Annotated in this window: 236 protein-coding genes and 1 riboswitch (1 of these 237 only partly in view); of the genes, 103 read left to right on the top strand and 133 right to left on the bottom strand. The window is 58.5% G+C overall.

Translation table 11 applies throughout. The features are described from left to right. Nucleotides 1–181 (top strand): hypothetical protein (locus tag ACR0B8_RS10280; RefSeq protein ID WP_480658449.1); only part of this gene is annotated, 181 nt, incomplete at its 5' end. 70 nt (nt 182–251) lie between these two features. Here the strand turns inward: ACR0B8_RS10280 and ACR0B8_RS10275 are convergent. From ACR0B8_RS10275 to ybgC, 10 genes are all read right to left on the bottom strand, one after another. After that, on the bottom strand, nt 252–830 hold the full coding sequence (locus ACR0B8_RS10275) for an MOSC domain-containing protein (RefSeq protein WP_170362400.1): 579 nt from the start codon (nt 828–830) through the stop codon (nt 252–254). Nucleotides 831–935: 105 nt separating this feature from the next. Beyond that, nucleotides 936–2,852 (bottom strand): ATP-dependent zinc metalloprotease FtsH, encoded by a 1,917-nt coding sequence (ftsH, locus tag ACR0B8_RS10270; protein WP_170362401.1) that lies wholly within the window; start codon nt 2,850–2,852, stop codon nt 936–938. Between the two features lie 76 nt (nt 2,853–2,928). Next, on the bottom strand, nt 2,929–4,113 hold the full coding sequence (gene tilS / locus ACR0B8_RS10265) for a tRNA lysidine(34) synthetase TilS (RefSeq protein WP_319003495.1): 1,185 nt from the start codon (nt 4,111–4,113) through the stop codon (nt 2,929–2,931). 65 nt (nt 4,114–4,178) lie between these two features. Continuing rightward, nucleotides 4,179–5,009, bottom strand: coding sequence for a tol-pal system protein YbgF (gene ybgF, locus ACR0B8_RS10260; protein ID WP_226688965.1), 831 nt, complete (start codon nt 5,007–5,009; stop codon nt 4,179–4,181). A gap of 4 nt (nt 5,010–5,013) precedes the next feature. Next, nucleotides 5,014–5,523, bottom strand: a complete 510-nt coding sequence (pal, locus tag ACR0B8_RS10255) for a peptidoglycan-associated lipoprotein Pal (RefSeq protein ID WP_170351705.1) — start codon at nt 5,521–5,523, stop codon at nt 5,014–5,016. A gap of 88 nt (nt 5,524–5,611) precedes the next feature. Next, nucleotides 5,612–6,931: a Tol-Pal system beta propeller repeat protein TolB gene (gene tolB, locus ACR0B8_RS10250; protein WP_170351706.1), complete on the bottom strand. Its 1,320-nt coding sequence runs from the start codon at nt 6,929–6,931 to the stop codon at nt 5,612–5,614. Beyond that, on the bottom strand, nt 6,928–8,028 hold the full coding sequence (locus tag ACR0B8_RS10245; RefSeq protein WP_170362404.1) for an energy transducer TonB: 1,101 nt from the start codon (nt 8,026–8,028) through the stop codon (nt 6,928–6,930). The genes tolB and ACR0B8_RS10245 overlap by 4 nt, the downstream gene beginning before the upstream one ends. 9 nt (nt 8,029–8,037) lie before the next feature. Beyond that, nucleotides 8,038–8,514 (bottom strand): protein TolR, encoded by a 477-nt coding sequence (tolR, locus tag ACR0B8_RS10240; RefSeq protein WP_170351708.1) that lies wholly within the window; start codon nt 8,512–8,514, stop codon nt 8,038–8,040. A gap of 2 nt (nt 8,515–8,516) precedes the next feature. Continuing rightward, complete coding sequence (tolQ, locus tag ACR0B8_RS10235) at nt 8,517–9,212, bottom strand: protein TolQ (protein WP_170351709.1); 696 nt, start codon at nt 9,210–9,212, stop codon at nt 8,517–8,519. A 109-nt stretch (nt 9,213–9,321) separates the two neighbouring features. After that, complete coding sequence (gene ybgC / locus ACR0B8_RS10230) at nt 9,322–9,717, bottom strand: tol-pal system-associated acyl-CoA thioesterase (protein WP_170351710.1); 396 nt, start codon at nt 9,715–9,717, stop codon at nt 9,322–9,324. Nucleotides 9,718–9,897: 180 nt separating this feature from the next. Here ybgC and ACR0B8_RS10225 point away from each other — a divergent pair, with 180 nt between their 5' ends. Beyond that, complete coding sequence (locus ACR0B8_RS10225; protein WP_170362405.1) at nt 9,898–11,604, top strand: SulP family inorganic anion transporter; 1,707 nt, start codon at nt 9,898–9,900, stop codon at nt 11,602–11,604. 3 nt (nt 11,605–11,607) lie between these two features. On the opposite strand, the gene ACR0B8_RS10220 is transcribed toward ACR0B8_RS10225, so the two are convergent. The 4 genes from ACR0B8_RS10220 to ruvC all read right to left on the bottom strand — a co-directional run bounded on the left by ACR0B8_RS10220 (nt 11,608) and on the right by ruvC (nt 14,489). Continuing rightward, nucleotides 11,608–12,231: a hypothetical protein gene (locus ACR0B8_RS10220; protein WP_226688964.1), complete on the bottom strand. Its 624-nt coding sequence runs from the start codon at nt 12,229–12,231 to the stop codon at nt 11,608–11,610. 62 nt (nt 12,232–12,293) lie between these two features. Beyond that, nucleotides 12,294–13,313: a Holliday junction branch migration DNA helicase RuvB gene (ruvB, locus tag ACR0B8_RS10215; RefSeq protein WP_058283170.1), complete on the bottom strand. Its 1,020-nt coding sequence runs from the start codon at nt 13,311–13,313 to the stop codon at nt 12,294–12,296. Between the two features lie 4 nt (nt 13,314–13,317). Beyond that, on the bottom strand, nt 13,318–13,995 hold the full coding sequence (ruvA, locus tag ACR0B8_RS10210) for a Holliday junction branch migration protein RuvA (protein WP_170351713.1): 678 nt from the start codon (nt 13,993–13,995) through the stop codon (nt 13,318–13,320). Further along, nucleotides 13,992–14,489 carry a crossover junction endodeoxyribonuclease RuvC gene (gene ruvC / locus ACR0B8_RS10205; RefSeq protein WP_170351714.1) on the bottom strand — a complete coding sequence of 166 codons (498 nt, stop codon included), beginning with the start codon at nt 14,487–14,489 and terminating at the stop codon, nt 13,992–13,994. Before ruvC ends, ruvA begins: the two co-directional genes overlap by 4 nt. A 329-nt stretch (nt 14,490–14,818) precedes the next feature. On the opposite strand from ruvC, the gene ACR0B8_RS10200 reads away from it, so the two are divergent. Next, nucleotides 14,819–15,031: a DUF1127 domain-containing protein gene (locus tag ACR0B8_RS10200; protein ID WP_170351715.1), complete on the top strand. Its 213-nt coding sequence runs from the start codon at nt 14,819–14,821 to the stop codon at nt 15,029–15,031. 100 nt (nt 15,032–15,131) lie between these two features. Here ACR0B8_RS10200 and ACR0B8_RS10195 read toward each other — a convergent pair whose 3' ends face one another. The 4 genes from ACR0B8_RS10195 to ACR0B8_RS10180 all read right to left on the bottom strand — a co-directional run bounded on the left by ACR0B8_RS10195 (nt 15,132) and on the right by ACR0B8_RS10180 (nt 20,026). After that, nucleotides 15,132–15,476, bottom strand: coding sequence for a hypothetical protein (locus ACR0B8_RS10195; protein WP_170351716.1), 345 nt, complete (start codon nt 15,474–15,476; stop codon nt 15,132–15,134). Nucleotides 15,477–15,574: 98 nt separating this feature from the next. Beyond that, nucleotides 15,575–16,453 (bottom strand): 50S ribosomal protein L11 methyltransferase, encoded by an 879-nt coding sequence (locus ACR0B8_RS10190; RefSeq protein ID WP_480658273.1) that lies wholly within the window; start codon nt 16,451–16,453, stop codon nt 15,575–15,577. Between the two features lie 66 nt (nt 16,454–16,519). After that, a complete protein-coding gene (locus tag ACR0B8_RS10185; protein WP_226688961.1) occupies nt 16,520–17,752 on the bottom strand; it encodes an MFS transporter in 1,233 nt (410 codons plus the stop codon). Between the two features lie 78 nt (nt 17,753–17,830). After that, nucleotides 17,831–20,026, bottom strand: coding sequence for a primosomal protein N' (locus ACR0B8_RS10180; protein WP_170362409.1), 2,196 nt, complete (start codon nt 20,024–20,026; stop codon nt 17,831–17,833). 90 nt (nt 20,027–20,116) lie between these two features. Between ACR0B8_RS10180 and fsa the strand changes: the two genes are divergently transcribed. The 4 genes from fsa to ACR0B8_RS10160 all read left to right on the top strand — a co-directional run bounded on the left by fsa (nt 20,117) and on the right by ACR0B8_RS10160 (nt 23,390). Continuing rightward, nucleotides 20,117–20,770, top strand: coding sequence for a fructose-6-phosphate aldolase (fsa, locus tag ACR0B8_RS10175; RefSeq protein ID WP_170351720.1), 654 nt, complete (start codon nt 20,117–20,119; stop codon nt 20,768–20,770). Nucleotides 20,771–20,968: 198 nt separating this feature from the next. Beyond that, entirely contained in the window at nt 20,969–21,676 is a 708-nt protein-coding gene (locus tag ACR0B8_RS10170) for a DUF484 family protein (RefSeq protein ID WP_170362410.1), read from the top strand. Beyond that, nucleotides 21,673–22,593, top strand: coding sequence for a tyrosine recombinase XerC (locus ACR0B8_RS10165; RefSeq protein WP_480658276.1), 921 nt, complete (start codon nt 21,673–21,675; stop codon nt 22,591–22,593). Before ACR0B8_RS10170 ends, ACR0B8_RS10165 begins: the two co-directional genes overlap by 4 nt. An 83-nt stretch (nt 22,594–22,676) precedes the next feature. Continuing rightward, the gene (locus tag ACR0B8_RS10160; protein WP_170379041.1) at nt 22,677–23,390 is read left to right on the top strand and encodes a CDP-alcohol phosphatidyltransferase family protein; all 714 of its coding nucleotides are present in this window, start codon (nt 22,677–22,679) and stop codon (nt 23,388–23,390) included. Here ACR0B8_RS10160 and ACR0B8_RS10155 read toward each other — a convergent pair. The 10 genes from ACR0B8_RS10155 to ACR0B8_RS10110 form a co-directional block, all read right to left on the bottom strand. Continuing rightward, nucleotides 23,375–23,842, bottom strand: coding sequence for a hypothetical protein (locus ACR0B8_RS10155; protein ID WP_170362413.1), 468 nt, complete (start codon nt 23,840–23,842; stop codon nt 23,375–23,377). The genes ACR0B8_RS10160 and ACR0B8_RS10155 overlap by 16 nt on opposite strands. Nucleotides 23,843–23,917: 75 nt before the next feature. Then, a complete protein-coding gene (locus ACR0B8_RS10150; protein ID WP_226688959.1) occupies nt 23,918–24,373 on the bottom strand; it encodes a methylated-DNA--[protein]-cysteine S-methyltransferase in 456 nt (151 codons plus the stop codon). Nucleotides 24,374–24,447: 74 nt separating this feature from the next. After that, the gene (gene ileS / locus ACR0B8_RS10145) at nt 24,448–27,360 is read right to left on the bottom strand and encodes an isoleucine--tRNA ligase (RefSeq protein ID WP_480658279.1); all 2,913 of its coding nucleotides are present in this window, start codon (nt 27,358–27,360) and stop codon (nt 24,448–24,450) included. Between the two features lie 165 nt (nt 27,361–27,525). Next, nucleotides 27,526–30,213: a DUF2339 domain-containing protein gene (locus ACR0B8_RS10140; RefSeq protein ID WP_226688957.1), complete on the bottom strand. Its 2,688-nt coding sequence runs from the start codon at nt 30,211–30,213 to the stop codon at nt 27,526–27,528. 93 nt (nt 30,214–30,306) lie between these two features. Next, nucleotides 30,307–30,786, bottom strand: a complete 480-nt coding sequence (locus ACR0B8_RS10135) for a DUF2269 family protein (protein WP_170362416.1) — start codon at nt 30,784–30,786, stop codon at nt 30,307–30,309. Then, on the bottom strand, nt 30,786–32,093 hold the full coding sequence (locus tag ACR0B8_RS10130) for an SDR family oxidoreductase (RefSeq protein WP_480658281.1): 1,308 nt from the start codon (nt 32,091–32,093) through the stop codon (nt 30,786–30,788). Before ACR0B8_RS10130 ends, ACR0B8_RS10135 begins: the two co-directional genes overlap by 1 nt. Before the next feature lie 93 nt (nt 32,094–32,186). After that, a complete protein-coding gene (locus ACR0B8_RS10125; RefSeq protein WP_170351729.1) occupies nt 32,187–32,897 on the bottom strand; it encodes a VIT1/CCC1 transporter family protein in 711 nt (236 codons plus the stop codon). 54 nt (nt 32,898–32,951) lie between these two features. Beyond that, a complete protein-coding gene (locus ACR0B8_RS10120) occupies nt 32,952–33,941 on the bottom strand; it encodes a YcjF family protein (RefSeq protein WP_480658283.1) in 990 nt (329 codons plus the stop codon). After that, nucleotides 33,934–34,389, bottom strand: coding sequence for an N-acetyltransferase family protein (locus ACR0B8_RS10115; protein ID WP_480658285.1), 456 nt, complete (start codon nt 34,387–34,389; stop codon nt 33,934–33,936). The genes ACR0B8_RS10120 and ACR0B8_RS10115 overlap by 8 nt, the downstream gene beginning before the upstream one ends. Beyond that, entirely contained in the window at nt 34,386–35,798 is a 1,413-nt protein-coding gene (locus ACR0B8_RS10110; RefSeq protein ID WP_226688955.1) for a YcjX family GTP-binding protein, read from the bottom strand. Before ACR0B8_RS10110 ends, ACR0B8_RS10115 begins: the two co-directional genes overlap by 4 nt. 107 nt (nt 35,799–35,905) lie before the next feature. On the opposite strand from ACR0B8_RS10110, the gene truA reads away from it, so the two are divergent. Further along, nucleotides 35,906–36,673, top strand: coding sequence for a tRNA pseudouridine(38-40) synthase TruA (gene truA, locus ACR0B8_RS10105; protein WP_226688954.1), 768 nt, complete (start codon nt 35,906–35,908; stop codon nt 36,671–36,673). Here the strand turns inward: truA and ACR0B8_RS10100 are convergent. The 3 genes from ACR0B8_RS10100 to ACR0B8_RS10090 all read right to left on the bottom strand — a co-directional run bounded on the left by ACR0B8_RS10100 (nt 36,670) and on the right by ACR0B8_RS10090 (nt 39,117). Next, nucleotides 36,670–37,605: a nickel/cobalt transporter gene (locus ACR0B8_RS10100; protein ID WP_170517785.1), complete on the bottom strand. Its 936-nt coding sequence runs from the start codon at nt 37,603–37,605 to the stop codon at nt 36,670–36,672. The two genes, truA and ACR0B8_RS10100, sit on opposite strands and share 4 nt — an antisense overlap. Continuing rightward, nucleotides 37,590–38,237, bottom strand: coding sequence for a DUF1007 family protein (locus tag ACR0B8_RS10095; protein ID WP_226688953.1), 648 nt, complete (start codon nt 38,235–38,237; stop codon nt 37,590–37,592). The genes ACR0B8_RS10100 and ACR0B8_RS10095 overlap by 16 nt, the downstream gene beginning before the upstream one ends. Nucleotides 38,238–38,310: 73 nt before the next feature. Next, a complete protein-coding gene (locus ACR0B8_RS10090) occupies nt 38,311–39,117 on the bottom strand; it encodes a thioesterase family protein (protein WP_226688952.1) in 807 nt (268 codons plus the stop codon). A 152-nt stretch (nt 39,118–39,269) separates the two neighbouring features. Here ACR0B8_RS10090 and ACR0B8_RS10085 point away from each other — a divergent pair, with 152 nt between their 5' ends. Then, nucleotides 39,270–40,205, top strand: coding sequence for a 2-hydroxyacid dehydrogenase (locus tag ACR0B8_RS10085; RefSeq protein WP_170362425.1), 936 nt, complete (start codon nt 39,270–39,272; stop codon nt 40,203–40,205). Between the two features lie 7 nt (nt 40,206–40,212). On the opposite strand, the gene ACR0B8_RS10080 is transcribed toward ACR0B8_RS10085, so the two are convergent. Further along, nucleotides 40,213–40,569: a hypothetical protein gene (locus ACR0B8_RS10080; RefSeq protein ID WP_170351738.1), complete on the bottom strand. Its 357-nt coding sequence runs from the start codon at nt 40,567–40,569 to the stop codon at nt 40,213–40,215. Nucleotides 40,570–40,932: 363 nt separating this feature from the next. Here ACR0B8_RS10080 and ACR0B8_RS10075 point away from each other — a divergent pair, with 363 nt between their 5' ends. From ACR0B8_RS10075 to ACR0B8_RS10060, 4 genes are all read left to right on the top strand, one after another. Beyond that, nucleotides 40,933–41,256, top strand: coding sequence for a hypothetical protein (locus ACR0B8_RS10075; RefSeq protein ID WP_170351739.1), 324 nt, complete (start codon nt 40,933–40,935; stop codon nt 41,254–41,256). A 54-nt stretch (nt 41,257–41,310) separates the two neighbouring features. After that, complete coding sequence (locus tag ACR0B8_RS10070) at nt 41,311–42,297, top strand: type I glyceraldehyde-3-phosphate dehydrogenase (protein ID WP_170362426.1); 987 nt, start codon at nt 41,311–41,313, stop codon at nt 42,295–42,297. A 294-nt stretch (nt 42,298–42,591) separates the two neighbouring features. Beyond that, nucleotides 42,592–44,397, top strand: a complete 1,806-nt coding sequence (locus tag ACR0B8_RS10065; RefSeq protein WP_170553723.1) for an autotransporter assembly complex protein TamA — start codon at nt 42,592–42,594, stop codon at nt 44,395–44,397. A 32-nt stretch (nt 44,398–44,429) separates the two neighbouring features. Next, nucleotides 44,430–48,476, top strand: a complete 4,047-nt coding sequence (locus tag ACR0B8_RS10060; RefSeq protein ID WP_480686149.1) for a translocation/assembly module TamB domain-containing protein — start codon at nt 44,430–44,432, stop codon at nt 48,474–48,476. On the opposite strand, the gene ACR0B8_RS10055 is transcribed toward ACR0B8_RS10060, so the two are convergent. The 5 genes from ACR0B8_RS10055 to ACR0B8_RS10035 form a co-directional block, all read right to left on the bottom strand. Continuing rightward, entirely contained in the window at nt 48,473–48,985 is a 513-nt protein-coding gene (locus ACR0B8_RS10055; protein ID WP_480658291.1) for a thioesterase family protein, read from the bottom strand. The two genes, ACR0B8_RS10060 and ACR0B8_RS10055, sit on opposite strands and share 4 nt — an antisense overlap. Further along, entirely contained in the window at nt 48,978–49,766 is a 789-nt protein-coding gene (locus tag ACR0B8_RS10050) for a cyclase family protein (protein ID WP_170362429.1), read from the bottom strand. Before ACR0B8_RS10050 ends, ACR0B8_RS10055 begins: the two co-directional genes overlap by 8 nt. Before the next feature lie 112 nt (nt 49,767–49,878). Continuing rightward, nucleotides 49,879–52,662 carry a formate dehydrogenase subunit alpha gene (gene fdhF / locus ACR0B8_RS10045; protein WP_226688950.1) on the bottom strand — a complete coding sequence of 928 codons (2,784 nt, stop codon included), beginning with the start codon at nt 52,660–52,662 and terminating at the stop codon, nt 49,879–49,881. Nucleotides 52,663–52,675: 13 nt separating this feature from the next. Then, entirely contained in the window at nt 52,676–54,379 is a 1,704-nt protein-coding gene (locus ACR0B8_RS10040; protein ID WP_226688949.1) for an NAD(P)H-dependent oxidoreductase subunit E, read from the bottom strand. A gap of 85 nt (nt 54,380–54,464) precedes the next feature. Beyond that, the gene (locus ACR0B8_RS10035) at nt 54,465–55,346 is read right to left on the bottom strand and encodes a LysR family transcriptional regulator (RefSeq protein WP_170351746.1); all 882 of its coding nucleotides are present in this window, start codon (nt 55,344–55,346) and stop codon (nt 54,465–54,467) included. Nucleotides 55,347–55,502: 156 nt separating this feature from the next. On the opposite strand from ACR0B8_RS10035, the gene ACR0B8_RS10030 reads away from it, so the two are divergent. Then, entirely contained in the window at nt 55,503–56,015 is a 513-nt protein-coding gene (locus tag ACR0B8_RS10030; protein WP_319003492.1) for an ester cyclase, read from the top strand. A gap of 54 nt (nt 56,016–56,069) precedes the next feature. On the opposite strand, the gene ychF is transcribed toward ACR0B8_RS10030, so the two are convergent. Beyond that, nucleotides 56,070–57,167 carry a redox-regulated ATPase YchF gene (gene ychF, locus ACR0B8_RS10025; RefSeq protein WP_170351748.1) on the bottom strand — a complete coding sequence of 366 codons (1,098 nt, stop codon included), beginning with the start codon at nt 57,165–57,167 and terminating at the stop codon, nt 56,070–56,072. 198 nt (nt 57,168–57,365) lie between these two features. Here ychF and ACR0B8_RS10020 point away from each other — a divergent pair, with 198 nt between their 5' ends. The 7 genes from ACR0B8_RS10020 to ACR0B8_RS09990 all read left to right on the top strand — a co-directional run bounded on the left by ACR0B8_RS10020 (nt 57,366) and on the right by ACR0B8_RS09990 (nt 63,367). Continuing rightward, nucleotides 57,366–57,851 carry an acyloxyacyl hydrolase gene (locus ACR0B8_RS10020; RefSeq protein ID WP_170351749.1) on the top strand — a complete coding sequence of 162 codons (486 nt, stop codon included), beginning with the start codon at nt 57,366–57,368 and terminating at the stop codon, nt 57,849–57,851. A 79-nt stretch (nt 57,852–57,930) separates the two neighbouring features. Continuing rightward, nucleotides 57,931–58,722, top strand: a complete 792-nt coding sequence (trpA, locus tag ACR0B8_RS10015) for a tryptophan synthase subunit alpha (protein WP_170362434.1) — start codon at nt 57,931–57,933, stop codon at nt 58,720–58,722. Between the two features lie 138 nt (nt 58,723–58,860). Continuing rightward, nucleotides 58,861–60,027 (top strand): alpha-hydroxy acid oxidase, encoded by a 1,167-nt coding sequence (locus tag ACR0B8_RS10010; protein ID WP_170362435.1) that lies wholly within the window; start codon nt 58,861–58,863, stop codon nt 60,025–60,027. Between the two features lie 234 nt (nt 60,028–60,261). Beyond that, on the top strand, nt 60,262–60,918 hold the full coding sequence (locus ACR0B8_RS10005; RefSeq protein WP_170351752.1) for a 50S ribosomal protein L25/general stress protein Ctc: 657 nt from the start codon (nt 60,262–60,264) through the stop codon (nt 60,916–60,918). Between the two features lie 138 nt (nt 60,919–61,056). Then, complete coding sequence (gene pth / locus ACR0B8_RS10000) at nt 61,057–61,737, top strand: aminoacyl-tRNA hydrolase (protein ID WP_226688946.1); 681 nt, start codon at nt 61,057–61,059, stop codon at nt 61,735–61,737. 82 nt (nt 61,738–61,819) lie between these two features. Next, nucleotides 61,820–62,983, top strand: a complete 1,164-nt coding sequence (locus tag ACR0B8_RS09995; protein WP_170362436.1) for a serine hydrolase domain-containing protein — start codon at nt 61,820–61,822, stop codon at nt 62,981–62,983. 9 nt (nt 62,984–62,992) lie between these two features. Further along, nucleotides 62,993–63,367 carry a DUF2237 family protein gene (locus tag ACR0B8_RS09990; RefSeq protein WP_170362437.1) on the top strand — a complete coding sequence of 125 codons (375 nt, stop codon included), beginning with the start codon at nt 62,993–62,995 and terminating at the stop codon, nt 63,365–63,367. An 11-nt stretch (nt 63,368–63,378) separates the two neighbouring features. Here ACR0B8_RS09990 and ACR0B8_RS09985 read toward each other — a convergent pair whose 3' ends face one another. The 7 genes from ACR0B8_RS09985 to rpsA all read right to left on the bottom strand — a co-directional run bounded on the left by ACR0B8_RS09985 (nt 63,379) and on the right by rpsA (nt 70,462). Then, nucleotides 63,379–65,031 (bottom strand): autotransporter domain-containing protein, encoded by a 1,653-nt coding sequence (locus ACR0B8_RS09985; protein WP_226688945.1) that lies wholly within the window; start codon nt 65,029–65,031, stop codon nt 63,379–63,381. A gap of 492 nt (nt 65,032–65,523) precedes the next feature. Beyond that, nucleotides 65,524–66,771 (bottom strand): tryptophan synthase subunit beta, encoded by a 1,248-nt coding sequence (gene trpB / locus ACR0B8_RS09980; protein WP_170362439.1) that lies wholly within the window; start codon nt 66,769–66,771, stop codon nt 65,524–65,526. Between the two features lie 67 nt (nt 66,772–66,838). Further along, nucleotides 66,839–67,174 carry a hypothetical protein gene (locus tag ACR0B8_RS09975; protein WP_170362440.1) on the bottom strand — a complete coding sequence of 112 codons (336 nt, stop codon included), beginning with the start codon at nt 67,172–67,174 and terminating at the stop codon, nt 66,839–66,841. Nucleotides 67,175–67,221: 47 nt separating this feature from the next. Beyond that, nucleotides 67,222–67,863: a phosphoribosylanthranilate isomerase gene (locus tag ACR0B8_RS09970; protein WP_170362441.1), complete on the bottom strand. Its 642-nt coding sequence runs from the start codon at nt 67,861–67,863 to the stop codon at nt 67,222–67,224. 9 nt (nt 67,864–67,872) lie between these two features. Continuing rightward, a complete protein-coding gene (locus ACR0B8_RS09965) occupies nt 67,873–68,226 on the bottom strand; it encodes a lipopolysaccharide assembly protein LapA domain-containing protein (RefSeq protein ID WP_170362442.1) in 354 nt (117 codons plus the stop codon). A gap of 3 nt (nt 68,227–68,229) precedes the next feature. After that, nucleotides 68,230–68,514: an integration host factor subunit beta gene (gene ihfB / locus ACR0B8_RS09960; RefSeq protein ID WP_037310872.1), complete on the bottom strand. Its 285-nt coding sequence runs from the start codon at nt 68,512–68,514 to the stop codon at nt 68,230–68,232. 271 nt (nt 68,515–68,785) lie between these two features. Further along, entirely contained in the window at nt 68,786–70,462 is a 1,677-nt protein-coding gene (rpsA, locus tag ACR0B8_RS09955; RefSeq protein WP_010438032.1) for a 30S ribosomal protein S1, read from the bottom strand. 308 nt (nt 70,463–70,770) lie between these two features. Here rpsA and ACR0B8_RS09950 point away from each other — a divergent pair, with 308 nt between their 5' ends. After that, entirely contained in the window at nt 70,771–72,234 is a 1,464-nt protein-coding gene (locus ACR0B8_RS09950; RefSeq protein ID WP_480658296.1) for a sulfatase family protein, read from the top strand. 187 nt (nt 72,235–72,421) lie between these two features. Here the strand turns inward: ACR0B8_RS09950 and ACR0B8_RS09945 are convergent, their stop codons facing one another. Both ACR0B8_RS09945 and ACR0B8_RS09940 read right to left on the bottom strand, forming a co-directional pair. Beyond that, a complete protein-coding gene (locus ACR0B8_RS09945; protein ID WP_170414147.1) occupies nt 72,422–74,107 on the bottom strand; it encodes a tryptophan halogenase family protein in 1,686 nt (561 codons plus the stop codon). Between the two features lie 220 nt (nt 74,108–74,327). Beyond that, nucleotides 74,328–74,852: a hypothetical protein gene (locus ACR0B8_RS09940; RefSeq protein WP_170378974.1), complete on the bottom strand. Its 525-nt coding sequence runs from the start codon at nt 74,850–74,852 to the stop codon at nt 74,328–74,330. Nucleotides 74,853–75,070: 218 nt separating this feature from the next. Here ACR0B8_RS09940 and ACR0B8_RS09935 point away from each other — a divergent pair, with 218 nt between their 5' ends. Further along, nucleotides 75,071–75,550 (top strand): YHS domain-containing (seleno)protein, encoded by a 480-nt coding sequence (locus ACR0B8_RS09935; protein WP_170351763.1) that lies wholly within the window; start codon nt 75,071–75,073, stop codon nt 75,548–75,550. An 18-nt stretch (nt 75,551–75,568) separates the two neighbouring features. On the opposite strand, the gene ACR0B8_RS09930 is transcribed toward ACR0B8_RS09935, so the two are convergent. The 10 genes from ACR0B8_RS09930 to miaB all read right to left on the bottom strand — a co-directional run bounded on the left by ACR0B8_RS09930 (nt 75,569) and on the right by miaB (nt 86,099). Further along, nucleotides 75,569–76,186, bottom strand: a complete 618-nt coding sequence (locus ACR0B8_RS09930) for a (d)CMP kinase (protein WP_226688943.1) — start codon at nt 76,184–76,186, stop codon at nt 75,569–75,571. Then, nucleotides 76,183–77,529, bottom strand: a complete 1,347-nt coding sequence (gene aroA / locus ACR0B8_RS09925) for a 3-phosphoshikimate 1-carboxyvinyltransferase (RefSeq protein ID WP_170362445.1) — start codon at nt 77,527–77,529, stop codon at nt 76,183–76,185. Before aroA ends, ACR0B8_RS09930 begins: the two co-directional genes overlap by 4 nt. A gap of 68 nt (nt 77,530–77,597) precedes the next feature. Further along, entirely contained in the window at nt 77,598–78,308 is a 711-nt protein-coding gene (gene trmB, locus ACR0B8_RS09920; protein WP_170362446.1) for a tRNA (guanine(46)-N(7))-methyltransferase TrmB, read from the bottom strand. 132 nt (nt 78,309–78,440) lie between these two features. Further along, the gene (metK, locus tag ACR0B8_RS09915; RefSeq protein ID WP_170362447.1) at nt 78,441–79,622 is read right to left on the bottom strand and encodes a methionine adenosyltransferase; all 1,182 of its coding nucleotides are present in this window, start codon (nt 79,620–79,622) and stop codon (nt 78,441–78,443) included. 5 nt (nt 79,623–79,627) lie between these two features. After that, a riboswitch (SAM-SAH riboswitch) is annotated at nt 79,628–79,676 on the bottom strand. 42 nt (nt 79,677–79,718) lie between these two features. Further along, entirely contained in the window at nt 79,719–81,215 is a 1,497-nt protein-coding gene (gene lnt / locus ACR0B8_RS09910; RefSeq protein WP_226688940.1) for an apolipoprotein N-acyltransferase, read from the bottom strand. Next, nucleotides 81,212–82,102, bottom strand: a complete 891-nt coding sequence (locus ACR0B8_RS09905; protein ID WP_170362449.1) for a hemolysin family protein — start codon at nt 82,100–82,102, stop codon at nt 81,212–81,214. The genes lnt and ACR0B8_RS09905 overlap by 4 nt, the downstream gene beginning before the upstream one ends. Before the next feature lie 35 nt (nt 82,103–82,137). Further along, nucleotides 82,138–82,632, bottom strand: a complete 495-nt coding sequence (ybeY, locus tag ACR0B8_RS09900) for an rRNA maturation RNase YbeY (RefSeq protein WP_170351770.1) — start codon at nt 82,630–82,632, stop codon at nt 82,138–82,140. A 33-nt stretch (nt 82,633–82,665) separates the two neighbouring features. Continuing rightward, complete coding sequence (locus tag ACR0B8_RS09895; protein WP_170362451.1) at nt 82,666–83,688, bottom strand: PhoH family protein; 1,023 nt, start codon at nt 83,686–83,688, stop codon at nt 82,666–82,668. Between the two features lie 144 nt (nt 83,689–83,832). Next, the gene (locus tag ACR0B8_RS09890) at nt 83,833–84,597 is read right to left on the bottom strand and encodes an outer membrane protein (RefSeq protein ID WP_226688939.1); all 765 of its coding nucleotides are present in this window, start codon (nt 84,595–84,597) and stop codon (nt 83,833–83,835) included. 182 nt (nt 84,598–84,779) lie between these two features. Beyond that, entirely contained in the window at nt 84,780–86,099 is a 1,320-nt protein-coding gene (gene miaB, locus ACR0B8_RS09885) for a tRNA (N6-isopentenyl adenosine(37)-C2)-methylthiotransferase MiaB (RefSeq protein WP_170362452.1), read from the bottom strand. A gap of 120 nt (nt 86,100–86,219) precedes the next feature. Here miaB and ACR0B8_RS09880 point away from each other — a divergent pair, with 120 nt between their 5' ends. After that, nucleotides 86,220–87,083, top strand: coding sequence for a hypothetical protein (locus ACR0B8_RS09880; RefSeq protein WP_226688938.1), 864 nt, complete (start codon nt 86,220–86,222; stop codon nt 87,081–87,083). Between the two features lie 7 nt (nt 87,084–87,090). Here the strand turns inward: ACR0B8_RS09880 and ACR0B8_RS09875 are convergent, their stop codons facing one another. Continuing rightward, on the bottom strand, nt 87,091–87,888 hold the full coding sequence (locus ACR0B8_RS09875) for a phytanoyl-CoA dioxygenase family protein (RefSeq protein ID WP_170362454.1): 798 nt from the start codon (nt 87,886–87,888) through the stop codon (nt 87,091–87,093). An 87-nt stretch (nt 87,889–87,975) separates the two neighbouring features. On the opposite strand from ACR0B8_RS09875, the gene ACR0B8_RS09870 reads away from it, so the two are divergent. Then, nucleotides 87,976–88,866 (top strand): LysR family transcriptional regulator, encoded by an 891-nt coding sequence (locus tag ACR0B8_RS09870; protein WP_170362455.1) that lies wholly within the window; start codon nt 87,976–87,978, stop codon nt 88,864–88,866. Nucleotides 88,867–88,868: 2 nt separating this feature from the next. On the opposite strand, the gene irrA is transcribed toward ACR0B8_RS09870, so the two are convergent. Beyond that, nucleotides 88,869–89,285 carry an iron response transcriptional regulator IrrA gene (gene irrA / locus ACR0B8_RS09865; RefSeq protein WP_170351777.1) on the bottom strand — a complete coding sequence of 139 codons (417 nt, stop codon included), beginning with the start codon at nt 89,283–89,285 and terminating at the stop codon, nt 88,869–88,871. 188 nt (nt 89,286–89,473) lie between these two features. On the opposite strand from irrA, the gene fabA reads away from it, so the two are divergent. The 4 genes from fabA to ACR0B8_RS09845 are packed head-to-tail and all read left to right on the top strand — an operon-like array spanning nt 89,474 to nt 92,286. Beyond that, on the top strand, nt 89,474–89,983 hold the full coding sequence (gene fabA / locus ACR0B8_RS09860) for a bifunctional 3-hydroxydecanoyl-ACP dehydratase/trans-2-decenoyl-ACP isomerase (protein ID WP_058283235.1): 510 nt from the start codon (nt 89,474–89,476) through the stop codon (nt 89,981–89,983). 31 nt (nt 89,984–90,014) lie between these two features. Beyond that, a complete protein-coding gene (gene fabB, locus ACR0B8_RS09855) occupies nt 90,015–91,244 on the top strand; it encodes a beta-ketoacyl-ACP synthase I (RefSeq protein WP_170351778.1) in 1,230 nt (409 codons plus the stop codon). A gap of 5 nt (nt 91,245–91,249) precedes the next feature. Beyond that, nucleotides 91,250–92,041 carry an enoyl-ACP reductase FabI gene (locus ACR0B8_RS09850; protein WP_170362456.1) on the top strand — a complete coding sequence of 264 codons (792 nt, stop codon included), beginning with the start codon at nt 91,250–91,252 and terminating at the stop codon, nt 92,039–92,041. A 59-nt stretch (nt 92,042–92,100) separates the two neighbouring features. Then, nucleotides 92,101–92,286: a hypothetical protein gene (locus tag ACR0B8_RS09845; protein WP_170351780.1), complete on the top strand. Its 186-nt coding sequence runs from the start codon at nt 92,101–92,103 to the stop codon at nt 92,284–92,286. A 23-nt stretch (nt 92,287–92,309) separates the two neighbouring features. Here ACR0B8_RS09845 and ACR0B8_RS09840 read toward each other — a convergent pair whose 3' ends face one another. Further along, complete coding sequence (locus ACR0B8_RS09840) at nt 92,310–92,738, bottom strand: FKBP-type peptidyl-prolyl cis-trans isomerase (RefSeq protein ID WP_170351781.1); 429 nt, start codon at nt 92,736–92,738, stop codon at nt 92,310–92,312. A 127-nt stretch (nt 92,739–92,865) separates the two neighbouring features. Here ACR0B8_RS09840 and ACR0B8_RS09835 point away from each other — a divergent pair, with 127 nt between their 5' ends. The 9 genes from ACR0B8_RS09835 (at nt 92,866) to ACR0B8_RS09795 (ending at nt 101,038) form a co-directional block, all read left to right on the top strand. Further along, entirely contained in the window at nt 92,866–93,552 is a 687-nt protein-coding gene (locus tag ACR0B8_RS09835) for a haloacid dehalogenase type II (RefSeq protein WP_170362457.1), read from the top strand. Continuing rightward, complete coding sequence (locus ACR0B8_RS09830) at nt 93,552–94,379, top strand: alpha/beta fold hydrolase (RefSeq protein WP_170362458.1); 828 nt, start codon at nt 93,552–93,554, stop codon at nt 94,377–94,379. Before ACR0B8_RS09835 ends, ACR0B8_RS09830 begins: the two co-directional genes overlap by 1 nt. Then, the gene (locus ACR0B8_RS09825) at nt 94,376–95,350 is read left to right on the top strand and encodes a threonine ammonia-lyase (protein WP_170362459.1); all 975 of its coding nucleotides are present in this window, start codon (nt 94,376–94,378) and stop codon (nt 95,348–95,350) included. The genes ACR0B8_RS09830 and ACR0B8_RS09825 overlap by 4 nt, the downstream gene beginning before the upstream one ends. 59 nt (nt 95,351–95,409) lie before the next feature. Beyond that, entirely contained in the window at nt 95,410–96,198 is a 789-nt protein-coding gene (gene pcaD, locus ACR0B8_RS09820; protein WP_170362460.1) for a 3-oxoadipate enol-lactonase, read from the top strand. A gap of 12 nt (nt 96,199–96,210) precedes the next feature. Further along, nucleotides 96,211–96,933 carry an alpha/beta fold hydrolase gene (locus tag ACR0B8_RS09815; RefSeq protein WP_170362461.1) on the top strand — a complete coding sequence of 241 codons (723 nt, stop codon included), beginning with the start codon at nt 96,211–96,213 and terminating at the stop codon, nt 96,931–96,933. Nucleotides 96,934–97,004: 71 nt separating this feature from the next. Beyond that, on the top strand, nt 97,005–98,204 hold the full coding sequence (locus tag ACR0B8_RS09810; RefSeq protein ID WP_170362462.1) for a TCR/Tet family MFS transporter: 1,200 nt from the start codon (nt 97,005–97,007) through the stop codon (nt 98,202–98,204). 81 nt (nt 98,205–98,285) lie between these two features. Then, on the top strand, nt 98,286–99,380 hold the full coding sequence (locus ACR0B8_RS09805; RefSeq protein WP_170362463.1) for a Zn-dependent alcohol dehydrogenase: 1,095 nt from the start codon (nt 98,286–98,288) through the stop codon (nt 99,378–99,380). A 24-nt stretch (nt 99,381–99,404) separates the two neighbouring features. Then, nucleotides 99,405–100,637, top strand: a complete 1,233-nt coding sequence (locus tag ACR0B8_RS09800) for a mandelate racemase/muconate lactonizing enzyme family protein (protein WP_170362464.1) — start codon at nt 99,405–99,407, stop codon at nt 100,635–100,637. A gap of 113 nt (nt 100,638–100,750) precedes the next feature. Continuing rightward, on the top strand, nt 100,751–101,038 hold the full coding sequence (locus ACR0B8_RS09795; RefSeq protein WP_170351829.1) for an ArsR/SmtB family transcription factor: 288 nt from the start codon (nt 100,751–100,753) through the stop codon (nt 101,036–101,038). Here the strand turns inward: ACR0B8_RS09795 and ACR0B8_RS09790 are convergent. Further along, the gene (locus tag ACR0B8_RS09790; protein WP_226688973.1) at nt 101,035–104,031 is read right to left on the bottom strand and encodes an ABC transporter transmembrane domain-containing protein; all 2,997 of its coding nucleotides are present in this window, start codon (nt 104,029–104,031) and stop codon (nt 101,035–101,037) included. The genes ACR0B8_RS09795 and ACR0B8_RS09790 overlap by 4 nt on opposite strands. A 244-nt stretch (nt 104,032–104,275) precedes the next feature. On the opposite strand from ACR0B8_RS09790, the gene ACR0B8_RS09785 reads away from it, so the two are divergent. Continuing rightward, complete coding sequence (locus ACR0B8_RS09785; protein WP_413247483.1) at nt 104,276–104,635, top strand: DUF3307 domain-containing protein; 360 nt, start codon at nt 104,276–104,278, stop codon at nt 104,633–104,635. A gap of 13 nt (nt 104,636–104,648) precedes the next feature. Here the strand turns inward: ACR0B8_RS09785 and ACR0B8_RS09780 are convergent, their stop codons facing one another. The 7 genes from ACR0B8_RS09780 to ACR0B8_RS09750 all read right to left on the bottom strand — a co-directional run bounded on the left by ACR0B8_RS09780 (nt 104,649) and on the right by ACR0B8_RS09750 (nt 112,576). After that, nucleotides 104,649–105,380: a hypothetical protein gene (locus ACR0B8_RS09780; RefSeq protein WP_226688936.1), complete on the bottom strand. Its 732-nt coding sequence runs from the start codon at nt 105,378–105,380 to the stop codon at nt 104,649–104,651. A gap of 52 nt (nt 105,381–105,432) precedes the next feature. Then, nucleotides 105,433–106,737, bottom strand: a complete 1,305-nt coding sequence (locus tag ACR0B8_RS09775; protein ID WP_226688935.1) for an NAD(P)/FAD-dependent oxidoreductase — start codon at nt 106,735–106,737, stop codon at nt 105,433–105,435. Further along, nucleotides 106,734–107,408, bottom strand: coding sequence for a TetR/AcrR family transcriptional regulator (locus ACR0B8_RS09770; protein ID WP_226688934.1), 675 nt, complete (start codon nt 107,406–107,408; stop codon nt 106,734–106,736). The genes ACR0B8_RS09775 and ACR0B8_RS09770 overlap by 4 nt, the downstream gene beginning before the upstream one ends. Beyond that, complete coding sequence (locus ACR0B8_RS09765) at nt 107,409–108,962, bottom strand: trimethylamine methyltransferase family protein (protein ID WP_170362469.1); 1,554 nt, start codon at nt 108,960–108,962, stop codon at nt 107,409–107,411. After that, the gene (locus tag ACR0B8_RS09760; RefSeq protein ID WP_226688933.1) at nt 108,962–111,364 is read right to left on the bottom strand and encodes a GcvT family protein; all 2,403 of its coding nucleotides are present in this window, start codon (nt 111,362–111,364) and stop codon (nt 108,962–108,964) included. Before ACR0B8_RS09760 ends, ACR0B8_RS09765 begins: the two co-directional genes overlap by 1 nt. A 110-nt stretch (nt 111,365–111,474) precedes the next feature. Then, nucleotides 111,475–112,104 carry a glutathione S-transferase family protein gene (locus tag ACR0B8_RS09755; protein WP_170506601.1) on the bottom strand — a complete coding sequence of 210 codons (630 nt, stop codon included), beginning with the start codon at nt 112,102–112,104 and terminating at the stop codon, nt 111,475–111,477. Between the two features lie 16 nt (nt 112,105–112,120). Further along, complete coding sequence (locus ACR0B8_RS09750) at nt 112,121–112,576, bottom strand: class I SAM-dependent methyltransferase (RefSeq protein WP_254438808.1); 456 nt, start codon at nt 112,574–112,576, stop codon at nt 112,121–112,123. A gap of 275 nt (nt 112,577–112,851) precedes the next feature. Here ACR0B8_RS09750 and ACR0B8_RS09745 point away from each other — a divergent pair, with 275 nt between their 5' ends. The 5 genes from ACR0B8_RS09745 to ACR0B8_RS09725 are packed head-to-tail and all read left to right on the top strand — an operon-like array spanning nt 112,852 to nt 120,073. Beyond that, entirely contained in the window at nt 112,852–114,624 is a 1,773-nt protein-coding gene (locus ACR0B8_RS09745; protein ID WP_170351798.1) for an ABC transporter ATP-binding protein, read from the top strand. Further along, nucleotides 114,617–116,527: an ABC transporter substrate-binding protein gene (locus tag ACR0B8_RS09740; protein WP_170362472.1), complete on the top strand. Its 1,911-nt coding sequence runs from the start codon at nt 114,617–114,619 to the stop codon at nt 116,525–116,527. The genes ACR0B8_RS09745 and ACR0B8_RS09740 overlap by 8 nt, the downstream gene beginning before the upstream one ends. A 14-nt stretch (nt 116,528–116,541) precedes the next feature. Continuing rightward, nucleotides 116,542–117,570 carry an ABC transporter permease gene (locus tag ACR0B8_RS09735; protein ID WP_170351800.1) on the top strand — a complete coding sequence of 343 codons (1,029 nt, stop codon included), beginning with the start codon at nt 116,542–116,544 and terminating at the stop codon, nt 117,568–117,570. Then, nucleotides 117,567–118,721: an ABC transporter permease gene (locus ACR0B8_RS09730; protein ID WP_170362473.1), complete on the top strand. Its 1,155-nt coding sequence runs from the start codon at nt 117,567–117,569 to the stop codon at nt 118,719–118,721. Before ACR0B8_RS09735 ends, ACR0B8_RS09730 begins: the two co-directional genes overlap by 4 nt. After that, a complete protein-coding gene (locus ACR0B8_RS09725) occupies nt 118,718–120,073 on the top strand; it encodes a CoA transferase (protein WP_170362474.1) in 1,356 nt (451 codons plus the stop codon). Before ACR0B8_RS09730 ends, ACR0B8_RS09725 begins: the two co-directional genes overlap by 4 nt. An 88-nt stretch (nt 120,074–120,161) precedes the next feature. Here the strand turns inward: ACR0B8_RS09725 and ACR0B8_RS09720 are convergent, their stop codons facing one another. Further along, entirely contained in the window at nt 120,162–122,528 is a 2,367-nt protein-coding gene (locus ACR0B8_RS09720; RefSeq protein WP_170362475.1) for a mechanosensitive ion channel family protein, read from the bottom strand. A gap of 371 nt (nt 122,529–122,899) precedes the next feature. Here ACR0B8_RS09720 and ACR0B8_RS09715 point away from each other — a divergent pair, with 371 nt between their 5' ends. The 7 genes from ACR0B8_RS09715 to ACR0B8_RS09685 are packed head-to-tail and all read left to right on the top strand — an operon-like array spanning nt 122,900 to nt 129,391. After that, entirely contained in the window at nt 122,900–124,114 is a 1,215-nt protein-coding gene (locus tag ACR0B8_RS09715) for a glycosyltransferase family protein (RefSeq protein WP_170351804.1), read from the top strand. Continuing rightward, nucleotides 124,111–125,358, top strand: a complete 1,248-nt coding sequence (locus ACR0B8_RS09710; RefSeq protein ID WP_170362476.1) for a glycosyltransferase family 4 protein — start codon at nt 124,111–124,113, stop codon at nt 125,356–125,358. Before ACR0B8_RS09715 ends, ACR0B8_RS09710 begins: the two co-directional genes overlap by 4 nt. Then, nucleotides 125,358–126,434, top strand: a complete 1,077-nt coding sequence (locus ACR0B8_RS09705; protein WP_170362477.1) for a glycosyltransferase family 4 protein — start codon at nt 125,358–125,360, stop codon at nt 126,432–126,434. The genes ACR0B8_RS09710 and ACR0B8_RS09705 overlap by 1 nt, the downstream gene beginning before the upstream one ends. Next, nucleotides 126,431–127,015, top strand: coding sequence for a histidine phosphatase family protein (locus tag ACR0B8_RS09700; protein ID WP_170362478.1), 585 nt, complete (start codon nt 126,431–126,433; stop codon nt 127,013–127,015). The genes ACR0B8_RS09705 and ACR0B8_RS09700 overlap by 4 nt, the downstream gene beginning before the upstream one ends. Beyond that, on the top strand, nt 127,012–128,154 hold the full coding sequence (locus ACR0B8_RS09695) for a glycosyltransferase family protein (protein ID WP_170399038.1): 1,143 nt from the start codon (nt 127,012–127,014) through the stop codon (nt 128,152–128,154). Before ACR0B8_RS09700 ends, ACR0B8_RS09695 begins: the two co-directional genes overlap by 4 nt. Further along, the gene (locus ACR0B8_RS09690; RefSeq protein WP_226688931.1) at nt 128,151–128,918 is read left to right on the top strand and encodes a polysaccharide deacetylase family protein; all 768 of its coding nucleotides are present in this window, start codon (nt 128,151–128,153) and stop codon (nt 128,916–128,918) included. The genes ACR0B8_RS09695 and ACR0B8_RS09690 overlap by 4 nt, the downstream gene beginning before the upstream one ends. Further along, nucleotides 128,915–129,391 carry a class I SAM-dependent methyltransferase gene (locus tag ACR0B8_RS09685; protein ID WP_226688930.1) on the top strand — a complete coding sequence of 159 codons (477 nt, stop codon included), beginning with the start codon at nt 128,915–128,917 and terminating at the stop codon, nt 129,389–129,391. Before ACR0B8_RS09690 ends, ACR0B8_RS09685 begins: the two co-directional genes overlap by 4 nt. Here the strand turns inward: ACR0B8_RS09685 and ACR0B8_RS09680 are convergent, their stop codons facing one another. Further along, a complete protein-coding gene (locus ACR0B8_RS09680) occupies nt 129,392–130,531 on the bottom strand; it encodes an alpha-D-ribose 1-methylphosphonate 5-triphosphate diphosphatase (protein ID WP_170414052.1) in 1,140 nt (379 codons plus the stop codon). It abuts the gene before it with no gap. A 52-nt stretch (nt 130,532–130,583) separates the two neighbouring features. Here ACR0B8_RS09680 and ACR0B8_RS09675 point away from each other — a divergent pair, with 52 nt between their 5' ends. Continuing rightward, entirely contained in the window at nt 130,584–131,267 is a 684-nt protein-coding gene (locus ACR0B8_RS09675; RefSeq protein ID WP_480658308.1) for a DUF1045 domain-containing protein, read from the top strand. On the opposite strand, the gene phnN is transcribed toward ACR0B8_RS09675, so the two are convergent. Genes phnN through phnG form a run of 9 tightly spaced genes read right to left on the bottom strand, consistent with a single transcriptional unit; the run spans nt 131,249 to nt 136,896 of the window. Further along, nucleotides 131,249–131,797, bottom strand: coding sequence for a phosphonate metabolism protein/1,5-bisphosphokinase (PRPP-forming) PhnN (phnN, locus tag ACR0B8_RS09670; protein WP_170362484.1), 549 nt, complete (start codon nt 131,795–131,797; stop codon nt 131,249–131,251). The two genes, ACR0B8_RS09675 and phnN, sit on opposite strands and share 19 nt — an antisense overlap. Next, nucleotides 131,794–132,477 (bottom strand): phosphonate C-P lyase system protein PhnL, encoded by a 684-nt coding sequence (gene phnL / locus ACR0B8_RS09665; protein ID WP_480658310.1) that lies wholly within the window; start codon nt 132,475–132,477, stop codon nt 131,794–131,796. Before phnL ends, phnN begins: the two co-directional genes overlap by 4 nt. Nucleotides 132,478–132,488: 11 nt before the next feature. Beyond that, nucleotides 132,489–133,259 carry a phosphonate C-P lyase system protein PhnK gene (phnK, locus tag ACR0B8_RS09660; RefSeq protein ID WP_170362486.1) on the bottom strand — a complete coding sequence of 257 codons (771 nt, stop codon included), beginning with the start codon at nt 133,257–133,259 and terminating at the stop codon, nt 132,489–132,491. A gap of 5 nt (nt 133,260–133,264) precedes the next feature. Continuing rightward, nucleotides 133,265–133,669 (bottom strand): VOC family protein, encoded by a 405-nt coding sequence (locus tag ACR0B8_RS09655; RefSeq protein WP_170362487.1) that lies wholly within the window; start codon nt 133,667–133,669, stop codon nt 133,265–133,267. Continuing rightward, nucleotides 133,666–134,526 carry an alpha-D-ribose 1-methylphosphonate 5-phosphate C-P-lyase PhnJ gene (locus ACR0B8_RS09650; RefSeq protein ID WP_170362488.1) on the bottom strand — a complete coding sequence of 287 codons (861 nt, stop codon included), beginning with the start codon at nt 134,524–134,526 and terminating at the stop codon, nt 133,666–133,668. Before ACR0B8_RS09650 ends, ACR0B8_RS09655 begins: the two co-directional genes overlap by 4 nt. Continuing rightward, nucleotides 134,523–134,771: a hypothetical protein gene (locus tag ACR0B8_RS09645; protein WP_170351817.1), complete on the bottom strand. Its 249-nt coding sequence runs from the start codon at nt 134,769–134,771 to the stop codon at nt 134,523–134,525. Before ACR0B8_RS09645 ends, ACR0B8_RS09650 begins: the two co-directional genes overlap by 4 nt. After that, entirely contained in the window at nt 134,768–135,859 is a 1,092-nt protein-coding gene (locus ACR0B8_RS09640) for a carbon-phosphorus lyase complex subunit (protein WP_170362489.1), read from the bottom strand. Before ACR0B8_RS09640 ends, ACR0B8_RS09645 begins: the two co-directional genes overlap by 4 nt. A 3-nt stretch (nt 135,860–135,862) precedes the next feature. Further along, the gene (phnH, locus tag ACR0B8_RS09635) at nt 135,863–136,438 is read right to left on the bottom strand and encodes a phosphonate C-P lyase system protein PhnH (protein WP_170362490.1); all 576 of its coding nucleotides are present in this window, start codon (nt 136,436–136,438) and stop codon (nt 135,863–135,865) included. Further along, a complete protein-coding gene (gene phnG / locus ACR0B8_RS09630; RefSeq protein WP_170351820.1) occupies nt 136,438–136,896 on the bottom strand; it encodes a phosphonate C-P lyase system protein PhnG in 459 nt (152 codons plus the stop codon). The genes phnH and phnG overlap by 1 nt, the downstream gene beginning before the upstream one ends. 103 nt (nt 136,897–136,999) lie before the next feature. On the opposite strand from phnG, the gene phnF reads away from it, so the two are divergent. Next, complete coding sequence (phnF, locus tag ACR0B8_RS09625) at nt 137,000–137,710, top strand: phosphonate metabolism transcriptional regulator PhnF (RefSeq protein WP_170398995.1); 711 nt, start codon at nt 137,000–137,002, stop codon at nt 137,708–137,710. A 287-nt stretch (nt 137,711–137,997) separates the two neighbouring features. Next, nucleotides 137,998–138,684 (top strand): ribulose-phosphate 3-epimerase, encoded by a 687-nt coding sequence (rpe, locus tag ACR0B8_RS09620; protein WP_170398991.1) that lies wholly within the window; start codon nt 137,998–138,000, stop codon nt 138,682–138,684. On the opposite strand, the gene ACR0B8_RS09615 is transcribed toward rpe, so the two are convergent. Next, nucleotides 138,681–139,346, bottom strand: a complete 666-nt coding sequence (locus ACR0B8_RS09615; protein ID WP_170398989.1) for a Crp/Fnr family transcriptional regulator — start codon at nt 139,344–139,346, stop codon at nt 138,681–138,683. The genes rpe and ACR0B8_RS09615 overlap by 4 nt on opposite strands. 517 nt (nt 139,347–139,863) lie before the next feature. On the opposite strand from ACR0B8_RS09615, the gene ACR0B8_RS09610 reads away from it, so the two are divergent. Continuing rightward, nucleotides 139,864–140,205 (top strand): RidA family protein, encoded by a 342-nt coding sequence (locus tag ACR0B8_RS09610; protein ID WP_170553583.1) that lies wholly within the window; start codon nt 139,864–139,866, stop codon nt 140,203–140,205. A gap of 101 nt (nt 140,206–140,306) precedes the next feature. On the opposite strand, the gene tuf is transcribed toward ACR0B8_RS09610, so the two are convergent. From tuf to ACR0B8_RS09595, 3 genes are all read right to left on the bottom strand, one after another. Further along, nucleotides 140,307–141,482, bottom strand: coding sequence for an elongation factor Tu (tuf, locus tag ACR0B8_RS09605; protein ID WP_170415189.1), 1,176 nt, complete (start codon nt 141,480–141,482; stop codon nt 140,307–140,309). Between the two features lie 113 nt (nt 141,483–141,595). Beyond that, complete coding sequence (locus tag ACR0B8_RS09600) at nt 141,596–142,189, bottom strand: hypothetical protein (RefSeq protein WP_170360073.1); 594 nt, start codon at nt 142,187–142,189, stop codon at nt 141,596–141,598. Between the two features lie 98 nt (nt 142,190–142,287). Beyond that, nucleotides 142,288–144,636 carry a DNA topoisomerase IV subunit A gene (locus tag ACR0B8_RS09595; protein WP_226688927.1) on the bottom strand — a complete coding sequence of 783 codons (2,349 nt, stop codon included), beginning with the start codon at nt 144,634–144,636 and terminating at the stop codon, nt 142,288–142,290. Between the two features lie 203 nt (nt 144,637–144,839). Here ACR0B8_RS09595 and ACR0B8_RS09590 point away from each other — a divergent pair, with 203 nt between their 5' ends. The 6 genes from ACR0B8_RS09590 (at nt 144,840) to ACR0B8_RS09565 (ending at nt 149,053) form a co-directional block, all read left to right on the top strand. After that, on the top strand, nt 144,840–145,448 hold the full coding sequence (locus tag ACR0B8_RS09590; protein WP_226688926.1) for an SH3 domain-containing protein: 609 nt from the start codon (nt 144,840–144,842) through the stop codon (nt 145,446–145,448). A gap of 69 nt (nt 145,449–145,517) precedes the next feature. Continuing rightward, nucleotides 145,518–146,345: an SDR family NAD(P)-dependent oxidoreductase gene (locus ACR0B8_RS09585; RefSeq protein ID WP_170360068.1), complete on the top strand. Its 828-nt coding sequence runs from the start codon at nt 145,518–145,520 to the stop codon at nt 146,343–146,345. Nucleotides 146,346–146,425: 80 nt separating this feature from the next. Further along, nucleotides 146,426–146,629 (top strand): twin transmembrane helix small protein, encoded by a 204-nt coding sequence (locus ACR0B8_RS09580; RefSeq protein ID WP_170411296.1) that lies wholly within the window; start codon nt 146,426–146,428, stop codon nt 146,627–146,629. Further along, entirely contained in the window at nt 146,630–147,202 is a 573-nt protein-coding gene (locus tag ACR0B8_RS09575; RefSeq protein WP_170360066.1) for a cob(I)yrinic acid a,c-diamide adenosyltransferase, read from the top strand. A gap of 163 nt (nt 147,203–147,365) precedes the next feature. Next, a complete protein-coding gene (locus tag ACR0B8_RS09570) occupies nt 147,366–148,124 on the top strand; it encodes an electron transfer flavoprotein subunit beta/FixA family protein (protein ID WP_170350401.1) in 759 nt (252 codons plus the stop codon). Next, nucleotides 148,124–149,053 carry an electron transfer flavoprotein subunit alpha/FixB family protein gene (locus ACR0B8_RS09565; RefSeq protein ID WP_226688925.1) on the top strand — a complete coding sequence of 310 codons (930 nt, stop codon included), beginning with the start codon at nt 148,124–148,126 and terminating at the stop codon, nt 149,051–149,053. The genes ACR0B8_RS09570 and ACR0B8_RS09565 overlap by 1 nt, the downstream gene beginning before the upstream one ends. A gap of 60 nt (nt 149,054–149,113) precedes the next feature. Here the strand turns inward: ACR0B8_RS09565 and ACR0B8_RS09560 are convergent, their stop codons facing one another. Then, a complete protein-coding gene (locus ACR0B8_RS09560) occupies nt 149,114–149,935 on the bottom strand; it encodes a DUF6473 family protein (RefSeq protein ID WP_226688924.1) in 822 nt (273 codons plus the stop codon). Between the two features lie 163 nt (nt 149,936–150,098). Between ACR0B8_RS09560 and ACR0B8_RS09555 the strand changes: the two genes are divergently transcribed. Further along, the gene (locus tag ACR0B8_RS09555; protein WP_170350396.1) at nt 150,099–150,974 is read left to right on the top strand and encodes a 3-hydroxybutyryl-CoA dehydrogenase; all 876 of its coding nucleotides are present in this window, start codon (nt 150,099–150,101) and stop codon (nt 150,972–150,974) included. A 57-nt stretch (nt 150,975–151,031) separates the two neighbouring features. Here the strand turns inward: ACR0B8_RS09555 and ACR0B8_RS09550 are convergent, their stop codons facing one another. The 7 genes from ACR0B8_RS09550 to ACR0B8_RS09520 are packed head-to-tail and all read right to left on the bottom strand — an operon-like array spanning nt 151,032 to nt 156,455. Next, nucleotides 151,032–151,931, bottom strand: a complete 900-nt coding sequence (locus ACR0B8_RS09550; protein WP_170350394.1) for a lysophospholipid acyltransferase family protein — start codon at nt 151,929–151,931, stop codon at nt 151,032–151,034. A 39-nt stretch (nt 151,932–151,970) separates the two neighbouring features. Beyond that, nucleotides 151,971–152,240, bottom strand: a complete 270-nt coding sequence (locus ACR0B8_RS09545; RefSeq protein ID WP_170328297.1) for an HPr family phosphocarrier protein — start codon at nt 152,238–152,240, stop codon at nt 151,971–151,973. Between the two features lie 2 nt (nt 152,241–152,242). Further along, the gene (locus ACR0B8_RS09540) at nt 152,243–152,650 is read right to left on the bottom strand and encodes a PTS sugar transporter subunit IIA (protein WP_170350392.1); all 408 of its coding nucleotides are present in this window, start codon (nt 152,648–152,650) and stop codon (nt 152,243–152,245) included. Then, nucleotides 152,647–153,540, bottom strand: coding sequence for an RNase adapter RapZ (gene rapZ / locus ACR0B8_RS09535; RefSeq protein ID WP_226688923.1), 894 nt, complete (start codon nt 153,538–153,540; stop codon nt 152,647–152,649). Before rapZ ends, ACR0B8_RS09540 begins: the two co-directional genes overlap by 4 nt. After that, nucleotides 153,525–153,995, bottom strand: a complete 471-nt coding sequence (locus ACR0B8_RS09530) for an HPr kinase/phosphorylase (RefSeq protein ID WP_170360059.1) — start codon at nt 153,993–153,995, stop codon at nt 153,525–153,527. The genes rapZ and ACR0B8_RS09530 overlap by 16 nt, the downstream gene beginning before the upstream one ends. 4 nt (nt 153,996–153,999) lie before the next feature. After that, complete coding sequence (locus ACR0B8_RS09525) at nt 154,000–155,718, bottom strand: ATP-binding protein (protein ID WP_170550895.1); 1,719 nt, start codon at nt 155,716–155,718, stop codon at nt 154,000–154,002. A gap of 32 nt (nt 155,719–155,750) precedes the next feature. Beyond that, nucleotides 155,751–156,455 (bottom strand): response regulator transcription factor, encoded by a 705-nt coding sequence (locus tag ACR0B8_RS09520; RefSeq protein WP_170350387.1) that lies wholly within the window; start codon nt 156,453–156,455, stop codon nt 155,751–155,753. Nucleotides 156,456–156,800: 345 nt separating this feature from the next. Here ACR0B8_RS09520 and ACR0B8_RS09515 point away from each other — a divergent pair, with 345 nt between their 5' ends. From ACR0B8_RS09515 to ACR0B8_RS09505, 3 genes are all read left to right on the top strand, one after another. Next, complete coding sequence (locus ACR0B8_RS09515; RefSeq protein WP_170350385.1) at nt 156,801–158,399, top strand: phosphoenolpyruvate carboxykinase; 1,599 nt, start codon at nt 156,801–156,803, stop codon at nt 158,397–158,399. Nucleotides 158,400–158,759: 360 nt separating this feature from the next. Further along, the gene (locus tag ACR0B8_RS09510) at nt 158,760–159,050 is read left to right on the top strand and encodes a hypothetical protein (protein ID WP_170350384.1); all 291 of its coding nucleotides are present in this window, start codon (nt 158,760–158,762) and stop codon (nt 159,048–159,050) included. 111 nt (nt 159,051–159,161) lie between these two features. Then, nucleotides 159,162–159,626: a hypothetical protein gene (locus tag ACR0B8_RS09505; protein WP_217356018.1), complete on the top strand. Its 465-nt coding sequence runs from the start codon at nt 159,162–159,164 to the stop codon at nt 159,624–159,626. Here ACR0B8_RS09505 and ACR0B8_RS09500 read toward each other — a convergent pair. After that, nucleotides 159,623–160,387, bottom strand: coding sequence for a sulfite exporter TauE/SafE family protein (locus tag ACR0B8_RS09500; protein WP_170360052.1), 765 nt, complete (start codon nt 160,385–160,387; stop codon nt 159,623–159,625). The genes ACR0B8_RS09505 and ACR0B8_RS09500 overlap by 4 nt on opposite strands. A 145-nt stretch (nt 160,388–160,532) precedes the next feature. Between ACR0B8_RS09500 and ACR0B8_RS09495 the strand changes: the two genes are divergently transcribed. From ACR0B8_RS09495 to ACR0B8_RS09485, 3 genes are all read left to right on the top strand, one after another. Next, nucleotides 160,533–162,224: an acyl-CoA dehydrogenase family protein gene (locus ACR0B8_RS09495; protein WP_226688922.1), complete on the top strand. Its 1,692-nt coding sequence runs from the start codon at nt 160,533–160,535 to the stop codon at nt 162,222–162,224. A gap of 159 nt (nt 162,225–162,383) precedes the next feature. Beyond that, nucleotides 162,384–162,938, top strand: a complete 555-nt coding sequence (locus ACR0B8_RS09490) for a hypothetical protein (protein ID WP_226688921.1) — start codon at nt 162,384–162,386, stop codon at nt 162,936–162,938. A gap of 41 nt (nt 162,939–162,979) precedes the next feature. Beyond that, nucleotides 162,980–163,372: an META domain-containing protein gene (locus ACR0B8_RS09485; RefSeq protein WP_170360046.1), complete on the top strand. Its 393-nt coding sequence runs from the start codon at nt 162,980–162,982 to the stop codon at nt 163,370–163,372. Here ACR0B8_RS09485 and recO read toward each other — a convergent pair. Further along, entirely contained in the window at nt 163,356–164,081 is a 726-nt protein-coding gene (recO, locus tag ACR0B8_RS09480; RefSeq protein ID WP_480658319.1) for a DNA repair protein RecO, read from the bottom strand. The two genes, ACR0B8_RS09485 and recO, sit on opposite strands and share 17 nt — an antisense overlap. A 207-nt stretch (nt 164,082–164,288) precedes the next feature. On the opposite strand from recO, the gene ACR0B8_RS09475 reads away from it, so the two are divergent. Continuing rightward, a complete protein-coding gene (locus ACR0B8_RS09475; protein ID WP_170533403.1) occupies nt 164,289–164,729 on the top strand; it encodes a cupin domain-containing protein in 441 nt (146 codons plus the stop codon). Nucleotides 164,730–164,919: 190 nt separating this feature from the next. On the opposite strand, the gene ACR0B8_RS09470 is transcribed toward ACR0B8_RS09475, so the two are convergent. The 3 genes from ACR0B8_RS09470 to era all read right to left on the bottom strand — a co-directional run bounded on the left by ACR0B8_RS09470 (nt 164,920) and on the right by era (nt 167,166). Further along, nucleotides 164,920–165,819: a TonB-dependent receptor gene (locus ACR0B8_RS09470; RefSeq protein WP_170377550.1), complete on the bottom strand. Its 900-nt coding sequence runs from the start codon at nt 165,817–165,819 to the stop codon at nt 164,920–164,922. A gap of 112 nt (nt 165,820–165,931) precedes the next feature. Then, a complete protein-coding gene (locus ACR0B8_RS09465; protein ID WP_170350375.1) occupies nt 165,932–166,261 on the bottom strand; it encodes a DUF1491 family protein in 330 nt (109 codons plus the stop codon). Next, nucleotides 166,258–167,166: a GTPase Era gene (era, locus tag ACR0B8_RS09460; protein ID WP_170360038.1), complete on the bottom strand. Its 909-nt coding sequence runs from the start codon at nt 167,164–167,166 to the stop codon at nt 166,258–166,260. The genes ACR0B8_RS09465 and era overlap by 4 nt, the downstream gene beginning before the upstream one ends. A gap of 157 nt (nt 167,167–167,323) precedes the next feature. Between era and ACR0B8_RS09455 the strand changes: the two genes are divergently transcribed. Beyond that, the gene (locus ACR0B8_RS09455; protein ID WP_226688919.1) at nt 167,324–168,700 is read left to right on the top strand and encodes a multicopper oxidase family protein; all 1,377 of its coding nucleotides are present in this window, start codon (nt 167,324–167,326) and stop codon (nt 168,698–168,700) included. Nucleotides 168,701–168,762: 62 nt separating this feature from the next. Here the strand turns inward: ACR0B8_RS09455 and rnc are convergent, their stop codons facing one another. The 9 genes from rnc to folK form a co-directional block, all read right to left on the bottom strand. Next, nucleotides 168,763–169,443: a ribonuclease III gene (gene rnc / locus ACR0B8_RS09450; RefSeq protein ID WP_170360034.1), complete on the bottom strand. Its 681-nt coding sequence runs from the start codon at nt 169,441–169,443 to the stop codon at nt 168,763–168,765. Beyond that, nucleotides 169,440–170,276 (bottom strand): signal peptidase I, encoded by an 837-nt coding sequence (lepB, locus tag ACR0B8_RS09445; protein ID WP_226688918.1) that lies wholly within the window; start codon nt 170,274–170,276, stop codon nt 169,440–169,442. The genes rnc and lepB overlap by 4 nt, the downstream gene beginning before the upstream one ends. 57 nt (nt 170,277–170,333) lie before the next feature. Then, nucleotides 170,334–170,753: a holo-ACP synthase gene (acpS, locus tag ACR0B8_RS09440; RefSeq protein ID WP_170350370.1), complete on the bottom strand. Its 420-nt coding sequence runs from the start codon at nt 170,751–170,753 to the stop codon at nt 170,334–170,336. A 1-nt stretch (nt 170,754) separates the two neighbouring features. Continuing rightward, a complete protein-coding gene (locus tag ACR0B8_RS09435; protein ID WP_226688917.1) occupies nt 170,755–171,732 on the bottom strand; it encodes an NADPH:quinone reductase in 978 nt (325 codons plus the stop codon). A 39-nt stretch (nt 171,733–171,771) separates the two neighbouring features. Next, nucleotides 171,772–172,518 carry a pyridoxine 5'-phosphate synthase gene (locus ACR0B8_RS09430; protein WP_170360030.1) on the bottom strand — a complete coding sequence of 249 codons (747 nt, stop codon included), beginning with the start codon at nt 172,516–172,518 and terminating at the stop codon, nt 171,772–171,774. Then, nucleotides 172,511–173,209, bottom strand: coding sequence for a DUF2062 domain-containing protein (locus tag ACR0B8_RS09425; protein ID WP_170360028.1), 699 nt, complete (start codon nt 173,207–173,209; stop codon nt 172,511–172,513). Before ACR0B8_RS09425 ends, ACR0B8_RS09430 begins: the two co-directional genes overlap by 8 nt. A gap of 16 nt (nt 173,210–173,225) precedes the next feature. Then, nucleotides 173,226–175,358 (bottom strand): RelA/SpoT family protein, encoded by a 2,133-nt coding sequence (locus ACR0B8_RS09420; RefSeq protein ID WP_170360026.1) that lies wholly within the window; start codon nt 175,356–175,358, stop codon nt 173,226–173,228. Nucleotides 175,359–175,384: 26 nt separating this feature from the next. Beyond that, nucleotides 175,385–175,738 carry a DNA-directed RNA polymerase subunit omega gene (gene rpoZ, locus ACR0B8_RS09415; protein WP_170350365.1) on the bottom strand — a complete coding sequence of 118 codons (354 nt, stop codon included), beginning with the start codon at nt 175,736–175,738 and terminating at the stop codon, nt 175,385–175,387. Nucleotides 175,739–175,833: 95 nt separating this feature from the next. Then, complete coding sequence (folK, locus tag ACR0B8_RS09410) at nt 175,834–176,391, bottom strand: 2-amino-4-hydroxy-6-hydroxymethyldihydropteridine diphosphokinase (protein ID WP_217356017.1); 558 nt, start codon at nt 176,389–176,391, stop codon at nt 175,834–175,836. A 152-nt stretch (nt 176,392–176,543) separates the two neighbouring features. Between folK and ACR0B8_RS09405 the strand changes: the two genes are divergently transcribed. From ACR0B8_RS09405 to ACR0B8_RS09380, 6 genes are all read left to right on the top strand, one after another. Then, nucleotides 176,544–177,119 (top strand): LabA-like NYN domain-containing protein, encoded by a 576-nt coding sequence (locus tag ACR0B8_RS09405; RefSeq protein WP_058283597.1) that lies wholly within the window; start codon nt 176,544–176,546, stop codon nt 177,117–177,119. A 192-nt stretch (nt 177,120–177,311) separates the two neighbouring features. Continuing rightward, nucleotides 177,312–178,262, top strand: coding sequence for a 4-hydroxy-3-methylbut-2-enyl diphosphate reductase (gene ispH / locus ACR0B8_RS09400; protein ID WP_170360024.1), 951 nt, complete (start codon nt 177,312–177,314; stop codon nt 178,260–178,262). Next, nucleotides 178,259–178,711 carry a DUF3429 domain-containing protein gene (locus ACR0B8_RS09395; protein ID WP_170350363.1) on the top strand — a complete coding sequence of 151 codons (453 nt, stop codon included), beginning with the start codon at nt 178,259–178,261 and terminating at the stop codon, nt 178,709–178,711. The genes ispH and ACR0B8_RS09395 overlap by 4 nt, the downstream gene beginning before the upstream one ends. Beyond that, a complete protein-coding gene (locus ACR0B8_RS09390; protein ID WP_170360022.1) occupies nt 178,708–179,292 on the top strand; it encodes a class I SAM-dependent DNA methyltransferase in 585 nt (194 codons plus the stop codon). The genes ACR0B8_RS09395 and ACR0B8_RS09390 overlap by 4 nt, the downstream gene beginning before the upstream one ends. Then, complete coding sequence (gene rnhA, locus ACR0B8_RS09385) at nt 179,285–179,752, top strand: ribonuclease HI (RefSeq protein ID WP_170360020.1); 468 nt, start codon at nt 179,285–179,287, stop codon at nt 179,750–179,752. The genes ACR0B8_RS09390 and rnhA overlap by 8 nt, the downstream gene beginning before the upstream one ends. After that, a complete protein-coding gene (locus ACR0B8_RS09380) occupies nt 179,749–180,372 on the top strand; it encodes a trimeric intracellular cation channel family protein (RefSeq protein WP_170350360.1) in 624 nt (207 codons plus the stop codon). Before rnhA ends, ACR0B8_RS09380 begins: the two co-directional genes overlap by 4 nt. On the opposite strand, the gene speB is transcribed toward ACR0B8_RS09380, so the two are convergent. The 6 genes from speB to def (ACR0B8_RS09350) form a co-directional block, all read right to left on the bottom strand. After that, the gene (speB, locus tag ACR0B8_RS09375; protein ID WP_226688916.1) at nt 180,369–181,190 is read right to left on the bottom strand and encodes an agmatinase; all 822 of its coding nucleotides are present in this window, start codon (nt 181,188–181,190) and stop codon (nt 180,369–180,371) included. The two genes, ACR0B8_RS09380 and speB, sit on opposite strands and share 4 nt — an antisense overlap. A 63-nt stretch (nt 181,191–181,253) precedes the next feature. Then, complete coding sequence (locus ACR0B8_RS09370; protein ID WP_170360016.1) at nt 181,254–181,490, bottom strand: GlsB/YeaQ/YmgE family stress response membrane protein; 237 nt, start codon at nt 181,488–181,490, stop codon at nt 181,254–181,256. A gap of 1 nt (nt 181,491) precedes the next feature. After that, a complete protein-coding gene (locus tag ACR0B8_RS09365) occupies nt 181,492–181,728 on the bottom strand; it encodes a hypothetical protein (RefSeq protein WP_170350357.1) in 237 nt (78 codons plus the stop codon). Between the two features lie 5 nt (nt 181,729–181,733). After that, nucleotides 181,734–182,648 (bottom strand): methionyl-tRNA formyltransferase, encoded by a 915-nt coding sequence (fmt, locus tag ACR0B8_RS09360; RefSeq protein WP_226688915.1) that lies wholly within the window; start codon nt 182,646–182,648, stop codon nt 181,734–181,736. Nucleotides 182,649–182,650: 2 nt separating this feature from the next. Continuing rightward, nucleotides 182,651–183,145, bottom strand: coding sequence for a peptide deformylase (gene def / locus ACR0B8_RS09355; protein ID WP_170360011.1), 495 nt, complete (start codon nt 183,143–183,145; stop codon nt 182,651–182,653). Further along, nucleotides 183,142–183,660 (bottom strand): peptide deformylase, encoded by a 519-nt coding sequence (def, locus tag ACR0B8_RS09350; protein ID WP_170360009.1) that lies wholly within the window; start codon nt 183,658–183,660, stop codon nt 183,142–183,144. The genes def (ACR0B8_RS09355) and def (ACR0B8_RS09350) overlap by 4 nt, the downstream gene beginning before the upstream one ends. 95 nt (nt 183,661–183,755) lie before the next feature. Here def (ACR0B8_RS09350) and ACR0B8_RS09345 point away from each other — a divergent pair, with 95 nt between their 5' ends. Beyond that, nucleotides 183,756–184,928: a MalY/PatB family protein gene (locus ACR0B8_RS09345; protein ID WP_170360007.1), complete on the top strand. Its 1,173-nt coding sequence runs from the start codon at nt 183,756–183,758 to the stop codon at nt 184,926–184,928. Between the two features lie 148 nt (nt 184,929–185,076). Here the strand turns inward: ACR0B8_RS09345 and ACR0B8_RS09340 are convergent, their stop codons facing one another. After that, nucleotides 185,077–185,430: a hypothetical protein gene (locus tag ACR0B8_RS09340; RefSeq protein ID WP_170360006.1), complete on the bottom strand. Its 354-nt coding sequence runs from the start codon at nt 185,428–185,430 to the stop codon at nt 185,077–185,079. Nucleotides 185,431–185,643: 213 nt separating this feature from the next. On the opposite strand from ACR0B8_RS09340, the gene ACR0B8_RS09335 reads away from it, so the two are divergent. After that, the gene (locus ACR0B8_RS09335) at nt 185,644–186,633 is read left to right on the top strand and encodes a glutathione S-transferase family protein (protein WP_170360004.1); all 990 of its coding nucleotides are present in this window, start codon (nt 185,644–185,646) and stop codon (nt 186,631–186,633) included. Here the strand turns inward: ACR0B8_RS09335 and ACR0B8_RS09330 are convergent. Then, complete coding sequence (locus tag ACR0B8_RS09330; RefSeq protein WP_170350350.1) at nt 186,615–186,977, bottom strand: response regulator transcription factor; 363 nt, start codon at nt 186,975–186,977, stop codon at nt 186,615–186,617. The genes ACR0B8_RS09335 and ACR0B8_RS09330 overlap by 19 nt on opposite strands. 184 nt (nt 186,978–187,161) lie before the next feature. Between ACR0B8_RS09330 and cobD the strand changes: the two genes are divergently transcribed. From cobD to ACR0B8_RS09315, 3 genes are read left to right on the top strand one after another with little or no spacing between them, the layout of a single operon-like run. Beyond that, nucleotides 187,162–188,127, top strand: coding sequence for a threonine-phosphate decarboxylase CobD (cobD, locus tag ACR0B8_RS09325; protein WP_170360002.1), 966 nt, complete (start codon nt 187,162–187,164; stop codon nt 188,125–188,127). Further along, nucleotides 188,124–189,044, top strand: a complete 921-nt coding sequence (gene cbiB / locus ACR0B8_RS09320; RefSeq protein WP_170360000.1) for an adenosylcobinamide-phosphate synthase CbiB — start codon at nt 188,124–188,126, stop codon at nt 189,042–189,044. The genes cobD and cbiB overlap by 4 nt, the downstream gene beginning before the upstream one ends. Before the next feature lie 11 nt (nt 189,045–189,055). Then, nucleotides 189,056–190,219, top strand: a complete 1,164-nt coding sequence (locus ACR0B8_RS09315; RefSeq protein ID WP_480658326.1) for a lytic murein transglycosylase — start codon at nt 189,056–189,058, stop codon at nt 190,217–190,219. Nucleotides 190,220–190,231: 12 nt separating this feature from the next. Here ACR0B8_RS09315 and ACR0B8_RS09310 read toward each other — a convergent pair whose 3' ends face one another. The 5 genes from ACR0B8_RS09310 to ACR0B8_RS09290 form a co-directional block, all read right to left on the bottom strand. Continuing rightward, the gene (locus tag ACR0B8_RS09310; protein WP_480658328.1) at nt 190,232–191,029 is read right to left on the bottom strand and encodes a class II glutamine amidotransferase; all 798 of its coding nucleotides are present in this window, start codon (nt 191,027–191,029) and stop codon (nt 190,232–190,234) included. A gap of 130 nt (nt 191,030–191,159) precedes the next feature. Next, nucleotides 191,160–191,510, bottom strand: a complete 351-nt coding sequence (locus ACR0B8_RS09305) for a hypothetical protein (protein ID WP_480658330.1) — start codon at nt 191,508–191,510, stop codon at nt 191,160–191,162. Between the two features lie 54 nt (nt 191,511–191,564). Next, entirely contained in the window at nt 191,565–195,020 is a 3,456-nt protein-coding gene (locus ACR0B8_RS09300; protein ID WP_480658331.1) for a chromosome segregation SMC family protein, read from the bottom strand. Between the two features lie 140 nt (nt 195,021–195,160). Further along, nucleotides 195,161–195,571: a hypothetical protein gene (locus ACR0B8_RS09295; RefSeq protein WP_226688913.1), complete on the bottom strand. Its 411-nt coding sequence runs from the start codon at nt 195,569–195,571 to the stop codon at nt 195,161–195,163. A 45-nt stretch (nt 195,572–195,616) separates the two neighbouring features. Beyond that, entirely contained in the window at nt 195,617–196,816 is a 1,200-nt protein-coding gene (locus ACR0B8_RS09290) for an aminotransferase-like domain-containing protein (RefSeq protein WP_226688912.1), read from the bottom strand. A gap of 150 nt (nt 196,817–196,966) precedes the next feature. On the opposite strand from ACR0B8_RS09290, the gene ACR0B8_RS09285 reads away from it, so the two are divergent. Next, complete coding sequence (locus ACR0B8_RS09285; RefSeq protein WP_170350341.1) at nt 196,967–197,737, top strand: FadR/GntR family transcriptional regulator; 771 nt, start codon at nt 196,967–196,969, stop codon at nt 197,735–197,737. Between the two features lie 261 nt (nt 197,738–197,998). Then, on the top strand, nt 197,999–198,604 hold the full coding sequence (locus ACR0B8_RS09280) for a hypothetical protein (RefSeq protein WP_226688911.1): 606 nt from the start codon (nt 197,999–198,001) through the stop codon (nt 198,602–198,604). Between the two features lie 69 nt (nt 198,605–198,673). Here ACR0B8_RS09280 and ACR0B8_RS09275 read toward each other — a convergent pair whose 3' ends face one another. The 5 genes from ACR0B8_RS09275 to ACR0B8_RS09255 form a co-directional block, all read right to left on the bottom strand. Beyond that, nucleotides 198,674–199,234 carry a F0F1 ATP synthase subunit B gene (locus ACR0B8_RS09275; RefSeq protein WP_170350339.1) on the bottom strand — a complete coding sequence of 187 codons (561 nt, stop codon included), beginning with the start codon at nt 199,232–199,234 and terminating at the stop codon, nt 198,674–198,676. A gap of 5 nt (nt 199,235–199,239) precedes the next feature. Continuing rightward, entirely contained in the window at nt 199,240–199,791 is a 552-nt protein-coding gene (locus ACR0B8_RS09270; protein ID WP_170350338.1) for a F0F1 ATP synthase subunit B', read from the bottom strand. 86 nt (nt 199,792–199,877) lie between these two features. Further along, complete coding sequence (locus tag ACR0B8_RS09265) at nt 199,878–200,102, bottom strand: F0F1 ATP synthase subunit C (RefSeq protein ID WP_005981269.1); 225 nt, start codon at nt 200,100–200,102, stop codon at nt 199,878–199,880. 48 nt (nt 200,103–200,150) lie between these two features. Continuing rightward, the gene (locus ACR0B8_RS09260; protein WP_170350337.1) at nt 200,151–200,909 is read right to left on the bottom strand and encodes a F0F1 ATP synthase subunit A; all 759 of its coding nucleotides are present in this window, start codon (nt 200,907–200,909) and stop codon (nt 200,151–200,153) included. A gap of 2 nt (nt 200,910–200,911) precedes the next feature. Continuing rightward, nucleotides 200,912–201,244, bottom strand: coding sequence for an AtpZ/AtpI family protein (locus ACR0B8_RS09255; protein WP_170359983.1), 333 nt, complete (start codon nt 201,242–201,244; stop codon nt 200,912–200,914). A gap of 231 nt (nt 201,245–201,475) precedes the next feature. On the opposite strand from ACR0B8_RS09255, the gene ACR0B8_RS09250 reads away from it, so the two are divergent. After that, a complete protein-coding gene (locus ACR0B8_RS09250) occupies nt 201,476–201,811 on the top strand; it encodes an ArsR/SmtB family transcription factor (RefSeq protein ID WP_170350335.1) in 336 nt (111 codons plus the stop codon). A 2-nt stretch (nt 201,812–201,813) separates the two neighbouring features. Here ACR0B8_RS09250 and ACR0B8_RS09245 read toward each other — a convergent pair whose 3' ends face one another. From ACR0B8_RS09245 to ACR0B8_RS09230, 4 genes are all read right to left on the bottom strand, one after another. Further along, nucleotides 201,814–202,227 (bottom strand): universal stress protein, encoded by a 414-nt coding sequence (locus ACR0B8_RS09245; RefSeq protein ID WP_170359981.1) that lies wholly within the window; start codon nt 202,225–202,227, stop codon nt 201,814–201,816. An 89-nt stretch (nt 202,228–202,316) separates the two neighbouring features. Continuing rightward, nucleotides 202,317–202,598 (bottom strand): hypothetical protein, encoded by a 282-nt coding sequence (locus ACR0B8_RS09240; protein WP_170359979.1) that lies wholly within the window; start codon nt 202,596–202,598, stop codon nt 202,317–202,319. 61 nt (nt 202,599–202,659) lie between these two features. Next, nucleotides 202,660–203,574 carry a DMT family transporter gene (locus ACR0B8_RS09235; RefSeq protein ID WP_226688909.1) on the bottom strand — a complete coding sequence of 305 codons (915 nt, stop codon included), beginning with the start codon at nt 203,572–203,574 and terminating at the stop codon, nt 202,660–202,662. Beyond that, complete coding sequence (locus tag ACR0B8_RS09230; RefSeq protein WP_170359977.1) at nt 203,571–204,449, bottom strand: LysR family transcriptional regulator; 879 nt, start codon at nt 204,447–204,449, stop codon at nt 203,571–203,573. Before ACR0B8_RS09230 ends, ACR0B8_RS09235 begins: the two co-directional genes overlap by 4 nt. Nucleotides 204,450–204,566: 117 nt before the next feature. Between ACR0B8_RS09230 and ACR0B8_RS09225 the strand changes: the two genes are divergently transcribed. Both ACR0B8_RS09225 and ACR0B8_RS09220 read left to right on the top strand, forming a co-directional pair. After that, complete coding sequence (locus tag ACR0B8_RS09225) at nt 204,567–205,148, top strand: FMN-dependent NADH-azoreductase (RefSeq protein WP_170359976.1); 582 nt, start codon at nt 204,567–204,569, stop codon at nt 205,146–205,148. Nucleotides 205,149–205,221: 73 nt separating this feature from the next. Beyond that, nucleotides 205,222–205,962 (top strand): aspartate/glutamate racemase family protein, encoded by a 741-nt coding sequence (locus tag ACR0B8_RS09220; RefSeq protein ID WP_170359974.1) that lies wholly within the window; start codon nt 205,222–205,224, stop codon nt 205,960–205,962. Here ACR0B8_RS09220 and ACR0B8_RS09215 read toward each other — a convergent pair whose 3' ends face one another. Beyond that, nucleotides 205,963–206,493 (bottom strand): prolyl-tRNA synthetase associated domain-containing protein, encoded by a 531-nt coding sequence (locus ACR0B8_RS09215; RefSeq protein WP_226688908.1) that lies wholly within the window; start codon nt 206,491–206,493, stop codon nt 205,963–205,965. It lies immediately after the preceding gene. 88 nt (nt 206,494–206,581) lie between these two features. Here ACR0B8_RS09215 and ACR0B8_RS09210 point away from each other — a divergent pair, with 88 nt between their 5' ends. From ACR0B8_RS09210 to trmD, 11 genes are all read left to right on the top strand, one after another. After that, nucleotides 206,582–207,100 (top strand): hypothetical protein, encoded by a 519-nt coding sequence (locus ACR0B8_RS09210; protein WP_170359972.1) that lies wholly within the window; start codon nt 206,582–206,584, stop codon nt 207,098–207,100. Nucleotides 207,101–207,306: 206 nt separating this feature from the next. Beyond that, on the top strand, nt 207,307–208,812 hold the full coding sequence (gene ffh / locus ACR0B8_RS09205; RefSeq protein ID WP_170359970.1) for a signal recognition particle protein: 1,506 nt from the start codon (nt 207,307–207,309) through the stop codon (nt 208,810–208,812). Beyond that, nucleotides 208,809–209,366 (top strand): GNAT family N-acetyltransferase, encoded by a 558-nt coding sequence (locus ACR0B8_RS09200; protein WP_170359968.1) that lies wholly within the window; start codon nt 208,809–208,811, stop codon nt 209,364–209,366. Before ffh ends, ACR0B8_RS09200 begins: the two co-directional genes overlap by 4 nt. After that, nucleotides 209,363–209,914 carry a GNAT family N-acetyltransferase gene (locus tag ACR0B8_RS09195; RefSeq protein WP_170359966.1) on the top strand — a complete coding sequence of 184 codons (552 nt, stop codon included), beginning with the start codon at nt 209,363–209,365 and terminating at the stop codon, nt 209,912–209,914. The genes ACR0B8_RS09200 and ACR0B8_RS09195 overlap by 4 nt, the downstream gene beginning before the upstream one ends. A gap of 34 nt (nt 209,915–209,948) precedes the next feature. Next, the gene (locus tag ACR0B8_RS09190; RefSeq protein WP_170350324.1) at nt 209,949–210,245 is read left to right on the top strand and encodes a chorismate mutase; all 297 of its coding nucleotides are present in this window, start codon (nt 209,949–209,951) and stop codon (nt 210,243–210,245) included. 43 nt (nt 210,246–210,288) lie between these two features. Then, nucleotides 210,289–210,678 (top strand): 30S ribosomal protein S16, encoded by a 390-nt coding sequence (rpsP, locus tag ACR0B8_RS09185; RefSeq protein ID WP_170350323.1) that lies wholly within the window; start codon nt 210,289–210,291, stop codon nt 210,676–210,678. A 12-nt stretch (nt 210,679–210,690) separates the two neighbouring features. After that, nucleotides 210,691–211,326 carry a 5,6-dimethylbenzimidazole synthase gene (gene bluB / locus ACR0B8_RS09180; protein WP_226688907.1) on the top strand — a complete coding sequence of 212 codons (636 nt, stop codon included), beginning with the start codon at nt 210,691–210,693 and terminating at the stop codon, nt 211,324–211,326. 2 nt (nt 211,327–211,328) lie between these two features. Beyond that, a complete protein-coding gene (locus ACR0B8_RS09175; RefSeq protein ID WP_165590802.1) occupies nt 211,329–211,478 on the top strand; it encodes a hypothetical protein in 150 nt (49 codons plus the stop codon). Then, nucleotides 211,471–211,974 carry a ribosome maturation factor RimM gene (rimM, locus tag ACR0B8_RS09170; RefSeq protein WP_226688906.1) on the top strand — a complete coding sequence of 168 codons (504 nt, stop codon included), beginning with the start codon at nt 211,471–211,473 and terminating at the stop codon, nt 211,972–211,974. The genes ACR0B8_RS09175 and rimM overlap by 8 nt, the downstream gene beginning before the upstream one ends. Continuing rightward, complete coding sequence (locus ACR0B8_RS09165) at nt 211,974–212,789, top strand: hypothetical protein (protein ID WP_170517947.1); 816 nt, start codon at nt 211,974–211,976, stop codon at nt 212,787–212,789. The genes rimM and ACR0B8_RS09165 overlap by 1 nt, the downstream gene beginning before the upstream one ends. After that, complete coding sequence (trmD, locus tag ACR0B8_RS09160; RefSeq protein WP_226688905.1) at nt 212,786–213,583, top strand: tRNA (guanosine(37)-N1)-methyltransferase TrmD; 798 nt, start codon at nt 212,786–212,788, stop codon at nt 213,581–213,583. The genes ACR0B8_RS09165 and trmD overlap by 4 nt, the downstream gene beginning before the upstream one ends. Here trmD and ACR0B8_RS09155 read toward each other — a convergent pair. Beyond that, nucleotides 213,580–214,380, bottom strand: coding sequence for a glycoside hydrolase family 25 protein (locus ACR0B8_RS09155; RefSeq protein ID WP_226688904.1), 801 nt, complete (start codon nt 214,378–214,380; stop codon nt 213,580–213,582). The two genes, trmD and ACR0B8_RS09155, sit on opposite strands and share 4 nt — an antisense overlap. A gap of 380 nt (nt 214,381–214,760) precedes the next feature. Between ACR0B8_RS09155 and rplS the strand changes: the two genes are divergently transcribed. The 3 genes from rplS (at nt 214,761) to ACR0B8_RS09140 (ending at nt 215,819) form a co-directional block, all read left to right on the top strand. Then, complete coding sequence (gene rplS / locus ACR0B8_RS09150; RefSeq protein ID WP_170350317.1) at nt 214,761–215,144, top strand: 50S ribosomal protein L19; 384 nt, start codon at nt 214,761–214,763, stop codon at nt 215,142–215,144. Between the two features lie 11 nt (nt 215,145–215,155). Beyond that, on the top strand, nt 215,156–215,377 hold the full coding sequence (rpmE, locus tag ACR0B8_RS09145; RefSeq protein ID WP_170350316.1) for a 50S ribosomal protein L31: 222 nt from the start codon (nt 215,156–215,158) through the stop codon (nt 215,375–215,377). A gap of 214 nt (nt 215,378–215,591) precedes the next feature. Then, nucleotides 215,592–215,819, top strand: coding sequence for a hypothetical protein (locus ACR0B8_RS09140; RefSeq protein ID WP_170517944.1), 228 nt, complete (start codon nt 215,592–215,594; stop codon nt 215,817–215,819). Nucleotides 215,820–215,864: 45 nt separating this feature from the next. Here the strand turns inward: ACR0B8_RS09140 and ACR0B8_RS09135 are convergent, their stop codons facing one another. Both ACR0B8_RS09135 and ACR0B8_RS09130 read right to left on the bottom strand, forming a co-directional pair. Then, nucleotides 215,865–217,460, bottom strand: coding sequence for an MFS transporter (locus ACR0B8_RS09135; RefSeq protein ID WP_480658339.1), 1,596 nt, complete (start codon nt 217,458–217,460; stop codon nt 215,865–215,867). Between the two features lie 79 nt (nt 217,461–217,539). Continuing rightward, nucleotides 217,540–218,427, bottom strand: a complete 888-nt coding sequence (locus ACR0B8_RS09130; protein WP_480658341.1) for an AEC family transporter — start codon at nt 218,425–218,427, stop codon at nt 217,540–217,542. Between the two features lie 206 nt (nt 218,428–218,633). Between ACR0B8_RS09130 and ACR0B8_RS09125 the strand changes: the two genes are divergently transcribed. Both ACR0B8_RS09125 and ACR0B8_RS09120 read left to right on the top strand, forming a co-directional pair. Continuing rightward, the gene (locus tag ACR0B8_RS09125; protein WP_170350312.1) at nt 218,634–219,443 is read left to right on the top strand and encodes a division plane positioning ATPase MipZ; all 810 of its coding nucleotides are present in this window, start codon (nt 218,634–218,636) and stop codon (nt 219,441–219,443) included. A 96-nt stretch (nt 219,444–219,539) separates the two neighbouring features. Then, nucleotides 219,540–220,358 (top strand): DUF2189 domain-containing protein, encoded by an 819-nt coding sequence (locus tag ACR0B8_RS09120; RefSeq protein WP_170377437.1) that lies wholly within the window; start codon nt 219,540–219,542, stop codon nt 220,356–220,358. A gap of 26 nt (nt 220,359–220,384) precedes the next feature. On the opposite strand, the gene ACR0B8_RS09115 is transcribed toward ACR0B8_RS09120, so the two are convergent. Both ACR0B8_RS09115 and ACR0B8_RS09110 read right to left on the bottom strand, forming a co-directional pair. After that, nucleotides 220,385–221,623 (bottom strand): adenylate/guanylate cyclase domain-containing protein, encoded by a 1,239-nt coding sequence (locus tag ACR0B8_RS09115; protein WP_170350310.1) that lies wholly within the window; start codon nt 221,621–221,623, stop codon nt 220,385–220,387. Between the two features lie 65 nt (nt 221,624–221,688). After that, nucleotides 221,689–222,141: a MarR family winged helix-turn-helix transcriptional regulator gene (locus ACR0B8_RS09110; RefSeq protein ID WP_170359952.1), complete on the bottom strand. Its 453-nt coding sequence runs from the start codon at nt 222,139–222,141 to the stop codon at nt 221,689–221,691. A 57-nt stretch (nt 222,142–222,198) separates the two neighbouring features. On the opposite strand from ACR0B8_RS09110, the gene hmgA reads away from it, so the two are divergent. Continuing rightward, nucleotides 222,199–222,348: the 5' portion of a homogentisate 1,2-dioxygenase gene (gene hmgA, locus ACR0B8_RS09105; protein ID WP_226688901.1), read on the top strand. The gene runs 1,206 nt beyond the window's last position; only the first 150 of its 1,356 coding nucleotides appear in the window; the start codon lies at nt 222,199–222,201; the stop codon falls past the right edge of the window.

The raw sequence follows: 222,348 nt of genomic DNA, 5'->3' as shown, positions 1-222,348 counted from the left end.
CACTGGAGATGCCAATTTTCGCACCGATTTCCTGAATCGGCTTCTTGTTCGCCTCACGGGCAATTTCGATGTCGGATTTGTAGCTCATTGGGCAGGGTCCCTGATTGAATGCCGTGCGTGCCGACGCAATACGTCGGTGCTGATCAATCCATACCGTCGTGTACAATCGCAATGGATATGAATTCCGACATAATCATGGCGTGAAACGGCGTTGACCCAGTTCTGGCGCTGTTAGCGCAACATTCCGAGGCTTATAAGGGTTCCCACGCGCGCTGATCCGGCACAAAAAGCGAGACGGAGTCGTTCAGCTTCAACGTTCCCGGACGTTCGATCCAGGCCGTGACGCCACGACGGCCCCTGGCAGCGGGTTTGAACGTCTTGCCATAGCCTGGAATGTCAGATTCGATTTCTTTCCCTGGATAAATGCAAGGGCGGTTCTCCATATCAACGGTCATCGTAAGCCCATCGGGGGCCTGCAGCCGCGATGAGGGCGGAATATGGGTAAAATCCGGTATTCCCTTTAGCACGATCGACGCCCCCAAATAGGTGGGGTCGAGCGTTTCCAGCCCCATTTCACTTGCGATCTCGTCCAGTTCTTCGGACGACAGAATCGTCAACTGACGCACATTTCGAATTTCAGTATCTTCGGGGTACAGGTTCTTCATACGCATACATGAGGCGCGATTGACCCCTGCGTGACGGGCGCCTGTTTCCCCGGCAAAATCAAGATCCAACCGATCGACCGGACGGGCGCGCAGCGAGCCACCTGACGGGACATGCCCCAACCAGACAACCTGCGCCGAATACTCGGTTTTTCGCATCACCGGCATGTGGGGCCTCGCTCCAAATTCCTGACAACGGCTCTTCGCACCGTACGTATCCCGACTGTGAAGTGAAGCAAAAAAGACCCGGGACGATGCCCGGGCCTGATGTACTTAAGCTGAAGGTTCCGGCTCCATCCCGCCATCGGGCGGAGACTTCTTGACCTTTGTCTTGGGAATCGCCGTCACGCTGGGCGCGCTGCCCTCGTCGGGATTGTCACCATCATCATCACCCTCGCTGGGCGATTCACCGTTCATGACGCGCTTGATCTCGTCCCCGGTCAGCGTCTCATATTCCAGAAGACCCTGTGCCAGACGCTCCCATTCCTCGTTCTGTTCGGTCAGAATCTGGTGGGCGCGCTCGTAACCCTGCTGGATCAGACGCTTCACCTCTTCCTCGATCAGCTCTTTGGTATGGGCCGAAACCGAGAACCCGGCGGTATTGCCAGAGTATCCATCATGCGCCTCGGCATAGTCGATATTGCCGACCTTGTCCGACATTCCCCAGCGCATCACCATGGCGCGCGCCAGTTGGCTGGCCTGCATGATGTCACCGGCAGGACCGTTCGAAACGTGGTCTTCGCCGTACTTGATCACCTCAGCGGCCTTACCCGCCATGGTCATGGCCAGCTTTTGCTCACATTCGTCACGGTGATAGTTCAGTCGATCCATTTCCGGCAGCGAAACAACCATGCCCAGCGCACCACCGCGCGGGATGATCGTCGCCTTATAGACCGGATCACACAGCGGCAGAGTCAGGCCGACAACGGCGTGACCGGCCTCGTGATAGGCGGTCTTTTCCTTCTGATCCTGGGTCAGCACCATCGAGCGACGCTCGGCCCCCATCATCACCTTGTCCTTGGCATTCTCAAAATCTTCCATGGTGACAAAGCGACGGCCCACGCGCGCGGCCATCAGCGCGGCCTCGTTCACGAGGTTCGCCAAATCCGCACCCGAGAAGCCCGGTGTACCACGCGCGATGATGCGCAGATCGACATCGGGGCCCAGAGGTGTCTTGCGTGCGTGAACGCCCAAAATCTTTTCGCGGCCTTTGATGTCGGGGTTGCCGACGGTCACGTTGCGATCAAACCGGCCCGGACGCAGCAGCGCAGGGTCCAGAACATCCTTACGGTTGGTTGCCGCCAGAATGATCACGCCCTCGTTTGCCTCGAACCCGTCCATCTCGACCAGCAACTGGTTGAGGGTCTGTTCGCGTTCGTCATTACCACCGCCATAGCCGGCACCACGATGGCGACCCACGGCGTCGATCTCGTCGATGAAGACGATACAGGGCGCGTTCTTCTTGGCCTGTTCGAACATGTCGCGGACACGGGATGCACCGACACCAACGAACATCTCGACAAAGTCGGACCCTGAGATGGTGAAGAACGGCACACCTGCCTCACCCGCAATGGCACGGGCCAGCAGCGTTTTACCGGTACCCGGAGGGCCAACCAGCAGCGCGCCCTTCGGAATCTTACCACCCAGACGGCTGAATTTCTGCGGGTTACGCAGGAATTCCACGATCTCTTCCAGCTCTTCCTTGGCCTCATCAATGCCCGCGACATCGTCAAAGGTGACGCGGCCATGCTTTTCGGTCAGCATCTTCGCCTTGGACTTGCCAAAGCCCATCGCGCCGCCTTTGCCACCGCCCTGCATCCGGTTCATGAAGTAAATCCAGACACCGATCAGCAGCAGGAAAGGCAGCAGCGTGATCAGGAAGGACTGAAACCCGGATTGCTGCTGTTTCACGGCCTGAACGGGAATGTTTTCATCGATCAGCAGCTTGGTGACTTCGGCATCGGCGGGTTTGATGGTGACATAGGTCGCGCCGCTTTGCGTGGAATAGCGAATCTGTTCACCGTCCAGCGTCACATTTTTGACTTCGCCGCTTTCAACTGCGCTGACAAAATCGGAATAGGTTCTTTCATTGCTCTGAAGCGTTCCGCCCTGGCCACTGAAGAAATTGAACAGTGCAAGGATCAGCAGAAACAGAACGACCCAGAAGGCGATGTTACGAGCGTTGCCCAAGGAATATCTCCCAAAAGATTTCGGCAGGTGCGGGTCTGCCGGTTTGCCCTATAAAATAGAGATGATTCAAGCATGTTCAATGCGATAAAAGCGAAGAGTAAAACTCGGGCCTTTGTGGGGCCATTTCGGCTGTCCAACCGTTGGAATAATCAACTAGGGGTGCAGCAAGCAGCTTTTCACCGCTCCACACGGCAGGCGAGGCCAAAAGCGCCATACGTGGTTTGCCCAATGCGCGCCATTCCGGCACCTGCGGCAAACCAGTCTCACCCAGCGCACGCACCTCGGCGCCCACGGCCCGAGGGCCGGACAGAACCCAGCGGTCATCCCAAAGCTTTTCCGGGGCGGTGATTTCTGTCACCACGGCGTTTAGCTCTCTGCAAAACCACATTTTATCGCCGTGTGGGATCAACAAACAGCCCGCCAGAGTCAGGGTCTTTGCATCCCGAACGGCTGCCACAGCCTGATCCACCGCAGCCCCGCGCGGCGGATAGCCCGGTCCTGCGATCCACATGGTTATTCCAATGACCAGCCGCCGTTGAATCTCCGCCGGAAGCAGTTCAAAGCCGTTGCGGTCCACGCAAATGTCCCCGCTATCCACATCAGTAACTCGTCGTGCGGATTCCTGCGTATAATGCGCCAGTGCTTCACGCGCTTGTGCAAGATTTTCAGCCACGCGCGACAGCGATTGTGCAGAAATCCCCAGCGGTTCCAGCCCTGTCAGGGCTTCACGCGCTTTGATCCGGTCGAATTTGAAGTCCTGATTCGACGGGTCCTCGATCCAACTTGCGCCGATCCGCGACAGGTAGCCGCGCAGGATTTGCCGAGTGATTCCCAACATCGGGCGCAGCAGCGACACGCCGTTTTGGTCCCGCACCCAAGGCATCCCTGACAATCCTGTCACACCGGCCGCCCGGCCCAACCGCATCAGAACAGTCTCGGCCTGATCATCGGCTGTATGTCCCAAAGCAATCGCCGATATGTCATTCCGGTTCGCCCAGTCGGTCAACAATCGATACCGCGCCTGACGGGCCTGATCCTGCAGATTGCCTGTGCCATCCCACCCCTGCCACCGCAGCGTTTCGTGCGGGATATTCAATCCAGCGGCCTGTTCGGCCACGCAAATAGCCTCAGATGCCGATTCGAGGCGCAATCCATGATCCACGGTGGCCGCAAACAGATCGACCTGCTCGGACCGCGCGATTTCATGCAGCAGATGCAGCAGCGCCACCGAATCTCCGCCACCAGATACGGCGACACCCAAACGTGGCGGCAGTCGGTCAGGAAGCCGCTTGCGGAGTTCAGATCGAAGTGTTTCGGCCTCGCCCGTCAAGAACAGCCCAGCGACGCCATTTCCTGAGTGGCAGCGGATACTGTGGCCGAGGCCGGGAACCGCACGCCAACCTCTGTCAGGGTGATACAGGCCTGTTCGGTTTGACCCAGACGACCCAACGCGGCACCCAGTTCAAACAGAGCCTCGGGGGCAAACGCACCTTCGGAATCGCCGGTAAAACTGGCCAGGAACGCCCGTGCGGCCTCACGCGTGTGGCCCAATCCGTCCAGCGCCTGCCCGCGCTTCAAATGTGCTTCGGGCGCAAGCGGGCTGCCGGGATACGACGAATCGAACTGCGCGAACTGGTCGGCTGCGGCCTGAAAATCCCCTTCGGACAGGGCCAGCGCAGCAGCTTCGAAGTCTGATTGTTCACCGATCGCCAGTTCCCCCTGCTCACTTACCGAAGAGGGCGTTGGTGAAATGGGTGCCGCAGAACCGACCGTAGCTCCTGAATCACCACCCAGGGTCGAGGTTTCGCCAAGCGTACTCAGATCTCCGCCTTCCAGTTCGACCAGACGGAACTCCAGGTCGCCGATCCGGTTGGTGCCATCGGTCACGACGTTCTGAACCCGCTGATTTAGCTGCTCGGTCTGGCTCGTGAGGCGTTGCAACTCGGCCTCGATCGCGTCGACCCGTTCCAGAATGGAACTGCCAGACAGGTTCGGCGCCGGAGATCCGGTCGTCGAAAACTCACGCTTTAGGCGTTGAATCTCCACGTGCAGCACTGTCAATTCCTGACGGATATCCGCCAGTGTCTGCTGATCCTGTGCTTGTGCCACACCGGCGGTCGCAATAACTGCGGCCAGAACCCATCTTGCAAGTCTCATCGTTTTACCCCAAGGTTGAACCGGTCAGCACCGTAACCGCGCGGCGGTTCTTGGAATAGCATTCCTCGGTGCTGCAAATCTCAATCGGGCGTTCCTTGCCGTAGCTGACTGTTGTCAGGCGATTCCCTGCCACCCCGCGCGAGATCAAATAGTCGCGGGCCGCATTCGCCCGTTTCGCGCCCAGACCAAGGTTATACTCGCGTGTGCCTTGTTCGTCTGCATGACCCTCGATAGTAGCCACGAAATCCGGGTTGGCCAAAAGCCAATCTGCCTGCCCCTGCAAGACCGTTTGCGCCTGCGGCGTCAGTGTGGACTGATCCACTGCAAACAATACCCGGTCGCCAACAGTTTGCTGGAAATAGGCGGGCGAGCGCGGATCGCTGGGCGAGCCCGGCGCAATGGCACCATTTGCGCCATTTCCAAAACCGCCACCCAGTGCCGATGGATCGTTGTTGGTGCAGGCGGCGATTACACTCAGCGCGCCTATAGCCAGAACTTTGCCCAATACGTTCATTTCAAGTGCCTCGTTGTTTTATCGGTTTATTGCCGTCTCTGTATCACAGTGCAGGATTTTTGTGAACTTTTCCAACCGCCTGCCCCGATCAATTCTGCAATGGCCCCCAAGACGGATCGCTGCCGCCATCCGGAGTGCGCACCGGATGCAAGTTCCGCCCCGAAATATCCACGGAATACAGCGTCGCCCGCCCGCTGGCCCCCTGCGTTTCGCGGGTAAACATGATGACGCGGCCATTGGGGGACCAGGTCGGCCCCTCATCAAGGAAGGATGAGGTCAGCAGTCGTTCTTCACTGCCATCCGTACGCATGACACCGATGTGAAAACGGCCCTTGTTTTGCTTGGTAAACGCAATCAAATCGCCACGCGGCGACCAGACCGGGGTGCCGTAGCGGCCTTGACCAAAGCTGATCCGTGTTGCCTCACCCCCATTGGCGGGCATGATATACAGCTGCGGTGTGCCCGAGCGGTCGCTTTCAAACACGATCTGCGAACCGTCCGGGGAATAGCTAGGCGCGGTTTCAATGGCCGTCGTATTGGTCAGACGAACGCTTTGGCCCGAGGCCAAGTCCATCTTCCACAGGTCGGTATTGCCGCCCTGAATCAGCGAATAAACAATCGAGCGGCCATCGGGCGAAAAGCGTGGAGAAAAGCTCATCGTGCCTTCTTGCGTCTGCAATTCGGTTCTTTTCACTCGGTCGACGTCCAGAACATAGATGCGTGGCTGACCGGTTTCATAACTGGTATAGAGCAACCGATCGCCCGACGGCGAAAAGCGCGGGGCAAGGACGATGGCGGCACTGTCAGTCAGGTACTGCACGTTGGCTCCGTCATAATCCATGATCGCCAGACGTTTCAGGCGCTGATCCTTGGGCCCGCTTTCCGAAACAAAAGCCACGCGGCTGTCGAAATATCCGCCCTCTCCCGTGATGCGGCTGTAAACCTGATCGGCTACTTTATGCGCCATGCGTCGCCACCCTTCGGTAGTGCCTGCAAATTGCAGACCGTTGCCCAGTTCCTGACCCGAAAACACATCCCACACCCGGAATCGCACAGTCAGCCGGTTGCCGGAGACGTTCACAGCACCCGTCACCAGCGCATCGGCATTGATGGCTTTCCAGTCGGCAAACTGGACCGGCGCATCAAAACTACTGACTCGACTGATGAATGCGTCCGATGAGATTTCGCGGAACAGCCCCGTACCGGTCAGGTCGGCGGCAACGACCCGAGAGATGTCGTTGGCATATTGCGCCGCGGCTGGCCCGTCAGGCACAAAATTCGGAACCGCAAAAGGCAAGGGTTCAATGATCCCCTGATCCAGTTCCAGACGCAGCGGTCCGCTCTGTGCGTATACCGGCGCTGTCATAATCGTCAGGCCAAGCAATAGGCTGGTCAGAAATCTCATCATTTGATCCGCATCCTCTCGGGATTGAATGTAATCTCAATATCTTGCCACTGAGCATATTTGTCAGCAGGCAGGTCGTAACCTTTGGCACCACAGCGCAATATTGCCCGTCTGGCGGCTTCGTAAGCTTGTTTAGCAGACGCCGTTGTTCCGCCCGAGCTATCGATCATACGCAGGCTCCCGCCTTCCACCTTCCCTTCACGGGTCAATGAAAATCCAACGACTACAACCGTTTGCAAGGCATCCGTGGACAATGACCCAACGTTCCAACACTGCGACACGGCCAGACGCATTGCATCTTTCTCACCGCTTGTCAGTGGAGGACCAGCAGGCTCACTACTCTCTTGCAAAGCCTCGGCCAAAGCATCTTCAACGGCGCTTTCGTCAACTTGTGTTGGTGGCGTCGACTCCTGCTCCTCAGGTTCAGCCACTACCGGATCTGCCGGTGGCGCGGGTCGGTTTGGCCGCACCTGCGGTCGCGGGGACGTACGCGGAGCGTTCTCTTTGGTTTCCTCGGCTTCGGTCACGATCTGATCCGTGGCCTCTTCCGGAGCGGTTTGATCCTGCTGTTCCTGCTGGGTATCCGCACCCTCATCCAGCGACACAGCGGGCGTTTCCACTTCGTCCGGTTCCGCCTCGGGCGGTGGTGGCGCAATGGGTTCCGGTGCAACCTTGTCAGCGGGGCGCGGCTGCGCCTCGGGGCCCGGAGCCACGGGCAGCACTTCGGTCACTGGCTCGGGCTGATCCAGTGTCGGCGCTTCGTCGACCACTTCGGGTTCTGGCGGAGCCTCGACCGGTTCGGGTACGGGATCGGGCTCGGGTTCAGCTGGGGTCACAACCTCGGGTGGGGTTTGTTCTTCTTCAACCGGTGCGGGCGGTGTCACATCTTCGGTGGGCACTTCGGGCGGTTGCAGGGCAACGGGTGTCGACACCTCAGGCGCGGTGCGCTGTGCGGTTAAAGCATCGAACTGATCAACCGAGACCACCGACACCTCCTGCACAGCCATAGGCAGGGGGTCGGACCGGAACGTACCGCCGAAAAAAGCCCATCCAATCAAGACGACATGGGCAATAGCCGAGATCTTGGTGCCGGTATCCACCGCGCGGCCTCACTCTCCACCTTCGTCCAGGGCCGGCCCGCCGCTATCGGTCACAAGACCCACATTGGAAAACCCACCCGCATTTAACGCACCCATTACCTGCATCACCTGCGCGTAAGGAATCGCCCCGTCGGCCCGCAGGAACACGCGATCACTGCTGCGTTCTGCCGCAATGGCGCGCAGTTTGCCAATCAACTCTTCGCGCACCACGTCCGTCGTCTGGATCTGCACGCGTCCATCCGCGGTCAGTGTTACAGTCAGTGGTTCTTCGTTATCGCCGGGCAAGGCACTGGCCGCCGTTTTCGGCAAGTCTACAGGCACCCCAACGGTCAAAAGCGGGGCCGCAACCATGAAAATAATCAGCAACACCAGCATGACATCCACAAACGGCGTCACGTTGATTTCGGCCATTGGCTGCGCCCGGCCGCGACGCCGCCCGCGTCTGCGCCCGTTCCCACCACCGTTTTGCTGAACTGCCGCGCCCATCGTTAGCTGTCCAACTGTCGCGACAGGATGGTGGCGAACTCGTCAGCAAAGGCTTCGTACCCGCCAACGATCCGGTCACTATCCGCACTGAGCTTGTTGTAGAAAATGACCGCCGGGATCGCCGCCAGCAGGCCCAGACCCGTGGCCAGCAACGCCTCGGCAATACCCGGCGCCACAACGGCGAGGTTTGTGTTCTGTTGCTCGGCAATCTCGATAAAGGCGTTCATGATGCCCCAAACGGTTCCAAACAGACCAATAAACGGCGCGGTCGAGCCGACGGTCGCCAGAATAGGAAGGCCCTTTTGCAGCGTCTCAGCCTCTTTCGCGATGGCAACGTCCATGGATCGGTCGATCCGCGCCGTGGCCCCGGCGATCAGCCCGCCATCAGTGCGATGAGACCGCCGCCATTCGATCATACCGGCGGCAAAAATCTTTTCCGAACTGCCATCAGGCTGCGTTCCAATCTGTTCGAACAGCTCATCAAGGGGGTTCCCTGACCAGAAGCTTTCATCAAACACCTGGGCCTCACGTCGTGCCGCGCGGTAGTTGATCAGCTTTTGAATGATGATGCCCCAGGACCAGATAGATGCGCCGATCAGCATCAGCATCACCAGTTTGACGATAAAGGTCGCGCGGGCATACAGCCCCCACATGGAGAAATCGATCTCCTGCGCCAGCGCCAGCGTTTCAGCTTCCATGAACCTGCTCTTTGTTTTGCCTGTTGGCCGTTCGTTTGGCCTTGTTTTGTCAAACGCTAACCCAGATGGTCCTGAAAAGCCAACAGAACCACCCCAACGCCGCAATTTGTTACAGCAATGCGCGAATCTCTGCCGGAAGCCGCACCGGTTTGCCCTGTGCATTCATGCAAACGGCGGTGACAGTGGCACGAAAAATCTCGGTTTCGCCTCTTTTTACCAACTGCCCCATCGTAAGCCGAACGCCCGAGCGTGAAATGAAATGAGTTTCGATGGTCAACTCATCGTCGAACTTGGCCGGGGCCAGGTAATCCGCCTCAATCCGCCGGATGACCCAAACTATCCCATCATCGCGCATCGCATTTTGGTCATTGCCCAACCGGCGCACATAGTCCGACCGGGCGCGCTCGATGTATTTCAGGTAATTCGCGTGATAGACCACGCCGCCCATGTCGGTGTCTTCATAATAGACCCGAACCGAATAGATGTGCTTTTGCGGGTCGGTCATACTGGCATTCCATCCTGTTGAAATCTTTGGAACGGGGCAGGACATGCCTCACACAGATACAGGCCAACGCGCAATCCCTATAAGGTTACAAAAAATCTGGTCACCCAACACTTGGTATCGAAGTTTATCCCCTAGCTGGTTAGGCTGACCAAATAGAGGTTTGAATTTAAAGGGGATCCCATGGCCACCCCCCACCGAGAAGAGGGCAAATTCCCACTGCCCATCCTGCAGGGTATCGTGCCGATCAAGCGGTCGTCCCTGCCGACTGAGGTTCTTGCCGGACTGACCTTTGCCTGTCTCGCGATCCCCGAGGTGATGGGCTACACCAAAATCGCAGGCACCCCTGTGGTGACGGGACTGTACACGATCCTGATACCGATGGCGCTGTTCGCCCTGTTCGGATCATCGCGGCATCTTGTCGTGGGGGCGGATTCCGCCACGGCGGCCATAACTGCGTCTGCTCTGGCGGGTATGGCGGTGTCAGGATCTTCGGAATATCTGGCGCTGGCCTCTCTGCTGGCGCTGATGGCAGCAGTGCTGTTGATTGCCGCGCGCCTGATCGGCCTTGGCTTTCTAGCCGATTTCTTATCTCGGACAGTACTGGTTGGCTTTCTGACTGGCGTAGGCATTCAGGTGGCCACGGGAGAGGTGCCCGGAATGCTGGGGATCGAGGCGTCGGGCCACGGAACGCTGGCCAAACTTCAGGGCTTGATACAGCACTATGACCAGACAAGCTGGCCAACGATCGCGGTATCCTTGTCCGTTCTGGTCGTCGTCATTGGGTGCAAAAGTTTATCGCCCAAAATACCCGGCCCGCTGATCGCAATTTTGGGCATCATCCTTTGCAGTTGGACTTTCCAGTTCAGCGCGGCGGGCGTCACCGTGCTGGGCGCGGTTCCCGGTGGCCTGCCCGCCCTTTCAATCCCGGATGTGGATTGGAACTGGTCTCTGTTCAAGCAACTGACCCCTACCGCCCTGTCGATCTTTGTGGTGATCCTTGCCCAGAGCGCCGCAACCTCGCGCGCTTATGCGGCCCGGTACGAGGACAAGTTCAGCGAAAACACCGATCTTGTCGGGTTGGGTTTGGCCAATATCGGCGCGGCCTTTACTGGCACTTTCGTCGTCAACGGCAGCCCCACCAAAACCGAGATGGTGGCCAGCGCTGGAGGCCGCAATCAAATCGCACAACTAACGACGGTGGCGATTGTTCTGGTGGTAATCCTGTTTCTGACCGGGCCGCTTGCGTTCCTGCCAAATGCCGCGCTGTCCGCGGTAGTCTTCCTGATCGGTGTAAAGCTAATCGATTTGAAGGGCCTTGCTGCCATTTATCGGCAGGCACGGTCAGAATTCTGGATCGCGGTGGCCACAGCAGGTGTTGTGGTTCTGATCGGGGTCGAGCAAGGGATCATCTTTGCCATGGTTCTGTCGCTGATCGACCACACGCGCCGGGGATACCACCCCAAGAACGCGATCATCGCTCAAAGCCCTGATGGCGGCTGGCATATAAGTCCCGTTACCACGTCAAACCAGTTCAAACCCGGCCTGGTGATCTATCGCTTTTCCCACAGCCTCTATTACGCCAACACGCAACGGCTGTCGGACGAGGTCGCTTCAATCGTCAATAGGGCCGACCCCAAGTTGCGGTGGTTCTGCATCGAAGCTTCTGCCATTGATGATGTGGATTTCACCGCAGGTTACTCATTGCGAAATATCCACGGCTTGCTGCAGTCCAAGAACATTCGACTGGTTTTTCTGCTGGTCGAACCGGATGTCCGCAAAGAACTGGACCGCTACGGTGTCACCGATCTGGTCGGGCCTGACGCATACTTTGACACCGGCAGCGATCTAATTAAGGCGTTTCAGCACCAGAGCAAACCACCTGCCTAGGCTTTATTGCGGCGCTTGTAGCCGCGCAAACAGCCTCAGCGCGTGTGACGCATCCTGCGCAGCCCCGGGCAGGATCGGGTCATAGGCCGCGCGGATCACCTCGGCGATTTCGGGTCGCAGAACGGTTGTTTCCCCGGCAACAGCCAATGGGGATTGGGTCCGAAATGCGGTGTCCGACCACAGCAAGATGGTCTGCACCACCTGGCTAAGCGCGAGTGTTTCCGCCGGAACCTTGGACAGTTCCTTGTCCATTCTCAGAAAAACAAAAGCCGCGCGGATCGCTCCGTCTTCTTCAAAGCGGAAAATCCGGTACTGGTTGGCATCCGCAGCCACCAGACGATCCACCAGGGGTGCCAAATCGGGGATCAACCGATCCAGATCGGGAACCTCCAGCAGCTCTTGCCAGTCGCGGAAAAAGAACACCATGCAATTGGCGCCTAGTTCCGGATCCGTTTCGGCCATCTTGTGCCCGGCCAATGCCACCACGGCCTCGATCGCGCCTTTGACGGTTGCCAGTGTTTCATCCTCAACACCAAAGACAATCGGCACGATGGGGCGCCCCCAACGGGCAAACAGAAACTCACCACTGTCGCGCGTAAACAGCGCCTCGATCTGATCGGGTGTCACGCCCTGCCCCTTTTCTGAATCAAATACGGCCGCCGGTGGCATAAAATCTAATGGTGCGTACTTCAACCAAACAGATCGCTCTGTCCCTTCGGCGCGGCCATTCCCAGATGCGTCCACGCCTTTTGCGCCAACATCCGGCCGCGCGGGGTGCGTTGGATTAGACCCTGTTGCAACAAGAAGGGCTCGATCACCTCTTCCAGCGAGTCGCGGCTTTCCGACAGCGCCGCCGACAGGGTCTCAATCCCCACCGGACCACCTGCGTAATTCTCGGCAATCAGCTTCAGATAGCGCCGGTCTGCGCCATCCAGCCCCAGATGATCCACGCCCAGCCGCGTCAAGGCCCCGTCCGCCAGTTCGCGCGTGATCCGGCCGTCGCCTTCGACAATGGCGAAATCGACAACCCGCCGCAGCAGCCGCCCAGCAATCCGCGGTGTTCCGCGCGAACGTCGCGCAATCTCGCGCGCACCGTCGTCATCCGCAGGTGCCCCTAGTTTTCGGGCGTTGCGGGTGACAATCTCATGTAACTCGTCGACCGTATAAAACTGCAGCCGGGTCGGTATCCCGAAGCGGTCGCGCAGCGGCGTGGTCAGCAGACCCATCCGCGTGGTCGCACCGACCAGCGTAAAGGGCTGCAATTCAATCCGAACGGTCCGGGCAGCAGGGCCTTCGCCGATCACTAGATCCAGTTCGAAATCCTCCATCGCCGGATACAGCACTTCTTCGACCGCAGGGTTCAGACGGTGAATTTCGTCGATAAACAGCACGTCCCGCGATTCAAGATTGGTCAGGATCGCTGCCAGATCCCCCGCCTTGGCCAGAACCGGCCCCGAGGTCATGCGGAAATTCACCCCCAACTCACGCGCCATAATCTGCGCCAGAGTGGTTTTCCCCAGCCCCGGAGGGCCGTGAAACAACGTGTGATCCATTGCCTCGCCCCGCTGACGGGCGGATTGGATAAAGATACGCAGATTGGCGCGTGCCTCGGCCTGACCGATGAATTCGTCCAGACCCTGCGGACGCAGGGCGCGGTCATTATCCTCGGGCATCGGCTCGGGCCGCAGGGTGGGATCTGCATCTACCATTCAATCACCCCTTCGGAGCAAGCAGTTTCAGCGCTGCTCGGATCAGATCAGCCTCACCCGCGTCAGGCAGGTTGGCTGCCGCTTCGGCCACGGCGGATGCCGCGTCAGACGGCCCATACCCCAGATTTGACAGCGCCGACAACGCCCCTGCCGAGGCCGCCGCAGCCCCCGAAGCCTGCTTCACCGCTCGCTTCGGCGCAGGTGCCGGTTCCGCCAGTTCGACAACCTCTAGCTCTGGGCCGTCCATTGCCTCGGTCACGGTTCCGCCCATGGCCATCACACCCGGCGCCTTGTCCTTGAGGTCCAGCACAATGCGCTGCGCGGTCTTTGGTCCGACACCCTTGGCCGCCTTAACCGCGCCCCAGTCGCCCAGAGCAATTGCGCGGCTGACCCCATCGGGGCCCAAGGCCGAAAGGATAGCCAAAGAAACCTTGGCCCCAACCCCCTGCACCGAGCACAGCAGCCGGTGCCATTCCTTTTCGACCAATGACAGAAAACCATAAAGCTGCATCAGGTCCTCTCGCACCACCATGTCGGTGTAGATCGAGACAGCCTCACCCACCCCCGGCAGCGCCGCCATCGTCCGATCCGAGCAATAGACGAGGTAACCCACGCCGCGCACGTCGATCAGCACGTGATCCGCCGCGCGATAATCTAGCCGCCCCGTCAGTTTCCCAATCATGCCCGCACCTCTTTCATGCGCGCCTGTGGCGCTGTGCCGTAATACGAATGACAGATGGCAATCGCCAGCGCATCCGCCGCATCCGCCCCTTTGGGCTGACACCCAGGCAGCTGTAGTTTGACCATGTGAAGTACCTGCTCTTTTTCGGCATGACCGACACCCACAACCGTTTTCTTGACCCGGTTGGGTGCATATTCCCCCACCGGCAATCCGGCCTGCGCCAGTGTCAGCAAGGCCACTCCGCGCGCCTGACCCAGCTTTAGCGTTCCGGCCCCGTCTTTGTTGACGAAGGTCTGTTCGATAGCTGCCTGATCAGGTTGATGCTCGGCGATGACCTCGACGATCTGATTGTGCAGTGACAACAACCGCTCACCCAGATCATCCCCGTCCGACTTGCACAAACCGTTGGCAACATGGGTCAGACGGCTGCCATGTGATTCGATGACGCCCCATCCCAGGGTCCTTAGCCCCGGATCAATGCCCAGAATTCGCATGTCGTGCCTCGGCCTGCTCGGGTTTTTTGTGATCTTTGTTTCCGATTAGCACGAAGCGTGAACATTTTCCAAGCGAATTGACACGAAGTCTGAAAACGACACACCTAACCCACCCGCGACAGCGCGGCCTGTTTGCGACAGCGAAATGCCTGAATTCGACACATTTCATGACCGTTAAATGGCTAATAAATTAAGGCTTTTTTGGAAAGAACCACCCTTGCAAAAATTGCATAGGACACATGCAATTTCTGCTCTTGCGCGGCCAAATCCACGTCACTAGATGCCCGCTTAGTATCAAAACTGTAACACCAACCAGAAGGAAACAGGATATGGCTGCATTGGACACCACCCGCGCCACCACTGGCTCATTCGGCCTCGTCGGCCGTATCGGCGCAACTTTCGCATCGGTCGTAAACGCCGTCGCAGAATGGAATGACGCCCGTGTAACCCGCAACACGCTGAGCGGTCTGACTGATCGCGAGCTGGAAGATATCGGCCTGTGCCGCGGCGATATTGACGTCGTGGTGGAAGGTCGTCGGTAAGACGCAACCATCACTCATTCGCCCCTTTCCTCCCTTAGGGGCACAAAAGAACGCCGCGCATTTCACGATACGCGGCGTTTCTTTTCAAAGCTGACCGAATTCAGCGAATGAGGCTATTGATATTCGTCGCCAAAAACTCTGACACGGGGTCAATCTGCATGACCCAGGCGCCGGCCTGTTCAACCGACGTACCCTGCGCCAGACTATCAACGCGATATTGATAGGCCGAAGCGCCAAGGCTGGTTAGCAAAAAGGTCTTGAATGCAAACAGCCCAGCAAGACAGATCAAAAGCAGCTTAGCCGGAACCGCAGATTTGACTCGCTGCGGTTTCATCACCACCAGGCCATCTTTGCGCATCGTGGCGCGATAGCCCCGGCTGAGCTTGGCGTGTTTCTTGTTCAGGCGATGAACGCGCTGACCAAATTCCAGTTGTTTTCCCGTCATGGCAGCCTCCAATAAACCGCCCCCGTAACCACGTCCTGACGGTAGTTACAGATTGCGACAAAAAAGAGGCAAGAATCCATGAAACTCCTGAAAATGGTCTAAATTACGCCCTGTTTGCTTAAGATTAGCGTTGTCCATTCACCAATCTCATCTCTTTTAGTTAAATTGAACCCGTTTTGTAGATAAACCGAGATCACATCATCGGCCTGCTCATTGAGGATTCCCGAAAGAATTGCATATCCTCCGGCCCGCAGATTCGCTCCGATTTCAGGGGACAAGGCAACCAATGGACCTTTGAGAATATTGGCAAAAATCAGGTCGTAAGGGGCGTGCGACTGCAGATCCGGATGATCGAATCCAGCGGCTTCGATGCATTGAACCCTACCGGCCATATCGTTGGCTTTCAGATTGGCTTCGGCCACATCTACCGCAATCTGATCTATGTCGCTGGCGATGATATCACCGTCCCAAACCCGCGCGGCGGCCATGGCCAAAACGGCAGTCCCGCAGCCGATATCGGCAATTTTGGATGCCGTGAATTCATCGTCCAGCAGGAAATCCAGCGCCTTGAGGCAACCCAAGGTCGTGCCATGGTGACCGGTGCCAAAGGCCATCGCGGCCTCAATCAATAGCGGGATGCGCCCTTCGGGCAGCTTATCGGCATCGTGGCTGCCATAGACGAAGAACCGCCCTGCCTCGACCGGGGCGAGTTCGCGGCGCACATGGGCAACCCAATCGGTTTCGGGCAGTTCCGAAACCACAAACGGCTTGGCCTCGAAGGCCGCGGCCAGAACGGCCAATGCGGTGTCATCGGGGGCTTCGGTGAAATAACCGCCAACTTCCCACAGGCCCGAGCCGTCCTCGACCTCGAACACGCCAACGCCCGTGGGTTCCGGGTCTAGCCGCTCCATCGCTTCGCCCAAACCTTCGGCGGCTTTCCTGCCGGTCAGAGTGGTAAGCGCAGTGAATGTGGGCATGGGGGCCTCCTGTCTCAGTTGAAACAGCGCCTAGGGCGTGGGCCCGCCAAGGTCAAGCAGTTGCACTTATTCTGCGGGGGCCGGGGCGTATTTCGACAGGATGGTTTCGTTGCCAGCCTCAGGATGGCGCGGGATCAGCAGCGATAAGCCCAGCGACACCATCGCCATCGCGGCGGCCAGTGCAAAGACCGCTCCAGGCGAGGCCACCCAAAGCAGGCCCAGCAACGCAGGCAGGAACACTGCCGCGATGTGGTTGATGGTAAAGGCCACAGCCGCCGTGGGCGCGATATCGGCCGGATCGGCGATCTTCTGGAAATAGGTCTTTAGCGCCAAAGCCAACGCAAACAAAACGTGGTCGATCACATAGAGGGTTGCGGCCAGTATGACGCCCCAGCCAAACCAGTAGATGCCGCCATATGCAGCGAACACGATGGCCAGACCGGAATATTCAAAGATCAGCGTACGCCGTTCACCGAACCGTGCCACCGCCTTGCCCAGCAACGGGGCGGCCATCATGTTGATCATCAGATTGATCAGATAGAGGCTGGTCAGTTCATGCACTTCAAATCCGAACTTCTCGACCATCATAAAGCCTGCGAAGACGACGAAAATCTGCCGCCGAGCGCCAGCCATGAACTGCAAGGCATAATACAACCAGTACCGGCGACGCAGGACCAGTTTCTTGGTTTGCGGCGTAGGCGCATCAAACTGTGGGAAAGCGAACAAGCAAAACAGCGCCAGTAGGGCCGTTGCTCCACCTGCCGCCATAAACACGAAGTTATAGGACAGATCGAACCGTTCCCAGGTCAGCACGATCAAACCATACACAACCGCCGTAGCTGCCGAGCCCATTGCAACCAGCCAACCCAGTACCTGTGGTGCGCGGTCCTTAGGCAACCATTGCAGTTGCAGCGATTGGTTGACGGTTTCGTAGTAGTGAAAGCCTATCGAACTGAACAGGGTAACGAACAGCAGCCCGCCCAAACTTGGGAACCACGCCGTCACCGCCGTTGCCACACCCAGCATCATCAGCGAGATCATCGCCAGCACTTGTTCGCGGATAAAGATGATCACCGCGATCACGCCGATGGCAAGAAAGCCAGGAATCTCACGAACCGTGTGCAACAGGCCGATATCTGCACCGTCGAAATTGGCAACCTCGATCACGAAGTTGTTCAACAGCGCGCTCCACGCGTTGAAGGCAATGGGCATGGTCAACGCCATTACGAACAAGAGCGTCACCGGGCGGCGCCAGAACGGAAGGCTCTGTGCCTCAGCAAGGGGCATGGGTTTCAGCATGAGACCCCTCTACGCCCATTTATGCTGCTTGGCGAGAGGAAAGCTGCACATGCACAATCGCTCTGCGCCAGTGCAGAGTCAGTAAAAGCTCTGCGGGTCGATATCCACAGTCAGTCGGATGTCGCCTTTCAGGCGCAATGGGGCGATCCAACGGGCGATAGCGTCTTGAATAGGCGCACCTTTCGGGGCTTTGACCAGCAGGCGCACACGGTGTCTGCCCCGGATACGCGCGATGGGCGCGGGGGCCGGGCCGAACACCTGCGCCCCGATCTCGCGCAGCGGTGCATCGTTTCGGGCCATGGTATTGCCGATGTCAAAGACAGGGCCGACCTCGGGCCCAGACAAAACGATCCCGGCCATGCGCCCGTAAGGCGGCACGCCAGCCGCCTGCCGCCCTGCGGCCTCGGCCTTCCAGAAACCTTCCTCGTCACCCGACAGAATGGCGCGGATCACCGGGTGTTCTGGCTGAAACGTCTGTAACAACGCCTGCCCCGGCTTGTCCGCGCGCCCAGCCCGACCTGCGACTTGTCGCATCAACTGGAACGTGCGTTCGGCGGCGCGCAGGTCGGCGCCATGCAGGCTGAGATCGGCATCAATAACTCCCACCAAGGTCAGCTTGGGAAAGTTATGTCCCTTGGCCACCAGCTGCGTGCCGATAATGAGGTCGGCATCCCCCTCGGCGATCTCCTCGATCTTGGCCTTCAACGCCCGCGCCGATCCGAACAGATCAGAGCTGAGCATCGCGATCTTAGCTTCGGGGAATGTCGCCTCGGCCTCTTCTGCCAACCGTTCGATCCCGGGCCCGACAGGGGCCAGCTTGCCTTCGACACCGCACGAGGGGCAGGCGTCAGGCATCGGTTTGGTCTCACCACATTGATGGCACATCAGACGCTTGAGAAACCGGTGTTCAACCATCCGCGCATCACAGTGATCGCAGGCAATCTGTTCGCCGCATGCCCGACACAACGTCACCGGCGCATAACCGCGGCGGTTGATGAACAAAAGCGACTGCTCGCCCCTTTCGATCCGCTGCCGCACGGCCTGCCGCAAGCTTGGAGAAATCCACGTGCCCGGCTGCATCTGCTCGGCCCGCATGTCGATCGGCTTCATCTCAGGCAGTACCGCCGCCCCAAACCGCGATGTCAGGTCGAGCCGCTCATACTTGCCCGCCTCCGCATTGGCCCAGCTTTCCAGCGACGGCGTGGCGCTGGCCAGAATCACCCGTCCTCCGCAAATGGCTGACCGCAGAACCGCCATGTCACGGGCACTGTAATGTACTCCGTCTTCCTGTTTGTACGAGGTGTCGTGTTCTTCATCGACCACAACCAAACCCAAATCCCGAAATGGCAGGAACAACGCCGAACGCGCGCCCACGACCAGTTGCGCGTCACCCTGCCCGACCATCCGCCAAACCCGGCGGCGTTCGGTCATTGTCGCACCCGAGTGCCACTCGGCCGGGCGCGCGCCAAACCGCGCCTCAACCCGCGTCAGGAATTCGGCGGTAAGGGCAATCTCGGGCAACAACACCAGCGCCTGCCGACCCATCCGCAACGCCTCGGCCACAGCTTCCAGATAGACCTCGGTCTTGCCTGAGCCGGTCACCCCCTTCAGCAATGTCGTTCCATAGTCGCCGGTTCGCTGACCGATCTGCAACTCTTCAACCGCTGCCGCCTGATCCTCGGTCAGGGTCTTGCCCGGCAGATCCGGATCCAAATGTGGATAGGGCAAATCGCGCGGGCTGTCCTCCTCGCGCACGGCACCCTGTTTCACCAAGCCTTTGACAACTGACGATGTCACACCAGCCTGTTCCGCCAATTCCTTCAGCGTAAATGCCAATCCGCCATAGTCCCGCAGAACCTCCAGAACACGGGTCCGCGCGTCGGTCATCCGGTCTGGCTCACCTTGTCCAAGGCGGTAAATCTTGCGCATTGACGGTGGATCACCCAGTCCAGGCGCGCGCGTCGCCAACCGCAGCATTGATGGCATCGGCGTCAGCGTGTAGTCAGCCACGCGCCCCAGAAACACGCGCATCTCTTCGCGCATCGGCGCAACCTCAAGCACGCGGATCACCGATCGGGCCTTGCTTAGATCAAAGCCGCCCTGCCCTGGCCCCCACACCACGCCTAGAACCTTGCGCGGGCCCAGCGGCACCTCGACGAACGCGCCCAGAAAACACCCGCCCTCGGGCGCCTTGTAATCCAGCGTCCGGTCCAGCGGCTGTGCTGTCAGCACGGCCACCAGCTCACCTTGGTCGAAATACTCCTGAGTGCTCAATGCATATCCTTGGGCCAGGGGGTTTCAGCATGGGTCTCTTTGAGGTAAAGGCATCCGCGACCAAGGCCAACCCATCAAAGGACTGCCCTCATGAAATTCTTCGTAGACACCGCCGAGATCGACGCCATCGCCGAACTGAACGATCTGGGCATGGTGGACGGCGTAACCACCAACCCCTCACTGATCCTGAAATCGGGACGCGACATTCTGGAAGTGACCAAAGAGATCTGCGATCTGGTCGACGGCCCCGTGTCCGCCGAAGTGGTTGCGACCGAAGCCGACGATATGATCGCCGAAGGGCGCAAGCTGGCCAAGATCGCGCCGAATATCGCTGTCAAAGTACCGCTGACATGGGCCGGCCTGAAGGCCTGTAAAACGCTGACCGACGAAGGCCAGATGGTTAACGTGACCCTGTGCTTCTCAACCAATCAGGCGATTCTGGCTGCCAAGGCGGGTGCAACATTCATCTCGCCCTTTATTGGCCGTCTGGATGACATCAACCTCGACGGCATGGACCTGATTGCCGATATCCGTCAGGTCTATGACAATTATGGGTACGAGACCGAGATTCTGGCGGCTTCGATCCGCACCGTGAACCACGTGACAGATAGCGCCCGTATTGGCGCAGACGTGATCACCGCACCACCCGCCGTGATCAAAAAACTGGCCGATCACCCACTAACAGACAAGGGTCTTGAAACCTTTCTGGCCGACTGGGCCAAGACCGGTCAGAAAATCCTCTGATCCTGTAACGCACCCGCGCGGCGCCTTCTGGCGTCGCGCCCGGCCCAACTGCAGAATCTGATCTTCTGATCAGTGTATTGCAGGCGGGAGCTTTTCCGACACAGCCCAAGTTTAATTCTACTTTTGCCTGTATTTTTTCCAAGGCAAATGCACCAACCCGTGTTATAAGCCGCTCAACAAAAAAAGACCGGACGGGACATGAGCAGCAACACCAAACTCAAGGATAATCTCCGCGCCGCGATTCTGGCTGAACCGGACGCTGTGCTGGACGACAAGGATCTGATGCAGGCGCTGGTCGCAGCCAACGAACAGGCGCGCGGTGACAATGTCATCGACCTGCGCGGCATCGCCATGCAACGGCTTGAGGCGCGGCTGGACCGGCTTGAGGACACGCACCGTTCGGTCATCGCAGCGGCCTATGAGAATCTCGCTGGCACCAATCAGGTACACCGCGCCATTCTGCGCCTGCTGGAACCTGTCGAGTTCGAAGATTTCCTGCGCGCGCTAGGCAGCGACGTGGCCGAGATTCTGCGCGTCGATCACATCACGTTGGTTCTGGAAACAACAGTGATGCAGGAAGATCAGGCAATCGAAAAACTGGGCGGCGTGCTGACCGTGGTCGAACCAGGCGCGATCAACGCCTATCTCAGCCAAGACCGCGGCGGCCCCGCTCGCGAGGTTGTTCTGCGTCAGATTCCAAACCCAAATCCCCGGATTTTTGGGGCTACGGCCAATCAGTTCAGGTCCGAGGCCTGTCTGAAATTGAATTTGGGCGATGGGCGCTTGCCCGGCATGATTGTCATGGGATCCAAAGACGCCAACCATTTCACTCCGCAACTGGGCACCGATCTGCTGTCGTTTTTTGCCAGTGTGTTCGAACGATCAATGCGCCACTGGTTGTCATGAGCCTGATCTCTCCGGCCTGTCGCGATGCGTTACAGCATTGGCTGGACAGTCTGGGGGCGTTGGCCGGACGGTCTGAGAATACGCAGACCGCTTATCGCGGCGATATTACAGATTTCCTGTCCTTCATGACCCTGCACCACAGCGAGCGGCAGGGTCTGGCGGCGTTGGCGCGGATCACGGTATCCGACATGCGCGCCTGGATGGCCGATCAACGCGCGTCTGGCGTGGGCGCACGCTCGCTTGCCCGCAAACTTTCGGCCGTCAAAAGCTTTTATCGCTGGCTGTCCGAACGTGAGGGGTTTGAACCCACGGCCGTGCTGTCGACCCGCGCGCCGAAGTTTACCAAGAAACTGCCCCGGCCACTGGCCGAAGACGCCGCCCGCGCCATGATCGAAACGGTCGAGCTGCAATCGACAAGCGATTGGGTCTCCGCCCGTGACGTGGCGGTGGTCACGCTGCTCTATGGCTGCGGCCTGCGCATTTCCGAGGCGCTCACACTGACCGGCGCAGATGCCCCCCTGCCGGGGACCCTGCGCATCATCGGTAAAGGCGACAAAGAGAGAATCGTCCCGGTTCTGCCCGCGGCCCGCGCAGCGGTGGACCACTACCTGCGACTTTGTCCGCACCTGCAGGCCAAGGACAAAGCACTGTTTCGTGGCGTGCGCGGCGGCCCACTGAATCCACGCGCGATACAGGGGGTAATGGCCAAGGCCCGAATGCAACTCGGCCTGCCTGCAACAGCCACACCGCACGCGATGCGACACAGCTTTGCCACGCATCTTCTGTCCGCCGGAGGAGACCTGCGCGCCATTCAGGAATTGCTTGGACACGCATCGCTTTCGACCACACAGACATACACTGCTGTGGATACAGCGCGGTTGATGGAGGTCTACAACCGCGCCCATCCCAAAGCGTGATGTCTCTACATCGTAATGTTGGGTACTCACTCTAAACTTGCTTTTGGTTTGCATCTGCCGAATGCATCGTACATGAACCCTTCATGACTCTTAGATTCAAAGCCCTTTCCGTCCATCTGTTCACTGCCACAGGTGCTGTTTTCGCAATGCTGGCAATGTTGGCGGCCGTCGAAGAAAAATGGAGCCTGATGTATCTATGGCTGGTGGTCTCGTTCATCGTGGACGGCATCGACGGCCCACTGGCACGGCACTACCACGTCAAAAAGAACGCACCCGAATTTGACGGGGTGCTGTTGGATCTGATCATCGACTATCTGACCTATGTGTTCATCCCGGCCTTCGCGCTGTTCAAATCCGGGCTGATGGATGGCTGGACCGGTTGGTTTGCCATCATTGTCATCACTTTTGGTAGTGCGATGTATTTTGCAGACACTCGCATGAAAACAAAAGATAATTCATTTTCTGGCTTCCCCGGTTGCTGGAACATGTTCGTGATCGTCATATTTGCGTTAGAGCCCAATTTCTGGGTCATCCTGCTGCTGGTGTCGCTGTTGTCCCTGGCGATGTTCCTGCCGCTGAAATTCATCCACCCGGTGCGGACCGAGCGGTGGCGTGCGGTGTCGCTGCCGATGGCGTTTGCCTGGACCTTCTTTGCAGGTTGGGCGGCCTGGGTCGACTTTCACCCCGAAAGCTGGGCGCATTGGGGTTTGGTGATTACTAGCCTGTACCTGGTGTTCGCAGGAATTGCGCAGCAGATCATTCCACAGCGCAAAAGCGCAGATTACAAGACTTCCTGAACCTCAAACTCGGTCCCATTGTGGGTGAACACGTCACCCTCTTGCAAGCCAACCATGGCCAGATAAATCGGGCTTTGTGTTGAGATTCCCATATAGGTTTTGCCGTCCACATCGAACCGCGTGGTCGAAACGCAGACCACGAAGCGGCGATTGTTGAACTTGACGACGGCCCCGGGCTGCACCCTATCGGTGATACTGAAATCGGTGTTTTCAATCACATCAATCTTGGCGTGATGGGCATGCACAGGGGCATCAAAAGCCGCCGCCAGATCCGCGTTCTCGCGCGAGGCCGCGATATCGTCCTTGTCATGCCCTTCCCGGTCATCCAGCTGAGAATCCTTCAGGAAAGCGTCGTAATGGGCCTGTGCCGTCGCCAATTCCTGTGCTTCCAATGACATCAGTTTATCAATGATGGCCTTTTTTCGGACGGCCGGGTCTGTTGAGGCAGTCATGCAATGCGATCCCTTGAATTCTCTATCTGATACAAGTTGAGCCTCAACCAGCCGAATTGCAACAGATTTCCGTGATCAGATCAGCAAGCCCGCCGCCCGTTCATGGCGCAGCAGGGCAACCTTGGTCTCTACCCCACCCTTGGCCGAGAACCCACCCAGACCGCTGGCCGACAGAACCCTGTGGCAGGGGATGATCACAGGGATGGGGTTACCGCCACAGGCCTGCCCAACAGGTTGTGGGGGCTGTCCAACTTCTTTGGCAATGTCACCATACGTTCGAGTTTCGCCGAACGGGATGGCATACATCACGTCGCAAATCTGCTTTTGAAAGGCTGATCCGGCGACGAAATATGGAAGATCAAACTGCTCTAACTGCCCAGCATCATAGGCTTCCATCTGTGCGGCTGCTTCTTGCAACAAAGCGGAGTCTGGTTGGTCGTCGTCACCGTCCCAGACAACGCGTGTGATTGCACCATCTGTCTCTTCAATTCCAAGGCGACCAAACTGGGTATCTACAGCAATCATAGGCATGACCGCAGCGTTTCAGATCGCCAGGCTGGGCGCAAGAAGAGAAAACCCCCGGCGTGTGGCCGGGGGTTCTAAGGTTAGCTCAGCGCCTCGTCGCAGCGTCCGCAGACGCCTTCATGGGCGTGGCGGCCCACATCGGGCAGGATTTTCCAGCAACGCTGACATTTGTCGCCCTCGGCCTTTTCGAACAGCACCGCAACGCCTTCGATTTCCGGCACGCGGAACGCCTCGGCCGGGGCCGGATCGCCAGTGACGGTCAATCCGGACGTGATGCACATGTCATCCACGTCGAAGGTCGCCAGCAGGTCACGGGTGTCGCCATCCTCGACATGTACGATCGGGGCGGCTTCGAGACTGGATCCGATCACCTTGTCCTGACGTTGGATTTCCAGCGCGGCGGTTACAGCTCGGCGCACACGGCGAACCTTGGCCATGTTGGTTTCCAGCTCCGTATCGCGCCACTCGGTGGGAGTATCCGGGAAATCCACCAGATGAACCGAACTGTCGTCGCCGGGGAACCGCTCCAGCCAAACCTCTTCCATGGTGAAGACCAGAACCGGGGCCAGCCATGTGGTCAGGCGGTGGAACAGGATATCCAACACAGTGCGCGCAGCGCGGCGGCGCAGGGTGTCGCCGTCGCAGTACAGCGCATCCTTACGGACGTCGAAATAGAACGATGACAGGTCAACGGTGGCAAAAGTGAAGATTGCGCTGAACACGCCCTGGAAATCGAAGGACGCATAGCCCTTGCGAACCTGCTCATCCAGATCGGCCAGACGGCTGAGAACCCAGCGTTCCAAACGTGGCATATCCGCCGGATCAACCCGATCCGCTTCGGTGAAGTCAGCCAGCGAGCCCAGCATGAACCGCATGGTGTTGCGCAGACGGCGATAGCTGTCGGCGGTGCCTTTCAGAATTTCCGGCCCGATCCGCTGGTCAGCGGTATAGTCGGTCTGGGCCACCCACAGGCGCAGGATATCGGCACCGTATTGTTTGACGACCTCTTCCGGCACGATGGTATTGCCCAGCGACTTGGACATCTTGTTGCCTTTGGCGTCCAGCGTGAAGCCATGGGTCACCACGTTGCGGTAAGGCGCGCGACCTTTGGTGCCACAGGCCTGTAGCATGGACGAATGGAACCAACCGCGGTGCTGATCGGTGCCCTCCATGTAAACGTCGGCGATGCCGTCCTCGGTCCCATCCTCACGATCGCGCAGAACGAAAGCGTGGGTTGAGCCGGAGTCAAACCACACGTCCAGCACGTCGAACACCTGATCGTAGTCGTCGGGGTTGGCGATACCGTCGAGGATTTTCTCTTTGAACCCGTCGGTGTACCAGATATCCGCGCCGTCTTTCTCGAACGCAGCCTTGATGCGGGCGTTCAGGTCATCGTTACGCAGCAGATAGTCCGCGTCAGTCGGCAGCGCGCCCTTCTTGGTGAAACATGTCAGCGGTACGCCCCAGGCACGCTGGCGAGACAGAACCCAATCCGGGCGCGCTTCGATCATGGAATACAGGCGGTTGCGACCGGTCTGCGGCGTCCATTTCACCAGTTCGTCGATGGACCGCAAGGCACGTTCGCGGATGGTGTCGCCCATCTCGCCCATGCCGTCATCCAGCTTGCGGTCGACCGAGGCAAACCACTGCGGTGTGTTGCGATAGATGATCGGAGCTTTCGAGCGCCACGAATGCGGATAGCTGTGCTTGATCTTGCCGCGTGCCAGCAGACCACCGACTTCGACCAGCTTGTCGATCACGGCCTTATTGGCGTCACCTTCGCCACCCTTGCGGGACAGGATGTATTTTCCGCCAAAGAACGGCAGATCGGCGCGGAACGAGCCGTCATCCATCACGTTGTAAGTGATGACCTGCTCAAGCATGCCCAGATCGCGGTAAAGTTCGAATTCCTCCATCCCATGCGACGGCGCGCAGTGGACGAAGCCTGTACCCTCGGTATCGGTCACGAATTCAGCGGCGCGGAAGTCGCGGATGTCATCCCATTCGCCGTCGCCACCTTCGGCACCGGCCAGCGGGTGGGTCAGTTGAACATTGGCCAACTCATCCGTCGTCACGTCGCGGACGCGGGTCCACTGATCGTCGTTCAGACGGGCGCGGCCCAACACGTCAGCGGCAAGGTTGTCTGCCAGCAAGAACTTGTCGCCGACACTGGCCCAGCATTCCTCAGGTGCGCCGGTGACTTCGTACAGGCCGTAGGAGATATCCTTACCGTACACGACCGCCTTGTTCGACGGCATGGTCCATGGAGTCGTCGTCCAGATCACGACAAAAGCATCATCCAAGTCGCCTGCATTCACGACTTTGAACTTCACCCAGATGGTGAAGCTTTCCTTGTCGTGATACTCGACCTCAGCTTCGGCCAGCGCGGTCTTTTCGATGGGCGACCACATCACCGGCTTCGAGCCCTGATAGAGCGTGCCGTTCATCAGGAACTTCATGAACTCGTCCGCGATCACGGCTTCGGCATGGTAATCCATGGTGATGTAGGGATCGGGCCAGTTGCCGGTGATGCCCAGACGCTTGAACTCTTCGCGCTGGATGTCGATCCAGCCTTCGGCAAACTTGCGGCATTCCTGGCGGAAATCGACGATGTTCACCTCATCCTTGTTCTTGCCCTTCTTGCGGTATTGTTCCTCGATCTTCCATTCGATTGGCAGGCCGTGGCAATCCCAGCCGGGCACATAGCGCGCATCATGACCCATCATCTGATGGGACCGGACGATCATGTCCTTGATCGTCTTGTTCAGCGCGTGGCCGATATGCAGGTGGCCGTTGGCGTAGGGGGGGCCGTCATGCAGGGTAAAGGGCGTGCGGTTTTCTTTTTCACGCAAGCGGTCATAGACGCCGATGGTCTCCCACCGCTCCAGCCATGCGGGCTCGCGTTTGGGCAGGCCGGCGCGCATGGGGAAGTCGGTTTTGGGCAGGTTCAGCGTGTCTTTGTAATCAGGTGTCTGGATCGTGTCGGCGCACATTGGGGGCGTCCTTTGGATGATCTGGTCGTCTTATGGCTCGAAGCGGTCGGTGCGAAGTCTCAAACACCTTTGCCCGGCGTCTCAATGGGTCAGAGCGCCGGGGATATAATTCGAATAATGATGGCCATCCGGTCATACATGGCCGCGCTTATAGGACGCCCGCCCTCAATGGTCCAGAGGTTCCGGGTCCTGCGGCGAATGGCGCAGCTTGGCCCATCGGTTCAGCCATGCCAGCCCTGCCAATGCCAGGCCCAGCGCCAGCAGCGAGAACACCCGGATCAGCCCACCCAGGCCAGCGATATCGATCAGGAACACCTTGGCCACGGCCAGTCCGATCACCACCAGACCCGCCTTGCGCATCAGGTCGGATCGGCGCGCCAGCGATTGGTAGAACAGCACCGCACCAATCGCCAGCAGAGCCATGGTGTAGGTGTAAAGTTCGGGCTGTGTCACGCCGTTGCCTTCATACATCCCAGCGGCGCCCTGCCAAACATGGCGGATCATCAACCCCAGCCAAAGGGCGGCAAGTACACTGGTCAATCCCCAACTGGCACGCTTTAGCCAAAGCGGGGTTGCGTAAATGCGCCAGACCGAGAAACCGATAATCAGCGCAGGCAGCAGATAGGCCACCGCCAGCGTATTCAGAACCGGCGGTCCCAGAACCGGTGGCACGGCTGTGCCGAGCAGTGGGTTCGCCTCGACCACCGCCTGCGCCAGACGCAACAAGCCGTGGCTGGCAAAGAACGCGGCCAGCAGATAGCGAACGTAGTTCAGCTTACCCCCCAGCTCCAACCGCTGGACTTGCGCGAAGGCTAGAAGCAGCCAGATGATCGCCAGCAAGCCCAACCCCCAGTGGCTGTTGGTTGCGTTGCCTTCGCCAAAGCTTTGCAGCCAGCGCTCCAAAAGCAAGGACAGCAGAATGCCCCCGGTTGCCCAAGCCGCGCTTTCCAACAACAGGCTCGCCACCGGGCGATGCATCGACCGCAGTAGCAACCACCCGATCACAAATCCCAAAGTGGCCCCGCCATACACCAGCGCCATCTCAGGCACCGGTGCATAGCTGGCCCAGGCAAGGCCCGGTGTCAGAACCAACCGAACGGTGATGGTGAACACGCCTGCCCAGATGAACCAAGTCATCGGTGGCAGATTGAATTGGCGATCCAGCGCCGCTGCCACCACGACCATCACAACCAGCGCAATGGTTAACGCGGCCGAGCTAAGAACAATGATGCAGGCAAAACTCAGGCAGGACAGGGCTGATATCGTAGCCAGCGCCGGACGCATCCGGTCCTCGCCATCCGCGCGTGCAATGCGTTCCGCCAGAACGACCATCAGCACGCCCAGCGCAATTGCGTGCAAGGCCCAGGGGTATGCCCCGATGACGTGGGCCGGATGCCAGCCGACCTCAAGCGCGATGGCCAACGCGGGGGCAAACACCGCCGCTGCTCCGGCCCAGCTTGCCGCGTATCTTTGCGCATTCATCGACCGCCATGCCGCAGTGATCGAAATCACCACGCCAAGGGCGATGAGAATGGTTATCACCCAAGGAAAGTCAGCCTCGGGCGTTTCTGCAAAGGTCTCGGCAAACTGGCGCAAAACGATCCCGTTGTCCAAGCCATGCATCAGGACAAACCAGACGAGACCAAGCGCAGGCAGTGCCGTAGCATCCTGCAACGCTTCCGCCCGCTGTGCCCACAACATCAATCCAAGGGTCATCCCGGATAGCAGAACAACGCCCAACCAGAACTCATCAACACTGTCCGCCCAGTGCAGCGACACAATCGCCGAGCTGACAGCGACCGCGCCAAAGCCCAGTCGGGTCGGGAATTCCGGCCATGCATCGCCCTTTTTCCGGCTAACGATTTCGCAGATCATCGACCCGCCATGATTGGGCCAAACGCGCCGGACCGGAATTGCGATGGCGATCACAGCCAATGCCATCACGCAAATCAAGTATGCGGCCTCGGTCAGGGGCGAAGACAACACCAGCAGTAGGCAGGTTGTGTAGGCCCCAAACAAGGTCAGGACGGAAATCCATGCCCATCGCCGCACCGTGTCGATTCCCAGACCCAGAACAGCGATGACGACGAAATAGGCATACAGCCAGCTTGGGTTCTCTGACGTGCCACCAACCACGAAGGGGGCAGAAAACGCACCCGTTAATCCGACAGCGGCCAGCAAAGGGCCGTGAAACCAGCCCAAAACCAATCCCACCAGCGCAACCGCGACCATTGCGGTCAAAGCGACCTCGGGGCCGATCAGGTCATAAAGCTGCCGCGCGGCCAGAACGCCTCCGAACAGCGTGACCAGCCCAGCACCGGAAAAGACCGACGGCAGATAGGCAGTCGCTGTGCTTTCGTCATCACCATATCTGCGCCGGATGACCTCTCCAGCAACAATCAGCACTGCACCGAAAAGCAACGCCGCGATCACCCGAGCGAATGGCGGCAACAGCCCGCTTTCAACGCCGTACTGAACCAGAAATATCCCCGCCAGCGCCAGCGACAGGGCCGAGACCGCATAGAACCAGTTCTCGCGCAGCCAGATTGTCAGCGCGGCCAGACGATCCTCGCGGAAGACAACGGCTGCGGGTGGCGTTTGCTCGGCCACAGGTTTGACCGATTGCGCCTTGGCTGCAGACCATGGGGCAGGTTTTGATGCCCTGTCCGGCTTTTCGGTCGGTTTGCGCGGCTCAACCTGCTGCGGTTCCGGCGCATCGCTGCCAAGGGACAGTATTTGGCGCTCCAGATGCTCAACCCGACGACGCAGGCGTGTATGGTTGACTAACAGCACAATGATGGTGACCGGAATGGCCAGCACGATCAATCCGACAAGGACAAGAAGAGATTCCAATGGGTTCTCCGGGCGGTTTCGATGTCAGGCTACCCGAGGCGCACAGTCAGCAACAGCCAGAATTCCCGATAAATTGCTTGTCGGTCTTTAGGGCTACACCCAACCAATCGACGGGCGGGCGATCATCAGCCAGATGATAATCAAAACCGACGCAAAGGCAGGAAATCCGCAAGCGAACCAGATGCGGAACAGACGGTGATAAGCCCAAGGCAGCGGCGCGTCCGCATCTGCAGAGGCCTGCGCCAACCTGCGCATTCGAACCTGTATCCACACCACCGGCAACCAAAACACCCCCGCAACCGCATAGAGCACCAGCGAGGCCAAAACCCAACCTTCGGTCAAAGGCCAGCCCAACCGCCACGCCAGCAATCCGCCTGTCACCGGTTGCAGTACAACCGCCGTTGCCGTGAACAGCAGATCGGCCAGCACCACGGTTCCTGCGGTCTGCGCGATGAACCTGGCGTCACCAGAACGATGCGCGATCAGCATGAAAAACGCGATGCCTGCCCCCGTGCCCAACAGGACGCAGGCGCCGATAACGTGTAACCAACGCAGGATCAGGTCAGGGTCCATCAGCGGCTCTGCAACAGGGGCCAGGCGATAAGCGACAAGGTCATCGCCGGCAGGATTTTGATCAACGGGCCAAGCGGGTCCAGCCACAGGTCGGGTACGGTGAAACTGGCCGCCAGCAAATAGAACAAGGCCACCGCGACCTGCGCCAGACAGGCGCGCGCAGCCCACGGTCGCCACAGGATCGCAAGCCCCAGAAAAATGTCGACCAATGACCAGAACAAAACGCTGGCAACGGCCATTCCGGTGCTCCACCCGGCCCCGGTCAGAACCGATGTAGCCTTAGGCAGACCAATCAGCCCGAAAAAGCCGGACAGCAGCCAGAACAGGCTGAGCGCGGCGACGACCAGTGGCATCAGCAAGGACATTCGCGCAACCAGCCGATGTTCACGGGCGCAAGTCAGGCCTGCATAAACCTGGGGCAAGGGTGCCAGTGACCGGCCTGTTGCGGCGCGATACGGTTCCGGATCACCAACCACACCCTCGCCCATCACGGTCATCGCATTGCTGCGCAAAGGCGAGCGCCAACCCAAATGGCCCAACGCATCAGCGCCGCGTGCGATTATGGCTGTAACAACCGCCGGCATTCTCACAGTGAATCGCGCTGCGGGAAAACCCATCCAGCGCCGTGTCTCGGCTAGGACCTCAGATAGTGGGGCGGGCGTGTCTTCGACCAGATCGTAAGTGCCCTGTGGGACCTCATCGGCCACGGCTGCGGTCACGGCACGGCACAGGTCCGACATGCCGACGCATTGAACCAAAACATGCGGATACGCGATGGGTTGTACCATAGGAACCGCTGCCAGCATGCGCAGCAGCGCTGTTCCGCCATAATCGGATTGCCCGATCACCAGACCGGGTTTGAAAATCCAAAGCGGCACATCACAGGCCCGCAGCGCAGCGTCCCCAGCCGCCTTGGTGCGCATGAAATCCGTTTCTGCATCGAGGTCGGCACCAATAGCCGAGATTTGAACCACCGCAATGCCCCTTTGCGCGCAGGCTTGCCCCAAGGCCGCAATGGCGGTGTGATGCACAGCCTCGAGATCATCGGCGGGACCATCCTGCAATGCTCCTGCACAGTTCACAACACAGTCAACGTGCTCCAGATGCGCGACCCAGTCCTTGGGCTGCCGACAAGCCCGCAAATCGCCCTGCACCTGCGTGACATCCGGCAGAACCTGCGCCCCGGTTTTCAAGTTACGCACAAAGGCCGCTACATGCGCGCCCTCGGCTTGCAGAGACCGCGTCACCGCAGCACCGATAAAGCCATAAGCCCCTAGAACCAGGACGTTTTTATTCTCAATCCGCAATGGTTGCTCAACCCGATGAACCTGTCTGCGGCAGCGTAACCGTTGGCCAACAATTGACCAGCCCTATGGGACCCACTGCGACAATCTTGGCCGTCAGGGGTGAAACAGCGAGCCGACAAGATAAGCGATCAAGGCCGCTGCACCGCCGATCAAAAAGGTCTCGAGCCCGGACCGCCACCACGGGGACAGCGACCAATGGGCTTTGAAGGCCCCAATGGCAAAGAAAACACCCATCGTCATGCAGACCGAGATGGCAAAGGCATGATCGACCGATAAAAGGAATGGCAGCAATGGCACCATGCCCGCGACAAGAAAGGCGATGAAGGTCGCCATGGCAGCTTTGAACGGATGGGGGTCAACGCTGCCCAACCCGTATTCGCCTTCGACCATCAGGTTGATCCAATTGTCGTGGTTGGCGGTGATTGCATCGGTGGCCTCATCCAGAACGTCGCCCGACAGGCCCTTTTGGGCTAGTATCTCGCGCACCTCGCGGCGCTCGCCCTCCGGGTAAAGGCTGATGTGGCGTTCCTCGATGGCGCGGATGCGGCGGATGTTGTCCAACTCGGCCTTGGTGCCCGAGTAATTCCCGGCAGCCATGGAAAACCCGTCGGCCAGAACATTGGCAAGCCCCAGCGCCACGATGATGAACGGCGAAAGCCCCGCTCCGGCAACCCCGGCCACGATGGCAAAGGTGGTGACCGATCCGTCGATACCGCCATACACCACGTCCCGCAGCACCCCTCGCCCCGGAGGCGCATTGATCCGCGCGGCGATTTCCTGCTGGCTGTGTCCGTGATCGGTCATGGCTGGCTCCGGCTTTGTTATGCACACCAGCGGGCCACAGGACTTTGCGTCAGGTCAAGTTTTGGAAAACAACCCGCTGAGCGCGCGTTTGATCATCCCGCGCGTAGATGGCTTGTGCCGGTCGGAAAACGGCAGTGGTCGGCAAACCTCCATCGCAGCCACACCAACCCGCGCGCTGAGCGCGCCGTTCACCAGCCCCTCGCCAAACCGGCGCGACAGTTTACTAAGGACCGATCCGCCCAGAATAGGTTCCAGCAGATCATCACCCACGGCCACGGCCCCGGTCGCCACCAGATGCACGAACACTGCACGGGTCAGGCGCCAACTGCCCAGAAATCCAGCGCGTCCGCCATAAATCTCAGCAACCCGACGGATCATCCGTAATGAGGCCGCAAGCGCCGTCACAACATCGGCCAACGCTAAGGGCACCAGTGCGGTCACCGTGGCAACCTGACGGGCGGCGGCCTCGACCTCACGGCTGGCGGCAGCGTCCAGAGGGGCCAGCAATTCGTCCTCGGCCAAGGTCAGCAGGGTTGTGGCGTCGAATTGCTCTTCCATCCGTTCAGCCAGACGGTCACGGCCCCACCGGGTTTCTTCGCGCCCTTTGTAAAACGCGATCAGGCGGTTGGTGACCGCACGGGCCTGTGCCAAATCCGCCTCAGCCAACGCGGCATCTGCGGCGCGGCGCATCCCATCCACGCGGGACAAGCGCCCGATGGCTGCCAGCTCCCGTAGGGCGATGATCAGGGCGACCAGAACCAACGCACCGATCAGACCAGTTACAACCCAGCCCAATATCGGTGACCGCAACAACAGCGAGGTGGCGAAATCCCATGCGGCAACAGAAACCACCGCGCCAATCACGGCCAGCGCCAGACCCCAAAACCATCGTGACAGAACCGAGGGTTTCCGCGCAGCCAAGCGGGCTGCCACTTGCATCGCCTGACCTTGAGGTGGCTCAATATCGGGGACCGGCGGAGCCTGTGCTACGTCGGCAGCAGGTTCTTCCGTATCGAGATCAATCAGTACCGGACCTTTAGCCATCCGCCACCCCTTTCCGCCGCCAGACATATTTGATGTCTGGCAGATTTTCATCGTTATCGGCCCCGTCGCTGCGGGCAACTTCGGCAAAACCGTTGCGCTCATAGAACCGGCACGCCCCGTGGTTGGCCTGAAACGCAAAAAGGGACAGTTCGATCTGATCGGACTTGGCGTGGTCCAACAAGCGCTGTCCAATGCCTTGTCCACACTCTGGCGGTGTCAAATACAGGGAATGAACTTCGGTTTCATTGAGCGCAAGATATCCCACAACGCCAGTATCGGTTTCGGCCACCGTGACCCACCCTAGATCGATCATCCAACCGCAAAAGGCGATGGTTTCAGCGCAGGTATGTAGCTCGGGCATCCAATCGTTTTCGCGCGAAAAGCCGTGCAGGATCTCTCCGATCTTTCCGGCATCCGTGGTACGAGCGGGGCGGAGAGTCACGGTCACAGGCGGTCTCCGATCAGGAACTGCGTGGCACGGTCCAACCGGATATGGGGCGGGCCATCGCCCGGACGCAAGGTCAGATGCGCAGGCGCAAAGGCCATAAACCCAAAATCCTTATCCAACCAGCTTTCAGCCCCGTTACGGGCCGGACCCAGTAAATGCGCCGGGTCATCAGGCAGATCACCGGGATAAAAGGCAGCCTGTTTGCCGTTCAGCAACGTCCCACGCACACAAGGCAAATCCGCCCCGTTATGCGTCCGGATTTCCTCGGTCGTGGCGCGCAGGGCGGCCAGCGACAGCGCCGCCGTCTCGGCCCCAGCAAAGCTGGCCCGATCGCGGGCATCCCGGGTCAGAGCCTCCATGATATGGGTCAGACGGGGGTGCTGTGTGTGGTGCAGGTGATCGGCCTTGGTGGCTGCGAACAGTATACGTTCAACCCGCTTGCCCAACAGCAACTGGCTGAGCCACGCATTGCGCCCCGGTCGAAAGGCCGACAGGATATCGACCATCGCGCGACGCATATCCTCAACCGCTTGCGGCCCCTTGTGGATTGCGCCCAGCGCATCGACCAGAACCACCTGACGGTCGATCCGCGAGAAATGATCGCGAAAGAAGGGTTTCACCACTTGCGATTTATACGCCTCATACCGCCGCGCCATTTCGCGGTGCAGGCTGCGGCGCGGTGCGTGGCCCTCCACTGGCAATGGCGCAAAGGTCAGCACCGGAGAACCCGCCAGATCGCCGGGCAGTAGAAACCGCCCCGGCGTACAGTCGTAAAAGCCTGCAACCCGTGCGGCATTCAAATACGCAGCAAAGGCTTTGGCCAACGCCTGAGCCGTGGGTTCGTCATGAGCATCCGCAGGGTTTGCCACCCTGGCCTGCGTCAAATACGCGGCCGCTTCGGTCCGCGTTTCGATACGGTTTAAGGTTTCGGCTGACCAGACCTCGTATGATTTATCCAGCAGGGCCAGATCCAGCAGCCACTCACCCGGATAGTCCACAATATCCAGATGAACCGTGCGCGGCCCCTGCAGACCCGCAAGCAACCCAGCCGGACGGGCCTTGAAGGAAAGGCGCAGCTCGGACACGGCGCGCGTGCTATCTGGCCAATGAGGCTGCGGCCCGGTCAGCGCCGCCAGGTGGTTTTCATAATCAAAGCGCGGCACCGTATCGTCCGGCTGGGGTTGTAAGTAGACCGAATTGATGCGGCCCTCCTGCTGCGCGACCAATCCTGGCATACGCCCCCGGTCCAGCAGATTCGCAACTAGGGAAGTGATGAACACCGTCTTTCCCGACCGCGCCAACCCGGTAACGCCCAGACGGATGACCGGTTCAAACAGAGTTTCAGACACACGGTCGCCCACGGATTCGACACCGCGCACAAGACTGTCTGCCAAGGATGAGATGACCAAGCTGTCGCCCCGCTTTTATCGTTTCGCTCAAGATAGGTAGAGGGCGCCGCACATGCCAGAGCTTTCCCACCCTTGCCCCCTTTCGCAGGGCGGGTTACCAGCGGCCCATGCCTAGATACGCGCTGAAAGTCGAATACCAAGGGGAACCGTTTGCCGGATGGCAGCGGCAAAAGGAATTGCCGTCTGTGCAGGGAGCAATCGAACAGGCCTTGTCGCGAATTCAACCCGGTGATCACACCATAGCTGCCGCGGGCCGCACCGATGCGGGCGTTCATGCGCTGGGTCAAGTCGCCCATTGCGATCTGGTCAAGGATTGGGACCCGTTCCGCCTGTCTGAGGCGCTGAACTATCACCTCAAGCCGCAGCCGGTGGCCATCGTCAAAGCCGCACAGGTTGACGAAGACTGGCACGCCAGGTTTTCCGCGTTAGAGAGGCAATACCTGTTCCGCATCCTGATGCGTCGTGCGCCTGCGACCCATGACGCCGGGCAAGTCTGGCAGATCAATCACCAGCTGGATGTCGATACCATGCAGGCTGGGGCGGATATGTTGATCGGGCAGCATGACTTCACCACCTTCCGCTCGTCCATCTGTCAGGCCGCGAGCCCGGTCAAAACGCTGGATGAGTTGCGGGTTGAACAGGTCGATGGTTTCTCGGGACCTGAGATACATTTCCACGTCCGCGCCAGGTCGTTCCTGCACAATCAGGTGCGCAGCTTTGTCGGAACGCTGGAGCGTGTCGGTGCGGGCGCGTGGACGCCCGAAGATGTGTGCGACGCGCTGCAGGCCGCTGATCGCGCCGCCTGTGGGCCAGTATGCCCGCCGCAGGGCTTGTACCTGGCGCGGGTCGGGTATCCCGAACCGGTCTTCGGTTAAATCGCGCGCAGCAGCAAACCACTGGCGATAACCGCGATTGTCAGACCCGCCACCAATTCGATGGTCGGGGCCAGCACAGATGCAAACCGCGTGGCCGAGGCAGAGGCCAGCAATCCCCCGCGCAACCCGAACGACGTCCACCCGACCAGAGTCGTGACCATCGCCGTACCCAGCGCCATGGCAAACGCCCCAGCGATGCCAACCATCGCAATGCCCATCTGCCATGTCAGGATCAATACGAACAGCGCCCCGGTACAAGGCCGGGCGGCGATGCCAGCAATCAGCAACAGCGCCTCGCGCAGACTACCGACCTGTGCCACCTCTTCCACTGAGGGGCCGTGGCGATGGCCGCAATCTGAACAGACATCGTGGTCGTGGTGATGGTCGTGACCATGGTGATGATCGTGGTCGTGATGCGCTTGCGCTGTGTTTCTGCGGTGTCTGCGGGCAAAGCTGCGAATGGCGCGAAACACCAGCCACAGACCGATCGCGGCGATGGCACCATAGCTGATCGGGGCCATGACCTGTTCGGTTGTTCCCACAAGGCTTTCGCGTGACATCTGAAACACCAAAACGCCAGCGTAAACCAGCACGACTGCTGTCACCGCCTGCCCCAGACTGGACAGCACGCTGATTGCGGATAACCGCCAAAAGGCGACCCGACGACCCAGCCCGTACCCGCCGATCAGCACCTTGCCGTGACCTGGACCGATGGCATGAAAGAACCCATAGGCGAAACAAACAGTCAGCAGGGTGGCGACGGCCTCGGGCTGTTCCGCCCGTGCGGCACGTAAGGATCGGGCGATCTGGTTCTGAAACTCGCGCTGCTCACCCGCCGCCCACGCGGCCAGACTGTCAAACCCACCGCTGCCCCAAAACCACAGAAGCAACGCAATGGCGATGGCAACCGGAACAATCAGGTATTTGGACATGAAACGAAAATCTCGGTCGCAAAGTTTTCCCCGACCAGCGGGATGTCGTTTTCCTCAAGGTCGTAATCAGCGTCCAGTGTCAACAAAAAGGCCTGCATCTGCGCCAGCTGACCATCGATATCGGGGTCGATCCGATCCATCTGACAGGACGAAGGGCCACTCACCGTCACCGGGCGGGTCAGTTCATAGGCAATGTAGAACGTCTCATCAAAAGCCTTCGCCGTCAGCGAAGATGCAGACACCGCGTCGCCATCAACCGCGCGCAAATGGGTTGTCACGATACGACCATCTTCGGTGGTTGCTGTCGGTTCCAATGGGCCGGACAGCGACACGGGCACGCCATCTGCAAAGACAACCAGATCGCCATTGTACCCTTCGATCCACTGTGCGTCGAAACCGGCCAGGAATTTCTCTTCATTTTCAGTGAGAACTCCGTCGAAATCCTGATCCAATTTCATGTCTTCAAGTTGATACAACGAGTAAAGTTCATCATAAGCCCAGGTCACCCGCACATGGGTCAGTTGGCCGGCGTCATCCACAATGAATTCCAGCCCGGTGTCGATAAAGACATGCGGGTGCGCCATGGCCGGGATCGGCAGGCAGCAAGTCAACAGGGTTACAATCCAACGCATGCGTGAAAGATAGGGCCTGCGTCCGCGCGCGGCAATGCGATTCAATCAGCACCCGCAGAAACCGGCCAAAGGATCATTTTGGCGGGAACAGAACCAGCGTTTGCAGGGCCGTACCGACAGGACCTTGCGTGTCATACAATACGGACTGGGACATTCCGATCCCCGACGGCTGCCAATGGCAAAGCGATTCTGAGGCCAGCCAATCCGACCCCGGCTCGCGATGGATTTGCACGGTCAGATCGGTGTTCATGAACCCCATCTCGGTCGTCGGTGCATTCCACGAGATGCCGTTGCCACAATCGGCCAGCGGGCACAGTGCCTGAATCGGCGAAGGGTCCTCGCCCTCAAGCAAAGCCGGGGTGCGCATCCAGACCGTCTTGGGACCGGCGCCCTGATTGCCGTCTTTCGGGTACAGCACTTCTGAGTGGTTGGCGAAGCCCGGCAGACCGTGACGTATCTCACCGATCGGAAATGGCCCCGTCACCGCGTCTTCCAGCCGCGGTGGAGTAATCGTGACATTCGGGACCGGTCCCAGGTTACGGCGGGCCAAGTGCATCGTGGTCGCAGTGGCGCAGAGCGAGTCATCCAGATCGTGAACCGTTACCCGCGTGGTCGCCAGCGTCTTGGTGTGGCGCGTAGTCTCGGCAGCCACGCGCAGCCCTGCCAAGGGTTGTGGGCGCAGCAGATCGACCGTCAGGCGGGTCAGCATCTTTTCCGGTCCCACCTCGGTTTCCGCGGCACGCACGATCAGACCGCTGACAGGCCCGGCGTGGCAGTGATCGGCCGACCACGGCCCCCGGGCGGGGTCATTGCCCACAAAAGCGCCATCAGGGCGCAGATGAAAATAGGCCTGTTGGTTCAGGTCTTGTGTCCCGTTCATACGCTGCCTCAAAAGTTTTCTGTGCGTGTCTGGTCATCCGATCCGATGACCGGGCTTTACCTTGGGCCAAAGAATGACTTAGCTGCGGCAACGATGTCCAGTTCAGTGACGGCACGTCATCACTGGCAAATTGAAGCAGAGGGGGGCGCGACATGGCGTTGCTGATCGAAACCGGGTTGTCCGACTGGATAAGCGACAACGACATCGCCCAAGACATTCGGCGGCTGCACCCGGACATGGATGTACGCACGCCTGAAACCCTTGGTGATCCAACCGACATCACGATGGTCGCCGTCGTCGTGCTGTGCAACGATCACCCCAAGCGGCTGCCCAACCTGAAACTGGTGCAAAAACTGGGCGCCGGGGTAGAGACCATCGTCAGCAATCCGCACCTGCCCGCGCATGTGCGTATAACACGGCTGAAACCGGACGCCCCCGCGCAGGGTATTGCCGAATGGTTCGTCGCTTATGTTCTGCGCCATCAACGACACATGACCTTTCATGAAAAGGCGCAAAACCGCGCGGAATGGGCCCCCAGAGCACCACTCTATTCGCCAGACACCGTGGTAGGTGTGCTGGGTCTGGGCCATATCGGCGCCCGCAGCGCCAAAATGCTACGCGCCGTCGGGTTTCAAGTGATGGGTTGGAGCCGCTCAGCCAAGCAGATCGATGGGGTTACCTGCCTGCATGGCGACGCGGCTCTGCCAGAACTGCTGGGTCAGTGCGACCATGTCTGCGCGATCCTGCCTTCGACCCCGCAGACAATCGGTTTGTTCGATGCAGGGATGCTGGCGGCAATGAAGCCAGGTAGCCAATTACTGAACGCGGGTCGCGGGGATCTGATTGAAGAAACCGCCCTGATCGTCGCGCTGGACCATGGTACACCCGGTCATGCGGTGCTGGACGTGACTTCGACCGAACCACTTCCGTCCGACAGCCCGCTCTGGACACATCCCAGTGTCACCATCACGCCGCACGTGTCGGGCTGGCATCTGGGCGAAGCGCTGGCTGATGTGGGCGAGAATTTCAGCCGCCTGAGCGCCGGAGGCCCTTTGCTGCACGAAGTCGACAGGGCCCGCGGTTACTAGACCCAGATCAGGGTGTCAGGATCCAGTTTCCGCCTGCGTCGCGACACCGGCGAGTTCTGACCTCGCGAGTCTGATCCGATCCTTCGGGTCGAATGAAATGCTGCAGGTGTACGCAGTTGTCACGTACGTCGCGGACGCGAATCGTGCCTTTCGAACCGGTGGCTTCGTTCACCCAGGAACTTTCCTCACCCACCCGAGGTGTCGCGCCTGACAGCATCGCGTCAGCGGCTGTGTTCACAACCTCGAAATCTGCAGGTGTCAGCCCCATTTCTGCGATGATTCGGGAAAGCGGCTTGGCCTGCACGGTCGGGATTGCAGCCAGAACAACAACAGCTACCAATGTAGAAGAAATCCAGGCTTTCATGATCGCCTCACCTTGCTGAAATAGATTTGCATTCAAGACTATACCGGCAGCGAACGGGGGCCAAGCCCTGTTGGGCAAACGTTAAAACTATCCAGAACAATTCTTTTGACAGTCTAAGGCCGCTACTGGCATGGCATTCCATTCGTGGCGTTCGCTCGGCACAACTGAGTTACCCTGCACGAATGCCCCCTATGGTGCGTGGGCGGACCGAAACAACCACGATCAACTGTGCAAAGACGCGAACCAGCAACCACCCCGTAACTGGCTAACCACTTACGCCGATTCAGTTTTTCCCGCGCAGGGGTTCACAGAAGCGCTTGAATCTGGTGAAATAGCACCGTTTTTAGCACTGGAGATTGTTCAATGGTACTGCGCGGATCCCTGCTGGCACTGGCAGCTGTAATTGGCCTGACGGCCTTAGAGGCGACCCCTGTAGTCGCCAAAGAGGAAACCAAATCGGTCTTCGTCATGAGCCGCACATGGGCCGTTACGCAGGTTTCGGATGCTCCGGTCGTGTACCGCGCCACGCGTGACAACAACAATCTGAACCCGTTCGGTCCGCCACCGCGCCTGCGCACCATTCAAGCTATGGCCGCCATTCAGGCAGCCACCGGATGCAAGCCTATCCGGGCCAGCATGTATCAAAACATCTCAGGCCAGTTCTTTTCGCAGGTCAGCTGCAATTGATCTTGCCGCGAAACGGGCATTGAGGTCAGCGCGGCCCACTGCCATAGCTTGCGCATGAAACTCGCAATCAATGGATTCGGTCGTATTGGCCGCACGATCCTGCGGCAGCTGCTGGCTTTGCCGTGGGGCAAGGATATTAAGCTGGTGCTGATCAACGATATCGCACCGCTGGAAACCTGTGCCTACCTGTTCAAATACGACAGCACGTTCGGCCCCTACTCTGGGCCTGTCGATACCGGCGACGGAACCCTTGTCATCGACGGCCACACAATCCCGGTGACCCACAGCCCAGACCTGTCCCGCGTCGACCTGAGCGGCGTGGATGTCCTGATGGATTGCACCGGCGTCGCCCGTACCTCGGATGTTGCCAGCCAGGGGCTGACCGCCGGGGCGGGCAAAGTGCTGATCTCGGGCCCCTCGCCCGCAACCGAAGTCACGATCGTTCTGGGCGCCAACGAAGCGCAGTTGGGCAACGCCCGGATCGTTTCGAACGCGTCCTGCACCACCAATGGGCTGGCCCCACTGATCAAGGTGCTGGATGGAATCGGCGGCATCGCCTCGGCCCATATGACGACCATCCATTGCTATACCAACAGCCAACCCATGATTGACGCCCCGCGCGGCGATCTGGCCCGGTCACGCGCCGGGGCGCTTTCCATGGTGCCCACCACCACCAGCGCCACGCACTTGATTGATGAGGTCATGCCGCATCTCGCGGGTCGCATCTCGGGCGCGGCGGTGCGTGTCCCCACAGCCAGCGTGTCTGCGGTGGATTTGGTCGCAACACTTGAGCGCGGTATGTCCGCCACTGACTTTGAAGCCGAGCTGCGCAAGACGGTCGCGCAGTCTCCCGTTCTGGGATGGACCGATCACCCGCTGGTGTCGTCAGATTTGCGTACACGACCGGAATCTTTGGTCATTGCAGGCCCCGAGACGCGGATGGTCGGCGACCGGCAGGTTCGCATTTTCGGCTGGTATGACAATGAATGGGGCTTTTCCGCACGTATGCTCGACGTCGCCCGCCTGATGGCACAGCCTTGAATTCGTGGAACCGCAGCGCGCGGGCTTGCCCGAGCGCTGCCCGGCCCAACGGGTCACGAGCATCCTTGATGCGATGGGATCGGGCGGGAGGAGCCCGTCAATGCGTTCATGGGTTGGCGCCACATTACCGCCCCGCAAACGGGGCTGACAGGGCACACAAACCGGTAATTTGGCCTCTCATTCGATAAGTTCTTTCCCTGTGTGGAAACTGATGCTCTAACATGAACGGTATCAGCCGTTGTTTTTCATAAGACGGTGAAATTGATTTCGACTTGGGGCAGTTGGAGCCATTCGATGCGGGGAAGCAGGCCACAGGCCTTTGTGAAATATTGTCTGCTTGGCGTTATTGCCGCCGCTCTGCCCTCATCTCTGGCCGCGCTGGAAACATCCCTGTCCGCGCCCGGTGCGCCACAGGACGTGGTTGAACGTATCGAAGAAACCTCCTCGGTCTTAACGGCAGATGAACGTGGTTTGGATACACCGCTTGAGGTTCTGTCCGCTGCCCTGTCGGATTACCGCACGCTCGTACAGATACTTTATGACGAGGGCTATTTCAGCCCCGTCGTCAGCATCAAGCTGGATGGCCGAGAAGCGGCTGACATCAGTTCGCTAACCGTACCCAACACGATCAACCGAGCGGTTATCACGGTAAATACCGGACCGACCTTCACTTTTGGAACGGCTATCGTCGCCCCCGTTACGCCGGAGACAATCCTGCCAGAGGAGTTCGCTCCCGGAAAACTGGCCACGACCGGTGCCATCCAACAGGCGGCCTCGGCCGGGGTGCAGGGCTGGCGGGACGCCGGTCACGCCAAAGCCCAACTTGAAGACCAAACCGTCATCGCTCGCCATGCGCAGAGAAAGCTGGATGCTGAAATCGACCTTGAGCCCGGTCCGCGTCTGACCTTCGGCAAGATGTTCATCAAAGGCGATACAGATGTACGCCACCACTCGATCAACAAGATCGCCGGCTTTCCCTCGGGCGAGGTTTATTCGCCAGCGGAAATCCAGAAGGTCGGCACTCGCTTGCGTCGGACAGGTACGTTCAGCATCGTTTCGATCGAAGAACATGAAACGCCCAATCCCGATGGCACGTTGGATTTCGATGCAACTTTTGAGGACATGCCCAAACGCCGCCTGACCTTCGGGGTTGAGCTGGCCTCGAATGCCGGGCTGGATGTCACCGCGACCTGGACCCATCGCAACGTCTTCCGCCGCGCGGAACGGCTGCGGTTCGAAGCCGCTTTGCGCAATATCGGCGGAACCGAGGATTTGGACGGCCGCATTGGTTTGCGCCTTGATCAACCCGACCGGCTGGGCCCGGACGACAACACCTTTTGGAGCGCCCTGCTGGAGCGGCGGAATACCGAGAATTACAACGTATCCGTGGCCTCGCTGGCCTATGGTGCGCGTCGCACCTTTTCCGACCGGCTTTATGCCGAAGCCTCGGCTGGATTTCAGTGGTCGGATGCAGATGACGCCTATGGCAGCGGCCGCAAGTTCCGCTATTTCATTATCCCAACCCGGTCTGAATGGGACGAGCGTGACAGCAAGGTCAGCGCGACTCGCGGATTCTATCTGGATGCGCAAATCATGCCCTTTGTAGGTTTTTCCGGCACAGACACGGGCATCAGGCTGTTCGCCGACACACGCGCCTATACCAGCCTGGGCACGGGCGGGCGGCTCGTTTTGGCTGGTCGGGCTCAGATAGGATCGATAATCGGTCCTTCCCCAAGCAATGTGACGCCGGATTTCCTGTTCTTCTCGGGTGGTGCCGGCACAGTGCGTGGGCAGCCGTTCGAAAGCCTCGGCATTCCAGTCAACGGTGGTGAAGCAGGCGGCAAGTCCTTCCTCGGTCTGTCGGGAGAAGTCCGTGGCAAGATCACCGACACGATATCGCTTGTCGGGTTCTATGATTTCGGTACTGTGGACACTTCTTCTTTCATCGGCAGCGGTGCAGAATACCATTCCGGTGCCGGGCTTGGGGTGCGGTATGATCTTGGGGGGTTCGGCCCTCTACGCGTTGACTTAGCCCTGCCGGTTCAGGGCGACACTGGCGATGGTCTGCAATTCTATATCGGGATCGGACAAGCGTTTTGATACGGCAGTTTTCATATCCGGTTGTGACAACTGTGCTGATCCTGACAGCGCCGCCTGTACTCGCGCAAGAGGATGATGGCGGCGGCAGCATGCTGGAACGTTTCCTGCAGGACACCTTGTCAGGAGATGATCAGAACGTCACCGTCAAAGGGCTGCAAGGCGCGCTGAGCGCCCGCGCCACGATTGAAGAGATTACCGTGTCGGACGACGAAGGCGTCTGGTTGACCATCAAGGACGCCGAGCTGGACTGGAACCGGCTGGCTCTGATACGGGGTCGGTTTTCCGTCAATGCCCTGACCGCGCAGGAAATCGATATCGCCCGCGCGCCGGGCACAACCACCAAGGACACGCCTGCGCCGACAGCCGAGACCAAACCTTTCGAACTACCGGAACTGCCCGTTTCCATCGAGATCGGTGAAATCAGGATTGATGAGCTGTCACTGGGTAAACCTCTGATCGGGGTTGCCGCCGATCTGGCGGTGACGGGGAACCTGTCACTGGCCGATGGTACATTGGACACCAACCTGGATGTCACCCGCTTGGACCGCGGAGGGGATGAGGTGACACTGACCGCCGGGTTCCAGAACACCTCGCGCGAGATCAATCTGGACCTGCAGGTTAAAGAGGCCGCAGGCGGCGTGATATCAACTGCGCTGAATATTCCCGACAGCCCACCGATCGGCCTGTCGGTCACAGGCTCGGGCCCAGTGACCGATTTCACTGCTGATATCGCCCTGAGCAGCGACAATCAGCAACAGGTCACAGGGCAGATACAGCTGCGCGCCGCTGAAACCGGTGCGGCAGACGGGATCGCCTTTACCGCCGATCTGGGTGGCGACCTGACCCCCTTTATGGCCGAGGATCTGGACCCGTTCTTTGGCCCGAAAACACGCTTGTTCGTGGACGGCCAAACCAAACCGCAAGGCGCGCTGGATATCCCCGATCTGGAATTGACCACCCAAGCCCTGGACCTAAAGGGTGAGTTGCAATTGGCCGAAGGCGGCACGTTGCAATTGGCGGCCTTGCAGGGTCGGATCACCCCGCCCGACGGAACAAAGGTGGTTTTGCCGGTCAAAGGCGGCGAAACCTCGATTGAAGCGGCACAGATTTCCGCTTTGTTCGATCAGAAAAACGGCAATTTGTGGGATCTGAGCCTGACGGCGAATGCGTTTCAATCTCCGCAAGCGAAACTGGACACGGCCCGCATCACCGCGCAGGGCACGTTGGAACAGGGCACTTCATTCAGTGTAACGGGAGACCTTCAGGCCATCGTCGACGGGATCGATCTGAATGATCAGGCCCTGAACACGGCCTTGGGAGAGAACATCACGCTGGATGGGCAGTTCGATTACGGCAGCGATCAGTCGCTGAACCTGTCGGGGTTCGAACTGGTGGGAACCGACTATACCCTTGGGCTGGATGCGTTGATCGACGGATTGAATAGTGGCCTGACGGTTGACGGTTCGGCCACGCTTGAGGCATCGGACCTGTCGCGTTTTTCGGACCTGGCGCAGCTTGATCTGGGCGGTAGCGCCTCTGCCCGCGTTGACGGCACAGGCTCACCATTGGAGCGTAGCTTTGACGGCAAACTGGTGCTTGAGGGCAGCAATCTGGTCACCGGGCGCGCCGATATCGATCCCGTCATCAAAGGCGAAACCACCATCACATTGGATGCCAACCGAGGCAGCGACGGCATCACCATTCGCGAGTTTGACCTGAACAGCGAAGCTGCGCAGGCAAAGGCCAGCGGCGAGGTCACGACACCTGACGGCAACCTGACCATTGACGGCAAGGCCCGCGTGAATGCGTCTGACCTGTCGGTCTTTTCCGGTCTGGCCAAGCGTGAACTGGGTGGCGCCCTGCGGGCGGAAATGGACGGCAAGGGCACCGTGCAGACTTTGGAATTCGACGGCACGGCCAGCGTGATCGGACAGGATATACAAACCGGCATGTCCGACATCGATCCGCTGCTGACCGGCAAGACCACGATCACCTGGGACGGGGCACGCACGACCGATCTGATTGAAATCCGCGAAGCGACGGTCAACGGTACCGCCTTAACTGCAAAAGTCGCCGCAACGGTGGATGACCCTAGCGGAGAGCTTTCGGTTGACGGCACCGCCCGTGTGAACGCCCCGGATCTGTCGCTGTTCTCGGGGTTGGCCAAGCGGGACCTGGGCGGCTCAGTCGCCGCGAATGTGCAGGGCAACGGAAATCTCGCCAATCGTGTCTTTGACGTTCAGGGCAATGTGGACGCTGACGACCTTCAGACCGGGATTGATTTGGTCGATAAATTGATCCAGGGCCGCACGACCCTGAACATTGATGCCGACAAAGACGACGACGGCATGGAAGTCCGTACATTTAGCCTGAGGGGCACTGCCCTATCGGCTACAGCATCGGGCAAACTGGACCGAGAGGCGGGTGGCCTGACCTTCTCGGCCCAGCTTGACGATCTGTCCCGTGTTATGACGTCGATGTCCGGCCCGCTGACGTTGGACGGGAATGTTGCCCCAACGGGATCGGGACTGGAAGGAGACATGCGCCTGAGCGGCCCGGACAGTTCCTATGCAGCCCTGACCGGAACAGTAGACACCGATGGTTCAGCCGATTTGGATTTCGACGCCAAGTTGAACAGGATCGAACGGTTCGCGCCCGAATTCCCTGGCACCGTTGCGGCAACCGGCACGGCCAAGCGCGACAACGGCGTCTGGACCATTGACGGATCAGCCAATGGTCCGGCCGAGATCAACAGCACTATCGCTGGAACCTTCGATGAAAACAGCGGCGAGGCCGATCTGCGGGCGCAGGGTGGCATCAATCTGGGCGTCGCCAACATCTTTATCTCACCCAACAAGATCGAAGGATCGGCTCGGCACAATCTGCGGCTCAAGGGAAAGCCCGAGCTAAGTTCGCTCAGCGGTTCTATCACCACTTCGGGCACGTCATTTGCGATCCCTTCAATCGGACAGACAATAACTGGCATCAGTGGTTCGGTCGAATTGGCGCAGAGCCGCGCCAATATCTCGTTGAATGGTGGCATGCGCGCGGGCGGCACTTTTACCGTCTCGGGGCCATTGGACCTGACGCCGCCCCTGAACGCGAACATTGTTACGCGGCTCAATCAGTTGGTGCTAACAGACAAGCTTCTGTACGAGACAACGCTGAACGGCGAGATCGCCATGACCGGAGCGCTGGCGGGCAACAGCGCCGTTTCCGGTCAGATCACCTTTGAGAAAACCAATATCAACCTCGCCGCTGCGGCTGGTGCCGTAGGCGCCGCACCTATCCCCGAGATTAGGCATGTCAACGAAAGCTCGGCCGTTTACCTCACACGTGAACGCGCCGGCCTGATTGTCAAAGAAGGCGCCGAAAAAAGCGATTCACGTATAGCGCTGGATGTCAGCCTGCTGGCGCCCAAGGCGGTTTTCGTGCGCGGCCGGGGTGTGAACGCCGAACTGGGGGGGCGGCTGAATATCGGCGGCACGACCACTGCAGTTATCCCATCCGGCCAAATCGAACTGATCCGGGGACATTTCGACATTCTGGGCCGCAGGCTGGCCCTGACAAAAGGCATCGTGACACTGCAAGGCGACCTGACGCCGTATATCGAGTTCGCCTCATCCACCAGCACGTCCGATGGCACCGCCACAATCGAAATCGCGGGCCCGTTGGATGCGCCGGAGGTTGACGTTTATTCCGACCCTGAACGCCCAGCCGAAGAGGCGCTGGCCATGCTCTTGTTCGGTAACCGCTTTTCTCAAATTTCACCCTTTGTCATCGCCCAGATGGCGGCGTCTCTGGCGCAGCTCAGCGGTGCCGGGGGAGATGCAACCAAAGGGCTTCGCGATTCGACCGGCGTTGACACGGTGGATATTGGCGCGTCCGAAGGCGGTGCGGGCCGTCTGGGGGCCGGCGCGTATCTGAGCGACAATCTCTATACCGATTTCACCGTCAATACCGAAGGTGACACCGAGGTGAACCTGAACCTTGACGTGTCGGACAATTTTACTGTCCGCGGTTCAGTCGACGGGCGCGGAGAAACCGGGGTTGGCGTGTTTTTCGAACGGGATTATTAATCGCTGCGGCGGATGCCAATGGTGTGCCCAACCTGCGGCGCGGGGTCCAATGGTGCATGATCTTGAACCATCCGAGCCAACCGCGCTACCGCCCAGTCCGGATAAGGAGTGGAACGCCCGGTCGTATGACTGACGTTCATGAACAGCGCCTCTTGCGTCGCACAGAGTTCGCCATCATCGGACAGCATCTGCGCAAAGTAATGCCCCCGTTTCTGATCGGAATCCAACATCCGAAAGCGAAACCAGAACGGTTCGTCCTGCCTAATCTCGCGCAGAAAGTTCATATGCGACTGCAGGATGTAAGGCCCCTGCCCCAATGCGTTGACCTGCGCCTCGCCCAGACCCAGATGATCATCCATCAAGTGATCCAACGCGCGGTCGAAGGCCACGCCATAGAACCCCACATTCATGTGGCCGTTATAGTCGATCCATTCCGGCAAAACTCTAAACCCTCGTATTTCAATCGGGGCATCATAGGGCCCATCGTGACCGCTGAGGGGGTTAGTCATCAGGATCCTCCTCGAATATTGCGACGGCGCGCACAAAACCCGCCGAGGCGCCCTTGATCTTGAACGGAAAACACGAAATTTCGAAACCCGTTGGTGGTAGGTCTTCCAGATTGGTCAATTTCTCAATGTGGCAATAACCGATATCCATCGACGCCCGATGGCCCTCCCAGATAATCGACGGGTCGCGCGTTTCGGCATATTCCTGGGCCGTCAGCGCAAAGGGTGCGTCCCAGCTCCAGGCGTCTGTGCCAGTGACCCGCACCCCGCGTTGGGTCAGGTACAACGTCGCCTCGCGCCCCATACCGCAGCCTTTCATCAGATAGTCGGGTTGTCCGTATTGCGTACCGGCTGAGGTGTTCACGACCACGATATCCAACGGCTGCAAGGTATGCCCGATCCGCTTCAACTCGGCCTCAACATCGGCGGCAGACACCACATAGCCGTCGTCGAAATGGCGAAAATCCAGTTTTACGCCGGGATTCATGCACCATTCCAGCGGCACCTCATCGATGGTGATCGCCCTCTCGCCATTATTCATGGTCGAGTGGTGGTGATACGGCGCGTCCAGATGGGTGCCGTTATGCGTGGCAATTTGCAGCCGCTCAATGGCCCAGCCTTCGCCGCCCGGTAGGTCCTGTTTTTGCAAGCCGGGAAAGAAGGACATGACCTGTTCTGCGGTCTGATCATGGGTCATGTATTCGATTTCGGGCAGCATGATTGGCGGGTCCGAAACGATCCCGGTTTCCAACGGAACGGACAGATCGACGAAACGGCGGGTCATGTAAAACTCCTGCACCAGTGACGGCGACAGGGTTGGCTGCAAGTAACTTACTGTCAAGGAAAGAAAAAAGGCGGCCCAATCGGCCGCCTTTCATGCTGTGTACGCAACAAGGTTATTCTGCCGCGACCGCGTCTTCGATTTTTTCAACCCGGATAGCCGAGAACTTGAACTCGGGGATTTTGCCAAACGGATCGATGGCCGAGTTGGTCAGGATGTTCGCAGCCGCCTCGACATAGGCGAAGGGGATGAACACCATGTCCTCGGCAATGGCCCGGTCCGCGCGTGCCATGATCTCGATCGAACCACGCCGTGTGGTCAGACGGATCATTTCGCCCGGCTCGATCCCCATCAGCTTGAGTGTTCGGGGGTTCAAGGAACAGTTCGCTTCCGGTTCTACGGCATCCAGAACTTTAGCACGGCGGGTCATGGATCCGGTGTGCCAATGTTCCAACTGACGGCCGGTCGTGGCGATCATCGGGTATTCGTCATCCGGCGCTTCGTCCGGTGGGATGACGCTGGCAGGGGTAAACCGCGCACGGCCATCGGCACGCGGAAAACCATCGCCAAACACAATCGCCTGACCCGGATCGGTTTCGCTGAGCGACGGGTAGGTGATCGTTTCTGTTTCCAGACGCTCCCACGTAATGTTGTCCAGCGACGCCATGGTCAGCTTCATCTCGGCAAAGACCTGAGACACATCCGTGTAATCCCAGTTCAGACCGATGCGCTGCGCCAGTTCCACCGTGATCTTCCAATCCTCGCGTGCCTCACCCGGAGGCGTCACAGCGGGGCGCACCCGCTGCACCTGACGGTTGGTGTTCGACACGGTGCCGTTTTTCTCATACAGCGCCGAGGCGGGCAGGATGATGTCAGCATAGTTCGCCGTTTCGGTCAGGAAGATATCCTGTACGATCATCAGATCCAGCTTGGCCAATGCCTCGCGCGCGTGACCCACATCCGGGTCGGACATGGCCGGGTTTTCACCCTGAATGTACATCCCCTTGATGTTGCCCGCGTAAGCCTGATCAATGATCTCGGTAACCGTCAGGCCCTTCTCGTTCGAGAAATCCTCAGAGTTCCATACGTTGTTGAACTTGGCGCGGATATTATCATCAGTAACCGATTGATAATCCGGCAAGAACATCGGGATCAGACCCGCATCAGAGGCACCTTGCACGTTGTTCTGACCGCGCAGCGGGTGCAAACCCGCGCCTGGCTTACCAACATTTCCGGTCATCAGTGCCAGCGAGATCAGGCAGCGCGAGTTATCGGTGCCGTGGATGTGTTGGCTGACCCCCATGCCCCAGAAAATCAGACCGGCTTTGGCCTGCGCAAAGGTGCGGGCGACGCGGCGCAGCTGGTCCGGTTCAATACCACAGATCGGTGACATCGCTTCGGGCGTGAACTGGCGCAGATGCTCTTTCTCGGCCTCCCAGTTCTCGGTCCAGCGGTGGATATACTGGCTGTCATACAGCTCTTCCTCGACGATCACATTCATGATCGCATTCAGCATCGAGACATCCGCACCGGGGCGGAATTGCAGCATCTCATCCGCGAACTTGCGCATTCCAACGCCGCGCGGATCCATCACGATCAGCTTGCCACCGCGCTTGGTGAACTGCTTGAAATAGGTCGCTGCAACGGGGTGGTTTTCGATCGGGTTGGCCCCGATGATGATCGCCACATCCGCGTTTTCGATCTCGTTGAAGGTCGCGGTCACCGCGCCCGAACCCACGTTTTCGATCAGCGCCGCCACTGACGACGCGTGGCACAGACGGGTGCAGTGGTCGACGTTGTTGTGGCGGAAGCCCTGACGGATGAACTTCTGGAACAGATAGGCCTCTTCGTTGGTGCATTTGGCCGAGCCAAAGCCCGCAACGCTGCGCGGGTCCTCGTCGCGCATCGCCTTCAGCTTGGTGGCCGCCATATCCATCGCCTCTTCCCAGGTCGCTTCGCGGAAATGGGTCGATAGGTTGCCGGGATCGACGTTCAGGCCCTTGGCAGGCGCATCCTCGCGCCGGATCAGCGGTTTGGTCAGGCGGTGCGGGTGGTGGATATAGTCGAAGCCAAAGCGGCCTTTGACGCACAGACGGCCTTCGTTTGCGGGGCCGTTGATGCCTTCGACATACTTGACCTTGCCATCCTTGACCTTCAGCGAGACTTTGCAGCCAACACCACAGAACGGGCAGACGCTTTCGGTTTCAGAGTCGTAATCCTTGCTGTCCCCCTGTTGCTGATCGTCCAGCACAGTGGCCGGCATCAAGGCACCCGTCGGGCAGGCCTGAACACATTCGCCACAAGCTACGCAGGTCGAAGTCCCCATCGGGTCGTTCTGATCGAACACCACCTGCGAGGTATGTCCGCGACCGGCCATTCCGATCACGTCATTGACCTGCACGTCACGGCAGGCGCGGACACAGAGGTTACAGTTGATGCAAGCGTCCAGATTGACGCGCATCGCAACATGGCTGTCATCCAGCAGCGGGATCTTTTCGGCCTCTTTCGCCGGGAAGCGGCTGTCGCTGACATCGTTCAGCTTGGCCATGTCCCAGAAGTGGCTGGACACATCATGCGGCTGTTCGGGCTGGTCAGCGACCAGCAGTTCCATGACCATCGCACGCGATTTTTCGGCGCGGTCGGTGTCTGTCTTGACAACCATACCTTCAGAGGCAGGGCGGATGCACGAGGCGACCAGAGTGCGCTCGCCTTCCACCTCGACCATACAGGCGCGGCAGTTACCGTCGGGTTTGTAGCCCGGTGCCGGTTTGTGGCACAGATGCGGGATTACCAGTCCACGGCCGTTGGCCGCGTCCCAGATCGTGGTGCCTTCGGGCACGGTGACGTCGTCGCCGTTCAGGTTGAAGGTGACGGTCTTGGTTGGGCTTGCATCAAGCATGGCTCTGTCTCCCTCAGATTTCGTCAGCGAAGTGTTTCATGACCAGGCGGATCGGGTTCGGGGCTGCCTGCCCCAGACCGCAGATCGAGGCGTCGCCCATGACCTGACACAGGTCTTCCAGCAGATCCTGATCCCACTTGTCGGCTTGCATCAGCTTGACCGCCTTTTCGCAGCCTGCACGGCAGGGCGTGCACTGGCCGCAGCTTTCATCTTCGAAGAAGCGCAACATGTTCAGCGCCGCATCGCGGGCGGTATCCTGATCGGACAGAACCACCACAGCGGCAGAGCCGATGAAGGTGCCATGCGGTTGCAATGTGTCGAAATCCAGCGGGATATCGTCCATCGACGCAGGCAGCAGGCCCGAGGACGGGCCGCCCGGCTGATACGCCTTGAAGGTCTGACCTTCGGCCATACCACCAGCAGCTTCGATCACATCCAAAATGGTCGAGCCAGCAGGCAGAAGGTAAACACCCGGCTTCGCGACCCGCCCCGAGACCGAATAGCTACGCAAACCCTTGCGACCATTCTTTTCGGTGCTGTTAAGGCATTCAGGCCCTTCACGGCACACTTTGGTGACCCAATACAGCGTCTCAACATTATGCACCAAGGTCGGGCGGTTAAAGACCCCAACCTGCGCCACGAACGGAGGACGATGACGCGGCAGGCCCTTTTTGCCTTCGATCGACTCGATCATCGCGGATTCTTCACCGCAGATGTAGGCGCCAGCCCCCCGGCGCAGGTCGATATAGCCTGGCTCAACGATCCCGGCCTCTTCCAGCGCTACAATCTCACGGCGCAGGATTTCCAGCACTGCCGGATATTCGTCGCGCATGTAAATAAAGCAAGTCTCAGCCTCGACCGCCCAAGCGGCGATCAGCATGCCCTCAAGGAAAACATGCGGCGTGCGTTCCAGATAGTAACGGTCCTTGAACGTACCGGGCTCACCCTCATCGCCGTTCACAGCCAGATAGCGCGGACCTTCGTTCATGCGAACAAAGCCCCATTTCTTGCCGGACGGGAAGCCAGCGCCACCCAAACCACGCAGGCCCGAGGACAGGACGTCTTCCTGCACCTTTTCCCAATCGCCACCGTCGCGCAGCTCTTTCAGTTTGGCATAACCGCCGTTTTCGGCATAGGCAACGAAGGTTTCATAGTCGGGCAAATGGGCGTGGGTATCACCGGCAGCAATCGCGGACTGCACCTTTTCCGGCGTCGCATGGTCGATATGGTTGTGACCGATCTCAAGCACGGGGGCCGTATCGCAGCGCCCCATGCAAGGCGCGCGGACAACGCGAACCTCGGACGCGTCCAGACCATCCTCAAGCGCCTTTTGCAATTGCTGGGCACCAGCCATTTCGCAGGACAAAGAATCACAGACCCTGATCGTCAACGCGGGCGGAGGGGCCTCGTCTTCTTTCACTACATCGAAGTGGGCATAGAAGGTTGCCGTTTCATAGATCTCTGCCTGCCCCACCCGCATTTCGACCGCCAAAGCGGCAATGTGGTCGGCGCTGATATGGCCGTGTGCGTCCTGAATCAAATGCAGGAATTCAATCAGCAGATCGCGACGGCGTGGGCGGTCGCCCAGCAGACGTGTAATTTCCGCCTGTGCCTCATCCGTGAATTGACGGCCTTTGGGCGTGTGCCGCCCCTTGCCTTTACCTGACTTCCAGACGCCCTTGGGTGCGCCTGATGGCTTGGTGTCTAATGGTGCCATGATGCCCTCCGATTGAGGCTCCGTGTCTCATCAGAATAGCATATCGTCAAATCGCATATTTCAATCGCACGATAACGACAGCTTATCACCGCAAAGACGTCACCACGGCACGCAGCGCTTCGACTGTTGGCAATTCGGGATCCCGTGTAAGGGTCGCAAGACAAATCGGCTTGCTGACAACGGGATCGACCAGTGGCAGCACCTTTGTTCCCTTAAGATCACCCAACGCTCGCACCAGCACCCGAGGGACCACGGTGGCCGCCAACCCCTCGCGCGCCATGACCATCGAAGCGGTAAATCCGCTGGTTTCGGCGACGACATCCGGGTGCAGGCCCTGTTCAGCGAAAATCCGGTCGAGGATGCGCCGGTTCTGCATCTGTGGCTCTAGCAGGCTGAGTGGGAATTCGGCCACACTTGCCCATGGTATGGGGCCGGTTTCATCCGTCATATGCGACGGCACCAGCAAGACATAGGTCTCTTCGTACAAAGGTTGCACCTGCCGCAAATCGGTTCCGATGCTGTCCCCATAGGTGATGCCCGCGTCCAGACTGCCCTCGTCCAGACGGTGCTGGATCGCTGTGGCAGACATTGTCTCGATGCGCGTAATGATGCGGGGATGCGCATCCCGCAACCGTTTGGTCAGCCGCCCGGTAAAGGCAATCGCGGTCGGGATCACACCCAGTATCAGGGTGCCGGTGATCTCACCCTTGGCGGCCAGCACCTGCTGTTCCAGCGCCTTGGTGTCATCAAGGATACGCCGTGCCCGCTGGACGATCATCTCGCCCTCTTCGGTCAGGCCCTGAAACCGGTTGGCGCGGCGGACGATCGACACGCCCAAGCGATCTTCGAGGTTGCGGATACGCATTGAAAAGGCGGGTTGCGATATCCCGCATTCCTCGGCCGCTTTGGCAAAATGACGGTGCCGCGCCAAGGCGCTAAGCAGTTGCAGGTCACGGATTTCGATCATGCCGTTCTTCTTCTTAAGATCAGAAGCGCAGAGTAACGTGTTTGCGGCCCGGTGAAAGCACAAGTTGCGATCCGGCGACCCGCAGACGGCACTTTCCGCAATGGCCTGGCGCGCGCTATCGTAAACTGGTGTCGACATGACTGACGGAGGAAGCCAATGACCAGACAGCTCACCGGCTTGGCAGGGCGTATTTTGACGTTAACAATACTACTGACAATTGCGGCAGGAGGAAACGTGATGGCTCAACAGAATGATAACTCCGCAGCAAAAAATCTGTCACGACAGGCTGTTGAAATGTGGGCTGCGAATTCCACTATTGACCGATCAATTTTCGCTGACGAGTATCAAAACCATCAGGCTCCATTAGCAACCGGTGGAACCGGAAGCGTCGATTTGGCCACCTGGACCGACATTGTCGAGGCAAACCACAAAGCCTTTCCTGATTTAAAGGTCGAGATTTTTGGGCAGATCGCCGAAGGCGACCGGGTATCCACCCATTGGCGCTTTTTTGGGACCCAGAAAGGCGCATACCTTGGTGTGCCCGCGACTAACCGGCCAGTAAACTGGACCGGCGTTCAGATCGACCGGATCGCCGATGGAAAGATCGCGGAAAGCTGGGTTGTCTGGGACTATTTCACCCAACGGCAGGAACTGGAACCCGGAAACTAACCCCGGCGTCTAAAATGCACCCAGTCCCTTATGGACCGGGCACACAGAGACCTCTTAGGTATTGAACAAAAAGTGCATCACATCGCCGTCCTTGACGATGTAGCCCTTGCCCTCAGCCCGCATCTTGCCGGCCTCTTTCGCGCCCTGTTCGCCTTTTGCCGAGATAAAGTCGTCATAAGCGATGGTCTCGGCGCGGATAAAGCCTTTTTCGAAATCGCCATGGATCACACCAGCAGCCTGTGGTGCGGCGGTGCCCGTGCGGATGGTCCAGGCGCGGGCCTCTTTCGGGCCGACGGTGAAATAAGTCTCAAGCTTCAACAGGTCGTAACCAGCTTTGATCAGACGGTCGAGGCCGGGTTCCTCCAAACCCATCTCCTCCAGGAACATCTGCGCTTCGTCTTCTTCCAACAGGCTGATCTCTTCTTCGATCTTGGCGCTGATGATGACATGGGCATTGCCTTGCGCCGCGGCCATCTCGGCGACTTTCGCAGAGTATTCATTGCCGTCAGCTGCTTCTTCTTCGGACACGTTGCAAACGTATAGCACTGGTTTGGTGGTCAGCAGTTGCAACATCTTCCACGCTTTGGCGTCTTCGTCCGAGACCTCAACCAGACGCGCGGGTTTGCCATTTTCCAGCATCGCCTGCGCCTCGGCCAGCAAGCGTTCCTGCTGCTGTGCTTCCTTGTCGTTGCCTTTCAGCTTGCGCACCAGATTGGCGCGCCGCTTTTCGATGCTTTCCAGATCGGCCAGCATCAGTTCCGTCTCGATCGTGTCGGCATCGGCCACGGGGTCGACGCGGCCGTCCACATGGGTCACGTCACCATCTTCGAAACAGCGTAGCACATGGGCGATGGCGTCGGTCTCGCGGATATTGGCCAAAAACTGGTTGCCCAGCCCTTCACCCTTGGACGCGCCTTTAACCAGACCAGCGATGTCCACAAAGGTCATCCGTGTTGGGATGATCTGCTTAGAGCTGGCAATCGCCGCCAGCTTGTCCAACCGGTCATCAGGCACGGCCACGTCCCCCACATTGGGCTCAATGGTACAGAACGGGAAATTTGCTGCCTGAGCGGCTGCGGTTTTGGTCAGCGCGTTAAAGAGGGTCGACTTGCCCACATTCGGCAGACCCACGATTCCCATTTTAAAACCCATAGCGGCCTCCTGATGCCATTCGAGGGGTGCTTCTATGCAGGTCCGGATCAATGCGCAAGCCAGACTGCGGAAACGAGGAAAAGACCAATTTACAACATCACGAAATCGTTCGTCATTCGTGAACTTGCCCGGATTGAAATTGGCACACTAAGATCACCACGTAAGGTGTTGCAAACAAACATATAGTGAATGTGTAATATGAAGTTTACCTCTGCAATTTTCGCGCTGCTTTTGGCCGCGCCAGCAGCGCAAGCTCAATCCCTTGTCTTTGGCGCAGGATTTTCAGATTTCTCGGATAGCCAATCCGAGGACGAGGCTGTGTTCGCGCTCGAGTATCAGCATCGCCCCTTTCACGAGGCCTCCCGTTTTGCCGCTTCATGGGGTAGTGCCCTGACTGTGGATACCGCAGGTGATATTCATATCGGTATCGGCCTGATCGGAACCTACGGGTTTGCCGAGCGTTGGTTCGTCGAAGGCAGTGTCATGCCGGGGTATTTCTCAGAGGGCGAAGGCCGCAACGATCTTGGGGGAGAGTTCCAGATTCGCACCCTGTTGGGTCTCGGATACACCTTAGAAAGTGGTAACAAAGTGTCCTTGGCAATCACCCACAAATCCAATGCCAGCACACAGGATGACAACCCGGGTGTTAATTCGGCGCTGGTGCGATATCATTTCGCATTCTGACGGTATCCCGCGGGACCGGGATTGATTTTCGCGCAAAGTTTCTGCACATCAGGTCCAAACCTGACTGCAAGGACATCCGATGACCCGTATCGACGCCAAGTTCGCCGCCCTGAAGGCCGAAGGGAAAAAGGCTTTTGTCGCCTATATTATGGCGGGGGACCCCGACTATGAAACTTCGCTTGAGGTGGTCAAGGGCCTGCCGGGCGCTGGTGTGGATGTGATTGAGCTGGGCTTGCCGTTCACCGATCCCATGGCGGATGGCCCGACCATTCAGGCCGCAGGGCAACGGGCATTGGACAGTGGGATGACTTTGCAGCGGACACTGGATCTGGCCCGCGCCTTCCGTGAAACCGACGACACCACCCCGATTGTTCTGATGGGCTATTTCAATCCAATTTATAGCCGCGGCGTAGACACCTTTCTGGCCGATGCGCAAGCTGCCGGTATCGACGGTCTGATTGTCGTCGACCTGCCGCCGGAAGAAGATGAGGAACTGTGCCTGCCGGCCCAGGCCGCCGGTCTGAATTTTATCCGCCTGGCGACGCCGACCACCGATGACAAACGCCTGCCCCGCGTTCTGCAGAACACTTCCGGCTTTGTCTATTACGTCTCGATCACCGGCATCACCGGCGCAGCCGAAGCGCAAGCCACGAATGTCGGCCCCGAAGTGGCCCGGATCAAATCCGCGACCGACCTGCCCGTGATCGTGGGCTTTGGCATCAACACACCCGAGAAATCCAAGGCCATCGCCAGCGTTGCCGACGGCGCGGTTGTCGGCTCGGCCATTGTCAGCCAGATCGGAGCAGGAAAGCCCGTGGCCGAGGTTCTGGACTTTGTAAAAACACTATCCGACGGCGCCCATTCGGCCTGATCGACCAATCACAAGATCCAATAAACAAAACCGCAGCAAGCCTCCGGCCTGCTGTGGTTTTTTTCGCGCCTCAGCCAATTGCGCCCTTGATGTTGCGCCAGTAGAACTACCTGACCGACCAATCAAAGGCGCTGCCTCATGCCCATAATCACCACTATCGAAGATCTTCGACGTATCTATGAACGACGGGTGCCTCGGATGTTCTACGACTATGCCGAAAGCGGTAGTTGGACCGAACAAACGTTTCGCGACAACAGTTCGGATTTCTCGGATATCCGCCTGCGTCAACGGGTGGCCGTGGATATGGCGGGACGATCCACCGCTTCGCAGATGATCGGTGAAGATGTGGCGATGCCGGTCGCGCTGGCACCGGTTGGCTTAACGGGCATGCAACACGCGGATGGCGAAATGAAGGCCGCCAAAGCCGCCGAGGAATTCGGTGTGCCTTTTACCCTGTCTACCATGTCGATTAATTCAATCGAGGATGTGGCCGAGCACACGTCAAAACCGTTCTGGTTTCAGCTTTATACGATGAAGGATCAGGACTATGTCAGCCGCCTGATCCAACGGGCCAAAGATGCGAAATGCTCGGCCCTGGTCATCACGCTGGATTTGCAGATTCTGGGCCAACGGCACAAGGATTTGAAAAACGGCCTGTCTGCACCGCCAAAACTGACCGCGAAAACGATTGCGAACCTGATGACCAAGTGGTCCTGGGGCATCGAAATGCTGGGGGCGAAACGGCGCGAGTTTGGTAATATCGTCGGCCATGTCGAGGGTATCTCGGATGCGTCGTCCCTAGGTGCGTGGACGGCTGAACAGTTCGACCCCAGCCTCGACTGGGCCAAGGTCGAAAAGCTGATGAAGCAATGGGGCGGCAAGGTCATCCTCAAGGGTATTCTGGATGCCGAAGACGCCAAAATGGCCGCGAAACTGGGGGCCGATGCCATTATCGTCTCAAATCACGGCGGGCGTCAGTTGGACGGTGCGCTCAGCTCTATTCGCATGCTGCCGCAGATCATGGATGCCGTCGGCGGTGACATCGAGGTCCACATGGATAGCGGCATCCGATCTGGTCAGGATGTGCTGAAGGCGTTGGCACTGGGGGCTAAGGGCACCTATGTCGGTCGCGCTTACGTCTACGGTTTGGGGGCAATGGGACAGAAAGGCGTGACTACTGCGCTGGACGTCATTCAGAAGGAACTCGACACAACCATGGCGCTGTGTGGCGAACGCAACGTGGGCGATCTGGGACGTCACAACCTGCTGGTTCCCGAGGATTTTGGCGGTCGCTGGCAAACTTAACTGGTCGAAAAGAAGGCAGAGCCTCGTAAAAATTTATCCTTCAAAAAAGCTCAAAACTATCCTTCCAAAGACCAAATTTTATCCTTCCAAAGTACATTTAAACTATCCTTCCATAGTTCATTCAAACTATCCTTCAAAAATACCTTTCCAAACCCATTGAATCGAGATAAGGACGCGGCTTCACGCGGGCATACAGCCTTGGAGGATGCCCGCCCTAACATTGGAGAATTTATCATGGCTGGAGAGATTCCTGATCTCGTAGCTCTGGAACGGACGGGGACAGGCAAGGGCGCCGCTCGTCAAGCACGCCGCGACGGCATGGTTCCGGGCATTGTTTTTGGTGGCGATAAAGAGCCGCTGCCGATTCAGATCCCGTTCAACGTCCTGTTCAAGCGCCTGAAAGCAGGCCGGTTCAAGTCGACCCTGTGGAACCTGAAGGTTGAAGGCCACGAAGACGTTCGTGTCATCTGCCGCGACGTTCAGCGTGACGTTGTCAAAGACCTGCCGACCCACCTGGACCTGATGCGCCTGCGTCGGACCACTAAGATCGCGCTGTTCATCCCAGTTGAGTTCATCAACGAAGAAGAAGCACCCGGCATCAAAAAGGGCGGCGTTCTGACCGTTGTCCGTCCGGAAGTCGAACTGATGTGTACCGCAGGTGACATTCCTGAGAAGATCATCGTCGATGTAACCGGCATGGAGATCAACGACGTTGTCACCATCTCGGCCGTGGACCTGCCCGCAGGCACTAAGCCGACCATCGACCGTGACTTCGTGATTGCGAACGTTTCGGCACCGACCGGTCTGGCGACCGACGACGATGAGGAAGAAGGCGAAGAAGTGGCAGTTGACGAAGTTGAAGTCGTCGGCCAGGAAGAAGCAGAAGAATAAGTCCGGACCCAACAATTCGGATTTGGAAACGGGGCCTTGATCGGGCCCCGTTTTCTTTTGGCGCACATGGGCTGGAAAACCGGTGGCATTCCGTGTCATCAACCACCTGCACATGTTGCAATGCACAAGGACGAGACTATGAAATTGTTTGTCGGATTGGGGAACCCGGGGTCTAAATACGCCCGCAACCGGCACAATATCGGCTTTATGGCTGTTGATCGCATTGCCGAGGATCACCGCTTTGGCCCGTGGAAATCCAAGTTTCAGGCCGAGATCTCCGAAGGTCGGTTAGGCGGCGAAAAGGTACTGCTGATCAAACCGCAGACTTTCATGAACCGTTCTGGTCAGTCAGTGGGTGAGGCGATGCGGTTTTACAAGCTCGACTCGACCGATGTGACGATCTTTCATGATGAGCTGGACCTCGCCCCCGGCAAGGTGCGCGTCAAGGCGGGCGGCGGGCATGCCGGGCACAACGGGCTACGTTCAATCCACGAACATATCAGCCCCGCCTATGATCGAGTACGGCTGGGGATCGGGCATCCGGGCCGGAAGGAAATGGTCTCTCCTTACGTCCTGGGCGACTTTGCCAAGGCCGACGCGGACTGGCTTGACGACGTGTTGCGCGGCGTGTCGGACGGTGCAGGCTATCTGGCCGACGGGGATGGCGGCAAGTTCATGAACGCCGTCGCCCTACGCACAGCCCCGCCCCGGTCGTCAAAGTCACCGGCCGAGGCGCCCAAAGCAACCGCCAAACCTGCTGCAAAACCAGAGGTCGATACGCGCTCGGCCATGCAGAAGCTACTGGACAAGTTCAAATAAGACGGGTGACCTTGCCGCAACGTCCCAATTGCACAACGGCTTTTGGCGCGTTCCAATGCAGCATGGATCGGGGAGGCGACATATGAGATCTATGTTGAAATGGGTGCTGCGCATCGTGTTGATGCTGGTGCTGGCAGCGGTCGTTGTCGGGTTCTGGAAACGCGAAGAACTGCAACGCCTTATGGCCGTGAACTCGTTGTTTTCCGAGGAAAAGATCGTTCACAACTTCTCTCATATGAACGACGCTTTCCTGACGGTCGACTTGCCTCGTGGCGACGGGCCGACCTGGGAATTGTCTTATGGACCCGGCTTTGATCTGCCCGAGGATACCGATGCGTGGATCGAAGATCGCGCTGTCACCTCTCTTCTGGTGATGCAGGACGGGCAAATCCGGTTCGAAGAATACTATCTGGGCACCACGCCCGAGGATCGCCGGATTTCGTGGTCGGTGGCTAAAAGCTATCTGTCTGCGCTTTTCGGCATCCTGTTGGCCGAGGGTGCAATCGACTCGCTGGACGATCCCGTGGTGAAATATGCGCCGCAGTTGGAGGGCACCGCCTATGACGGCGCGACGATCCGCAATGTGCTGAACATGGCCAGCGGAGTTACTTTCGATGAGGATTATTTCGACCCCAATTCGGACATCAACCGAATGGGTCGTGTCATCGCCTTGGGCGGAGAGTTGGACGATTTCGCGGCCTCACTGCAGGATACGTTCGCCACGCCGGGCGAGACCTGGCAATACGTGTCGATCGATACCCATGTGATTGGAATGGTCATCCGCGGGGCCACGGGGCGCAGTGTGACAGATTTGCTGGTCGAAAAGATCATTCAGCCCTTGGGCCTGGAACACGACGGCTATTACGTGACTGACGGTGCCGGAGTTGCTTTTGTGTTAGGTGGATTGAACTTCACCACGCGCGATTTCGCACGCTTTGGTCAGATGATCCTGCAAAATGGCGTCCATGACGGCCAGCAACTGGTCCCGGCTGACTGGATCACCGAATCCGTCCTGCCCAGCGCACCGACTGCGCCCGGCAAGATCGGCTATGGTTATCAGTGGTGGATTCCCCTTGGCGCGCATGAAGGTGAATTTCTGGCCCGTGGTGTGTACGGCCAGTACATCTATTTCGACCAGCCGCGCGGCGTGCTGATCGTCACAACCGGCGCAGATCGCCAGTTCCGCGATCCCGGCATCAACGAAGCAAACATAGAAATGTTCCGCAAGATCGCCCAAAGCCTGTAAGGTGGTCCTATGCAAAAACAAGACAGTATCAATGTATTGGGCGGCGTTCTCAGCCCCTGTTCCCGTGATCCGCTGACTGGTTTCTTTCGGGACGGGGCCTGCAATACCTGCCCCGAAGATCAGGGCAGCCACACGGTTTGCGCGGTGATGACGGCCGAGTTTCTGGCCTTTTCGAAATACGTTGGAAACGACCTGAGCACCCCGCGCCCGGAGTTCAACTTTCCGGGTCTGAACCCCGGTGACAGTTGGTGCCTGTGCGCCGCGCGCTTCCTGCAGGCCCATGACGAAGGTTGCGCGCCCAAGGTGCATCTGGAAGCCACACATCAACGCGCGCTGGAGATCGTTCCGCTAAAGCTGTTGCGCCAGCAAGCGGCGGAAGGCTGAGAGCCTCCCGATCAGAAGGCCATCTGCCAGGTCAGGCTGACCGAATAACTTTCAAAGCCGCTTTCGCCGATACCGTCGTAGAACAGATCAGCCGCCAGCGAGCTGGTGTTTTCCAACCGATAGTCAAAGCCCAGATCGACGCGCCCGCGTGCTGTGTCGCCGATTGGGGTGACGCCCGGCGCGGTTCCCGTGCCTGACGTGCTGCTCCAAATCCCCGACAGGCCGCCGGTAAGCATCATCTGCCCGCGCTTCACGGCAATCGGATGGCTGAAATCCATACCAAGCCGTGCGGTGGTCAGGCTGAAATCCTGCTGCGGGATCCGGTTCCCGAGGCTGTCTGTGTACGCCTCCTGATCGTCGCTGGCATAGCTGACATCGAGCAACGGCATCAGCGTCAGATCGCCCCGCTGCAACTCGCCGGTCACGCGGGACTGCACAAGCCAGCGGTCGCTGTCGAAGCTGTCCTGATACGTGCCAAAAGGCGAAATGTCATTGTCGGCTTGTCCATAGAGCACTCTGCCTTCGAAAAACACGGGCTGGCTGGGAAGTTTTGCGACCACGTAAGGCCCGACCAGCCAGCCGGTTCCATCCACGCTGGAGGCGCCGTTATCTGTCTCGGCATAGTCAATCTGTAACATCGCACCGATCAGCAGGTTCTGATTGATACGCCGATGCGTGCCCAATACCGCAAGCGCATAAGAGGTATCGAAATCGTCCTGCGAACTCCAGTTGCCTGTCAGGTTGAACCAAACAGGAAATGACGGATCACTGGCAAAGTTCAGATAACCGGCCCCTCGCGTCACTGTGGTTTCAAACGCACCGGAGCCCGGGCTCTGCAAGAACCGGGTCAGTTCGGGCTGGTTGGTCACAAGGCTGTTGGCCCGAGCGTTCTTAAACGCCTGGATCAGTTGCTGCGTGTTCACCACCGCCTGCACCGTGCTGACCGTGTTGGACGCCAGGTTCGTGTTGCCAGCAGCATCGGTGAAAACGCCCGCCGGGACAAAAAGTTCGATGGTCCCGTTGTTCTGGGGCGGCAGCGTCGCCACATAATTCGAGCCCGATCCGGTCAGGATGGCGGTCGCATTTGTGACGGAAAGATCGCTTGCGGTGAAATCCGTGCTGGGTTCGTTTAGGGTAATCGTGGCCTCAAACGTCCCGCTTCCGGTCGGGGTTAGTGGTCCGATCGTCGCCGTTGGCTGCGTCGTGTCCACGACGACCCGGGTGTTGATGAACTGTGTGCTCGTGACCCCGGACAGCGCGAATTCATATTGGAACAGCGGGCCTCCGATCGTCTCGCGTGCAGTGAAAACGATCCCGATGTAATCGTCCGCTGCATAGGTCGAATCCGCGCCGTTCTGGCTGATAATCGTGGGGTCCAGGTAGCCAAGACTCGTCAAAACCCCCGGAGTTACCGCAGCGCCCGGCGTGCTTGCATTGTTGAAATAGAACGACCCGCCCGGAAACGCGCCGGGGGCACCCAGTGAGATGAACGCGGTCGAGATGCCCGAGTTGTTGCTGACCGCCGCAGGGCCGCCGCCTGGCGTTAGAATAGGGGTGAACGGGATAAAGCCATCAAGGGCCGAAGCCTGCTTGCCGCTGCCCATTACGCCAGCAGCAATCACACAGAACAGGTACAGAAACCTGCGCATAACGGACCAGAACATTCATACCTCCTACTGCACCGATCAGATGCCACACACCGGGGCGCTCGGGTTACGCGGTCCCCGAACAGCAACAGTTTGCGCTCCATCAAAATGGAAACTCCCCTGATCCGGCTGGTGAGAACAGCCGGTTAACGGAACGTTAATTAAATTCAAAAGCGCTGTATAGAAGGGTGCGTGATTCAACCAGTGGGTGCAGATAAAACGCCGCAGTACCGGCCATGATCGTGCAAGCGCAGGCCTGCGCGATACCGCCAAGTTTTTATAGGTCAAACCGTCTGAACCGGCGCGAACCTGCCCTTGCGGGAGGGCTGTCTATGTAATTCGAAACACCATGTTTCGACCGTGATTGCGTACATTATCGCAACAGTCCGCAGAAAAGTCCGCAACTGAACGCTGAAGGGAAACTCAACCCCGGCGCAAGAACAAGGCGGCAACCGATTCCTCGGGTTGCCGCCTGCAGCTTACATAGCACCGGGAACCGGTGCCGCCGGATCAGTCGATTTCACGACCCTCAGTATCGGACATGTCAAAGTTCAGATATCTGGCCACTGTCTGCACGTCCTTGTCGCCCCGCCCGCACATGTTCATGCAGATTAGATGATCCCTTGGCAGGTCGGGTGCAATTTTCATGACATGCGCCAGCGCATGACAAGGTTCCAGCGCCGGGATGATGCCCTCGGTCGCGCAGCACAGCTGGAACGCTTCCAGTGCCTCTTTGTCAGTGATCGAGACATAGTTCGCCCGGCCAATGTCGTGCAGCCAAGAATGCTCGGGTCCGATACCGGGGTAATCTAAACCGGCCGAGATTGAATAGCCTTCCAGAATCTGCCCGTCATCATCCTGCAGCAAATAGGTGCGATTGCCGTGCAAAACGCCCGGACGCCCGCCGGTCAGCGAGGCGCAGTGCTCCATTTTCTCGTTCACGCCTTTGCCGCCAGCCTCAACGCCAATGATGTTGACGTCTTTGTCGTCGAGGAACGGGTAAAACAGGCCCATTGCGTTCGATCCACCACCAATGGCGGCAATGATCGTGTCGGGCAGACGACCTTCGGCCTTCATCATCTGTTCCTTGGCTTCCTTGCCAATGATCGACTGGAAATCCCGGACCATCGCCGGGTACGGGTGCGGACCAGCGACGGTGCCGATGCAATAGAACGTGTCGCGGACATTGGTTACCCAGTCGCGCAGCGCGTCGTTCATCGCGTCTTTCAGTGTCCCACGGCCAGAGGTCACCGGTATCACCTCGGCCCCCAGCAAGCGCATGCGGAACACATTCGGCGCCTGACGCTGCACGTCATGCGCGCCCATGTAGACCACACATTTCAGACCGAACTTGGCGCAGACGGTGGCGGTAGCCACGCCGTGCTGCCCTGCCCCGGTTTCCGCAATGATCCGGGTCTTGCCCATGCGCCGCGCCAGAATGATCTGGCCCAGAACGTTGTTGATCTTATGCGCGCCGGTGTGGTTCAGCTCATCGCGTTTCAGGTAGATTTTCGCACCGCCCAGATGCTCGGTCAGGCGTTCCGCGAAATACAGCGGTGACGGGCGGCCCACATAATTCGCCCACAGGTCGTCCATCTCAGCCCAGAAGGTGGGATCGTCCTTGGCCTTTTCATATTCCTCTTCCAGCGACAGGATCAGAGGCATCAGCGTTTCGCTGACGAACCGCCCGCCGAATATGCCGAAACGGCCCTGTTCGTCGGGACCGGACATGAAGGAATTGAAAAGATCGTTGGCCATGGGTGTCTCCCTCGTCGTACCCGTTGTTCATAGGAGGTGACGACAGGATTTGCCATGGCAAAACGTATCATTCCGCCGCTTGAACATGCTGTGCCCAAACCTGTAACGCCTGCTGGTTGCTGGGCACGGCAATACAGGGAAAGTGATAGAACTGATTCATATCTGCCAGTCGATTGGCCGCTAGAACGACCTGGCGGTGGGGACCCGACTGGGCAAAGGTTAACATGGCTTCGAGGTCGTGCCAGACGCTTAGCGAGAAATACAGCCCCTGGTGTGGGAACACGCCAGCATGCAGGCACAAGGGGTCACCGCGCGCTTGTAGCAATGCCTGACGGGCGCGCCAGAAGAACTCTGGCCCATAGTACCATCGTTTCAATGAAACTCCGCCGATCGCCGCCAGCATGATTACGTCCTCCCCTATCGGGGATACGCAGGTGTTTGCCGATCAGATCACCGGGTCGCGTCGATAAAGGCCCGGACCAATGCCGAATCCTTGACGCCGGGTGCACCTTCGACTCCTGACGAGACATCCACCTGTCGCGCACCGGTCATGCGGATCGCCTCGGCGACGTTCTCGGGCGTCAGCCCCCCGGCCAGCATCCACGGACGTTGCCAGTATTTGCGTCCCGCCAACAAACGCCAGTCAAACGCCAGACCATTGCCACCCGGCAGTTCCGCGTTACGTGGCGGCTTTGCGTCGATCAGCAGCTGGTCGGCAACTTCGGAATAGAGATCAATCGCAGCAAGGTCTTCTGCCTCGGCCACGCCGATTGCCTTCATCACCGGCAAACCAAAACGGTCGCGAACCTCGGCCACCCGATCCGGGCTTTCCTTGCCGTGCAGTTGCAACATGTCCAGCGGTACATTGGCGACGATCCGGTCCAACTCCTCATCCGTCGCATTCACCGTCAGCGCGACCTTGGCAACCCCGGCGGGCGCCAAATGGGCCAGTTCTGCGGCGGCTGGAATCTCAAGATGGCGGGGCGATTTGGGAAAGAAGACAAACCCGACATAGCGTGCGCCAGCATCCACCGCTGCGCGCACATGATCAGGGGCGGTCAGACCGCAGATTTTGACGGATACATCAGACATAAAAGGGCCTCAGCTGGCCTCGTCCAAAAGCGCCAGAACTTCGTCTTGCCCTTCGTTCTGCTTTTTCTTGAGCTTCTTGACTTCACGCTCAAGCTTGCGCACTTCGCTTTTCTTTGTGGACGCATCGCGGCGATGCTTATGCTCGCGCAGCCATTCCCACAGGAAACCGATGATCAGGCCCGCAACCACACCGCCCAGCACCACGACAAACAGCGGCAGCGACGTGCTGAGGTTAAAGCCCAAAAGCTCGGCAAAAGCTTCGGGCATCAGGGTCAGTTCAACCGTTTCGCGATTGGCCAGCGAGACGGAGATGAGAACGATCCCGAGGATCGCCAGAAAAGCATATCGAAGGTAGCGTATCATGCCCTAGGCTTTACCGTTCAATCGGTCCCTAAGCAACTTGCCAGTTTTGAAAAATGGAACACATTTTTCTTCGACCTGAACAGTTTCCCCGGTGCGCGGATTGCGGCCAACGCGCGCGTCGCGCTGTTTTACCGAAAAGGCACCAAAGCCACGCAGCTCTACGCGGTCACCGCGTGCCATGGCATCCGTCACTTCCTCGAACACGGTATTCACGATCCGCTCGACGTCGCGTTGATACAGATGCGGGTTTTCGTCGGCGATTTTCTGAATCAGTTCTGAACGGATCATAAGCGTTACCCTCCCAGGCGACCGGTTAGCCATCTCTATTTATTTGGACAGTATAGGAAAAAACCGTGATCGGGGGAACGTAAACTCTGTGTGCAAAGCCTTCATTTTCGCGCCAAGTCACGCGTTTTTTTGCTTGCGAGCGTGAAATTCACCGCAAAAGCGTGAACGACACCCGGAATAAGCCCAAATTTTGGAACATATTGATTCGCAACAAAAACGGCCCCGCGCGGATACGCGGGGCCGTAAATTCGGCTAAGGCTGAGGCCCGGGCTTAGTCGCCCGATTTCAGCGCTGCACCCAGGATATCGCCCAGCGATGCGCCCGAGTCGGAGGAACCGTACTGTTCCACGGCCTCTTTCTCTTCGGCGATCTCGCGTGCTTTGATCGACAGGCCCAGACGACGAGTCTTGCTGTCGACGTTGGTGACGCGGACGTCGACCTTGTCACCAACCGAGAAACGTTCGGGGCGCTGTTCGGCACGGTCGCGGCTCAGGTCCGAACGGCGGATGAAGGACTTCATGCCTTCGTATTCCACCTCGATGCCGCCATCTTCGATTGCGGTCACTTCGACGGTCACGATCGAGCCACGCTTCACGCCGCCCACGGCTTCGGCGAACTTGTCACCGCCCAGGGCTTTGATCGACAGCGAGATACGCTCTTTTTCCACGTCAACTTCCGAGACAACGGCTGAAACCATGTCGCCTTTGCGGTAGTTCTGGATCGCATCTTCGCCACGCTCGTCCCAGGACAGGTCCGACAGGTGAACCATGCCGTCGATGTCGCCTTCGAGGCCAATGAACAGACCGAATTCGGTGATGTTCTTGACTTCGCCTTCGACCTCGGTGCCCTCGGGGTGTGTTTCTGCAAACACTTCCCATGGGTTGCGCTGAGTCTGTTTCAGGCCCAGAGACACGCGACGCTTGGCGCCGTCGATTTCCAGAACCATGACGTCGACTTCCTGGCTGGTCGAAACGATCTTGCCGGGGTGGACGTTTTTCTTGGTCCAGGACATCTCGGACACGTGCACCAGACCTTCGACACCGGCTTCCAGCTCGACGAACGCGCCGTAGTCGGTGATGTTGGTGACGCGACCCTGATGGACCGAGCCCAGCGGGTACTTGGCGGCAACCAGATCCCACGGATCTTCCTGCAGCTGCTTCATACCCAGGCTGATGCGGTGGGTCTCTTTGTTGATCTTGATGACCTGAACCTTGATGGTTTCGCCGATCGTCAGGATCTCGGACGGGTGGTTAACACGACGCCATGCCATGTCGGTGACGTGCAGCAGGCCGTCAACGCCGCCCAGGTCAACAAATGCACCGTATTCGGTGATGTTCTTGACGACACCCTCGACGGTCTGACCTTCGGACAGGTTGCCGATAACTTCGGCACGCTGCTCGGCACGCGATTCTTCCAGGATTGCGCGGCGCGAAACAACGATGTTGCCACGGCGGCGGTCCATTTTCAGAATCTGGAACGGCTGTTTCAGACCCATCAGCGGGCCAGCGTCGCGCACGGGGCGAACGTCAACCTGCGAGCCGGGCAGGAACGCAACTGCGCCACCCAGATCGACGGTGAAGCCACCTTTGACGCGACCAAAGATTGCACCTTCGACGCGCTGGTCGTCGGCATATGCTTTTTCCAGACGGTCCCATGCCTCTTCACGGCGGGCCATCTCGCGCGAGATGACAGCTTCGCCACGGGCGTTTTCTGCGGCGCGCAGGTAAACTTCGACCTCGTCGCCTACAGCGATTTCAGGGGCTTCGCCGGGATTTGCGAATTCTTTCAGATCAACGCGGCCTTCCATTTTGTAGCCTACGTCGATGATGGCTTGGCCGGCTTCGATCGCCAGAACCTTGCCTTTGACAACAGAACCCTCTTCGGGTGTGTCCATTTCGAAGCTTTCGTTCAGGAGGGCTTCGAATTCCTCCATGGATGCGTTAGCCATGTGGCGTTGTTTTCCTTTACATAACGTTTTTACTGGCCGAGCGGTTGTTTCCGCCGGTCTTGTTTCATGATGCCTTCAGGCGTGATCCGGGGCGCATCTGACTACACAAACACAAAGGGCCGAGGTAACCCGGCCCTGCTCAGATACGTCATCCGGACGTTGACCGCCCTTGTTCAGACGCGTGCTCTATAGCGAGTCTGCTGAAGCACTGCAAGTCAAAGCCGGAAAGCGACCCAGTTGTCGCAAGTTGAAGTCCTCCGTCGGCGAAACGATGCTAGGCTCAATCCAGCGATCAAGGAGCAGACGATTTGAATTTTCTGGTCATTATTTCCGACGAACACCGTAAGGACGCGATGGGATGCGCTGGCCACCCGATCGTCAAAACCCCCAATCTGGACGCCTTGGCGGCGCGGGGTACGATGTTCACCTCGGCTTATACACCGTCGCCAATGTGCGTTCCCACCCGCGCCGCGTTGGCTACCGGAGAGTGGGTGCATACCACTGGTCACTGGGACAGCGCGACACCCTATGCCGGGCATCCGCGCAGTTGGATGCGTCAACTGCGAGACACGGGGCGCGAGGTCGTCTCGATCGGCAAGCTGCATTTTCGCTCGGCCGAGGATGACAACGGTTTCTCGCAGGAAATACTTCCCATGCATGTCGTCGGAGGAATTGGTTGGGCCGTCGGCCTGCTGCGCGAGAACCCGCCCGCGTATGATTCAGCCGCCGAACTGGCGGGTGATGTCGGCACCGGGTCCAGCACCTATACCGACTATGATCTGGATATTACCGCCGCATCTGAGGTATGGCTGACCGATCCGAAACGTCACGATGCACCATGGGCCGCCTTTGTGTCCCTGGTCAGCCCGCATTATCCGCTGACTTGCCCCGAGGAATGGTACGACCATTATGATCCCGCGGATATGGACCTGCCGGTGGGCTATGGCCACGGCCTCCCTGATCACGCAGAGCTGCAAAACATTGCGTCGTTCTTCAACTACGATGACTATTTTGATGAACAAAAAATGCGCGAAGCCAAGGCCGCATACTACGGGTTAACATCCTTTATGGACGATTGCGTGGGGCGCATCCTGACAGCTCTGGCCCAAAGTGGTCAGGCCGAAGATACGGTCATTGTCTATGTTTCAGACCATGGCGACATGATGGGCGATCAGGGGTTCTGGACCAAACAGGTGATGTATGAGGCCAGCGCCGGGGTTCCGATGATCCTCGCCGGACCCGGTATTCCCAACGGCAAGCAAGTCTCAACCTGTACAAACCTGACAGACATTGCAGCAACCGCACGGGACGTCTGCGGTGTTCCTGATGATGCAGGCAATACCGATCAACCGGGCGTTTCGCTTATCGATCTGGCCACGGCACCGGATGATCCCAACCGAACCGGGTTTAGTGAATATCATGACGGGGGGTCAAAAACCGGCAGCTTTATGGTGCGCTGGGATAAGTGGAAATACGTCTATTACGTTGGGCATGACCCCCAACTATTTGATCTTGCATCGGACCCGAATGAACAGACCAATCGCGCCACGGACAGAGTTAACGACCCCGAAGTTCAAGCGGCGTTGGTCGAAGGCGAACGCCGTCTGCGCGAAATATGTGACCCCGAAGAGGTCAACGCGTGTGCCTTTGAGGATCAGCGTAAGAAGATTGCCGAGCTGGGCGGAGAAGAAGCCTGTCGAACGGCATTCGTCTTCAACCACACTCCAACCCCGTCCGAGCAAGAAAAGCAGCGCGAAGGATCCGCGCTCTAGTTCAGAATTCCTCGCCTTCTTTTGAGAAGCTCGTATCAGCTCACGCTGAAGGTCACCGCGCCCGAACTGACGTGTGCCGCAGCAATCGCGCGCCCAGAGCGTCAAAGAGCCATTCTGAGGGTAGAGAATATAACACTCCACCCTCAGTTTCACCTCAAGCGCCCTCTGTAGCGAACGCAAAGAAGGTCTAGAACAGTTGCAAATCCTTCGCGCCGCTTTGTATTTCGGCAAAGTTCGGCATGTTTTGGATCGGTACGGATGATGGCGCCGCGCCCGGCATCGCAACTGTCGGCTTCGTCGCCATTGTCTTGCCGAATGCTGGTCGCTGCAACTCCCCTCGGATATCATGCAACAGCATTTTGTGATCCGGCATTTTTGTGAGGATCTGCGCAAGATGCGCTTTCGCAGTCTTCATGCCCTGGAACCAAATCTGTCGCTTTAGTGGCCGCAGACGATCACGGATGCCGGTCCCGTAACCGGTATCATAAACCTGTTTACCCAATAGAACCGTTTGGTAAACGCGAAAGTTGAACAACGTCGCAAATTCGATGTCATGTTCCATTGGCAGACGATGCTGCCATAGCTCCAGGTTTTCGGCTAACCGATCCGGTATTTTCATCTCTGTCCGCGCATCGATCCAATACTGATCGTCAGTGCGGTTACCCAATCGATAGTGAAGACAGATGAACTCCAGAACCTCATCATAAAGCTTATTCATCTGCCGGTTATACCGCGTCCGCAAGGATGGCTCGATGTCTCGCGTGGGCAAGTGTTCCGCAAACCACCGCACCGCATGATCGACCATATGTATCGCCGTACTCTCTAGCGGTTCAATAAACCCGCCGGACAGGCCGATCGCCAAACAGTTCTTAACCCAGGCATTGCGCACACGCCCAATGCGCATGGGGATCACGCGCGGCGTCGCGCCCTTGCCGCTGTCACCCAGCCATTTGAGGTATTCATCCGCCGCCTGATCATCCGTGCGATGCGCGGATGAGAACACATAACCCGTTCCCACACGGTTATAGAGAGGCACCCGCCAGGTCCAACCTGCGCCAAGAGCGGTCGAGCGCGTGACGCTTTCAATCTTCTTTGGGTTGGGATGCTCGATCTGCAACGCCATGGCACGATCATTTGGCAAATAGTCCGAGTAATCCATAAACGGTTCGCCAAGCGCTTGGTTGATGATCAAGCCGCGGAACCCTGTACAGTCTATGACCATCTCGATGTCATGGCGGCCCTGGCGTTCCAACATCAGATGGCTGACATTGCCCTGTTCATCCAGTTCGACCGATTTCACCTCATCTTGAATATGCTCTACACCGCGCTTGGTGCAGACTTTGGTGAGCATGCCGGCAAATTTCACAGCATCCAGATGATACGCATAGCCAAACCGCTGTTCGTATTCAGGCTGCCCCAACTGCCGTGCGCCTTTGCACAGACGAGCCAGATCATCATGTGGTGATATGGACCGCGTAAAATCCCGATCCCCATTGCCAAAGCGCAAGAAATACTCGGCTGTTTCCAACCCTTCCAACAATTGGCCATGCGCAAAGGGGTTCACATAATCGATGCGATTGCCTTTGCGGTCCTTGTTCCAGTTGCAAAACTTCACACCCAGTTTGAACGACGCGTTGGTTTCGCGAAAAAAGTCCCGCTCGGAAATACCCGCCTGGCGGAGCGTGACCGGCATGCGCGGCACTGTCGCCTCGCCCACACCCACTGTCGCGATATTGGGGCTCTCGATCAGGCATATGCGAGGGCGATCCTTTTCCGCTGACGTGCGTGAAAGCACCATTTCCAGTATCAGCGCGGTCATCCACCCTGCTGTGCCGCCACCGACGATGGTGATCTTGCGCAAACGATTATTCATGTTTTTTTGTCCCTGTTGGCTCAAGGGATATTATAGCTACGTGCCCATTTTTTGTGTTTTGGACTTAGATCGCAGCTTTCCCTTATGGCGTATCGAAGACTATAACAGCTTTATTGCGTCCAGCTAGGGCCTATAACACTGGGAAACTCAGACCTATCCTACAGGATTGAGACCTGAGGGGTGGGCAGGTATCATCACAGGCTCGAATCCTGAACGCTCGTCAAATCTCCTCACCTTTCTTCAGAAGATCTTCGATCAATTGTCGCTGCAATTCGTTGCTGTCACCGCCACCAAATTGAATCGCCCCTCCGGTGTAGGACGTGCCGTAAGTTGCAGCGATATTCACTGTCTGCGCCAAGCCAGAGATCAGTTGATCCTTCTTCAAAGACGAAAGCGGATGAATGAATGTTGCCCAAACGATTCCGTTGGCAATCGCATAGCGCGCATCCAAAGCGGTGTCGAAATTGGCCTGCATCATTCGGTGCAATTCCTCTTTTGACAGTTCATCAGCACTGCGGACTGCCACCATCGCACGCATGCGATCAGTGCTGATATCCGTGACGACCAGAACAGGCACATCCGACAGTGTCAAAGCAAAGCCCGGCCCCTGCGGCTGTGCCTCGGGATCAAGCGCAAAGAGGATCTTGCCCAGACGTTCATAGTCCATCGGTGGCTCGGTCTCAGGCGCATCTTGGGCCGCCAGACCTCCGGCCAGAAAAATCAACACTAGGGCTAGTCGGATCATGGCATCTCTCCTGCAGGCTACTCCCTTACAATAGGTACCTGCCTGCACCCTGACCAAACAAAGCTTAGTGAAGAGTATGTCGTGCGCCGCCACAAGTTTGAACGATCTGCAAGGTTTGCCGATCTTACTGCGATAGCCCGTTCAAAACACTGCCCCTAACTTTGTTTCAGCGGTTGGCTCCCCCGCCGACCCGAACCTGAACAGGAAAGGAAAACACAATGAAATCTCTGGTTCTGACAACCCTGATCGCCACCTTGCCCCTGATCGCCGCACCGGCCTTTGCAGCGGATGAGATCAATGTCTCGAACGGCATCTCGGCTGCTGGCGCGCCCTTGGCAGCACATGGCGTCGATCTGGTGGCCTTGGTCAACGAAGGTAACCCGGTCGAAGGGTTTGCCACCCATTCCTCGACCTACGACGGGGCATCGTACTACTTCACCAGCGCCGCCAATCTCGAGGCGTTCGAGGCCAACCCCACCGCCTATCTGCCACAGCACGGCGGGTTCTGTTCCTTCGGCGTGTCTGTCGGCAAGAAATTTGATGGCGACCCGGACCAGTATCTGGTCACAGACGGCAAGCTGTATCTGTTCCTGAACGCTGAAACTCGGGCTGCGTTTCTGAAAGACGTGCCAGCCACAGCAAAAACCGCTGATGATCAGTGGGCGCAGATCAAATCCGTCGCCGTAGGCGAGCTGTAATTACCTCTCCCCGCGGCGTTAGGACGTTGCGGGGCGTTTGCTTTCGACAAGAGCTACGGCCTGGGCCAAAGCAGCTTCGATACTCAGATCAGACGTATCCAACAGCACAGCATCTGCGGCAGGCTTCATCGGCGCAGCACTGCGTTCGGCATCCCGCACGTCGCGTTCGCGCACATCTGCAAGCACAAACTCTCGGGTCACATCAGCGCCCTTTGCGCGCAGTTCCAAAAAGCGGCGCTCTGCCCGCACTTCGGCACTGGCGGTAACAAACAGTTTCACTTCAGCCTCGGGGCAAATCACCGTTCCGATATCGCGCCCATCCAGCACAGCCCCCCCTGCCCGACGGGCAAAGGCGCGCTGGAAATCCACCAACGCCGCGCGCACCTCGGGGATCACTGCCGCTTTCGAGGCCGCCTGCGCAATCTCGGCCGTACGCAAATCGCCTTGTTCCAGTTCTTCCGCAGTCAAAGCCTGCGCCGCCTCGATGGGGTCAGTCCCGTCCAGCGTTCGGCGCCCGACCGCGCGATACAGCAGCCCCGTATCCAGATGCGCAAAACCGAACAGCGCCGCCACCCCTTTCGAGATCGTCCCCTTGCCCGCCGCCGCAGGGCCGTCGATGGCGACGGTGAAACTCATGTGCGTTCGACCTTGGCACCCAGAGCGGCCATCAGCGGCTCGAAAATCGGGAACGAGGTCGCGATTGGCCCGCCGTCATCCACGGAAACCGGAGACTTCGCACCCATCCCCATGACCATGAACGACATGGCAATGCGGTGATCAAGATAGCTTTCGCAGGTGCCACCACCGGGGACGTTACCGATGCCCAACCCTTCGACCGACCACCATTCTTCGCCCTCGTCCACGGTCACACCATTGGCCCGCAACCCGCGCGCCATGGCGTCAATCCGGTCGCTTTCCTTGACGCGCAGCTCTTTCACGCCGCCCATCATCGTGGTGCCGTTGGCATTGGCCGCAACCACAGACAACACAGGATATTCGTCGATCATCGAGGCCGCGCGTTCGGGCGGCACATTGATCCCCTTCATATTCGGAGAGTATTTCGCGCGCAGATCAGCGACGGGTTCGCCGCCCTCTTCCCGCTCATTTTCGTACGTCAGATCCGCGCCCATTTCGCGCAATGTGGTGAACAGCCCCGCGCGGGTCGGGTTCAGGCCGATGCCCGGCACCAACACGTCAGAGCCCGGCGTGATTAGTGCCGCACATACCGGAAAGGCCGCGCTGGACGGGTCGCGCGGCACAGCGATGACCTGCGGTTTCAACTCAGGGCGGCCGGTCAGCGTGATCACCCGGCCTTCATCCGTATCCTCGACGTTGATTTCGGCCCCGAAACCGGCCAGCATCCGTTCCGAGTGGTCACGGGTGGCCTCTTTCTCAATCACAACGGTCTTGCCCGGCGCGTTCAGACCGGCCAGCAGCACCGCGGATTTCACCTGCGCCGACGGCACCGGCACCTCATACCGCACCGGTACAGGCTCTGCCGCACCCACGATGGTCATCGGCAGCCGCCCGCCCGAGCGCCCAACCGATTGCGTTCCGAACAGTGCCAGTGGATCGGTGACGCGGGCCATCGGTCGCTTGTTCAGGCTTGCATCACCCGTGAAGGTCGCAGAAATCGGGCAGGTCGCCATCGCGCCCATGATCAGCCGCACACCGGTACCCGAGTTGCCGCAGTCAATCACCTGATCAGGCTCGGCAAATCCACCAACGCCCACGCCATGCACACTCCATTCACCGTCGCCGTGATCCGTGACCTCAGCCCCAAAGGCGCGCATGGCCTTTGCGGTGTTCAGAACATCCTCACCTTCCAGCAGGCCCGAGATTCTGGTCTCACCCACTGCCATTGCGCCGAGGATCAGCGACCGGTGCGAGATCGACTTGTCGCCAGGCACCTCTGCCGTGCCGGTCAACGGGCCGCAGGGATGCGAGGTCATCGGGATGGGCGTGCCGTGTCCGGACATGGGGGCTCCTGTTTTCGCTATCAGTTCAAGGCGGATTAGCGAATTGGGGCCGGTTGGTCCAGCGGCAATCAGTCTTTGCGCCGGAAGGTCAGGTAATGTGGCGTCCGGCCTTCACGCAAAGCCTTTTGTTCATAGCGGGTGGAAATCCAGTCATCCCAGGGCTCGCGCCAATCAGCGGGGCGTTCGGCCAGCCATTCAAACCCGGCACGTGGAACCTCCTCCAACGTCTGGCGGACGTAGTCGGGAATGTCGGTGGCAACGCGAAAAATCGAACCGGGCTTTAGCGTGCGGGCAAGTGGCTCCAGATGTTCCTGCGTCACAAAACGCCGACGGTGATGACGCGTCTTGGGCCATGGGTCAGGATACAAAAGAAACGCCCGTGAAATGCTGGCCTCGGGCAGCACATCGAACAAATCCCGCGCATCGCCGGGATGAACGGCCAGGTTTTCGACCCCGGCCTTGCGGATCTTGCCCAGCAACATGGCGACGCCGTTGATATACGGCTCGGCCCCAATGATACCGATATCGGGGTTGCTGGCGGCCTGATGGACCAGGTGCTCACCACCGCCAAAGCCGACCTCAAGCCAGACATCTTTACCGCCGAACAGTGCCTTGAGGTCCAGCGGATGACGTTCAGGATTTGCGTCCCAGTCCACCGCACCAGGCGACAAAGCATCGAGATCTTCGTTCAGATACGTCTTTTGACTCTGCTTCAGGGCCTTGCCCTTAAAGCGGCCATAGAAGTTTCTGCGGGGGCGGTGGGGTGTCTGGGTGCTCATGGCGGTGCCCATACTGCGCAGGCGGGGTCAAAGCAAGGGGCGGTCGCGTCAGTTCTGCTGACACGCCGCCCCAAATTGCATTTCCTACAATAGAGCGCGCCCGCAAGGGCGCACAGTTTCATTGTGGAACGGTCAGACTGCCGACTTCAGAGCGTCGGTCAGATCCGTACGCTCCCAGCTGAAACCGCCATCCGCATCAGGCTGACGACCAAAGTGGCCATAGGCCGCCGTACGCTGGTAGATCGGCTTGTTCAGTTGCAGATGCTCACGAATACCGCGCGGTGTCAGATCCATCACCTTATCAACGGCTTTCTCGATATCCGCATTCTCCACCTGACCCGTTCCATGCGTATCCGCGTAGATCGACAGCGGCTTGGACACACCAATCGCATAGCTCAGCTGAATGGTGCAGCGCTCTGCCATGCCCGCAGCAACCACGTTCTTGGCCAGATAGCGCGCAACGTAGGCCGCCGAGCGATCCACCTTGGTCGGGTCTTTGCCCGAAAACGCGCCGCCGCCATGCGGTGCGGCACCACCATAAGTGTCCACGATGATCTTACGCCCAGTCAGACCGGCGTCGCCATCAGGACCGCCAATCACGAACTTGCCGGTGGGATTCACGTGCCATTCGGTATCAGCGTTCAGCCAGCCGTCGGGCAGGGTTTCAGTGATATAAGGTTCGACAATGGCGCGGATGTCGTCCGAGCTCAGCGACTCATCCAAGTGCTGGGTCGACAGTACGATCGAGCTGACGCCGACCGGCTTGCCATCCCGATAAATCACGGACAGCTGCGATTTCGCATCCGGGCCCAGCGCGGGCTCAGACCCATTCTTGCGCACCTCTGCCAAGCGCCGCAGGATCGCATGGGAATACTGGATCGGCGCGGGCATCAGCGCGGGGGTCTCGGTGGTGGCATAACCGAACATGATGCCCTGGTCACCGGCGCCCTCGTCCTTGTTGTCCGAGGCATCCACACCCTGTGCGATATGGGCGGATTGTTCATGCAGCAGGTTCGTCACCTCGACGGTTTCATGGTGAAATTTATCCTGCTCGTAACCGATATCCTTGATGCAGGCGCGCGCTATCTCGTCGATACGGCCCATATAGTCGTGCAGTTTTTCCTGATCAGACAGACCTACTTCGCCGCCAATGACGACACGGTCCGTGGTCGCAAAGGTTTCGCACGCCACGCGGGCTTCGGGTTCTTCGTTCAGAAATGCGTCAAGTACAGCATCCGAGATTCGGTCACAAACCTTATCCGGGTGCCCTTCGGATACGGATTCCGAAGTAAAAGTGTAGTTCTGTCGGGACATGAAAGTGCTCCATTAAGATTTCCCCATCACGCCAGGAAGCCGTTGTGACGAGCATGCGAGGGGATACGCCCACACAAACACAGGGTCAATCGGTAATTATGCATGCGCCCGCCGGGCGTTGCGCCAAAACAGCGCGAAGAGAGCCGCCAGTAGGACAAAGACCGGAACATCCCCATTCCTGGAATACACCGTTGAGACAAACGGAGCAGGCAGTTTTGCATCGAAATATCCAGCCTGACCCAATGGAAGCGCCTGCGTGATGCGCCCCAAAGGGTCAATCATCGCCGACACGCCGGTATTGGCTGACCGCATCATCGGCAGGCCTTGCTCAATCGCGCGCATCTGAGCCTGGGCCAGATGCTGATAGGGTCCAGATCGTGTGCCGAACCACGCATCGTTGGTGATCTGCAACAGAAAATCCGCGCGCCCCGGCGCGGACAAAACATCCTGCGTGAACACTGCCTCATAACAGATCAACGGCAGCGCCTTGCCCAGCTTGCCCGCATCCATCAAAGCTGCCCCGGGCCCAGCGGTGAACCCATTGCCGTTGGTCGCCGCCATGCCATAGATACCAAATTTTGCCATCACCTCGCCGAACGGTACATATTCCCCAAACGGGGCCAGGTGGTGCTTGTCGTACAGACCCTGCAGCTGGCCCTTCTCATCCAGATAGATCATCGAGTTATAGATACGCGGTCCGTCACCACGCTGAATGCCCAGAAAAACCGGCGTGCCCTGCGCCGCATCGGCAATGGCATCCAGATAGGGCTGCGCGCTGCTCAGCCAGGCAGGTACCGAGGTTTCGGGCCAGACAATCAGATCGGGCCGAGGCTGCGCCGCAGTAAACTCTATCTGGCGTGCAAAGAACAAAGGCGCGTATTCGGGGTCCCATTTTTGATGTTGCGGCGCGTTCGGTTGGATCAGGCGCACGACATGATCGGTTTCCGTAACCGCCGGGCGCGCGAAGGCATAGCCCAGCGCCAAATTGGCAGCGCCTACTGTCAGTCCAAGCGGCAATGCAAATCCACCGCGTTGCGCCAGTGCCGCCCCCAAGGGCAACGTCGCCAACAGGGTCAACGCGCCCAAACCATAGGGTCCGACCAATGACAATAGCTGGGCCACCGGAGAGCCGACCCAAACCTGCGCCAGCCCCGCCCATGGAAATCCTGTCAGCACATAGCCGCGGGCCATTTCCGCCAGCGACACGGTCACAACCAGAAAAACAGCTTGCGTGATTGCGCCGCCCGCAGGCCGCCGCGCGACCCAGAAGGCCAGCGCCCAGAACAACGCCAACCCTCCGGCCATGAAGATGAGGGCGAAAGGTGCCATCCAGGCATGACGTTCCGCGTCCACCAAGAACGGCTCGACAATCCAGCTGAGACCATGTGCGAAATACCCGGTGGCAAAAGCCCAGCCCAGCCAGGCGGCCCTGCCCCGTGTCTCGGTTGACAGAAACAACGGCGCCAACAGCACCAGAGCAACCAGCGTTGCCGCCCACACACCAAACGGGGCAAGGCCAAACGCCGCCAGCGCACCCAGCAGCGCCGCCAATGCACATTTCAGCCAAATGGACCAACCCTGTGCAGGGTTCATACAACGAGATCCGGCAACATGACGCGCAGACGCTTGATCCGGCGTGGATCGGCGTCGATCACCTCGAATTCAGGGCCTTCGGGATGCAAGACAACCTCACCCCGCGCGGGTACGCGGCCCGACAGCATGAAGACCAAACCGCCCAGAGTGTCGATCTCTTCCTCATCCACGTCCTCGTGACTGGTCAGCGAGCGCCCGATCTCGGCCTCGAACTCTTCCAACGGGACGCGGGCCTGAACGATGTAACAACCCGGCTTGTCCTGAACCCAAAGCTGATCTTCATCCGCGTCATGTTCATCCGCGATTTCACCCACGACCTGTTCGATCAGATCCTCAATCGTCAGCAGCCCGTCGACACCACCATATTCGTCGATCACCAACGCCATATGGCGACGTTCCGTCTGCATCTTGGTCAGCAGAACCCCAATCGGCATCGAAGGCGGAACGAACAGCAACGTCCGCAGCATCTTGACCAGATCGAATTCACTGGACCCACCGTTAAATCCGTGGGTTAGGGCAAAGTCCTTTAGGTGGACGAACCCCAAAGGCGTGTCCAGCGTGCCCTCATACACCGGAATCCGCGACAGACCGCTTTCGCGGAACACCTGCGCCAGCTCATCCTTGGTGATTGTTGAAGGGACCGAGATGATCTCGGCCGTTGGGATGGCCACGTCCTCAACCCGCATCCGCCGCAGGTTGATCATGCCGCGCGGCTGTGCCTTGTCGACCTCGTGACCGTTGGTCACCTGGCCTTCCTCATCCTCGCCCTGCGGCGAAAACGCATCCACTATTCGAGAAAAGAAACCGGCTTTCTCTTTACTATCTTCACCGCTGTTCCTGGTTTGCGCGCCCTGCGCCGCCATAGAACTGCCGTCTGTCTCGCCCATAATCCTATTCCAAATAATCGGCCTTGATGGCCCGTCTACATATTATATGGGTCATCGATACCCATTTTGCCAAGTATAGCGACCTCAACCGTTTCCATCAAAGTGGCGTCGGTGTCACGAATGTGATCGTAGCCCAGCAGATGCAAAGTCCCGTGAATGATCAGGTGCATGACGTGATCATTCATTGATTTCCCTGCCTCATCCGCCTCGCGCGCGCAGGTGTCGTAGGCAATCGCAATGTCCCCCAACGGGATTTCACCGGTGAAGTCCGGCTCAGGCGGCGTCGGGCTCTGCCCCGGTTCCTCGGCTGCCAAATCCTCGGCGGGCCAGCTGAGCACATTGGTCGGTGTGGGCTTTTCCCGAAACTCCGCATTCAGTTCGGCGATGCGCGCATCATCACAGGCCAAAAGGCTGACTTCACACAGGTCAGAGTCCAAACCGCAATAGTCCAACACCGCCTGAATGGCACGCGTGGCCAAGGGTTCCAGCCCCTGCCAACGTGCGTCTTCAATTGTCAGTTCAAGGTTCATCTCACCACGTCCAAAGCCTGCGGCTGCGGACGATTACCCCGTCTCACGGCCCGAGTCGGCCTCATACGCTTCGATAATGGCGGCGACAAGCGGGTGGCGGACCACATCCTTCGAGGTGAAATAGTTAAAGCTGATATTTGGGATCGTTTTCAGCAATCGCTCCGCGTCTTGCAGCCCCGACTGAACCCCGCGCGGCAGGTCGACTTGCGAGCGGTCACCTGTGATCACCATGCGACTGCCCTCACCCAGACGGGTCAGGAACATTTTCATCTGCATGGTCGTAGCATTCTGCGCTTCATCCAACACCACAAACGCATTGGCCAGGGTTCGCCCGCGCATGAAGGCCAGAGGAGCAATTTCGATTCGTTTTTCCTCGATCAGCTTGGCCAGTTGTTTGCCGGGCAAAAAGTCATTCAGCGCGTCATACAACGGCTGCATGTACGGATCGACCTTGTCTTTCATGTCACCGGGCAGATAGCCCAACTTTTCACCGGCCTCGACCGCGGGGCGGCTGAGGATAATCCGATCCACATGCCCACCGATAAACATCGACACGCCAGCGGCAACAGCGAGGTAGGTCTTACCCGTGCCTGCGGGACCGATCCCAAACGCAAGTTCATTTTGGAACAGCGACTGAACATAGGCCTTTTGCGCGTCTGTGCGCGGCTCGACCAGCTTTTTGCGGGTCTTGATCTCAACCGTGCCGCCCTTGAACATCTCAAGCTGATCACCGTCGCGGCTGCCGGTTTCTTGTTCCGATCCGCCCATCCGCAATTCGCGATCCACATCGGCGGCCTCGACGTCGCGCCCACCTTCCAGACGGGTGTAAAGGGCCTGCAGCACCTCTATCGCCTGCTTCTGAGCGTCTTCGTCACCCATGACAACCAACTGATTGCCACGGCGCACGATCTGGACAGACAGCTTCGTTTCGATTTCGGTCAGGTTGCGGTCATACTCGCCGCACAAATCAATCAACAACCGATTGTCAGGGAATTCAACAAACGCCTCACTTTGGGGCATGTCATCTTGCGGTGGGGTAAGGGCACCGATGGCCAATCCGTTCTCCTGTCTTGGCGTTTATACCCTGAGCGTAGACAACATTTCTCGGTGGGCGCAAGCCACAGTTTCAATTTTTCCCAAACAGATGGTAAAACCGCCGAAATCAGACGCAGCCGAGCACCACCCCAATCGCGGACAGCTTCAGAAGGTGTAATTCAATCCAAAACGCAAACCACGGTAGCGAGGGGTGGATTTTGTTGAGAACCCGTTGTCGAATTCAACCTCGCGCGAGTCGAATTGCACGTATTCAAACTCACCCGTGATCGACCAGTTGTCGTTCAGACTGTGTTCTGCACCGATACTGGCTGAAAACCCATTTCGAGAGTCACTGTCTTCAAAGGATTGAACCGTGCCGCCCGTGGACAGGCTGCTTGACGTTGTGATGTCACCCTGCACGTACCCGACCGAGACAAAATACAGAACGGTGCCGCTCTTGTTGGTCAAACCGTTGCGAAAACGTAGGGAAATAATGTCCGAAACCTCAGATCCGCCAGTAACATCTACAGTGCCAATATCCATCGACACCTCATCGTCGATCTTTCCGAAGTCATAGCCGAGTTCGAACCCATAAACATAATCCCGGCCGCCGATTGCCGGCAGAACACCACGCCAACCGCCACGGATACCACCGTAGCCGCCACTCAGGTCCAGCTCTCCGATTTCGAAAAGATCCGTCTGGGTACGCAGTCCGAATCGGTCCGTGCCACCCGATGCATAGGCCCCGCTCAGGCCCAGATAGAACGCGCTAACGTCGCTGCCCAAACGCTTGGGACTGACAACCGGGGGATCCGTCACCCCCTGTTCAAGGTTACCCGCCACCGCTGCGCTGGAAAAAAGTGAAAGCACCAGCACCGCCGGAAAAACAAACCGGCCGTTTGGCCCCAAGAAACGTGTTAGGAATTTCACTCGTACCCTCCATCGTCCTGGCCCGAAAACAGGGTCAGCACCGACCTGAATTTTAGGAAACAGAAACCCTTTTCCCCAAATACGTCCGGCTTTTGTCCGAACATAGTTACCGGCGATAAATCAAGGGTTAATTTTTGGAACAATTACCCACTATGGCTTTCAAACAGCACTTTGGGGGGGCATCAGATCAGCGCACCGGCCAGCGAATTTGCCCCTGAGGCGGTGATTTCAACACCTCGCAATTCTCCGACCGCGACATCGGCGTCAGACACGTGAACCGAATGTAAATACTCGGATTTCCCGACCATCTGGCCTGGCAGCCGTCCAGATTTTTCAAACAGAACCTTGACCTTGCGCCCTACCATTGCGTCCTGAATTTCCCGCTGATGCCGCGTGATCAGGGCCTGCAGGCGCTGAAGACGGTCATCCGCCGCATCAGGATCAACCTGAGGCCGCTCGGCTGCAGGCGTTCCCGGACGTGTCGAGTATTTGAAGGAATAGGCATAGCCGTATTTGACCTCTTCCACCAAATCCATGGTGGCCTGGAAATCCTCTTCGGTCTCTTCAGGGAAGCCAACGATGAAGTCCCCAGACATCACGATATCGGGCCGCGCAGCGCGGATACGTTCGATCAGGCGCAGATAGCTTTCGGCGGTGTGGCTGCGGTTCATGCGTTTGAGGATTCGGTCCGAGCCTGACTGCACCGGCAGATGCAGATACGGCATCAGTTTCTCGCAGGTTCCGTGCGCCTCGATCAGGTCGTCTGCCATGTCATTGGGGTGCGAGGTGGTAAAGCGGATGCGCTCCAACCCATCAACATTGTTCAACTCCCAAATCAGCCCGGCCAGTGTCATGTCTCCGTTTGCACCAGCCCCGTGATAGGCGTTGACGTTCTGACCCAACAGAGTGATCTCACGCACGCCGCGTTCAACCAGGTCTTGCGCCTCGCGGATAATACGATCTGCGGGTCGGCTGACTTCGGCACCGCGAGTATATGGCACCACGCAGAAGGCACAGAACTTGTCACAGCCTTCCTGCACGGTCAGAAACGCCGTCGGGCCACGCTTGGCCTTGGGACGGTTTTTGAGCTTTTCGAACTTGTCCTCTTCGGGGAAATCCGTGTCCAGCGCCTTGGCACCGGTGCGCGTCTTCGCCTCCATCTCGGGCAGGCGGTGATAGCTTTGCGGCCCCACAACCAGATCGACCAGAGGCTGACGGCGCATGATCTCTTCGCCCTCGGCCTGTGCCACACACCCCGCCACGCCGATCTTGAGGTCAGGCTTTTCCGCCTTTAGGCCCTTGAACCTGCCAAGTTCGGAATAGACCTTTTCGGCGGCCTTTTCCCTGATATGGCAGGTGTTCAGCAAGATCATGTCGGCATCATCGGGGCTTTGCGTTTCCACATAGCCCTGCCCACCCAGCGTCTCGGACATGCGTTCGCTGTCGTAGACGTTCATCTGGCAACCGTAGGTTTTGATATACAGCTTTTTGGGTTCCGACATGGGTATGGCCTTTGCGCTGACGGGGTCGGCGTCATCTATACCCTACGAACGCCGCTTGCAATGCCGGGGCGGATACCCGATTTTGACAGCAGATTCCAGCAAAGTGGAACCGGACAGGCAATGCAATACGACTCTCTCGACGATTTCCTCACCTCTGGCAAATCCGCTCTGGCCAAGGGCCCTGTCGCGCTGATCTTTGTTGAAGACAATGTCGAGGTCGACGGCACGCTCCGGCACCATCTGCATCTGGGCTTTAAGTCCGTGATTGCCTTCATGCCGCAGGATTTCGCACTGGGTTCTGAATTGTCTGACCGCATCCACAGGGTCACCCTGACCTGCGTACCCAGCACAGTTGCATTCGACTCAATCAACAGGATCATTCAGGCCGCGCCGGGTATCTGGATGTATTATTGCTATAACGCCGAGTACCTGTTCTTTCCGTTTTGCGAGACCCGCACGGTGGGCGAATTGCTGGCCTTCCACGCCGAGGAACGCCGCGACGCGATGCTCAGCCATGTCGTCGACCTTTATGCTGATGACCTGAACACCTTTCCAAACGGCGTCGCCCCGGATCACGCCATGCTGGACAGCACAGGATACTACGCCCACGCCCGCCACGACGCCGAAGGCTACCCGGTCGAGAGGCAGCTCGACATGTCCGGCGGCCTGCGCTGGCGGTTCGAAGATCACATCCCTTATGAACGCCGCCGCATCGACCGGGTTGCTCTGTTCAAATCGCGCAAGGGGCTGGAATTGCGGCCCGACCACACCTTTAACGAGCCGGAATACAACACCTATTCCTGCCCTTGGCATCACAATATGACGGCAGCCGTGTGTTCGTTCCGCGCGGCCAAAGCGTTGAAGACTAACGCCGGGTCCACCTTCGACATTCCAAGTTTCTGTTGGCACAACTCGGTGCCATTTCAGTGGAAATCCGGCCAATTGCTCGATCTCGGACTGATCGAACCGGGCCAGTGGTTTTGAGCCCATTCTAGCGTCGTAGCAGCACCGGGAACCAGTCCTCGCGCAGGCGTTGACCGGGCGTCATGCCATGGCCAGGGTACGGCGGTGAAGTCCGGCCTGGACGCTCCACATACCGTGCATCATCCCCGACCAAACGCAGCGAAAACGCCCGACGGCGGCTGTCTGATTGGTTGCCGCGCGCGCCGTGCAGCGTGCGATAGTTGAACGCCACTGCATCACCCGGCTCCATTTCGAATTCCACAACTTTCATGCCCTCGGCATCCGGGTCCGGAACGGGGATGTACTGGCCTTCGTCGGGGAAGAACCCTTCTTCCGATACCCAGCGGGTCGGCAACACCTCTTTCTGCCAACGGTGTGACCCCGCCACGCAGCGCAGCGTCGCTTTTTTAACCGGGTCGAGCGGCGACCAGAAGCTGATGGTCTGCTGCCCCTCGACAAAGTAATATGGACCATCCTGATGCCACGGTGTCGCCATTGAGGTACCGGGCTCTTTGACCAGAACGTGATCGTGAAACATCTGCACGGTTTGGGACTGCATCAGATCCGCTGCAACCTCGGCCACCGGAGAGTTTTCGATCACATCCCGGAACTGATCAATCCGCGACCAGTTGCAGTAATCGTCAAAGAACAGACCGGTCTCGCCCTGTTTCTTGTTTTCTGACGCGTACGGGCCGGGTTCTGCCATATTCGCGGCAACGCCTTCGCGCAGCGCTTCGACGTGACCGGTATAAAGCCCCTTGATCAGGACCACGCCGTCCTGCTGGAAAGTGTCGATCATCTCTTGCGTGACCAGAGGGTGCGTCATGTCAGTCTCCGTGCCGTAGGGTTGTGTGATCTGCACATGACAAAGTTCTCTGTTCAAGTAATATCTTTCAAAGGTAGGCTTAACTTCATGTTATATATTTCCCTGCGCCAATATGAATATGTCTGCGCCATCGGGCGGCATGGCAGCCTGTCCGCCGCCGCACTGCACCTGAATGTCTCGCAACCTGCGCTGTCCAACGCATTGACGCGGGTCGAGGAACAGCTGGGTTATCCCCTGTTCGCCCGCAGGCGCGGAGCAGCCATGGCGCTGACACCACAGGGCCGCAGTTTCATTGATGAGGCCGAGGCGCTGCTGGCCAGTGCCGCCCGGTTGGAAAATGCCACTGATAGAGACGTGGGTAAGACCCGGTTGCGGCTGGGGTGTTTTGTTGATCTGGCGCCCTTCCTGCTTTCACGCGCCTTGCGCCAGTTACGTGTGCAGATGCCGGACGTTGCAATCACCTACAGGGTAGACAGTTTCGAAGGGCTGATCTCGGGCCTGATTGACGGGCGGATTGACCTTGCCCTGACCTATGGGCTCAGCATGGATGCAGGTTTTACCCAGCAGACGCTGTTCACAAGCACGCCGCATGCTCTGCTGGCGCCGGATCATCCCTTGGCCGCACACAGCGACGTTTCCCTTCAGGACCTAGCGGCCTACCCGCTGATCCTGTCAGAGGAAGGGTTGTCGGCACAGCATGTATTGGGGCTGTTTCGCCAGATCGGGGAAAACCCAACGGTCGCACATCGCGCGGCCTCGTTGGAAATTCAGCGCAGCCTTGCGGCACATGGCGAAGGGGTTGCGATCAGCTATGCCAATCCCCCCGCCCATACCAGTTATGATGGGATGCCCTTGCTAAGCCTGCCCGTTTCGGACCCATTTACGGCAGAACCCGTGGTGCTGGCACGACATGGCACTGGCCCCTCGAACACGCAGATTGCGACCGCCGAGCAGGCCCTATCTGATCTAAACCCGTAAGATTACTTTTTGCGCAGACGGATCACGACATCGACCGATGCGATTTCAACCCCTTCGGGTGCTTCGGGCAAGCGCTGAATCACCAATTGATCCGAGGGCGCATCGCTTAGGCGACTCTCATCCTCCCAGAAAAAGTGGGGGTGATCATGGGTGTTGGTGTCGAAATAGCTTTTTGACCCGTCCACCGTGATTTCCTGCAGCACCCCGGCGTCGCAAAACGCGCGCAGGGTGTTGTACACGGTCGCCAGTGAAACAGCATCGCCGTTCTTCTTGGCCGCATCAAACAGGCTTTCGGCTGTGACATGACGATGTTTGCCGTCGCCCACCAGCAATTCGGCCAAGGCAACGCGCTGACGCGTCGGGCGTAATCCTGCGTCAACCAACCAGGAAGTCGCTATGTTTTGGCTCTGAGGTGTCATGAATCCGATACCTGTTCTTTTCTGAACTATATATAAGGGTTCCGGCTAGGCAATTTCAAATGAAATTCATTCGCAAAGAATGCCCTAAACACAACATGATGTGGGCGACCGCTCTTGCAGGACCTTGCATACGGGTGCTAGGTGAGGCCAGATTAGATAAACGGACCCCTGGCAGGAGAGGCGGCAGAATGGCCCAATTCCCGAGCAGCTTTGACAAAGACGATCTGCTGAAATGCGCCCGTGGCGAGTTATTCGGCCCCGGTAACGCGCAGCTACCTGCTCCGCCGATGCTGATGATGGACCGCATCACCGACATTTCGGAAGATGGCGGTGCGCACGGAAAAGGCCATGTGCTGGCCGAATTCGATATTACCCCGGACCTGTGGTTCTTTGACTGCCACTTCCCCGGCAACCCAATCATGCCTGGCTGTCTTGGGCTGGACGGTCTGTGGCAGCTTACCGGCTTCAACCTGGGCTGGCGTGGCTGGCAGGGGCGCGGCATGGCCGTAGGCGTGGGCGAGGTCAAACTGACCGGCATGGTGCGCCCGGACCGTAAAATGCTGACCTACAAGATTGATTTCAAGAAAGCGATCCAGACTCGCCGCCTGACGATGGGCGTGGCAGATGGTATCGTCGAAGCGGACGGCGAAATGATTTACGACGTCAAAGATATGAAAGTCGTTCTGTCCGAAGCCTAAGCCGGACTAGCTTGAAATAAGGAGCACGCACATGCGTCGAGTAGTTGTCACCGGTCTGGGGGTTGTCTCTTCCATCGGGAACAATGCCGAAGAGGTTCTGGCCTCACTCAAGGCCGGTAAATCCGGCATCGTGGCCAATGAGCAGATGGTCGAACATGGCTTTCGCAGCCAAATCGCCGGATCGCTGGATATTGATGTGTCCGAGCATGTAGACAAGCGCACACTGCGCTTCATGGGGCCCGGCGCGGCCTATGCCCATATTGCCATGACCCAGGCAATTGCAGATTCAGGCCTGACCGAGGATCAGGTTCAAAACCCACGCACCGGGCTTGTCGCCGGATCGGGCGGCCCGTCGACCAGCGCCATGCTGACCGCGCATCAGACGGTGCTGAAAACCGGCGCAACCAAGCGCATCGGCCCCTTTGCGGTTCCGAAATGCATGTGCTCGACGATTTCCGCGAACTTGGCAACCGCGTTTAAGATCAAGGGCATCAACTATTCGATCACATCGGCCTGTTCGACCTCGCTGCATTGCATCGGCAACGCGGCCGAACAGATCATGCTGGGCAAACAGGACGTTATGTTCGCCGGCGGCGGTGAAGAACTAGACTGGACCCTATCCTGCCTGTTCGACGCGATGGGCGCAATGTCCTCGAAATACAACGACTCGCCCGACAAAGCCTCGCGCGCGTTCGACCAGAATCGCGACGGGTTCGTGATCTCGGGCGGTGGCGGCATCGTCGTGCTTGAGGATCTGGAGCACGCGCTGGCCCGCGGCGCCAAGATTTATGCCGAAGTGACCGGCTATGCCGCGACCTCGGACGGCCACGACATGGTAGCCCCGTCTGGTGAGGGTGGCGAGCGCGCGATGCGTCTAGCCCTGTCGACACTGCCCGAAGGCCGCAAGGTCGGCTACATCAACGCCCACGGTACTTCGACCCCGGTCGGCGACGTGGGTGAGGTTGAGGCCGTGCGCCGTATCTTTGGCGAAGGCAATGTGCCCCCGATTTCATCGACCAAGTCGATGACGGGCCACGCACAGGGTGCCGCAGGCGCGCTTGAAGCGGTCTTCTGCCTGCTGATGCTGCACCATGATTTCATTACTCCGTCGATCAATGTCGACACACTTGCCGAAGGCATCCTGCCCGGTGAAATTGCAACTCAAGTAGTTGAAAACGCAGGCTTGGACAGCGTGATGACCAACAGCTTCGGCTTTGGTGGCACCAACGGGTCCATGGTTCTGTCAAAGTATAACGGGTGAATACGATGTCGGATACTCTCAAGGGCAAACGCGGCCTGATCATGGGCGTGGCAAATGACCGCTCGATTGCATGGGGCATTGCCAAGGCCATGCACGAAGCCGGCGCAGAACTGGCGTTCACCTATCAGGGCGAAGCGTTCGGTAAGCGGCTGGAGCCATTGGCGCAAGGCCTGGGCAGCGATTTCATGGTGGATGCGGATGTCACCGACGACGAATCTTTGGACCGTGCTTTCGATGAGCTGGGCGCGCGCTGGCCTAGCATCGACTTCGTAGTTCACGCGATCGCCTATTCGGATAAATCCGAACTGACCGGCCGGTTTCTGAACACCACGCGGGCGAATTTCAAACACTCCATGGATGTGTCTGCCTATTCGTTTATCGAGGTTGCGCGACGCGCTTACCCGTTGATGAAGGACAATGGTGGTTCACTTCTGACGCTGACCTATCAGGGTTCGAACCGGGTCGTGCCGAACTACAATGTCATGGGCGTGGCCAAGGCAGCACTGGAATCGGCGACACGCTATCTGGCCAATGATCTGGGCCCCGAAGGCATCCGCGTCAACGCCATCTCGCCCGGCCCGATGAAAACGCTGGCAGGTGCGGCCATCGGCGGCGCGCGCAAGACCTACAAGTTCTGCGATCAGAACGCACCGATGCGCGCGAACGCAACGCTCGAAGCCGTCGGTGGCACTGCAGTTTACCTGACTTCGGACGCGGGGTCTTGCACCTCGGGCGAGATCATTCGGGTGGACGGTGGCTTCCACGTTCTGGGCATGCCACAACCCGATCACATGTGACCTGATCTTTCCCTGTCCGCGCCAAGATTTAACCATCTTTTCCGGGCAGTGATAGCGGCATGAGCAAAGCAGAACAAATCATCGCCACCACCACACGGGCATCCCGGCGCAAATCGGGTTTTCTGGGGCAACGCGGCCGGATCGCATTGCTGGCCCTGACCACGCTGCTGATGCTGTTTGTGTTCTTCACACAGGCAGAAGTCCGCACCACTCTCACATCCTGGACCAGCCTGATTTCAGGCTGATCCAACACGCTGGCCCACAGTTGTCAGTTGATTGAAACAACCTCGATATCAAAAATCAGATCCTGACCGGCCAACGGGTGATTGGCGTCCAGCGTGACGGTTGCGTCATCCACCTCCACCACCGTCACAGGCAGCGCTTGCCCATCCGGTGTCTGCATCTGTAGCTGAGTGCCGGGCTCAAGCGGGATGTCATCTGGTATCCCTTCGCGGGGGATCTGCTGCCGCATCGCCGGATTGATCGGGCCATAGGCATCCACGCAGGCAATCTCGACTCGTTTTTTTTCGCCCGCTGTCAGACCGGGCATGGCCGTATCCAGACCGGGAATGATTTGACCGGACCCAACCACAAATTCCAGCGGGTCGCGCCCTTCGGAACTGTCGAACACGTTTCCGTCCAGCAAAGTACCCTTGTAATGGATGCGAACCGTGTCGCCTTGTTTGATCTCGGTCATAGGTGGCCTCCGGCCGTTAAGAAATTGAGCGGCCAACCCTAGGGGGTAACGCGCTATTGTAAACCCTCCCCCCTTTTGTGCCTGCATCACTTGTGCCAACCTGCGCGCGAATGAGGGAGGGGAATTGATGCCGATCACCACTTGCGTATTCGATGCCTACGGCACGCTGTTCGACGTTGCCGCCGCCGCGCGGCAAGCCGCATCCGAGCCCGGGTTCGAGAAGCTGCAACGGAAATGGCCCGAATTGGCAAATCATTGGCGGCTGAAACAGTTGCAATACACTTGGCTGCGCGCGATCACCGATGCCCATACCGATTTCTGGGATGTCACGCAAGACGGGCTGGACTGGGCGTTGGACGCCACCGGGCTTGAGGGCGATCCCACCCTGCGCCAACGTCTGCTGGACCTGTATTGGGAATTGCAGGCCTATCCGGAAGTGCCCCAGATGCTGACCGCCCTGAAAGAGGGCGGTCTGAACACCGCGATTCTGTCCAACGGGTCGCCGCCCATGCTGGATGGTGCGGTGCAATCGGCAGGAATCGGCGGCGTGCTGGACGACGTGCTGTCAGTCGAAAGTGTTGGCGTCTTCAAACCTCATTCCAGTGTCTACGATCTGGTGCAGCAGCGTTTCGACTGTGCCCGTAACGAGGTACTTTTTGTCAGCTCGAACGGGTGGGACGCCGCCGGGGCCAGCGGGTACGGGTTCGTAACCGCCTGGGTTAATCGTGCAGATGAGCCAATGGATCGCTTGCCATGGACGCCCGCACATGTTCTGTCCGACCTGACAACGATCCCTCAACTGGCCGGAGTTTAATGGCTTTTTTCACCACGTCTGATGACAGGCGCCTTTTCTTCGATGACATCGGTGCCGGTACTCCGGTGCTGTGCCTTGCTGGGCTGACCCGCAACAGCCAGGATTTCGCGTTCCTGGCGCCACATATCACCGATGTGCGGATGATCACGATGGATTACCGGGGGCGCGGGCAATCGGATCATGACCCGGACTACATGAACTATAACATCGTTCGCGAATCCCTTGATGTGATCGAACTGCTGGATCATCTCAGATTGGACCGTGCGGTTGTCTTAGGCACTTCGCGCGGTGGGTTGATTGCCATGGCGCTGGCCGTCAGTCATCCCGAACGGCTGTCCGGGGTGATTCTGAATGATGTCGGCCCTGTGATCGACCCTGTAGGTATTGCCAAGATCATGGATTATGTAGGCAAACAGCCGACTTCAAAAACCTATGACGAGGCCGCGAAAATCTTACAGCAGGTGATGGAACAGCAATTCCCCGGGGTTTCACTGGACCGGTGGCGGCAGCAGGCGGAAATCCAATACGAACTGACCGACGATGGCCTGACGTTGCGCTATGATCCGGCCTTGCGCACTGCAGTACTGGAACAAACCGCTGCCGGCAAATTTCCGGATTTATGGATGTTCTTCGAAGCCTTGCGCGATATTCCGACAGGTGTCATTCGGGGCGCAAATTCGGATGTTCTCGGCAAGGATACGCTGGTCGAGATGCACAAACGTCACCCCGATCTTATCTCGGCAGAAATACCGGATCGCGGCCATGTGCCGTTTCTGGACGAACCGCAGTCTTTAGCCCTTATGCGCAAAGTATTGGATACCGTATGAGCACTTTGGAGATGATCGAAGCCGCCGCCGATCGGCTGCGAGGTCACATTCGGGAAACACCGCTGCTCACCTCGCCGTTTCTGGATGACCTGGCCGGTCGTCGAGTGCTGGTAAAGCCCGAATGTCTGCAACATACGGGCAGCTTCAAGTTCCGTGGCGCGTGGTCAGCGATCTCGGCGCTGAATGCACAGGACCGACAGCGCGGCGTGATCGCCTATTCCTCGGGCAATCACGCGCAGGGCGTGGCTTTGGCGGCAGCACGGCACGGCATTTCGTCAGTGATCATCATGCCCTCGGACGCGCCCCAGTTGAAGATCGACAACACCCGCGCACTGGGGGGCGAGGTTGTCCTGTATGATCGCGCAAACGAAAGCCGCGAAGAGATTGGCGAATCCCTGGCCACCGAACGCGGCCTGACCCTGATCCGCCCTTATGATGAACCGCAGGTAATCGCCGGTCAGGGCACCACCGGGCTGGAGCTTGTTCGGCAGGCCGCCGAAATGGGCGTTAAGCAAGGCGATGTTTTGGTCTGCTGCGGTGGCGGCGGGCTGACTTCAGGTATCGCTCTGGCGTTGGAAGGTCACGCACCCGGTCTGCGCGCCCGCCCCTGTGAGCCCGAAGGGTTCGACGACGTCAAACGCTCATTGGCCAGCGGTCAGATTCAGGCCAATGCTGAAACTGCGGGCAATATCTGTGACGCGATCCTGACGCCGCAGCCCGGACAGATTACCTTTCCAATTCTCAGCCGCTTGTGTGGTCCGGGCTTGTCGGTCACTGAAGAGGAAGCCATGCGTGCGATGGCTCTGGCCTTTCTGCGTTTGAAAATCGTGCTAGAACCGGGCGGCGCGGTATCGTTGGCTTCTGCCCTTTTCCGCAAGGAAAAAATCGAAGGCGACGCGGTGATCGTCGTGGCCTCGGGGGGCAATGTGGACCCGGAAGTCTTTGGAAAAGCGCTGGAATTCCTGACCTGACATTGATCAATGTTTGGGTCAACCTGATTCCTTAAAGTATGACGACAGGGGATTGTGTCATGCAGGTCGCAGATATTGGAGAAGTGCAGCTGCACTATCGCGTCGATGGTGATCCAAACGGCGCGCCCATTGTTTTTGCCAACTCGCTAGGAACCGACTTGCGCCTTTGGAACGCAATGCTGCCGCATCTGCCTGCCGGTTTACGGATCATTCGCTATGACAAGCGCGGGCATGGCCTGTCGTCACAACCGCCTGCCCCGTATTCCATGGGCGCGCTGGTGCGCGATGCCGAGGCATTGCTGGATCTGTTGGACGTTCGCGATTGCGTCTTTGTCGGCCTGTCCATCGGCGGTTTGATCGCGCAGGGATTGGCGGTAAAGCGTATGGATCAAATCCGCGCGCTGGTCCTGTCGAACACCGCCGCCAAGATCGGCATCCCTTCAATCTGGCAGGACCGTATGGATGCGGTGCGCCAAGGCGGTATCGAAGCGCTGGCCGATGCGACGATGGAACGGTGGTTTTCCAAAAGTTTCCGCTCAGAGCCGGAACACTTGCTGTGGCGCAACATGATGGTGCGACAGCCCGTGGACGGTTATCTGGGTTGCTGCGCGGCGATTTCGGGCACGGATTTCTACACCCCCACCAGCGGTTTGCGCCTGCCGACGCTGGGCATTGCCGGCAGCGAGGACGGCTCGACCCCTCCGGATCTGGTGCGCGAAACCGTTGAACTTATCCCTGGCTCGAAATTCGAATTGATGCGCCGGGCCGGTCACCTGCCCTGTGTTGAACAACCGACGGAATACGCCGCCCTGCTGCGTAATTTTCTGACCGATATTGGACATATTTGAAGGAGCACTGTTTTGGCAGATTTTCTGTTGATCCATGGATCGTGTCATGGCGCATGGTGCTGGCGTGATGTCATTCCCGCCCTGACGGCACTGGGTCACACGGCGCGCGCAATTGACCTGCCCAGCCACGGCTCGGACCCGACACCGATTGCCGATGTCACGCTGGACAGTTGCCGCGATGCAGTTCTCTCGGCCTCGACTCCGGAAACGATCCTCGTTGGCCATTCCTGGGGCGGCTATCCCATCAGCGCCGCCGCCGAGGCGGCCCCGAACGCCATGCGGGCCCTGATCTATCTGTGCGCATATGTTCCGCAAGACGGTCTTTCGATGATAGAGATGCGCAAAAGGGCCCCGCGCCAACTGGTCGTTGATGCCGTCGAAAAATCCACCGATTGCCTGTCCTACACGTTCAGGCCAGACATGGTGCAAGATTTGTTTTATCACGATTGCACACCTGAAACCGTACCCTATGCCCTTGCACGCATGTGCCCTCAGCCCATCGCACCGCAAGAAACTCCGCTGTCCGTCGCCGATAATTTCGCGTGCGTCCCCAAGGCTTACATCACCGCGACGGACGACCATACGATCCCAAGGGAATACGAAGAACAAATGAGCCACGTCGCGCCCGAAGATTTGCGAACAACAATCAACAGCTCGCATTCTCCGTTCTTCTCTCATCCCCGTCTTCTGTCCGAAATTCTGGACGATCTGGAACAAAAATTACCGGCGGCATGACCTGACGTTACAGGTGCTTCACAGGTGAACGAAGCGTGATAGGGTCCGGGCGAGTCTCGCGAGCGGTATCTATGCGTCTACCTTTTCTCTTCGTACTCGGCACGGTGATGATCGACGCCATGGGCATCGGTCTGGTGTTGCCCATCATGCCAGAGCTGATCATCGAGGTTCAGGGCGGCACTTTGGCCGACGCAGCGATCTGGGGCGGCGCGCTCAGCACCGCCTTTGCCGCGATGCAATTCGTATTTGGGCCAATTCTGGGCAACCTATCCGACGCCTATGGCCGGCGCACTGTGCTGTTGGTGTCCTTGTTCGTCATGTCGCTGGACTATGTGGTGATGGCGATTGCCGGCAGCATCTGGTTGCTGTTGGTCGGGCGCATCGTGGGTGGCATCACCGCGGCCACCCATGCCACGGCGGCGGCGTTCATGGCGGATGTCTCGAAACCGCACGAAAAGGCGGCGAATTTTGGCCTGCTGGGTGCCGCCTTCGGGGTGGGGTTTGTGCTGGGCCCAGTTATCGGTGGGTTACTGAGCGAATACGGAACCCGCGCGCCTTTTTGGGCGGCAGCCGCCTTGTCCGCGTTGACTTTTCTGGCGGGCCTTCTGGTCATGCCGGAAACGGTGACCGACAAAACCCGCCGGGCCTTCAGCCTGCGCCGCGCCAATCCGGTCAATTCTTTGCGTGCCATCGCATCCTTACCCGGCATCCGCCCGATGCTGTGGGTCTATTTCCTCTACTCGGTGTCCATCTACGTTTACCCCGCAATCTGGGCCTATTTCACAACCGAGCGCTTTGGCTGGTCACCTCAAATGATCGGTCTGTCACTGGGCGTGTACGGGATCGGCATGGCCGCTGTACAAGGTGGCCTGATCCGCCCCGCGACCCGGTACCTGGGTGAGAGGGTAACGATCATCTACGGTATGGCTTTCGAAGTGGTCAGCTTTCTGCTGTTGGCTTTCCTGACCAATGGCTTCATCGCTCTGATGCTGATCCCGATTACCGCAGTCGGTGCGGTGGTGACCCCTGCCCTGCAGGCCCTGACATCCCGCGCAACCCCGGATTCGCAACAAGGTGAGTTGCAGGGTGTGCTGACCTCGCTGCACGCTCTGTCGATGGTGATTTCGCCACTGGTGATGACCAGCGTGTTCGCTCATTTTGCCAAACCTGACGCGGCAATCTACCTGCCCGGCGCACCATTCCTGCTGGCCCTGGTTCTGATGGTCGTCGGATTTGCCTTATTTTTGCGATCGCGCCCTGTCGTGGCGTAACAACGACGCCTGGATGACGGTTTCCGTCTTGCGACATGCAGTTTCCCGCGCCACCGTGATCAAAAGGGAGTGAGGGACCACATGCAAACCATCAAAGCCGCCGTCTGCCGGGCGTTTGACGAACCTCTGGTCATCGAAGACGTCTTGCTGGCACCGCCGGGCGCGGGCGAGGTCGAAGTGACACTTGAGGCCGTGGCGATCTGCCATTCCGATATCACCTTTGCTAGCGGGGCATGGGGTGGGCATTTGCCTGCCGTCTATGGCCACGAAGCCGCTGGAGTGATCACCGCGATTGGCGACGAGGCCGGGGGTTTCAAGGTTGGCGACCCAGTAGTTGTTACCCTAATCCGCGCCTGCGGGTCCTGCCCGTCTTGCGCAGGCGGGCAGCCAACTATCTGCGAAACGCCCTATGACACCGTCAAAGGACCGTTGCAGACAGTGGACGGTGGTCCCTTAGATCAGGCGATGGCTTGCGGTGCCTTTGCCGAAAAGGTTGTCGTCAGCCACCGGCAAATCGTGAAACTTCCTGCTGAGATGCCGAAAGACGTGGCCAGCCTCCTGTCCTGCGGCGTGATCACCGGGGTCGGTGCGGCGGTGAATGCCGCGAAGCTACGCCCTGGTCAGGACGTGGTGGTCATCGGCGCGGGTGGTGTCGGGTTAAACGCCATTCAGGGGGCCCGTATCGCTGGGGCCCGTCGGATTGTGGCCGTCGACATGACCGAGGAAAAGCTGGACATCGCCATGGAATTTGGCGCGACGCATGGCGTGCTGGCCAGTCAGGATCAACCGTGGAAAGCCGCCTTCAAGGCACTGGGTGGGCGCGGCGCGGATGCGGTTCTGATCACCGTCGGTGCAATTCCGGCCTATGATCAGGCCCCGCGTTATTTGGGTCGGGGCGGCCGGGCGATCATGATCGGCATGCCGCATTCGGGCGATATGTCCAGCTATGAACCAGTGGTTCTGGCCGCGCTGGGTCAGGGCATGGTGGGTTCGAAAATGGGCGACGTGGTCATTCAGCGCGATATCCCGTGGATGATCGACCTGTATAAACAGGGGAGGCTGAAACTGGACGAGCTGATCTCGGGCCGGTGGTCCCTGGATCAGATCAACGAGGCAATCGAAGACACCAAAACCGGATCCGCCAAGCGCAACGTGATCCTGTTCGACAGGGGCTGACGCCATCCAAGGGGAGGACACCGGATGAAACTGCAGGACCTCGACATCATCGTTACCGCCCCACCTGCGCCGGGCTGGGGTGGACGGTACTGGATTTTAGTCAAAGTGACGACAGATACCGGGATCACCGGCTGGGGGGAATGTTATGCTTCATCCGTCGGTCCCGACGCGATGCAGCACGTGATCCGGGACGTGTTCGAACGGCATATGCTGGGCGAAAACCCGGAAAATATCGAGTTGATGTTCCGCCGTGCTTATTCCAGCGGCTTTACTCAGCGTCCCGATCTGACTGTCATGGGCGCGTTTTCGGGGCTTGAAATTGCCTGTTGGGACATTCTGGGCAAGGATCGTAACCGCCCGGTCTATGCCTTACTGGGTGGGGTGATGAACCAGCGCATCCGGGCCTACACCTACCTTTACCCCCTGCCGCAACATGATCTGTCCGATTTCTGGACTTCACCCGATCAGGCCGGTGAGTGCGCGGCCGAGATGGTACGGCGGGGATTCACCGCGGTGAAATTCGACCCGGCAGGCCCTTACACGATCCGCGGCGGGCATATGCCTGCGATGTCCGATATCTCAATGTCGGTCGCGTTCTGCAAAGCGATCCGCGAGGCCGTGGGGGACAGGGCCGACCTGCTGTTCGGCACCCATGGCCAGTTCAATACCGCAGGCGCAATCCGGTTGGGTCAGGCGCTGGAACCCTACTCTCTGCTGTGGTTCGAAGAACCCACCCCCCCCGACATGATCGAGGATATGGCCCGCGTCGCCCGCAACGTCCGCATCCCTGTCGCGACCGGAGAACGTATGACCACCAAGGCCGAATTCGGCGCGGTACTGCGTGCCGGGGCTGCCGAAATCCTGCAACCCGCCCTTGGCCGCGCTGGTGGCATATGGGAGATGAAGAAGGTCGCCGCCATGGCCGAGGTGTTCAATGCCCAAATGGCACCGCATCTATATGCCGGACCAATCGAGTGGGCCGCAAATATCCATCTGGCCGCGTCGATCCCAAATCTGTTGCTGCTGGAGACCATCGAAACGCCTTTCCACGATCAGCTGATCAAAGGCACTTTGCGTGTCGATGATGGTTTCGTGACCGCCCCAACCACACCCGGCCTTGGGATCGAGGTGGACGAGGACCTGGCCCGTGCGCATCCCTACACCGGCGACGGGCTACATTTGCAAATGCAGGAAGAACCTTGCGACTATGTCAACGGCAACGCCTTTCAAGGGGGTGCGCCAGCGACCGAGGGGTGACAACCAAACCGGTTTCAGGGCATATTGGTCCAACCCTATTGCGAACAAACAGGCTGCGTGTGACCCCCAAAGCCCAAGACACCGAAGGCGCACATTCTGAAAACCCCGCGGACATGAAAGAAAGCGCCGCGCGGGCTGCGGCGTTTCTGAAAACACTGGCCCATGAAGGCCGGCTCATGATCCTGTGCCATCTGGGCGACGGCGAAAAATCAGTGGGTGAGTTAGAGGACCTGCTGCAAATCCGGCAGGCCGCCGTCAGCCAGATGCTGGCCCGGTTGCGGCAGGAACGGCTGGTGTCCACGCGAAGAGACGGCAAGACCATCTATTACTCGCTGCAGGACGGCAACACCGCGCAGGTCATCGGGCTGCTTTACGAATTGTTCTGTAAGCCCAAGATCTAGTTCGAAACGTACCCAGCGATCACCTGCATCAGCTTGAATGCGGTAGCGGCATCGTTTTCGACCACCGCCAGGAATTCCTCTTCCCCGATCCGCAAGCAGGACAGTTCCGTCTCGGCAATCATGCTCAGGGCGCGGGGCTCCTTGCGGATCAGCCCCAGTTCCCCCACCAGTGCCCCCGGCCCCACTTTTGTGATCAGTTGATCCGGGCCTTCCATCTGCGGCAGGTACAGCCCGGCCTCGCCTTCAAGCACCACATAGGCCCCATCGGTGGGTTGGTCATCTTTCAGAAACACAACCTCGCCCGGCTTGGCATCGAACCAGCGCGCACCAAAGGCCAGCAGGCGCAACTGCCTGCGGTCAAGACCGGAAAACAGCGGCGTCTGTTCCAATGCGCGCAGCTTGCGCGCCAGATCGGCTGAGGCGGCGCTATCCTCTTCCACGGCATCATACCCTCCGTCCGAGACCACACGACCTTGCCGGATTTCGACAAACATGTCGAATACATCCGGATTTTCGAACTGGTCGTTCAGATAGATGACTGTCGTGTCGGGCAGCAACTGACGCAGGTTTTTGTAAACAGCAACTTGTGTCGCCATGTCATAGCTGGCAAGCGCGTTTTCCAGGATCAGGATGTCCGGCTTTTTGATCGTCGCGCGGGTAAAGGCCAGTGGTTCGGCAAAAACGGCGGGCAAGTTCTGACCACCGATTGCGACCGGGACGTCATAAATCAGTTCGACCACCAGCGGGCGCGCGCCGTTTTCGTCCAGCACATCGACAATCAGCTTACGCGCCTCGTCCGAACGACCGCCCCCGATCTGACTGACTTTGCCGAACAGGGCGTTTTCCATAACGGTCAGACCCGGCGCAAATGCCGTTTTGTCCAGCGAGACGAAAACGTCATGCAACCGCCCCAGCAATTTCTCGGAATGGCTGTGACGTAGTTCGAGGATTCGGTTCTTTAACTCATCGGTAAAGGCAGGCCCAATCTGTTCCGCCGAAATCACGAATGGCACCGCCAGCAGATTGGCCAGTTGTTCGTCATCCAGACCGGATACGCCCTCATTCCTGGTCCGCTCGACCAGTTCCAGCGCGGCCTCATAGGTTTGCGCCTCAAGTCCCAGCTTGCGGAACAGCGGGTGGTCGGTGCCGTCCAGACCAAAGATCTGACGCAGCATCTCGATCACATCGCGGGTCAGACCAACCAGTGTTTCGTCCAACCCCAACTCGCGCAGTTGTCCCAAAAAGACGGTTTGACGCGCCAGCAATTCCTGCGTGACCGGCACACGCGGCGTGGCGAACAGCAGGTTTTCCACCACCGGCAAGGCCGGGTTGTAGGTGTCGCGATCAAACACCAAAGCTTGTTGTTCCAGCCCAGCCTTTTGCACCGCCTGCTGGACCAAGGGGCGCAGCTCGACCAGTTTGCTGGCCAATTCCGGGTGTTCAATCGGATCAAACACTTGCTCTGATCCACGCTGGAACAAAGCCGCCCCCGACCCCATGCCATCGATCAGGTGCAACCACCAATCGCGCAGCGCATCGGGGCTGTCCAACCCGGCCTGAGACGGGTCAAGCCACTCGGCATCATACGGATCGGCGCTGTTGCCTGCCCGCTGTGTCTCAGCAAAATCAGGGTCGTCGGACTGCGTTGTCAGCGGCCTCTGACGCATCGGCATCATCACATTGTCACCCAAGGTCCCTTGAAACATAACTGGGCGTGACGAAGCGTAACCGATGCGCGCAGCCACCACACTCTGATGCAGGTTCGACAGGTTTTCGCCACCAATCTCGACCCGACCCGCGCTGGGCAGGATTTCCCGCGTCAGCAACTCAGCAACGGCGCGCCGGTCCTCTTCGCTGGGGGCCGCAATCCCAACAGTTTGTCCGCCCTTAAAGGTAAGGTTCAGATCATCCAAAACCTGATTGCCATCCATATCCCGAACCGAGACCCGATCCAGCGCGATATCCCCATTCAGATGTGGTCGCGTTTCGGGCTCGCCTTCGAACAGCTTTTCATCGGGCATTCCTGGCGGGGCAAAACGTTCGATCACCACGTCCCAGCGCAGCGACATGTCTTGCGTCTGGTTGTAGTAGGTCAGCAGCTCTTTCCACGGCGAACTCAGGTCCTTGTACGCCGCCAACGCCGCCACCAGCGCCCCCAATGAGACCGAGCCCTGCAACACCAGAAGGCCGCCAATCAAATAGAACATGAACGGCGTCAGCTGCGAGATGAAGTTGTTGATGAACTTCATAAAGAATTTTTTCTGGTAGATCTCGAACCGGATGCCGAACAGCCGTCCCAACTGTTCTGAGATCATCGCCCGGCGATAACGCCAGCCGCCATTGGCACGCAAGGTCGAAGCCCCGGCCGCATTCTCTCCAATCTGCGCGGCCAGCACGCGAACTTCCTGAATGCGTTTCTTGTTCAGTAAGTTGATCTGACGCTGCAGCTTGGGAATCAGCCACGCCTGCAGCGGTATCAAGGCCACAGCGGCCAGCCCGAACCAGACGCTTTGCAGGAACAGGAACGACAGGATCGTGATCATCTGTCCCGCCTGCAGAACCGGCTGGCTGATCGCATCGCCCATAAGCCCACCCATAGGTTCGCTTTCGGCGGTGATCATCGACACCATTTCGCCCTGGCTGACCCGCTCGAAATACGGTTGGGGGAAACGCAGGGCGCGGTTGATCAGTTGATAGCGGAACCGGCGCAGCATCCGTTCGCTCAGCACACCCTTCATGGTGTTGATGCGCATCTTCATCAGGCCATGCGCCAGTACCGCCAGTAAGAACGCGCCGCACAGAATAATCAGGAATGTGGTTTGCGGCACCTGATACCCCAGAACATCCACAATCGGGCTGGCTGCACCAATGGCATCGTTGATAATGCGCTTGGGCAATTCCAGTGTCAGATACAGCAGCGGGAACAGCGTTGACGTCACGGCCAGCAGAATTAGCTGATCGCGTTTTGAGTACTTCCAAATAAACCGGAAAATCGAACGTTCTATGGATCCTGCCCCTGTTTTGAATCACCGATCCGATCTGAAAGAAATTGCGGCGCATCCAACACGCTGAATTTACAGCATTCGTGACCACTGACGCAAATAGTTTCCAGTTTGCACATAAATTCGCCATGTGTGATCCAGTTTATTTGCGCCGCACCAGTTTAGCCCCTAGAGTTCGCTTTAGGACGATATCGGGAGAAACAATTTGACCGCCAGCTTGGGCGCAGTGTTGTTGATGCTCTGCTTGTTGCAGATCAAACATATGTTCGCGGATTTCTACCTTCAGACACCCAAAATGCTATCGGGTCGTGGTGAGTATCTTCACTGGGGTCGCGCGCAACATGCCGGTGTACATGTTATCGGATCCGTTATTGTCTTTGTGCTGTTCGGTGCGCCTTGGGCTTTTATTCTTATAATTGCCGCCCTGGAATGGTTCATACATTTCAACATCGATTTTGCCAAAGCCAGTTATTCTGACAAGAAAAAACTGATGCCAACACAGGCTGCTTTTTGGCGCGCTGCGGGTCTGGACCAGTTGATGCACAACCTGACCTATATCGCGATGGTCTGGGCCTGGGCGAAATTCGCCACCTGATCTGTTGGCCGTTTCAGGCGAAATCTATCAGGGCTGACGCGCGATAGGCTGCCAGCCATTGCTGGTCCAACGCATCAAGCTTGCTAGTGTCGAACCTGTCCGCAACTTCCCAATACCGCCCCGAGGGCACGTGATACCCCAGCTCATTTTCCGACTGGACAATGGTCTGCATCGCGTCGGTTTCGGGTAAGTCGTCTCTTACAAGATCACCGATCTCGACGGACGGAAACAGCAGGCGGCTCTCCCCTTTTGACAGCCTGACGACCTGGCATCCCTGATCTGCACCAAACAGCGCCAGGCGCGCCGATTTAGCCTCGAGCGACCGCAGAGTGATATCTTTACGCAAAGGATCAGCCTGACCGGTTCCGTAGAAATGCGTCTTCCCGGTATCCGGGTAGATCATGTCACAGCCGAAAAAGGCCAGCACCGCAGGCCTTAGCGCCGCCAAGGCCCAATAGCCCGCGGTAAACGCCATCGTTCCGCCAGCGTAGACAAACCCACCAAACCCATTTTGCGCCGGTACATAGTCCTGCGCCGTGATGATCCGCTGATGCGGGGCAAGTCCAGTTGGATGGTTTGTTATCGGGAAATCTTCGGGGTGGATCAGCATGTCCCAATCTGGCCGGATGCGCCAGGCGTTATTGATCGCGACAATATGGGTAAAGGGATCGCGCGCCCAGCCTTGCGCGGCCAAGGCGCCGGGCGCGCTGCCCAGTATCAGAACTCGGTTCGATGGTTCAGTCATCCAGGACCCCACAAACGGTTCCTGGAAAGACTAGAGCAGTTTTGCAGGCAGGCTAGCCCAGAACCGAAAAACTGCTTTCTTCGTTGATCGGACGTTTACGCGAGTAGAACCCAACATCGATCATCCGCTTGATATAGGGCAGCTCGAACTGCAGTGGCTGCGCATCGTGATCCGCCCCACCCTCGCAATAGTCGATCAGGGCCGTCATCATCTTTCCTGCGATCGGCGCGTTCTTGTACTGGTTTCCACTGGTGCCGCAGGCCATGTAAAACCCCGGCAGGCTGGATTTGTCATAGATCGGAATCCAATCGGTCGACGCATCATACAGATCAACCACCCCACGGGTTTTGGACGGGATGCCAAGGCTGGGCACCCGCTGGGCATAGCGCATCGCCTGTGTGGTCCACTGGTCGGTGAAGTCGTGATTGTAGTGCACGTCATCCTCGCACCACTGATGCGGATCGCATTCGGGATCTTCTGAACCCACGAGGATATGATTGCCATGTTCAGGGCGGCAGTAACACGCGATATCGCTGTCCGACACAATAGTACCGTCATTTTCGAAATCGAATCCCTCAGGCGCGGGGACGTGAACCACTTCCTGTCGCAGAGGGCGGGTTTCGATGGTCATGTCATCCAATACGCCAGCCATCTTGTTGATAATCGCTGATCCCGGTCCAGCGACATTTACCACGACCTTGGCGCGGATTTCCTCGCCCGAGGCCAGTTTGACCCCGGCCACGCGACCACCTTCCGTCAGAATTTCAATCACTTCAGCCCCGGTGCGCACTTCTGCCCCATGCTGTTTGGCGGCATCCATCAGGTTCTGCGCCGACAAGGCCGGGTCGGTAACGTATCCGGCCTGCGGCCAAAACACACCGCCCTGCATCTTGCGCCCGTTCGGCTGGCCAAATTCCGGGTCCTCCATGCGTTTGGGCGGGGTAAAGCTGTCCAATGAATAAACCGGCAGACGCTCCGTGATTTTTTCAGGCGACCAATCTTCGAACGGGCAATCCAGATCCGCACTGTTTTTCATGTGCTTTTCCAGCATCCCGTTGGCTTCGGTCTTCATCACCAGACATCCGGTTTCACGAAACTGCGCCAGATTGGCATCTGCTGGCAGGCCCAGATATTCGGCCCAGTCGCGCCAATAGTGATAGCCTTCCCACGCAAAGGCCGTGCCATCGAAGGTCGAATAATGCATCCGAATGATCGCGCAGGACCCGGCGGTCGAGCCGTGACCGACCTGAGCATTGCGGTCCAACGACAGAGTTTTCCACCCGGCCTTGGCCATCTCGAACGCAATGGCCGCGCCGATGACACCCGTGCCAATGATAATTGCGTCTGGTTGAATCATTCTGTTGCTCCCTCCCAATAGCGCGTTGAATAGGCGCTGAATTCTTCGACTTCTTCGGGCCTGGGTTCGACTCCGGTGAAGACGTAAAGGTAATGCGACACCAGCGACAGCCGCGTTTCCATCGGCTCGTTCAACTGCGCCAGATCGTACCCGATTTGCATGTAGTACAACACGCGCGCGCGGGTTTCGGCCTCGATCTCGGGATACCCATACCGCGCAAACATGGCGTGCAACGCCTCAAGCCGCCGCGCGTCCGATTGATCCAGGGCTCGTCGCACCTTGCCCGACTTACGCGCCCAGTCACGTACGGCGAAATCCAACGCAGTGTCGAAAAGACCCGTGTTCACTACGCAGCGATGCACATTGCAGACGGCGGCGGTGATGGTTTCGGCGGGTGCTTCGGCCTGCGCAACCAGCGCCGCTGTATTGGTTGCCTGCCAGCGAGCCAGCAGCGCGTCCAGCAATTCCTGCCGGGACTTGAAATACCAATAGAAAGATGATCGCGACACGGCCATCCGCTCGGCCAGGTTCAGAACCTTGATCTGGTCCACCCCGTCCGAGATCAGCACATCCATCGCCACGTTCAGCCAATCGTCGCGCGTGACCTTGATGTTGCCGACCAGCGGTTCGGCCTTGGGATCGTCCCTATGCAGGATCGGTTTTGTGTTCATTCAACTCTCCGGCGGTGCGCCGCCTTCAGCCGTACGGCGTGCGATGAAGTCCTGCAAGTCACCCAACCTGTCGCTGTCCCCGGCAGGGGCTTTGAAATCGTTCAGGATGGTCTTCCAAACGTCCGTTGCACGGTGATTGGCGTCGATTGATCCGCGCTCAGTCCAGGTGCCGAAATTGGCATAGTCATGCACATGGGGCTCGTAGAATTCGGTATTGTAGCGCTCCATCGTCTGGCTGGAGGCAAAGAAATGCCCGCTGGGTTCAACCTCACGCAGGGCGGTGTCATAACCGATCTCGGCCGTGCCCGCTTGTGCGCCAGCACACAGCTCGGCCACCATATTCAGCACTTCGGCGTCACAGATCATCTTTTCGAACGAGACCGTCAATCCACCCTCAAGCCACCCGGCCGAATGGATGATCACCGTGGCCCCGGCCATCAGACACCCCCAAAGGCCAAACTGATTTTCATTCGCGGCCTGAACGTCGTTTACATTCGAAGCCGACCCGGCGGCGGACCGCCACGGAAGGCCCAGGTGCCGCGCCAACTGCCCCGCCGCCAGAGACGCCTGGAAATGCGAAGGCGTCCCAAACGCTGGAGCCCCCGATTTCATGTCCACGTTGCTGGTGAAGGTCCCATAACACACCGGCGCGCCGGGATTGGTTAGCTGGGTCAGGGTAACCGCTGCCAAAGCCTCGGCATGAGACAGCGTAATCGCCCCGGCCACAGTAATGGGTGCCATCGCCCCCATTAGCGTGAACGGCGTGACAATCGACATCTGTCCGTGGCGGGCAAAGTCGATTAGACCTTGCGCCATAGGGATATCCAACGTCCGCGGACTGTTGGTATTGATGATCGTATAGCTGTGCGGGGTGGCGCGGAATTCATCGTCCGGCAGGCCACGCGCAGTGGTCAGCATCTCAAAACAATCCATCACCTGCGGCGTTCCGCGAGAGTAGAAGAACGGGAACTTGTCAGTCAGCTCCATCTGCGCCTGCGTGGTGAAATAGTGGCGCAGGTGGGTCGGCACGTCCTGTGGTTCGACCTGCGGCGAAATCATCTGGAACACATCAAAGTGGTGCGTAAGTTTCAAAAAATCCAGATAGTCCTGCCCCGTCGCGGGGCGACGACCCTTTTCCAGATCGGTGGCATTCGGAGCCCCTGCCCCTGGTTGAAACACAAGACTGCCCAGTTCCAGCCTGAAATCACGACGGCGCGCGCCAGCACGGCAATTGATGGACTTGGGGGCTGACGTTATGGCGGCCTCAACGATCTCTCGACCGATGAAGACCATTTCACTGTCTTCCTCTACCCGTGCGCCTGCCTTGTCGAATATTCGGCGCGCCTCAGGCAGCAGAACCTTAATCCCCAGCTCCTGAAGCGTCCGCAGGGCGGTTTCGTGCATATCGGCGATCTGATCCGCCGGGAACACCTCCATCACCGGGAACGGGTTGCGCAGCTGGCGGTAATTTACATCGCGACTTGGCACAGGCACGGCGTCTGCACCGCGTCCACGACGCCGCCTGCCGCGCTCGGATGTTTGCGAGATCACCATCAGCCCCTCATCGCCTTACCGTTCGGATCGTATGGGGACGTTGCGATCACACACGCGGGGCGTTCAACACCAACCACATGAACCGTCAACTCGGTACCCGGTTCGGCCTTGTCACGTTCGACCAGAGCCATAGCCAGAGATTTTCCGGTATAGTGCCCATAGCCGCCCGAAGTTACGAAACCCACTCGGTCTTCGCCCGACCAGATCGGCTCGTACCCGCTGGCGTCAGCGTCCAGCGCGTCTATTTCCAGCGTTACTTGCACTTGCGCCGGGCCGTTTCCGTCACGCTCGGCCAATGCGGCGTCTTTGCCGACGAAATCCTTATCCCAGTCGATCCAGCGATCCATTCCTGTCATCCCCGGCGTGTAGGCCTGGGTGAACTCCGCCGACCAGATACCAAAGCTTTTTTCCAGCCGCGTCGACAGCATCGCGTTGAAGCCGCATTCGCGAATACCTTCATCCGCCCCGGCCTCAAGCAGCATCCGGCGCAGCGCAATATGATCGCCATAGCGGCAGTTGATCTCATAGCCTTTTTCGCCTGTCACCGACATACGCGCGACGCGGGCGCGAACGAGGCCGATATCAAATTCATCGCAGCCCATGAACCCAAGACCCGAGATATCCTGTTCCGCCAGTTTCTCGACCACTGCCTGCGATTTCGGCCCTACCACAGCGAAACCACAATACTCTTCACCCAGATCACGGATATTGACGCCGTCGATCATGTGATCGTCGAACCAGCGCATGTGCCAGGCGCGCAGATAATAGCTGCCCATGATCCACCAGGTGTCGTCGCCCCAGTTAAGAACGGTCAGATCCCCTTTGAGCCGCCCGTCCTCGCCCAGCATCGGGGCCAATTTGGCACGGCCCGGCGCGGGGAGTTTCGATGCCATGACCTTATCGAGCCAAACCTCAGCATTGGGGCCGCTGACCTCGAACCGCGAAAAGCCCGAGATATCCAACAGGCCGACGCCTTCGCGGATCACCTTGCATTCCTCGGCCACGATGTCGTGAGCGTTTGATCGTTTGAGCGTCGGTGTTTCCTCAAACCCTTTCGGCGCGAAATACAGCGGCACTTCCAGATCCCAGCTAACACCCCATTTGCAGCCGGCCTCTGTCATTGCGTCATGGGCGGGCGCCATCTTCAGCGGACGGCCCGCGGGCAGTTGCTCATTCGGGTAGGTCATTACGAAACGGCGGGAATAGAACTGCCCGGTGGTTTCGCGGATATAGCGTTTGTTCTGCGCGAAATCACCATACCGCGCCACGTCCATCGGCCATGCATCCGCCTCAGGCTCGCCATGGATCATCCACTCGGCCAATGTTTTGCCAACGCCGCCGCCCTGCAAGAACCCGGCCATCACCGCGCAGGCCGACCAATAACCGCGCTTGCCCGGAACGGGTCCGACCAGCGGGTTACCATCTGGCGAGAAAGTAAACGCCCCGTTTACCCATGTCTTGATCCCCACGTTCTGAATCGAGGGGTATCGCTCAAAGCCCAGCGTCAGTTCGTTTTCAATCCGATCCAGCTGTTCTTGGAACAGCTCTTCGCCGTAATTCCACGGTGCGCCGTCCATGGCCCAGTGTTCGTGATCAATCTCGTAGATACCAACAAGGACGCCCTTCTGGTCCTGCCGCATATAGGTGAAGCCTTCGAGGTCGACGGTCATCGGCATCTCGAAATCCGCCTGCGCCACTTCGGGCACCGTGTCGGTAATCAGATAGTGGTGTTTCAGCGGCGAGACCGGCAGTTCGATGCCAGCCATGCGGCCCACCTGTTTGGCCCAAAGCCCAGCCGCATTGACCACATGTTCGCAAGTGATCGTGCCCTTGTCGGTCACCACCTTCCAACCATCCGCGGTTTGGATCAGCTCCTCAACCTTGGTTTCCTCGTAATACTCGGCACCACGTTTTCTGGCCGCCGTTGCATAAGCCTGCACCGTGCCGGTCGTGTCGATATAGCCCTCGCGGTCCGCCCACATTGCACCCAGCACGCCGTCGGTGGACATGATCGGGCAACGGCGCTGCGCCTCTTCCGGAGACAGCAACTCGCAATCCTCAATGCCGATAGACTGAAAAATACGGTAGTTCGCCTGCAACCACTCCCACCGTTCGGGCGTTCCAGCCAACGTCAGGCCACCGGTCATGTGCATACCGATATTCTGACCCGATTCCTTTTCAATCTCACTAAGCAGATCGATGGTATACGCCTGCAGCGAGGCCATATTTGGGTCAGCGTTCAACGCATGAACCCCTCCGGCAGCGTGCCAGGAAGATCCCGATGCCAACCGCCGCCGTTCCAGCATCACCACATCCGACCAGCCGAACTTGGCCAGGTGATACAGAACCGAGGCGCCCACAACGCCGCCCCCGATAACCACAACACGGTACTGAGATTTCATCCTGCCCTCCCAACATGGCTTGGGCAGAACGCTAGACCCACTGTTCACTTCTGTCTAGACATTTCTGTACAGTCCTACCCGCACCAGATTGTTGGGCGAATTTCTCTGGTTTAAAGCTGCGCGCTGGGCCGTGTGCTGACCTTTTCGAACCAAGTCAGCGTTGCCGAATTTTCCTGCGGTATTCGCGTCTTGATCACTCGGGCAAAGTCAACAAAGACAAATGTTGAGATGTCAGCCAGCGTAAACTCAGACCCGGCGATATAGGGACTTTCCGCCAATCGCCATTCCAACAGATCGAAAAAATATCCAACCCGCGCGGCACCTCGTTGCGCCAGTTCAGGAATCTGAGCGTGATTCACCGGACCGGGAATCGCCCTGTCGGCAAAGGCGGGATGCGTGTTGCGTAAAGTTTCGCCAATGGGCGCCCCGCCTTGCTGTTCAACGATACTGTTCCACATCAAAACCAGCCCTTTTTCATCCGGGGTGCGCCCCATCAAAGGCGGCTCGGGAAATCGGGCCTCGAGATAGGCCGCGATGCCAAGGTTCTCGGTCAGTGCCGTGCCCTCATCCGTGATCAGCACAGGAAGGGTCGCGTTCGGGTTGATCGCTTTGAACGCATCGCTCAGCTGTTCGCCTTTGCCGATCGAGACCTCGCGGGTTTCGACCTCTAACCCTTTTTCCGCGATGAACATACGAGCCCGGCGTGGGTTCGGGGCGGTCTTGCAATCGTAGAACAGCATGGGATGCTCCTGTGTCTCAGCGGCGATAGATGAAGCACCGGCCCTGAACCGCACCGGGCGGCAAAGGCAATTCAGTCAGTTCGTCGAAATACATCCGATCACTGGAGACCATCAAACCACCTTCTGCGAGCAGAGGTTGGATCAACGGTGAAACAAATCTTGCAAAGGCGTCGTTCTTTTCTCGGTTATGCCCGCCAAGGTCCGCGTGGATCAGGCTTGCAGTGGCACCGAAACGCGTCAGCGCGGCGGGCAGCGTTTCGCGCACATCGCCCAGAATCACCCGATCCTCGGGGGGCGTTGAATCTGGGTGGGACGCCACCGCGCGTTCAAACACGTACACGGGGCGGTCTTTCACATATTGCGCCATGTGATGATAGGTCCGCCCATTGCCCAAACCCAATTCAAAGACCGGCCCCGCCATGCCACGCGATTCGGCAATGGCAAAATCCAGACAGGCGCGTTGCGACACCATGCGGTCAATGAACAGATCGAGTCGGCTTTGATCGTCGGGCACGGGGAAATCTCTCCTTGATATCAGTCGATTTGCCAGATGGGGTCGACATGGCCCGTGATCGCAAATCCTCAAGACTTTGTGTAGACAAATTGGTGTCAGTTTCACGTTTCCGCGACATTTCACCCCAAGAACGGGTTTGACTACCCCGCCCCAACCGCGCGAGACTGCGTCAAAAAACACGGGGAGTTGATCAAGCCGATGCCGACCTACGGCCCAACGGGTGGAATACCCGCATGACAGCTTTGTTGTCTGTCCGCGATTTGAGCATCGGTTTTGGTGCGGGCAACCCCGTTGTCAAAGGCGTCAATTTTGACGTCGAGGCGGGGCAGACACTTGCGCTGGTCGGCGAATCCGGTTCTGGCAAGACTATCTCGTGCAGGGCGGCGTTGCGGATTTTGCCACGCACCGCGCAAATTCGCAGCGGGACAATCATTCTGAATGATTCCAAAGGCACAGAGGATCTGACCAAGATTAGCGAAAAGCAGATGCGCGGCATTCGCGGCAACCGCGTTTCGATGATCTTTCAAGAACCGATGCGATCCCTGTCGCCGCTGCACAAGATCGGCAATCAGGTCAGCGAGGTTCTCTGGCTGCACCGTGGCGCCTCCGAGGCGCAGGCCCGCAAAGAAGTTTTGACTCAGTTCGAGCGCGTTGGCTTTCCCGATCCCCAACGTGCATATGATTCTTACCCGTTTGAATTGTCGGGTGGCATGCGCCAACGCGCCATGATTGCGATGGCGATGGTGTCCAAGCCGGAATTGTTGATCGCGGACGAGCCGACAACCGCGCTTGACGTGACGACACAGGCGCAGGTTCTGGGCCTGATCAAGGAATTGCAACGCGAAACCGGCATGGCACTGATCCTTGTCACCCATGATCTGGGCGTGGTCGCCAATATGGCAGAACAGGTCGTCGTCATGCACAAGGGCCGTGTGATGGAATCCGGGGCCGCCGCCCCGATCCTGACCTCACCCGCGCATCCTTACACGCAGCAATTGTTCAACGCCGCACCCGAGATTCCGGACGAAGACTCGGTTGGGATACCGATGCCCGACGAGGATCTGATCCTACAGATCAAGAACGTCTCAAAAACTTACACCTTGCGATCCAGCAAGGGTTGGAAGGGTGAACAACTGATCCATGCCTGCCGTGGCGTTGACATGAAGCTCGCACGCGGCAAGACGCTGGCCGTGGTCGGCGAAAGCGGCTCGGGCAAGACCACGGCTGCGCGTATCGCGTTGGGCGCCGAACTTCCCGATCCCGGCGGCGAGGTTCTGTTCCGCACCTCGCCAACCGAAGACCCTATTACCGTCCACCACATGACCCGCGCCCAGCGCACTGCGTTTCAGCGCAAGGCGCAAATGGTGTTTCAAGACCCCTACAGCTCGCTCAGCCCGCGCATGCGCATTCAGGATGCGATGACCGAGCCGTTGGAGATTCACAAGATCGGCACCGCATCTGAACAGCGTGACAAAGCCGCCGAGATGCTGCTGCGGGTTGGGCTGAACGCCGACATGCTGAAACGCTACCCTCATGCCTTTTCTGGTGGTCAGCGACAGCGTCTGTCCATTGCCCGCGCCATGATGCTGGACCCGCAGCTGATCGTGTGCGACGAGCCTACATCGGCTTTGGATGTCTCGGTTCAGGAACAAATCCTGACACTGCTGGAAGATTTGCAGGACAGTCTGAACCTGTCCTACTTCTTTATCTCTCACGACCTTGCCGTTGTGGCGCGCATTGCCGACGAGGTTGCAGTGATGCGCCGCGGGCTGGTCGTTGAACAGGCCCCGCCCGAGACCCTTTTCTACAATCCCCGCCACCCGTACACCAAGGCGCTGATTGCCGCCCAGCCAGAACCTGACATCAACCGCCCAATCGACCTGAAATTGGTTGCTTTGGGCGCAGGTTCGCCGGACAGTTGGGATGACGCCTTCCGATTTACTGACTCCGTGATACCTTCGCTGGTAGAGATGGAACCCGGCCATAAGGTACGATGCCATGTTTAAGACCACTCGCCCCCTGCTTCTGGCTGCCACGCTGACGGCTGCGTGGATGCTGCCCGCCTCGGCGGAAACACCCACCCCAAAGGAAAGCGGATTTTGGGAAAGTGAGGTGAGCGCGGGCAATCTGCCACCTGTTCAGGATCGCCTTCCCGATGAACCGCTGGTTGTCGATCTGGCGGCAAAGGGGCGTGAATTTGGAACACCCGGCGGCACTTTGCGCACCATGGTCACCCGGTCCAAGGACATCCGCCAGATGGTTGTCTATGGCTATGCCCGGCTGGTGGGTTTCAACGAGAATTACGAACTTGTACCCGACCTGCTCGAGTCCTACGAAAACGAAGACAACCGCAAGTTTACCCTGAACCTGCGCGAGGGGCATAAATGGTCAGACGGATCGCCGTTTACATCCGAGGATTTCCGGTACTGGTGGGAAGATGTCGCAAATAACGAGCTGCTCAGCCCGTCCGGCCCGCCCGATTTTCTGATCGTCGAAGGCAAAACGCCAACGGTGAGTTACCCCGACGAAACCACGGTTGTTTTCGAATGGGAGGACCCGAACCCGGATTTCCTGCAATCACTGGCACAGGCGCGTCCGCCCTTCATTTACCGACCGGCCGCATTTCTGAAGCCGTATCACGAGAAATATGCAGATCCCGAAGAAATGGCCGCGCTGGTCGAAGACAACCGGGTCAAAAGCTGGGCGGCGCTGCACAACAAGCTGGATAACCTTTACAAATTCGACAACCACGAATTACCCACGCTGCAGCCATGGCTGAATGCCAGCTCAGGCAAGAAAATCCGGCATAACTTTGTACGCAACCCCTATTACCACCGCATCGACAGCAACGGTGTGCAATTGCCCTATATCGACGTGGTCGAGATGGAGATTGTCGCCCCCGGTCTGGTCGCAGCAAAAACCAACGCTGGTGAAACCGACCTGCAGGGGCGTGGGCTGGCGTTCCGCGATGCGTCGATCCTGAAAAAGGGCGAAGAAGTCGGGAACTACAAGACACGGCTGTGGAAAACCGGTGTCGCGTCGCAGATCGCAATCTATCCGAATCTGAACTTTGCTGATGACGGTTGGCGCGACGTTCTGCGCGATGTCCGCGTGCGACGTGCCCTGTCACTTGCCATCGACCGCAAGACGATCAATCAGGCGCTGTATTTCAAGCTGGCCCAGCCCGGCGCGATGTCGGTTCTGCCCGCGTCGCCGTTCTATGATGAGGAAAACGCTCAGGCATGGGCGCAATACGACATCGAAATGGCCAATGCCCTACTGGATGAGGCCGGATTGACCGAGCGGGACAAGAACGGCATCCGCATGCTGCCCGATGGCCGCCCGATGGAACTGATCATCGAAACTGCCGGTGAACGGCAGGAGGTCGAGAACGCGCTGCAGATCGTCACCGACACTTGGCGCGAGATTGGCGTCGCTCTGGTCATGCGACCGCTGGATAGGGACATCTTGCGCAACCGCGTTTTTGCTGGAAACACAATGGCTTCGGTCTGGTTTGGCTGGGATGACGGTATTCCGCAGGCCCACACCTCGCCCGCTTATCTGGCTCCGACTGATCAGGTCTTTCTGGCCTGGCCCAAATGGGGTCAATTTTATCAAACCGGCGGCGACGCAGGCGAAGCCCCCGACATGCCCGAGGCAGAACGCCTGATGCAATTGGCCCATGATTGGGAGGTCGCCACCAACGACGACGATCGCAAGGCAATCTGGACCGAGATGTTGAACATTCATGCCGAACAGCTATTTGCCATCGGCATTCTGAACGGCGCACCGCAGCCTGTGGTGGTGTCGAACCGCCTGCGCAACGTGCCCGAACAGGCCATGTGGGCATGGGAGCCCGGCGCCCATTTCGGCATTCACCGGCCGGACGAATTCTTCTTCGCCGACTGATCAGGAGCAGCTAAATGGTCATGCTGCGCTATGCGGTGTATCGCTTTTTCACGATGCTGCTGACTCTGTTGGTGGTGTCGGTGCTGATCTTCGTGATCATCAACCTTCCGCCTGGAGATTACCTGAGCAATCAGATCGCCGAATTGCAGGCTTCCGGCCAGTCTGCCGGCGTGGCCAAGGCAGAATTTCTGCGTGCGGAATATGCGCTGGACCGGCCCGTCTGGGAACAATATCTGATCTGGATGGGATTCTGGCCCGGCCCGCACGGGTTCGAGGGACTTCTGCAGGGCAACTATGGTTGGTCCTTCGAATTCGACCGCCCCGTGGCCGAGATTGTAGGCGATACCCTGTGGTTGACCGTAGTGGTCAACCTGGCCGCCATCCTGTTCGTCTACGCCGTCGCGCTGCCGCTTGGTGTCCTTGCTGCTGCCAAGTCCCGGACGTGGATCGACTATACGTCGGCTTTTGTGGGGTATCTGGGTCTTGCCACGCCGAACTTTCTGCTTGCGCTGATCCTGTTCTATTACGGCCACCGTTACTTCAACCTACCCATCGGCGGCTTGATGGACCCATCCTTTGAAGGCCAGCCGATGAGCTGGGACAAGTTGAAGTCCATTCTTGTCCACCTGATCGTCCCGACCTTTGTGATCGGCACCTCGGGGGCTTCGGCCATGATGCAACGCTTGCGTGCCAACATGCTGGACGAGTTGGGGAAACCCTATGTGGAAACCGCAATCGCCAAAGGGATGGCCCCGTCGCGGATGCTGGCGAAATACCCGCTGCGCGTGGCGTTCAACCCCTTCGTGGCGGATATCGGCAACCTGCTACCCTCGATGGTGTCCGGCTCGGTTTTGGTCTCGGTTGTTCTTGGCCTGCAAACCATCGGCCCGACCCTTCTGACGGCACTGAAAACGCAGGATCAGTTCCTGTCCGCCTTTATTCTGATGTTCGTGGCCCTGCTGACCCTCATCGGCACCATGATATCTGACATTCTGCTGGTCATGCTTGACCCGCGCATCCGGTACGAGGGGCGTGAAGCATGACCCAACATCCCGATGGTCGCTATGTCGACGACGCCCCCTATGACCCGGACGCCGCCCTGCAACAGCTTGAGCGTGCCGATCTGGACGCGCCAAACTGGGTGCTGGTTTGGCGCAAGTTCAAAACTCACAAGCTGGGCTTGATCTCGGGCATTTTCCTGCTGCTGTGTTATCTGATGCTGCCTTTCGCAGGGTTCATCGCGCCTTATGGTCCGAATGAACGCAACGGAGAGCATCTTTATGCGCCGCCTCAAAGCGTCAACTGGTTCTATGAGGGCAAATTCATCGGCCCCCATGTCTTTCCCATCGTTGCCGAGGCTGATCTGGAAACCTTCCAATGGAAATTCGTACCCGACCTCGAAGATCCGCGCCCGATCAAGTTTTTCTGTGAAGGGTCGGAATACAAACTGGCTGGCCTGATCAAATCCGACACTCACCTGTTCTGCGCACCCGAAGGGGCGACGCTGTTCCTGTGGGGGTCGGACCGTCTGGGCCGGGATGTGTTCAGTCGCATTCTCTACGGCGCGCAACTGTCGCTGACCGTAGGTTTAATCGGCATCTCGGTGTCTTTCACCCTTGGAATTATCTTCGGTTCGATGGCCGGCTATTTCGGCGGCAAGATCGACTGGGTGATCAACCGGGTCATTGAAATCCTGCGCTCTTTGCCTGAACTACCCTTGTGGCTGGCCCTGTCCGCCGCGGTGCCTTCGAATTGGAGCCCGGTGGCGGTGTTTTTTATCATCTCGATCATCCTCGGCATCCTCGATTGGCCCGGTCTGGCCCGATCCGTGCGAGCCAAATTTCTGTCGCTGCGCGAAGAGGAATACGTGCGCGCCGCCGAGATGATGGGCGCAAGCTCGGGCCGCGTGATCCGCAAACACCTGCTGCCCAACTTCATGTCCCACCTGATCGCATCGGCCACCTTGTCGATCCCGGCGATGATCCTTGGAGAAACGGCGCTCAGCTTCCTTGGCCTTGGGCTGCGCGCTCCTGCCGTCAGCTGGGGGGTGATGCTGAATGACGCGCAGAACCTGGCCTCGATCGAGATCTATCCGTGGACGGCAATTCCAATGCTGCCAATCATTGTCGTTGTACTGGCGTTCAACTTCCTGGGCGACGGATTGCGCGACAGTCTGGACCCGTACCAGCAATGAGCCTGATTTCCGCCCTCCCCGCCGCAGACAGCTACAAGTCGACCGGAAAGGGCGCATGGCCCAGCGCTTTCGCGGTTTCCGAACTGGCAACCGCCAGTTTCGCTGCCGTTGGTCAAGAGTTGGCGCGCCTGATCACAGCAATGAACCTTGCCCCCACAACGCCTGAGATATCGGTCAATCATCGTTTGGCTTCGCTGTGGTACGGGTCTTCGTTCAAACCAGGCGGGTGGGAGATGCCCAGCCTCTGGGACCCAATCGCCGGGGATTATCAGGCGTCGGATGGCTGGATCAGGCTGCACACCAATCTGCCCTCCCACCGGGCAGCGGCGCTGAAGGTGCTGGAGGCGCAAGCCAACCGGGACGCAGTTGCACAGGCTGTGAAAGACTGGTCCATCGCCGATTTGGAAACCTCGGTTGTGGCCGAGGGCGGCGCGGCCGCCGCGATGCGCGGTCGGACCGAATGGCTGGAGCACCCGCAAGGGCGGGCGGTGTCGCGCGATCCGCTGATCGGATGGCACAGCCCGCGGCATATCACGCTGCGCGACCGTCCCAAAGCAACGGCCCGACGTCCGCTGGCGGGCTTGCGCGTTCTAGACCTGACGCGTGTTCTGGCCGGACCGGTTTCGACCCGCACGCTTGCAGGGTTCGGCGCTGAAGTTCTGCGCATCGACCCGCCCGGATGGGATGAGCCGGGCGTCATTCCCGGAATCTCACTGGGAAAGCACTGCGCCTATTTAGACCTGAAATCGCCAGCCGATCTGAAGAAGCTGGAAGACCTGCTGGCGCAAGCAGATGTCTTCATTCATGGCTACCGCCCGGGTGCGCTGGATGCGCTTGGACTGACCAAGATAAAACGTGATGAACTGGCTCCCAACCGAATTGAGGTCACTCTGAACGCTTATGGCTGGCAGGGGCCGTGGTCCAACAGACGTGGTTTTGACAGCCTCGTACAGATGAGCGCAGGCATCGCAGACGCGGGTCGCGCTTGGGCCAAGGCCGAAAAACCCACCCCTCTGCCGGTTCAGGCGCTGGATCACGCGACAGGCTATCTGATGGCTGCAACGGTCCTGTCGGCACTGGCCGAAGCCGCGTCCGCAAATTCTATCATGCTGGCGCAGCTGTCCCTGGCACGCACAGCGGAACTACTGGCTGCGTTGGCGAAATCCGAGCAAGACGAAGAGATCACAACTCCCACAACATCCGATTACGCTCAAGAGGTTGAAGCATCCGACTGGGGCCCCGGGCGTCGCCTGAAACCGGCTTTGTCCGTTGGCCAGGCCCACATGTCATGGCCTCTGCCAGCCGCAAAGCTGGGCACATCCCAACCCATCTGGCCTTCGCGGACCACCTGAACCAACCGCCGCGCGGTACGCGCGGCCCGGCCCAACACTTTGGGGGGAGTCTCATCAAAGACGCATCCCAAGGGGGCGGGAGCCTTCCCTAGCGATCATCCCCACCGGGACCGATATCGTCCAGATAATCCTCATCAATCGCCGCCTGCACCGCGCCGGTCACGGCTTCACGCTGCTTCGGCGTCAGATCCTCGGGTTCTTTGCCTTCGGCCAGCCGCACGGTGACTTCGCGATGAGCAAACTTGATCCCTTCGCGTGCGAATAGCTCGCGGATATCTTGATAGACTCTCTTGCGCACCAGCCACTGGTCACCGGGCTTGGTCATGAACTTGACCCGGATGATCATCGCGGAATCCTGCATCTCAATCACGCCCTGCGATTTCAGCGGCTGGATAAAGTTGTCGCCGATCACGGGGTCGCTCAGCAATTGCTGACCCAGCTTCTTGATCAGCTTGCGCACCTTTTCAACATCGGTGTCATAGGTCACACGCAACGGCAATTTCATGATCACCCAATCGCGGGAATAGTTGGTCAGCACCTTGATCTCACCAAAGGGAATCGTGTTCAGCGCGCCCAGATGGTGACGCAGCTGGAATGACCGGACCGAGATTTTTTCGACCGTCCCCTTCACATCCCCGATGTCGATGTACTCTCCTTTACGAAAGGCATCATCCATCAGGAAGAACGCCCCCGAAAAGATATCGCGCACCAGCGTTTGCGAGCCGAACCCAACAGCCAGACCCACCACACCTGCACCGGCAAACAGCGGGCTGACATTAATCCCCAACTCCATCAACACGATCAAAACGATGGTGACGACAACAACGGCCAGGATCGCACCACGGAACAGGGGCAGCAGCGTCGCCAGACGGCTTTGCCCGCCTTCGCCGCCTTCATCGCCCAACTCGGCCTCTTCGCCGCCATCATCGGTTTCTTCGGCAATTTTCGAGTCGATCCAGATGCGGAAGAAGTGGAACAGAATATAGCCGATGAACAAGATGACCATCACATCCAGCGCACGCTCGACCGGCAGGTCCTCGCTCCAGCTGGCTTCGGGGTTCCAGATCACCACCAACGCATAAAGGCCGACCACAAAGGCCAAAATCCCTGCCACGCGACGGGCCAAATCCTCATATGTCAGGATCGAATGTTGGCGCAGTTCCGCCTCGGGAGTCTCGACGGCTTCATCATCCTCTTCCGTGGCCGCCGCATTCATGTCTTCCATTTGGCGGTTACGGTCAAAGTAACGCTCCAGCAGGTAATTCATTGCGCCGTAGGCCACGACCACAGACATGAAAATCAAATAGCTGCTGGCCACGATCGGCAGAGAATTCTCATTCTCAAGCACCAGATCCACCGCCAGCTTGAACCAGCTGAATACGATATAGACAACCAGCACAGGCGCCCACGCGAATGAGATGAACCGCAAAATCCACGACACTTGGTCCGGTGCGCGCCCGCCGCGAATGGCATTCGAAATGGCGCGCGCATTGAACATGATCATCAACAAATTGCCCAACGCGCCCAACATGGTCAGGCCACCATAGACCAAGGCATAGACATTGTAGTTCAACCCAAAATCCGCCACCCAGGTGGCGAACAACACAACCGAGATGTCGTAGGTCGCCAGCGCCGACGCCCAGAAATACAGCCGCTTTGCGTCCCGATCTGAGAAGGGCGGCAAACGGTATTGGCTCAGATAAGGGGACAGAACCATCCGCCACAGGTCGGATATCGTGCGCGACAGGAAAAACGCCGTAAAGATCGCAGTGACCGTAAACTGAATCGAGATATCTTCGGCTTCACCAAAGAACAGGTACCCCACGATCAGCGCCATCAGCATCGCAAAGATCGTGCCCCCGATCCCCATGAAAAACCGGAACACCAAAAACGGCATTTTCTCCCGATAGCCCTGCGGGTTTTCCTTGGACCGTGCCACAACCAGCTTTTTGGCCATGCGCTTGCCGTAAATCTCGGTGGACAGCCAGCGCCCCAGCAGCAGAAACAGAATGTTCCACGCCAGAACCTCGACATAGGTCTGAATGCGGCCATCCGGGCTGGTCTGCCGCAGGACGTACTGAACTTCGAAAATAGAATAGGGCAAAGCCTCTAGACGCGATTCCATGGACTCGCGGAACTTTGAGAACCTTTCCTGCGCTTTCATCAGTTGCGATCCGTCGCCCATCGGTCCGTGCGCGTCCTCGGCCGAGGCATCAGCACCTGGCTGACCGCCCGAAGACACAACCTGCCCCGCGCTGTCGATGACAATTACGCTGGCGCCGGCCTCGGTTGCCGCCTTGATCGCAGCAGCCAGATCACCATCGGCCCCAGTTTCGGCCTCAGACTCTGAGGTATATCCGGGGATCAAAGGGACTTGCGCCGATGCCTCTGTGACGAAGGCCGCAGAAAACGCCCACAGGATCAGAGCCATTCCAGCAATTAGTCTGAGTTTCATCAATTTTTCTGTCCAAGTCGTATGTTGCATCGCAGGTTACAGAAGCGCCTGAGCGTATTCAAATATTCAGCGTTTCACGGCTCAAGTTCGTGTCATTTCGTGTTTCGGCTGCAATGCAGGCGACAAGAGTGTTTGCAACCTTGAAAAAACTGAATATGACCGACCGTGTAGTATGAGTGGAATGGCAAGATCAACGCCGGGTGTAACGGGGAAAAACGCTCCGAAACCTCCTGTACTTTGGCTGTTGCCATTTCGCCATGTTTGACGAATTTGCACAATCTCGGCACCCCCTTTGGCAAGCGGCGCCAAAGAATATACGGTAACGGAGTTTAACGCGCGGATTTGCACCCAGGGACACGACAGGCGAAGGCATGAGCCTAGGAATACAAAACAACATCACCGGCCGTGCGCCGCGCATACTGTTCTACAGCCACGATACATTTGGATTGGGGCATCTGCGCCGGTCGCGCGCCCTTGCCGCAGCTATCACGCAAGCCAACCCGCAAGCGTCAGCCCTGATCCTGACCGGGTCACCCGTGGCAGGTCGGTTCACCTTTCCGCGCCGGGTCGACCACGTGCGCCTGCCAGGTGTGACCAAACGTGCCGATGGCTCTTATGCAGCGCGCACCATTGGCATGGGGATCGAAGAGGTAACCGAACTGCGCGCAGGTCTGATCCAGACTGCCGTCCAGCAATTCGACCCCGATATGCTGATCGTCGACAAGGAACCCACCGGTTTTCGTGGGGAGTTGCTGCCGACACTGGAACATCTGTTGCATTCCCAACGCACCAAGCTGGTTCTTGGCCTGCGCGACGTGCTGGACGAACCCGAAGTTCTGGCCGCCGAGTGGGAGCGGAAAGAGGCCCTTGCCGCGACCGAGCGCTTCTATCACGAAATCTGGGTTTACGGTCTGCGCTCGATCTATGATCCGACCAAAGGGCTGCCGCTTAGCCACGCAGCGCAATCGCGCACGCATTGGACCGGTTACCTGCGGCGGGATCTTGGCCCTGTAGGCGAGCCACCTGAACAACCCTACATCCTAATCACGCCAGGTGGCGGTGGCGACGGTAAGGCGATGGTGAACCAGGTTCTCTCCGCTTACGAAAAAGACCCTACCCTGTCGCCGCGTGCAGTGCTGGTTTACGGCCCCTTTCTTTCCGGTGAGTTGCGTGAAGAATTCGAGACCCGCGTTGCCGCGTTGAATGGCCGGGTGACCGCCGTGGGGTTCGAATCCCAGATCGAAACGCTTTTTGCAGGGGCCGCCGGGGTGGTCTGTATGGGCGGTTACAATACTTTCTGCGAAGTTCTGTCCTTTGACAAACGTGCCGTCATCGTGCCTCGCACGACGCCACGACTAGAACAGTGGATTCGCGCCTCGCGCGCAGAAGGGCTGGGCCTTGTGCGGATGCTGGACGAAAACCGCGACGGGCTGACAGCGGATGCGATGATCGAGGCGATCCGCGACCTGCCGCACCAACCCCTGCCATCGCAGACCATTCAGGACGGGCTGCTGGACGGGTTGGATTATGTCATCGACCGCGTTGACGCGTTGCTAGGCCAGGAACAGGAACGGGCCATCGGATGACCACAGCCCAGCCGAAACTGGCGGTGCTGGTCAAAGGGTGGCCGCGCCTGTCCGAGACGTTCATTGCCCAGGAACTTGTCGCCCTGCAAGAGGCCGGGCACAGCTTTGACATCTGGTCTTTGCGCCATCCGACCGACATAAAACGGCACCCGCTGCACGACCGTTTTCAGGGTCAGGTGCATTACCTGCCAGAATACCTTTACGAAGAACCACAGCGTGTCTGGGCTGCGCGACAGACTGCGCAAGCCCTGCCGGGCTATGCCGAGGCCTACCGGGTCTGGCGCGCCGATCTGCGCCGTGATCCGACCCACAACCGCATACGGCGTTTTGGTCAGGCCTGCGTTCTGGCCGCCGAATTACCCGAAGCGACACAAGTGATGTATGCGCATTTCATGCACACCCCATCCTCGGTCGCGCGCTACGCCGCCATCATGCGTGGCCTGCCGTGGAGTTTTTCTGCCCACGCCAAGGACATCTGGACATCACCCGAGTGGGAAAAGATCGAAAAACTGCGCGCCGACACTCATGGAGCGGCTTTTGGTGCGACCTGCACGGCAATTGGGGCCGACCATCTACGCAGTTTGGCCGACGATCCCGCGCGGGTTGACCTGATCTATCACGGGCTGGATCTGAACCGTTTTCCATCTCCGCCAAACCGTATGCCACGCGCGCCGGACGGGCCATTTCACATGCTCTCGGTCGGTCGTCTGGTCGAGAAAAAGGGCTTTGACCGGCTGATCGACGCGTTTGTCATGCTGCCAGAAACGCTGGACTGGCACTGGACGCACATTGGCGGCGGAACACTTGGCAATGCCTTGCGTGATCGAGCCGACGCCGCTGGCCTGTCGCAACGGATAACGTGGCAAGGCGCTTGTGATCAACCCGAAGTGATCGAAGCAATGCGCAGCGCAGACTTGTTTGTGCTTCCCAGCCGGATCGCCAGTGACGGAGACCGCGACGGGCTACCCAATGTTTTGATGGAGGCCGCATCACAGCTTTTGCCGATCCTGTCGACGCCGGTATCGGCCATCCCCGAGTTTATTGAAACCGGCACCCACGGCGTCTTGTCCGACGATGATCCTGCCGCATTGGCCAGCGCCATCATCCATCTGGCCGCCGATCCGCAGCAAACTGCTTTGATGGCAAGTGCCGCCTATGATCGTTTGATCGCCGATTTCCGCATGGACCCCGGCATTGCCCGCCTGTCCAAACGACTGCGCGCATTGGGTTCGGACATAGGCTGATGGCACGAGTGGCCTTTTACTCTCCGATGAAAGCGCCGGACAGCCCGGTGCCGTCGGGGGATCGCGAAATGGCCCGCAACCTGATGCAGGCGATCGCCGCGCAAGAGGCTATGGTCGAACTGGCCTCGCGGCTGCGTACCTACGACAAAGCCGGGGACGCGCAGGTGCAGACCGCATTGCGCGCCAAGGCTGACGCCGAGGAGCAACGTCTGATCGCCGATCTTCCCGCAGACACCGCGCTTTGGGTGACCTATCACAACTATTACAAGGCCCCCGATCTGCTGGGCCCGCGTGTCTGCAAGGCGCGCAACATTCCCTACGTTCAGTTGGAAAGCACCCGCGCAACCAGCCGCCTGACAGGTCCCTGGGCCGGGTTTGCAAAAGCTGCACATGACGCCTGTGATGCGGCGCAGGTGATTTTCTACCACACCTCCAATGACCTGATCACTCTGGAACGGGAACGGTACGGGGATCAAAGCCTTGTGGAACTGCCCCCTTTTCTGCCTCGGTCGGATTTACCGCCCGCCTCGGGCTGTGAGGGGCCGATGCTGACCGTGGGCATGATGCGGCACGGTGACAAGCTGGCTTCTTACACTCTTCTAGCGCAGGCTCTGGCCTTACTGGACGGCGACTGGTCCTTGGATATTGCGGGTGATGGCCCAGCACGTCCCGAAGTCGAGGTGCTGATGGCGCCGTTCGGATCAAAGGTCCGGTTTCTGGGGCAATGTGACCGCGATGCTTTGCAGAAGCTGTACGGTGCGGCCTCGGTACTATTGTGGCCGGGAGTGAACGAGGCCTATGGCATGATCTATCTTGAGGCGCAGGCCAGCGGTGTGCCTGTTGTAGCGCAGGATCGGCCCGGCGTGCGGGATGTGCTGTCCCCGTCGGACTATCCTTCGGTCGACGCTGGCCCCGAAGGATTGGCTGCACGGCTGCGCACCTTGCTGGATGACCTTTCTTCCCGCCTGTCGCTGGGGGCCAACGCCCGCGCGCGCGTGGCCGAACGTCACCTGATGCCTGCAGCAACCGACCGGTTCTGGCAGGCAACGCGACCCTTGATGGAGGTTCGGTCATGACCCGGCTAGCACTGCTTCGGCACGGTCACACCCATTGGAACCGCGCGGGCCGCATTCAGGGGCGCAGTGATATACCGCTGGACGAAGATGCGCGGGCAGAGCTATCCGCTATGCAACTGCCCGCGCCATGGAAGGACGCGGACCTCTGGTCCAGCCCCCTGCTGCGGGCCAGCGAAACCGCCCGTCTGGTCGCGGGACGCGAGCCGCAGACTTCGGACGCGCTGACCGAGATGAACTGGGGTGATTGGGAAGGGTTACACGGGGTCGACCTGATTGCCGACCCAGATAGCGGATACCGCCATATCGAAGACTGGAGCTGGGATTTTCGCCCGCCAAACGGTGAAAGCCCAGCTGAGGTCTGGGCCCGTCTACACCCCTGGCTGAACGCGTTGTCGGGCGATACGGTTGCCGTCTGCCACATCGGTATTATGCGGGTCATTCTGGCGCGGGCCTGGGGATGGGATTTCAATGGTCCCGCCCCCTTTAAAATCAAACGCAACCGCATGTATATCGTCGATATGTCGACACTACGTCCCCAGCCCGAACCCGTCCGCCTGATCAGACCAGAGGCATCACAATGAAGGTGATGATCGTTGTCACGCACTTGTTGGGCACTGGGCATCTGAGCCGGGCGCTGACTTTGGGCCGGGCTTTCGTACGGGCCGGGCACGAGACCTTTGTTGTCTCGGGTGGAATGCCGGCACCACAGCTAGACAGCGCGGGCATGACCCTGTTGGGGCTTCCACCGCTGCGTTCGGACGGCACGGATTTCACCCGGCTTTTGACCCAAAGCGATGAAGTGGCCGATGCCGCCTATCTGACATCTCGTGAAACCGCATTGGTCGCAGCCTTGCAGAGTTTCGCACCTGATGTGCTGATCACCGAGCTTTTTCCCTTTGGTCGCAGGTCACTTGCGGCCGAGTTCAATGCCGCCTTGGTAGCCGCCTGGAACTTACCGCGACGGCCGGTCGTTCTGGGCTCGATCCGCGATATTCTGGCCCCACCATCGAAGGCATCAAAGGCGGAACGCACGGAAGAGATCGTGTGCCAGTATTACGACGGTATCCTCGTCCATTCAGATCAAAGCGTTGTTCCGCTGGAGGTGAGCTGGCCGGTGACCGATCAATTGCGCTCGCGGTTGTTCTATACCGGTTTTGTTGCGCCCGAGGCGCCTGTGCCGCATCCTGACGCGGTGGGCGATGGCGAAATATTGGTCAGCGCCGGTGGCGGATCTGTGGGCCAGCCGATCTTTCGCGCGGCCATTGAGGCCGCCCAAAAGATGCCCAACAGGCGCTGGCGCCTGTTGGTGGGCGGGCAGGACGCAAGGGCACGTATTGATCAACTGTCACAACTCGTGGGCGATGCCCAAGTGACGCTGGAACCGGTGCGCCCGGACTTCCGGCAAATGCTGCCCCATGCGGCAGCCTCGGTCAGTATGTGCGGCTACAACACGGCGCTGGATATTTTGCAATCGGGAACGCCTGCGGTTTTTATCCCGTTCGACGACGGCAAAGAGGTTGAGCAGGGTTTGCGTGGTCAGAGCCTCTCGGACCTGTCGGCCATCGATGTGTTGCCTAGCAAATCCCTCAATGGGGATTCATTAGCGCGGGCCGTTGCGTCGGTCATGGCAGATGGCCCACGCCCGGTTTCAGCGCAGGGCTTTGACGGGGCCGCAAGATCGGTCGAGATTGCCGTGAACTTGCGGGAGCAAACAAGATGATGGACTGGCGCCCTTTGGAGGCGGAGTTGGACATCTGGCAGGCGCAGGGCTTGTCGCTGCCGCTGTGGTGGCGGGATGATGACGCCATATCAAGGACACCGCAGCTTGAAAGGCTGTCAAAGCTGTCGCGGTCGCTTGACCTGCCCGTTCATCTGGCGATCATTCCTCGAGATGCCGATGCCGGGCTGGGCGATTACGTCACGCAGCAGCCGTGGCTGATTCCTGTAGTTCATGGCTGGGCGCATCAAAACCACGCACCGCCTGGCGAGAAGAAATCCGAATTCCGGTTGCACCGCCCGCTTGAGGCCATAATCGTCGACGCGCAATCCGGGCTGGAGCGCCTGCGTACTTTGTTCGGAGACAGGCTGTGTCCGATGTTTGTACCGCCCTGGAACCGCATCGCACCCGAGGTGGCGCAGGAATTACCTGATCTTGGGTATCGAATCGTCTCGACAGCGAAACCGCGCAAGACGCGGGAACCTGTCCCAAGGCTGGAGCAGATCAACACCCATCTGGACCCGATTGACTGGCGCGGAACGCGCGGGTTGGTGGCGGCGGACATGTTGATCATTCAGACAGCAGACATTTTACGCAACCGGCGTGAAGGACGCGCCGACATTACCGAACCTTTTGGTGTCTTGACCCACCATCTGGTCCATGATCAGGAGATCTGGACCTTTATCCAAGAGCTGCTGAGCCGACTTCTGGACGGCCCCGGTTTTGCCTGGGCAGACCCCACAATACCAACCGGAGACCCCGAATGAGCCGACTGGATTCCATGCTACGCCGCCTGACCGCGCAACGCGACGGGTTGAATTGGGCGGTCGCCCAGATCAGCGACATGGACGGCGATGTTCTGGACATGGGGCTGGGCAACGGTCGCACCTATGACCATTTGCGGGAAATTCTGCCGGACCGGCGGATATTGGTCATGGACCGGGTGCTGCAATGCCATCCGTCCAGCACCCCTCCGGCCGAGGACTTTCTGCAGGGCGAAGCGGAGCCCATGCTTGAAAAGCTTGGTATCGACGGGCCAAAGATCGCGCTGGCCCATTATGATTTTGGACGTGGCATCAAAGAAGACGATGTTGCCGAAGCAGCGCGTCTTAGCCCGCTAATTGCGCGGGTAATGCGGCCCGGCGGGTTGCTGATATCGGGGCAACCTCTAACCGGGTTCGAAGAGATCAAAGGTCCGGATACCATCGCGCCGGACCGGTATCTGTTCTACCGCGCCTGATCAAGCCACGCGCCGTCCACGAGACCACACCCCGTTCAGCGCCGGGGCGCCATGGTGAAGACAGAATCGGATAATATCTGCGCGCGCGCCGCTGCGCAGTTCTCCGCGGTCGTCCAAACCAACAACCTGTGCTGGCGTCCGCGTCACCGTTCGCAGGCCACGGGCCATATCGCCCCATATCTCCCCCAGACGTGTAGCCGACAACAGCAACGCGGCGGGAACATAATCTGAGGAGAGAATGTCGAGATGGCCCAGATCGGCGAGTTCCTGAGCGGCCACATTGCCGGAATGCGACCCGCCCCGGATCAGATTAGGCGCCCCCATCATCACCTTTATCCCGTGTTCGCTGCAGGCGCGTGCGGCCTCGACGGTGGTGGGAAACTCGGCCAGCCGGATGCCGTGTCCTGCCGAGACTCGCACCTGTTCCGGTGTGGTGTCATCATGGCTGGCCAGCATGGCCCCAAACCGCTTGGCGGCCTTGACGGTTTCGACCTCGTGCTTGTCTCCGTTGCGCTTTCGCATTGCCTTGAGGTCCGCGACATGGCGCTGAAACCCTTCGCCCTCCAACCCCAGCTTTCCTTTCAGGTAAATCTCAAGTTTCGACATATCTTGAAACTGACGTTGGCCAGGTGTGTGATCCATCAACGAAACCAGCCCAACCCTATCTTCGGGGCCGAACTCGTTTAACTCCTCGACCAGGGTCTCTGAACACACCTCGGCCCGAAGATGCAGAAAATGGCTGATCTTCAACACGTCTTGTTCCCGTAGTTGCCACAGTTCACGAGACAGTTCGCGGGCGTATCGTCGGTAACGCTGGCCGCTGGGGATTGACCCCACGCGTATCGCATCGAAGACAGTGGTGATCCCGGTGCTGGCCAGCTCGGCATCATGGGCCAAGATGGCCGCCGCATGCGGCCAGTCGACCTTGGGGCGCGGTTGGATATGGCGTTCCAGATTGTCGGTGTGCAGCTCGACCAGACCGGGGCTGACATAGTCACCTTCGCAATCAATCGCGCCCGGGGGAACCGTGCGGCCAGTGGCGATCTCGGCAATCGATTCACCTACGATACGGACGCTGCCGGTGATCGTCTCATCGGCAAGAACAAGCGTGGCATTGGCAAGGATCATTTCTTCTGTCATCTGAACTTCACACGGTCTGAACAAGTGGAAAGGCCGCGCACAGGAGGCCAACGTGACATTCACGCGATACGCGATCTATTTTATGCCCCCGGCGCGGGCGGAATGGACGAAATTCGCCACCAGCTGGCTGGGCTGGGATATGGAGGTCGGAACGCCCATTGCCCACCCGGTGATCAAGGGTGTGGACGTTGCAGCCGTAACCGAGGTACCGCGCAAATACGGGCTGCATGCGACGATGAAGCCCCCGTTTCGCCTGCGGGATGGGCAGTCGGTTGAAGCGTTGCACGACGCCTGCGCGCGGCTTGCGGCCACGCAGGCCCCGGTCGCCCTGGACGGGCTGCAGATCGCCCGATTGGGTCGGTTTCTGGCTTTGCGTCCGATGGGGGATGAGGCCGTTCTGAACGCGCTGGCTGCCGCCTGTGTGCGTGATCTGGACAGCTTTCGTGCCCCGCCATCGGAGGCCGAACTGCACCGCCGCCGCGCCTATGGCCTGAACGCCCGGCAAGAGGCTAACCTGGTGCAATGGGGTTATCCACATGTGATGGAGTCTTTCCGCTTTCACATCACCCTCAGCGGTAAATTGGACAAACCCACGTTGTCGACAGTTGAGCGCGCGCTGCAATCGCACCTTGTTCCCCTGCTGCCCGCACCCTTTCAAATCAATGATCTGGCTTTGGTGGGCGAGGCAAGGGATGGGCGGTTTCACCTGATCCATCGCTACGTCCTTTCCGGCTGAAGTTGATCGAGAATGGCTTCAACCGTAGCCTCCAGCGGCCCGGAGTTGTCAATCTCGATCACCCGTTTCAGCCCCTCGGGCAAAGGCACTTTGGCACACGCCAACCTTCGTGTCTGCTCAGGTGCGCTCTCACGTCCGCGCATCAACAGGCGTTGCGCCAACACTTCGGGATCAGCGGTCAGAGAGATCACGATCAGATCGCCAAACACCTCTTGGGCCTGCAACAAGACAGATCGGGACAGGTTCACCAAAATGGTATCTGCCCTTTGCCGCTGTTTTTCAATGGTGCGGGGCACGCCGTAGAACAATCCATGCGCGGACCAGTGTAGCGCAAAGGCATCCCGCGCAACCATCTGACGAAACTCAGTATCAGACACTCGGTCGAAATCCTCACCCTCTTCGCCCTCGGGTCGCGTGATCACGCGGCGTGCCAAACGAATGCCGATCGCACGTGCCACCAACGCCTGCATCACGCTGTCCTTGCCGACGCCTGACGGGCCCACGACCGCTATGACAGTGGCAAGGCTCATGCGGCCATTCCAGGTGCAAAGTCGGACAGGTCGACCTGGCGATCACAGACGCGCTTGCGTGCGTCGACATCGTGGAAGATGCCGACAATTGCCGCGCCGCGTGCCTTGGCCTGAGTGATCAGCGCCAGAACCGTCTCGCGGTTCTTTGCATCCAGTGAGGCCGTGGGCTCATCCAGCAACAACGCCGGATAGTCATGCACAAAGCCTCGCGCGATATTCACCCGCTGCTGTTCACCGCCGGAAAATGTCGTAGGGCTTAGGGTCCACAAGCGTTCGGGAATGTTCAGCCGCACCAGCAGATTAGCTGCTTTGTCCAGAGCCACTTGCCGGTCAAATCCGATGGCCAACAGCGGTTCGGCCACAACCTCAAGCGTTGGCACTCGTGGGACGACACGCAGGAATTGGCTGACGTATCCCAGCGTTTCGCGGCGCAGGTCCAAAATCTCACGCGGTTCAACCTGAGCTACGTCGAGCCCACCAACCAGAACCTGACCGGATGCCGCCAGATAGTTGCCATAGATCACCCGCATCAAAGTCGACTTGCCCACCCCCGACGCCCCGGTCAAAGCAACACACTCGCCAGGCATGACTTTCAGTGAGGCGCCTTCCATCACCGGGATCACGGCACCGTTCTGATTGTGCAGGGTAAAGCTTTTGCTGACACCTTTAAGTTCGATCATCGCCTTCCCTTTCACACTTGCAGTACGCTTGAAACCAAGAGCTGCGTATAAGCGTGCTGTGGATCGTCCAATACCTGATCTGTCAACCCGGCCTCAACCACGTGGCCGTCCTTCATCACCATCAACCGATCCGCCAGCAGCCGCACCACGGCCAGATCATGGGTGACGATTATGGCGCTCAGCCCCATCTCGCGCACCAATCCCCGCAGCAGGTCCAGCAAGCGCGCCTGAACCGAGACATCCAGCCCACCGGTCGGTTCATCCATGAACACCAGCCGAGGCCCCGTCACCAGGTTGCGCGCGATCTGCAAGCGCTGCTGCATCCCACCGGAAAACGCGGTGGGGCGGTCATCAATGCGGTCTGTGTCAATCTCGACTCGCCCCAACCAATCCATAGCATCGCCTCGGATCGACCCATAGTGGCGGTTACCCAAGGCCATCAGCCGTTCGCCTATGTTCCCCCCCGCGCTGACCGACATGCGCAAACCGTCGCTTGCATGCTGATGGACAAAGGCCCAATCCGTTCGCCCCAGCATCCGGCGTTCGGGTTCCGACATGGTCACTGTGTCCATCGGACCATCCGTACGCGTGTCAAAGATCACCTGCCCCGTGTCCGGCTCCAGATAACCTGCCAGACAGTTCAGCAATGTTGTCTTGCCCGAGCCGCTTTCGCCAACAATGCCCATCACCTCACCCGGATAGAGATCGAAACTGACTCCCGTACAGCCGATTCGTGCACCATATGTCTTGGTGATGTCCTGAACGCTAAGCAGGGGTGTCATAACCGTCACCTCGGATCGTAGGCAAACTCGATCCGGTTGCCGCCGGGTTCCCGGATCATGAAATGGATTTTCGGACCCGCGCCGGATGGCTCTGGCGCGAATTCGACCATTGCCCCTGGCCAGTCCTTGATGGCATCGAATACGGTGTTCAGCGCGGCCTCGTCCGGCACTTTGAATGCCACGTGATGCAGACCCACATTTGCGTGCCGATCGAACCCGCGCCGGTTGTCACCCTTCTGCTGCCACAGGGTCAGCACGGCGGCACCGTTGCTGATAAAAGCCGAGGGGTATTCCGGCTTGCCGCCCACCACGTCCCAGCCTAACCCGTCGACAAAGAACCCTTTCGAGGCGCCCAGATCAGCGACCGTCAGGCCAAGGTGATCAATTCCCAATACATTCTGCCGCATCATATCTCGCCTTCCTTGCTTAATCGCCCTTGGTGCCCCCGCGCGCGTCGCGTGCGGCAGTAATCCGTGTCCGAACAGACAAACATCCGGTTGCCTGCATCATCCATGATTACCTCGTCCAGATAACTGTCCTCTGCCCCGCACAGGTCGCAGGCATGATCGGCCTTGGTGGGTTCGAACGGGTAATCTTCGAAATCCAGGCTCACCACTTTGGTATGCGGCGGCAGCGCATAGATGCGTTGTTCCCGCCCAGCCCCGAACAGCTGGATCGCGTCCATTTCCAGCTTCGGGTTGTCGAATTTCGGGATCGGCGACGGATCCATCACATAACGCCCCGAGACCTTTACCGGATAGGCATATGCGGTCGAAATCACCCCGTGTTGGCTGATATCCTCGTACAATTTCACATGCATCAGGCCATAGTCCTCAAGACTGTGCATCTTGCGGGTCTCGGTCTCGCGCGGTTCGAGAAAACGCAGGGGTTCAGGGATCGGTACCTGATACACAAGGATCTGATCCTCGGTCAGTTTTACTTCGGGGATGCGATGGCGTGTCTGGATAACAGTTGCCTTCGCGGTTTCCTCGGTTGTCGCCACCCCTGCGGTGTTTTCAAAGAACTTGCGGATCGAGACGGCGTTGGTGGTGTCATCGGCCCCCTGGTCAATCACTTTGAGCGTATCGTCCGGCGTCAATGTTGCAGCCGACACCTGCACGCCGCCCGTTCCCCAGCCATAGGGCATGGGCATCTCACGGCTGGCAAAAGGTACCTGATATCCCGGAACAGCCAGAGCCTTGAGGATAGCTCGGCGGATCATCCGCTTGGTCTGCTCGTCCAAATATGCAAAGTTGTACTCATTCATTTTGAAGTATCACTTTGTGTTTTGGTATTTTTATGGACGTTTTTGTATGTGGAGCGGTCTTTTTGGCCATTATGTTTTATCTCATCCTGCATATCCGCCATTCCAGACGGCGACGAGAATCGATGCTGCGGGACAAGGCCGGTATTTGGAAAGCAATCGGTGCCCCTGACCTTGGCGATCACAGGGTGAAGGACACGGAGTAGGAGCAATAAACCGCTTATCCGCTGTGCGTTGGTTGGGCTCATTCGGCTGCCTCCTGCGGTGTAGTCCTCGCCTCGGCGTCGCGCCGCAGCTTGCGGACCAATTCCAGTTCGGACTGAAAATCCACGTAGTGCGGGAGCTTGATATGTTCGAGGAACCCGGTCGCTTGAATGTTGTCCGCATGGCTCAGGACAAATTCCTCGTCCTGCACAGGGGCACCCAGATTGTCTTCTCCCAATTCCTGCCAGCGCAACGCGCGGTCGACCAAAGCCATGGCGATTGATTTGCGTTCCGACTGGCCAAAGACCAGACCATAACCTCGCGTGAACTGGGGTGGTTCGGTTTTGGAGCCCTTGAACTGGTTCACCGTCTCGCATTCGGTCAATTCCACCTCGCCGATTTCGATGTCAAAGCCCAACTCGGGAATATCCATCTCGACCGCGACTTTGCCGATGCGCAATTCGCCGACAAAGGCATGGTTGCGGGCGTAACCGCGCTGGGTTGAATAGGCCATGCCCAACACAAACCCCTCATCCCCGCGGGCCAGCGATTGCAAGCGCAGGGAGCGTCCGGCCGGAAACTCCATCGGTTGCCGAGTCAGATCAGCCGGAGCGTCGTCACTTGCGGGTTCATCTTGAATGATATCCTCATCCTTCAGAAAGTCGGCGATATGCGGAACCGGGTCTGTGCGTGGCTGACCTTTGGGTGAGGGCGGAACCTCGCCCTCGGCAGCCAGTTTGAAATCCAGCAAACGATGTGTGTAATCAAAGGTCGGACCCAGCACCTGTCCGCCCGGCGCATCCTTGAACGTGGCCGAGATTCGGCGGTCGCAGGCCATACGGTCTGTTTCAACCGGGTTGGTATACCCGAACCGGGGCAAGGTGGTGCGATAGGCACGGATCAGAAAAATCGCCTCGATCAAATCGCCGCGCGCTTGCTTGATGGCTAGAGCAGCCAGATCGGGGTCGAACAAAGACCCTTCGGCCATTACCCGGTTTACCGCAAGGCTCAGCTGTTCACGGATCTGCGCGATGCTGAGTTCAGCAACATCGGTCGCCCCGCGCCGTTCCTCGGCCAGCCAGGCATGGGCGTTTTCGATGGCCTTCTCACCGCCTTTTACAGCCACATACATCGACTAACCCTCTGCCTTGATCTGCGTGCTCCGCGGCAAGGCCGCGACTTTGTCACCGCAGGTGAAGAAGAAATCGCATCCCAATGGATACAGCGCCGCATTGGCCCGAAGCGTCGGAATATCCGGTAGTGACAGACGGGCGACGCCCTTGATCCCCGGCCCCGTCAGCATTGCCCCCGCTTGATTTAGGTCGTCACATTCCACGATCAGCGTCGCTGAACGGTCAGGATACTCAGGCGTTCCAATGCGGAACTGCCCCAAGGGCATCAGCGCTTGCCACGTTCCGATTGCGAAGTCAGCCTGGTCCGCTGCCACAAGCGGCGCGCCGGTGTGAAAGGTCAACCATTGCCGCACCACATCCGTATCAACCTCACCCGCCAAAAACACACTGGTGTCTGGGTCGCAAAGCGTCAGCAGCAACGTCCCCGCCACCACGGACAAGGGCGCGGGTGGGTGAGTGCCGATCATCCGGCGGATCTCACCCGGGCGCGCCATGACCGTCATCGCGGCACGAAAAGCATAGGCCGCTTCAATTGGTGCGTTCTGGAACCCGCCTGAAAATTGGTTTTGCACGGTCATCAGTCTTCACCTCGCACCATCGTAAAAAACTCGACCTTGGTGGCCGCGGCCTTGGCGGCGCGGGTTGTTTTGGCTGTCTGCATCTGTTGACCAAGCGGAGCGATCACCCGCGCACGAACGTCTCCGGCAGCGTCGGTTTGCATCAACGCATCAACCAGCGCCGCTATTTCCGCTTTTCGCTTGGAACGTCCCTGCACATAGCCATGACCAATTGTTCCGTCCTGCAACGCGAGCGAACAGCGCGTGATCGTCATTTCACCCAGATTAAATGGCGCGCCTGTGCCGCCGGTCCGTCCGCGCACCATCACACCTCCTACTTCGGGGTGACGGAGCCATTGAAAGCTCGGAGGCGCGCCGATTTCATCCAACAACGCAATCAGTTCTTCTTCTGGAGCGCAGGCCAGCAAACCCATCCATTCCTGACGCGCAGCATTCGCGGTTTTTGTTTTATCGGTCATCAACCCCCCTTGGCCAGGTTGTCTACATGAACTATACAACTAGACAAATATTACACCCCTCGCGGAGAACCCGCAATCCGCGCACCCGTGAAAGTTTGGTGACATGAATAAAACGCCTGTCTGGAAAAGCATTGCGCTCAGCCTGACCTCGGACATAGCCGAGGGGCGATACAATACCGGTGACCGGTTGCCGACCGAGGCGCAATTGGCGGCGCAACATGGTGTCAATCGGCATACGGTACGGCGCGCGCTGTCGGACATGGCCGAACAAGGTCTGGTCCGCCCACGGCGCGGGTCAGGCGTTTTTGTGGCCTCGCGCCCGACCGATTATCCAATTGGCAAACGGGTGAGATACCACAAAAGCATATCGGCCAGCGGTAAGATGCCGGGCAAGACGATCCTGTCGTTGACCACCCGCGCGGCAGATGAAACCGAAGCCGAAGCTCTGCAGCTTACCCCCGGAGACACGGTTCACGTGTATGACGGCCTGTCTCTGGCCGATGGCCAGCCCATCGGCCTATTTCAGAGCGTCTTTCCGGCTGATCGTCTGCCCGACATCCTGACTGCACTGCAAGACACGCGATCCGTGACCAAGGCACTGCAATGCTGTGGCGTCGCAGACTACACCCGTGTGTCTACCCGCCTGACCGCGCGGGCTGCCACGGCGACACAGGGTTTGCATCTGCAACTGTCGCAAGGCGCTCCGGTGCTGTTTTCGACGGGGATCAATGCCGATCTAAACGGCGTGCCGGTCGAATACGGGCGCACGGTTTTTGCAGGAGAGCGGGTTACCCTGACCCTGAATAATGATTGAGCACCGGAGGCTCTCGCCCGTCTTCGACCTCCTTGCGGAGGCCTCATCCCGTTGGGCGTAGCGCTGCGCGTGGCGCCGGGCCCAAAGCCGCCAAGGGGTATCGGCACAGCCGATGCGGCTGCGAGTGCGGGAGTGGTTCCGCCCTTAGACATGACTGCTCCTATAATGCTCAAGCACTCCTGCAACGCGGTGAAAGTTTTGTAACGTTGGGCAAACCGCGGGGGCTACCCTTTGCAATGCAGCGCAGGTATACGCGACCGCGACTCTTTAGCTGATACGAGGCCACCATGAGCTTTGACCGCACCATCAAGATCGCCCCGTCGATCCTATCCGCCGATTTCGCCAATTTCGGGCAAGAGATTCAGGCGATCGAGGCCCAGGGCGCGGATTGGGTCCATGTCGATGTTATGGATGGCCATTTCGTCCCGAACCTGACCTTTGGCCCACCCGCCGTCAAAGCATTCCGCCCGCACGTTAAAACGGTGATGGATGTCCACCTGATGATCGCGCCGGTTGATCCTTATATTCAAGCTTATGCCGATGCAGGTGCCGATATCCTTACAGCGCATATCGAGGCCGGTCCGCACACCCACCGTACGATGCAAGCCATTCGTGCAGCCGGGATGAAGGCAGGGGTTGCGCTGAATCCCGGCACGCCGGCCGAAGCCGTCGAGCATCTTCTGGACCTGACCGATTTGGTCTGCGTCATGACCGTGAACCCCGGATTCGGTGGTCAGAAGTTCATCGACATGACCAGCAAGGTCCGCAAACTGCGTCAGATGATCGGTGACCGCCCCGTGCATATCGAGATCGACGGCGGTGTTGACCCGAAAACAGCCCCGTTGGTTGCGGCCGCAGGTGCTGACGTGCTGGTAGCAGGATCAGCCGTCTTCAAGGGTGGATCAGTTGAAAGCCCCGGTGTCTATGGCGACAATATTCGCGCCGTACGGGCTGCCGCAGAATCTGCGGTTTAGGCCATCTGCAATCTGGCGGTTTGCAGAAACCGCGAAATCTCGAGCCCAAGGCTGGCTTCGATTGAAATTGCCAGATCTGGCTGTTTTTGCAGTTCCGCAGTCAGATCGGACATGTTCCATTCGATCACCCGTGACGGTTTAAGGGCTGTCACGGTCACCGGCGCGGTAAAGCCCTGATCTTTGGCCAGAAAGGCCGTCCCGCCAAGGAACCGGCCTTCGCCCAGCGTGTCTACGCGATCTCCGCTCAACTCAACACCGATTTCCCCATCCACGATAAGCGATAGGCTGTGTACCGGGCTACCTTGCGTTAACAGATTGGTTCCAACCGGAACTGTTTTTGCAACTCCCATTCTCAGCAGGTCATATGCGTCCCGCTCCGAGAAATTGCGCAAAGCGATTTCATAGAGGTGTCTTTGCATATCGGTAAATGGCACCGGGCGTCGTTCCAGCAACAAACGCACAATCCAAAAGATGTTGATACCGGTGAAAAACAGGTTCCACCCGATCGGGGCCCACAGCGGCGCGGGTTGCAGATAGTAATAGGGCAGCAGGATCATCGCGCCAATCACCGACAGAACACGCAGCCAGAAAATATCCCTGACCGAATAAGATATCAGGTAAAAGACATTCGCCGCATTTACCAAAAGGTCCAAACCCACCATGCCCTACCTCATCAGTTTTGCGCGCTGACCGGGGCCAGGCGCGCTTTACAGGTGCATGTTGAGTTTAGCAGTCGCTGTTAGGTGGGCTAGAGCGTTGACTCCGGCCTATTACTTTTTCACCCGGAATCTTTCCGGTTTCTCTGAAAGACAGGTTATGTGGCTTACTTTCTGCTGCGGATGTAGCAAGTGCGATCTGGTGCCCGTCTCAGGATCATCGGCGCTTAGGATTGCGGCTTGCATGTCGCCCAGATCGGTGCTGTGCAGGATACGCGTGCTGTAGTGTACGAATGGAAGTCCAAACATGATTTACCCCAAACTCTGATTTTCTGACACCAACCCCTGCGGGTCTCGCGCCGTTTGCTTCGAGTGCAAACATGGGGTCACTTCTTTGCGTTGAAGTGGAGGTAAAATTAAACCGCCAAAACGACCGCAGATCTTGCCACGAAAATAGCAATTGCCAAGCAGGTCATCTTGTGACCATGAACAGCCGCATCAAACATCTAAATGAGAATGCCCCATGATTGAACGCATCGACACCGGCGAACGGTCCTCGAAAATCGTAAAACACAACGGCGTGGCCTACCTGACCGGACAAGTCGCCGAGGGTGACACTATTCAGGAACAAGTCCGAATTTGCCTCGAAAAAATCGATTCCCTGCTCGTACAAGCCGGGTCATCACGTGAAAATATGTTGCGTGTTACGATCTGGCTGGCCGATATGAAAGATTTTGCCGGATTGAACGAGGTCTGGAATGCCTGGGTTCCCAAAGGTCACGCACCGGCCCGCGCCTGCGGGGAAGCCAAGCTGGCACGCCCCGAACTGAAAGTGGAATTTATCGTGGATGCTGCTTACGATTAAGCCTTCGGCAAAGGCAGTTTGCGCGCCTAGGAACTGATAAATCCAAACAAAAAAAGGGCGCCCCAAGGGACGCCCTTTCTTTGAGTATTGGCTTAAGCGCCTTACTCGATGATTTTCGACACAACGCCGGCGCCGACGGTGCGGCCGCCTTCGCGGATGGCGAAACGCAGGCCGTCTTCCATCGCGATCGGGGCGATCAGCTCGACGGTGAAGCCGACGTTGTCGCCGGGCATGACCATCTCGGTGCCTTCGGCCAGGGTCACGGTGCCGGTCACGTCCGTTGTACGGAAGTAGAACTGCGGACGGTAGTTCGCGAAGAACGGAGTGTGACGACCGCCTTCTTCCTTGGTCAGGATGTAGGCTTCGGCTTCGAACTTGGTGTGCGGTGTAACCGAACCCGGCTTACACAGAACCTGACCACGCTCAACGCCGTCACGGTCGATACCGCGCAGCAGGGCGCCGATGTTGTCGCCTGCTTCGCCGCGGTCCAGCAGCTTGCGGAACATTTCAACGCCGGTGCAGGTGGTTTTCTGAGTGTCGCGGATGCCGACGATTTCGATCTCGTCGCCAACATTGATCACGCCACGCTCAACACGACCGGTCACAACGGTACCGCGGCCCGAGATCGAGAACACGTCTTCGACCGGCATCAGGAACGGCTTGTCAACTTCACGCTCAGGGGTGTCGATATAGTCGTCAACAGCCGCCATCAGTTCCTTGATTTTCTCTTCGCCGATTTCCGGGTTGTTGCCTTCCATCGCGGCCAGAGCCGAACCTGCGATGATCGGAATATCGTCGCCAGGGTATTCGTAGCTGGACAGCAGTTCGCGAACTTCCATCTCAACCAGTTCCAGCAGCTCTTCGTCGTCAACCTGGTCAACTTTGTTCATGAACACGACCATCTTCGGGATGCCAACCTGGCGGCCCAGCAGGATGTGCTCGCGGGTCTGCGGCATCGGGCCGTCAGCAGCGTTCACAACCAGGATCGCGCCGTCCATCTGAGCGGCACCGGTGATCATGTTCTTGACGTAGTCGGCGTGGCCGGGGCAGTCGACGTGTGCATAGTGGCGGTTGTCGGTCTCGTATTCCACGTGGGCGGTCGAGATGGTGATGCCACGAGCCTTCTCTTCAGGCGCGCCGTCGATTTGGTCATACGCTTTGAAGTCACCGAAATACTTGGTGATTGCTGCGGTCAGCGTGGTTTTACCGTGGTCAACGTGCCCAATCGTGCCGATGTTAACGTGCGGTTTTGTACGCTCAAACTTTTCCTTTGCCATTCCTCAGGCGCCCTTTTGCGATTTGGGGGACCCTTGGTCCCGTGGTTACATCTGCGCGCGCGAGATATTTGGTTCAAAGGGGAAAATCAAGCACATCCTGCGTGAAAAGCAACTTAAGATGCCGGATTTTGCGTAACAACACCGGATTCGAGCGGTTGGATCAGGTCTGGACGACGATCAAACCAGCCATTGTCTTTATGTTCCTCGGCCAACCATTCCTCGACACGGTCCGCGACCTTCAGTGCAAGCCCGCTCATTTGCTCTTCTTTGGTCCGTTCGTGGCCAGAGCCCTTCAAAGCACTGCCGCCGGTCGTGTCCTCGAGAACCTGGAACTGCTTGCCCTTGGCAAGGAACTCTTTTTTGTTCACGTCATAGACGTTGACCAAGACAATGGCCGTGCTTTTCGGATTATAGATGACCGGGATACCCGGAGGCGCAAGCATATAGCCTTCGAGGCTGATACCGATGTCGTATTCCTGCACGCCTTCATAGCGACCCAGCCGGATATCAACAGCGTTCTGAATAGCAGCGGTCCATTCATCCGGTGTGGCATCGCGGCTGACCGGCCCCTGCACCGCCTTGTCAGCAAAGGCATAATTGACCCGCAACTTGAATTCGCCCAGCGATTCCGGCTCTTCATAAAGCTGCGTTTGCGTGCAGGCGCCCATAAGGGCCAATCCGGTGATCAAAGTCAGAATGCGCAGCATAGGTTCATCTCGATAGGCCTGTTTTTCTTTGGTCTAGCGCACCGATACGGCCTGTGCCAAGCCGTATCAGCGAAATTCTACCTGCGTCCAGCGCATAATCACGAGAATTTATAGTCACGCGGGAAACCATAGGGTGGCTTTTTCCCAACACTGGCGCGCTTGGCGAGCCATTGGGACATATCCGCCTCGTGCCGGGTTTTATCCCCACCCATCGACCACTTGAGACCCTCTTCCCAGTTGAAGGTGGTCAGGTCGGACAAGCCGCCATCCAGCTCAAGTGTGCCCTGCCGTCCACGCGCCATGTTGTATTTCTGCAGACGCACGCCTTTGCCGCGGGTCATCTCGGGCAATTCTTCGGTTGGGAAGACCAGGAACTTACCGTTCTGAGACACCACCGCCACGTGATCGCCATCGATGGGCTTACAGATCATTGCGGTTTCTTCGCCTTTGACGTTCAGCACCTGTTTACCGTTGCGGGTCTGGGCCAGCACCTCATCCTCGGGCACCATGAACCCGTTACCCGCATCCGAGGCCACAAGCAGCTTGCGCCCGGGTTTATGGATCAGGATGTCGATGATCTGCGCCTCGTTCGGTAGATCGACCATCAGACGCAGCGGCTCGCCCATGCCCCGCCCGCCGGGCAGGTTGGCGGCGCTGACCGTGTAAAATCGCCCATTCGAGGCAAACACCAGCAGCCGGTCCGTCGTTTCCGCGTGGAAGATGAAACGCGGGCCGTCGCCATCCTTGAATTTCAACTCGCGCTTCAGGTCGATATGCCCGGTCATGGTGCGAATCCAGCCCATCTGAGAGCAGACGACCGTGATCGGTTCCTTATCGATCATCGCCTCAAGGGGAACCTCTTCAACCTGTCCGGCTTCGGCAAACTGGGTACGGCGCGCACCGCCTTCGTAGTCTTTGCCAAAGGTCTTTCTGGTCTCTCTCAACTGCTCGGCGATCTTGGCCCATTGCAAGGCCGGATCGGCCAGCAAGTCCTCAAGATTGGCGCGCTCCATCATCAACGCGTCGCGCTCGCGCACCAGTTCCATCTCTTCCAGACGGCGCAAGCTGCGCAGACGCATGTTGAGGATCGCGTCGACCTGAACCTCGGACAGCTCGCCCTCACCCGGTTTGGGTGAGACATAGTCGGCCTCGCTAGTGGCGCGAACATGATCGATCCCCCAGTCCTCGCGCATCAGCGCGGCTTTGGGGTCATCGTCGTAGCGGATAATGTCGATCACACGGTCGAGGTTCAGGAAGGCAACGATAAAGCCTTCCAGCACTTCCAACCGATGGTCGATCTTCGCCATCCGGTGACGCGAGCGACGCAGCAACACCTCTTGCCGGTGATCCAGGAACGCGCGTAGCACTTCCTTCATCGAACAGACCTTGGGCGTCACGCCGTCGATCAGCACGTTCATGTTCAGGCTGAAACGCACCTCAAGATCCGAGTTGCGATACAGCATTCCCATCAACACCTCGGGGTCCACGTTCTTGGAACGTGGTTCAAGGATCAGGCGGATGTCGTCGGCGGATTCGTCGCGCACATCGGCCAAGATCGGGATTTTCTTAGTTTGGATCAGCTCGGCGATCTTTTCGATTAGCTTGGATTTCTGAACCTGATAGGGAATCTCGGTGACCACGATTTGCCACTGGCCACGGCCCAGATCCTCAACTTCGAACTTACAGCGCAGACGGAAGGACCCGCGCCCGGTGCGATAGGCCTGCGCGATATTCTCGGGCGGCTCGACAATGACGCCACCGGTCGGGAAATCGGGGCCGGGCACATAGTTCAGCAGGGTGTCGTCACGCGCGTCTGGTGTTTTGATCAAATGCAGGCAGGCGTCACACAGCTCGGCAATGTTATGCGGCGGAATGTTTGTCGCCATACCGACCGCGATGCCGCTGGAGCCATTGGCCAGCAGGTTCGGAAACTGCGCGGGCAGCACGACCGGTTCGGTCAGCGTGCCGTCATAGTTATCGCGGAAATCGACGGCGTCCTCGTTCAGACCCTCAAGCAGCGCCTCGGCGACGATGGTCATCCGTGCCTCGGTGTATCGCGAGGCCGCCGGATTATCACCATCGATATTGCCGAAGTTCCCCTGCCCGTCGACCAGCGGGTAACGGACGTTGAAGTCCTGCGCCAGACGCGCCATCGCATCGTAAATCGCGGCGTCGCCGTGCGGGTGATAGTTGCCCATCACGTCGCCGGAAATCTTCGCAGACTTCCGGAAACCACCCGTCGCACTGAGTCGCAACTCGCGCATCGCATACAGGATTCGCCGGTGAACCGGCTTCAGCCCGTCGCGCGCATCAGGCAGCGCCCGGTGCATGATGGTGGACAAAGCATAGGTCAGATAGCGTTCGCCAATCGCGCGGCGTAGCGGTTCGGCTATCTCGCCCCCGTTGTCGGGGGCCTCCATGTTGGGGTCGTCGATCGTATCGGTCATACATGATGTGATACGCCGCAACCGCGCGCTGGTAAAGCGAGCAGCACGCATTTTACTGGGGACAAGTGGCGCTTTTTGCAACAGGGGGAGGCAACCCCCCGATTTCCCCCGTCTTTCGACTTGGACCCTGAAATATGGTACGCTGACTAGATTAGACTGCTGCCTATTTCTTGTATCTTACGATTGACCCTGGGGGATGCGCCATGACGCGCCTTGTTGTTTTTACCTTCGCTGCACTTGGTTGGTGCTTTTACGTAATGAGCGGCGGGCCGGATTTCGAACCGCGTGGCCTGCGTGCCGAGCAACCCGCTCGCATTGCAACCGCCCCGGCGCAAACCATTGCTCCTGCCCAGGCCGAAGAGCTTGTGACCAACGTCGCAGTTCGTGCGCCAACTGCACGTGTGCAACCCAAGCCCGCCGTGGAAGAGGTGGTCGAATTTGTGGCCGATGATGCCACGCTGGGGTCTTTCTCAACCATTACGGTTTTCGCGGACCAAGACGCCAACATCACGCTTGCTTCGCTTGAGGACGGTGTGGCCGGGCTGCGCCAGATCACGGATGACGTGCAGGAAGATGTGACCGAAACACCCGCCATCCCCGAGCCCGAAAAAGACATTCGCGAGATTTCGGGAACCCGCGTGAACATGCGCGACGGGCCGGGTACGATCTATCCGATTGTCGGCAAGGCCACCATCGGTCAGAAGGTCGAAGTACTAAGCGAATCCGGAACCGGCTGGCTGCGCCTGCGCGTGTTGCCTCAGCAACAGGTCGGATGGATTTCGGCCTCGCTGGTGCGAAAAATCGCGAACTGACGCAGCCGTGTCATTGTCCTGACCTGAACCTCGCCATAGCTATAGATCAGGTTCAGATTCAGGAAGACCATGCAAAAGACCATTCTTATCACCGGCTGCTCCTCGGGCATTGGACTAGATGCGGCGCACGGCATGCGCGCCCGAGGTTGGCGGGTGTTTGCCTCCTGCCGTCAGCAGCGAGATTGCGACCGGCTGCGGGCTCAAGGGTTTGAAAGCCCGCATATTGATTACACCGACGCCGACAGCATCACCGCGGGGCTGGCTTCGGTGTTTGAGGCGACGGGTGGCACGCTGGATGCGTTGTTTAACAATGGCGCGCATGGCCTGCCCGGTGCGGTCGAGGATTTGCCGACGGATGGCTTGCGCGCAATTTTCGAGGCCAATTTTTTTGGCTGGCACGAGCTGACCCGGCAGGTGATTCCAGCCATGCGGGCGCAAGGACATGGGCGAATCGTTCAGAACTCGTCCGTGCTGGGCCTGGTGGCCTATCCCTGGCGCGGCGCCTATGTGGCCACGAAGTACGCGGTCGAAGGTCTGACGGACACGCTGCGCCTGGAACTGGCAGATACCGACATCAAGGTTATCCTGATCGAGCCCGGCCCGATCACCTCGAAAATCCGCGAAAACTCGATCCCCTTCTTTGAAAAATTCATCAACTGGCAGAACTCGCCCCTGCGAGAGCGGTACGAATCTTCGTTGTTGAAAAGACTATACGAATCCTCGGGGCCGGATCGGTTCGAACTACCCGCGTCGGCAGTAACCGACAAGCTGGCCCATGCGGTCGAATCAAAACGGCCACGCGCGCGATACTATGTGACGACGCCGACTTATATCGCCGGATACCTGCGCCGCGTTCTGCCGACCCGCACGATTGATCGCATTCTGTCGGACGTCTGAGGCAATATTACCCGTTCGCTTTTCACACCTACGGGGCTAGATGATAGCCCAAGGAAACAAAAAACGCGGACGGTGTACCCATGGACCTAATGATGGTCGTTTTGCTGTTGGCCATGGCGGCTGTTGTCGTCGTGCTGGCGATTGGCATCTCAAACTTTGGCAAAAGCGGTAAAGAGGCAGCGATGAAAAGCAACAAGATGATGCGCCTGCGTATCCTGTTTCAGTTCATTGCCGTATTGCTGATCGTGCTTTACGTCTGGTTGCGTGGACAAGGAGCCCAATAGATGGTCGTTCTCAACAAGATTTACACGCGCACTGGCGATGACGGCAAAACCGCTCTGGGCAATGGTGAGCGCGTTGCAAAGTATTCCGGCCGTGTTGCTGCCTATGGCACTGTTGACGAGTTGAACGCATTTGTTGGCGTGGCCCGCACCGAAGCCGAGGGCGATGTCGAAGCCGCCCTGTCCCGTATCCAGAACGATTTGTTCGATTTGGGCGCTGATTTCTGCCGTCCCGACATGGAAAAGGATGCCGAGGCCGACTATCCCCCGCTGCGCGTCGTGCCAGCCCAGATCGACCGGTTGGAAGCGGAAATCGACGCCATGAACGAAGCATTGGAGCCGCTGCGCAGCTTCATTCTGCCGGGTGGTTCGCGTCTGGCGGCACATCTTCACGTGTGCCGCACTGTTTCACGCCGGGCCGAACGGCTGGCGGTAGAGCTGACCAATATGGAACCGGTGAACACGGTTGCGGTGAAATACCTCAACCGTCTCAGCGACTGGTTCTTCGTCGCCGCACGTTGCGCCAATGAAAACGGCACGCAGGATGTGCTTTGGGTTCCGGGAGCGAACCGCTAAGTCGCGGACCTTAACGTCAAAAAACACGAAACGCGACGTCCCAAACCCATGACGTGACGATTTTGCTCTGTTGCAGGGCGAATTCAGACGTTATTCAGTCGTCCGAGAGCATTGGTGGAGTCGCAACGCGGCTTACCGTTTTTTGTGAGGAGCAAGCGCTAAAATGAAGGTACTCGTGCCTGTCAAACGCGTGATTGACTACAATGTGAAGGTTCGCGTGAAAGCGGACGGTAGCGGTGTCGATCTCGCCAATGTCAAAATGTCGATGAACCCGTTCGACGAGATTGCGGTGGAAGAGGCAATCCGTCTGAAAGAAGCCGGTAAGGCGGAAGAGGTTGTGGCCGTTTCGATCGGTGTGAAACAGGCGCAAGAGACGCTGCGCACTGCGTTGGCCATGGGCGCCGACCGCGCCATTCTGGTTGTGGCCGCCGATGACGTGCATCAAGACATCGAGCCGCTGGCCGTGGCCAAGATCCTGGCCAAGGTGGTCGAAGAAGAGCAGCCGGGCATCGTACTGTGCGGCAAGCAGGCGATCGACAATGACATGAACGCCACCGGCCAGATGCTGTCGGCCCTGCTGGGTTGGTCGCAAGGCACCTTCGCGTCCGAGCTGGACATCGAAGGCGACGCCGCCAAGATCACCCGCGAGGTGGACGGCGGCCTGCAGACCATCAGCGTCAAGATGCCGACCATCGTGACCGTTGATCTGCGCCTGAACGAGCCGCGCTATGCGTCGCTGCCCAACATCATGAAGGCGAAGAAAAAGCCGCTGGAGGAGAAGACCGCCGCCGATTACGGCGTAGACGTTTCCCCGCGCCTTGAGATCGTCAAGACCGAAGAGCCGCCGGCGCGTGCTGCGGGCATCATTGTCGGCTCGGTTGATGAGCTGGTTACGAAACTCAAAGATGCGGGGGCTGTGTAATGGCTGTTCTTCTTCTTGCCGAGGTTAACAATGGCGAGCTGGCGCTGGACGCCACCGCCAAGGCCGTCAATGCCGCCAAGGCTCTGGGCGACATTACCGTTCTGGCCGCTGGCGGTTCCGCTGCTGCTGCTGGAGAAGCCGCTGCCAAGATCGACGGTGTGTCCAAGGTTCTGGTTGCCGAAGACGACTCGCTGGGTCATCGCCTGGCGGAATCGACCGCTGCGCTGATCGTCAGCCTGGCAGGCGACTATGAACATATCGTTGCCCCTGCCACCACCGACGCCAAGAACGTGATGCCGCGCGTTGCCGCGCTGCTGGACGTGATGGTGATCTCGGACGCGTCGGGCGTGGTCGACGGCTCGACCTTCGAGCGCCCGATCTATGCGGGCAACGCCATCCAGACCGTGAAATCGAACGACGCCAAAAAGGTCGTCACCTTGCGGACCGCCAGCTTTGACGCGGCGGGCGAAGGCGGATCGGCCGCGGTCGAGACCGTTTCGGTTCCAGGCTCCGAAGGCCTGTCGTCCTGGGTCGAGGACAAGGTCGCCGAAAGCGACCGGCCGGAACTGACTTCGGCTGGGGTCGTTGTCTCGGGCGGACGTGGTGTCGGCTCGGAAGACGATTTCAAACTGATCGAAGGTCTGGCCGACAAGCTGGGCGCGGCGGTTGGTGCCTCGCGCGCGGCGGTCGATTCGGGCTATGCGCCGAACGACTGGCAGATTGGGCAGACCGGTAAGGTTGTTGCCCCGGACCTGTATGTCGCCGTCGGTATCTCGGGTGCGATCCAGCACTTGGCCGGTATGAAGGACAGCAAGGTCATCGTCGCGATCAACAAGGACGAAGAAGCACCGATCTTCCAGGTCGCAGACTTCGGACTGGTTGCCGACCTGTTCCAGGCCGTGCCAGAACTGACCGAAAAGCTTGGCTGATAGCAGGAAAAGATTTTTTGCCGAAAAATCTAGCAAGGCCCGCCACGTGGCGGGCCTTTTTCATTGCAGGTTCCGAATGGGTCCGACCAATGCCTCCGCGATTGACCGATGTGCCGCCGGGCCAATCATGTGCTCGGCCATCGGCTGTTGTAATGTACCGAACAACATATCCTCAAGCTCATCAGATTGCCCGGACACATAAGCCGTGCCTTCGACACAATCGGCGCAGAAAGGGCGCACGGCCTTTAGCATTTCAAGAGTGACTGTGATTGGTGCCCTCTCTTCCTGACGTTCATCATTTTTTTGCGGCAGCACCTTCAGCGCCAGCAGCAGGACCGGTACCTTCAACCTTTGCAGCAGATCGCTGATTTGCCGAACCCAGTTACGACGCAGCTCTTCTGCCACAACCTCAAAGCGGGCATCCTGACAGTCTTGCAAACGCCGCATCAAGTGACCCACAAAATGGACATCGGTAAAGTCAACCTCGGGGTAGAGGTCGATCAGATCCTGAGTTGGTGCCAAAACCCGGTCGTTGCGCCGGGGATGGACACGGTAAAAGTGGTTTGACTGGCTCAGAACCCCGGGCGCCTGTAACACACACAGTTCGGCCCCATTCAACAGCGTGAACAGGCCTGCATCGCCGCACAGCGCCTCGACCCCGCAATACAGGCTGCCTAAATTCAGGCAGCGCCGGTCCAGCCTGTCCTCTAGAATCGCTGCATAAGGACGGTCAACAAATCGACCATAGGTCTCTTCCCCGCCGACACAGGCCATATAGGCCGTGTCCAAAGACCTCTCTGGTCCCCGAAACCAAAGACGTGATTGACCGTATTGGCATACGGCATGCCCGGCACCTGCCGAGCCTGTTTGATAATAGCTCATAACACTCACCCATTTTTCACCCGGTTGCCATCTTGCAGCCGCATGTCTTGAGAAATTCCTAATGCGCGCAATTTAGACAAATTCGATGGGTCCGATCCCCTTGCCGCCCCTACCGATCTGCCGGTACTGTCCCTTCAATCCCGAGACACAGAGGCATCAGAACATGGACGTAAAATCAGTCGGAGTGATTGGCGCAGGCCAGATGGGCAATGGTATCGCCCACGTCCTGGCCCTTGCGGAATATGACGTTCTGCTGAATGACGTGAACCAGGATGCACTGGAAGCTGCCGTCGCCGCAATCGAAGGCAACATGGCGCGTCAGGCCTCGCGCGGGAAAATTACCGATGAGGCGATGCAAGCCGCCCTTAAACGCGTAAAGACGACACTGGCATTGCCGGAACTGGGGCAAACGGACCTGGTGATCGAGGCCGCCACCGAGCGAGAATCAATCAAGCAGGCGATCTTCGAGGATTTGCAGCCGCACCTGCAACCGCACACGATTCTGACGTCGAACACGTCGTCAATTTCAATCACCCGCCTGGCCAGTCGTACGGACCGGCCTGAACGGTTTATGGGGTTTCACTTTATGAACCCGGTGCCAGTGATGCAGCTGGTCGAATTGATCCGCGGGATCGCCACGGACGAAGAAACCTTCAACACTTGCAAATCCGTGGTGGATCGTCTGGGTAAAACCGCCGCCAGCGCCGAGGATTTCCCCGCCTTCATCGTGAACCGCATTCTGATGCCGATGATCAACGAGGCGGTCTATACCTTGTACGAAGGCGTGGGCAATGTGCAATCCATCGACCAATCCATGAAATTGGGCGCCAATCACCCGATGGGGCCGTTGGAATTGGCCGATTTCATTGGCTTGGACACCTGTTTGGCTATCATGAATGTGCTGCACGAAGGATTAGCCGACACAAAATACCGCCCCTGCCCGTTGCTGACCAAATATGTCGAAGCCGGATGGCTGGGCCGCAAAACCGAACGTGGGTTTTATGACTATCGGGGCGAGGTTCCGATTCCGACCCGCTAAGGTAGAGGGGGTCAGCCCCCTCACCCCCGAGGTATTTTGGCCAGATTATGAAACGGATCAGTTTTTTTGCGTTTCGGCCAGCGACATTGTGCGTTTTCTGAGCCAAGCCATGAAGCCACGCGGGTCGCGTTCCAGCAATTGCATGTCCTCGTCCGAGATCGGATCGCCGATAACCGGTGATTGCGGTTTGTTGCACGACCGCACGATCTCATGCAGCAGAAGGCCTTGTCGCAGGATCGGGGACAGCTTGTTGGCAATCTGATAGGCGCGAGAGTTTCTGCCCGGAAAGAAGATCGGAACCACTTTGGCACCGGACCGGCGGATCATCTTGGCAGTGAACACGTTCCACTCCCGCTCTTGCGCCGGGCCGAACCAGTCGTCCGAGGACATCACCACGCCTGACGGGAACAAGGCAACGACACCACCTTCTTTCAGGTGGTCCATCGACTTGCTGCGCATTTCCAGCATCTTGGTTTGCGCCTCGGGGTCATGGGGAAATGGCACTGGGATCATGAAAGATGTCGCGGCTTCGTCCAGCCCCGTCAGAACAGAACGGGTCAGGATGCGGTAATCGCTGCGCACCTGGCCAATGAGTTCAGCCAAGATCATCCCGTCAACCATACCGTGGGGGTGGTTCGCCACCACAACAACGGGACCTTCTTTAGGTATACGGGCGATTTGTTCCTGAGGGGTGGTCAGGTCGATGCCCATCGTCTTGAGCGCACCACCCCAGAACCGTTGGCCGCGATAATATTCGTTCTTCTTTTCGAACTTGTTGACCATACGCAGAATGGTCAGCTTGCCAGTACACCATTCGATGGCGCGAATGGCCGTCGACGTCCAGACATCATCGAACGAATTCGCATAGGTCAGGGTTCTACGATCGTAGATCTCACCCTGATCTGTGGTCCCATCCACCACTGGGCCGGTCTTCGTCTCGTGCGTTGTTTCCGCCAATTCCAGGTCTTCCCGTTCTTCGTTGCGCGGCGGATGAAATCAGAAACCTTCCCCGAACTTGTCGTTCACCAGGGTTTCCAAGGCATCAGCCAACGCCTCAGCATCCGGTCCGGACGTCTCGACGTCAATAGTCGTTCCGCGCGAGGCTGCCAACATCAAAAGGCCCATTATACTATCGCCGGATGCAGAAAATCCGTCTTTGGATACTTCGGCCTGTGCGTCAAAGCCCTCGACCACCTCAACCAACTTGGCCGAGGCGCGGGCATGCAAGCCTTTTTCATTAATGATTTTCAGGCTTCGATTGGTCATTCTTAATCTGTCCGGTCTTCTTCTAATGTAATGTTTTGCGCATTGATATATTTGCGTCCAGCCTCCATCGCCTGCCGTACTGAATCTGCTATGGGCAGGTGGCGGGTTTTGGCCAGTTTGATCAACATAGGCAGATTTGCACCGTAAAGGATACGGCGATCCTGTGGCGCGCAGGCCCGCAAGCTCAGGTTCGACGGGCTGCCCCCGAACAGATCAGTTACAACAACAACCCCATCCCCGACATCGACGCTGTCAGCAGCCGCACAGATTTCAGCCTGTTTTGCGGCACGGTCATGGTCAGCCTCGATCGAAATCGCGACTAGGCCGGGCTGCTTTCCGACCACATGTTGCATGGCGGCCAGATACTCTTTGGCCAACCCACCATGTGCTACGAGTACGATCCCGATCAATCCGGCCTCACATTCAACGATCGACGTTCCATTTCGCGGTGCCTAATTGCCACTTGCTGCCCCTCCTCTGCAAGGGCCTTTGCAACCGCTTCGGCCATGGCCACCGATCTGTGTTGCCCTCCGGTACACCCAAAGGCCACGGACAGGTGTGCTTTGCCTTCGGCACGGAAGGTCGGCAACAAGAGTTTTAGCAGATCCACCACCCGGTCGAAAAAAGGTACATAGTTTGTGTCCGACTGAACATAGTGCGCGACATCGGGGTTTCGACCATCTTTCGCCCGCAAGTCAGGACGCCAGTACGGATTGTCCAGAAACCGACAGTCAAACACCATATCCAACCCGCGCGGCAAACCGCGCTTGTACGAGAAAGATTCAATCGAAACAGCCAGATGCCGTCCGCCTTTGGGAGCGAACCAGCGTTCGACCTCTTCGCGTAATTGGTGGACGTTCAGGGGGCTGGAGTCGATCAATGTGTCGGCGATCTCGCGGATCGGAGCCAACAGTTCCTTTTCCTGCCGCACACCGGTTTCCGGGCTGGCATCTGTGGCCACAGGGTGCCTACGCCGGGTTTCCGAGAAACGCCGCAGCAAAACCTCGTCGCTGCAATCCAGATAGAGGGTAGTCAAGTCCACCTGCTCCATCCGCCGAAGCCGGACCGCCAGCTCAATAAACCCGATGGTCGAGAAATCGCGGTTGCGTGCGTCGATGCCCAGCGCCATAGGACGATCGCTTTGCGGACCGTCCAGCAGGCGCATCAAAAGACCCATCGGCAGGTTATCAATGGCTTCAAAACCCAGATCTTCAAGAACGCGAATCGCCGTCGAGCGCCCGGCGCCCGAGGGGCCGGTTACCAGAACGATGCGCCGTTGCGAGGTCATGTGCTGGGCCATTCCGGATCCACGCGTCCCATTTTCAAAAGTTGCATGAGTGCTGCCGCCAAATTGGGGACGCCTGCCGCCCGTAGCAAGGGAACGGATTGCTTTAGAACTAGGGTCTTATCGGGATCGGGCAAGCGGGCGGGTTCGTTTTGATCAAGATCCACCACATAGCGGATCGGCGTTGTCCCCGCCGTGTGCGCCCGAAGCAAACCAATGCCCCGTGCCTCAATCAATCCACGTAGGTTTGGAGCAGTATCAGCCATAGCCGTATCGCCCACCATCGACAGGGCAACTCGGTCGTCAGCCACCAAAGTTGCGCCATGCGCCATCATCTGCAAGGCCAGCGCCGATTTGCCCGAACCCGACTGTCCCAGAATCAATGCGCCTTGCCCGTCGACGGCGACACATGTCGCATGGAGGATGGCCTTGTCTTGATGTTGGATGTCCAAGAGGGTCTTGCCGCTCATGCGCTTATACAGGCAGCCCCACGACAAAGCGCGCGCCTTGTGGGTCTGATGTAATATCTGCCTCGGTTGGGCGGATGTTCTCGGCCCAAATCACGCCGCCATGGGCCTCGACAATCTGTTTCGAGATCGCCAGTCCAAGGCCCGAGTTATTGCCGAAATGCTCGTCGGGACGCTGTGAATAGAACCGTTTGAAGATTTTGGTCAGCGCCTGTTCCGGGATGCCCGGGCCGGTATCCTCGACCACGATCAATACCCGGTTTTCGCGACGCCGCACCCAGACGCGAATGGCATCGCTGTCTTCGCAGAAAGAAATCGCATTGGTGATCAGGTTGACGAATACCTGCGCCAGCCGCGCTTCGAGCCCGTTCACGATAATCGGCTGAGACGGCAGATCAGTGATATAGTCGATGCCTTTGGTACGGGCCTCTTCGCCCAGATATTGACCGATATTGTCCAGCAATTTCAGCAGATCAAAGGGTTGTTCCTCTTCTTTGACCAGTTCGGCATCCAGACGCGATGCGTTCGAAATATCGCTGACCAGACGATCCAGCCGCCGCACATCATGTTCGATCACGCCCAACAACTTGTCGCGTTGGTCGTCGCGTTTGACCACGCGCAGGGTTCCCACCGCGGATTGCAGGCTGGCCAACGGGTTCTTGATCTCATGCGCCACATCGGCGGCAAACTGTTCGTTCGCATCGATACGATTATACAGCGCTGTTACCATCCCGCGCAGGGCGCGGCTGAGGCGTCCGATTTCATCCGGCCGCGCACTGAGGTCCGGGATGCGGATACGGCCGGGATTTACCCCGGCACCGCGATCTTTGCCCATCTCGGCCGCAGCGGCCAGATCGGCCAACGGGTTGGCGATGGTCGAGGCCAAAACAAGGCTGAGACCGATGGACACCAGCAATGCCACAACAAACATCTGCAAAATGCGTTCCTGCGCGCGCCGGGCCAGCGCGTCAATCTGTCCAGCAGGACCAGCCATTGCGACGGCGCCAACCGGCTCGCCGCTTTGCAGGATCGGAGCCGCGGCAACGATGACCGTCTGACCAGCGTCATCCTTTACCGCCTCAATCTGCTTCTGCCCCTGAATCGACAATGGAATGATTTCCTGCACGCGCTGCGCCAGCGTTGGTGCTTCGTCGGGGTCGGAACGGGTGAACACCCTGGACAGCCCGGTCCACACAGCGTTCAGTGCGTCACTGATCAGAGTACTTCCGGTCTGCACTTCGGCTTCGGTTTTCAGCAATGCATAGGTCTGCGTTGAGGTCGAAACCCCGCGCGTCCAGCCGATCAGCGTTCCATCCATGTCATAGACAAAGACCTCGCCGCCGTCAGGCAGGCTAAGCCCGGCCAGCGTATCCTTAACGTCCAACGCCGCCGCATCCTGTGCGGTTCCGGATTGGTTTTGACGCAGCTGGGCTTCGAACACATTGCTGACTAGCTGCGCGTCCCCGATCAGGTTGCGCGCAGTCTGCTGGACCTGCTCTTCGCGAGAATCGTCGAGATACAGCAACCCGGTGACCAGGATCACAAGGGCAATCAGATTGAAGGTAATAATCCGACGCGCAAGGGGCGACCCGCGCAGCGAGAACATGTTGCGACGTCGGCGCGAGGCCCGGAGTTCAGCCGAATCCGGGTCTTGTGGGATGACCCAATCATCCCCCAGAACGACGTCACCGTCGCGCAACTCGTTTGCTTGTTCCGTATCGCGCACGAGACCCGGTTACCCCTTCTCAGTGGCCACACTTATTCTTCGTTGTACCTGTATCCGATACCATACAGCGTTTCGATGGCCGAAAACTCAGGGTCTGCAGTTCGCATTTTCTTGCGCAGGCGCTTGATGTGGCTATCGATGGTCCGGTCGTCGACATAGACTTGGTCATCATATGCAACATCCATCAGCTGATCACGGCTTTTGACAAAGCCCGGTCGCTGCGCCAACGCCTGAAGCAGCAAGAACTCGGTCACCGTCAACGAGACATCCGCACCCTTCCAACTGACCGCATGGCGCAACGGGTCCATCCGCAGTTCGCCACGTTCCATCACCTTGGTTTCGCCGGTATTGGCGTTGGTCGCATCACCCGCCGTCGCCTCTTGCCGACGCAGCAATGCGCGAATGCGTTCGACCAGCAAACGTTGGGAAAAGGGCTTTTTTACATAGTCGTCCGCGCCCATGCGCAGGCCCAAAACCTCATCGATCTCATCATCTTTCGAGGTCAGAAAGATCACCGGCATCTGGGTTTTCTGTCGCAGCCGTTGCAACAGATCCATACCGTCCATACGCGGCATCTTTATATCCAGCACGGCCATATCGGGCAGTTTCTTGTTGAAAGCATCCAGAGCCGCCTGCCCATCATTATAGGTTTCGACTTCGAATCCTTCAGCTTCGAGCGTCATGGACACGGACGTCAGAATGTTTCTGTCGTCGTCCACCAGTGCAATCTTTGACATCGGGTTCACCCCTATTCCTGCTCACCTACGCAATAATACGCTTTTTTGTAAGTCATTGTTGGCGGTTTTGACGCGCCGAATCAATCCGTAACTGCGAATCATGCCATTCTTGCGGCAGCTATGCGGCAAAAATGCCTTGCAGCCCGCAAAATACTGCCCAGATTTCCATCAGGAAATTCTTGGTGGCGCTAAACTTGAGCTTGGTGGCGCTAACTGCGCCAAACCGTCCTGTTCATGCCCTAAACGACCGTGATAAGAGGCGCCTGACCGCCGGGTTTTTCCGGCAAATGCCCCAAGAGCGCATCCAGGCCAATCGCCAATGCGCCGCCACAGGAGAAGACACACATGACATCTGGACGGGTTAACCCGCAATTCCGCCTCGAAGATCAGGGCATCGAGGGATTGGGCAATGTCTATTACAACTTCATGGAACCGGCGCTGATTGAAGAGGCGTTGAAGCGTGGCGAGGGTACACTTGGCAACGGCGGGGCATTTCTGGTCACTACCGGCAAGTTTACCGGTCGCTCACCCAAGGACAAACATGTCGTCAAAACTGAAAGCGTCCTTGACTCTATCTGGTGGGAAAACAACGCCGAGATGAGCCCAAAAGGCTTTGACGCGCTTTATGATGATATGCTGGCTCACATGAAGGGCCGGGATTATTTCGTGCAGGACCTCGTTGGCGGAGCAGACCCAGCCTATTCGATCAACGTTCGGATGGTCACCGAGCTGGCCTGGCACAACCTGTTCATCCGCCACCTGTTGCGCCGTCCGGATCGCGAGGATTTGGATGAATTCATCGCGGATTTCACCATCATCAACTGCCCCAGCTTCCAGGCCGACCCGAAAAAGCACGGCTGCCAGTCTGAGACTGTGATTGCACTGAACTTCGATCGCAAGCTGATCCTGATCGGCGGCACGGAATACGCAGGTGAAAACAAAAAGTCCGTATTCACCCTGTTGAACTACATGCTGCCGGAAAAAGGTGTGATGCCGATGCATTGCTCGGCCAACCACGCGGTTGGTAATCCAGTCGACACCGCTGTTTTCTTTGGCCTGTCCGGCACGGGTAAGACTACCCTGTCGGCCGACCCGTCGCGTACGTTGATCGGTGACGACGAGCATGGCTGGTCGGATCGCGGCACCTTCAACTTCGAAGGCGGCTGCTATGCCAAGACCATCAATCTGAATGCCGAGGCCGAGCCGGAAATCTATGCGACAACCAGCAAATTCGGCACGGTCATCGAAAACATGGTTTTCGACCCCGAAACCAAGGAACTGGATTTCGACGACGACTCGCTGACCGCAAACATGCGCTGCGCTTATCCGCTCGAGTATATCTCGAATGCGTCCAGCAGCGCACTGGGTGGTCACCCTAAGAACATCATCATGCTGACCTGCGATGCGTTCGGCGTTCTGCCTCCGATCGCGCGACTGACCCCGGCACAGGCGATGTACCACTTCCTGTCGGGCTTCACATCTAAAGTGGCCGGAACCGAGCGTGGCGTCACCGAACCCCAGCCGACCTTCTCGACTTGTTTCGGCGCGCCGTTCATGCCGCGCCGTCCGGAAGTTTACGGCAACCTGCTGCGTGAAAAAATCGCTCAGCACGGCGCGACCTGCTGGCTGGTGAATACCGGCTGGACCGGCGGTGCCTACGGCGTTGGCTCGCGGATGCCGATCAGAGCCACCCGTGCGCTGCTGACTGCGGCACTGGACGGTTCGCTGCGTGATGCCGAATTCCGCAAGGACGCAAATTTCGGCTTTGACGTGCCGGTGACCGTACCCGGCGTAGCCGAGGTTCTGCTGGACCCGCGCCGCACTTGGGACGATCAGGCGGCATTCGACAAACAGGCCGAGAAACTGGTGAAGATGTTCGCCGAGAACTTTGAGCAGTACCTGCCGTTCATCGACGACGACATCAAAGCCGTTGCAATCGGGTAATTGGACAAGGGGGCGCTGACGCCCCCTTTTTCCTTTGAGGGTATCGCGAAAATACTCTCTCTAAAGTTGCATAATGCAGACTTCACGTACAAATGCGTTGCCCGGCATGCCTGCCTGAGGTAATTTCGACGCTATTGAAATGAATAAGCCCGGCGCTTACGCACCGGGCGGAAAGTAAAAAGACCTTTGGGTGGCTCGGGCGAACTCTCACATCAGCACGATGAGCAACCTGAAAACGTGACTAGTGTAAGCTAAAGGGGATGAGTGTCAATATGAGACTTACTGATATTGTTTAAGAAATCGGTATATCGCATTTTGCCGCCGAGCAGCGGCATCGACACGAAGAGCGACAGGTAGAATATGACAGAAATCTCAAAACTGACCGAACTGCGTAAACTGATGCAGAGCATGGAACGGACGCTGGGCCTGGAACAGCTGTCTCCGGTTGAGCGTGACATTTATTACGCCGCCGAAGAGCTGTCCAAATCCGACGACGAAGTGCGCACATTCGGTTTGATTGAACACACGCTGGTTCAAAGCGTTTCGCGCCCGACATTCTTTCGTGCGCTGAAATCATTGGTACAGAAAGGCTATCTGTCGCAAAGCGGTACCGCCAACCGGGGCCGGTATATCGTTCATGCACCCAAGTAATGCCTTCTTCCTGCGTACAGGTGGCTGATCAACGTGCGCAGGTGGGCTACTGACACGCTCTTTGCCTCATCGGCTTATGTCGTCGCATCGTACCTCACTTTTGAGGTCCTGATGCCGCTTCAGAACGTGTTTTTTCCGGAATACCCCAGTCGGGCCAGTCTTTTGTTTCTTCCGCACGGGGTGCGGGTTCTATCGGCGTGGCTGTTAGGATGGCGGGCGATATTCGCCTTGTTGCCCGGCGTTTTCCTGGTTTTTGCCGTTCTCGGCGGCAGCGACGTGTTTCTGCCAAGCCGACTGATGGCGATGTTCATTGCCGTCACCACCGTTCCTGCGGTGTTCTATCTATTTAAGTGGGCAGGTTGGGATCTGTTTCCCCACGCTGATCGCAAACCTTGCTGGTCATGCGTCATGGGGGTTGGGATCGTCACCTCTTTCCTTGTCTCGGGGTTGACCAATCTGGCTTTTGGCAGCGCGCGCGTCGAATATGTCGCCTTTCTGATCGGTGATATCTCAGGTCTGTTTTTCCTGATGCTGGGGCTATATTTTGCCTTTCGGCTTGCGGACAGGCGCCACTAACCGATTAGCGCACGACGAAGCAGATTCACCCCTGCGACCAGCAAAACCAGCAACGTTACTTTTCGAAACAACGCCTGATCGATTCGTGATTGCAACTGCAAGCCCGCCCACATACCAAACAGTGCCGGCAGGACCAAAGCAACCGAGAACGGTGCCGTCTCGACTCGCAAAATGCCCGACGCTATATGCGCCAGCAACAATGCCACTGATCCCAGTCCGTATATCACGCCTTGCACGCGCATCTGCACTGCCTTCGGTGTGTTCAGTGCAGTCAGATAGGCGACGGTTGGCGGCCCCCAGATGCCGGACATCCCTCCGATAAACCCGGCAATCGCGCCTATGCCCACCTCGACACGTGCCGATGGTTTGCTCAGGGTCAACTGCATTCCCAGCACTTGAAACAGCGCGAAAACCGTAACCGGAAGGCCAATCATCAACAGAAACGTGGACGCGGGCACGGCGCTGACAACTTGGGCCCCCAACAGCAGGAACACAAAACCTACCATCAAGAAGGTACGGAACTGCTTGATCGCGGACACGGCGGCGGGCACCCCCTCGCGCAGGGCCTGAAACACGTTGGTTACCAGCGTTGGCAAGATCAACCCGGCGATCGCCAGATCGGGCGGCAAGAACATACTCAGCCCCGACACCAGAACCATCGGCATGGCAAATCCAACCATGCCCTTAACCCACCCCGCAACAAAAGCAAGGGCGGCGGCCAGCATCAAGTCATACGGACTGAGTAAGGAAAACAATGTCATGCGCCCGTGATAACACTCTTGGCGCGCGCTGCATCGCAAAATCGGCAAAGCAATTTTCGAACTTTTTCACTGCTTAATTCGTATTTTTGTTGCGCTGCACGTGCAGCATGGTATGACCAGACGACTCTAAAGAAGGACGTGATTCATGGCCCATGACGGACAGGATATGACCCAGATGACGACATCCGCGATTTTGCCCGACCTTCTGACGCTGACCCGCGCGGCCCTGCCTGCCGTTGAAGCAGTTTTTGAACGCGCCCGCGAGTCGGTCCGCGGGATAGTCACCGCTGAAGGCCGGGTCTCTGGCGCGCTGATTGAAGCCAATCAAACCGCCGCCCACGGCCTTTCGTGGCTGGCGACGTACAACCAATCACTACAACAGATGCAACGCTGGGCCGAAGCCCTGGATGCAGATGGCAAATTTGGCGAAATGGAACAGCTGTTGCATCAGATCGCCTTTGGTGAGTACCTGCATCAGGTCGCAGGTGGCATCCCGATGAACCAGGGAGAGGTCGTGCGTCTGCAAGATATGGGCCTTGGCTGGGACGCCCTGTCCGGTTTCCAATGCACCGAAGTCCAGACGCTGATGGCTCAGGCCAACACACAGGCCGCCCGCACACAACTGGTTGGTCTGATGGGTGATCAGGCCGGTTCCACCATGTTCGGCGCCTCGGGTCTGGATGAAGAACTGGAAATGATCCGCGACCAATTCCGCCGCTATGCACAGGAAAAGGTCGAACCGAACGCCCATGACTGGCACCTCAAGGACCAGCTGATCCCGATCGAAATCATTGAAGAACTGGCCGAAATGGGCGTCTTCGGCCTGACCATCCCCGAGGAATTCGGCGGCTTCGGCCTGTCCAAAGCCTCGATGTGCGTGGTGTCCGAGGAACTGTCGCGCGGGTACATCGGTGTGGGTTCACTGGGCACCCGGTCCGAGATCGCGGCCGAACTGATCATCGCGGGTGGCACCGACGAGCAAAAAGCCAACTGGCTGCCGAAACTGGCCAGCGCCGAAATTTTGCCGACAGCTGTATTCACGGAACCCAATACCGGTTCCGACTTGGGCAGCCTGCGCACGCGTGCCGTCAAAAACGCGGATGGTGACTATGAGATCACCGGCAACAAGACCTGGATCACCCACGCGGCCCGAACCCATGTGATGACCCTGCTGGCGCGGACCAATCCGGACACTACCGATCACCGCGGCCTGTCCATGTTCCTGGCTGAAAAAACACCCGGCACGGACGAGAACCCCTTCCCCACCCCCGGCATGACCGGTGGCGAGATCGAAGTGCTGGGCTATCGCGGCATGAAAGAATATGAGCTGGGTTTTGACGGTTTCCATGTGAAAGGTGAAAACCTTCTGGGTGGCGAAGAGGGCAAAGGCTTCAAACAGTTGATGGAAACCTTCGAGTCGGCCCGTATCCAGACCGCAGCCCGCGCCATCGGCGTGGCACAAAGTGCGCTGGATATCGCCATGCAATACGCGCAGGACCGCAAGCAATTCGGCAAATCGCTGATCAACTTCCCCCGTGTCTCGGGCAAGCTGGCGATGATGGCGGTTGAGATCATGATCGCGCGGCAGCTGACCTATTTCTCGGCCTGGGAAAAGGATCACGGCCAACGCTGCGATCTTGAGGCTGGTATGGCCAAACTGTTGGGCGCTCGCGTGGCCTGGGCGGCTGCGGACAACGGTTTGCAAATCCATGGCGGCAACGGCTTTGCGCTGGAATACAAGATCAGCCGCGTTCTGTGCGACGCACGTATTCTGAATATTTTCGAAGGGGCTGCCGAAATTCAGGCTCAGGTTATCGCACGACGACTGCTGAGCTGACGGTTTTCGGTATTCCCGTTTCCCCAACTGACCCGGCCCTGGCGCCGGGTCTTTTTCTGTTCGGGGCAGGTTGTGATCCGCTGATGGCGAACTTCCCCTTTGATCTCAGGTACGAACCTGGTTAGAGCATCCTGCGCTCAAGAAAGAATGGCACGAAGAATGACCAGACGACTTTTCGCATTGTGTGCGGTTCTAGCCGCAATCGCCCTTGGCGGATGCGCCACCAAGCAACCGACCGTCGGCCAAAGCGATATTGACGATCTCGCGATGGCCATCCAGGCCCTTGGCCCCGAGGTCGATCGGGCCGAGGCAAACAAAGCCGCCACGATTGCTTACTCTTATTCCCAGCAATTGAAGCAGGAATGGAACGTCACAGACTCAGCCATCATCCACAACGCCAAGGTCATCAACGGCTTTCGCGAGTTTGGGCTGTGCAATGATTGGGCTCAGGCCATGACCACACGCCTGAAGCAAGAGAATTTCCGCACGCTGGACCTGCACTGGGCGACTTCCCCGCCGACGGCGTTTCGGATCATCCACCACTCGGCTCTGATCAGTGCCAAGGGGGATTCGATGTATGACGGGATCATCCTTGACCCTTGGCGCGCCAGCGGCGCATTGACATGGGCGCCTGTCCGGGAAGATACCAAGTATAACTGGCGCCCTCGTCTGGAGGTCCGTGAAGAATTGATTAGCGGCGAGATCCCCTACTGACGTCGGTTCCGTCCACTCAAAGGTTGCGCTAAGACCATCCCATGACCCGCCTGATCCTGACCCTACCCCTGCTGGCCCTTTTCCAATGCGACAAAGACGAAACCGTCGCTGCCTACGGCGCGGCAGATCAAACATGGGCGTTGCAGGAAATCAACGGACAACCCTTTGAGACCAGCGCCCTGTTGCGCTTTCCCGAGCAAGGCAAGATCGCTGGAAATGCCCCTTGCAACAGCTATAGCGGTACTCTGAACGCGCCATATCCGTGGTTTGAGATCGCAGACCTGACTGCGACCCGCGCCGCCTGTGCCGGGCTTGAGGCTGAAGGGTTCTACTTCGCAGCCCTTATGGCCATGACCCAGTCCGAGGTCTCAGGTGATGTATTGATCCTGCGAAATGAAGACGGGCACGAGATGGTGTTTACAGCCGTCGAGTAAACTGATCCACAAATCGTGCCCGCGCCTCTGGCAACGGGTGGTGCCCCAGCGACGGGGCCACGCGGTGTTCCAGAAAATACCCGGTCGTTTGCAAACCCGCTGTGATCTCTGCGTCCGGCGCAGCGCCTTCTCCGCGCAGGCAAGGCGGCAGAGGTAACAGCTTATCCGCCCATTCCCCTGCCGCTTCGCCGCTGACCGCTCGGCCGGATTTGGGCGAGACATAAACAAGCCCCTCACGTGCGCCCGTCACGGCGCATACGGACAAATCAAGCCCGAACCCAAGCTCTTCCAACATGGCCAGTTCCCACCGTAGATAAGCCAGCGGCCAGATTTCATCCTGGCCCAGCAAATCCATCAGCTGTTCCGTCTGATTGTAGACGGCAGGGTGCGGCTCTCGTTCCGGCAGACAAAAGGACAACAAGGAGACAACAGCGTTTAACCCGGCCAGCGCCAAGCGCCCCGAAAACGCCGCCGCCGCGCGGGATCGCAGGGGTTCAACCTGAAACGTTCCGATATGTTCCTCAAGTCGCGCGCGCCACAGAACGTCCAACTGCGCCCCCGGTTGCAGGATCGGCGCGGTCTTGCGGCTGGCGCCCCCGCGCACAACCCCAGCATGGCGACCGTGGCCTTCGGTAAAAACCTCAATGATCGCCGCCGATTCGCCGTGGCGGCGCGAGGTCAGAAGGATGCCGTGATCACGCCAATCCAAAGTGGGCTCCTGATGGGTATAGAACTTCCCGGCCACAAGACCGCAACAACCGATCATGCGCAAGATATATGCCGGTTCCGCTGCACTTTTGTAAAAGTCCCCAGACCTTCCGACAAATGCTATGATCAACGGCACCGGCGCGCTGCTGGGGCAGGTTCATTGATTGATTTGAACGGGATACGCCCCGAGAACAGACAGGAGTACACCATGAAAACACCTTTTTTCACCTCACCTTCCGACTACCCTGAACCCCTGAACGTTCTTGGCGACAAAATCACTGTGCTAGCACGTCTTGAACAGATCGGGGATTATGCAGTCACGCTCAATTACGGTCACGAAGGCAATGGCCCACCGCCCCACACGCACCCTTGGGATGAGACTTTTTTTGTGGTGAAAGGCGAGGTCGAATTTGTCATGGACGGGGAAACCAGAAGCGCCCCCGCCGGTACGCTGGTTCATTTCCCGGCCGGGACAGTACACAGTTTCAAGTTTGGCCCCGGGGGCGCACATCTGCTTGAGATAAGCGGCAGGGGTTCGCGCGCCATCGAGATGTTCACGGACCTTGATCGTGAAGCACCAGGCCCCGTTCAGGACGGTGCCAAAATTGCCGAGGTATTGCGCAAAACCGGGGTGGAACTGGCTGGATAAGAGTGGTTTCTTTGCGCGTCAATCGACAATTGTCTGTGCGGTATCAATACCTCCGATTTTGACGCAACAATTAGATTCAGAAGTATGCCGTGATCGCACTAGGCCAATCCCGGTCCCCCATGGCTCCAGGTTTTCGGAGGATAGTCGCAGGTCGGGTAGTCTAGAGGGAAAAACTGAACCAGAAGGGCAATTAGAACCTTACTCTGAATGCAAAGCCGACCAATGGTGCCGTTTCGTAATTCTGGCGACTGAGTTCCGAACCATTTGCATCGTCCAACGTCAAACGGCCATCCAACTCAGCCCCTGCAAAGACATTCAACGAAACGCCAGGATTGGGACTGTAACCTAACGCCAGCACAACAGGGATGCTTTTGTCTTCACCCACCCCATCCGGAGCCAAGCCATCTCCATCCAATCGAAACCGTATTCTCTCGGAGCGAGCCGAAAGCGACAGGTTCATTTCGTTATTTAGCGCGTAGCTGAGCGTGAGTCCTGGACCTTGCGTAGCACCAATCCCTGAGCCTGTGTTCAAGTTCCAGCGGTCGTTTATATCCCAATCCACCAACAAGGCTGGGAAGAAATCGATATCGTCATCCTCCAACTGCGAAAACACGCCTAATGCAGGGCCGATGGTAAGACGCTCACTTAGCTTCCATGCAATACCCGCAAAAGCTCCATAGGTACGTCCGTCCGAGGCAGTAGCGCCGCTTTGATAGTCCCATCTGATCTGTGGCGATATAAAGGCGGTGGCTGTATTTCCAACTCGAAACCGCACTGGCAAGGAAACGCGAATGTCTCGGATATCTTCCCAAGGCTGGTTATTTGCTTCGCTAAAGTTGTAATCGAACCTACCGAAGCTAGCCGACACCCCAACGGAGTTCCCTCCGTCCATGTTATAAAGCGCGGTGGTTCGCACAAAAGCACGGCTTGCCGAGAACTCTCCACCTCCACTCAAACTCGCATCGCCCTGAAAAGCAGCAAGCCCGTCAAGTTGATAGATCCAACCCAATCTGGGCTGCGCCGCTGCGGAAGTCGCTGTGCAAACCAAGAGCAAAAAGGGAAGACGGCAGGCTAACAAGAAGGTTTTCATAAATTCCAAACTCTTAGGAAGGGGGCACAATTCCAGATAGTATTTCAGTGTGCAGGGTGTAACGCAAAATAGAAATAGATTGTTAGACTTTGTCCGCCAGACCAAGCTGCAGTTAATCCAGCCCTTCTTCTCCAAGAAGATGCCGCCCCTGCCGGTCTTCTACCTCGATCACCCAAAGATCGGGGTCAAAGCTGCGCTGGCGTCGGATGGCTTCATCCACGTCCATTTCCGCACCGCTGGAGAGTTCAACCCATTTGCGCTCGCCGCTCATCAGATCAAAGCTGCGTTGGAAGGCCACGGCCCGCCCGTCCAGAGTGTTCAGCTTAACCAGCACAGCGCCGGCCGTGTCGTCCCCGTGGGCCACTACATAGGCCGGGATGTCCTGAAACCGCAGCCTTGCCAGATAGGCGTGGACCCAGAAATCAGCCGTCAGACGCGTCATGCGTTGCCGTCTTTGAAATCCAGACCCATTTCCGAATATCGCTCGGATTCTTCCAGCCAGTTCGGGCGAACCTTGACCTGCAGGAACAGATGAACCTTGCGGTCGAGGAACTCTTCCAACTCGGCCCGCGCTGCCTGGCTGACGGCCTTGATGGTCTCGCCGCGTTTGCCCAGAACAATACCTTTGTGACCGTCGCGCATGACATAGATGACCTGATCGATCTTGGCAGACCCGTCCTTGCGTTCTTCCCAATTCTCGGTCTCGACGGTCAACTGGTAGGGCAGTTCCTGATGCAGGCGCAGGGTTAGTTTCTCGCGCGTCATCTCGGCGGCGATCATGCGCATCGGCAGATCGGCGATCTGGTCTTCGGGATACAGCCAAGGTCCTTCGGGCAATTCCGCCGCAAGCCACTTGCGCAGGTCTTCCACACCATAGCCACGCTCGGCCGAGATCATGAAGGTTTCGGCAAAAGGATAGCGCGCGTTCAGATCGCTGGTCAGCGCCAGCAGTTTCTCGGACGGAACCTTGTCAATCTTGTTGATGGCCAGCGCGATGGTACGGCCCTGCCCGATCTCTTCCAGACCTTCGAGGATGCGTTCGACCCCTTCGGTGATGCCGCGATGCGCCTCGACCATCAGCACGACGACATCGGCGTCGGCGGCGCCACCCCATGCGGCGGCGACCATGGCGCGATCCAGACGACGTCGGGGTTTGAACAGGCCGGGCGTGTCAACGAATACCAGTTGCGCATCCCCTTCCATCGCCACACCACGAATGCGGGCGCGGGTGGTTTGCACCTTATGCGTCACGATCGAGACCTTAGCCCCGACCATGCGGTTCAGAAGGGTGGATTTGCCTGCGTTGGGCTCTCCGATCAGGGCGATAAATCCGGCGCGTGTGGTCATGTGTGTTGCGATCCTGTTTGCAAGTGCGCACCCCTATAGCAGAAAGCCCCCGCGGGCCAGAGGCATTTGTCGCATTGCGGCCATGCGGTCGGAATGGCATCACCGGATCAAGCCACGCCAATAACAGCCAGGCAATCCTTCTTTTCATGAGGCTGATATGAACCGTCGCGAGTTTCTTTTGGGTAGTGGCGCTGCCACAGGGGCGTTGGGTCTAGGTGGCTTTGGTTTAGCGGCAGGTGCGCAAGAGCTGGTCGTCCAACCCGCCAGCTTTGCCCTGCGCGATCAGGTCACCACCGGTATGGTCAGCCTGTCGCCCGACGCGCCGCCTCCGGTTTTACATGGCAAGCAGGGTGAGGTGATGCGCCTGCCGGTGCGCAACACCCTGCCTGATTATACGGCGATGCATTGGCACGGGCTGCGTATTCCGAATGACATGGACGGGGTGCCTTATCTGACCCAAATGCCGATTGGACCGGGTGAGGTGTTTGACTATGAATTCACGCCTCTGGATGCGGGCACCTATTGGTATCACCCTCATTGCATGACGATGGAACAGATGGCCCATGGCCTGACCGGAGTGCTAGTGATCGCCGAGGCCGCAGATCCCGGTTTTGACAGCGAGCAGGTGATCAACCTGCGTGATTTCCGCCTGAATGATGACGGGTCGTTCCTGCCTGCCTACACCGCGCGCGGGGCCGCAAGGGCGGGAACCTTTGGTAATGTGCAAACGGCGAATTGGCTGGATGGGCCGGTTTATGATCACGTCGCAGGCAGCCTTGTGCGTTTGCGCGTGGTAAACACGGACACAACCCGCATCTACAAGGTGCATCTGAACGGTGCCGAAGCCCGAATTATCGCATGGGACGGTCATCCGGTCGAAGTTGACTTTCCATTGCCCAGTGCCGATGACCCCTTGCTGATTGGACCCGGACAGCGTGTGGATTTTGCTTTGAAAATGCCACTAGGCGAGGGTCAGACTGTCGATCTGATGGCCAAGTTTCCTGGACAGCCGCATCGCTCCATGACCCGCTTGCGTGCAGTTGGTGCGCCCGTCTCGCGCGATCTGCGCGAGCTGCGCCCCCTACCCGTGAACCCCACAACAAAACCGGATCTGGCGAATGCCGAATTGCACGAATTTGTCTTTGGCTGGACACCCGAAGGAGGCGAACCGACCAATGGGTTTTGTGGCTCTCTGGGATATAACTTCTGGTCGATCAACCGAAGGCCTTGGCCGGGGGATGCGGCGAAAGGGGTTGGTCCGTTGGCCACGCTGCAACGAGGTAAAAGTTATGTTTTGCGATTGCGTAACGAGTCACCGAACCTGCATCCGATCCACCTGCATGGGTTGGCTTTTGTACCGATAAAATCGAACCTTCGCCCGTTACCACCATTGCTGACCGACACGATGTTGCTGTTGAAAGATGAGGTGGTCGAGATCGCGTTGGTCGCCGACAACCCGGGCGACTGGGCGTTTCATTGCCACGTGATCGAGCATCAGAAAACCGGGCTAACCGGATATATTCGGGTGGATTGAGATTCAGTTTGACCACACCAATACGGGCGAAAGGGGGCTTGCCCCCTGCCCAAGACCACAATCTACTTAGGTAGGTTTTCCAACAGCGATTTGGCTGCGGCCTGTTCTGCCTGACGTTTTGAACCTGCGGTTGCCTGAGCCTCGGTGCCGTCTTGCAGTCGAGCGGCAATCGTGAAGACGGGGGCGTGATCCGGGCCGCTGCGCTTGATCTCGACATAAGACGGCGGCTTTTGGCCCCGCGCCTGCGCCCATTCCTGCAACGAGGTTTTGGCGTCCCGCGCATCAGCTTCGACCGTGTGGATACGATCGCCCCAAAGCGCCAGAATTACATCCCGCGCCGCTTCGAACCCGGCATCGCGATAGATCCCGGCAATGACCGCCTCCATCGCGTCGCCCAGCAGGGCCTGTTTACGACGGCCGCCAGACATCATTTCCGACCGGCCCAGTTTCAACACCGCGCCCAGGTCGATCTGACGGGCCACGTCGGCGCAGGCCTCTTTGCGGACCAGCGCATTGAAGCGGGGGGCAAGTTGGCCCTCGGATGCCTTCTTGTCGGCCTCAAGCAGAGCCGTCGCCATGACCAAGCCCAGAACGCGATCGCCCAGAAACTCCAGCCGTTGATTGTCGGGTCGGGTCGCCGAAGAGACCGATCCATGAGTCAACGCGCGCACCAGCAGTTCGGGGTCTGCGAACTCATACCCTAATCGCTGCTCAAACGCTTTTATCTCGGCGGAAAGCTTCAATTGATCGCCTTGAAGAAGCGGTCACCACGCCAGGTCCAGAAGAACAGCATCGACCGACCCGCGGACGAGAACATGATCCGATCAGCACGACCAATCAGGTTTTCATAAGGAACATACCCCACGCCCCCGGCGGATTGTGGCAAGCGGCTGTCGCTGGAATTGTCGCGGTTGTCACCCATGAAGAAATAGTGGCCTTCAGGCACAGTATAAATGCCGGTATTGTCCGAACCCTGATTGGTGATGTTCAGCACGTCGTAAGAGACCCCGTTGGGCAAGGTTTCGATCAGACGGCTCTTTTCGCAGACACCGCCAATGCCGACAGGCCCGTTCTCGCAGCGCGGGCGCAGGCCTTGCGGGCCTTGAGGTTCGGCGATTTCGGTAAAGACGCCATCGGGTTGTTGCGGCACTGGTGTGCCGTTCAAGATGATCTGCCCCTCACGGACCTGAACGCGATCCCCCGGCAGGCCGATCAGCCGCTTGATATAGTCGCGCCCGGTGACGGGATGACGGAAAACGATGACGTCGCCGCGCTCGGGCTCACCACCCCAAATGCGCGTGTTGTCACCTTTCATCCAACCGCAAATATTTTCCGCATCGACGTTCAAGCCGACGCTGGGAATAATCAGGCTTGGGCAAGAAGCATAAGAATAGCCATAGGCCATTTTATTGACGAACAGGAAGTCCCCGATCAGCAACGTCTGTTTCATCGAGCCGGAGGGAATCCAGAACGGCTGAAAGAACAGGGTACGGAAAACGCCCGCGATCAATAGGGCATAGACGATGGTTTTGATCGTCTCCCACACGGGATTTCCGGTTTTGACGTCCTCGGCCATACTGCTCTCCGGTCCTTTGGTTGTTGGGGTGCTACATGCGGGGCCGACGGGGGCAAGTCAAGGCTGCGTGGCGTTATCTTGAAGTGGTCGGGCCTCGATCACCACGAAGGCCTGTGCCCAAGGGTGGTCGTCTGTCAGAGTGACATGGATGATGGCTTCATGGCCCTCGGGCGTCATCTCTTTCAGACGTTCGGCGGCCCAACCGGTGACATGCATGACAGGTTGGCCTGTACGCAGGTTAGTGACCGCCATATCCTTCCACGCGATACCCATGCGCAGGCCGGTACCCAGCGCCTTGGAACATGCCTCTTTCGCGGCCCAGCGTTTGGCATAGGTCCCGGCCGTATCGGCGCGGCGCTCGGCCTTAGTCTGTTCAGTATCGGTGAAAACACGATTGCGGAACCGGTCGCCAAACCGGTCGAGCGTACCCTGAATGCGTTCGATATTTGCGAGGTCTGTGCCGATGCCAAGGATCACATCAGACCTCCAGAACCACGGTGCCCAGTTTGTCACCGGCTTCAACCATTTGGTGGGCTGCCGCTGCGTTGGCTAAATGCCCGCCTGGCACTACCGCATGGTTCAATGCCCCCTGCTTCAACCATTCACTCAGTTGACCTTCGCCCCTGCGCCGTGCAACAGCATCCAGTTGATAAACAATCAACATATGCAAGCGGATGTTCTTGAACATGAAACCGTAGAAATCGAGCTCTGGTCGCATTTGCGACACGGAAGAATAACTTGCGATGGTACCACCCGGCCGGATTAGTGCCAGAGACGCATCCTGATTTGCCGCAAAGTCCACTTCGACAATACGATCAACGCCCGCGCCGTCTGTCATATCCAATACAGTCTCAGCCACGTTTTGGGTGCGGTAATTCACAAGTTCCTTTGCACCAGAGTGCACTGCTTTTTCCTGCGTACTGATCGTGGTGATAACCCGAGCCCCGCCAAGAGCGGCCATTTGGCAGGCGTAACGCCCCACAGTACCCGCCCCGCCGGTCACCAGTATAGTTTTGTCAGTGATCGGCCCGTCAGCATACAAGGCATACCATGCGGTCATTGCCGGAATCCCAAAACACGCACCTTCGGCGAAACTGGTAATGTCAGGAAGAGTAACGGCCTGCTCTGACGGTAAAGCGATATACTCAGCAGCGGTTCCGAACGCGCGTTGCCACTGGCCATTCCAGATCCAGACCCTTTCACCAACCCGGGACGGATCGACACCTGAGCCAACGGACACAATTACTCCGGCACCATCCGAATGTGGAATGACAAGCGGGTGCTGCATGACCGCCCCGGGCCGCGCACCACCACGCAACTTAACATCCGACGGATTGATTCCGGTGGCTTTGATCTGAACCACAACTTCACCCTGTCCAGCCACCGGATCGGGTATATCTATCAGTTCAAGCACGTCCTCTGCCGGGCCAAAGTTACGATATGCAATTGCTTTCATTACATTACCCCACCTTCCGACCTTGGTTACACAACACGATCACCCCCGCGCTTCATCCATCAACCGGCGCATTTCGGCAATCGCAGGGGTGAGGCCGCGGAAGATCGACTCACCGATCAGAAAGTGACCGATGTTCAACTCGCGCACCTCGGGGAACGCGGCGATGGGTTGCACCGTGTCGTAGGTCAGGCCGTGGCCCGCGTGAACCTCCAGTCCCAGCGAGTGGGCATAGGCGGACATCTCGCGCAGTGATTCTATTTCGCGCGTAGCCTCGTCCATGCGGCCCTCGGCGTGGGCGTCGCAATAGGCGCCGGTATGCAGTTCGATCACTTCGGCACCGATGCGGTGGGCCGCTTCGATCTGGCGCTGGTCGGCTGCAATAAAGATCGACACGCGACACCCCGCCTTGCGCAAAGGGGCGATGTAATGGGCCAGCTTGTTTTCCTCGCGCGCAACCTCAAGCCCGCCTTCGGTGGTCCGCTCTTCGCGTTTTTCGGGAACGATGCAAACCGCGTGCGGTTTGTGGCGCAGGGCGATCTGCTGCATTTCGGGCGTGGCGGCCATTTCAAAATTCAACGGCACCGACAGAACCTCCATCAGCCCATCGATATCAGCGTCCGAGATATGGCGGCGGTCTTCGCGTAGGTGAGCAGTGATGCCGTCGGCACCGGCCTCTTCGGCCAGCTTGGCCGCGCGCAAAGGGTCAGGATAAGCTCCGCCACGTGCGTTACGCACGGTGGCCACGTGGTCGATATTCACGCCCAGACGCAGGTGTTTGTCAGACATCGCTTGATTCCTTTCCCGAATTCCGGCCCGAGCCTAGAGGGTTTGCCACCGGAACGGCAGCCTTGGTTTCGGCCAAACGCTTGATTTCATCGAATTTCGCCTTGATCCGGGCGCGGCGGCGCTGCTGATAAGTGCGTACCACCGGCAGGCTGAGATAGTAGCAGATATATCCGGCAATCAGCCCGGGGAAGATGCCACCAATCAAGTAGGGAAAGAAAACCTCATCATAAAACACACTTAGCCCGCGCCAATCGGCATCGCGGCCCGTGAACATCGCCATGAAGTTGTTCTTCAGGTCACTCAACGCCTTGAAGAAGCTGTCCATCAAGCCGTGGGTTTCTTCCTCTTCAAAGTCGTCACCCAAAAGGAAATGGCCCGTTTGTAGGCAGACGACCCCGATGGGCACATAAGTCAGAGGGTTGCCAAAGAAGGTACCGCTGAGCGATGCCAGCAAATTGCCATTGAAAATCCGGCTGAGCAGGGCCGCGATAAAGAAATGGAACCCATAAAACGGCGTGAACGCCGTGAACACGCCCACCCCGACCCCGCGCGCGATACGCTCAGGTGAATCAGGCAGCCGCCGGATGCGGTGTTTGACGTAATGGAAGGCACGGGTCCAGCCGCCGCGCGGATAGATGAATTCCGAAGCGATCTGAATGGGCGAGCGTCGGTCTCGGCGCTTGAAAACCACTCCTGATCACCCCTTCTCAGCCTGCCGCAACTGCGGTTTTTTCACGATTCCGATGCCGCTCGACCGCAGCAACGTCGCTTTCAGCCTCAAGCATCAACATCAGCGAATGCAACTGTTCAAGGTCACGCAGTTCGACAGAGATCAAAAGACGGTAAAAATCCGGTTTGCGGTCAACGAATTCCAGGTTCGAGATATTGGCCTTTTTCTCACCGATCAACGTACAGATACGCCCCAACACCCCAGCGTCATTGCCGATGGTCAGGTCCAGCGTCACCCCATAAACAGCCGGGTGTGTGCCCGAATGCCAGTGCAAGTCGACCCATCGATCCGGTTCGCTTTCATAGTCGGACAAGCGGTCGCAATCGATGGCATGAACCACCACGCCCTTTCCGCGAAAAGTGATGCCGACGATGCGTTCGCCCGGCAACGGCTGGCAACAGGGCGCGCGGTCGAATTTCTGCCCAGGCTCCAGACCAATCACAGCACGACGAGGGGAAATGGCGTCGCCATCGTCTTGGGTCAGCTCCGGGTAAACGGCGCTGACCACGTCATGTGCTGTTAGCTCAGCGCTGCCGAGGCGGGCCAGCAGCTCGTGCCGGTCTTTCAGACGCAGGTGCTTAGCTGCGGTGTCCAGCGCCTTGTCGGTGGCCTTGCGCCCGACATGATCAAATCCCGAACGCGCCAGTTCTTTGCCCAGTTTGATGAACCGTTCACGATCCACCTCGCGCAGGGCGCGGCGGATGGCGGTGCGAGCCTTGCCGGTAACTGCGATCTCAAGCCAAGTGACCTGTGGGGTTTGCCCATCCGCAGTGATGACGTCCACCGATTGCCCGTTCTTGATCCGGGTCCACAGCGGCACGCGGATTCCGTCCACTTTGGCCCCGACGCATGCATGGCCGATCCGTGTGTGGATGGCATAGGCAAAATCAATCGGCGTCGCGCCGCGCGGCAGTTTCACCACATCACCCTTGGGCGTGAAGCAGAACACCTGGTCCGAATACATCTCAAGCTTGACGGCTTCGAGGAAATCTTCGTGATCATCCTCGCTGTCGAACTGTTCGGTCAGATTGGCAATCCACTTGGCGGGATCGACTGCAAACGGGTTTTCCGAACGCACACCATCGCGATACGACCAGTGCGCCGCAACACCGGTTTCGGCCACGTCATGCATCTGACGGGTGCGAATCTGAACCTCGACCCGTTTACCATCACGCCCTGACACCGTCGTGTGAATCGAGCGATATCCGTTCGATTTCGGCTGGCTGATGTAGTCCTTGAACCTTCCCGGCACCGCGCGCCAGCGCTGGTGGATAGCGCCAAGGGTACGGTAACAGTCTTCTTCGGTCTGGGTGATGATGCGGAAGCCATAGATGTCGGACAGGCGTGAAAATCCCTGATCCTTTTCCTGCATCTTGCGCCAGATCGAGTAAGGTTTTTTGGCACGGCCAAACACTTCTGCCTCGATCCCGGCCTTTTCAAGCTCGTGCCGCATATCGCCGGTGATGCGGTGGATCACATCACCAGTTTCCCGTTGCAGAGTAATAAAGCGGCGGATGATAGATTGGCGGCCTTCAGGGTTCAGCACTCGGAAGGCGAGGTCTTCCAGTTCCTCGCGCATCCACTGCATACCCATCCGTCCCGCAAGTGGCGCGTAGATATCCATCGTCTCGCGCGCCTTGACCACCTGCTTTTCCGGACGCATCGCTTTGATGGTGCGCATGTTGTGCAAACGGTCGGCAAGCTTGACCAGAATAACCCGCAGGTCCTTGGACATGGCCATGAACAGCTTGCGGAAGTTTTCCGCCTGTTTGGTCTCACGGCTGGACAGCTGCAGATTGGTCAGCTTGGTGACGCCATCGACCAGCTTGGCGACCTCATCCCCGAACAGCTCGGACACTTTGCCATAGCTGGCCTTGGTATCCTCGATCGTGTCGTGCAGCAGCGCTGTGATAATTGTCGCATCGTCCAGACGCTGTTCGGTCAGGATGGCGGCAACGGCAACGGGATGGGTGAAATAGGGTTCGCCGGAATGGCGGAACTGACCGTCATGCATCTGCATCCCGAACTCATAAGCCCGGGCGATGCGGTCGGCATTGGTTTTAGGATTATAGTTGCGGACCAGCGCAATCAGGTCTTCAGCAGAAATCATCCGGTCCGCACCTTCGTGTTTGGGGGTTACCCCTGGCCTTGAGCCTCCATCAGAGCGCGCAGCAGCTTCTCTTCCGACATGTCATCCTCGACCGGTTTGTCCGATTCCGCACCCATCAGCAGAGCCATCTGATCTTCTTCTGGCTCATCCACCTCGATCTGGGTCTGGTTGGCTTCGATCAGACGCTCGCGCAGCTCGTCGGCACCTTGGGTTTCGTCCGCGATCTCGCGCAGCGACACAACAGGGTTCTTGTCGTTGTCACGGTCGACGGTGATCGATGCACCGGCGGAAATCTCGCGCGCACGATGGGCGGCAAGCATCACCAGTTCAAACCGGTTTGGAACCTTGTCTACGCAATCTTCAACCGTCACGCGGGCCATGGGGCGCTCTCCGTTACTGAATCCATGTCAGGAAGACGTTTATCTAAGGGCGAATCCCCGCCTTGACAAGCAGGAAATGGTGTCAATTGCACCATTCACAGAGGGGTTACAGCCTCGACATCCTCGGTAGGCAGACTTGCGACCATCTCGGTGACGGTGCGACCAAGCACCGGGTGCCGCCAATCAGGGGCTACATCCGCCATCGGAACCAACACGAATGCCCGGTCCTGCAGGCGCGGATGTGGCAAGATCAATTGCTCGGGCGCCTGCTGTTTCTGCGCCTCGGGCGGCAGGTTAAGCCAATGGTCGTATTCAGCACGATCCGGCAGTATAAGATCGTCATAAGAGACCAGATCCAGATCCAATGTCCGCATGCCCCACCGTTGCACCCGCTCGCGGCCAAATTCGTGTTCGACCTCATGCAGTAATTGCAGAACCTCGGCCGGGGTCTTTTCAGTCTCGATCAATGCAGCGGCATTGACGTAATCCGGCCCAGCTCCGGCAGGGAAACAAGGGGTCTCGAAAAAGCGGCTGACGGCGCGAATCACCACCCCCTGACGCAAAATCGCGTCAATAGCCCTTTGGAGTGTCAGCTTGGGCCCAGATGATCTCAAATTGAGATTCGCACCCAGTGCAATTACTGATTCTGACAAAGATTTGCTCCTACTACTCGCTATATTCGGTGAATTGCATGGTTGCGATACATGATAAAAGCCCTAATTATAGGCATATCAGCGCGCCGCCTATTTTCTAGCTCACTCACCTAATCATCCGGCGTTCTGGTTAGTACCGGAAGGATCTATTTATGTTTTATAAAGACGAACGGCTAGCGCTGTTCATCGACGGCTCGAATCTTTATGCGGCCGCAAAAGCACTGGGGTTTGACATCGACTATAAATTGCTGCGCCAGGAGTTCATGCGCCGCGGCAAGATGCTTCGTGCTTTCTACTACACAGCGCTATTGGAAAATGACGAGTATTCGCCGATCCGTCCCTTGGTTGACTGGCTGCATTACAACGGCTTCACGATGGTGACCAAACCGGCAAAAGAATACACCGACAGCATGGGGCGTCGGAAAGTCAAAGGGAACATGGACATCGAATTGACCGTTGATGCCATGGAACTTGCACCGCGCGTTGATCATATCGTGCTGTTTTCGGGCGATGGGGATTTCCGCCCGCTGATTGCCAGCCTTCAGCGCCAAGGCGTGCGTGTTTCGGTTGTTTCGACCATCCGCAGCCAGCCGCCGATGATTTCGGACGAGCTACGTCGCCAGGCCGACAATTTCATCGAACTGGAAGACTTGCGCGATGTGATCGGGCGGCCTCCGCGGGAAATGCCGATGGAGCCGCGCAGCGTTGCGGCTGCAGGCGGGCAATAAGCCCCGGCCACCTATCAAACCGGGGAAAGTAATCGGCGCGGTCAGTGTCTCAATCCTGACCGCGCCATTTTTAACAATTAACAGGTGCTGAAACATCTATTGGCTAGCACCGATTCATGTCAGGGAAATGACAAGCTCCTGTCTGGACCAAGGCCGGGAAAAGACTTACCTGTGGCCTAAGGAGACCGTGACATGACTAAGCCACCCCTGACTCTTTACCTTGCTGCCCCGCGCGGATTCTGCGCCGGTGTCGACCGCGCCATCAAGATCGTCGAGATGGCGCTGCAGAAATGGGGCGCGCCGGTCTATGTGCGCCACGAGATCGTGCATAACAAATTCGTCGTCGACGGATTGCGCGCGCAGGGTGCCGTGTTCGTCGAAGAACTGGACGAATGCCCCAACGACCGTCCGGTAATCTTCTCAGCCCACGGTGTGCCAAAATCCGTCCCCGCGACCGCGGCACAGCGCGAGATGATCTATGTCGACGCAACCTGCCCGCTGGTGTCCAAGGTCCATGTCGAGGCCCAGCGCCACGCCGAGTCCGGGTTGCAAATGATCATGATCGGTCACAAAGGCCATCCCGAAACCGTCGGCACCATGGGTCAGCTGCCCGAGGGTGAGGTTCTGCTGGTAGAAACCGTCGAGGATGTGGCCACCGTACAGGTGCGCGATCCGGGCAAACTGGCTTTTGTCACCCAGACCACCCTGTCGGTGGATGACACCAAGGACATCATCGCCGCGCTAGAACAACGGTTCCCGGCCATCGTTGGACCGCACAAGGAAGACATTTGCTACGCCACCACCAACCGGCAAGAGGCCGTCAAGGCCGTAGCCCCGAAATCGGATGCCTTGCTGGTTGTCGGCGCGCCGAATTCCTCGAATTCGCGCCGCCTGGTTGAGGTCGCCTCGCGCGCGGGCTGCAATTACGCACAGCTGGTGCAACGCGCGACCGAGATCGACTGGCGCTCGCTTGAAGGTATCTCGTCGGTTGCGATTACCGCCGGGGCGTCGGCTCCAGAAGTGCTGGTCAACGAAGTGATCGACGCCTTCCGCGCCCACTATGACGTGACCGTCGAGCTGGTCGAAACCGCCACGGAAAACGTCGAGTTCAAAGTGCCCCGCGTTCTGAGAGAACCTGCATGAGGGGCATACCAACGGCCCCGCTTTTTCTTGGACTGGCGGGGCTGATCCCGTTTATCTGGGGCGCGCTGACATATCTTAACGATGATCTGCATAGTTGGGGTACGCAGATGTTTGGCTCGCGTTTCGTCGGGCCCTATGTACAGCTTTTCTATGGCTCGGTGATCCTGAGCTTTATGTCCGGCGTTTTGTGGGGATTCGCCACCAAAACCTCGGGCGGCAAGGCGGCGACATGTTATGCCCTGTCGGTTCTACCCGCGCTATGGGCGTTCTTTAAAACCGGGGGCGGTCCTGTCAGCACCGGCACCAATCTGATGTACGGTTTTGCCGGGTTATTGGTATTGGATGCCATCTTTGCCTATTGGCGGTTGACCCCAACCTGGTGGCTGCGGTTGCGAGTCATGTTGACCGCCGTCGTGTTGGTCTGCCTCGCCGTAGGAGTATACCTGTGACCGACGATAAAACGATCAACGCCTATACGACACGGGTGGCGGAGTACCTGCAAATCCCCCTGCCCCCGGAACAGATCGAGGCCCGCCTGGCCTTTACCGAGGCCGTTGGCAGTGGCCACATTCTGGATCTGGGTTCGGGCCCGGGATCAGACAGCGCCTTTTTCATGCGCGAGGGTCTGACCGTCCGCGCACTGGACGCAACCCCTGCCTTCGTCGAACACGCGCGGGAAAATGGTGTAGACGCGCATCTGGGCACGTTTGACGATGTGACCGAGGTGGACGCCTATGACGGCATCTATGCCAGCTTTTCCCTGCTGCACGCCCCCCGCGCAGATTTCTCGCGCCACCTGGCGGCCATTCACCGGGCACTGAAGCCCGAGGGCATCTTTTTTCTCGGCCTGAAGCTGGGCACGGGCGAACACCGCGACGATCTGGATCGCTACTACACCTACTTCTCACAGACCGAGATCGAGGCTGCGCTGGAACAAACCGGGTTCACCATCGACCGGATCACCACCGGTATGGGAACAGGTCTGGCCGGGTCTTATGACGGGTTCATTCTGGTGCTAGCCCATGCCTGAACTGTTTGCCTATACCGACGGAGCCTGTTCCGGCAATCCCGGACCCGGCGGCTGGGGCGTGTTATTGCGCGCAATGGATGGCGACAAAGTCCTGAAAGAGCGCGAGTTGAAGGGCGGAGAGGCCGAGACCACCAACAACCGCATGGAACTGCTAGCCGCGATCAATGCGCTAGAGGCGCTGGAACGCGCCTCGAAAATCACCGTCATAACCGACAGTGCCTATGTAAAGAATGGCGTGACGGGGTGGATTTTCGGATGGAAGCGGAACGGCTGGAAGACCTCGAACAAAAAACCGGTCAAGAATGTCGATCTGTGGCAGCGGTTGGATGAGGCCCAGACCCGGCATGATGTGACCTGGGAATGGGTCAAGGGTCACGCGGGCCATCCCGAAAATGAAAAAGCCGATGAGCTGGCCCGCGCCGGCATGGCACCGTTCAAGCCCCAAAAGGCCAAATCGTGAACGGTCTGGCCCTGCTGGACTATGCCTCGGTTCTTGTCTTTGCCCTGACCGGTGCCTTGGTGGCCAGCCGAGCGCAGCTGGATTTGGTGGGCTTTGCCTTCATCGCCTGCCTGACGGCAGTAGGCGGTGGCACTGTGCGCGACGTTCTTTTGAACCGGCATCCGGTATTCTGGATTGGGCAACCCGACTATATCCTGATCGCCGTAGCCGCAGCGGTGCTGGTGTTTTTCACCGCACACCTCGTTGAAAGCCGTTATAACTGGCTGATCTGGCTGGACAGTTTTGCCCTGTCTATTGCGGTCGCGGCTGGAACAGGTGCGGCGCTGTCGCTAGGACAATCCGGAACCATCGTGGTTCTAATGGGGGTTTGCACCGGTTGTCTGGGCGGGCTGATGCGCGATGTGGTTTGCAACGAGGTACCGCTGGTTTTGAAACAGGGGGAACTCTACGTCTCATGCGCTTTCGCGGGTGCTGTGACCGCCGTGATCGCACACCGTCTTGGGGTCGACGAGCTTGTGACGCTGGCGACCTGCGCACTGATCTGCTGGGCCTTGCGGGCGGGGTCATTGCTGTTCGGCTGGAGACTGCCCGCTTACAAAAGCCGCCCGCCCCGCCATTAACGCGACAACAACCGCGCGCCAATTTCCTTGACGAATTTCGCCGCCACCATTGCGGTCATTCCGTGGGGATCGCGATGGGGGTTCAACTCGACGATATCCGCACCAACAAGCTGACCTTCGAACCGGTGGATCAGATTGATCACCTCACGCGTACTCAACCCGCCGGGTTCATGATGCGACACACCGGGCGCAAAAGCCGGGTCCAGCGCGTCCAGATCCAGCGACAAATAGACCGGCCCGTCAAAACGGATATCCAGATCAGGGCGCCAGTTGCGCATGTCGATGACCTCGACCCCGAACTTGTCGGCCTGTTCCTGCTGGTGTTTGTTCATGGTGCGGATGCCCACCTGCACAAGACGATTGATCTGACAGGTTTCCATCACCCGCGCGAACGGGCAACCGTGGCCCAAAGGGCCGATCTGCTGGCTGTCATACAAGTCAGGATGCGAGTCGATATGCAGGATGTTCAGCCCCTCATACCGCTCAGAATGCGCCTTGATCAGCGGATAAGCAACCGAGTGGTCCCCGCCCAGTGACAACAGCCGCGCACCGGTTGCGATGCGGGCGGCAGCGCCCTTTTCGATCCGGTCGATGGGTTCCTGCCCGATCATCTCGAACACCTCCAGGTCGCCGGTATCCTTGAAGCGGTCCGTCGCGCCCAGATCGGTGCCATCCTCGGCTGTCAGATTGGCGGCCCCGGAATGCAACGCTTCGCGGATACGACCCGGTGCAAAGGCAGGTCCTTGCAGAAAAGACGAATGCAAATCCAGCGGCACTCCCATCAGAGCGACGTCACCAGAATTCAGGTTATGTGGCATGAGGCACCTTTCAGGTTGGATATTCCGGCGATCTGGCTGGCATCCTGCCCAAACGTCAAGAGGTTAGCGGCGTAGATAGGTCTGCCAGATCCAGATCACCAACAATGCGCCCAGTACCGCGCCCACAAAGCCCGACAGCCAACCTGCCACTGTAATAAAAAAGCGCAATAGGAACCCACCCACCAGCGCACCCATGATTCCGATCAGCATAGTCGTTGGTATGTTTGTCTCAATCCGCATCAACCGGGTGGCCAGAAATCCGGCAGCGGCACCGATGACGATCAGGGCAATGACGGGCACGTTACTTTCTCCAATGCGTTGGCACGATAATCAGCGCACCAATGGACGACAGAACTGCGTTCAGACCGGGCGAGCCAAAACTGATACCGAACATGATGCGGACAAAATAGAACAGAAACGCCCCACCCACGCAAATGATGATCGAGGGCAGGTATCCGTTATGGGTAAACCCGGTCTTCTCGGCCAGATAGCCCACGATACCGGCAATCACGACGGTGCCCATCAAGACCATGAACATCTGTCTTACTCCGCGTTCAGGCGGGTTCCGGCCACGACCGACCAGCCCCGCAAAAAGGTTTCCGTATCCTGTGCCCCTTTTCCTGCCCGCTGCAAGCGCAACAGGTCAATCGCCCCATTACCGCAGGCCACGCGCAGCGCGTCGTTCAGAACCTCTCCGGGCGCGCCCTGTCCCTCGGCCAATTTCGAGGCCAGCAGCTTGACCCGATCCCCTCCGATCAGAGTCCACGCACCAGGAAATGGTGACAGGCCGCGTATCTGGCGATCCACCTCGACCGCCGGGCGGGTCCAGTCGACCCGCGCCTCAGCCTTGTCGATCTTCGAAGCATAAGTCACGCCATCCTCGGGCTGAGGCTCGGGCGTCAGTTCAGGCAGACGGGCCAGAGCTTTTACGATCAGATCAGCCCCCATCGGTGCTAGACGATCATGCAGTTGCGCCGTGGTTTCCTGCGGCCCGATATCAGTGGCCTGCCGCAACAGGACGGGGCCGGTGTCCAAACCGGCCTCCATCTGCATGATACAGATGCCGGTTTCCGCATCGCCTGACATGATCGCCCGATGGATCGGAGCCGCCCCGCGCCAGCGTGGCAGTAGGCTGGCGTGAATGTTCAGGCAGCCTTGCGCCGGGGCGTCCAAAATGGGTTGAGGCAACAACAGCCCGTAGGCCACCACTACGGCCACATCAGCGTTCAGTGCGGCAAAGGCATTCTGTTCCTCTGGCGACTTTAGTGAAATCGGATGGCGGACAGTCAGGCCCAACGCCTCGGCCCGGGCATGTACGGGCGTCGGGCGGTCTTTCTTGCCCCGCCCGGCCGGACGCGGAGGTTGGCAATAGACTGCGGCGATCTCATGCCCGGCCTCAACCAGCGCATCCAGAACAGGGACCGAAAAATCGGGCGTGCCCATGAAAATGACGCGCATTGCTACCCCTGTTTCTTGGCTTTGCGCAGCAGCATGTCTCGTTTGACCTTGCTGAGACGATCAAAATACATCCGACCGTTCAGATGATCGATTTGATGCTGCACGCTGGTGGCCTCGATCCCGACAAAGTCGCGGCGGTCTATCATACCCTGTTCGTTCAGAAACCGGACCGTCACCGCACGCGGGCGTTTCACCTTGGCCGAGACGCCGGGCAGATTCGGACTGGCCTCTTCGTGTTCTCGCAATTCGATAGAGCTGTGCAGAATTTCGGGATTTGCCAGACGTACTGCACGGCCCCGCTCGGTCGATCCGTCAACGACCGCCAAGCGCAGCATCACACCGATCTGCGGGGCGGCAAGGCCGACGCCAGGCATGGCCTCCATCGTGTCGATCATGTCATCCCAGATAGCACGAATTTCGTCGGTTACTTCAGACACATCCTCGGCCTTGGTCCGCAGACGTTTGTCCGGCCAGGGCAGGCAGGTGTGGACGGTCATGCGCGGGCCTGTTCGCGTTTGAGTTTCTGCATCTTACGAGTGATCATCTGACGTTTCAGCGGTTTGAGATAATCAATGAACAGCTTACCGTTCAGATGATCGATCTCGTGCTGCACACAGGTTGCCCAGAGCCCATCGAACGTCTCTTTCTGCAAGTTCCCGTCGCGATCCATCCACGTCACGTCCACCACTTTCGGGCGCGTCACCTCGGCGAACTGCTCAGGGATCGACAGGCACCCTTCTTCATAGACGTTAGTCTCGTCTGACGAAGCGATGACCTCAGGGTTGAACATGATCAGAGGGCGTGGCGTCTCGCCTTCTTCCTTGATGCAGTCCATCACGATCAGCCTGTCCAGCACGCCAATCTGCGGTGCGGCCAGCCCGATGCCGGGCGCATCATACATCGTCTCAAGCATGTCGTCGGCCAGTTTGCGCAGTTCGTCCGACAGGTCGGTCACCGGGGCGCAGACCTTTTTCAGACGGGGGTCGGGATGGATCAAAATATTACGCTTCATGGGGTTGATTTAGGCCATCCCGCCCCCCGCCGCAACGCCCCCCCTTGCACCTGCGGGAATTGTAGCTAGCTTTCCGGCGGACAGATGGAGCAGACATGACTTTCAACGACCTGATCGACCGCCGGGGCACCAACAGCTCAAAATGGGACAAGATGGAAAAGCTGTACGGTGTCTCGCCACAGGATGGGCTGGCCATGTGGACCGCCGATTCCGATTATGCCACCGCGCCTTGCGTAATCGAGGCTGTCCGGGATGCCGCCGATCACGGGGCCTTTGGCTATACCTGGGAACACCCGCAATATCTGGCCGCTATACAGTGGTGGATGCAGAACCGTCACGATTGGGCGATTGACACCGATTGGGTGCTGACCTCGCAAGGGCTGGGCAATGCAATTGCCCTGTGCCTGGATGTCTGGACCCAGCCGGAGGATGGTGTTGTCATCTTTACCCCGGTCTATCACGAGTTTGCTCATAAGATTAACACCGCTGGGCGGCGCGTGGTGGAATGCCCGCTGGCGCGGCAAGGCGACAGCTATGGCATTGATCTTGAGGATGCACAGTCACGGCTGGACGGGTCTGAAAAACTGTTGATGTGGTGCTCACCGCAAAACCCGTCGGGTCGGGTCTGGAGCCCCGAGGAGCTGCGGGCCGTCGCCGCCTTTGCCGAACGCAACGGGTTGATCCTTGTGTCGGATGAAATTCACCAGGATCTGGTCTATCCCGGTCATACCTTCGTGCCGATGGACAAGGCCGCGCCCGAGGCACGCCCCTGGACCGTGACGCTGACTGCGGCGTCAAAGACGTTCAACATCGCAGGGCAGCGGACCGGCAACATGATCATCCCCGATGACAAGCTGCGCGCCACTATGCGGCATCGGCTGAAAACGTTGGACTATGCGCCCAGCGCCTTGGGCGTGGCCATGATCACTGCAGCCTATTCACCGGAAGGCGCGGTCTGGGCGGATACGCAGGTGGCGCATCTGGACGGCAACCGCAAACTATTTGACGCCGCCATCGCCGAAATACCGGGTCTGTGGTCAATGCCCCTGCAGGCCACCTATCTGGCCTGGGTCGATTTCTCGGGCACCGGGATGGATCACGACGAATTTGTTCGACGTCTGCGCGAGGACGCCCGGATTGCCACCTCCTCCGGCCCCGGATTCGGCGCTGGCGGAGAGACTTTCGAACGGTTCAATCTGGCCACCCAGCGCAGCCGCGTCGAGGAAGCCTGCGCGCGCCTGAAACGCGCGTTTGGCGACCTTCAATAGCGTCGCGCTAGATTGAGCTATTGATCCTGCTTGTCGTACTGGCTGCCGCGGCGTGGATTAGCTGGCACAGATTAGACCTGCGCACGCCCGCGCCGCATTGGTGCCGCAAGCAACCAAACCGATTACATCCTGTTCGCAAAATTCGTCCCTAGTCTTTGTGCCCTAGCAAAGCAATCGGCGCGTCGGGTGCGCGGTAGAAATCCAGCGGGGCCTTGTCGGCCGCGGCCGTACTACGCTTAAAATCATACCGCATCTCACCGGCCTCTTCATCATCGGCGATGATCAGGCATTGATACAAATGGCGCGCACCGTCGTAGATATCGACCAATCCACGCAATTGCGGTGTCGTAGCGGCCTCAACCGTAAAGCCATCCTTCCACAATCTGAGTATTTTGAACGTATTGTCGTTAACTTCGACACGAAGGCGGCTGGTTTTCTTCAACCCCGCGATTCGCGCCGCGTCCAATTCTGCGCTTATTTCCTTTGAAACATAGGTACTCATAACAATTATTCCCCCGGCAATGGATTCCATTGTGACGGCTCAACTGTAAAAATCCAGTGAAGGCCGTCACATAGCGCCATGCGCTGACGATCTGTTGCTGGGAAATCATCGCATGCCCTGTGCGCAGACGCAGAGCCAGTGCGCGACCCTTCACGTGTCATGGCTGTGTTCAACACCCTATGTTTGTCGAAACGCACAAGCGGAGGATACGCAATGGGCCTGTTGGTCGACGGCAAATGGCACGACACATGGTATGACACCGAATCTACTGGCGGCGCCTTCAAACGCAGCGCCGCGCAGTTTCGCAATTGGCTGACCGCAGATGGCAGCGCAGGGCCGTCCGGCAAGGACGGTTTCAAGGCGGAACCGGATCGCTATCATCTCTATGTCAGCCACGCCTGCCCTTGGGCACACCGCACACTGATCTTTCGCGAACTAAAAGGGCTGAGCGATCTAATTTCCGTCTCGGTGGTGCATCCAGACATGCTGGACAAGGGATGGACCTTTGAAACTGACGACCACGGTGCAACCGGCGACACCCTTTATGGATTCGATTACGCCCATCAAATCTATACCAAGGCTGATCCAGCTTATTCGGGACGTGTCACTGTGCCGATCCTGTGGGACAAGCAACAACAGACCATCGTTTCGAACGAAAGTTCGGAAATCATCCGTATGTTCAATACGGCCTTTGACGGCATTACCGGCAACACCGATAACTACTGGCCCGAGGCGATGCGGGACGAGATCGAAGAGGTCAACGCCCGCATCTATTCCGACATCAACAATGGGGTCTACAAATCCGGTTTTGCCACCACGCAACAGGCCTATGACGCCGCCGTGCATCCCCTGTTCGACACACTGGACTGGCTTGAAGATCGCCTTGCCCGAAACCGGTACCTGATGGGCGATCAGGTGACTGAAGCAGATTGGCGGCTGTTCACCACCCTGATCCGGTTTGATCCGGTCTATCATCTGCATTTCAAATGCAACAAGCGGCGGCTGATCGACTATCCGAACCTGTGGGCCTACACACGCGAGCTATATCAATGGCCCGGTGTCGCACAGACGGTAAATATGAACCATATCGTGCGCCACTATCACTACAGCCACGAAACAATCAATCCGAGCCGGATCATCCCAGTGAACCCATCCTTGGATTATCTGCAGCCCCACGGGCGCGGTCAGCGACCCGCCGCGTAATGTTCGACCATCGCCGCCAGATCCTCTGGCGGCGTTGCGCTTTGCACATAGGCGCAGGCATTCGGGCTGTGGGCAAAGATCGAACCGTCCGAGAAAAAGGTGGTGTTTGTGACAAAGATCACCCGCGCCTCGGGGCGGCGATAGCTGGCAAAATCGGCCACGGCCAGCGCGCTGCCGGTTTCAAGCACCAGATCCAGCACGATGATATCGAACTCCTGACCATACAGCGCCAGAATCGCTGCCTCCTGCCCGGCCACCAGCGTCACTTCGGTGCCGTGCCGTTCAAGATGCCTTTTCCAGACCCGACCAAGGTCGGGGTTACTCTCAACAATCAAAACATTCATTTGCGACAACCTCGGCCCAAAAAAGAGTGAATGGTGCCGACCCCCCGTGAATTGTGATCACGCTTATTCCTTAACAAAGCGTTAACGACGTTGCCGCAAGGCCCGGAACTTGCGGATTCGCTTGTGTAAACGGCAAAAATCCGCTTGAAACGGGCCGAAACAGGCGATTCCAGCGAGAAACCCCATGGCAAGCCCTACTGAGAATTTGAACCCGCGCGCCGCACGCGACCATGGCGGAGGGCTGGACGGGGCCATCGCATCTTATGGCGGCACGCGTACCGATTGGGTGGACCTGTCCACCGGGATAAACCCTCACCCCTATCAGGTGTCTGGACTGATCCCTTCAGATTGGGCTGAGTTGCCGGATCATGGCGCCTTCGAGCGCCTGACTGAGGCCGCCCGCCAGTTCTGGGCGGTGCCCAATGGGGCCGCAATCCTGCCCGCGCCCGGCGCATCGGCGGTGATCTCCCGCATTCCGGCGCTGGCCGCCCGTGGTCGGGTTCAGATCACAACGCCCACGTACAACGAACATGCCGCCGCCTTCGCCGCGCAAGGCTGGACCGTTCAATCCAACGGCCCAGCCGACGCCCGTGTCATCGTGCATCCCAACAATCCCGATGGCCGGATTTGGTCCGAGGCGGATGCAAACGCCCCGCTGACCGTGATCGACGAGAGCTTTTGCGATGTCAGCCCCGGTGTTTCACTGATCCATCTGGCCGCGCGCCCCGGTGTGATCGTGCTGAAAAGCTTTGGCAAGTTCTGGGGGCTTGCCGGGCTGCGGCTGGGGTTTGCCATCGGTCATCCTGACCTGATCGCCCGGCTGAACGACCTGACGGGGCCTTGGTCCGTGTCCGGCCCTGCCCTACGGATCGGAGAGCAGGCTTTGCGGGACGTTGACTGGGCCAGTTCCACCCGTCAGCACCTGACCGCCGAGTCTGACCGGCTGGATCGATTACTGATCAATAAAGGAGCCACCCTGGTCGGGGGCACCACGCTGTTTCGCCTCTACACCGTCGAAAACGCAGCCCAATGGCAGGACCGTCTGGCCCGCGCCCATATCTGGAGCCGCGTCTTCCCCTATTCCCAGACCTACTTGCGGGTTGGCCTGCCCCCAGCGGATGGATGGAGCAGGTTAGAGGCCGCACTGTGAGCATCACTTTCATGCTGGTCTGCGCCATGTGTCTGGACGCGGCATTGGGTGAGCCGAACTGGCTCTGGTCGCGCGTTCGCCACCCGGCAGTCGTGATGGGCAACATCATCGGGTGGTTGGACAAGCACCTGAACCACGGCGCGCAGCGGCGAATGAAAGGCGTCGCAGTAGTGATATTGCTGGTCGTTGGCGCATTGATCCTTGGGCGTTTACTGGCACTGCTAGGACCAGTCGCTGAGATCATACTCTGTGCCATCCTGCTGGCGCAGAAATCGCTGGTGTCGCATGTGCGCGATGTGGGCGAAGGGCTACGCGTCTCTTTGGCCGAGGGCCGTGCCAAGGTGGCGATGATCGTGTCCCGCGACACTCGCGACATGACTGAGGCGCAGGTTGCCCGCTCTGCGATCGAAAGCGCGGCTGAGAACCTCAGCGACGGGGTCATCGCACCTGCTTTCTGGTTCCTGCTCGCCGGGTTGCCGGGGTTGCTGATTTACAAGGCTATCAACACCGCCGACAGTATGATCGGCTACCGCACCGAAAAGTACCGCGACTTTGGCTGGGCCGCTGCCCGACTGGACGACGTGCTGAACTTGATCCCCGCGCGCCTGACCTGCCTGATGATCGTGGCACTGTCCGGCCAATGGGCACGCTGGCCTGACATGGTGGCGGATGCGCGCCGCCATATCTCTCCCAATGCAGGATGGCCCGAGGCCGCCATGGCACGCGCCCTGAACGTGGCCCTTGCGGGCCCGCGCAGCTATGACGGTAAGGTCCGCGATCTAGCCTGGGTGAACGGCGATGCTCCGCGCGAAATCGGCGCGTCAGAGGTTTTCCGCGCATGTAACATGCTGTGGACCGTTTGGGGGCTTGCGCTTGGCCTTCTATCGGTGTGGGTTGGGGTCAGCTTTATTCTCTGACGGACCTGCCCATGCGCATTCTCTCTGGCCTTGTTGCCGCCGTTCTGCTCGCCTCGCCCGCCCTTGCCCAATGCGGTGGCGGATTCAATTCCTTCGTCAAAGGGCTGAAGGCTGAGGCCATACAGCAAGGGTTCGACAAATCCACCGTCAATGCGTTTTTCAACGGCGTGCAGCAGGACGGCGCCGTCCTGAAAGCCGACCGCGCGCAGGGTGTGTTTCAGAAACCGTTCATCGACTTCTCACGCCATTTGATCTCGCAAAACCGGATCGACCGGGGTCAGGCCATGTCACGCAAATATGATGCGGTGTTTGATCGGATTGAGCAGGAATACGGCGTCTCACGCGGGGTTCTTTTGGCCTTTTGGGCGTTCGAGACCGACTATGGCGCGTTTCAGGGCGACTTCAACACCCGCAACGCGCTGGTGACACTGGCCCATGATTGCCGCCGCCCCGAATTGTTCCGACCACAGATCTTTGCGGCCATCGAGCTGTACCAACAGGGCAATTTCGACCCAAATCGCACCACCGGTGCCTGGGCTGGTGAGATTGGAATGGTGCAAATGCTGCCTCGCGACATTCTAGAAAACGGTGTCGACGGGGACGGAGATGGCACGGTCTCGTTGAAAACGTCCGCGCCGGACGCCCTGATGTCGGGCGCCAAGATGCTGTCGCACCTGGGCTGGCAGCCGGGGCAGCCGTGGCTACAAGAGGTGACGGTGCCCGCGCAAATGGACTGGTCGCTGTCCGGCCCGGGCAAACCGAGCCCAGTGTCCGACTGGCAGGCCATGGGTGTGCAGGCCCGCAACGGATCTTTGGCTAACTTGCCCGCATCGCTGATATTGCCGCAGGGCCACAACGGCCCGGCCTTTTTGGCCTATCCGAATTTCGACGTCTATTTCGAATGGAATCAGAGCTTTGTCTACGTTCTAACCGCCGCCTATTTCGGCACACGGCTGGAAGGTGGTCAAATCTATGATGCCGGTAATGCTTCACAAGGGCTTTCAGGCGCACAAATGAAACAGCTGCAAAGCAAGCTACAGGCGCGCGGGTATGATGTAGGCAAAATCGACGGAATTCTTGGCGCGGGTACACGGGCTGCTGTTCAGGCCGAACAAGCGCGGCTCGGATTACCGGCGGATGCCTGGCCGACGGCCGAATTGCTTGGACGTTTGTAAAACGTTGTTGGATTACGCGCTTTTTGCCGAAAAAAGTGCTCGGCCAGGTTCGAACGCGTGTGAAATGATCTCTGATCCTTCCGTTTCGATTGCAGTGTTCGGCTGAATTTCGACCCAGCCGTCGCTGTCACCATCCAATGGTTCTGATGAGATGATAATACCATCTTTGCAGCGACGGTAATGCAGGCTCGGCGCGTACCGATCCGAAGCATAACGCGCTGCAAAGATACGTTCTCCATCTGACCAGCAGGCCGCAAATCTAAGATAGGGTAACACACCGCATCGTCTTGACGCCGCCTCCACTCGCGCGACCGCTCGGGACATTGCTGCTACCGGGTCAGCGTCTAGCCCCTCGCCTTGCGCGATCAGAAAGATCGCTTCGCTTTCTGTTGCGCCAAATCTATACCCATACAGATGCGCCGGGATCATCGCGTCCAGTTCCTGCCGGATCAGATCATGCCCTCCGGCTTGGCCATTGTGCATAAAGCTCCATGCACCGACCCCAAAAGGATGACAGTTGTTCCGAGACGTGGCTGTCCCGGTCGAGGCCCGAACGTGGGCCAGGAAAAGGCGCGATCTGGTATGATGGGTCAATTGCTTAAGGTTTGCGTCCGACCAGGCTGGGTGTGTATCTTTATAAAAGCATGGCGTCTCACGATCAGAATACCACGCAAGCCCAAATCCATCAGCATTTACGGGCGTCTTCCCGATCAGCGCGTTGCGGCTCTGAATGACAAGAGATTGCTCTTGATCCAGAACCAATTCATCAAGATACCGCTGCTCGCCGACCCAAGCCAGAAACCGACACATCTGTTCGCCTATTCAAAAATTTCAGATGTGGCTGGTATATCAACTCATTATGTAGTTTTTTTCCCAAATTTCCTACTTTTTTGGAATTTCTTCTATCACATGACAACCAGAGTTCACATTTGGCAATCAATTACTCCGGTCGCACCGGATAACGATCGCCCTTTTGATCAATCAGGATCAGTCGTTCGCCGCTGCGCACATACAAATCGCAGCGGTCGAACCCGTTTCTGTACTGGATGCAGACGCTGCCATCCTCGGCGATCGAATAGGTGCCAAAGGCGGATTCGCCGCTGGCATAGGTGTAAGAGTAGGCTCCGCCGGCCGAGAAACTGGACTGCCCATCATCATAAAAGGTCAGTGTGCGCCCGGCCAGCGCCTCCAGTTCTGTTGGCGTCAGGGGAATATCTCCGGGTTTGGTTGGCCATTCCGCCGCCCATACCGGGCTTGCGATCAGCAGGATAAGGATCAAAAGACGGATCATACCAACACCCTACCCCGAGTGGTGATGAAAAGGGCATAACGTTGCAGTGATGGGTCAAGCGACCATCTGCTCGGCCTTTTTCAGATCGACCGAGACCAGTTGGCTGACGCCCTGTTCCTGCATGGTCACGCCGAACAAACGATCCATCCGCGCCATCGTCACCGCGTGGTGGGTGATGATCAGGAAACGTGTATCGGTCTGGCGGCACATCTCATCCAGCAGGTCGCAGAACCGGGTGACGTTAGCATCGTCAAGCGGCGCGTCGACCTCATCCAGCACGCAGATCGGGGCCGGATTGGCGAGGAAGACGCCAAAAATCAAGGCCGTCGCTGTCAGGGTCTGTTCACCGCCCGACAACAGGCTGAGCGTCGACAATTTCTTGCCCGGCGGCTGGCACATGATCTCAAGCCCGGCATCCAGCGGATCGTCGCTTTCGACCATAACCAAATTGGCCTCGCCACCGCCGAAGAGGTGCTTGAAAAGCATCGCAAAGTTTGAGTTCACCTGTTCGAACGCGGTCAGCAGACGTTCGCGGCCTTCGCGGTTGAGGCTGGCGATACCAGAGCGCAGGGCTTTGATTGCCTCTTCCAAATCCGCCTTTTCGCTGTTCAGTGTGTCAAACTCTTCCTGAACTTCTTTGGCATCTTCTTCAGCGCGCAGGTTCACTGCACCCATCGCATCGCGCTGGCGCTTGTGACGGTTCACTTCGGCCTCAAGCGCGTCGGCGGCAGGCATCTGATCGGGGTTCACGTCCAACTGATTCAGCAACTGGTTCGGAGTCAGCTGCTGATCTTCAGCAATCCGTTCCGCCGTTGCAGTCACACTTTCCTTGGCGGCATCACAACGTGCTTCTGCCGCCGCGCGGGATTCGCGTGCTTCCGAAGCCTGACGTTCCGCATCCCGTTCGGCCAGCACCACTTCGCGCTGCTGGGTTTCGGCTTCGACCAACTTATCGGCGGCTTCGGCGCGACGGGCCTCGGCGGTTTCAATCAGCTCGTTCAGCTCCTCGCGGGCTTCGGCGATCTCGCTGGGCGCTGCCATCGCTTCGGACAGCTCTTCTTCCGAACTTTCCTTGCGTTCTGCCAGTTCTGATATCCGTTTTTCCGCCGTTTCCAGACGATGCTTCCAACCGCTGAGGTCTTTTGTAACCTCTTGCGAACGTCGCGTGCGGGCCTCGCCCTCGCGGCGCAATTCATCATGGGACGAGCGATGGGTCAGCATAGTGATCCGCGCAGCCTCGACCGTCTGTTTGATATCTTCGACCTGCGCGCGGGCGGTGTCGAGATCGCCCAGACCGGTCAACGCCCCCTCGGCCTCGCGCAGCTGCGCGCGGGCGGACATGGCGTCCTCTTTGTGGCGATCCACGGCCAGCGACAGTGTCTCAAGCTTGCCTTGCGCCAGATTGCGGTCTGCTTCGGCGCGGCTGAGCGCGCGAGCGGTTTCGGCCATACGCTGATCGGCGGCGCGGCGGGCATCGCGGGCGCGGCGGTCCGCTTCGGTGACATCAGCCAGTTGCTGCGACAACGCCTCATGCGCGGCGCGGGCACCTTCGGCCTGTGCCTCGGTGCGGGTCAGCTCCTGTTTCAGCGCCTCCAGCTTATTGAGTTGCTCCAGCCGCAGAGCAGCGGCGCTTGGTGCATCCTCAGCCCAGGCGCGGAACCCGTCCCACCGCCACAAATCGCCGGACCGGGACACCAGACGCTGCCCCGGCTTCAGCGAAGCCTGCAAACGCGCACCCTGATCCGCATCAACCAGACCAATCTGCGCGATCCGACGGCTCAGGCGATCCGGGCCAGACACATGCAGCGCCAGCGGTTCAACCCCATCCGGCAATGGCTGATCAGCATCATAGCCCGCTACCTGCACCCAACCCGATGGACCGTCGCCTTCGACCAGTGGGGCACGCAGATCATCGGCCAGTGCAGCTCCGAGTGCCTTTTCGTAACCGGGTTCGACGCGTAGCAGGTCAAGAACCTGACCGCCTTCGGCCGTGTCGCGTTCTACCAGCTTTGCCAGCGCCGAGGTTTCGGCACGGATCGCGCCCAATTCACCCTCGGCCTCGGACCGTTGCGCGCGGGCTTCGGCCTCACGCGCCTGCGTGTCATTACGCAGCTCATCCGCTGCGGCCAGCGCTTCCTCGGCGGCCTCAGCCGCTTCGCGGGCTTCTTCCTCGCCCTCTTGCGCGGTCTCAAACGCGTCGCTTGCGTTGGTCAAAGCTTCGCGCGCCTCATCCACGGCGCTGCGGGCCTTTTCCTCTTCGGCCTCGGATCGAGTCAACGTCTTGCGGCTGTCTTCAACCAGACGCTGCGCCGATTGGTGGCGGGCGACCAAGCGCGCCATATCCTCGGTTTCCTGCGACAGATGATCTTCGCGGTCCTGCAACACTGACGCCGCCTCACGCGCGATTTCGGCAGCCTCAGCCACCTTATCCTCGTGCCCTTCGGCGGCCTTGGCCAATTCGCGCGCTTCCCATTCCAGGCGTTCGATCATCTGGCCGGCATCGCGATTCAGGCCGGTTTCGCGTTCTATATCGTTGCCCAATTGCTGAATCCGGTTTGTCAGCGTCTCAATGGTCTGGCGGGCGCGGGTTTCCTGATCCGACAGGGCATCACGTTGTACCTGCTGGCGTTGCAGGACGGCGGCGGCGATGGCTTCTTCTTCGCGCAGAGGCGGCAGGGTCTCTTCGATTTCGGCACGTTTGGTGGCGGCCGCGCGGGCTTCGGCCTCGGCCCGCGACGCCTCGGTGATCCGTTCGCGCAGCTTTTCTTCGGCCTGCTGGCGGGCCATGTCTGCCTCTTTCCAGCGACGATAGAGCAACATGCCTTCGGCCTGGCGCAGTTGCTCGCCAATCTCGCGATAGCGCGCGGCCTGACGGGCCTGGCGCGCCAGTTGCGCAAGCTGACCGCCCAGTTGTTCAAGCACATCGTCGACGCGGGTCAGATTGGATTCAGTGCCCTTCAACTTCAATTCGGCTTCGTGCCGACGTTGATAAAGACCCGAGATACCTGCGGCCTCTTCCAAAATGCGGCGGCGGGCGCGGGGTTTGGCGTTGATAAGTTCGGCTATGCGGTTCTGCCCAACAAGCGCAGGTGAATGCGCACCTGTCGAAGCATCGGCGAACAGCATCTGAACATCTCTCGCCCGCACGTCCTTGCCATTGGTCTTATAGGCGCTGCCCACGTCGCGGGTGATGCGACGCACGATCTCAAGCTGATCCGCGTCGTTGAACCCTGACGGTGCCAGCCGTTCCGAGTTGTCCATGGTCAGGACAACTTCGGCAAAGTTACGGGCTGGGCGCGTCGCGGCGCCTGCAAAAATCACATCCTCCATCGCGCCGCCACGCATGGATTTGGGGCGGTTTTCCCCCATCACCCAACGCAGAGCTTCCAGAAGGTTGGACTTGCCACAGCCATTCGGGCCCACCACACCGGTCAACCCATCCGCAATGATCAGATCGGTCGGATCAACAAAGCTTTTGAAGCCGGTAAGTTTGAGTTTGCTAAAGCGCAAAGGCAATGAGTCCTGTGATTCCTATGTGAAGGAAGTCTGCGCAACGGATGGGGGCTGAGTCAACGAAGTTGCGCAGGATATGGGATATCACCCCGACTTATCCACAATATCTTGCCGAAATGCGCAGGAATACGCGTATCTCAGTACGGCGTACACTCGAACACCTGAAAGCCGTACTCCTTCCCGATATCCTCATAAACACCATAATCGACGCATTCGTAATTCGGTGTCGAGATGGCGGTCAGCAACAGACGTTCCCCCGCCTCGTGGTCACAGCCCAGCACACCAACGGTCACCGCGGCGTCGCCCAGTACATCCAGGATTGGACAGCCCGAAACCTGCGCCATGGCCAGCCCCGCCCGATCTTTGATCGGCCCCAGACGCGGGGCGTATTGGGTGTTGATCCGCACGGCCTCGGCCAGATCCCCGCGCACGCGTACGTCAAAGACACTGCCGTTCACGGCGATGCGGGTTGCAGGGATATCCCGGAAATACGGGGTGCCGACCGAACAGGCGGCCAGCACCGATAGGAGGAACAGATACCGGATCATACCGCCAGCATTGCCGCAATATGGTTAACAGAACCTTTCCTGCATTTAGGTTCGCAGGACGTCGCCCAACCGGCGGATACCCTCGCGGATTGTTGCCTCATCCGAATTCGAAAAGCTCAGACGGATAGTATTGGCCCCGGATTCGTCCGGAAAGAACGCCTGGCCGGGAACAAAAGCCACCTTCACCGTCTCAAGCGCCTTGGCCAGCAGGTCAGCCCCGCTGAGGCCCTTGGGCAAGGTCACCCAAATGAACATGCCGCCCTCGGGCTTGGTCCAGTCCACCCCACCGGGCATATGTTCGCGCAATGCGCTGAGCATCGCATCGCGTCGTGCGCCGTAAACGCGGCGCAACATGGGGATGTGCGTATCAAAGCAGGCACGCGCCACTTCGTTGATAGCCATTTGGTTGATCGTCGCGGAATGCAAGTCAGCCGCCTGTTTCATCAACACCAGCTGCGAGATCACCGGCTTGGCCGCCACGACCCATCCCACCCGCAGACCCGGAGACAGAGTCTTCGAGAAGCTGCCACAATAAATCGTCCTGCAGTTTTCGATCGACCCCTTGCGCGCCAGCTCCAGCGCCAAAACCGGGGGAATGGCCTCTCCGTCATAGCGCAGGGCCTGATAGGCGCCGTCTTCGATCACGGCGCAGTTCAAATCGTCCGCCAGATCCAGCAAGGTTTCGCGACCGCGCAGGTCTACGGATTCTCCGGTCGGATTGGCAAAGTCGGGCGAAATATAGGCAAATTTAACCGCCCCCTCACCCGCACCAGCAGCGTATTCAGCTGCCCTGCGATTGCCGTTGATGCCAAGCCGATCAAAGCGCGGTTCATAGGCATTGAACGCGGCCAGTGCCCCCAGATAGGTGGGCCATCCGACCAGTGCTGTATCACCCGGCGACAGGTACAACTTGCCCAAGTAGTCTAGTGCCTGCTGCGAACCCGACGTGATCAGGATGTTATCAAGCCCGCAGTCGATCCCGATCTGGCGCATGTGATCGACTAGCCATTCCCGCAGCGGGACATAGCCCTCGCTGACGGAATATTGCAGCGCCTGATCTTTTAGTTCAGTGCCCAGTGCGTTCTGGAACGCAGCGGCAAAACCTTCTGCCGGAAACAACGCTGGATCCGGAATTCCTCCCGCGAAGGAAATAATGCCCGGCTGGTCCAATAGCTTGAGCAATTCGCGTATCTCGGACGCCTTCATCCGCTTTGTTCGCGTGGCAAACAGGTCTTTGGTCGACATTGGTCTCCTCCCCTACCTTGCAGGGCAGACTAAGCGTGATTTATTTAATGTCAATCATTCTGACCTAATACTCCGAACCAACATTCACCTGTTCTTGAACCGGTCAATATTACGTGGTCATATGAATTGACCAATTCCGGAAAAGCCGACATGCCCTTTCAAAAAGTCCAGACTGAAAAGCTGTCCATCGCAGTGGTGAAACAGATCGAATTGCTGATCCTACGTGGCATCCTGCGCCCAGGCGAGCGGCTTCCGGCGGAACGCGAGTTGGCAGAGCGGCTGGGCGTATCGCGCCCCTCGTTGCGCGAAGCGATCTCGGAATTGCAGGATCAGGGGTTGCTGACCGCCAAGGCCGGGTCCGGTATCTATGTGGCCGAGGTTCTGGGCTCTGCCTTTTCCCCGGCGCTGGTTCGGCTGTTCAGCAGCCACGAAGAAGCGGTGTTCGACTATCTGTCTTTCCGCCGCGATCTAGAAGGGTTGGCGGCCGAGCGTGCCGCACGGCTGGGATCAGACAGCGATTTGAAAGTGGTTCAGGCGATTTTCGACAAGATGCAGGCTGCGCATGCGCGCAACGCCCCTCAGGACGAGGCACAATTGGATGCGCAATTCCACATGGCCATCATCGAGGCCAGCCACAACGTAGTTATGCTGCATATGATGCGGTCGATGTACGACCTGCTGCAACAGGGCGTATTCTACAATCGTCAGATGATGTTTCAGCAGCGCACAACGCGTGGTGCCATTCTGGACCAGCACAGCGCGATCAACACAGCCCTGCAGGCACGCGACCCCGATGCAGCCCGCGATGCAGTCCAACAGCATCTGAACTATGTCCAGAGCTGTATGGAAGATCACCAGAAAGCCCTGCGAAACGAAGCCATCGCACAGCAACGGCTGCAGCATGAGACTGGTCAAACCTGAAGAGGCGCGCGAGGTATCAGTGCAGCGCCCAACTGTCGCGACTCAAATCCAAACACAATAAGTTCATAATTTATTACGCAATTTCTGCTGGTTATCTGCTGGATATTGACCCGCAGCTAAACCAATTAAACAGGCAAGTCGCGAACCTTAACCGTCGCTGAAACCCTGGTGCCTGACATGATCCTTTTCAAACCCGGGCAACGCCCAAAAATGAACCCCTGCTTGATCGTTGCCAGCAACGGTCGATCCGGTAGCACGCTCATGTTTGATGCTTTGTGGAAGGCGCAAAAGCAGCGGCGTGTGTGGCCCAAGCCCAAGGCGACCTTTGAAATGGAGTTGGCACAGGCCGAATTGCACCAGGGAAACCTTGTCAAAACACATGATTTTCCCGGCGTGCTGAGAGGTCGTGACAACGTCAAGGTCTTGTTCTGCTATGGCCCGACAAAAGACTCGGCGCTTTCGGTCTATTCCGTGCTTGGTCGCTATGGTCGCGACTGGATCCGCCAGCATTTCGAACATCTTCACGCCAAAGGAACTTTTGAGGATCTGTTCAAATATGACGTTCTCAACCAAGCAGAGCAGATGAGGCAATGGGCCACGTTCGAAAACGTGCCTGTCCTGTGCCTGAGCTATGATGCCATCTGGCGCAGACAGAGCGAAGTTGCCGATTTTCTGGAGTTGAACTTTTCCCTGCCCGAAAGAATAGAACGCGCAAAGAAATCCATACCCGATGAGATTCTAGATCAAGCGTCGGCGGTTTACGATCCCATCGACGCTGTACTGAGCGAACTACCGGAACTGTTTGTCGCCTCAGCCAAATATGCGGACATTCTGAACCGGCTCCCAAGTCAACGCTCAGCGGCTTGATCTTCGCATCGTAAGAAAGAAAAAACCCGGCTCTGAGGCCGGGTTTTTCAATTTCATCATGTGAAGATCTTAGTGCAGCTTTTCGCCCACATCGGCAATTGCAGCGTCGATCAGCTTGTTCGCCTGCGTCGCCGTCATCTGCTTGGCCAGAACCGCATTTGCCGCCGAAACAGCAACGGTAATCGCCTGATCACGCACCTCTTTAACTGCCGAAGCCTCGGCCGATGCGATCTGATCCTGTGCAGCGGCCAGACGGCGCGCAATAGATTTTTCCAGATCGGCCTTGGCCTGTTCGGCCGCCAGCGCGGCGTCGTCTTTTGCAGCCGCCACAATCGCGTCTGCCTGCGTTTGAACTTCGCGTTGCTTGCGCTCGTACGAGGCCAGCAGGGTGCGGGCTTCTTCGTGCAGGGCACGGGCTTCATCCAACTCGGACTTGATGCCCTCAGCGCGGTTGTCCAGCGCGCCACCGATCATACCCGGCACCTTGAAATAGAACAGGACCGCGATGAAGACGATAAAGCCCAACAGGACCACAAAGTCGGTGTTGCCAAGCGAGAAGAACGGGCCGCTTGCGGCCAGCGCGGGGCTGGCAGCGCCAAAGGTCAGGATAAGGGCAAGAGTGTTCCGCATGTCGCTTATCCTTTCATCTGCGCGTCAACAGCACCGTCAATGGCTTTGGCATCCGCCTCACCGCCCAGTGCAGTAACCAGTTCAGCCGCCGTGTCCTTGGCAACCACTTGAATGCTTTCCAGCGCACCTGCACGGATATCGGCGATCGCCTTTTCCGATTCAGCCGCCTTTGCAGCGATTTCCGCGTCCGCCTTGGCGATCGCGTCATCCAGACCAGCCTGAATTTCGGCGCGTGCTTCGGCAGCGATACGTTGCGCCTCAGACCGGGCATCGGCCAACGCTTTGTTATAGGCTTCTTCGGCCTCGACCGCTTTGGCCTTCAGATCTTCGGCCGCAGCCAGGTCATTTGTAATGGTCCCCTGACGTTCAGCCAGGATTGCCGCGATGCGCGGCAAGGCCACGCGGGACAGGACCAGAAAGATGACGACCAGCGTGATGACCAGCCAGAAAATCTGGTTGGGGAACCAATCAAAGCAGAGCTGCGGCATCCCGATGGCCGAGCCATGGGAGTCTACGCATTTGCCAACTACTTCTTCGGCAATAGGTTCAGTCGCCATGTTGTCCTCCGTCGGAACGTTGTCTTTACAACAGGCGGGCCGCTATGGCTTGGGCCCACCTGCGCGTAAGGATCAGGTTCCGCAGATTATACGGCGAACATCAGCAGCAGCGAGACCAGGAATGCGAAGATCCCCAGGGCTTCTGCGAATGCGATACCGATGAACAGGGTTGCGGTCTGCGAAGCAGCCGCCGAAGGGTTGCGCAGGGCGCCGGCCAGGAAGTTGCCTGCAACGTTGCCCACCCCAATTGCGGCTGCGCCGGAACCGATTGCTGCCAGGCCTGCGCCGATGTGTGCGAGATCGCCTTCCATGATGTGTCTCCTTACGAATTGGAAGTTTCGATGTTAGGGTATCGGACCTTAGTGCGAAGGATGCAGCGCATCTTTCAGATAAACACAGGTCAGAATGGTGAAAACGTAGGCCTGGATAAAGGACACAAGGACCTCGAGGCCATACATTGCGGTGATCGCCAGAACAGACACGGGCGAGATCACGGCGATCGCGGCAAAGCCTGCGAACACCTTGATAACCGCGTGGCCCGCCATGACGTTACCGGCAAGACGAATGGAGTGGCTGACAGGGCGTACGAAGTACGAAATCAGCTCAATGATCGCCAGAACCGGACGCAGGGCCAGCGGTGCGCTGGAGACCCAGAACAGACCCAGAAACGCGGCACCGTTCTTGACGAAACCCAGAACAGTCACGGTCAGGAACACGGCCAACGCCAGCGGGATGGTCACGGCAAAATGCGATGTGGTGGTAAAGGACGTCGGGATCATGCCCAGGAAGTTTGCGCAGACGATGAACATGAACAGGGTCATGACATAGGGGAAGTACTTAACGCCTTCCTTGCCGCAGATGTCTTCCAACATCTTGTAGATGAAACCATAGGCCAATTCAGCCACCGACTGCATCCGGGTCGGAACAATCGCGCGTTTCGAAGTGCTGAGAACCAGCAGAGCAAAGATCGCGGCAATCGCCAGGAACATCCACAGGGTCACGTTGGTGGGCGTGTACCATGCAATTGCACCGTCACCGAAAAGCGGTTTGACGATGAACTGATCCATCGGGTGGAAAACCAGGCTGCTGCCTTCTGCTGCGGTGGTCTCAGTTGCCACGTTCAGTCCCTCTCGTCCTTCTCGGCAGCCGTCGCTGCCGTTTGTTTCTCTTGAACCTCTTTGGCGCTGCGGAGCATTACTTTCACTCCGGCGACGAGGCCCAGCAATGTGAACAGCACCAGAAAGATCGGGATCGTCCCGAGCAGGCTGTCCAGCCCGTATCCGATGCCAAATCCGATCCCCAGACCGGATACCATTTCGATGACCATCCTCCAGGCAAGCTCGCCCCCGGACACGTCAGCATCTGCACGAGGCTTTGGCTGCTTCGCCTTTTTCGCCGCCTCGATCTTCGCCTCCAGCTGCGCCATACGCTGCTTTTGGTCATCCTCGGTCACGGGCGTTTCCCTCGCACAGTCTTGGGTAGGGTGCTAAGGGGCAAGGCGCACAGAGTCAACGGCGTTGAGCAACCGAATTGCCGCAGCTTAAATAATTGATTTTAAGTGTTTTTCACCCAACTTCAGCTAAGGCAAAACCTGCGCAAGCGCAGCGGCTTCAACCAAAACCCCTGAATCCGCATATTCAACCAAATGGTTGACCAAACTCGAAGGCTGTGGTTGAGCGAAGGCATGTCCAATGATCTCGACACCGTATTCGCAGCTCTCGCCGACCCCACGCGCCGCGCCATTCTGGCGATGCTGCTTGAGGATGATATGGCCGTGACCGATGTGGCAGAACCGTTCGAGATGTCATTGGCCGCAATCTCGAAACATCTGGTGATCCTGACCAAGGCTGGATTGATCAGCCAGGAAAAACGCGGACGGGTGAAATGGTGCAAGCTGGAACCTGACGCCCTGCGCACAGCGTCGGTCTGGATGCAAGGCTTTGGACAGTTCGAGCCCGTCAATCTGGACGCGTTCGAACGGTTTCTGGAAATTGAACTGCCTGCGGCTGACGATCCCTAGATTTAGCGCACGACGAAAACCGAAACCTTGGCGTGATTGGCCAGGTACCCTGCATGGCTTGAAAAGATATAGTCCGTGATCCGCGGGGCGTGAGTTCCTACAACAATCAGGTCAGCACCAATTTCCTCGGCGGCGCGCATCAGGTCACCATCAACCTCAGCTGCAACATCGACCGAGTGAATATTGCGGTATGCGACTTCTGTCCCGCCGCTCTTGGCCAGTTCATCGGCGAAACCCTGCAATTCTTCGTTGACTGCTGCGTCCGTCTGAACCGGGTCACCGGGTTGAGTTCCGGTCACACTGACTACGGTTATCTTCGCATCCTGCCACTTGGCAACTTCAGCAGCGACATCGGCGGCTTTGCGAACCTCGGGGGGAAGATGCAAGTCAACTGGGAACATAATGTGAGTATACATGACGAATTCCTCCTTGGTCCCAAGCATAAGGTTATTCGCATGTATCGACATTGATCTGCCTCAACGGGCGTGCTGAACCCTAACGGCCACTAACCTTCTTGGCTGTATTGCACACCCGTGATGACACCGAACGGATCAGACATGCACAACCATGGTGCCTGCGCCCCTGCGACCGACAAGGTTGTCACCGACCCTGTCGGCTCGGACCGGGTGGAAATGGCGTTCACGTCCTTGGGGCCAACCCCCGTTTCGGCGGAAACAAGCGCTTCACAACTGCCCTGCAAATCCGTTTCTGAAACCGCATTGCCCGAGGACGTTTGCGTACAGGCCGACAGCCCCACCACCGTGATCAGATAAAGTGCTGGTCTCATTGGTTATTGCCCCTGTTTTGCCTGCGACCAACGCTCGCACAATCTGACGGGAACACAAGCGTCATTCGGGCACGGGCTTGGATGATGCGCGCGGCTGACCCTCGACCTTTAACAAGAGTACAAGCGCCACGACGGTCAGAATTGCACCCACAAACACCAGTAAGCCTGGGGGCTTCTGACCCAATGCAACCTCCCACAGGATCACCCAGCTGGGGGTCAGATAGGTGTAAGCCATCACTTTGGCCGAAGGCAGCCGCAGGGTTGCGAATTGCACCAGAACAAAGCTGGCCGCCGTTGCAAAGATCGAGACATAGAGCAGCCCGACCCAAACAATCAGCGGCAGGTTGGCCCAGTTGGTCGCGCGGATCTCGGCCCAACCATACAACGTCAGCAACACGCAGCCCGCGACCAGAGTACCAAAGGTGAACACCACCGCCGGCTCGCCTCGGTTCAGCTTGCGCACCATGGGCGTGTAGATCGCATGCGCCAAACAGCCCCAGAAATAGATGATCTCACCGCCACCGATCTCGAACGCCATAAAGGCCCGCCAGTCGGCCCGGAATATGACCCAAAGCGCGCCCACTGCGCCAACTGACAGGGCAAAAGCCATTCTTGGCGTGGTGACCTGCCGCAGCAACACCCACCCTGCAACCGCTGACATCACCGGCGTCAGCGTGAACACTGCCGCTGCGCTGACCGGGGGCGCGGTCTTCAATCCATGGAACATCAGCACGAAATAGCTGGCGAACAATCCGCCCAAGACCAGATAACGCCAGGGTGCCTGCGCCGCGCTTCGGGACAAGCCGGTCGTCAGAAGCGCCGCAACGCCGATCACAACCGATGCGATCAGAAATCGAGCTGCCGTGATCGCTTCAGGCGCGATCTGGTTGGCGATCAGTGACCCCAGCGAAAAACTGCCCGCCACCAGAGCCGAAAAAACCAGCATGGCCAGATGGCCCTGGGCCTGAGGGCTCACGCCGACCAACCTTTGGATTGCTCTTTCAGATAGGTCAGGAAACTCTGAACCTTGGTGGTGCGGTGCAGGTCCACATGGGTCACAAGCCACAGATTCCCGAACCATTCGGGCAGCGGCTCTATGACCTCGATCAGACTTGGGTCGCGGCCCGCCTCCCAACGAGCCATGAAGCCGATCCCAGCCCCAGACATAACCGCCTCGCGGTTGCAGAAATTATTGGTACAGCGAAATATGATGTTTTCGGCCGGTACGGTCTTGCGCAACCAGCGCGAAAACGGAGCGCGGCTGTTTTCATCGTCGGCACCAACGAAGAAATGGTTTCTAAGGTCCTCGACACTCTTGGGCTGACCGTGACGCTCCACATATGCTGTACTGGCATAAAGCCCGACTTCCTGATCGATAAACGGCTGCACCACATTGTCCGGTTGATCAGGGGCCGAACCCGCCCGGATCGCCACATGCGCTTCGCCATATTCCAGACGAAACAGGCGATCCCCAGTCAGATAGCGCACGATCAAGCCCGGGTGCAGGCGTTGGAATTCACTAAGTACCGGAACCACCAAAGGCGCCAGTGAGGACAGAGACGTTACAACCAACTCCCCCGAGACATCGTCCCCCCGCCCCTTCATTCGCCCGACCAGTTGGTTGAACTGATCCTCGGTCGCTTGTGCCACACGCAACAGATCATCCCCGGCTTCGGTCGGCGTGTAACCACGCGCATGGCGCTGGAACAGTTTGACACCCAGCCGTGCCTCGATCGCGTCGATATGGCGGATCACGGTGGCATGATGCACGCCCAAAACCTCGGCCGCGCCGCTGACGGTCCCCATACGGGCAACCTGATAAGCGGTTCTTACTTCGTCCCAATTGTCCACGGCATTACCTCAGATGTGCAAATTCCAACAGTCAGTGTTGATATATCCGAGTTTTGTTCATTCTCGCAATATCCATATTGGCCGCAGACGAAAATCCTATCAGAAGGACCAAGTGAAATGACCAAGACCATCCTGCATATCGACGCCTCGGCCCGCCGTGAAGGTTCAGCTACCCGCGATCTGTCGAACCGTATCGTCAACCATCTGGGTGCTGCACGCATTATCCGTCGCGATCTGGCCTCCCCCCTGCCCCTGCTGACCGAGGACTGGATCAGCGCCAACTTCACCCCCGGCGATCAGCGCAACGACGCGCAGCGCGAACATCTGGCGCTATCGGATTCACTGGTCGGCGAGCTGCAACAGGCCGACACCATCGTCATCGGCCTGCCGATCTATAACTTTTCGGTGCCTGCCGCGTTCAAAGCCTGGATTGATCTGGTTGCCCGCGTCGGCCTGACATTCTCGTATACTGAGAACGGCCCAGTGGGACTGCTGACAGACAAACGCGTGGTTCTGGCCATCGCCTCGGGCGGCACTGCCGTTGGGTCCGAGATCGATTTTGCCACCAACTATGTGCGTCACGTTCTGGGCTTTATTGGCATCACCAATGTCGACGTGGTCGCCGCCGACAAAATGGCGCTGGACACCGAGGCCGCGCTGAACAACGCCCACAAGGCGGTAACTGAGCTGGCGGCCTGATCGCCTCTGGTCTTTATACGCTGAAACGTCCAGTCTTCCTCCCGAACGGGAATTGGCAGGCTGGGCGTTGGTTATGAAAAAGATCGGAATTCTGGGCGGAGTGGGCTGGGCCTCGACCGTGGATTATTACCGGGCGATTGCCCAGGGCGCGGGCCGGTATTTTGCTGACCTCGGTCACGGCTCGCCACTACCCATCCCGCCCATGACCATTGAATCCGTCACACAGGCCAAAACCCGCGCCCTGCGCGGTGTGGCAGGGGATGAGGCCAGCTGGGCCGAATTCGACGCCGTCTTCCGCGAGGCCCTTTTGACGTTGGAACGCGCAGGCTGCGATTTCGGTGTCATCGCCTCGAACACGCCACACGCAAGGCTGCACGCGATCCGGCAAGGCGTGGCGATGCCAATTCTGAGCATTTTTGACGCAACCGCCGAAGCCACTGCCTCTGCCGGAGCATCAAGCGCTCTGGTTCTGGGGACGGCGGTGACCATGCAGGCGACTGACTATGCCGATCGGCTGGCCAAAGAGGGCATCACGGCCAACGACCGCCTGCCGGAACCCGAGATTGCCGAGATGCAGGCCATGATCGACAGCGAATTCTACGGCGGCGCGTCGGACACGGCCCGCACACGACTACTGACCTTTTGCAACAAACATGCCACCCCCGGCACCGCCATCCTCCTGGCCTGCACCGAGTTACCCCTGGCCTTTTCTGATCATCTGGACGATCCCGTTTTCAAGTCCGACGGACACCTATTCATTAACCCGTCCGCAGCGCATGTCGAGGCGGCTTTGAAAGAAGCGCTGGAGGGTTGATCAGGGCAACCAGGTCACTTCACAGCCGATCCGGTCAAAGAACGCCATCAGATCGGCGCGCGTCATTACTACGGTACGGTCGTTCACCAGCGGGTGCATGTTGATCACGTCTGAATTCTGCGCCGCGCTATCCATAAAGAACTGCACTTCGTTCTGAACCCCATTGATCATCGCCAGTGGGCTGACCGCGCCGGGCCGGATACCGAGGTTCTGCATCAGACGATCCGCCGAACCGAAGGACAGGTTCCCGACACCCAACTCCGCACCCAGGGCTTTAAGGTCAATCTCGCGGCTCTGTTCCAGCGTCACCAGATAGTTCCGCTTTTTCTTGTCACGCAGGTACAGGTTCTTGAGCCGCAGCGTATTTTCTCCGGGCACCAGAAACTGATCCTCAACCCCTTTCGCATCCTCGACCGTGCGCAGCGGGATATGGCTGTGCAACCGATAGGCCAGCCCCCAATCGCCCAACTGCGTCAGCAGCGCGTCAGAGCTGAGCGGCAATGTATCTTGAAAGGCAGATGATGCGTCCATGGGAACCTCCTACGTAACGCGCTCTTCGCGCAACATGGAACAAGATTCAAGGCACGACAGACCCGCGACACAGTGCTAGCGTGCCGCCATGAAAGTCACGCGCAATACACCGAACCAACTGATCCTGTCCGATACCCCATGGTTCATAGGCATCACACTCGTCTTATTTATTCTAATCTTTGTCGGCGTCGGTCTCTTCTTGATGACCGAGGGGGGCGAGGCCATCCTGTTCGGCCTGATATTCGCCCTCGGCGGCGGAGGGTTAGGATTTGGGGCCTTCTGCGCTTTTGTACGGCGCGTTCAGGTCATTCTGGACCGGGACAAAGACAGCATCGTGATCCGCAGGCATTCGGTTTTTGGCTATGATGCCGTCGAACACATGCTGTCGAACCTGTCCCATGCCGAGATTGAAACAACGATTTCGCGCAGCAACAAGGGCTCATCTACGCTGTATCGCCCCGTACTCATACTGGACAAAGGCATGAGCGAGGGTCGGCACCCCATTGTTGAGGCCTATTCCAGTGGGCGCGGCGCGCATCGGCTGGTGGATGCCGTCAATGAATGGCTTCCGGCACGCAAGGTTGACTCTGCCAGCCAATCGGCCTAAATCGCCGCCAACATCCGGAAGCATCTGATCTTCCGGTCCCTTGAGTCGTTCAGGGATCGCCCCCCACCAGCGAGTTTCGCCCGTGGGGGCAATGCCATTTGGCATTACCCCCACGTCTAATTCAGTGGGAGGGGGCAATTGTGCATTTAACCGGTGTTTCTTATCTAAGAGGCGCCACGAGATAACCGGCTAAGGAGGCCGAAGGCATGTTTGAAAATCTATCCGAACGCCTTTCCGGCGTCTTTGACCGGCTGACCAAGCAGGGCGCCCTGTCCGAGGAAGACGTCAAGACCGCCCTGCGTGAGGTTCGGGTTGCGCTGCTTGAGGCTGACGTCTCGCTGCCGGTTGCCCGTGAATTCGTCAAGAAGGTTCAAAGCCAGGCCACCGGTCAGGCGGTCACCAAGTCGATCACCCCAGGTCAGCAGGTCGTCAAGATCGTGCATGATACGCTGGTCGACGTGCTGCGCGGCGAGGAAGACCCCGGTGCGCTGAAGATCGACAACCCGCCTGCCCCGATCCTGATGGTCGGTCTGCAGGGTTCGGGTAAGACGACCACCACCGGTAAACTCGCCAAACGCCTGAAAGAGAAAGAGGGCAAAAAGGTCCTCATGGCCTCGCTGGACGTCTATCGTCCGGCAGCGATGGATCAGCTGGCCGTTCTGGGCACGCAGGTCGGCGTCGATACCCTGCCGATCGTCCCTGGCCAAAAACCGGTCGATATTGCCAAGCGCGCAAAGCAGCAGGCGACGCTGGGTGGCTATGACGTCTACATGCTCGACACTGCAGGGCGTCTGCATATCGACGAAGTGCTGATGGACGAGGTCGAGCAGGTCCGCAACGCGGTAGACCCGCGCGAAACGCTGCTGGTGGTCGACGGCCTGACCGGCCAGGTCGCTGTTGAGGTCGCCGAAGAATTCGATGCCAAGGTTGGCATTTCGGGCGTGGTCCTGACCCGGATGGACGGTGACGGACGTGGCGGCGCAGCACTGTCCATGCGAGCAGTCACCGGCAAGCCGATCCGCTTTGTCGGCTTGGGCGAAAAGATGGACGCCCTCGAAACCTTTGAGCCGGACCGGATCGCCGGTCGTATTCTGGGCATGGGCGACATCGTTGCTCTGGTCGAAAAGGCCCAGGAAACGATGGAGATGGAACAGACCGAGCGCATGATGAAGCGTATGGTCAAAGGTCAGTTCAACATGAACGACCTGAAAATGCAGCTGGAGCAGATGATCCAGATGGGTGGCATGCAGGGCATGATGGGCATGATGCCGGGCATGAACAAGATGGCAAAGCAGATGGATCAGGCCGGTCTGGACGACAAAATCCTGCGCCAGCAGATCGCCCTGATACAGTCGATGACCAAGCGCGAACGTGCCAACCCGCAACTGCTGCAGGCCAGCCGCAAGAAACGCATTGCAGCCGGTTCCGGTATGGAGGTCAGCGACCTCAACAAACTGCTCAAGATGCACCGGCAGATGTCGGACATGATGAAAAAGATGGGCAAGATGGGTAAAGGCAAGATGCTGAAACAGGCCATGAAGGGCATGTTCGGCAAAGGTGGCCCGTCGCCCGAGGAAATGGCCGCAGGTATGGACCCCAAGGCGCTGGAACAGGCGGCCAAGGCAATGGGCGGCAAAATGCCCGGCATGCCCGGTATGGGTGGCGGCATGGGTCTGCCTCCGGGTCTCAGCGGGTTCGGAAAGAAAAAGTGACCCCAGCACGCTGCACCCAGCCCCCGTCCGGCAAGGCGGCGATGGCAGCAGCGCAGTATCGCGCGGCCCTGCCGGTCCTTAAGACCCGGCGACTGGTTCTGCGCGCGCCCACTTTGGACGACCTGCCAGTGTGGACGTCGATCTGCAAAGAGAGCTTTGGCGACACTGATGAGGACGCCTGGACCGAGTTTTCCTACTATACCTCCGGCTGGCTGTTGCACGGACATGGTCTGTTCACCGTTACGCTGAACGAGGATGCACCGGTCATTGGCTTTGTCATTCTGGGTCTCGAATGGGACGATCAGGAGCCCGAGCTTGGTTACCTGTTCCGCGCAGATCACAGACTGCAGGGTTACGCCACCGAGGCGTGCTCAGCTGTTCGCGATTTCGGTTTTGACCTGTTGGGATCTGGGCAATTCGTAAGCTATGTATCGGCTTCAAATGCCCGTTCGAATGCGTTGGCAAAGCGCTTGGGTGCTACGCGCGACGTAGTTGCCGAACGTGCATTTGATGTAGACCAGCATGTCTGGCGCTATGGCGAGGTGCCGGCATGAAACTTGCTCTGGCCATACCGACTCTGGAAACCGAACGTCTGATCCTGCGCGCACCATCTGAAACTGATCTGGACGCGGACACCGCGTTCTTTGCCAGCGATGCTGCGAAGTATGTCGGCGGACCTCTGCGTCGGGATGAAGTGTGGCGGATCATTGCCATGCATTTTGGTCACTGGGCTCTGCGTGGTTATGGATATTGGAGCGTCGACGAAAAAGACACTGGCAACTATGTCGGGCGGATCGGCCTTTGGTTCCCCGAAGGTTGGCCCGAGCCCGAGGTCGGGTGGACCCTGATGAATCATGCGACCGGAAAGGGCTATGCGACCGAGGCCGCTCTGGCCGCGCGCGCCCATGCCTATGACATATTGGGCTGGGACACGGCGATTTCACTGATCGACCCGGAAAACCACGCCAGCAAGGCCGTGGCCAAACGGCTGGGCGCTAAGCTCGACTATCACTACGAACACCCGAAATTCGGCGCGACCGAAATCTGGCGCCACCCTGCCCCCGCCGATCTGGTGAATGGCGGCATGGAGGCCTACGCATGACCCACATCGCTTTGCCCGCAAAGAGGAACGGCCAATGACCAACCCCGTGACACAGGCTGCCGCGCTGTTGAAAGAGCATCGCGAAAGCATCGACCGGCTGGACGCGATCCTTGTCTATACGCTGGGCGAGCGGTTCAAGCACACGCAGGCTGTTGGCAAGCTCAAGGCCGCACACGACCTTCCCCCGTCCGATCCTTCGCGCGAGGCTGCGCAGATCGCACGATTAGAAGACCTGGCGAAAGAGGCCGATCTAGACCCCGACTTCGCCAAGGCTTTCCTGAATTTCATCATTCAGGAAGTCATCCGACACCACAAGAAACACCAGAATTAACCGGAAACGATCCCGGTAAACGCCATCCAAAGGAGATACCACCATGGCAATGAAAATTCGTCTCGCCCGCGGCGGCTCGAAAAAACGTCCTTTCTACCGCATCGTGGCTGCTGACAGCCGCATGCCTCGCGACGGTCGTTTCATCGAGAAACTGGGCACCTACAACCCGCTGCTGCCGAAAGACAGCGAAGAGCGCGTGAAAATGAACATGGAGCGCATCCAGTACTGGCTGGATCAGGGCGCACAGCCCACCGACCGTATCGCGCGCATGCTGGAAGCCGCTGGCACCCGTGACAAAGCCGAGCGTAACAACCCCAATAAGGGGACCCCGGGCAAGAAAGCTCAGGAACGCGCGGAAGAGAAAGCTGCAAAGGCTGCTGAAGCTGCCGAAGCAGCTGCTGCACCGGCTGAAGAAGCAGCAGCAGAAGAATAAGCAGGCGAGCGCGTGCAGGATCAGACTTTCACTGACGATTTCCGCACGCAGTTCGATCTGTTGATGCGGCTCCGGCGCGATGTGCGCCGGTTCCGCACCGATGCGATAGACGAGGCAGTGCTGACGCGCTGCCTCGACGCGTTTCGCCTGGCCCCTTCGGTGGGGCTTAGCGAACCCTGGCGTGTGATCCGCGTCGAAAGCGAGGCGGCGCGGGCTGCTGCGCTGAAGAATTTCCAAACCGCAAACTCAGACGCTCTGGCGGGATATTCCGGCGAGAAGGCGCAGCTTTACGGCCGCCTGAAACTGTCGGGGATGCAGGAGGCCCCTGTGCAACTGGCGGTGTTCTGCGACGATGCCACCGACAAGGGGCAGGGCCTGGGCGCAGGCACCATGCCCGAGATGCGGCGCTATTCGGTCGTTTCGGCCATCACCCTGTTCTGGCTGGCCCTGCGGGCCGAAGGGCTGGGGCTGGGCTGGGTGTCGATCCTAGACCCTGACCGGCTGGCCCGTGACTTGAACGTGTCGGACGACTGGCGGCTGATCGGCTATTTCTGCGTCGGGCAGCCGGAAGAGTTTTCCGACACCCCCGAATTGGAACGTGTTGGCTGGGAAAGCCGCCACGACACGCTGCCGATTGAGGTGCGCTAAGAATGTTCGGGCTTATTCGACTTCCCATCCTGCTGATGATCGCATTTATTGTGGGCGTGTTCTTTGAACGCTCGAACCAGCGCGAGGCCTGTGAGGCACGCGGCGATTGGCAGGACGGATTATGTGTGACGGTGGACAAGCCAAATGAGTGATCTGATCTGTGTCGGCAGCATTGCGGGCTCGTACGGGGTGCGCGGCGAAGTGCGCCTGAAAAGCTTTTGCGCGGTCCCCGAGGATATCGAGGCCTATTCCCCACTGACGGACGAAAACGGCGGCGAGCGTTACCCCTTGGTTTTGACCCGCCCCATCAAGAACGGGTTCGCCGCCCGATTGGGCGGGATTGAAACCAAAGAACAAGCGGACGCGATCAATGGCCTGCGTCTGTATGCCCGTCGCGATCAGCTGCCCTCGTTGCCCGACGACGAATTCTATCACACCGATCTGATCGGACTTGAGGTTTATGATACAGGCGGCACTCTGCTGGGCCGGGTGAAATCGGTGCAAAACCACGGCGCGGCCGACTTGCTGGAACTGCACGGTCCGGGTCTGAAATCTACGGTCTTGCTGCCCTTTACGCGCGAGGCTGTTCCGACGGTTGATCTGGACAAGGGCCGCATTGTCGCTGATCCGCCCGAAGGGCTGATCTGATGCGGAGGGTTTTGTTGCATCTAGGGCTGCACAAAACCGGCACCACCGCGGCCCAGTCTTTCCTGTATGACAACCGCGAATTGATCTGGCCGCATTTCTCGCTGATCTTGCCCTATCGCACCCGAAACTCGGGCCTGTCCCGCGCGGCCACCACACATTCCATATATGGCACCGTGGGTACGTTGTCCGAATTCGGAACCCGAATGCGCGCCTTTCTCGAAACACTGGACTTCGGCACCAGACGCGGGTTGATCGTCAGCGAAGAAAACTTTGCCGGGCTACGCCCTAGCCGCAACATCGAACAGGGCTACGCAGCCGCACCGGAACTTGCCGCTTGTCTGGTGGATGCGGTCCGGCACCGCTTTGACCAGCAAGAGGCCGAGATCACGATCTACCTGTCCTTGCGCCAGCGCGGCGGCTGGCTGCGCAGCCTCTGGGCGCATGATCTGGAACGCATGCGTCAGGTCCATGACTTCGAAGCCTTCCGGGCGAGCATGAATCATCTGCCATCTTTGCAAGACACGGCAGACCAAATCCGCGATCGGTTGCCTTCAGTCACGGTGAAGACAGGTTGGCTTGAGGAATTGCAACTGCAACGCTTTGGTCCCGGCACCCCGTTCGCCGAATTTCTGAACCTGTCGCGCGACAAGACCAAACGTCTGGTGCCGCCTTCCCGGGTGAACAATCGCCTACCCGAGGACGTTCTGGCGGAATTGCTGGATTTGAATCGCTCGCGTCTGGACGAAGCCGCCTTGATTGCGCAAAAGACGGCGATAATTGAACGCGCAAAAGGCGCTCTGACCGGCACGACATGACAGACAAACCCAGTAAATCCCACGGTCGCAAGGCGATCCGCCCAGCCCTGAAACCGCGCGAGCTGTTGACTCCTACGCCTGATCTGCATGGGGTGTGGAAGGCCAAGATCATCACTCTGTTTCCTTCAGCCTTTCCTGGGGTGCTGGGCGAAAGCCTGACCGGAAAGGCATTACAGGAAGGTTTGTGGCAGCTGGAAACCGTTGATCTGCGCCCGTTCGGCATCGGCAAACATCGCAACGTCGACGACACACCTGCGGGTGGTGGTGCAGGCATGGTGCTGCGTGCCGACGTTCTTGGAGAGGCGATCGAACACACGATGGCGGGTGTTCAGGGCAATTGGCCGCTGATCTATCTCAGCCCGCGTGGACGCCGGATGGATCAACGTATGATGCAAAACCTCGCGCGCTGCGACGGCATGACCCTGCTGTGTGGACGCTTCGAGGGTGTCGATGAGCGGGTGCTGGAACATTATGGCGTCCAAGAGGTCAGCTTGGGCGACTTCGTTATGACTGGTGGTGAGATCGCAGCGCAAGCACTTATCGACGCCACGGTGCGATTGATCCCCGGCGTATTGGGCAATCAGGCCTCGGCCGAGGAAGAGAGCTTTTCGTCTGGTTTGCTGGAGCATCCGCAATACACGCGCCCCGCCGAATGGAAGGGCCGCCCGATCCCCGACATTCTGATGTCCGGCCACCACGGGCGCATTGCCGATTGGCGGCACGAAATGTCAGAACAGATCACCCGCGAACGGCGACCCGATCTGTGGGAGATCTACCGAAAAGAGCGGGACTAGCCCCCCGCCTTCCAGCGCGCCCAGCTTTCGGGGTGGCCGTTGAACGTGTTGATATCCACCTTGCCCTGCACGCCAGGCACCAGCCCGGTGCCGGTATATTGCCAGAACCGCCAGGACGATCTCGGATAAACCTGATGGGGGTGTCCGGCAACGGATCGCAGCCAGAATTCGGTTCCGCGCAGACGTCCGATTTCTGTATCCCCATGAAAATCCACCGTTGTATAGACTATCGGACGGCGTCCATAGTGACGTTCCAAGATATCTAGAAACCGCTTAGCCTCGGCCCGGACAGTGGCACCATCGGGGCGCAACCTGCAGGTTCTGGAATGCGGCGTCCACTCCATATCCAGCACATGTGGCAGGTCGGCCCCCTTTGGCACATTCTTGATGAACCACCGGGCCTGTTCATGGGCTGGACGGCAGAAATAATAATAGTGATACGCCCCCCATGGCACGCCCGCGGCCTGCGCGCCACGGCGATGGTCTTCGAACAAGGGGTCGGCGACATCTCCACCTTCGGTCGCTTTGATGAACACAAAACTGACGCCTGATGCCTTGGCCTGATGCCAATCGATCGGCCCTTGCCAGCGTGAGACATCCAGCCCATGCACCGGATAGTGACCAGGATGCCGCCCATCCCAGTCATGCGGGTCGGCGTCGCCAAAGGCCGGGTAGATGACCGAAGGGGAAGTTGTACTCAGAAAAGCTTTGGCCTCGACCTTTTGAGGCGGAGGTGTGCTGCGACCGCAGGACAGAGTCGCAAAGGCCATGGCGGCCAGCATCAATGCAATGCGCATGATCGGTTCCTGTTTTTAAATTACTGCTCTTATAATTGCCCCCAGAATGCCTGATCGGCCTGATAAGGCAACGGTGCAGTTTGCTTACGGCGAAAACCCACCACCCTTGCGTTGAATATATGGTGTTTTTATCTTGATCCCTGATCGCAAACCCCGTAAAGCAGCGCAATCCGGTGCCGCGTAACGCGACTCCGGTGTTTTGGTTTGCATCATGGCGCATCGCTCAGCTTTCTTCAGCCACGGCGTGTCAGGGCAGGCCAGACCAAAGGAACATTCGATCTGATCTCTGGCGGGCTGTACGCAGGACCCGGTGAAGACCAAGAGCTCTCAGGCCGTGCTTAACTTCGTGGACCAACCACGAGCAGATAGGAGTAACTGCGATGGACTTGATCGCACAGCTTGAGGCGGAACAGATTGCCGCCCTGGGGAAAGACATCCCCGATTTCAAAGCCGGTGACACCATCCGTGTCGGCTTTAAAGTGACCGAAGGGTCGCGCACCCGTGTGCAGAACTACGAAGGCGTCTGCATCGCGCGCAAAGGTGGCGACGGCATCGCCGGATCGTTCACCGTCCGCAAAATCTCGTTTGGCGAAGGCGTGGAGCGTGTGTTCCCACTGCATTCGACCAACATCGACAGCATCACCGTTGTCCGCCGTGGCCGCGTCCGCCGCGCCAAACTGTACTATCTGCGCACCCGTCGCGGTAAATCCGCACGTATCGCAGAAGTCACAAACTACAAGCCCAAAGCTGGCGCCGAGGCGTAAGGAGCGGAAAGATGAAAAAAGACATCCATCCCGATTACCACTTCATCAACGTCAAAATGACCGATGGCACCGTGGTTCAGATGAAATCCACCTGGGGCAGCGAAGGCGACCAGCTGGCATTGGAAATCGACCCCTCCTCGCACCCCGCGTGGACCGGTGGCTCGTCGCGCCTGATGGACGCCGGCGGCCGCGTGTCGAAGTTCAAGAAGAAATACGAAGGTCTGGGCTTCTAATCCCAACCCATTTCGAATGCGAAAGGCCGTCCCGAGGGGCGGCCTTTTTCTTTTTGGGACAGGCATGTGAGACGATACAAAGGGCCTGCTAGAAAGGAAGCCCCTGAAGGCACCCTCGCCGATCTCACGCGTCACACGCAGTGATCGCCGCACAATGCTGAAAAGGTGCTACACTTGGCACCAAGAACCGCCCTGATACGACGGAGACCCTGAAATGCCCAAGTACAATGATATGTTCGAACTTTCGGTGCAGGATATGGATCTGATCGAAACAGCCTTGCGCGGCTTGGCTGCCTCCCGTTCGCTGGCAACACCAGATGAAACGGATGATGGGAAAGTGGATCGCGAAAACACCCTGCGCCGCGTCCATGATCTTCTTGGCAAGCTGCACGATCAGAAGGTTTTCTATCGACCCAAAGATGGGGTGTACCTTGGAGGTTAAACCCATTTGATCCAGACCGGTCGACGTCCTTTTCCGCTAATGCATTTACCTGGGTGCGCGCGTCAGCTCTGCCGCACTGTGCAACGGCGGCACCGGCCCGCGCAGTAGCAGCAAGGCCAGTACCATGCCGACAAGCGCGGCAACCGCGGCGACCAACATGGCGCTGTCAAAGGCATTGTCCTGCAATTCGCGCAAAGCTTTGGCTAAGACAGAGCTGGTCGACGGGTCCATCCCCGCGATCAATTGCTGGATCTGGCTGGGCGTGCCGTGGGTCAGCGCATGTGCCAGATCCTCGCGCTGGGTTGACCCAGCGGGCAGCGCAGCGATCACCTCGGACAGACCGCGACGAATTGTGATGGACTCGGCCAGTCCACCGACCACCGCTCCAAGGGTGGCTCCGAAATAGAGGCAGGCGTTGATCACGCCTGACCCCTGGCCAACATGTTCTTCGGGTAGAAGACGCAGGCCGAGGCGCGGCAGCAAGGAAAAACAGATGCCCATACCGACGCCGACAATCAAAAGCTTCCACCAAATCTCGGCATATTGCGTGGAATTGTTGGTTGTCATCAGCAACAGGAACCCGCAGGCCATCGCCCCCAGGCCAATTATAACGGGCCACCGGAAACTGTAGGGCGCCAAAAAGCGGGGCGCGGTCACCGAGATGACGAACATGCTGAGGCTGAGCGGCATGATCGCCAGCCCTGCCCCGATAGAGCTGTATCTGAAGGCGTCCGGCGACTGCACGAAGGTGTTGAAATATACAAAGAAGCAGAACAGCGTGAAACCGGTAACAAACATGCCCGCCGCAGCCATAAAGTAGCGCGGATGGCGAAAGTACCGCAGCTCGACCAGCGGATCTGCGCTGCGGCGTGAGACAATCACCAGAACGATGGTCGCCATCGCCGCGATGGCCAGCGGCACTAACGTAAGCGGCGCGGCCCATCCACCGCTTTCCCCATTGCTGAGTGCAAAGGACAGTGGCCCAAGGAACAACAGGATGGCAACTGCGCCCGGATAGTCAAATTTCGCCCCGGCAAGACGGGTATCGGGTATATAGTTTCGCTTGCTGACGTGCATTCCGATGGCAAAGGCCACAGCTAGTAAAACCAAGTCAGCCGCGAAAACTGCCCGCCAGCTGACATAGTGACCAAAGGCTCCGCCGACGATAGGCCCGACACCGATGGCCAGACCAACGATCGCGCCCCAAGCCCCGGTGACACTGGCGCGCTGATCCTCGGGCGTAGCAGCGGTCAACAAGGACAGAGAGGTGCCGAACAGTGCCGCCGCCCCTGCCCCCTGCGCGCCGCGACCAATCAGCAGCATCACTCCATCCTGAGCAAACAGCGCCGAGGCCGACCCGATCGCAAAGACGATCATACCAAAGAAAAATACGCCCATCTTGCCGGTAATGTCGCCCAGACGGCTGACGATGGTGACAAGCGTCGCGCTAGCCACAGAATAAGTTGCCATTACCCATTGCAGCCCGGACGGGGTCAAGTCGAACTCGGCCTTCAGGTTGGGCAGGATGGTGGTCACGGCGGTGGTATTAAACCCCACGACCATCATACAGATCGCCGTCATCGCCAGCACCACGCGGGCACGAGCCTGCGGGGTGACTTGTTCCGAGGTCTTGTCAGTCATCAACGCCCCTTAGATTGTAGGTCTTTAATCTAATTTATCAGCAGTTTAGCAGCTTTTTTCGCTTCGCATAGGGTGCGCGTCAGATCCAGTAGGACAGCGCAACCGGTAGAACAACAATCGTGGTCAGTGTCGAAACCAAAATGAATCCGGCCACATCCGGGCCGTATTCCGGCATGTGCTGATCAATGAACAGGTAGGTCGCAACCGAAGATGGCATCAGACAACACAGGATAAACGCGCCGCGTTCAGCCCCAGTAAAGCCAAACGCCCAGACCAGCGCGCTTGAGATCGCAACCGCCATAACCAGATGCAGCAGGGTCAGCACCACCGCCAGACCCAGACGTTTGATCCGCAAAGTCGCCAGTGTATGGCCCAGCGTCAGCAACATCAGCGGAATCGACAACCCGCCGAGAATGTCGAAGGACTTGGCGATAGGTTGCGGCAGGCTGTACCCAGTCGCCATTAAAATCAGCGAAAGGGTCACAGCGTAGATGATCGGCGAGGTGGCAATTTTACGGGGCGAGAATTCTCCGGCCGGAATCCACATACCGATGGTGAAGATACTGATCAGCACGACGACAACGAACCCCATCGCATAGGCCATGCCTGCGTCCCCCAACGCCAGCAGCGTGATCGGCAAGCCGATATTGCCCACATTGCTGTGCATCAACGGAGTCAAAAACGCGCGCACCGGCAGGCGTATCGCCTTTAGGACGACGAACCCCAGCACTCCGAACCCGGCAATGGCCAGCGCTGCGGCGGCCATTACATCCAGAAAAGTACCAATAGCGATACTGGTAGCGGACAGATGCGAGATGATCAGCGTCGGATACCCCACCCGCGACACGATCCCCCCGATCACCTTATTGTCGAACGGCGCTTTGATCAGGGCCAGACAATATCCGATTCCAGCGCAGATCAGGACGGGTAGGACCACGTTCAGAACGTTCAGAAACAGATGATCCACCGGTCGCCCCTATCGCAATTCTTTGCGTCTGACACTGAAACAGGGCACCGCTTTTGACAAGCACACAGCTTAACCCTATTCCACGTCATAGTTTTCCAATTTAGAGCCTGAAATCACCGATTGAGGTTCTTCCCATCTCGGTTTCCACAACATATAGTGGTTCGCAACAACGTGTGCGAAGCACGGCGGGACATGGGAATACAGGCATGGCACATATCATCGTAGTCGGAAACGAGAAGGGCGGCGCAGGCAAATCGACCGTGTCGATGCATGTGGCCACCGCACTGGCACGGCTGGGTCACAAAGTCAGCACCCTGGACCTGGATCTGAGACAGCGCAGCCTGGGGCGGTATTTCGAAAATCGCGGCAAATTCATGAACGGGTCCGAGGTCCCCTTGCCCAGCCCGCGCCACCATGACCTGCCCGAGATCGACGCCTCCAAGCTGAAACCCGGTGAGAATATCTATGACCACCGCCTGTCCGCCGCCGTTTCTGAACTGGAAAGCGACAGCGATTTTATCCTGATCGACTGCCCCGGCTCGCATACCCGCCTCAGTCAGGTTGCGCATTCGCTGGCCGACACGCTGATCACACCGCTGAACGACAGCTTCATCGACTTTGACCTGTTGGCACGGATTGATTCAAAGGGCGAGAAAATCCTTGGACCCTCGGTCTATTCCGAAATGGTCTGGAACGCGCGGCAATTGCGGGCGCAGGCCGGGCTCAAGCCTATCGACTGGGTGGTCGTGCGCAACCGCGTCGGTACACAGCGTATGGTCAACAAGGAAAAGATGCAGCGCGCGATCGAAATGCTGTCCCAGCGCATCGGCTTCCGCGTCGCATCAGGCTTTTCCGAGCGGGTTATCTTTCGCGAGTTGTTCCCGCGTGGCCTGACACTGTTGGACCTCAAGGATATCGGGGTCAAACAGCTGAACATCTCGAACATCGCAGCCCGGCAGGAACTGCGCGACATGATGAAGGAATTGAACCTGCCTGGGGTCGAGATCGACTTTTAGAAGTTGTTCTGACAAGGCGGTGCAACCAAGCCGTGCTACTCCACCCTTGCTCTTGCGCTGCCACTGACGCAAACTTGTTTGCGGAGGAGGTATGTCATGACATCCAAGACCGCTGGTTCCACGCCACCTGACAAACTGACGCCGCAGCAGCAGGCTTTGCCCAAAGTCAACAAAGTAACCGCCGGTGATATCACTGCGTCGCTTAAGGCCGGGTTTTCCGACTTTTTAGCTCGCCCCTTAATGAGCGGTTTCTTCGGCCTCTTCTATGCCGTTTTCGGAATCCTGTTTGTTTGGGGATTGGTCTGGCTCGGCAAGATTTGGATGATCATTCCCGCCATTGTAGGCTTTCCACTGGTCGCGCCTTTCGCCGCGGCCGGGCTTTATGAAATGTCCCGTCGGTTGCAAAAAGGGGAAAGCTTCGGCTGGTCTGAAATCCTCACCGTCATGGCCAATCAACGCAAGCGTGAACTGGGCTGGATGGCCTTCGTCACCCTGTTCATATTCTGGGTGTGGGTATATCAGGTTCGGCTTTGGCTGGCGATTATCCTGCAGAATGCATCCTTCTCGGATTTTGACGGGTTCTTGAACACTGTCTTCTTCACGCCGCAGGGCTGGACTTTTCTGGCTGTTGGCACCTGCGTAGGCGGCTTTCTGTCTGCTGTGCTGTTCTCGGTGACCGTCATCGCCATGCCCATGCTGCTGGACCGGGAAACAAATTTTGTTTCTGCCATGATAACGTCCATTCGCGTCGTCACGGAAAACCCGGTGGTCATGCTTAGTTGGGCGGCGATCATCTCGGTCACCATGCTGTTATCGATGGTTCCGGCGTTTCTGGGCTTAATCTTTACTCTGCCGATCCTTGGCCACACCACCTGGCACCTGTATCAGCGGGCCGTTTCACCGGCAGAGAGCTAATCAATCCAGCCAGTTAAATGCCCCGGCTAGGCCTCGGCGGCATTGTAGACCGTAAACAACTCTTTCGGCTCGGACACACCCCGCAACATGTAACGCCCAACCGAGATCAGGTCCTGACCGCAAGGCTGAGCCGCGCGGGCTACATCATCCGAGATCAGAATTCTCTGCCCCAGCGACCGGTGCATCCCAGCGATCCGTGCGGTCTGGTTTACTGCTGGCCCGATAACAGTGAAATCCAACCGGGTCTCGGACCCGATATTGCCATACAGAATCTCGCCCGCATGCAGGGCCAGAGTAAAGTTGGCCACTGGCAAACCGTTTGCCTTACGGCGGGCGTTTAGGGCCTCCATCCGCTGCTGCAACATCGGTACAGCCTTCAGCGCTGCGCGCGCGTCTTCGTCGATCTCGCCGACGTCGAACATCGCCATCAGCCCATCGCCCATGAATTTCAGAATATTGCCGTCATTGTCGTGAACGACACCAACGGCTACGGCCAGATAGTCATTCAGCATGTCGATGATTTCAGCACCCGGAAGCTCTTCGGAGAGGCTGGTGAATCCTTCCAGGTCAAAATTCCACATCACCGCATCGATCTGCTGCAGTGATCCCCGCCGGATTTCACCAGACAGCACCCGCCGTCCCGCATCGCGACCCAGATAGACCCGCATCAAATCCTTGGAAACACGCGCACTTGCAGCAGATTTCAGCGCCAACCCCAGATGGGGCAAGGCTGTGTGGATCAATTCCAGATCTTTGTCCTCGAACCCCTTGGGGGCGTTCGATGTCCAAGACAACAGCACCCCGTCCACCGCCTTTTTGGCGTCTTTCGGAGCGTTGTGGGTGGGAACGTCAAAATTAACACCGGTGGCGTAATAGTCGGTCGCACCGATCTGACGCAGGTCGTTTAACAGGGGAAAACGGCTGGGCTCATTTTGATCGACCAGGCGTTCGCGGATCTCGTCTATCTCATTGTTCAAGATCGCAAACAAAGGGCTTTGCTGCCATTGTTCGCTGGGTTGCTCGGAATACTCAAAGGTCTCGGATTCTCCGCCTCTGCCCTCGTACCAGCTGAACCCGGTCCCGCCGTACACGGGATGCAAGGCCGACTGCGCGGCGTGAAAACGCATTAGCGGCACGCCAAGTTCCAAAAGTTTGTTGCAATAGCCATCCAGCAGCTCTTCTTTCGCTGCCCCTTCCAGGCCGCGTGTAACCAACCAGTCAATAAGATCATTGGATTTTGCCGTTTCGGCAGTCAGGGTTGTCATTTTTATATTATTCCAGTGTCCGCTCTGGTTGTCATCTGGGGACCAGAGGCCGCGATTACCAGTACTCAATCCATATGTGCCAGCCGCCGCAGCATATTGCGCAACAGCACGACTTCATCTGGGTTAAATTGGGCCGTCAGTTTTGCGTCATATTGCTCGGCAATACCGCTTAGCTCGCGATAGACGGATTGCCCCATGTGGGTCAACATCAGGTTTTCGACCCTGCGGTCTGTTTCACTGCGATTGCGCACCAGATACCGGCGGGACTCTAACCTGTGTACTGCGCGGCTGATCTTGGTTTTGTGCAATCGGGCGCGTTCGCCGATCTCTTTGGCAGTCATCTCTCCATAATTGCCCAGGTGAAACAGAACCCGCCATTCGGTGCGCAGCATACCGTAACGATCCTTGTAGATCTGCTGGAACTCTAACGAGATTTCCTCGGCCGCGCGGTTCAGCAGATAGGGCAGGAAGTCTTGCAGATCAAAGCCATCATTTTCGCTGAATTGATCATCTGTCATGCTTGTTAGTTACAAAAACAACTATTATTCCTCAAGCAGCAAATGGAGGAACACAGGATGAACCATCCGACTGATCCGCACAAAATGACCCAGGCCAACACGCCCGTGGGCACCCATGCAGGCTATATGCCTGGCTTTGGAAATGACTTTGAAACCGAGGCCTTGCCCGGCGCGTTACCGCAGGGAATGAACAGCCCGCAGCGCTGC

The sequence above is a fragment of the Ruegeria sp. BH6 genome, from assembly GCF_056538105.1.
The sequence above is the reverse complement of the archived record's forward strand: the minus strand, read 5'-3'. Positions and strand labels throughout refer to the sequence as shown.

Excerpts from the sequence above, each read along its gene's own strand:
- ACR0B8_RS10275 (WP_170362400.1), bottom strand. The coding sequence starts at position 830 with ATGCCGGTGATGCGAAAAACCGAGTATTCGGCGCAGGTTGTCTGGTTG.
- ybgF (WP_226688965.1), bottom strand. The coding sequence starts at position 5,009 with ATGAGACTTGCAAGATGGGTTCTGGCCGCAGTTATTGCGACCGCCGGT.
- pal (WP_170351705.1), bottom strand. The coding sequence starts at position 5,523 with ATGAACGTATTGGGCAAAGTTCTGGCTATAGGCGCGCTGAGTGTAATC.
- tolB (WP_170351706.1), bottom strand. The coding sequence starts at position 6,931 with ATGATGAGATTTCTGACCAGCCTATTGCTTGGCCTGACGATTATGACA.
- tolR (WP_170351708.1), bottom strand. The coding sequence starts at position 8,514 with ATGGGCGCGGCAGTTCAGCAAAACGGTGGTGGGAACGGGCGCAGACGC.
- tolQ (WP_170351709.1), bottom strand. The coding sequence starts at position 9,212 with ATGGAAGCTGAAACGCTGGCGCTGGCGCAGGAGATCGATTTCTCCATG.
- ybgC (WP_170351710.1), bottom strand. The coding sequence starts at position 9,717 with ATGACCGACCCGCAAAAGCACATCTATTCGGTTCGGGTCTATTATGAA.
- ACR0B8_RS10225 (WP_170362405.1), top strand. The coding sequence starts at position 9,898 with ATGGCCACCCCCCACCGAGAAGAGGGCAAATTCCCACTGCCCATCCTG.
- ruvB (WP_058283170.1), bottom strand. The coding sequence starts at position 13,313 with ATGGTAGATGCAGATCCCACCCTGCGGCCCGAGCCGATGCCCGAGGAT.
- ruvA (WP_170351713.1), bottom strand. The coding sequence starts at position 13,995 with ATGATTGGGAAACTGACGGGGCGGCTAGATTATCGCGCGGCGGATCAC.
- ruvC (WP_170351714.1), bottom strand. The coding sequence starts at position 14,489 with ATGCGAATTCTGGGCATTGATCCGGGGCTAAGGACCCTGGGATGGGGC.
- ACR0B8_RS10200 (WP_170351715.1), top strand. The coding sequence starts at position 14,819 with ATGGCTGCATTGGACACCACCCGCGCCACCACTGGCTCATTCGGCCTC.
- ACR0B8_RS10195 (WP_170351716.1), bottom strand. The coding sequence starts at position 15,476 with ATGACGGGAAAACAACTGGAATTTGGTCAGCGCGTTCATCGCCTGAAC.
- ACR0B8_RS10190 (WP_480658273.1), bottom strand. The coding sequence starts at position 16,453 with ATGCCCACATTCACTGCGCTTACCACTCTGACCGGCAGGAAAGCCGCC.
- ACR0B8_RS10185 (WP_226688961.1), bottom strand. The coding sequence starts at position 17,752 with ATGCTGAAACCCATGCCCCTTGCTGAGGCACAGAGCCTTCCGTTCTGG.
- fsa (WP_170351720.1), top strand. The coding sequence starts at position 20,117 with ATGAAATTCTTCGTAGACACCGCCGAGATCGACGCCATCGCCGAACTG.
- ACR0B8_RS10170 (WP_170362410.1), top strand. The coding sequence starts at position 20,969 with ATGAGCAGCAACACCAAACTCAAGGATAATCTCCGCGCCGCGATTCTG.
- ACR0B8_RS10165 (WP_480658276.1), top strand. The coding sequence starts at position 21,673 with ATGAGCCTGATCTCTCCGGCCTGTCGCGATGCGTTACAGCATTGGCTG.
- ACR0B8_RS10160 (WP_170379041.1), top strand. The coding sequence starts at position 22,677 with ATGACTCTTAGATTCAAAGCCCTTTCCGTCCATCTGTTCACTGCCACA.
- ACR0B8_RS10155 (WP_170362413.1), bottom strand. The coding sequence starts at position 23,842 with ATGACTGCCTCAACAGACCCGGCCGTCCGAAAAAAGGCCATCATTGAT.
- ACR0B8_RS10150 (WP_226688959.1), bottom strand. The coding sequence starts at position 24,373 with ATGCCTATGATTGCTGTAGATACCCAGTTTGGTCGCCTTGGAATTGAA.
- ileS (WP_480658279.1), bottom strand. The coding sequence starts at position 27,360 with ATGTGCGCCGACACGATCCAGACACCTGATTACAAAGACACGCTGAAC.
- ACR0B8_RS10135 (WP_170362416.1), bottom strand. The coding sequence starts at position 30,786 with ATGGACCCTGACCTGATCCTGCGTTGGTTACACGTTATCGGCGCCTGC.
- ACR0B8_RS10125 (WP_170351729.1), bottom strand. The coding sequence starts at position 32,897 with ATGACCGATCACGGACACAGCCAGCAGGAAATCGCCGCGCGGATCAAT.
- ACR0B8_RS10120 (WP_480658283.1), bottom strand. The coding sequence starts at position 33,941 with ATGGCTAAAGGTCCGGTACTGATTGATCTCGATACGGAAGAACCTGCT.
- truA (WP_226688954.1), top strand. The coding sequence starts at position 35,906 with ATGCCTAGATACGCGCTGAAAGTCGAATACCAAGGGGAACCGTTTGCC.
- ACR0B8_RS10100 (WP_170517785.1), bottom strand. The coding sequence starts at position 37,605 with ATGTCCAAATACCTGATTGTTCCGGTTGCCATCGCCATTGCGTTGCTT.
- ACR0B8_RS10095 (WP_226688953.1), bottom strand. The coding sequence starts at position 38,237 with ATGCGTTGGATTGTAACCCTGTTGACTTGCTGCCTGCCGATCCCGGCC.
- ACR0B8_RS10090 (WP_226688952.1), bottom strand. The coding sequence starts at position 39,117 with ATGAACGGGACACAAGACCTGAACCAACAGGCCTATTTTCATCTGCGC.
- ACR0B8_RS10085 (WP_170362425.1), top strand. The coding sequence starts at position 39,270 with ATGGCGTTGCTGATCGAAACCGGGTTGTCCGACTGGATAAGCGACAAC.
- ACR0B8_RS10080 (WP_170351738.1), bottom strand. The coding sequence starts at position 40,569 with ATGAAAGCCTGGATTTCTTCTACATTGGTAGCTGTTGTTGTTCTGGCT.
- ACR0B8_RS10075 (WP_170351739.1), top strand. The coding sequence starts at position 40,933 with ATGGTACTGCGCGGATCCCTGCTGGCACTGGCAGCTGTAATTGGCCTG.
- ACR0B8_RS10070 (WP_170362426.1), top strand. The coding sequence starts at position 41,311 with ATGAAACTCGCAATCAATGGATTCGGTCGTATTGGCCGCACGATCCTG.
- ACR0B8_RS10065 (WP_170553723.1), top strand. The coding sequence starts at position 42,592 with ATGCGGGGAAGCAGGCCACAGGCCTTTGTGAAATATTGTCTGCTTGGC.
- ACR0B8_RS10055 (WP_480658291.1), bottom strand. The coding sequence starts at position 48,985 with ATGACTAACCCCCTCAGCGGTCACGATGGGCCCTATGATGCCCCGATT.
- ACR0B8_RS10050 (WP_170362429.1), bottom strand. The coding sequence starts at position 49,766 with ATGACCCGCCGTTTCGTCGATCTGTCCGTTCCGTTGGAAACCGGGATC.
- fdhF (WP_226688950.1), bottom strand. The coding sequence starts at position 52,662 with ATGCTTGATGCAAGCCCAACCAAGACCGTCACCTTCAACCTGAACGGC.
- ACR0B8_RS10040 (WP_226688949.1), bottom strand. The coding sequence starts at position 54,379 with ATGGCACCATTAGACACCAAGCCATCAGGCGCACCCAAGGGCGTCTGG.
- ACR0B8_RS10035 (WP_170351746.1), bottom strand. The coding sequence starts at position 55,346 with ATGATCGAAATCCGTGACCTGCAACTGCTTAGCGCCTTGGCGCGGCAC.
- ACR0B8_RS10030 (WP_319003492.1), top strand. The coding sequence starts at position 55,503 with ATGACCAGACAGCTCACCGGCTTGGCAGGGCGTATTTTGACGTTAACA.
- ychF (WP_170351748.1), bottom strand. The coding sequence starts at position 57,167 with ATGGGTTTTAAAATGGGAATCGTGGGTCTGCCGAATGTGGGCAAGTCG.
- ACR0B8_RS10020 (WP_170351749.1), top strand. The coding sequence starts at position 57,366 with ATGAAGTTTACCTCTGCAATTTTCGCGCTGCTTTTGGCCGCGCCAGCA.
- trpA (WP_170362434.1), top strand. The coding sequence starts at position 57,931 with ATGACCCGTATCGACGCCAAGTTCGCCGCCCTGAAGGCCGAAGGGAAA.
- ACR0B8_RS10010 (WP_170362435.1), top strand. The coding sequence starts at position 58,861 with ATGCCCATAATCACCACTATCGAAGATCTTCGACGTATCTATGAACGA.
- ACR0B8_RS10005 (WP_170351752.1), top strand. The coding sequence starts at position 60,262 with ATGGCTGGAGAGATTCCTGATCTCGTAGCTCTGGAACGGACGGGGACA.
- pth (WP_226688946.1), top strand. The coding sequence starts at position 61,057 with ATGAAATTGTTTGTCGGATTGGGGAACCCGGGGTCTAAATACGCCCGC.
- ACR0B8_RS09995 (WP_170362436.1), top strand. The coding sequence starts at position 61,820 with ATGAGATCTATGTTGAAATGGGTGCTGCGCATCGTGTTGATGCTGGTG.
- ACR0B8_RS09990 (WP_170362437.1), top strand. The coding sequence starts at position 62,993 with ATGCAAAAACAAGACAGTATCAATGTATTGGGCGGCGTTCTCAGCCCC.
- ACR0B8_RS09985 (WP_226688945.1), bottom strand. The coding sequence starts at position 65,031 with ATGTTCTGGTCCGTTATGCGCAGGTTTCTGTACCTGTTCTGTGTGATT.
- trpB (WP_170362439.1), bottom strand. The coding sequence starts at position 66,771 with ATGGCCAACGATCTTTTCAATTCCTTCATGTCCGGTCCCGACGAACAG.
- ACR0B8_RS09975 (WP_170362440.1), bottom strand. The coding sequence starts at position 67,174 with ATGCTGGCGGCGATCGGCGGAGTTTCATTGAAACGATGGTACTATGGG.
- ACR0B8_RS09970 (WP_170362441.1), bottom strand. The coding sequence starts at position 67,863 with ATGTCTGATGTATCCGTCAAAATCTGCGGTCTGACCGCCCCTGATCAT.
- ACR0B8_RS09965 (WP_170362442.1), bottom strand. The coding sequence starts at position 68,226 with ATGATACGCTACCTTCGATATGCTTTTCTGGCGATCCTCGGGATCGTT.
- ihfB (WP_037310872.1), bottom strand. The coding sequence starts at position 68,514 with ATGATCCGTTCAGAACTGATTCAGAAAATCGCCGACGAAAACCCGCAT.
- rpsA (WP_010438032.1), bottom strand. The coding sequence starts at position 70,462 with ATGGCTAACGCATCCATGGAGGAATTCGAAGCCCTCCTGAACGAAAGC.
- ACR0B8_RS09945 (WP_170414147.1), bottom strand. The coding sequence starts at position 74,107 with ATGAATAATCGTTTGCGCAAGATCACCATCGTCGGTGGCGGCACAGCA.
- ACR0B8_RS09940 (WP_170378974.1), bottom strand. The coding sequence starts at position 74,852 with ATGATCCGACTAGCCCTAGTGTTGATTTTTCTGGCCGGAGGTCTGGCG.
- ACR0B8_RS09935 (WP_170351763.1), top strand. The coding sequence starts at position 75,071 with ATGAAATCTCTGGTTCTGACAACCCTGATCGCCACCTTGCCCCTGATC.
- ACR0B8_RS09930 (WP_226688943.1), bottom strand. The coding sequence starts at position 76,186 with ATGAGTTTCACCGTCGCCATCGACGGCCCTGCGGCGGCGGGCAAGGGG.
- aroA (WP_170362445.1), bottom strand. The coding sequence starts at position 77,529 with ATGTCCGGACACGGCACGCCCATCCCGATGACCTCGCATCCCTGCGGC.
- trmB (WP_170362446.1), bottom strand. The coding sequence starts at position 78,308 with ATGAGCACCCAGACACCCCACCGCCCCCGCAGAAACTTCTATGGCCGC.
- metK (WP_170362447.1), bottom strand. The coding sequence starts at position 79,622 with ATGTCCCGACAGAACTACACTTTTACTTCGGAATCCGTATCCGAAGGG.
- lnt (WP_226688940.1), bottom strand. The coding sequence starts at position 81,215 with ATGAACCCTGCACAGGGTTGGTCCATTTGGCTGAAATGTGCATTGGCG.
- ACR0B8_RS09905 (WP_170362449.1), bottom strand. The coding sequence starts at position 82,102 with ATGGGCGAGACAGACGGCAGTTCTATGGCGGCGCAGGGCGCGCAAACC.
- ybeY (WP_170351770.1), bottom strand. The coding sequence starts at position 82,632 with ATGAACCTTGAACTGACAATTGAAGACGCACGTTGGCAGGGGCTGGAA.
- miaB (WP_170362452.1), bottom strand. The coding sequence starts at position 86,099 with ATGTCGGAACCCAAAAAGCTGTATATCAAAACCTACGGTTGCCAGATG.
- ACR0B8_RS09880 (WP_226688938.1), top strand. The coding sequence starts at position 86,220 with ATGCAATACGACTCTCTCGACGATTTCCTCACCTCTGGCAAATCCGCT.
- ACR0B8_RS09875 (WP_170362454.1), bottom strand. The coding sequence starts at position 87,888 with ATGACGCACCCTCTGGTCACGCAAGAGATGATCGACACTTTCCAGCAG.
- ACR0B8_RS09870 (WP_170362455.1), top strand. The coding sequence starts at position 87,976 with ATGTTATATATTTCCCTGCGCCAATATGAATATGTCTGCGCCATCGGG.
- irrA (WP_170351777.1), bottom strand. The coding sequence starts at position 89,285 with ATGACACCTCAGAGCCAAAACATAGCGACTTCCTGGTTGGTTGACGCA.
- fabA (WP_058283235.1), top strand. The coding sequence starts at position 89,474 with ATGGCCCAATTCCCGAGCAGCTTTGACAAAGACGATCTGCTGAAATGC.
- fabB (WP_170351778.1), top strand. The coding sequence starts at position 90,015 with ATGCGTCGAGTAGTTGTCACCGGTCTGGGGGTTGTCTCTTCCATCGGG.
- ACR0B8_RS09850 (WP_170362456.1), top strand. The coding sequence starts at position 91,250 with ATGTCGGATACTCTCAAGGGCAAACGCGGCCTGATCATGGGCGTGGCA.
- ACR0B8_RS09845 (WP_170351780.1), top strand. The coding sequence starts at position 92,101 with ATGAGCAAAGCAGAACAAATCATCGCCACCACCACACGGGCATCCCGG.
- ACR0B8_RS09840 (WP_170351781.1), bottom strand. The coding sequence starts at position 92,738 with ATGACCGAGATCAAACAAGGCGACACGGTTCGCATCCATTACAAGGGT.
- ACR0B8_RS09835 (WP_170362457.1), top strand. The coding sequence starts at position 92,866 with ATGCCGATCACCACTTGCGTATTCGATGCCTACGGCACGCTGTTCGAC.
- ACR0B8_RS09830 (WP_170362458.1), top strand. The coding sequence starts at position 93,552 with ATGGCTTTTTTCACCACGTCTGATGACAGGCGCCTTTTCTTCGATGAC.
- ACR0B8_RS09825 (WP_170362459.1), top strand. The coding sequence starts at position 94,376 with ATGAGCACTTTGGAGATGATCGAAGCCGCCGCCGATCGGCTGCGAGGT.
- pcaD (WP_170362460.1), top strand. The coding sequence starts at position 95,410 with ATGCAGGTCGCAGATATTGGAGAAGTGCAGCTGCACTATCGCGTCGAT.
- ACR0B8_RS09810 (WP_170362462.1), top strand. The coding sequence starts at position 97,005 with ATGCGTCTACCTTTTCTCTTCGTACTCGGCACGGTGATGATCGACGCC.
- ACR0B8_RS09805 (WP_170362463.1), top strand. The coding sequence starts at position 98,286 with ATGCAAACCATCAAAGCCGCCGTCTGCCGGGCGTTTGACGAACCTCTG.
- ACR0B8_RS09800 (WP_170362464.1), top strand. The coding sequence starts at position 99,405 with ATGAAACTGCAGGACCTCGACATCATCGTTACCGCCCCACCTGCGCCG.
- ACR0B8_RS09795 (WP_170351829.1), top strand. The coding sequence starts at position 100,751 with ATGAAAGAAAGCGCCGCGCGGGCTGCGGCGTTTCTGAAAACACTGGCC.
- ACR0B8_RS09785 (WP_413247483.1), top strand. The coding sequence starts at position 104,276 with ATGCTCTGCTTGTTGCAGATCAAACATATGTTCGCGGATTTCTACCTT.
- ACR0B8_RS09780 (WP_226688936.1), bottom strand. The coding sequence starts at position 105,380 with ATGACTGAACCATCGAACCGAGTTCTGATACTGGGCAGCGCGCCCGGC.
- ACR0B8_RS09775 (WP_226688935.1), bottom strand. The coding sequence starts at position 106,737 with ATGATTCAACCAGACGCAATTATCATTGGCACGGGTGTCATCGGCGCG.
- ACR0B8_RS09770 (WP_226688934.1), bottom strand. The coding sequence starts at position 107,408 with ATGAACACAAAACCGATCCTGCATAGGGACGATCCCAAGGCCGAACCG.
- ACR0B8_RS09765 (WP_170362469.1), bottom strand. The coding sequence starts at position 108,962 with ATGGTGATCTCGCAAACATCCGAGCGCGGCAGGCGGCGTCGTGGACGC.
- ACR0B8_RS09760 (WP_226688933.1), bottom strand. The coding sequence starts at position 111,364 with ATGAAATCTCAGTACCGTGTTGTGGTTATCGGGGGCGGCGTTGTGGGC.
- ACR0B8_RS09755 (WP_170506601.1), bottom strand. The coding sequence starts at position 112,104 with ATGCTGTTCTACGATTGCAAGACCGCCCCGAACCCACGCCGGGCTCGT.
- ACR0B8_RS09750 (WP_254438808.1), bottom strand. The coding sequence starts at position 112,576 with ATGGTGTCGCAACGCGCCTGTCTGGATTTTGCCATTGCCGAATCGCGT.
- ACR0B8_RS09745 (WP_170351798.1), top strand. The coding sequence starts at position 112,852 with ATGACAGCTTTGTTGTCTGTCCGCGATTTGAGCATCGGTTTTGGTGCG.
- ACR0B8_RS09740 (WP_170362472.1), top strand. The coding sequence starts at position 114,617 with ATGTTTAAGACCACTCGCCCCCTGCTTCTGGCTGCCACGCTGACGGCT.
- ACR0B8_RS09735 (WP_170351800.1), top strand. The coding sequence starts at position 116,542 with ATGGTCATGCTGCGCTATGCGGTGTATCGCTTTTTCACGATGCTGCTG.
- ACR0B8_RS09730 (WP_170362473.1), top strand. The coding sequence starts at position 117,567 with ATGACCCAACATCCCGATGGTCGCTATGTCGACGACGCCCCCTATGAC.
- ACR0B8_RS09725 (WP_170362474.1), top strand. The coding sequence starts at position 118,718 with ATGAGCCTGATTTCCGCCCTCCCCGCCGCAGACAGCTACAAGTCGACC.
- ACR0B8_RS09720 (WP_170362475.1), bottom strand. The coding sequence starts at position 122,528 with ATGAAACTCAGACTAATTGCTGGAATGGCTCTGATCCTGTGGGCGTTT.
- ACR0B8_RS09715 (WP_170351804.1), top strand. The coding sequence starts at position 122,900 with ATGAGCCTAGGAATACAAAACAACATCACCGGCCGTGCGCCGCGCATA.
- ACR0B8_RS09710 (WP_170362476.1), top strand. The coding sequence starts at position 124,111 with ATGACCACAGCCCAGCCGAAACTGGCGGTGCTGGTCAAAGGGTGGCCG.
- ACR0B8_RS09705 (WP_170362477.1), top strand. The coding sequence starts at position 125,358 with ATGGCACGAGTGGCCTTTTACTCTCCGATGAAAGCGCCGGACAGCCCG.
- ACR0B8_RS09700 (WP_170362478.1), top strand. The coding sequence starts at position 126,431 with ATGACCCGGCTAGCACTGCTTCGGCACGGTCACACCCATTGGAACCGC.
- ACR0B8_RS09695 (WP_170399038.1), top strand. The coding sequence starts at position 127,012 with ATGAAGGTGATGATCGTTGTCACGCACTTGTTGGGCACTGGGCATCTG.
- ACR0B8_RS09690 (WP_226688931.1), top strand. The coding sequence starts at position 128,151 with ATGATGGACTGGCGCCCTTTGGAGGCGGAGTTGGACATCTGGCAGGCG.
- ACR0B8_RS09685 (WP_226688930.1), top strand. The coding sequence starts at position 128,915 with ATGAGCCGACTGGATTCCATGCTACGCCGCCTGACCGCGCAACGCGAC.
- ACR0B8_RS09680 (WP_170414052.1), bottom strand. The coding sequence starts at position 130,531 with ATGACAGAAGAAATGATCCTTGCCAATGCCACGCTTGTTCTTGCCGAT.
- phnN (WP_170362484.1), bottom strand. The coding sequence starts at position 131,797 with ATGAGCCTTGCCACTGTCATAGCGGTCGTGGGCCCGTCAGGCGTCGGC.
- phnL (WP_480658310.1), bottom strand. The coding sequence starts at position 132,477 with ATGATCGAACTTAAAGGTGTCAGCAAAAGCTTTACCCTGCACAATCAG.
- phnK (WP_170362486.1), bottom strand. The coding sequence starts at position 133,259 with ATGACACCCCTGCTTAGCGTTCAGGACATCACCAAGACATATGGTGCA.
- ACR0B8_RS09655 (WP_170362487.1), bottom strand. The coding sequence starts at position 133,669 with ATGATGCGGCAGAATGTATTGGGAATTGATCACCTTGGCCTGACGGTC.
- ACR0B8_RS09650 (WP_170362488.1), bottom strand. The coding sequence starts at position 134,526 with ATGAATGAGTACAACTTTGCATATTTGGACGAGCAGACCAAGCGGATG.
- ACR0B8_RS09645 (WP_170351817.1), bottom strand. The coding sequence starts at position 134,771 with ATGAGCCCAACCAACGCACAGCGGATAAGCGGTTTATTGCTCCTACTC.
- ACR0B8_RS09640 (WP_170362489.1), bottom strand. The coding sequence starts at position 135,859 with ATGTATGTGGCTGTAAAAGGCGGTGAGAAGGCCATCGAAAACGCCCAT.
- phnH (WP_170362490.1), bottom strand. The coding sequence starts at position 136,438 with ATGACCGTGCAAAACCAATTTTCAGGCGGGTTCCAGAACGCACCAATT.
- phnG (WP_170351820.1), bottom strand. The coding sequence starts at position 136,896 with ATGACCGATAAAACAAAAACCGCGAATGCTGCGCGTCAGGAATGGATG.
- phnF (WP_170398995.1), top strand. The coding sequence starts at position 137,000 with ATGAATAAAACGCCTGTCTGGAAAAGCATTGCGCTCAGCCTGACCTCG.
- rpe (WP_170398991.1), top strand. The coding sequence starts at position 137,998 with ATGAGCTTTGACCGCACCATCAAGATCGCCCCGTCGATCCTATCCGCC.
- ACR0B8_RS09615 (WP_170398989.1), bottom strand. The coding sequence starts at position 139,346 with ATGGTGGGTTTGGACCTTTTGGTAAATGCGGCGAATGTCTTTTACCTG.
- ACR0B8_RS09610 (WP_170553583.1), top strand. The coding sequence starts at position 139,864 with ATGATTGAACGCATCGACACCGGCGAACGGTCCTCGAAAATCGTAAAA.
- tuf (WP_170415189.1), bottom strand. The coding sequence starts at position 141,482 with ATGGCAAAGGAAAAGTTTGAGCGTACAAAACCGCACGTTAACATCGGC.
- ACR0B8_RS09600 (WP_170360073.1), bottom strand. The coding sequence starts at position 142,189 with ATGCTGCGCATTCTGACTTTGATCACCGGATTGGCCCTTATGGGCGCC.
- ACR0B8_RS09595 (WP_226688927.1), bottom strand. The coding sequence starts at position 144,636 with ATGACCGATACGATCGACGACCCCAACATGGAGGCCCCCGACAACGGG.
- ACR0B8_RS09590 (WP_226688926.1), top strand. The coding sequence starts at position 144,840 with ATGACGCGCCTTGTTGTTTTTACCTTCGCTGCACTTGGTTGGTGCTTT.
- ACR0B8_RS09585 (WP_170360068.1), top strand. The coding sequence starts at position 145,518 with ATGCAAAAGACCATTCTTATCACCGGCTGCTCCTCGGGCATTGGACTA.
- ACR0B8_RS09580 (WP_170411296.1), top strand. The coding sequence starts at position 146,426 with ATGGACCTAATGATGGTCGTTTTGCTGTTGGCCATGGCGGCTGTTGTC.
- ACR0B8_RS09575 (WP_170360066.1), top strand. The coding sequence starts at position 146,630 with ATGGTCGTTCTCAACAAGATTTACACGCGCACTGGCGATGACGGCAAA.
- ACR0B8_RS09570 (WP_170350401.1), top strand. The coding sequence starts at position 147,366 with ATGAAGGTACTCGTGCCTGTCAAACGCGTGATTGACTACAATGTGAAG.
- ACR0B8_RS09565 (WP_226688925.1), top strand. The coding sequence starts at position 148,124 with ATGGCTGTTCTTCTTCTTGCCGAGGTTAACAATGGCGAGCTGGCGCTG.
- ACR0B8_RS09560 (WP_226688924.1), bottom strand. The coding sequence starts at position 149,935 with ATGAGCTATTATCAAACAGGCTCGGCAGGTGCCGGGCATGCCGTATGC.
- ACR0B8_RS09555 (WP_170350396.1), top strand. The coding sequence starts at position 150,099 with ATGGACGTAAAATCAGTCGGAGTGATTGGCGCAGGCCAGATGGGCAAT.
- ACR0B8_RS09545 (WP_170328297.1), bottom strand. The coding sequence starts at position 152,240 with ATGACCAATCGAAGCCTGAAAATCATTAATGAAAAAGGCTTGCATGCC.
- rapZ (WP_226688923.1), bottom strand. The coding sequence starts at position 153,540 with ATGGCCCAGCACATGACCTCGCAACGGCGCATCGTTCTGGTAACCGGC.
- ACR0B8_RS09530 (WP_170360059.1), bottom strand. The coding sequence starts at position 153,995 with ATGAGCGGCAAGACCCTCTTGGACATCCAACATCAAGACAAGGCCATC.
- ACR0B8_RS09520 (WP_170350387.1), bottom strand. The coding sequence starts at position 156,455 with ATGTCAAAGATTGCACTGGTGGACGACGACAGAAACATTCTGACGTCC.
- ACR0B8_RS09515 (WP_170350385.1), top strand. The coding sequence starts at position 156,801 with ATGACATCTGGACGGGTTAACCCGCAATTCCGCCTCGAAGATCAGGGC.
- ACR0B8_RS09510 (WP_170350384.1), top strand. The coding sequence starts at position 158,760 with ATGACAGAAATCTCAAAACTGACCGAACTGCGTAAACTGATGCAGAGC.
- ACR0B8_RS09505 (WP_217356018.1), top strand. The coding sequence starts at position 159,162 with ATGCCGCTTCAGAACGTGTTTTTTCCGGAATACCCCAGTCGGGCCAGT.
- ACR0B8_RS09500 (WP_170360052.1), bottom strand. The coding sequence starts at position 160,387 with ATGACATTGTTTTCCTTACTCAGTCCGTATGACTTGATGCTGGCCGCC.
- ACR0B8_RS09495 (WP_226688922.1), top strand. The coding sequence starts at position 160,533 with ATGGCCCATGACGGACAGGATATGACCCAGATGACGACATCCGCGATT.
- ACR0B8_RS09490 (WP_226688921.1), top strand. The coding sequence starts at position 162,384 with ATGACCAGACGACTTTTCGCATTGTGTGCGGTTCTAGCCGCAATCGCC.
- ACR0B8_RS09485 (WP_170360046.1), top strand. The coding sequence starts at position 162,980 with ATGACCCGCCTGATCCTGACCCTACCCCTGCTGGCCCTTTTCCAATGC.
- ACR0B8_RS09475 (WP_170533403.1), top strand. The coding sequence starts at position 164,289 with ATGAAAACACCTTTTTTCACCTCACCTTCCGACTACCCTGAACCCCTG.
- ACR0B8_RS09470 (WP_170377550.1), bottom strand. The coding sequence starts at position 165,819 with ATGAAAACCTTCTTGTTAGCCTGCCGTCTTCCCTTTTTGCTCTTGGTT.
- ACR0B8_RS09465 (WP_170350375.1), bottom strand. The coding sequence starts at position 166,261 with ATGACGCGTCTGACGGCTGATTTCTGGGTCCACGCCTATCTGGCAAGG.
- era (WP_170360038.1), bottom strand. The coding sequence starts at position 167,166 with ATGACCACACGCGCCGGATTTATCGCCCTGATCGGAGAGCCCAACGCA.
- ACR0B8_RS09455 (WP_226688919.1), top strand. The coding sequence starts at position 167,324 with ATGAACCGTCGCGAGTTTCTTTTGGGTAGTGGCGCTGCCACAGGGGCG.
- lepB (WP_226688918.1), bottom strand. The coding sequence starts at position 170,276 with ATGGCCGAGGACGTCAAAACCGGAAATCCCGTGTGGGAGACGATCAAA.
- ACR0B8_RS09435 (WP_226688917.1), bottom strand. The coding sequence starts at position 171,732 with ATGAAAGCAATTGCATATCGTAACTTTGGCCCGGCAGAGGACGTGCTT.
- ACR0B8_RS09430 (WP_170360030.1), bottom strand. The coding sequence starts at position 172,518 with ATGTCTGACAAACACCTGCGTCTGGGCGTGAATATCGACCACGTGGCC.
- ACR0B8_RS09420 (WP_170360026.1), bottom strand. The coding sequence starts at position 175,358 with ATGATTTCTGCTGAAGACCTGATTGCGCTGGTCCGCAACTATAATCCT.
- rpoZ (WP_170350365.1), bottom strand. The coding sequence starts at position 175,738 with ATGGCCCGCGTGACGGTTGAAGATTGCGTAGACAAGGTTCCAAACCGG.
- ACR0B8_RS09405 (WP_058283597.1), top strand. The coding sequence starts at position 176,544 with ATGTTTTATAAAGACGAACGGCTAGCGCTGTTCATCGACGGCTCGAAT.
- ispH (WP_170360024.1), top strand. The coding sequence starts at position 177,312 with ATGACTAAGCCACCCCTGACTCTTTACCTTGCTGCCCCGCGCGGATTC.
- ACR0B8_RS09395 (WP_170350363.1), top strand. The coding sequence starts at position 178,259 with ATGAGGGGCATACCAACGGCCCCGCTTTTTCTTGGACTGGCGGGGCTG.
- rnhA (WP_170360020.1), top strand. The coding sequence starts at position 179,285 with ATGCCTGAACTGTTTGCCTATACCGACGGAGCCTGTTCCGGCAATCCC.
- speB (WP_226688916.1), bottom strand. The coding sequence starts at position 181,190 with ATGCCACATAACCTGAATTCTGGTGACGTCGCTCTGATGGGAGTGCCG.
- ACR0B8_RS09365 (WP_170350357.1), bottom strand. The coding sequence starts at position 181,728 with ATGTTCATGGTCTTGATGGGCACCGTCGTGATTGCCGGTATCGTGGGC.
- fmt (WP_226688915.1), bottom strand. The coding sequence starts at position 182,648 with ATGCGCGTCATTTTCATGGGCACGCCCGATTTTTCGGTCCCTGTTCTG.
- def (WP_170360011.1), bottom strand. The coding sequence starts at position 183,145 with ATGACCGTCCACACCTGCCTGCCCTGGCCGGACAAACGTCTGCGGACC.
- def (WP_170360009.1), bottom strand. The coding sequence starts at position 183,660 with ATGAAGCGTAATATTTTGATCCATCCCGACCCCCGTCTGAAAAAGGTC.
- ACR0B8_RS09345 (WP_170360007.1), top strand. The coding sequence starts at position 183,756 with ATGACTTTCAACGACCTGATCGACCGCCGGGGCACCAACAGCTCAAAA.
- ACR0B8_RS09340 (WP_170360006.1), bottom strand. The coding sequence starts at position 185,430 with ATGAGTACCTATGTTTCAAAGGAAATAAGCGCAGAATTGGACGCGGCG.
- ACR0B8_RS09335 (WP_170360004.1), top strand. The coding sequence starts at position 185,644 with ATGGGCCTGTTGGTCGACGGCAAATGGCACGACACATGGTATGACACC.
- ACR0B8_RS09330 (WP_170350350.1), bottom strand. The coding sequence starts at position 186,977 with ATGAATGTTTTGATTGTTGAGAGTAACCCCGACCTTGGTCGGGTCTGG.
- cobD (WP_170360002.1), top strand. The coding sequence starts at position 187,162 with ATGGCAAGCCCTACTGAGAATTTGAACCCGCGCGCCGCACGCGACCAT.
- ACR0B8_RS09315 (WP_480658326.1), top strand. The coding sequence starts at position 189,056 with ATGCGCATTCTCTCTGGCCTTGTTGCCGCCGTTCTGCTCGCCTCGCCC.
- ACR0B8_RS09310 (WP_480658328.1), bottom strand. The coding sequence starts at position 191,029 with ATGTGTCGGTTTCTGGCTTGGGTCGGCGAGCAGCGGTATCTTGATGAA.
- ACR0B8_RS09305 (WP_480658330.1), bottom strand. The coding sequence starts at position 191,510 with ATGATCCGTCTTTTGATCCTTATCCTGCTGATCGCAAGCCCGGTATGG.
- ACR0B8_RS09295 (WP_226688913.1), bottom strand. The coding sequence starts at position 195,571 with ATGATCCGGTATCTGTTCCTCCTATCGGTGCTGGCCGCCTGTTCGGTC.
- ACR0B8_RS09290 (WP_226688912.1), bottom strand. The coding sequence starts at position 196,816 with ATGTCGACCAAAGACCTGTTTGCCACGCGAACAAAGCGGATGAAGGCG.
- ACR0B8_RS09285 (WP_170350341.1), top strand. The coding sequence starts at position 196,967 with ATGCCCTTTCAAAAAGTCCAGACTGAAAAGCTGTCCATCGCAGTGGTG.
- ACR0B8_RS09280 (WP_226688911.1), top strand. The coding sequence starts at position 197,999 with ATGTTTGATGCTTTGTGGAAGGCGCAAAAGCAGCGGCGTGTGTGGCCC.
- ACR0B8_RS09275 (WP_170350339.1), bottom strand. The coding sequence starts at position 199,234 with ATGCGGAACACTCTTGCCCTTATCCTGACCTTTGGCGCTGCCAGCCCC.
- ACR0B8_RS09270 (WP_170350338.1), bottom strand. The coding sequence starts at position 199,791 with ATGGCGACTGAACCTATTGCCGAAGAAGTAGTTGGCAAATGCGTAGAC.
- ACR0B8_RS09265 (WP_005981269.1), bottom strand. The coding sequence starts at position 200,102 with ATGGAAGGCGATCTCGCACACATCGGCGCAGGCCTGGCAGCAATCGGT.
- ACR0B8_RS09250 (WP_170350335.1), top strand. The coding sequence starts at position 201,476 with ATGTCCAATGATCTCGACACCGTATTCGCAGCTCTCGCCGACCCCACG.
- ACR0B8_RS09245 (WP_170359981.1), bottom strand. The coding sequence starts at position 202,227 with ATGTATACTCACATTATGTTCCCAGTTGACTTGCATCTTCCCCCCGAG.
- ACR0B8_RS09240 (WP_170359979.1), bottom strand. The coding sequence starts at position 202,598 with ATGAGACCAGCACTTTATCTGATCACGGTGGTGGGGCTGTCGGCCTGT.
- ACR0B8_RS09225 (WP_170359976.1), top strand. The coding sequence starts at position 204,567 with ATGACCAAGACCATCCTGCATATCGACGCCTCGGCCCGCCGTGAAGGT.
- ACR0B8_RS09220 (WP_170359974.1), top strand. The coding sequence starts at position 205,222 with ATGAAAAAGATCGGAATTCTGGGCGGAGTGGGCTGGGCCTCGACCGTG.
- ACR0B8_RS09215 (WP_226688908.1), bottom strand. The coding sequence starts at position 206,493 with ATGGACGCATCATCTGCCTTTCAAGATACATTGCCGCTCAGCTCTGAC.
- ACR0B8_RS09210 (WP_170359972.1), top strand. The coding sequence starts at position 206,582 with ATGAAAGTCACGCGCAATACACCGAACCAACTGATCCTGTCCGATACC.
- ffh (WP_170359970.1), top strand. The coding sequence starts at position 207,307 with ATGTTTGAAAATCTATCCGAACGCCTTTCCGGCGTCTTTGACCGGCTG.
- ACR0B8_RS09195 (WP_170359966.1), top strand. The coding sequence starts at position 209,363 with ATGAAACTTGCTCTGGCCATACCGACTCTGGAAACCGAACGTCTGATC.
- ACR0B8_RS09190 (WP_170350324.1), top strand. The coding sequence starts at position 209,949 with ATGACCAACCCCGTGACACAGGCTGCCGCGCTGTTGAAAGAGCATCGC.
- rpsP (WP_170350323.1), top strand. The coding sequence starts at position 210,289 with ATGGCAATGAAAATTCGTCTCGCCCGCGGCGGCTCGAAAAAACGTCCT.
- ACR0B8_RS09175 (WP_165590802.1), top strand. The coding sequence starts at position 211,329 with ATGTTCGGGCTTATTCGACTTCCCATCCTGCTGATGATCGCATTTATT.
- rimM (WP_226688906.1), top strand. The coding sequence starts at position 211,471 with ATGAGTGATCTGATCTGTGTCGGCAGCATTGCGGGCTCGTACGGGGTG.
- ACR0B8_RS09165 (WP_170517947.1), top strand. The coding sequence starts at position 211,974 with ATGCGGAGGGTTTTGTTGCATCTAGGGCTGCACAAAACCGGCACCACC.
- trmD (WP_226688905.1), top strand. The coding sequence starts at position 212,786 with ATGACAGACAAACCCAGTAAATCCCACGGTCGCAAGGCGATCCGCCCA.
- ACR0B8_RS09155 (WP_226688904.1), bottom strand. The coding sequence starts at position 214,380 with ATGCGCATTGCATTGATGCTGGCCGCCATGGCCTTTGCGACTCTGTCC.
- rplS (WP_170350317.1), top strand. The coding sequence starts at position 214,761 with ATGGACTTGATCGCACAGCTTGAGGCGGAACAGATTGCCGCCCTGGGG.
- rpmE (WP_170350316.1), top strand. The coding sequence starts at position 215,156 with ATGAAAAAAGACATCCATCCCGATTACCACTTCATCAACGTCAAAATG.
- ACR0B8_RS09140 (WP_170517944.1), top strand. The coding sequence starts at position 215,592 with ATGCCCAAGTACAATGATATGTTCGAACTTTCGGTGCAGGATATGGAT.
- ACR0B8_RS09135 (WP_480658339.1), bottom strand. The coding sequence starts at position 217,460 with ATGACTGACAAGACCTCGGAACAAGTCACCCCGCAGGCTCGTGCCCGC.
- ACR0B8_RS09125 (WP_170350312.1), top strand. The coding sequence starts at position 218,634 with ATGGCACATATCATCGTAGTCGGAAACGAGAAGGGCGGCGCAGGCAAA.
- ACR0B8_RS09120 (WP_170377437.1), top strand. The coding sequence starts at position 219,540 with ATGACATCCAAGACCGCTGGTTCCACGCCACCTGACAAACTGACGCCG.
- ACR0B8_RS09115 (WP_170350310.1), bottom strand. The coding sequence starts at position 221,623 with ATGACAACCCTGACTGCCGAAACGGCAAAATCCAATGATCTTATTGAC.
- ACR0B8_RS09110 (WP_170359952.1), bottom strand. The coding sequence starts at position 222,141 with ATGACAGATGATCAATTCAGCGAAAATGATGGCTTTGATCTGCAAGAC.